This is a genomic window from Thalassospira sp. GO-4 (genome assembly GCF_023588965.1).
GTDB lineage: Bacteria > Pseudomonadota > Alphaproteobacteria > Rhodospirillales > Thalassospiraceae > Thalassospira > Thalassospira povalilytica.
Genome location: NZ_CP097807.1, coordinates 3818432 through 4049117, shown reverse-complemented (window position 1 = coordinate 4049117; position 230686 = coordinate 3818432). Strand labels below are relative to the sequence as shown.

The following is a 230686-nucleotide window of genomic DNA, read 5'->3' as shown; positions in this document are numbered from 1 at the left end:
CAAGAGACCTTCAGCATGGTGATCGAATCAATGTCGCGTTTCGATCATTAATAATTCTTCCGCCGCCGCGCCTAGACGGGTTGTTTTGAAGAAGCTGAAAAGGTATTACCAATATCGAATTGGTGCGGCATGCATGTGCCGAACCATTCAACTCGCAGAATTAACAGCACTTTGAACCGCAGTTTTCGGGTCATCTGACTCAACCGTCGCCAAAGATTGTTTGGGCCAAAGACCAAAGGCAGATCGAATTCATGTCGCAAAAGAAACATTACGGTGGCAAAAAACGGCCCACGATGATGGATGTTGCCTCGATGGCCGGCGTATCCCAGGCTACGGTATCGCTGGTGCTGAATGGCAGCCCTGCCAAATTGACCGAAGCGACGCGGCAGCGTGTCATCGATTCGGCCAGCAAACTTGGCTATCAGCTCGTGCGTCGGGACAGCCAGGTACCGCCCAGCAACAAAGCGCGTTCGACAATCATATTCATAGCAGACGAAATCAGCACCGACCCGTGGATGGCACTTGCCTTTGAAGGCGCCCATAACAAGGCTCTTGAGTACGGAATCAATGTTTGCCTTGCAGTCAGCCACGGGAACGCATTGATCGAGGCAAGTATCGTCAACCAGATGGCGGACTCGAATGTTATCGGATTTATCTATGGTACGATTCTGACCCGTCTGGTTGAGTTGCCGGTGGAATTTTCGAAGAATCCCACTGTTCTGGTCAATTGCTATGACAGTACCCGCACCCTTCCGTCTGTCCTGCCCGGCGACCTTCTGGGGGGGCGGGCTGCGGCAGAACGATTGATACATGCCGGCCGCAAACGCATTGCCATCATCAACGGCCAAAAAGGTGTCGACGCATCGCGTGATCGCCTCAAAGGTTACCGGCAAGCACTTACAAGTAACGATATTCCCTTTGACCCGACCCTTGTGCGATCAGGAAACTGGGAACCATCAACCGGTTATTCCATGACTCATGAGCTGATGGCCCTCGACAATCCGCCAGACGCAATTTTCTGCGCCAATGATTTGATGGCACTTGGCTGTTATGACGCCCTGCGCGAACTGGGGAAAAGCATCCCGGACGATGTCGCCGTGATCGGCTTTGACGATCGCGAAATTGCCCAGCACACGCACCCTGCCCTGACGACCCTGGTTCTCCCGCAATATGAAATGGGGGAAATAGGGGCAGAGATGTTGATCGACAGTATCGGCGGCCTGCTTGCGACCCCGAACCAGATCAAAGTCGAATGCCAGATGGTTGAACGCGATTCTGTTGAGGCACCACCAAAAAACGCATAGGCGCACCACCTCGCCTTTGCCGGGTTTGCTATCGGAACATCACGTGACTATTGACATGAATTGCATAAAGGCTTGTAGTTGCAGTAATCAGCAACTCGTTCCCGCGCGCACCGCCAAACGTTAGATTTGAGACTGTTTCGGGAACAAATATTTTACCAAGCAATGTCCCGTCCGCGGCAAAACAGTGAACCCCGTCCTTCGCGGAACACCAGATATTGCCATAGCAATCTACACGCAGCCCATCGGGCAACCCATCGTCAATTCTTGCGAAATCACGTCCATTCTCCAATCTGTTCTCGCCTGTAACATCGTAAACACGAATGACTGACGGGATTTTGTCATCATGGCTACTGCCGGACTCAGCGATATAAAGCAGTTTCTCATCATTGGAGAACGCAAGACCGTTCGGCTGGGTGAAATCCCGCGCCACACTCGTTACAATTCCGGTTTCCGGGTCAAGGCAGAAGACATTGTTGTATTCCTGTTCCGGCGTTGCCTTGTAACCTTCATAGTCCGATAAAATCCCGTATGTCGGATCGGTAAACCAGATCGTTCCGTCTGTTTTGGCGATAACATCGTTGGGTGAATTGAGCCTGTTTCCCTGAAATTCGGCGACCAAAGTTGTAATTTCCCCATTATGTTCGGTACGGGTAACCGATCTTGTCCCATGCTGACAGGTGATTAACCGGCCAAGCCTGTCGACAGTATTGCCATTGGCAAAATCCGACCTGTCCCGAAACACATTGACCGATCCGTCGCACATCCAGCGATAAATCCTCTGGTTCGGAATATCCGAAAACAAAAGGCACTGATGAGCCGGAAACCATACAGGACCTTCCGTCCATAAATGCCCGCCGGACAGTTTCCTGAGACGTACATTAGCCAGAACAAGATCGCGAAACCGACAGTCCAGAACCTGATAGGGCTCGAACATACCGATCACATCACCAAATTTATCTGCGGCACTGCTAGCCAAGAGACATTCCTTTGCCAAATTCAATTTGTAACAAGAAAGCAGTGTCTGAATGCCATCAAGCGATCAGCGCACCAACTGTTGCCGACCATAGATCAACAACATTCCAATGATCACCACGCCAAAGACCACCTGCCGGAATGTATCGGCAGGAATATCAACACCGAGCTGGGCGAAATACCGTTGTGGCTGAACCACCGACAGCATCGATTGCAAGATTGTAATCAAGATCACGCCTGCAATCGTTCCAACATATTTGCCACGACCGCCCAAAACATTGGTTCCACCAAGAATAATCGCCGCAATCGTCGGCAACAGGTACGGATCACCCATGGCCTGATAGGACCGGTTTGCCCATCCTGCCAACAAGACACCGGTCAGCGCAGCACACGCACCGGAAAAAATAAAGCACGCCAGAATGACCTTGCGCGTATCAACGCCACTCAAAAAGACGGACCGTTCCTGATTTCCTGCTGCATAAATCCGTCGACCAAGAACCGACCGGTTCAGCATGAAAACAATCGCAGCCCCCAAAACAATCCAGATCAGAAGCGGATTGGGAATGCCAGGAATGAAATGTCCGACGGCCAGTTCACGCATGAATTCAGTTGCGCGGTCCTGCGGTGCAAAACCACCGGTGTGATAAACCATAAGACCTTGCGCGACCGCATTCATGCCAAGTGTAAAGATCATGGCCGGCGCCCGCAGATAGGCCACACCCAGCCCATTAACCGTCCCGATCAGCGCACCACACAGAACACCAAATGGAACGGCAAGTGTAACGCCCCATTCCGGCCCCAGAAACCCGGTGGCACCAGTCGCCATCATGCCCCCCACACCGATGGTCCAGGGAATGGACAGATCGATATGTCCCAACAGAATAACCAGCATCACACCACTTGCCACCACACCAAGGAAGGATGCGGTATGAAGCTGCTGGATCAAATATTTCGGAGACAGAAAGGCCGGTTCAACCATGGCCCCGATCAGAAGCAAAACAACCACACAACCAAACGCAATAAGCGTTGCCCGATCAAACTGCCTTGCGATTACGCCTGAAACACTCATTTTCCGCCTTACCGATAAATATCTAGTCTGTTCTTGATTCTCAGGACGCGCAGCGAACCGAGACTGACCGCAACAAGCAGTACGACGCCGACGAAAAGCGGCTGCAAGACAGGGTTGATGTCAAACACGATCAGCAGATCACCAACAGTCCGCATCACAAACGCACCAAAAATCGAGCCAACAGCACTGCCAACACCGCCAAACAATGACGTGCCTCCAATAACGACAGCCCCAATGGAATTAAGCGTGTACTCGTTGGCAATTGACATCTTCGCCGCCCCGGAATAGGTCAGCGCCGTCAACAGGATGCCACCGATGGATGCCAACAAGCCGCTCAGTGTATAGGCCAGCATCTTTGCCCGATTGATCGGGATGCCCGACATATATGCCGCCTGCTCGGATGAACCGATGGCAAACGCCGCTCGCCCCAGAACCGATCGGCGATACGGAATCCAGATGAACACAACGACAGCCAGCAGCAGCAAAACAGTATGCGGCACGGCAAATGTCGAACGGGTCATGAAGTCGGCAAGTTCAAAATTTACCAACCCGCCCGGTTGCGGCCGGATGGCAAGCGCAATACCGAAATAAGCCGCACTGGTGGCCAGCGTCGCGATCAGGGGCTGCAACCGTCCATAAACGATAATCACACCATTTACCGCACCACATGCCAGCCCAAGCAACAGCACACCAAATATGCCGAACGTGGTTGCCACCGGTCCGCCAACAACAATCGTTGATGCCAGACAGTTTGCCAGAACGAAAGTCGCGCCCACCGATAAATCCAGTCCACGGGTAATGACCGGCAGGGTCTGCGCCATGGCAACAAGTGCCAGCAATGCGCCTTTGTTGGCCGCAGTATTTATCATGTTCGGCGTAAGGCCCGCCGCCTGCTTCCATCCATACACAATGAACATCGCGGCAAAGATCAGCATTGCGATCAGAACACCGCGTTGCGCCGCGGACAAGCGGCCAACCCAGCCGAAATACCTTTGTCGAGAAACCAGATCTGCTGGTTCTGAGCTCACATTCATAGCGACGCTCCCTGTATTTTTTTTGGTTCAGGTCGGGTCGCTGCCTGTTCCGGCAGGTTAAGCGCGGCTGAAACCAGATTTGTTTCGTTAAGATCATCTCCGGCAAGGGTTCGAACAATCCTGCCGTCATACATGACCAGCACACGGTCGCAGCAACCAATCAGCTCATCGTAGTCGGTGGAATACAAAAGAATCGCACACCCTTCTGCCGCCAATTTCTGCAAAAGCTGATAGATTTCCTGCTTGGTGCCAACATCGATTCCACGTGTCGGATCGTTCAACAGAATGATGCGTGGCTTGGTCATCAGCCACTTGCCGATCACGACTTTTTGCTGGTTCCCTCCGGATAACGCCCCGACAGGTCCGTCAATGCCGTCTGCCTTGATCTTGAGAAGTTCGACCATCTCGTCGATTGCGTTTTCTTCTGCGCGTGTATCCACAACGCCCATCCGGCTCATTTTTTCAACCGCAGCGAAGGACAGGTTCTCGCGCACGGTCATTGACAACATCAGGCCTTCGTATTTGCGGTCTTCAGGCACCAGCGCAATACCAATATCATCTGATTTCGCCATTTTCGGGCTGTTCAGTTTTACCGGATCACCATTGATCTCCATCGACCCGGTTGCCCCTATCAGGGTGCCAAACAGCCCCAATTGCAGTTGACGTTGTCCTTGCCCGTCCAAACCGCCAAGCCCAACGATTTCACCCGGCCGCATTTCCAGATTGATGCCATTCAGTTCATCGTTCCATGAAAAGTCCATCACCTTCAGAATCGGTTCGGAGGCAACTGGTCTGATACTTTTGGCTGGATAGACACTGCTGTATTCGCGACCGATCATCATCTCGACAACGGCACTGTCCGATTTCGTACCGTTCTTGAATGTCTCGACTTTGGTACCATTGCGATAGACAGTGCAGGTGTCTGCCAGTTCGGCAATTTCGGGCATGCGGTGTGAAATATAGATGATCGCCATCCCTTCATCGCGAAGCCGATGAAGCATCTTGTAGACCTTTTCGACATCGGCCGCGGTCAGCGCGGATGTCGCTTCGTCAAGGATCAGAATTTTGGGATTACGGGCCAGTGCCTTGGCAATTTCCACCATCTGACGGCGGGAAAGCGACAAATTGCTGACGGTTTCCATCGGGTCAATGTTTTCGCCCCCGACCCGCGCAAGCGCCTCTTCGGCGATACGCCGCTGAGCGCGGTAATCAATCATCCCGAATTTACGTGGCGGACGAGTGATGCCAATATTGTCGGCAACGGTCAGGTCCGGCAACAGGGACAATTCCTGAAATATGCATGACACGCCAAGATCATTGGCCTGTTGCGGATTTGCAAAGCTCACCTGTTTGCTATCGATTTCTATCGTGCCGCTATCTGGCTGCACGACGCCCGAAAGGATCTTGATCAGGGTCGACTTCCCAGCCCCGTTTTCACCCAACAGCGCATGAATTGATCCACGCTGCGTATCGAAACTAACATCTTCAAGTGCCCGGACACCGCCGTAGCGTTTGGTTATGCCCGACATGGATAATAGATAAGGAGATTTGCGCTCTGACACGGCAGTTTTCCTAACGTTATTGAACACCGTCGATGCCAAACCTGACATCGACGGTATCCGGCCTTTTATTGTTGTTAGTTGTTCTCGCCTGTCTGAGACGCGATCTCTTCTGCCGTAAAGCCAATGTTGCAAGCCTCGAAATTGTTGCCTGCAAAGAAGCTACCCGGCAGTTTCGGGAACATCTCGACACCCTCCTTGAAGGGTGAATAGGAAATCGACGTCGGCAGGGCAATTCCGGATGGAACCACTTCACCTTTCAGGGCCGCAATCGCGGTTTTAATCGTCACAGATGATTGTGCCGGGCCTGTACCGCCTGACTGGCAGGCAAGACCTGCACTGTTGCAAAGCTGACGAAACGCGTTCTCGGTTTCCCCGGAAATCGGGGCCTTGAAAGCACCTGAATCAAGCATCGCTGTCGCAACACCTTGCGAACCACCCTGAACATAAATCCCGTCAAAAATACCGCCCGCAGCAATGGCGTCTGCCGTCACTTTCTGGCCATCACCAGGCGCCCAGTTTCCGACGACGTCAACGACTTCGATGTCGCGTCCGGATTCCTTGATGACCTCAAGGAAACCTTCATTGCGTGCGATATCTACAGGTTGCCCTGCCGGACCACGCACATGCAGGAACTTGGCAGGGCCATCACCGCTTTGCTCAAGAAGGAACTTACCGGCCGACATGCCCAGACCTTTTTGATCAACATTGATCGCAATCTGGTTGGGATCATCAATCACATTGTCAAACGACAGAACGACGACATCGGCTTCGTTGGCCTTACGCACCACCGATCCGAACGCGCGGGTGTTGTTGGCGTTAATGATAATTGCGTCAAAGCCCTGATCGATAAAGTTGTTGGCGGCTGCAATCTGTGCCGCGATGTCTTCTCCGACAGAAACAACCTTGAATTCTTCGATTTCGGCAGCAACTTCCGGCTGTGCGGCATAGGCCTTGGCCACCGCAATCATCTGAACACGCCAGTCATTGGCAATAAAGCCATTCACAAGTGCAATTTTGTAAGGCCCTTCACGTGCAGGCCACTGGAAATAGGTTGTGTCATCGGACACCGGCGTGAAGCACGACGGATCGGCACCGGGACCAGCAACGGTATTCGGGCCGGCAGACGCAACCTGTCCAGCCACCATCAACGCGACAGCGGCGGTCGTCATAGTCAGTAGTTTTTTCATGGTAGTCCTCCCGTTGGATACGCTGTTCTTTATCGCTTCCTAAGCAGGTCAGCGCCCCTGCCCGCATTGTGCAAGTTCTTGACGTCTCGTTTGCCGCATGCCGGATCAGACACTTCTGATCAACGAACAGAAATGACGGAAATTCAAATGGTTGTCAGAGAGAACTCGTTCTCACTCAGGACCTGAGCGGACCGGGCATTCCCCCCTGATGTCAGCATGTGACTTATTTCTTTTGTTTACTTCTGTGCCGTTGAACGGCAAGGGCCCGTAAATGCCTTCATCGGCAAACACAAAACCATGGCGCAATCATCATATTATCTGATTAAATCGTAAAGAGCGGTTTCCGCAGAACGCATACGGTGATACGCATCCAGGTTGCGGGTTCCCGCAAGACAAGAGAAACGCCTGTGAATATTATCGAAGAGCTGGAGGAAACCACCCATGTCGGATCTTGCTCATTACCTTCGCATATCCAATTTACTAGCGGGCAACCTCGATATTCACTCGGCATTAAGTTCGGTCAAAACCGAGATCGAGAAGATTATCGAGTTTGATCACCTTGATGTATGTCTGATTGACACGGACAAAAGCTGGGCAACGGCTTACGAGGTCGGCGTTGAAACAGCCTGGAGCAAAATGCGTTCGTACGTACAAAAAGCCCCCATCCGCGACATTTTGCTGGGTAAGACAGATCATCTACTGACGGGAAATGCCCTTCAGGACCAGCGCTTCCTTTTCCCCGGCGCGGTAAGCGCACCGATTATTGACCATCAACTTCGTAGTCGCGTCAGTGTCGGGATGAAGGTTCTGGGAGAAGTCGTTGGCTCGTTGAATTGTTCTTCGAAGAAGGAAGACTTTTATAACCAGAGCCACCTGGAACAGATCCGTATCCTCGCAGACATGCTGGCCCCCTATTTCTATGCTTTGCGTGCCAATGAGAAGGCCAACAAGGAAGCCATCATTCGTGCCGAAATCCTTGCCCGTGAAGAAGGCTTGCGTCTAGGCGCACTAAGCCTTACAGACGCACTCGAAGCCGAGCGCCAGCGCATTGGGATGGATCTGCATGATCAAACTTTGGCCGATCTGACACGCATCGCCCGCGACCTCCGCCCCGGCCTGAGCGAAGCACAGTACTTAAGATTGCAACAGCAAGTCCAAAACATGATCCAGGGACTGCGCGATATCATTGATACCTCTATCCCCTCCATTCTTGACCTGTTTGGCTTCCATCATGCTGTCCAGACGCATCTCGAACGCGCCGTAAGCTATGACAGCGTCATGCAGTTCAAAGTGGATGATCAGACAGACGGCGCGATTGACCTGCTGCCTGAAACAACACGTATCGCGGTCTTTCGCATATGTCAGGAAGCCATCAATAACGCGGTCCTGCATTCAAATGCATCTCTTGTTTCTGTTTCGATTGCCAAAAGTGTTGATGGTTGCCTGACCATCAAGGTCTCGGACAACGGAAACTTCCAGCCACATCCGAGAAAGCCCCCCAGTGGCCTGGAACATATGAAAACGCGCGCCCGCCTGATCGGTGCAAAGTATGACCTTTCAACCTCGGACGGCACACAGGTAACAATTCAGTTGCATCAACCGACCAGACAAGAAGGAGAAAAGATGAATGAAAATATTGCTGGTTGAAGATGACAACATGCATGCAGATTTCCTGATGGAAATCGTTGAACAAGCCTTGCCAGAATTTGATGAAATCCTTGTTGCACATAACGGCAAGGAGGCCGAAACCCTAGCCCACCGGCATCAAATTTCGGCAGTCGTGATGGACCTGCGCATGAAGGAACATAACGGCATCGAAGCCGCGCGAACCATTTGGGCAGAACGTCCTGACACCCGTATTCTGTTCTGGTCAAACTATTCTGATGAGGCATATTTGCGCGGGATTACGCGAATTGTTCCGGATCAGGCGGCCTATGGATATGTTCTGAAAACCGCGACACAGGACAAGATGCGACTGGCTTTGCGCGCCGTCCTTGTCGAAGCCCAGATTGTGGTTGATCGCGAAGTCCACCAGATACAGGCCCAGCAAATGCGCTCCCGCAGTGCTCTGACAGAATTTGAATATCTGATCTTACTTGATTTGGCGCTAGGGCTGCCTGACAAGGCTATTGCCGCGCGCCGGAAACTGTCGCTCCGTACCGTCCAGAACCGTTTATTATCTCTCTATGACAAACTCGAAGTAGAGTCGCAGGACCAGAACGAAATGGGCATTGTGCTGAACAAACGAACACGCGCTGTCTCCAGTGCCATTGCACGCAAGGTGATCAATCGCGAAGGATTGATTGCTGCCAACAAAGAGCTTGGAGACTGGCTTGCGCGCGCTCCTGCTTCTCAACGTTAGGCTCAGAACCCATTCCACCTTTCTGGTTAAAAGTGGTTCGTCAGATTGATAAAGAACACTATGTGAGCGATCCGCTTTGGCTTTCCTGTTCTCGGTTTCGGCCCATTGAGTCCTGAGCCTCGCGCTATAGCCCAACTGATGTTCATTAACCACGAATTATGACAACTCGTCTTGAACCGAGTAACACACACACTGGCACTTAAGCATTTGTCGGATTTTGGGAGGAGATGGTGGGCCCGGCGACACTTGAACTCGCAACCAGACCGTTATGAGCGGTCGGCTCTAACCAAATTGAGCTACAGGCCCTGCATGAGCCAACTTTTAAGTGCTAGAAACTCGATGCAGCTGCACAAATTAGATATTTTTCGGGCCGGGTCAAGACCAATGAGCAGTTCACTGACCTAAATTGATCCACTGCTCCATGCATCCAAATAAGTCCGAACGGACTTAATGCCCTCAAAGCCGCTATCTTGCATAAGATCAAGCGGCGACCTTCCCGCAAACAGTAAGTTCTTATGAGGCCCATGTAACCAAGTGAGAGCTTCACTCTCAATCGGAAACAATGTCACCACAGCCTTATAAATTCCTAGTACAGCAGAAACACGCATCAACGTATCAACGGACAAGGTAAGCTCCTCTTTTCGCTGAGCCTTCCTTATCCATCGATAATACGTTGAAGCAGATGGCGCTCCTAACACAGCGATTCGCTGAGACGCATTCAAACCCAACCTTCCTGAAATAACCACAAAGGTTCTCAGGCCAGGTCCGCTCAATCGGCGCCGTTCCTCGTCACTGTGGATTTGATGAATTTCACGTATCAGTTCACTGGACACCTGGCACCTCCACAAACACTGAAAATGGCTCGTCACCTTGCTCGAGAGAATCTTCAGTTTCAGCAGCCTCGACAGGATCTGGCTTTCCATACCATCGAACTAATTGCTTTTCGCGCACTTTGAACTTCGCCAACCCTTGCTCACTCGGCTTTGCTTTAACGTACACGCTCAACACATCGTCCATTATTGCCGCCAACAATTTACCGTAGCTCAAGCCTTGCTTGTTAAATTTGGCGACAGCCTGCTTAAAGCTAAGAAACCCATTGTTGGATGGCAATTTACAGGCTTTCTCCTGCAAGGTTGAAATTAGGCCCTCAACAACACGCCTATCGTATCGCCAACCAATCCAGCCATCCTTTCCTGGGCCGTGGACACTCGGAATAACGCCGGTATTTCGAAGTGATCGGATCGTGTTTTGGCAAACACCAAGTATAGCTACCAGTTGCATAGCGCCAACGAGGTGCTGCTTTTGATCAGCATAGAGTTCAAGGCTCTCACGGTTGATCCATAGCGTTTCACCATACTCTGTCCGAAAGTACTTTCCCTGAATATAACCCCAATCATACAAATGCTTGAGCTGTGCCCGACCAACACTGAGCTTGCGCCTAGCCTGCTGCCCTGGGATGTAATCTCGACCCTCTTCACCAGAGAGAATGATTGGACTACCACGGCCCGTCAGAACGCGCTCTTGGACTGGATCGTTTATGTGCTGGAGAAGCGCATCAAACACGAATTGCAAGCTTTCTCTATTCGCAATCACTCCGCGATACAGATAACCAAAGTCTCTGGCTACACTGACCGAATTAGAGCCACGTCCATTATCAGGCATCACTGTCTGAAGGGTCTGATTAAGTCTTCGCGGCCAATACGCCAAAGAGTATGAAATCTGGTCAACTATCTGCGAAAATGCCCTCCAATCAATGCTGCTCGATGCCTCCTGTCCGGATGAGCGCGCAAACACAATAAGCTGCCCTATAAGGGAAATTGTCTGTAAGATTTCCGAGACACCACCCGTCAGGAAATCGTTTGGAAACTTGTATCTTAGCGTGGGGTAGTTCGTACCAGTGATCTTGTTTGACAGCAGCCGCATCAACCCAAGCGTTTCCGGAGAACATGTCCTACCAGTCGATTGAGGCTTGCATCCGGGAATACAGGGCATTAAGGCCCCCCGATCAATGGTGGCAATCTCCCCGCAACTGGGGCATACATTTGTGACTTCGGTACCATGTATAGGGCAGTGGGATACACACCTGAAATCCCACAGGCGAGATATAAAGCCATTCTCGAATGTACAATAAAAGCACATCCGAGGAGACGGCCATTCCAAGAACTTCCGGGACAGTATCTCTCCAGTCGGCAAAGAGACATGAGAGTGGTTGCCGTTACGATCAGAATAGTTCAATAACGGCATCAGCTCATCGACATCAACATTCGCTACTTTTGCCAACCCACGGAAGTTTGAGTGAGCGCGATTGAGTGAGTCCTCTGAAACTGAGAATCGCGCGAGGCTTGATATCCACGAAACTCGCGTATATCGGTTCTCTTCCGCTAGTCTGTAGAGGTAGCTTAAGAGGCTCTCTTCAGGATGGGGCCGGACGCTAAACAAAAGTTTCCTGAGCTCAGCCATTGGGGCGCCCCCTTCTTTTGCGCGTTACCGACTTTAAGGCAGTTGGCCTCAAAGCCCCCTTATCAAGCGAAAAATCAACCGGCCCTAATTCGAGCAGTGCCTCAGTAATATGAGAATGGAGCAATGTTTCTGCTTGCTCCAACATTGCCAACTCAGTTGCCAAATGCACAACGCGCATCATGTAGCCAAGCAGACCATTTGATGATGTCACGAGCAGATTGATTGATATTGTGTCGTGTAATGCAGAGCGCTCTGGCCGAGGAAGAGGAAGACACTGATTGACGGAGTAGAAGAACAAATGAGCCGCCTGCCTTGCCTCTCGTGAGCTCAGTCGAAGAGGATAGAGTTCAATCTTCGCTTTTCGGCGGGTTTCAAGCTGCGGGTTCACAACGAAAATATTGTCGACTTCAGGCAGCCCTGAGAGAAGTATCGGTTTCCTTAGAACTTCCACCTGTGTCTTGATCCAGTCCGCAGCGTCATACTGCCTGGCTGAACTTCCTCGCACAGCAATATGTTGAAATTCATCAAGAACGATCAGCTCAACATTTGTACGATCAGCATAGTACTTAATCCGATTTTCCATGTCCTCTCGGGTACCGTATGTTGGCTTCGGATCGCCGATCGCACTTAGAATTCGAGAAGCTAGGTTTTTAACGGTACAGTTTTCTGGTACGACGATGGACAAGACCTTCTTGAATTCGCCGGGTACATTGCGCGTACGGCAATACTCCTGAATTATTGAAGTCTTTCCGGAGCCCGTATGCCCAATCAAACTCATAATCCCTGGTGCGTCTGAATAACGCCCTGCTTGATGAAAATTGGATATCCGCGCCATTGCGTCTTGGAACTTGTCATGCACGATCCGAACGTCTCGGAAAGCTGCTAGTGCCTTTGCTTGATGATCTACGAGAAATGGTCTTTTACGAGACGCCATTGTCAGGATCCTCTGCATCAGGGTTGGCCCCATCACCGGCTCGGGAAGCATGCCAACCTCTCTCGATCAACTCTGCCTCTATTTCCTCACTCGAAAAGAACGGTGCTTCATAATCTTCAGCCTCAACCTCTGATGGAGCACTTATGGCTCTGCCGGCTTGCGCACCAGCTTCTATCGCCGACAGAGATCTCAACTCTTCATTCTGATAGCGGTAGGCTTGTTTTCGTTTGGTTTTTTGGGCATCAGAGATGATTTGACGCGAAGCTTCAAACACAGAGAGGCGACGATCCAACAACTCACTTTCAGACGACTTATCGGGGTTTGAGCCAGTGTCTTGGATCAAGCTTCTGATGACTTTGTGTCGCCACATAGACAGTCGAAGCGCATAAGTCTCGTAAATGCAGTTTGCTGGAATAAAGACACGGTTTTCCTGATCCTCAACATATATTGTTGAGAGGTCCTCGGGATCGACTTTGATCCTAACTCTAGGATTTTTGGGTCCCAACGAGCTATTGCCTATCAATCTCCGACGAAGGAGTTGAATTGCCTCCGATTGATATGAAAGGCCTGCGACAGCTATTCCACTCCGTCCAAGGGTCCGTGTTTCGATCTTAAACAAAAGGACGTTCAGATCTTGCTGAGACGAAATGAAGTGGACTGGGTGCTTGCGCGTACCTTCACGCCATTTCTGAGCCGGAGTACATTTTAAACTGCTATGCTGACAGTTCGCGTAATCATCCACGATGAATTTTGTCAGCAGGAACTCAAACTCTTCAATTGTCAGACATGCTTCCTTCTCGGAAGGATAATTTCCTCGTTTATCTGGATTGGAAAAAGTTGTCCCCGGGAAGGTGTGAACAAGTTTGGTATTTAATGTCCCAAACCATCTTTCAACGACCCCTTTGTAATGAGGCGAGTAAGACGGATTATACTCGACCGACGTACCCAACTGAGCCATGCCGTCGAGTAAATGCTGGGAGTGAAACTCTGGGCCGTTGTCGAGAACTAACGTATCTATCAGACCAAAACAGGGCCAATTTGACGCGAATTCTGGGTTGTACGATGTGTCGGAATGCTGCTCCAGTTGCTCAGCGACCTGCTGGAGATACATCTCCTTTGGTGCAATTGCATGCTTCAAACAACGCATCACTGAGATATAACTTGGCGCATTGAAGCTCAGATAAAAACCGACAACCATCCTTGAATAGAGGTCAATCGCAAGCGTTAGCCAAGGGCGTCCCAAAATCGTCCCGCTGCGAAGGATCAGTTGCAAGTCAACCAGGTGGTGATCTACCTGTACTATCTCCAAGGGGTGTCTTGCTGTTATCCCTGCTCCGACCGCATCGTACTTAGCCTTCGCTGCACGTACGCCATGCTGAGCTGCGGCAACTTCGAAAGGTTCTAACGCTCTAACATATCGATAGACACTACGAATGTTTGGAACTTTTAACTGTGCCTTACGCGGCAATCCCAAGTTTTGCTTCTCAATACGACCTCGCAGAATTTGGAACAGTTGGTTCACTTTGTAAGGCGTTGCAATGAGGTAGAAGTCCTCAATCACCTCATCGAGTATTTCGGCCACTGCGCCTGATATGATTTTTGCACGTCTGCCTTTCAGAAAATCTGCAGGCAACAAGGCTCTGAGATCATGCCCTCCGTCACACCAAGCACGATACCACCTCTCTACTGTTCTTTGGCTCGGCAGACACTCTTCGGGAACTTGAGCGAAGAATTTCAGCACGTCACAAACTGCGGAACTTAACGAACCATCGGAAATCCTCTGATGAACCGCTTTCACATACTTAAGGCGACGTCTGGCCTCTTCTTGGTTATCCGCACTAAAGCTTTCAAAGCTGCGCTTGATTTGGGATTTGTTTTTGCCAGCACCGTATTGTCGAAAACACTCGATCTCGGCTTCACCCTTCATAATGAGCGAAGTTAACGTAGACTCCTCAATTAACAGGGGCTTTCCGGTTTCAATGTTTGCCAAGTTGAATTCGTTTGATGCGGTATGACATACGACTTTGAATTCTGAACCATACACCTGCACTTTGGTGTTCAAGGGGAGATGCAGACTGGTCATTGCACGCACTCCTTCTCAGGAAGCCGAACAAGGCTATCGCGTGTAATTGGCTGATCCAGATCCATCAAAAGCTTGCCCGCAGACACAAGTGAAAGCGCCTGGCCTCGAGCATTCACCTTTCGCAGCCTTTTTGAAAGCTGTCGCACTGAGAGCGACGAACATTCAGAAAACAACTGCACCAAGACATCATCAGCGAGCAGTTCAATACGTTGACGATGGGTAGACATCAAAAGGATCACATTCGACCATCTCGGCTCTCTCCTGATTTCTTTTTCCGTCCAAACCTCAAACGAGATACCAAGCTCCGCCAAGGCAGCTTCGATGTTGTTAAACTTCTCAATGGCCTCAGGGCTAATCGCTTTTTCGTAGGGTTTCACCTCTATTACAATTTGTCGGCCTGATCGGGTAACGAGCAAGTCTGGGTAATAGGTGACCTCTTTTCCTAAACACACGTAGCGCAGGGGAAAGGGCTGCTCAGAAAAACTTTCCACATCTGGGAGTACGTCCAACACACGCATACAATCGCGTTCGAGCTGAGACTCCCATTGCAGATGTTTCTGATTGCGATAACTGAAAAAATGGCCGACGACACGGCCTTTGCTACGGGTTACAACCCGTCGAGCAAGATTGTTCATCTTTCTCTCCAAAAGCTGAATTTGGGCATAGCTCGCCTGTGGCGTGCTTTCCACGCAATGCTTGCCTGCCTCGGGGAAACGTGCTAAGGATAAAGTTACCAAGCAATCTCGCTTCAGCGACGTATCCAACCGCTTCAGACACTCTGGGGCGGTTTTTACGTTTTGGACCTCTTTAGTTGTTTTATGACGGAAACATCTTTCTTGAGAGACATTGAGAGGTCAATGCCTTCAAGTAAGTAAAACAACTTAAAGTAGAATCACATTTTATGCGCAAAATATTCGTCAAATTGGTGAAAATTTTGTGCCAGATATTCACCAATTTGGCGAATCAAGGGATAGAAGATATTCCACCGCACACACATATGAAGGCGGTGAATGAATCGACATTTAAAATTCATGTTGATTAGGAAAATATAATCCTACCTTAAGTGGAATTTAAGGACTCAATAAATATTCTCAGGACTGCAACTAAAACCGTCATCTGAATGCAATGGAGTTGATAATCATTGCAAAATCGATTCGAAACTCAGCATATCGCTAAATTTTCGAAAGTGCCTTTGATTACTTCAATCAACAAACCAGACAACTGAAATCTCGCAAAAGCTAGTGTCACGCAGAAATCGCCTAGTCCACTAATGACTATCTGCAATTCACGGAATAATGCGATCAGCAGTATCCGATAGGGTATATTTCCGAAGATTATAAACTGTGAGAAAACATCGTGGTCATATTTAGCGATGTGACTTGTCGACCATTCACGACAACTTTTGTGTCAATCTCGACAACTTCTTTGGCAAAAACGACAACTTCTTTGTCACCCGATGTCACGTGCCACAAAAGGTGACATTAGACATCTCGCGAAATCAAGCACTTGGCATTTCGGATTGCCAGATAAATTGTCATCGATTGTCACAAAAGCTGACAAAAATCTACGGAATTGTCAGAAAATCTGACAATTTTCGACGAGTCAAAAAAAGAAGGTATGGCACACAGGCACATACTTTTTTCGCACACCATAGCCGTACAGTGCTCCAGAAACTTTTCGACGCTCTGTTATTTTGTCTGATGCACATAAATAGGTGCTATAATTGGGAACAAGTTGCACTCTACCAATGCAGATAAATGGTGCGACACAGGCAGCCTGAATGCCCAACAGCATGCACAGCGCGATTCAGATATCCTTCAACGGCAACCGCGGATCACAACCATACTCGATCTGAGCTTCGCGAACGCCGTTAGGTCATGCCCTTGCATTAACAAAGGGGGGGGGGAGGCGACCTAGTACGTCAGGATGCCAGCTCCATGGCCGTTCTATTCAAACCCCTGGCAGGCTTGAAAGGATCAAGCTGCAATGTAGGAAACCTAACTTCAATTGCAGTCCGGGTTTACCCAGGGGACTAGGCTAAAGCGGCGCAATGATTGTCTTTGTAAAACACGCACATGGATCAGCTCACACACCGGCGTCAACGGATGATATTGAAGCCAAGAATCAGAGAAATATCACACAGAAGTAGCTGACACTAAAAAGACAAACATTTTTTCAACCCTGACACTTCGAAAGGATGTTTGACAGCTAGACCGCTCGAACAGAACTCAGGAATTCTTGCACTTTCTCACGTAATTTGTCTGTCTCATGTAATAAGCTGCCTGAAGCATCTAGCACTTGTTCAGCTGCCCCACCAGTCGAAACCGCAGCTTCATTCACGCTAATAATACTACTAGTAACTTCAGAAGTACCCCCAGCGGCTTCTTGGACGTTGCGAGTGATCTCGAGTGTAGCAGCTCCCTGCTGCTCAACAGCGCTTGCAATTGCTGCCGAAACTTCACTAATCTCCGAGATAGTGGAAGAGATTGCAGCGATTGCCTCAACCGCGCCATCAGTCTCACTTTGGATATTTGAAACCTGGGCAGTAATCTCATCAGTCGCTTTTGATGTCGCTGTCGCCAAATTCTTTACTTCCGCAGCCACCACAGCGAAACCCTTACCCGCGTCACCAGCGCGAGCAGCCTCAATCGTCGCATTTAGAGCAAGAAGGTTAGTTTTCTCTGCAATATCGCTAATCAACCCAACAACGTCACCAATCTTTTGCGCTGCATCCGCCAACCCACGTACCCGGACATTCGTTTCTTCCGCATTTACAACGGCCCGAGCCGCAACCGTGGATGACTGCCCCACCTGTTGATTTATTTCGCTAATCGAAGCGCTTAACTCTTCAGTTGCACTCGCGACTGTTTGAACGTTAGCCGAAGCCTGCTCGGCCGCTGTCGCAACTATCCCAGCTTGTCGGCTTGTCTCTTCTGCAGTATTGGTCATCCCAGTCGCAGTCGATTGCATTTCTTTGGCCGCAGTTACGAGGGCTTTGAGCACGAAAGTCATTTCACTGTCAAACCCGGCGGTAAGTTCGCTTATCTTCTCGGCTCGTTTTTCTCTTAATTTTAATGCTTCAGCTTCTTTCTCAGCAAGCTGATCAGCACGAATCATGCCTTCTTTGAACACCAATACTGCTTGAGACATTTCTCCAATTTCATCTCCACGATACTCTCCTGGAACATTTGCTTCTTTGTCGCCCGCAGCTAATTTTTTCATCACTTCAGTAATTTGCACAATAGGTTGAGAGATACCTCTCCCAGTTAACCACGCGAAAATTATGCCAATGATGATTGCAGCACCCGCTAGTATCTCGCTGATCAAGACAGATCTTTTAGATGCAGCTGCAGCCCTAGGGCCGATCTCATCTTGTTCTGCTTTCACATCACGCTTGAGGTCTTCTAACTCGCTGGCAACGATCGGCCCGATACGCTCTAACTCATTAGAAACCAAATCGCCACGTAGTGGATCAAAAACCGAGAGAGAAACTATTTCTTCAAAAGCTTCAGAATATGCTGTCAAGTTATCTGAAACTACTCTCGATGCCTCTTTTCGGCTTCCTTCGGACAGTAAAGACCCTAGTTCTTGATTCAACAGCTTAGTCGTGTCGAGTATATCAAGTACTATCTGGGCATCTTCAGGGCTATTGCTTAATAGATAATCTTTAACTGCCACCCGTGCCTCCAACAGCTTCTCCTGCACACGGACTGCTTGATTTGATTGGAGAACAACTTCTCTGTAACGCGAAAAGTCTGTTCCCACACTACTCATGGAAACTACGCCCAACACGGCAACGGTTGCCAAAAGCAATAAGATGAGCGCAAAGCCACCGAAAACTTTTGTCGAGATTTTTAAATTACGCATTAGGTTAGTCATCGTTTTCCTCCGAACGGCCAGCATTCTCTGGCTGCTGCTTCCAATTGTTATTCTAAGCCAGTTTAAGTCACTGGCCCTTTTATAATTAGAGATCGAAGATTTTATTCTATTTTATTTCAGTAAATGAAGTCGCGTCAGCCAGAATAAACATCTCCTGAGACTGGAAATAGACATGCGCACAAAACTAACCGCGACACTTACCCAAATCGGCGGTCTCGATGCAGAACTGGGATAACTATCGACGAAACGGAACCGGTAAAATTTAGTGATCATTCGCGCCGCAGCATGAAGCTGCTGGTAAAAAATCCAATCTTGTGAACATGCAATATCAAACAGCCTTATGACATCGCGAAAAAAAGGGAGGCACACAGCATATGAGCACACCTCCCTCGCACAACTGGAGCGCATCAAGCTCCAGGAACTTTTTGATCTTTCGTCTCTTTCGTCGAGGTGGGAGACGTTGAGAAGTAGTTTCGTGCAAGTAATGCACCACCCACAAAAATCGCTGCCAGTGATACGGGCATGTACGGCGCAACACTGCCAACAGCGACGCAAACGAATAAACTTCTCATTAGTCGGGATAGAGTGCCGTTCATATAGCCCTCTATTGCAGCCGCCAGTGAAATCGTTCCAATAACACCGCCGATCACAGCAAGCCCAATCTCAAGGGGTGAACCGGACCCAATGATGGCAGGATTCCAAATAAAGACGAATGGGACAAGGAAGCCAACTGAGGCAAGTTTGACTGCATCAAATGCAATCTTAAATGGATCTTCCTGTGCAATGGCCGCTGCCGCAAGAGCCGCAACCGCAATTGGTGGCGTCAAGGCCGAGAGGATCGCGTAGTAGAGCAGGAACATATGAGACTCAAGAAGCGGATATCCCAACTTTGATAGCGCCGGCCCGACAAGAACTGCCGCAAGGATGTAAGCACTTGGTGTTGGCATCCCTAAACCAAGAATGATGGTCACCACAGCCGAAATCATCAAGGTGATAACCGGATCTGCACCACTGATTGTCATGATCACGTTTGCCGCTTTCATGCCAAGGCCCGTCATAGACAGACCACCGATTACAAGTCCCGCAGCCGCGCACGCGCCGGCAACGGGGAGGATACGCAATGTGGTTTCACCAAGGCCTTCAACTACACGCCAAACGCTCATGCGGGTTCGCGCAGAGCAAGCCGCTGCAATGACTACAGAAGCAGCTCCCAAGCCTGCCGTCATGGTTGGCGAATAGCCAAGCGACAGTGCGAGTATGATCACCGCGATCGGGACAATAAACATCCAGCCGTTAATCAGAGTTGCCTTGAGCGTAGGGACATCATCCGGATAGGAGCGCAAATCGCGTTTGACCGCGCGCAGGTGAACCTGTGAGAAAACTCCAAGATAATAAAGGATCGCTGGAATAATCGCGGCGTAAACGACTTCGCGATACGCAAATCCTGTGTACTCAGCAAGAATGAACGCTGCTGAGCCCATGATAGGAGGCATGGCGCTGCCACCTGTGGACGCAGCAACTTCAACAGCACCGGCGAAACGCGATGAATAGCCAAGACGCTTCATGATTGGGATCGTTATCGAGCCTGTCGCGACGACATCAGATACGGGACTGCCTGAAATCGTTCCATACATGCCTGATGAGATAACAGCAACCTTTGCCGGACCACCGGGGCTCTTTCCGGTCAGCGAGGCAGCAAGGTTGAAGAAGAAGTCCCCGCCGCCAGCAAATGACAGCAACGTCCCGAAGAGAACAAATAGGAAAACATAGCTAGCGACAACCTGGATCGGGACACCAAAGACACCGTCCGTTGTAAAGATTAGTGCATCCAGCAGGTATGTGTATTCGATCACTCCGTGTCCAAAGGGCGGAGGTAGCATGTGACCGAACAGGTTGTATGCCATAAAACCGAGAACAACGATCGTAAGACCTGCACCCGTCGTGCGACGCGTCGCTTCAAGTGACAATAATAGAAGTGACGACCCAAAGAAAAGTTGAGCAGGTGTAAGCTCTTCAAGCAAAGTGATTCGACTTGAAATCACACTTGCATTCACGAGGAAAAACGCTCCGGTAGCGAGGCTCAGTACACTTAACACCCAATCAATAATGGTCGGCTCGTCCCGTGCATTAGTTGTTGCACCGACCACCAAGAAGAGCATCGAGAACAAGGCGCTAAGAAACAGAATGCCAATTATAAGCGGGTCCGAGATAACGAAGAGGTTGCCGTAAATAACCCCGATCGCAAATAGTGCCGCCAAGCTGATCAAAACTTTGTGGGGTAAGGCCGCAAACTTACGTTTGCGGCCTGTGCTAACAAGTGACTTCATCATTTGAGAAGTCCTGCCTCGCGATATGCCCGTTCTGCACCGGGATGGAACGGCAGAACATCCTGATCAGCCATCAATTCGGTGTTGAGCGCCTTCATTGATCCATGCACTGCTCGCACCTCGTCGATATGAGCGACAAGTGATTTGGTCAATTCATAAGCAGTTGCTTCTGGCATTTTTTCGGTTGTAACGAGAAGCGCCCCGAGAGCAGATGTTTCGACATTGTTTGGCTGGTTGGAATAGCTGCCCGCCGGAATGGTAAATTCTTGGGTTCCAAACCGTTCATTGGTTGCATCAATCACGTCCTGTGGAATGTCGAGGACAATGACTTCATTGTTTTCATCAATAGCGCGGAATGAGGAATGGAGAACAAACACACCATTGGTAACCATGTCGATACGACCATCCTTCAGCAGCTCTGCCTGGTCGTTTGCCCCTGCCTGAACAATGCGCCCACCATTTGCCTCAACAGCTTCCTTGGTTAAACCGGCTTGTTCGAGCATGAACAATGCTACGTTGGACGTAATATTACCCGAACGGTTTACGCCAATACGCACCGGTGCTTTTGCTGTTGCAAGATCGTCGAGGCTATCAATGTTGTATTCGTCGGCAATCGACTTCGCCAGAAAGAAATGCATCGGCGCCCAGTTATACATGTAACCAATTGCACGCATGTTGTTTACAGGGGCCTTGAAGGGCTCTTCTCCTGCCAAAGCAATCTTCACTTCGGCATTGTGAACCAATCCCATGTCCGTCCGATTTGCTCCCAGCAAACCTATATTTGCAAATCCACCACCAGTTGCCTGATATGTCACAACGGAATTTGGATCTGATTGTTTTACAGCACGGTCGATACCTGCGCCGAGAAGAGACCACAAGCCACCCGGGTTCCCACCCGACAATGTCAGGTTTACCGGTTCAGCCTGTGCAGTGTTAACGCCGAAGGCCAGTCCAATAGCCGCGGCAAGAGTCAAAAGCCTCATTCTTTCCTCCCTAATGGGTACGATCTCTGATTATGGTTTTGTTTTATTGTTATTGGACGCTGAACCTTTTCCGGTTACCGCAAAGCAGCGTCAGGCCTCGAAAGTGATATTCACGTTCTTCTGTTCGGTATAGGACAGCATCTCACCGAGGCATTCTTCACGCCCGATACCTGATTGCTTCATCCCGCCGTATGGGGTGCCAAGAAAATGGTCGCTGGAATTGTTGACCCAGACATATCCGGCACAAATGTCATCCACGGCACGCATTGCCTGGGAAAGGTCACGCGTCCAGACTGAGGCCGTTAACCCGTAATCAACGCCGTTCACGGCATCGATAAGAGCGTCATACTCCGTCCACTTCAGAATACTTAGTACGGGGCCAAACACTTCTTCTTGGGCAATGCGCATATCAGGCGTCACATCGGCAAACACCGTCGGCCTGACGAAGAAGCCACCCGCGAGATCGGCAGGAACGTCGCCTCCCGCGACCATCCTTGCCCCTTCGCCTTTGGCAATATCGATGTAGCGGAGAACCTTCTCGTACTGACCTCGTGTAGATAAACACCCCATCTGAGTGTCCGGGGAGAGTGGATCACCCGGGGTAATATCGTTGAAAGCAGAAGCCAGTTGTTCGACGACCAAATCATAAATACTCTCATGAACGAAAACACGACTGGTCGACCCACATGACTGCCCCGCCGTCCAAGGCAAATTCATGCCCTTAACCGCACTTTGAACAGCTTTTTCAACATCGGCATCGGGGAATATGACAAGGGCGTTTTTGCCCCCTAGCTCAAGAGAGACATGCTTAAGGGTATCCGCGGACTGGCGCATAACAGCACGTCCGGTTGCAGCACTGCCAACAACACTGACGCTGGCAATCCCCGGATGGGTCGAAAGACCTGCACCCAGATCGGAGCCACCATTCAGAATATTCAAAACACCGGGCGGGAAAAGACCACCGATCAGTTCTGCAACCTTCAGACTTGAAAGCGGCGTTTCCTCGGATGGCTTAATAATAACGCTGTTACCAGCCATAATCGGTGGCGCGAGCTTGGCACATGCAAACATCAATGGATGGTTGAACGGGACAATACGGGCAACAACCCCGACCGGCTCGCGAACGACATAGTTCACTTTGCCCGCGCCAACCGGAACAGTCTCGCCCTTGAGCTCCGTCGCAAGACCGGCAAAGAAATCCATCAAGGTCGCGGCAAGTTCGACATCAAACAGCATCCCGGTCAGGGAATTTCCGCTATCGAGCGCATCAAGATGGGCAAGCTCGTCCTTGTTTGCGCGGATGATGTTCGCGGCTTCACGCATCACTTGTGAACGTTCGCGCGGTGTCGTGCGCGCCCAAAGTTTCTGCCCTGCCGCTGCCGCTGTCACAGCGGCATCAAGATCAGATGCTGCACCACTATCTACCTTTGCGATTTCAGTTCCGGTAGACGGCGCAAAGACCGAGATTTGGGCATTTGCGGCGCGATGCCATGCCCCTCCATAATAGAGCCCTTTGGGAACTCTCTCAGTCAGCAATACCTCGGCAGTAGAAGCTTTTAATGGCTTCATGCTGTTTTCCTCCCAGGAAAATCCGCGATTTTTATTGTGCGCGGGAAGGTCGTTATTTTATTTTTTATAAGATATCTAAGTTAAATGGCAGGACGTACGATCCGTCAACAATAAAATTAGATATCTTAGTTATTTTTTTTATCTGAAGGGCAGATTCGGAGCCGAACCTGCCCTTGCAAACACTACTCTGCAGCGACGCTTGCTCCTTCTACAAGCGTACGCCAATCAACGGTCTGCGGATAAACTCCCTCACGCGAAGCGATGTTTACATGGGGGACTCTTGGTTCCGTTGTTCCAAGGGCTTCACCGCCGGCATCAACTTTCCTCGCGGCGTCCACCATCAGACGACGAAACTCGACAATCGCCAGATCGGATGCGCCCAAGATATCGTCAGACCGGTCAACAATCGCCCCCATAGAAACCCACATCACGATATCCTGGTTCGGAATGCCTAGCACACCGGTAAAGTTCCCAAGTTTCATCGCTTGCCGGTCCTGCAGGAAGTTGTTGTGGAGTTGTCGCTGGGAAACCCATCGTTCATCCAGATGAATGCCTTTTTGGGCATGGTTGAACTTGCGCCACTCTTCGGTTGTCGGGCAGGCCTTCCCACCCCACGCGATGAAATGGAAGTGCGTGGTTTCATCATCGATCGGTACGATGACGCTCGCGACATTGTAATTGTTGTTCGGCGGAATCAATGCAGTGTATGGCGCGATGTATTCGGTAATACGCAGATAATGATGCGTACCTGCATTTTTGATCGGCTTGCGGATCGCAGCATAGTGGAAACCATAGCTGGTTGTCTGCGTCTGCATGCGCGGCGACTTGTCGGTGGACGGACGATACCACGCCTGATCGTCTGCAGACGCCCCTTCGACACGCGCGGGTTTCATGTCAGAAGAATGCAGGCTGGAAGAGTGAGCAGAGTCGATCTGACCTTCAGTGATCTGTGCCCAGTTTGCCGGAATGCGAATTTTCAGGATTGAAACCTGCGTGTCTTCGGTCGGTGCAAAAGCGGGCGGAGAAAACGGATACATGCCTTCTTCTTCGCCAAGCCACGCCCAGACAAATCCACCCCACTCGACAGTTTTATAGGATTTGTGTTTGACCTTTTCGTGAAGCGGGCTGCCTTCAGGTTCGGACGACATGGCAACGCAGTTGCCTTCAACGTCGAATTTCCATCCATGATAAAGGCAGCGCAGTCCGCAATCCTCATTACGACCGAACACAAGAGACGCACGTCGGTGCGGGCAAAGCTCGTCAAGCAGCCCAAGCTTACCTTCTGAGTCGCGAAACGCGACGTAACGGTTACCCACCGCTTCAACAAGCAGCGGCTTGCCGTCTGCTTCAGCGACTTCCTCGATCAGACAGACCGGCGTCCAGTGCTGGCGCATCAGCTTGCCCATCGGCGCATCGCCAGTGACGCGGGTTAAAAGATCATTCTCCTCATGGCTCAGCATCTCGCGAACTCTCCTCCGTGTTGCTTATTCTTAGATATCAAAGTTTATATACATGACCTGATTACAGGCGTCTAGTGACTTGACAAAAATTATTAGATATCTAATTTATTGCGTAAAGTTAATTCGGGAGGAAAAAATGTCAATAGAATTAGAAAGCATAAAAATGCGCGTTGTGGCCCGGCGAGAGCTCACCCCCCACATCTGCGAGTTTACGCTTTCTCCCGTGGAAGGCATTGAACTTCCAGCATTTGAACCCGGCTCGCACATCACAGTTGAGACCCCCTCCGGGGCGATGCGCCGCTATTCACTGGTTAATGATGGACACAGCCCCGAGGAGTATGTGATCGCCGTAAAACGTGAACCTGAATCGCGTGGCGGCTCCTCTTCGATGCACGAGTCGGCGCTTGAAGGAACCGAGTTATCGATCCAGCCGCCCGAGAACACCTTTGCCCTGAAAAATGCGTCAAAATACCTTCTGATTGCCGGGGGCATCGGCGTCACACCTATCTATGCGATGGCCAATCACCTGACGATGGAGGGAAAACCCTTCAAGATCATCTATTGCACACGCACTGCGGAAGATACGGCATATATGGCCGAGATGAAGGAATCCTTCGGCTCAAACGTTACCTTCCATCATGACAATGGCGACCTTGAACAGGTTTACGATTTCTGGGACCACTTCGAAGAGCCCAGCCAAATCCATGTCTATTGCTGTGGACCATCACTTTTGATGGAAGAAATCAAGGCGATTTCCGGTCACTGGCCGGAAGGGCGTGTCCATTTCGAGGATTTCAAGGCCGTTGAGGCCGTCCGTGAGGATGACAAGGCGTTTGAGGTCACGCTCCTTAATACCGGAGAGACAATACAGGTCCCGGCAGATCGATCTGTTCTTGAAGCTTTGCGCGACAGCGGCATCAAAACTGTCAGCTCATGCGAGAGTGGCACGTGTGGTACATGCCGCTGCAAGCTGATCGAAGGCGACGTCGACCATCGCGATATGGTGCTGATGGATGAAGAAAAAGACAGCCAGATCATGATCTGCGTCTCCCGCGCCAGGGAGGGTAACCTTGTCATCGAACTCTGAGTGCTGGTCTGAACAGCCCCCATTGCGTCTGGGTGTGATCGGGCTCGGACGCGGGTTCATGCTGACATTGCCAAGCCTGCTTGCCGATGAACGCGTCAAACTCATCGCTGCCTGTGCCCCGCGGGCATCATCGCGTGCTGCATTCGAAAAGGAATTCGGCGGTCGAACATATGACCGCGTTGAAGACATCTGTGCTGACCCAGACGTTGAAGCTGTTTACATCGCAACGCCGCATCAGATGCATGTCGATCACGTTTCAATCGCCGCCCGAGCAGGAAAACATGTGCTCGTCGAAAAGCCACTGGCGATTAGCCTTGAGGATGGCATCAAGATGGTCGAGGCCTGCGAGCAGGCTGGCGTACAGCTGATTGTGGGACCAAGTCATAGCTTTGATGGAGCCGTCAGCCTTGCCCACGATATCATTCAGTCCGGCAAGGTTGGTCGTGTCAGAATGATCCAAGCCCTGAACTATACCGACTTTCTGTACCGCCCGCGCAGACCGGAGGAACTCGTTACAGCGGAAGGTGGTGGCGTCATCTTTAGTCAGGCTGTCCATCAGCTTGATATCGTCCGGCTTCTGGGCGGCGGCATGGTGAAGACCATTACGGCAGCTACTGGTAACTGGGATCCAGAACGCTCTACAGAAGGTGCGTATAGCGCCCTTGTCTGTTTTGAAGGAGGCGCCTTTGCGTCTTTGACCTATTCGGGCTATGCGCATTTTGATTCAGACGTCTGGCAAGATTGGGTTGGTGAATTGGGTTACCCCAAAGACCCTGCCAATTATGGTCAGGCCCGCATCGCACTTTCAAAAGTATCCTCCCCGCAAGAGGAAGCCGCCCTTAAATCTGGCCGGACATATGGGGAGACACCAGTGCGACCGCCAGCTCCCCATCATGAACATTTCGGACCAATTGTTGTTTCCTGTGAAGGAGGCGATTTGCGCATCACGGCAGATGGCGTTTGGTTGCATGGCGATTTTGAACAAAAGTTCATACCAGCTCCAATGCATGCCGGCCCGCGATCTGAGGTTGTCTCGGCACTGATCAGTGCGGTGCACCTGAACGCACCGCCATCACAAACTGGCCGCTGGGGACTGGCAACACTCGAAGCCTGTCACGCAATTCTGCAATCGGCAGAAACAGCAGGAACCGTGAAATTGGTTCATCAAATACCGTCAAAAGAAACAAACACCGGAGGAAACTCGTGAGCAACCTGACCCTTTCACTGGCTTATGGGGACTATGATCGCACCAGACCGATTTTTGATGGTCGCGTCAAAATTGATGGCGTCGACCCTGTCTCGATGCTCCTGTCACCCGAAGAGATGTTCTTCCGGGCGTTTCGCAACGAAGACTTCGACGTAAGTGAACTTTCATTTTCATCTTATTGTGTGAAGCTTGCCCGTAACGAAGCACATTACGTGGCGATCCCGGTATTTCTCTCTCGCGCCTTCCGGCATACCTCGGTTTACATTCGCACGGACAAGGGTATCAACAAGCCAGAGGATCTAAAGGGCCGCAAGATCGGCATTGCCGAATATCAGCTGACCGCCAATGTTTGGGTGCGCGGCATTCTGGAAGACGACTACGGGGTAAAACCATCCGATATCCATTGGGTACGTGGTGGTATGGACACCCCGGGCCGCCCGGAAAAGATTAAGGTTGAGCTTCCCGAAGACGTCAAAATGACCCAAGCCCCCGAAGGCGCGACCCTCAACCAGATGCTGGCAGATGGCGAGATTGATGGCTTCATCGGCCCGCGTTGGCCGAAATGCTTTAACGAGGGCCACCCGCATGTTGGCCGCCTGTTCTCAGACAGCATTTCTGCAGCTGAGGGCCACTACAACCGCACCGGCATTTTCCCGATCATGCATGTGCTAGGCGTCCGGAGAAGTCTTGCAGATCAACATCCATGGCTGCCCGCCGCGTTGCTTAAGGCTTTCTCGCAATCCAAGCAAATGGCCTTAGATGCTCTGAGCGACACCTCTGCAACCAAAGTCACCATGCCGTTTGTCGAAGACACCCTTGATCGTGCCAAGAAACTTCTGGGCGACGATTTGTGGCCATATGGAGTAGCACCAAACCGCAAAGTGATCGAAACCTTCCTTGACTACCATTACCGCCAAGGCCTCTCACCACGGAAGCTTTCTATTGATGAACTCTTCCATCCGTCCACTCGCGAGGTTTTCAGCCTATGACCACCAATAATGCAAAAACATCGGGCGTATTTCCCTCTCTCCCGGCCATTCTGGTCGAAGAGGGCGTACGCGCCGCTCTCAAGGAAGACCTCGGGCGCGCTGGTGATCTGACCACCGATGCAACGATCGGGCCGGAGCTGCGCGCACAAGTATCCCTCGTTTCCCGCGAAGCCGGGAGCCTTTGCGGTGTTGATTTTGCCCGGACTTCTTTTGCTCTTGCCGGTGCGGGGCTCCAATTCGAGGCCTTCCGAAAGGATGGGGATACGCTCGCACCAGGTGACGAAATCGCGCGGGTGACAGGAAACGCACGTGCCATCCTATCCTCCGAGCGGGTAGCACTGAACTACCTCTGCCATCTGTCTGGCGTTGCAAGCACAACCGCAAAGTTTGCCGACTTAATTGCGCACACAGATGCAAGGATTTGCTGCACGCGTAAAACCACGCCGGGTTTACGAGCCTATGAAAAATACGCTGTGCGTTGTGGTGGCGGTGCGAACCATCGCTTTGGCCTTGATGATGCAGTTCTGATCAAGGACAACCACATCGCCGTTTGCGGTAGCATCACCAAAGCAATCGAAGCCGCGCGCAATTATGTCGGGCATCTTGTTGTGATTGAGATCGAAGTCGACACACTTGAACAGCTCGAAGAAGCGCTAAGCGCCGGTGCAACGACCATTCTTGTCGACAACTTCGGAATTGATGGTCTGAAAGAAGCGGTAAAGCTTAACAACGGTCGCGCGCGGATTGAGGCATCAGGCGGTATCAATATCGACACAATCAAGGATGTTGCCGAAACAGGGGTTGATTTCATCTCAAGTTCCAAGATCACCATTTCTGCACCGACCCTTGATATCGGTCTCGACGTCACACTGGGGTAGAACAATGAAACAATTTCAGCCTGGCGATATCATCGAAATCACGCTCCCCCAAGGCTTTGGTTACTTACAAGTCACGCATAACCATCCTGCGTACCCAGAAGTAGTTCGCGCCTTGCCCGGGCACCACCCAGCTCGCCCGGCAAACATTGCAGAGCTTGCAAAAGGCAAAACCGAATTCACCTTCATGCTCCCGCTATTCTCAGCACTTAAACAGGACATGATCAAAGGCGAAAAAGTCGGTGCCGCGAAAATACCGGCCAGCGACAGCACCTTTCCTACGTTCCGGATGCCAATCCGCGACAAACAAGGCAACGTCGTATATTGGTGGTTCTGGGATGGTGAAGGATTGCACTATGACGCAAATCCAGACGCATCAACGGACCAAATGCCGCTGCGAGAAATCACAACGGCAGATGCCTTGATCGCAAAGCTGTCAGCAGTCTGAACGAAAGCCTTAAGTCGGAATGCGGGTTGGTGGGACTTTACGTCCTTCCTCTCCCGCCTTTCGTTCATCTTCCTCGAGATTCTCAAGAATAACCAACATGCCCTTACGGATGGTTTCGACCTCGTCTGGTGTCAAACCATCCAAGGCAACCTCGTTCACCTCAATCGCGAGCGGTTCAAGCTCGATACGAAGCTCCTTGCCCCGTTTGGTCAGGAATACATGCTGTTTGCGGCGATTACCGGCCAAGGTACGTTTTTCAAGAAAGCCAAGCGCTTCAAGACGTTGCAAGGCTGTATGTGTCGTTGGCTCGGTAAGACCGGCTTCTTCAGCCAGCTCACGTTGAGTCAAACCCTCCTGCTGCCACAGGATGCGCAGGAAAATCCACTGGCCAAACGTCACGTGATGCGACGCAAGACGTATTTGCAGAGAACGGTTAAAACCGCGGGTTGCCAGCCGGATAATATGCGCAAGACGTTCGCGTGAATCCGGAACTCTGTTTTTTCTATCGACCATAAATTGATGGATGCCCCTAAAACCAACTGATCTTGCTTTTCGGGTTGACTGATACAGCCGTCTTTTGCCGGTGTCAAACGTGCTTAGCCGGGAGCTCGCCAAGCACGTTTGCACATTACGCCAACGATTACCCTTCGTCACCTTCGGCAGTTTCTTCAGCAGTACGCGTCATGCCCGACGACATAGCTTTCGTGTAACCGGGGGTTATGCGCGCATCAATCACGACGGCTTTTCCCGCCTTAACGATTGGCAAAGCTTCTTCAATGGCGGCATTTAGTTCTTCCGGTGTGGACACAGGACCAAATGCCCTCAAACCTTGCGCCCGGGCCATTGCCGCCAAATCGATATCCGGCCCGCCAATATGTTGGCCAATCCATTTATTTTCGACCGGACGTTCGCGACTGATGGCGACTTTTTCCTGATGAATTTCATCGTTATAGAAAGACCGGTTATTGGCAATGATTGCAAGAAACGGAATGCCATAGCGTGCAGCAGTCCAAAACGCCGAAACCCCCATTAGGAAATCACCATCACCTAAAACGGCAACCGGAAGACGATTTGTATCGCGCAGCGCCAAGGCCGCACCGACCAGCATACCCGGACCCGACGCAATCCCGGCTCCACCATCATAGCCAAGGTAGTCAAGTGGGTGGCGGAAATGCCAAAGATCACCACCCCAGCTAAGCGGCAACCGAACAAGCGACACGATCTCTTCGGAGAGAGCCTCCCCCAAAGATGCAGCAAGACTGTCTACGTTAAGCGGGGCTGATGGGGTTGCGATATCGCCAGTGCATAGTGCCGGCAGACTTTCCAGACTACTGGTTGGTGCAATGTCAGCTTCTTTGCAAAGTTGTTTGATAACCACATCCGGTTCAGTAGCGATATGCAGATCAGCCCTGACATTTGCCTGATGATCCATGCTCCAGCCATTGTGGATCTGATGATCGAGGGAAATCTGAACAATCTTTGTATTTTCCGTCCTCGACCCCGCCTGCTTCAGAGTACCCGCAACATCGACCCAGTCAAAACTGACGATCAGGTCAGCATCACTCAGGACACGAGCTCCGTCTGGCGACATAAAGAAGCCAGGAGCGCCGGTATGGAGCGCGTGATCCGTCGGAAATGCGGCCCCAAGCTTGATGTCGGTCAGGACGCGGGCATTGAATGCCTCAGCGAGTGCGACGCGGCGCGTCCAATCTTCCTCGTTGCGCGAAACACGGCCCATCAGGAACACAGGCGCTTTGGCCGTTCGAAGCATCGTCTGCAATTCAATCAGCGTTTCGCGTGATGCTGCAGGTTGCGCAGGCAAAGCATGACGACTGACATCAGGAAGACTTATTGATTCGGTAACCTCCTCTTCCTGTACCGAAACGTCAAAACAAACGTAAACTGGCGCCATCGGAGCCGTTTTTGCAATTGTTGCCCCGCGCATCATGGCTTCAAGCGAGGCACGAATAGAAGAGGGTTGATCATCCCATTTAACATAGGGGCGCACCAAAGCGGCCTGATCACGGGATGTATGTATCCAGTCAATCCATGGACGCCGCTCGGCAGCGTCGACGGGACCGGTGGCACCAAACACCAATACAGGCACACGATCACACCAAGCGTTATAAATCGACATGGCAGCATGCATCAACCCGACATTGGCGTGAACGATGGCCGCCATTGGGCGTCCGGTAACCTTCGCCCAACCATGCGCGATCGCAACCGTATGCTCTTCATGCAGGCACAGAAGCATTCTGGGATTTTCATTCCCAAGATGGTTGACCAGACTATCATGCAAACCGCGGAAGCTTGATCCTGGATTAAGGGCAACAAATTCCACATCAAGGGCACGCAACATCTCTGCAATCAGGTCACTACCCCAAACCCCTTCCGATCCTGATGCAGCAGGATTCTCGACTTTTTCCATTTTTCCTCCCGGACTTTTCAATGCTTTATCAAAGCAATTTAGAATTTTTCTTTTTAAATACTTCGATATCTAACATTATGTCAAACGAGATTTCCTCGCGAACAGGACAGATGTCTCAAAGGAGAGATGGATGGGCTTTGGATTGCAATACGCTGCCGACCCAAAACGACTTTTTTTTAGAGATCACCAATCCCTACTTACCGATAAGCAGCACCCAACAGAGCGAGAAATATGAAGAAATTGAATTGCTAACGATTTACGCGCTGATACTGGCCGTTTTCTTTGTCATTGGCGGCACGATGAACTTGCTTGCGTCTGATGTAACGCAAGCAGATTACGCAAGATGGGGTCACCCGACATGGTTTCCGTATCTCACTGGAATTTTGGAGTGGGCAGCAGCCATACTTCTTGTGTTTCGCGCGACACGCCTACTCGGTGCAGCATTAGCAGGAAGCGTTATGATCGCGTCAGCTGGAACACTCATAATAAACGGTGAATACGCCTACAGCATCGAACCAATAACGGTTCTAGTCCTCGTTGCGGCCTACGCGATTATTCATGCCAAAATGAACGATGAAGAAAGAAGCGATCCATCAAAGAGCCACATAACGGACCTGAAGGCTCAGCAACCGGGCAACATTGTTGCCTCATTTTCCAATGCGAGACTACTCGAAAACCCTGAATTATGACAAAAGCGCTTGCACTTAGTTCATCCGTTCGCGGCGATCTCTCGAAACTCGCAAAAATTGTTGTTAAGCAGTCAGAACAATTAGATTGGTTGCAATTACCCTATAATTCGCAAACACTCATGCATCGACGCACGTCAAAAAAAATAGACATTTGGTGCAGCCGAATCACGATATGCCGAAAACGCAGTGTATTTGCTCCTTTTCGATTGCGGGGAGAAATGAGATTTGGATACCGAGGCCGATACATGCCGAAAGCATTCCAAATAAGGGAGATTTGAAAGGTATGGCTAGATGCACTGCTCCGAGAAGGGGCCATCGTTCATCAGCAGCGAGAGCTGCTTGCCCTGCATGCGGAGGCGGTTATGGTCGCTTCGGCGGTTACAGCCAGTATAGCAGCAACTATAGCCACCAAGGAAGTTACTCGCCCCCACCATCATATGCCTCTTCGGCAAGCGGCAGGTCAGGGCGCAAGACCTTAAAGCCACGGTGGTCAGGTGCGGGATCGGCGGTATGGTACACACCAGAACAAGTGCAGGCGCTCACGCCGGTTCGAGAAAACGCAGAAAACCTAGCCGCATCGCAACCTGAACTGCGAGACGTGTTTCTCTGTCACGCGTGGGATGACAGACAAGGTGCTGCCAAAGAACTGCATGACTTGCTCGAAGAACGGGGTGTCCGCGTTTGGTTCAGTGAGAAGGACCTTGGCCTCGGCGTGCCAATGATGCGGGCGATCGACACGGGTGTCAGGTGCCACAAAAGCTGACATTCGACATAAAGCGAAATCAATGCCTTAGCATTTTCGATTGTCAGATAAGTTGTCATCGATTGACACATAAACTGACAAAAAGCTGCAGGATTGACAGAAAAGATGACATTTCTCCAAAAATTAATTTTGAGCTCTGTGACATTGCCCCGTCCTGTGGCCCGTTCTTCCGAATTTGCACTTTTACTTTTAAATTTTAGCCCGCCAGGGAAACTTTCAACATTTCCAATGTTCGGGATTTCCTGAACACAAAGCCTACAGAGGCAGAAGCCAACAACATTCCAACAAACTGCGGTCGAGCTTGTTCATCAGAAAGATACCATTATCGGACTACCGATCAGGTTTGCGATCAACTCGGCAAACACGGTATTCTGGCAGATCGTAAAAAAAGACGAAGGAGCACTAAAGGCAGACCACGACGAAGAACTGCAGCTCACTCTCAAAGAGGTCATCGCAGCAGGATATCCCGGGCTATTCTAAAAGTGCTCGGCGCCCAACAAGGGGTGATCACGTCTCCTATATGTGTCTTCTGTAAGTAAAAAAGTTCTCCAACCGTCATTCATGAACTTTGGCGTTTATGACTGCACTTGCGCGATCAATAACAGTGTAGGGCAAGGTGATCATTTGATGCTGACATCGCGCGCGGATCCCCCCAACGATACTTGGTCATGACCGAAAGGCATAGTCGGCAAGCTTTAACTGTTGAGCCGTCCTGACATCAGCCAGAAACTCTTCGATATTCGTCAATAAACTGGTCGATTTTTCATTGAGATTTTCCGCGGCCTGCCAGACCTCGCTCGCATCAACACGCCCAAGATGCGCGGCTTTTCTCAAACCTTCCAAGCTCGAAAGTATTTTCTGGGTACCAACTTCCACTTCTGACATATTGCGCGAGATTTCACTGGTCGCACTATCCTGCTCATGAACCGCGGCCGAGATCACGCTTGAAATTGCGCTAATTTCGCTCATGCGCTTCGAAAGCATTGTCACCGCCGAAGTTGCCGATCGTGTTGAAGCCTGAATATGTGCGATCTGGTTTGAAATATCTTCCGTAGCACGTGTGGTTTGCGTCGACAGGGTTTTGACTTCAGCTGCTACAACAGAAAACCCCTTGCCGGCCCCTCCTGCGCGTGCAGCCTCGATGGTTGCGTTCAACGCCAGCAAATTGGTTTTCTCTGCAATCCCCTGAATCAACTGAACAACACATCCGATTGCGTCAACAGCGCCTTCAAGATCAGCAAACACACGATTGGCGATAACCGCTTCTTCTGCCCCGGCCTGAGCGATTTCTGACCCACGATGGACCTGTTGGGCAATTTCCTTGATTGCAGATGTCAGTTGAGTTGACGCCGATGCAACCGTTCCAACATTGCCAACTGACTTCTGCGTCTCACCCGCAACCAGTTCAGTCTGACTGGTCGTTTGGTCTGACTGGTCTGCCATATCACCGGCAGCACTGCGCAACTGGGTAATGGCGGCCTGTACGACCGTCAGGTTCTCTTCCACCGTGCTTTGAAACTCTTGAACCAATCCTTCGATCCGGGCTGACTGCGCCAATTGAGCTCGCTGAGTGGCCGTTTGTTCCAGATGCAACCGGTCGGCCTCAAGTTTATTGCGTCGAAAAACATTCAGTGCTTTGCAGAGTTCACCAATCTCGTCTTTCCTGTCGCGAATATATAGATTGTCCGCGGTATCACCGGCGACCAACTTATTCACTGCGAACGTCACCTGACGAATGGGATCCGAAATACCGCGCCCAACCAGCCATCCGAAACTGGCGATGATGACGAGTACACCAACTGCGAAGAAGATATCTCGCAGCGCCCTATTCCAAAACCTTTGATCAATATCGTCAATATATGCCCCGGTGGTCAGAACCCAGCCCCAAGGCTCGAAAAACCGGGAATATGTGAGTTTTGAAGATATGCTGGCATCTTCGGGCTTTCGCCAGAGATAGGTCACAAACCCGCCTTGGCTATTGCGAGCGACTGCCGCCTGTTCACTGAGAAAATGCCGACCGTTTGCATCGACGACCTGATCTGTCTCCTTACCAACCAGATCGGCCTGAAAAGGATGAAACAAGACTTTGCCACTTGCATTGAGAATAACGAAGTAACCGTGCTTGCCGTATTGAAGATGCTGGATCAGTCCCAGCGCATCCGTCTGTGCCTCTGTCAGAGATTTCTCACCCTGGGAGACCTGAACCTGTAAGTTTGCGAACATCCCTTCAAGTATCTCAGTTGCTTGCCGCAACTCTCCCTTTCTCTCATCAATTAAAGCCGTTTTGAGAGATTTCAGTTCGAAAACCGTTGGCAAGACCAAACCGGCCACAATCAGTCCCAGGAGCAACATGATCTTGGTTTGAATTTTCAAGTCGCGAAAGTGCAACGTCGACATCTTGAATCCTTTGTATTCCCAAAACACCGACACTTAAAAAGCTGGCTGCCGACACGAGGATTTCGCTGTTGAAAGCGAATTTGATGTCTCGCGCCGACAGCCAGGAAGGGTAATTTGCAATGTTTGCGGATCCGTCTCTGTTACATGATCTCCAGGGAGGAGAGAGATCTGTTGCCAGACGTGGAACAAGCAAATTACTTTTTCAGCCGGAGGGGCCACTCCGGCGGTCGCTGCTTGCTGGTCGGGGTCACAGTAGCAGCATGTCCGGAAGCATGACTGACAGGGGCCTGTCCTTCCATTGCACATGGAAATGATCGCGCAATACCAAAGTATGAGCGCTTAAGGTCGGTCAATCTGATCGGGAAAGAATATCTTCCAAACAATCAATGAGTTCCTGCGCCTGAAACGGTTTTGCAAAGAAGCCTTTTGCCCCATTCCTGCGAACCACTTTTTCTGATTGTTCGTTTGGAAAACCTGTAACGAAGATCATCGGAATTTGTGAATGTTCAGCCAGAAGAACCTGCTGCAACTCCAATCCCGTCATGGAAGGCATCTGAATGTCCGTGATGATGCAGGTGGTATTGTCACGTTCCGGATGGTCAAGAAATGATCTTGCCTCACTGAATGTACGCACATTGTAGCCAAGTGAACGCAACAAGCTGGCAGTTGCCGACCTAACGGACTCGTCATCATCGATGATTGAAACCATCGGCAATTTTTTCAATTTCAGGGTCCCTTTTGTTCAGCGCAGGATTTCTGCACTGGTGTGACCCAACCAATATGAACCTACCGAGCAGTAAACAAAATCATATCAAAGGATTAATCATCTTCGATGACACCATGCTTCTTGAGAAGCTCGACGGTTCGAACCAGGTCCGCAACCGACCGCATTTCCAGTTTTTTCATCATTGTGCCACGGTGGATTTTGACGGTTACTTCGCTCAGGTTGAGTTCTCCTGCGATCTGCTTGTTCATCAGCCCTGCCGAAACAAGCATCATTGCCTGGCGCTCACGATGGGTCAGCGAGTTGAACTTTTGAACCAGATCCTCAAAGCTGGCCAAATCAATGCGTCTTTTTCGGTCCAGGTCCAAAGCAACGATAACCGCATCAATTAGGTCCTGATCACGGAACGGTTTGGAAAGGAAATCGATTGCGCCGGCTTTCATTGCCTTAACGCTCATCGGCACATCACCGAAGCCCGTCATAAAGATCACTGGCATCGAAACGCCAAGCTCTTTCAGTTTACCCTGAAAATCCAGTCCACCAATTCCCGGCAGACGAACATCAAGTACCAGGCACGCCGGATTGTCCGGCAACGTCTCTTCCAAAAAGGCCGGTACTGTTTCAAAGACCGATACAGCAAAGCCGATTGAACGCAACAAACTGCTGACGGCATCTCGGATGGCAGCATCATCGTCGATCACATACACCGATCCATTCAGCGCAATATCAGATAACTCTACTTTTTTCATCACGTGCTACAAGCGGGCAGTTCAATCGTGAAAATCGCCCCCTCTCCCTCTTCAGATTGCAATGAAATTCTTCCGCCATGCGCGGAGATGATTGATCTGCAAATAGACAGCCCCATCCCCAAACCATTGCGCTTGGTCGTAAAGAAGGTTGTAAAAAGGCGTTCTTGATGCTTTCGGCAAATGCCATGACCGCTGTCCTGCACCACAATCAGCACATCCGAAGTTACAGATAACTTTAAACTGATCCGGATATTGCGCGCGCCGTTTTGAACTTCCAAAACAGCGTGATGTGCATTCATCAAAAGATTGATCAACACTTGCTGGAGCTGGATCTTGTCGCCGCGAACCTTCAAATCCGGTGCGGAGATATCAACATCAACAGCAATGTCGTGACGCATCAATTCTCGCTGAACAAGTGCAAGACTTTCGGTAATCAGCTCCGCACAGTTGAGAACAGATTTGTTTAGCGGGACGCCCTTTTTGGAAAGTGACAACAGGCGTCGGACAACTTCACTTGCTCGCTGGCCCTCGGCGATCACACGGTCGAGCCCATCCCGCACTTCTGAGATTTCGGGCGGCGTACGATGCAACCATCTCAACGCGGCTTCACCATTGGTAACAACGGCCCCTAACGGCTGGTTCACCTCATGGGCAATGGATGCCACAAGTTCTCCGAGCGTTGCTACGCGGGTCGCATGCGCCAAATCGGCATGTGCCTGTTGCAAGGCCTCTTCCGTTTGTCGCAGGGCATCAATATCGTTCATAACCCCGTACCATCGAACAACCTCGCCAGCGTTGCTCATAAGCGGAGAGCCCCGCATCAGCATCCACCGATAGACGCCACTACCGGTTTTCAGGCGACATTCTGTTTCAATCATCTCCACCGATTGTTCGGCCTGCGCCCAAAGGTCCCGCCAACGCGGCAAATCGCTCGGATGGATCAGGTTTTCGAGCCGGCGCGAGATCCCCGACAGATCAATTCCAAGTTCGGTCCAGCGCTCATTGAGATAATCGACCGTTCCATCTGTCAGGTTTGTCCAGACGAATGCCGGAACAGTGTTGAGAATGACCCGCCGCTCCCGCTCCTGCTCCTGCAGTTTTACTTCGGTGCGTTTTCGTTCTGAAATGTCGGTGTTTGTTTCGAGAATTGCCCGCGGCCGTCCACGTTCATCCCGGCTTAGCGACCATCTGCTTGCGACGGTGAGTTGTGAACCATCTCTTTTCGTTTGAACAAGTTCACCTTCCCATCGGCCGGTTTCGACAAGGCAAGCCATCGCCTCGGCATGCCGAACGTCAAACTTGGTATTGAGAAGCTCCGCACTTACGGCATTGATGGCCTCGTAAGATCGGTATCCGTAGAGCTTTTCCGCGCCAAGATTCCAGAACTGGATGGCGCCTTCCAAGTCTCGAACAAAAATGGCATCGTTGCTCAGGTTCAACAAACCTGCACGTTGCGCCAGAACATCTGTTCCGCGCTGGTTCCGAACGGCGAGCACTGTGGTAATCGCAATTGCTGCAACACTGAATATGCAGCGCGCCAGGCTGTCATCGAACAAATCATCGTAATGTCCCCAGACAAACGCCGATACGGTCAGCACGACGCAAACGGTACCTGTTGCCCGAATTACATTTGCGGAGGCAATGCCCGAAGCGAGCAACACTGCAATCACATACATGACAGCGACCGCCATTCCGGAATCGCTCAGATTGTCCAAGTAAAAGACAAACGCCACATATAGAAAGATCAGGAAACACGTTAAAAACCTATGTTTTCCGAGCCCCAGTTCCAAGTGCAACTCATCCCCCTCTGAGTAAGGCCCAACCATGATCGGGCAGTCGATAAACGACGGTATTGAGCACGCGGTTTGTCGATGCAGCAGACGTTGACGCGGGAGGCGCTCGGGGGCGGAGGGGGTTAGGGCGAGGCGAAAATCCTCACCACGTCAACGCCGGATTACTTGAAGAAATTTAAAGCAGAAACTGAAAATCAAGATAAAAGTCAATTTCATCACCATGTTTTCCAGAATCTTCAAAAAATCATTCAAGTACTTTGATGAAACCGATGACATCTACTATAAATAGATCATCCGTCGGCCACCCAAACAACCTACTCCACCACCGATTTAATTCAATCACACCTTCAGTTCACCGCTTAATACATATGTGCTATCGAAATTCATCAGGACGACTTCTTGACCGCGCCGCTATGTCACCACGCAAAGATCAAGTGGCGTATCGACATCAAACCCCGCATGATCCATAAGTATTTTTGTGACAGGCGAGGATTCTTTATTCAGAATTCGCCGCGCACCAATTTCCCCATCCAGTTTCTCAAGTGCGGAAAACATTGATCGAGGAAAAATGGCAGGCACACCATTCGCAGAGCCATATTGCGCCGAGATCACAGAATGGCCGTCAAAACGATCGGTCAGATGTCGATAGTCTTGCTGCGTCACCCTGACTTGGTCACAAACAGCTATCAACATGCCATCCAGGTCATTTTGCCGCGCGGCACAGGCAACACCAACCGCGATAGAACTGCCCATTCCCGATGTCCAGTTGCTATTCACAACAACTTCAACATCCGTTGTAATTGTTGGTGCAATTTCATCTCGTGACGCACCTAAAACGACGTAGATCGGTCCACTGACCGCTTGGCGCACCTCGTCAATTGCATGATTGAGAAGCGACTTTCCGTTAAAGTTTGCAAGCTGCTTGCAGCGTCCAAACCGTTTGCTTTGTCCGGCGGCCAGAATAATTGCAGCAATCATCATTTGATCCTCCATTATTCCGCGGCCTGTAGCCGGGCAACAGCAGCACTATGTTTCCTGAAAAGCACCGCATGAATCCCTGACAAAATTGACAAGGCAATGCTTTCGGGCAGCTGCCCCCCAATGTCCAGGCCAGCTGGGCTGGCAACATCAAATGGCAGATCCACCTCTTTGAGGCCCGCCTGCATCAACAGCTCGGCAAACCGGTGCCTGGGCCCCAAGGCCGAGACATGTCGAACAGAACTGTGTGACAGCAATTCCAGCGCCTTCGCATCCAGTGAAATGCTGTGAGCCATAAGGACAGAGGCATCCACACTGTTTTCATGGATGTACGCAATGAGGCTGTCATCCAGGTGACGCAGGATCACATTCGCATTTGGAAAATGCTCACGCCGGGCATTGGCGCTTCTGGGGTCGACAAGTGTCGTTTTCCACCCCAGTTGATGCGACAAACTGATGACAGGACGCGCATCCATGCCTCCGCCAATGATCAATAAATGGGGTTCGGGCAAAATCGGGGTGACCAGCCAATCACCATCCGGGCGCTTTTCAATAGAGGCGTGCTCTAAAGAAACTGTATTGTCAGGTTCGAAATAGGCGCAAACATCGCCAATCTTCTGAAAATACTTTCCCTTCTGACGCCGTTGCAACGAAGCATGCAAGTCCGCCAGACCAAGATCGTTGCCCGGTAAAAGCGGTTGCAACATGATGTGTACGCGACCACCACATCCTATTCCCAGCCTGAATGACAGGTCGTCTTCGTCACTCGCGTCATATACCAGCATCACAGCTTTGCCTGTGACCATGGCCTTGCGCGCGTTGCGCATGATATCCGCTTCGAGACAGCCTCCACTCAGCAGACCGAATTGCTGACCGTTACCATTTACCAGCATCATTGCGCCTGCTTTTCGGTAAGCCGACCCTTCGGTAAGATACACAGTCCCCAACACCCATTGGGTGCTGGTCCTGAATTTCTGCCAATCTGACAGCATGGATGACAGGTGGTTGTTCATTGGTCAGACGCCCCGTTCTGGTCGCCGGCAATCCGCGCTTTGCAGTATAAAGTGCGGGAAAGCGACACACCGGGTATCGCTTCCCGCATGCGACGGCTTAAACAAAATTGAAGCCAGCCTTGGTCATTGGAAGATTGAGTATCCTTGTGCCGGTTTGCGCAAAAATGGCATTGGCAACAGCGGGCCCCGTTGGCGGGACGCCCGGCTCGCCAACACCCGACGGCGCGGCATTCGAAGACACGATCCCTACTTCGATTTCGGGCATTTCACCGTTGCGCAGCAGCTCATAGTCCGGAAAGTTGAATTGATCGACTTCACCGTCAGTCAGCGTAATCTCGCCTCGGTAAATAGCGGCCAAAGCAAAGCCTGCCCCGCCTTCCATTTGTGCACGGATAATATCCGGGTTGACGGCAACCCCACAGTCAACGGCCATATACAACTTGTTTACGTGAACGTCTTTGCCGTTAACCGACACGTCCGCGACGACCGCAACGCATGTATTAAATGAATAGTGACAAGCAAATCCGCGCTTATCCCCTTCTTCCCACCCCGACATCCTGCGCACCAGATTGATTGCCGAGATCATGCGAGCCTGGTTAGTGCCCTTGGGGTCCAACATTGCAAGGCGCATTTCAATCGGATCCTGTCGGGTCTCGCTTGCAACCATATCAAGCAGGGTTTCCATGACAAAACCGGTGTGGGTATGACCGACAGAACGCCACCACAGGACAGGCACTGCGGTTTCAAAATCGCTTAGTCCGACCGCATGATTGGGGATATCGTACAGACCTTCCGCTATCCCCTCCACGGACGTACTATCAATACCTTCGCGAACAAGAACCGGCTCAAACGCCGTGCCTTTCATAATCGATTTTGTGACAATCCGGTGATCCCAGGCTGTGATGTTACCTTCAGCACCAAGCGCAATTGTTGCGCGATGTGCTGTCTGAGATCGGTAGTGCCCGCCTCGCAGATCGTCCTCGCGGCTCCATACCAGTTTTACCGGCAACTTGCGTCCGGACACGGCAAAGGCCATCGCAGCTTCTGCATTGTAATCCGACGTCGGGTTTGCACGTCGACCAAACGAACCACCTGCATATAGGGTTTTGATCTCAACCTGAGACGGATCGAGATCAAGAATTGCAGCTACTGTCGGATGTGACAGCCCCGGAAATTGGCAGCCGTCATACATGATCACACCGCTCTTGGTGGGTGCGATCGTACAATTTAACGGCTCAAGTGGCGCATGAGCCAAAAATGGAAACGTAAATTCTGCCTCTATCTTGCGGGCTGCCGAAGCAATCGTTGAGGCAACCGAAGACAGAGAAACGTCATGGTTGACGTCAAACTGGGGATGATCAAGCAAAGCCTTCTGAGCAGAAACAATTTCGGATGTGCTGCGGCTTTCGGCATTCGCAAAATCCCACTCAACAGACAAAGCGTCCCGTGCCTGAAATGCCGACCATGTGTTTTTGGCAAAGGCAACAACCCCTGCCTTGTTTGGCAAGACTTGGGCAGCAATGAACCCGCCGACCTGTTTGGCATCACGATCATCAAAGGAGATCACGGAGCCGCCAAACTTCGGACTGCGAGCAATTGCCGCGTAAATCATCCCGGGCAACTTGATGTCCATGGCAAAGACGGCGGTGCCGTCCGTCTTGCTCGAGTTGTCTTTTCGATGAAGACGCTGATTGCCGATCAATCTGAACTGATCAGGCGTTTTAACAACCGGATCCGCGGAGACTTCGAGCGTTGATGCCAATTCAACAAATTCACCAAAATGCCCGAAATGCGGCCCCGATGTCAGGATGCTGCGTTCAATCGTAATGCTGTCCGGGTCGACCCCCCAGGTTTGGGCGGCAGCACGCACCAGCAAATCACGTGCAACAGCACCCGCTTCGCGATACTGCATGTAAGAATTAGCTGTCGCGGTCGACCCACCGGTTCCTTGAAGGCCAAACATCAGATTTGCGTACCGACTGCCATCCGAAGGAGCAAACTCGGTATCCACCGTCTCCCAGTCCGCATCGAGCTCCTCGGCGACCAGCGTCGTTAAACCCGTGCTGGTTCCTTGGCCCATTTCAAAATGCTTCAGAATAACCGTTACAACACCACTGGCATCAATACGGACAAAGGGATTGAGAGCAGCCGCCAGTTTTGCTTCGCCCGCTGCCGCCAGAACTCCGTTGGAACCTAACCCTACAAGAAGCGCAGTACTTCCTGCCGCTGAGCCGATCAAAAACCCTCTGCGAGAAATCTGAACCGTCATGAATTAGGCCTCCAGCTTTCGGGACGCCAGTTTGACGGCCTCATTGATCCGAAGATAGGTCACGCAACGGCAGGCGTTGCCATACATGTATTCCTTGATTTCCTCATCAGACGGTTTCGGGTTTTCGGTCAGAAGACCGATCGCCGACATCACCTGCCCTGACTGGCACCAGCCGCACTGGACAACATCTTTTTCTCGCCACGCTGCCTGGACTGCTTTCGCAACGCGGTCTGTGGCCCCTTCTATTGTGGTGATCTCACTGTCTACAGCATCTTCAATGAAGGTCTGACATGAGCGCGAGGGATAGCCATCGATATGAACCGTACAGGCGCCACAATAGGCGACACCGCAGCCGAACTTTGTGCCGGTCAGCTCGAGCTCGTCACGCAGCACCCAAAGCAACGGCGTGCCGGGCTCAACGTCGACACTGCGGATTTCACCATTGATCTTAAGTTGATATTTCATTTGTTCGGCTCTCTCTGTCTGACAATCCCAGTCGCTGGAAGGGATGCGGGTTTCGCACGGCAGCACCTTAGCGAGACGGCACGCCATATCCCCTGGATCCCCAATGCGGGTAGTGGTCCCGCTTCTCGTTCAGTCTGTGTGCTTTGATAGAATAGGACCTTCAGATCGAGACCCGAATGTCACAAAACCGTCTTTTCGAGACAATTGGCTGCACAATGGCGGACAATAGCTACTCGTGTGATTGGGCCTGCAAGAAGGCAACCAGATCATCAAGTTCTTCCTGCTTCCTGATGGCAAAAGACATCTTCACACCAGGTATGAATTTTCGAGGGGACGCCAAGAACGATTTCAGGTTCTCCTCGTTCCACACAACACCAGCACCTTCCATTGCTTTTGAATATCGATACCCTTCGACAGCAGCAGATTGGCGGTCGGCGATCCCAAACAGGGAAGGACCAGACTTGTTGACGCCTTTCACCAGGGAATGACAAGCTTGGCAACGCGTGAACAACTTTTCGCCTCTTTGCACATCATCCGATGCAAAGGCGATCGAGGACGAAAGCAATACGCCAATCATAGTCATCGTCGCGGCCATCGCGAGCCACAGGGATGCACGCACCATCGATCTCTCCTGAAATAACTGCGCCAGCAAGGCCGCCTTTTAAACGGTCTGGCGTTTCAATTTTTGGTCTCCGGCATTTTCAGAAAACCGCGGTGCGTTTTCCATAAGACATCCCGGTGGATGTTTAATACCTACGAATTAAACTCACATCTCCCGGCGAAAAGAGTATTTCGAAACTGAGCAAACTGATGATGAGGTGCGGAAAACACTCAACAATCCGGCTCTCCGCACCTCGAGATCATGAAGCCAGCGGCTCCAGGAAATGAAGCTTCAGTGGCTCTGCCAACAGCTCGTCAAATTGTTCGGCCAGTTTTTTGAAATGGCGGCTTTTTGCATGGGCATCCAGACAAGACTGGTTCAGCCATCTTTCGTCCATAACAATGGTACCGAACGAACCGATCAACTCGTGAGGGGCATACTCAAGACACCCTTCTTCGGACTTCGTTTGCTCAACAATCGCCTGAATCTCGGCAAGCAACTTTTCCCGTTTGCCCGGTTTGGGAACAAGATAAGCAAGCAAACGGATTTCGTGATTCTGGTCTTTGGTCATGACAACCCCGCCACTGCTTATTTCAGATAGACCGGACGGGCATCCACTTTAACGCGCAAGACCTGATAAGGTTGTTCACGCAAGTCGACCCCTTGATGAAAAGCTGCCTGTCGGTGAAGCTGGTTCGCAGTGAAATACAGGTATCCGTCAGTCCCCATCGACAAAGTATCAGGCCAAAGTACCTCCGGGCCTTCTACAACGGTTTCCCATTTTCCATCACGCCCCAGACGCAAGATTGCGTTTTTCTCATAATCACCGGCATAGATGTTACCGTCAGTATCTTCACTGAGACCGTCAGACGGGCCTTTGATCCCCAAATCAGTTACAAGCCCCTCAAGATCGGCGTCGCTCAGACTGGAGTTTAGAAGCGCAGCAGTCGGAATGCTGTAGAGATGGCGGCTCGACAATGCACAGTAATAAAGAGTTTCTCCATCAGCTGAAATGGCAATGCCGTCACTTGCAACGAGCCAGGGTTGAGGTTCCTGATCGGGAAGACGGACTTTCAGCTCTTCCCCTTCAATTACCGGCACGAAAGACGGATCTGGCATCGTTGAGCTGGCACCGCTCAAGCGCCGTGACGCCTGGCCACTGGCAAGATCAACGACAATGATCCCACCCGGACCACTCAGAGAACTATCCGTGATATAGGCAACACCTTCTGCACCTTTCCGAAGATCCAGTCGCAGGTCATTCACATAGCTGGTCGGTAAAACAACCTCTGACGAGAACACGATTGTTTTGATGACCCGATCCGTTGTCAGGTCGATTGCAACAAGTTTCGCTGCACCCATGATTGGTGACTGAAAACCCGGAGACCCGGTATCAAGAACCCACAAACGATTTTCGCCGTCGGCCACAACACTCTGAACACTGGAGAACCGCTCGGTAGGAATTGCAGCATTGAACGTGTTCATTTCCTGTGATGGATAGGCAACAGCCTTGCCATCAATCAGCTCTGCAACGGTGAATTCGCTCCCATCTCCCCATTGCGGGTAATTTATGAAAATGCGTCCATTGGGCGCGACTGTGATACCTGTGGGCATCGCACCATAGAGTTCCGCAACGACTTCGGATTGTTGACGTGCATATGCAACGGTCGGAAAACTGCTCGACAGTGAAATCACTGCGGCCAAAAACAGGGGTTTGAAATGCATCGGATCAACCCTCAAAACCTGTAATAACGGTCTTGCCGATTGCGCTACCACTTTCAAGGCGCGCATGTGCAACTTTAAGGCTGGTCGCATTTATCGGCGCCAGTTCTTCCCGTTTCGTTGTTTTGAGAACACCCACATCAATAAGATGCGCAACTTCTGTCAGCAATTGATGCTGAGCAATCATATCTTTCGTTGCAAACATGGGACGGGTGAACATGAGCTCCCAGACCACGGTGATCGCTTTGCGTTTTAGCGAGACGATATCGAAGCTTTCCGGATCGTCAATAAGCGCAAGTTTACCCTGCGGGGCAATAATCTGCGGGAAGTAAGGAAGCTGCTTTTCGGTTGAAGTCAGACCGGCGACATATTCCACCTCATCAAAACCAATCGCTTTTAGCTCTTGATCAAGAGGATTGTGGTGATTGATGACATGATGCGCCCCCATTGCCTTAACCCACTCAATGGTTTCAGGACGAGATGCTGTTGCAATCACAGTCAGCCCGGTGAGACGGCGGGCGATCTGCGTCAGAATTGATCCGACACCGCCCGCACCATTGATGATCAGAATGGCACCTGAACCGGTCTTTTGCCCATACGGCACGCCAAGACGGTCAAACAACAGTTCCCAGGCCGTAATGGCGGTAAGCGGCACGGCTGCCGCTTCTGACCAGTTGAGGGTTTTGGGCTTCAGAGCAACAATACGCTCATCAACAATGTGATATTCCGAATTGGCGCCAGGGCGCGTGATATCACCTGCGTAATAGACCTCGTCGCCTGGTTTGAACATTGTGACGTCCGAGCCTACGGATTCTACAACCCCTGCAACATCCCAGCCAAGAACTGCGGCTTTACCTTCGGCCGGCTGTGAACGCACACGCACTTTCACATCAACCGGGTTTACCGAAACCGCCTTGACGCGAACCAAAAGGTCTTTTGGACCGGGCGATGGTACAGGAAGCTCGATATCCACAAGCGCATCGTCTCGCGCAATATCACCAGCAGTATAATAACCAACGGCTTTCATCATGCATCTCCACAAAACAAAACTTGATAGAGAGATGATTGCCCGTCTTGGTGGCCCCTAACAGAACCAAGCTTGTATACACGTCATACATTTTTGAATGCTGTCGAGCATCAGGAACGCCAACACGTGTCAGCGTGCAAACAATGACAGTTTGACCCTGTCAAATAGTGGCAGGCACGGCTTCTATCAGATGATCAATCAATAGGCGAAGGCGCCCAAGACGTTTCAGGTCTGCATGGTACCCCATCCAGATATCCTTCCCCGGAGGCCTTCCGAAAAGCTCTATTTCCACAAGGCCTGAGGAATTCCCCAAAACCACCGGCAAAACGCTTAGTCCGGCACCTTGCTTTGATGCAAGCGCTTGAAGTTCCCGGCTGTTGCTTCTCACACCGAGATGCGCGTTCGGCAGATGATGGCGAAGCCATTTGAGGTCCGCGATCTCGTCAAACTGGCTATCCATCGTAATCAGTTGGTGCCCGGCACCACCATCCTTGACGTTCGGAAAACCAACACGGTCAATGTAATGCTGACTGGCAAACAACCCGTAACGGACATGCGTGAATTTGCGCTGAATGATGCCCGGGGAAGTAAATTTAACAAACCTCAATAATAAATCGGCTTCCCTTCGATCAAGGTTTAGCAGCCTGAAGTCGGTCAGTATTTCCACCGTGATCAGTGGGTTCGCGATAGAAAAACGGGTGACCGGTTCGGACAAAACGCAGTTTGAAAACCAGTCGGAAGCTGAAAGCCGGAGCGTGCCCTCCAAATCCTCGGCTGTGCCGGCAAGTTGCCGCAGCAAAGCCATGTATTCCTCGTCGATGCTTTTTGCATGCTGGAAAACAACTTCGCCTTCGTCTGTAAGTGTCAGGCGATTTGCACTGCGTTGAAACAGTGAAAACCCGCACCGGTCCTCGAAATGCCTAAGCCGACGACCAAGTGTGGGCTGACTGAGCTTCAACAATGGTGCTGCGGCCGTGAGGGATCCTTCACGGGCAACGTAATAAAACACCTTTAGGTCATCCCAGTCCAAGAGCGCTGGATCGAGTTTTTCCATATGCCACGCAGCCTCATCTGAATTCGGATATGCTAGAAGATGGCACAGTCATCCGACCTTCCGTCCTGCCTAGTGCTACTCTTACGCGGAGTAACAATTCAATCATATCTCGGGATAATTGCGCATAGAATTTATACGATTTTGCGCCGCCTCAGAGGCACAGAACTGATCAGGATGCCAGAAATGATCGCCGCAGCTCCAAAAACAAGACTGCTCCCGATTGCTTCACCAAGAACAATTGCCGATACCAGAATGCCTGTAACAGGCACTCCCAACATTGCCGTGGACATGGTGCTGGCGGCCAAACGCGTACTCGCCAAGTTTACGGCACAAAAGCAAAAAGCAGTCGCCAAAGGCCCCACGAAGAACAAGGCAAGCCACAGCGTATTACTGCCGTCTCCCGAATATCGCCCTTCAAACATCAAGGCGACAAACAATAAGGCGGTGCCTGCCAAAAGCATCTGCCAAGGTGCCAGATGATATGGGGAAGTGTGACTTCTGAAGTATCTCAGATGAATAATACATACTGCCCAGCACAAGGCTCCGGCCAGGAGCATCATGTTGGCATGCAGGACTGCTGAATTTGACCAGTCAATCGCAGCAGGACTCATGAGAACGATGACTCCCAGCGCACCAAGCAGCAGCGAAGCAAGCTTTCGCGTGGTTATTCTTTCGCCAAAAACAAAGAAGGAAATAGGTGCTACCCAGACAGCCGTTGTATAGCTCAGCATTGCAGAGCGCCCCGCACTCAGTTGGGTCATCGCAATCGCACCGAGCGCCGTAAACAACATCATTTGCAGCAAGCCTACGGAAAGCAGGAAGGGCAGATCAGCTGCTCGTGGCACACGAACATCCCCTTTGGCCAGTTGATAGACCAACAAACAAAGACCACCAGTCAGAAAACGCAAACTGGAAAACCAAAGCGGCGTTATATGTTCCAGTCCGGTTTTCATCACGGGCCAATTCGCCCCCCAGATCAGGATCGCGAGAACAAGACCAAAGAGGCCCGTATAAGACATTGTACTGTTGGTTTTTTGCTGCGGAAATGGTGTGTCACAAGATGCTGCATTTGGGATTTGGGACATGACTGGCTTGTGTCCTGACGCATTGGAATTTTGGGTAAAACCGGAAGCAGCCGGTTGCTTTATGCGTGTGCTCGCTGCAATTGATCGTCCAACGCGCTCACTTTCGCATTTCCCAAATACATCGCGGAAAGCGCCTTAAGCGTGGAATGCCCGATCTTGTCCTTTGCGGCATTACGGACAACTAATGTTGCCTGATCTGAACCGCCCAACAGACCTTGTGGCTCCTCAAGTGCGCGGATCTTGTATCGGTTGTGAAGGTATTGTGGGTGCCAGAGCGGAATGACAAGCCACCGTTGAGCTGCATAGAACTGCTCAAACCTGTCGAAACAATCGGCTTCAGAGCCCGCATTAAAGCGGTAACCAAATTGGCGCAGGCCATAGCTATCAATCATCTTTTCTGAAAAACGGCTGATCCCGGCTCCCGGATTGATCCCCTGGATGAGCTTATCCATTCTGTCGAGAGATGCAGGTTTCTTGAGATCATCTACCGAGCGAACTTCAAGCTCACTGACATAGTCCGGCACACCCCATATGCAGTATGGCTCATACAGCACCGTGAGTTTGGTAACCTTGTCTGCAATTGGACGAAGATATAAATCATGACTTGTCGGTAACCATGCCGACACAAGCAGATCTATCTCGTCATTTTTCAACAATTCAAACATGTCTTCATGAGGGGCAGCCCGTCGCTGAACCTCAAAGCCATGCCTTTTGAGAACTTTCTCCACTTCAAGGCAGCTGGCCTTGTGAAACGACAAATCGATGTGCCCGACGGTCAATGACTTGGCCATGCGGCTTCCTTTCTCATCACCAAAGGCGATCCTGACAAGTTGGAATCCTGCGAGAGAAAACAGTGCCGAAACCCAAAATAACGTCGGACAGGAACAGTCTTCTCTCTGAATTGAAATCTAGAACCCGGGGTTCGGGAATTGCGTCCGTTCAGCTAACGAGCGCGCCACCGTCAATATCAATCACGGCCCCGGTAACCGAATCACAGTCGATTACAAACAGATACCCTTTGGCAACGTCCTTTGGTGACGCGACACGGCCGACCGGCAGCGATTTCGCTGCACTTGCAAACATTTGTTCGCGATCACTTGCTGCCATTCCGCTATAGGCTTCGGTGTCTGTCAGACCGGGGCTAACGATATTGACCCGAACAGGCGCAAGTTCCCGTGCCAGGATCTTCACACCTGCTTCCAATGCGGCATTCATCGTCGTCTTAACAAATGTGCCCGGAACCGTTTTGCGTGCCAGAAATCCAGAAGTAAAAGTAAGGGTCCCACCGGAGCGGATGTATTTTGCAGCTGTCTGCGCCACCCGTACCGCCCCCCAGAACTTTACGTCGAAAGCTGCTTTGGCAGCGTCAATGTCCAGCCCTGTAACCATACCCGCTGGCGCCTGCGAGCCCGCGGTAAAAATCACATGATCAACCTCACCATTGGCAAGAAACCATCCCTCGATGCTTGCCGCACTTGCAACGTCTATACCATTCGACCTGCCAAGAGAAAAAACATCGCCTCCCCGGTGCGAGAGTGCAGAGGCGATGGCCTTGCCGATGCCCGTGCTGCCGCCCAAAATAACAGTCCGCATTGAATCACTCATGTCTTCCTCATATTTCCGAAATGATCGAAGTGAACTCGGCAATGATTGATCGAGTGTTCAAACGTGCAAACAGCCAACACTGAATGACCCGCATTCATTTTTGAATGCGGGTCATATCTGCACGTTATATTGCCAGTCCGTCAGACATCGGAAACCTGGCAGATCAGGGAGGGAACCTTATATGCCAGCTGCGGTACGGGTCGCGCGGCGAATGGTTTGCGGGGGTTGACCAAATGCCCGCAGGAACGCCCTTCGCATGCGGTCACGATCTGAAAATCCAGTTTGACGTGCTACCTCATCGATTGAATGATTGGTGTCTTCCATCAAGCTGCGTGCAACCTCCAACCTGAGATTTTCAATTGCTTTCGCAGGAGATTGTCCGGTTTCGGTACGAAAGGCACGGCTGAACTGTCTTGGGCTCAGATTTGCAACACCGGCCAGTTCTTCAACGTCAAGACGGCTTTCCAGATTGCGCCGCGCATAAGTGAGCACTTTCTGGATGCGGTCTGACTTTGGTTCCAGCTCCAACAACGTAGAATGCTGCGTCTGTCCTCCGGCACGGCGATGATAAATGACCAGCTTCTTGGCAATCAGGCGCGCAAGATCTGCTCCGAAATCTTCCTCAATAAGCGCAAGCGCCAAATCTATCCCTGCCGTCATTCCAGCAGACGTCCAGATTGGCCCATCCTTGATAAATATCAGGTCTTCCTCGACTTTGATCTTGGGATAATTCTCTTTCATTTGCTGTGCATATGCCCAGTGGGTCGTAGCACGTCGGCCATCAAGCAGACCGGCCGCCGCAAGCACGAATGCGCCGGTACAAATTGAAGCAATCCTGCGACTAAAGCGTGGCGCCGTCTTAAGAAAATCGACAACTTCGGTGCCTGGTGGCTGCATACTGCCGCTGACAATTAACAAATCGAAGTATCGATCGGATACAGATTCAGTATCTATCGAAAACCCTATTGACCCTTTTACCGGTCCGCCATTCGCGGACAGAATTGACACGTCATAAAGCTTTTCTTCCGATTGCGCATTGGCCAGTTCGAACGCAGTGAGGGCCGCAAGTCCCATCGGTGAAAAATCACTGTGCAGAATAAACCCCAAACTGAGCATCGCACCCTCCGATGGCATAAAAAGACGTAAAATTGATAAAACGGACAAATTATGTCCTAAAACGACGTTAATATGACATTCAAGACATCGCAAATCAAGCTTATCGTCATCCTCATCGAAACCAACTTCGCAGAGGAATTTGAAATGTCTGACTCATCCGCCGCAGGAACTGCACTGATTACCGGAGCATCGGCAGGTATTGGTGCGATTTACGCTGACCGTTTGGCTAAGCGTGGTTATGACCTTGTTTTGGTTGCTCGTAACGAAGACCGCCTTAATGCAATTGCAAAAAGCATTTCTGAGGAAACCGGCCGTTACGTTCACGTTCTGCCTGCAGACCTCAGCAAAAAATCCGACACCGCACATGTTGAGCACATTCTGAAGACAGACAGCAGCATCTCCGTACTCGTCAATAATGCAGGGTTCGGATCGGTAGCCCCCCTTCTGTCGGCCGACATCAACCGCATGGAGGAAATGATTGGCCTGAATGTCACGGCACTTACACGACTGACATATGCTGCTGCTCCGGCATTTGCTTCGCGCAATGAAGGGACAATTATCAACATCTCTTCAATTGTTGCGATTGGCCCTGAGATTCTCAACGGCGTATACGGTGCGACGAAAGCCTATGTACTGGCTTTGACGCAGTCCCTGCATCACGAACTGGCCGATAAAGGCGTCCGCGTACAAGCAGTTCTTCCCGGTGCAACGGCGACAGAATTTTGGGAAATCTCCGGTATGCATCACTCAAATATGCCTGACGAAATGGTCATGCGTGCGGATGTGATGGTCGATGCAGCCCTGGCCGGACTTGACCAAGGCGAAGTCGTAACAATTCCCCCGCTGCAAAGTGGCATTGACTGGGACAATTTCGAGGCGTCTCGCAAGAGACTCTCCCAAAAGTTTGCGCATAGCACTCCAGGTGCTCGTTACCGCGAAAAAGCACTGACCCCGGCAATTTGACCCCAGGTCAATCAAGATAATCACGCAATACCGGCTTAACAGCTCAAGTCGGGCACAAACTCCGAAGGAATAAGCAAATGCATATGACCGACAACACGATTTTCATCACTGGCGGAACATCCGGTATCGGGCGCGGACTGGCAGAGGCGTTTCACAAATTGGGCAACAAGGTAATCATCGCAGGTCGGCGGAAAGGTCTTTTAGACGAAATCACCAAAGCCAACCCGGGCATGGATGCTCTCGAACTCGATATCAACGATATTGCCAGTATCGATGCTGCTGCCAAGCAATTGATCAACAAGTATCCGAACCTGAATGTGCTCATCAACAATGCCGGTATCATGCCATTTGATGATGTATCTGGACCAGTTGATGACACGGTTTCCCAACAGATTCTGACGACAAATGTACTCGGCCCTGTGCGAATGACCTCAGCACTAGTCGAACATCTGAAAACGCAGCAACGCGCAACAATCATCAATAACAGCTCAGTACTCGCTTTCGTGCCGTTGGCAGGAAATGCGGTTTACTCGGCTTCAAAGGCTGCAATCCACTCATACTCGATGTCGCTGCGCTTCATGCTCAGAGATACATCGGTGAGTGTACAAGAAATTGCACCGCCCTGGGTGAACACCGATCTGATCAAGAAAAGCGACGATCCGCGCGCAATGGATCTTACAAGCTTCATCGAACAAACAATGCTGGGACTGGCGACAGAAACACCAGAAGTGGTGGTCGAGGCCGCAGCAGCCTTCCGTGCCAACGTCGGACCGGATGAGCATGAGTTCGTGCATAACTTCAATGCTGCACTCATTGCCGAACCGATCCCTGTCTGATGTCCCAGTTCCGGGTTGGCTTTGTCGGCCAATCCGGACTTTTTAGTTGGATACGCCCCATGACACATCAATCTGTTTGCACATCAAAATCACTTGCCCCCGCAAATTCAAGCTCCGCAAGCGTCTCAAATCTTTCCGAAAAGAAAAGGCGATCCGCCACCCTCCAGGAATTGATGCCGATACTCTGCATGGCATTGGGAACATTCGCGATCGGCACAGAAGGCTTCATGATCGCTCCGCTGTTACCCAAAATGGCTGTCGACTTTGGCCATTCCGTTTCAACGGTTGCCCAGTTGGTTACTGTATTTACAATCACACTTGCGCTTAGTTCACCCGTCATGACGGTGCTAACAGCAAACCTGAACCGCCGGAATGTTTTGCTCTGGTCAATGGCACTCTTCACTGCCGGCAATATCTTTGCGTGGCTTTCCAGCGATTATTCGAGCCTGATGATCGCAAGAATACTGCTTGCAATCGCATCCGGGCTTTATGTGCCCAACGCGAATGCATTGGCTGGCGCGATCGCCGGACCCGAGAAACGAGGACAGGCACTGGCAATCGTCAGTGGCGGGATGACAATTGCGATTGCGCTCGGCCTGCCGCTCGGTTCACTGATCGGACATGCTCTTGGATGGCGAGCAACATTTTTTGCCGTCGGCGGAATGTCCCTGATTGCTGCTGCGGGGATATATGCGGGCGTCAATAAGGATGCAGGTCGCGAGATTCGCGTCGCGGGCCTTGCCGAAAGAGTGAAAGTTGCAACGTCGCCCGCAGTTCTGAAACCGCTTTTCGTCACTGCATTCTGGGCAATGGGGGCATATACTGCTTACCCCTTTATCGCGCCATATCTCTCACAAACTCTGAATTTTGCAGAAACCGGTATTGGTGCAACGGTCAGCCTTTGGGGAGCCTCTGCTGCCGTGGGTGTCCTGATCGGTGGTAAGCTGACAGATCGCATCGGTTATCCACGCGTCATTGTGCCATCGTTGCTTTTACTGGCCCTGGCATTTGTCGTAATGGCATTTAGCGCCCTCGCCCTTACACCAGACATCGCATTCATTCCTGTTCTGGCCGCGATTTCGTTGTGGGGTATTACGGTTTGGTCGTTTTTCCCTGCGCAAATGGCAAACCTGATCAATGCCGGCGGGCCACAAACAGCCTCTGTCACGCTTTCATTGAACACGTCGGTGATGTATGCGGGCTTTTCTCTTGGAAGTGCAATGGGCTCGATTGTCATTGCTGCTGGAAACAGCTGGCAAATCGGGGCTGTCGCAGCCATATCGGAAATAGTGGCACTAGCAATATTCCTCGGAACCAGGCGCGCCAGTTAAGCTTGCACGCAGCCTGCGCATCAAAGGTCTTACTCCACCGGAGTAAGGCCTTTTTCCATATCAGTCTTGCTGATTTCTTTTTGATCCGCACAGCCATAAACATGATCCGCCCGGACATTCTCCCGATGCACTTCGTCAGATATCTTTTCTCCATCAAACGGTTAAACTTCCAAAATCTGGAGAAATATTATGCATATGCACAACTGGAACGAATATCGTGGTCAAGTGTTGTCTGGCGTCGGAGAAGTAGCAAAACTGAGCCCGGATACCGTGAAAGGATATGCCACCATTGGCGGCGCGGGCGCCAAAACAGGTCACCTTGACGCCAAAACACGAGAACTCATTGCCCTGGCCGTTGCGATCAGTCTGCGGTGTGACGGCTGTATTACAGTTCATAGCGCAGAAGCTGCCAAACTCGGCGTTTCCAAAGAAGAAATCGCCGAAGCATTAAGCGTCGCGATCAGTGTCAATGCTGGTGCTGCACTGGTTTACACAACACGCACTCTTGACGCATTCGATGCGGTTACTGAAACGCAGGACTGAAGAAAAACCGTTTTCGTTCGTAAGGGCCGGTCATTCTGGAATGACCGGCCCTTCGGTTTATACGGAAAGATCAGGCTTTGGATGAAAATTCGCGCCATTGGCCGGGACGAACACCGAACTCCCGAAAAAACGCCCGACTGAATGCGGCTTCGGACTGGTAGCCGACATCCTCGGCAATCTGGCCCAGTGAAGTACTTCCAGATGACAGCTTTTGACGTGCAATGCCGAGCCTGAGCCGCATCAGGAAACCAAGCGGCGCTATGTTGCCAGCTCTGGAAAACGCACGAACAAGAGAGGCTCTTGACGTCACAGAGACAGCCGCCAGTTCGTCAAGCGACCACGGATGGGCTGGATTGTGCAACATAGCAATCACCGCCTTGCGGCTCTGATTGTTGGCAAGGAGAGAAAAAACGCCTTCAGCAACTGGATGTCTTTCAAAATGATCGCGCAAAACCATGGTGAAAAGTGCCGATGCAAAATTGGCCGCAACGATTGACCAGCCCGGGCGCCCCTCCTGAATTTCTGTCGCGATATTGGAGACAATCCATTCGTGCCGACACCCCGTGCCCAGTGCAATTGTTTTTGAAATAACAACTTCGGGCAATAGCCGGACAAGAAAGTCACTGGCCCCGGTGCTGTAAAAGAGCCGTCCGCAAACAAGTTTCGTTGTTACGTCAATGCCCTCGATTGTTTTGATGCGGATATCTTGGCGGACATCGGTAATGACGGTGCTGTTGCTTGTGTCAGTTCCGCTACCCAGGGAATGTTCAGATCCATGCGGCAGCAAAACAATATCGCCTTTCGATAAGGCAATTGGATCGCAGTTCCGGCGTTCAAGAAAGCAATTTCCTGCCAATACCAAGTGGAAATACGCGCACCCTTCCAAATCATGTTCGTGAAATGCACGCCAGTCTCCGCCAAAAAGACAGTAATCATCCAGGACGGGACGAACCCGAAGGAATTCCGAGAGTTCACGAAAGATATCGGCATCGACCACAATTTTTACTCTTTTGATGAAACAGAGCCAGAACCCTATATCTATTGATTGCGTTCACGCCCTGCGAGCAGATCAACAAATGCCCGTATTTCGTCGGACCTTGTTTGCGGATCGGTATTTGCAAAATTGTCCTTAAGCATAAGTCCTGCGAAGTATGACCAAACAATTTCACTCAATGTCTTGGGCGAAACAAAAGTCGATACATTCTGAAGGTTTGGTTCGATCAAAGACTGGTAAGCTTTTACCTGCTCTGCGATCAGCGACACCACTGAACCGGGCAATTCGGCAAGATCACGAACAGAGTTCACGAAGAAGCATCCACGTGCATCTTCCGAAAACCACTGAGCAACGTTCAAAAAGCGCTCGACATTGCTAAGGCCCAACGGCTTTGAAAGCAGGATTTCGCGCGCAGGCCCAGAACTTACGTATCGTTTAAGCGCCTCTTTGAACAATTCTTCCTTGCTTGAGAATTCTGCGTAAAGGCTGGACCGGTTTAATCCTGTGGCCTGTTCAAGTTGGCTGAGACTTGCGCCCGCAAGGCCGTACATCCAAAAAACCGGAATAGCTTTATCTAACACGTTGGTACGATTGAACTGCTTTGGACGTGCCACAATAATGTCCTCACTGCTTTTTTTCGCGCCTGATACGGAAGCGTATACTCAGCGAAAACATCTCGAAAAACAACCTTTAAAAAACTGATCAGTTCAAAATGATCTTGACAAAAAAGGTTCCGATGCATTTATTTTGAACCGAACAGTTCAAAATAAATGCCGCCTCCTAGCCACGGACAAACAGATGGACAGGCTCGTCACAAAATATCGCATATGGATCACGGCAGCTGTGGTCGCACACACGCTTTGGACCAGTGCAGCACCGGCAATGGTCTATCCGATCTACATTGATCAATGGAATCTGAGTTATACGCAGACGATGCTGGTTTTCGGGACCTACCCGATTGTCGTCGGTGTTTTGCTGTTACTGAGTAATTTCGCACTGCAACGCTTCTCAAGAGAACAGCTCGTCAGCATTGGCTTAGGTGCATCGACCCTTGGTGTTTTCCTGTTTACGATTGGAGACAGCCTTGCCTGGCTACTCGTTGGTCGTGTTTTCATGGGTGTCGGCGTTGGTTTGTCTGCAGGTTACTCTGCGGCCGAACTGATCGAGTTGTCCCCCAACAAACAACGCGCTGGCACAATCACGATCGCAGCACAATCAGTCGGGTTTTCTGCATCCTTTATTGCTGGTGGCGCCTTTGTGGAGTTCACCGCTCAGCCCGCGCATTACCCATTTGTTTTCTTGTTCATCGTCCTGCTTGCCGTTTTTGCCTTGTATATCCTCACGACGAACAGCCCCCCTCAATACCCTCAAGCAAAATCAGGCCAGGATGAGTCGAACATAAGCAAGCCATTGCTCGCATTGCTGATCCTTACTGTAACAACGGCTTATATGCACGGCGTGACCTACACAGCACTTGGTGCCACTGTCGCCAAACAGTTGCTTGCGTCAACCAACAGCTTACTGAACGGTTTCGTTCTTGGCTTCTTTGCCATTTCCATTGGTGCGGGTGCATTTTTCGCAAGAAAATCTGACGGCTTTCCCGCCATCCGAATTGGCGCAGTTTTTTCGATTTTCGGAATGTCTCTTCTTGTGGCTGCGGCAAATCAGCAAAGCATTTTTCTTTATAGCGCCTCCAGTTTTTCATCTGGAATTGGCTATGCGCTAAAATTTTCCGGATCAATATCTATAATAAACCTTAAATCAACAGAAAAAAATAATTCAAAGACAATCAACAAAATTCTTGTTTTTGCCTATTTATTCACCGGATTTGCATCAATTGCGGTCGGAAAAATATCCGAATACTTCGATGTCTCCTCTGCAATCTACTTCATCACGTTATCTGTATCGATAATGTCACTCTTAGTTATTTACATATCATTCAAACGTTCAATTTCCTCAACTACAAACAATCCACACGGAGACTAAAATGACTCTAAAGGTGTATCCCATTACGATCGGCGAACTGACGATGGATGCCAGCGGACTGGTACTTTTCCGCAACCCGGGCACCAAAGTAACCATTCCGTTCCTGGGATTTCTGATCCTGGGTGGAGAAGCCCCCGTCCTCGTCGACACAGGCCCTCGCAACATGGAGCAGTTTCAACCATTTAACATGCATGGAATCCTCGAGGACTCCATGACGATCGACTATCACCTAAGCCAGCACGGACTAAAGCGTTCCGACATCAAATATATTGTTCATACCCATGCGCATATTGATCACGTTGGCGGTGATGACCTGTTTCCCATGACAACGACGGTAGCACTAGCACGACGCGAACTTGAATTTGCTGCGTCCGGCCTTATGGGCCCGGCTATGTACGCGGCGGCGGATACGAAGCATCTAATTGACCGGCTTTATACCCCCGGCGCCATCCGCTTGTTTGACGTGGACGGAAGCTTCGAAGAAGAAGTTATTCCCGGCGTAGCTGTGCGTCTTTCCGGGGGGCATACACCTGGATCAATTTCGGTTCTCGTCGAGACCGAGGAAGGTATGGTCAATATTGCGGGCGACATTGCCTATAATCTTCAGGACCAACTTATCTCGCCGCTACTTGATCAGGCTCTGCTTGAACCAACCATCACCGGGAACAGGGCCATGACAACGCTGCAGGAAAAAACCGCGATTAAAAAAGCGCTTTCAGACAGCAAATTCCTCTTGGTTGGCCATGATGTTCCCGCTCTCATCCAAGGCGGCAAGGTAATCGGTCTCTATCCTACTGCGATCGACAACCGCCATGCCGACGTTACCAAGGCTGAAAACTACACACTCTTGGACCAGTAGAAACGCCCAAATCAAGGGCCGGTCACACAATCAATTTGATCGGCCCTTATCTGAACATAATCTACCATCTCGATAAATTTTTTAAATCTCTAAAAGAATTCAAATTGAGTCATATCCCCGGAATTATGACAAAATAGTTGAGCTATTTTAATTGTTACAACCTAACTATCTCGGGCGCCGAACCTCTCTGAAAGCGGCTTCGAACTGTAACGCTGCGCTACGTCGGTCACCTAGGTCAACAAGCAAATCGAGAACGCGCAGTAGCTTTTGCGCAACCTCATACTCAAGCGGCGAATACTTGTCTGAGAAAAATTTTATAAGACGAGAAATTCGTGCAGGAATCATTGTTCCATGCCAGCGAAGCAAGTTTCCAGATTTCTTATCTACGATAGCGAGTACCTGATCCGCGAACACCTCAGGCGAATAATGTTCTTTGGCACGCTCACAAAGATCTAGAAACAGGTAAAGCACATCTTCTGACCAGCCCACCTCACGTGCATATCGATCAATGAGAGGCATAATCTTCTCTAAATCTTGCCAGTCGCCATTTGCAAATCGTGCAGCACCGCTCGCATCCGTCACCTTGACAAACATAAGGCATCTAGCCAAAGCTGGTTCCTCAAATCCTGATATCTGTCCTGAACGAGGCCTTGTTTGATCAAAGGTTTTCGATTGCAAGAATCTATCCAGCACAGCACCAAGAACAGCTAAAGAGTTCTCTGCAACTTTTGCAGCGTCAAGCACATGCACGCAGGTGTAGAACTGAGTAAATGGCGTTAGAAATCGCCAACAACTCTTATCGTCAAGCCTAGACACTGGATCTAGATAAATCTCCGCAATCTCGTCGAAGGTTAGATAGCCTGCTACGCGACCAAAGATTTCCCCAACTGCACTGGTCAGCTCAAAAACTCCAACTGCCCGATTTCCCCCATCTCTAGATGTTGCCCAGGTAGGACAAACCTTCTCAATATTCCATTTTATTAGCCGAGATAAAAACTTCAAAAACTCTGTTCTCGCTGAAGATGACAACAGCTTCTCTACAGGGATACGGGGCAAAACTTTCGATGCGAAATCAGCACGCCAGATCGGTTCGGGTTCAACCCATATTGTGTCAGTTTCCATGTCAACAGCATCATCATGATCTGCTCTTACAAACCGAAACTGTCGCATCTCGGAAACGCTTACTTTGCGCCAAGCCAGCTCTGGCACAAGAAGCTCACAGAATCCGGGGGCGAGTTCAGTGTAGAACCGTAAGGCTTCCTCAAGCATTTCATCCAAATGACTTTCGTCGTGGATGGGATCAAACGGCCCTCTGCAATCATCTGCGTCTCGCGGCCCTTGGCAAAGCATCATTGCGAGATGCAATGATGCCCATGCAAGACGAGGATCGGCATCCCATAACTTGAAGGTCTCTTCAAGCGCACGCGAAGAAACTTCTTCCAAAGGGTGTGTGATGATTTTCAATAAGCTGCGAATGATTTTTTGATATGCTGAGAGATCTCTTCGCAGGGCAGCAGAAAATCCAATAGCAGCGTAGATCTGGTGGTGGTAACTCACGATTGATTTTGGAGTCCAAAACTCGGATCTGTTTTCTGGAGCCTCTGTTGCCTTGATCAGAACACCAATTGCCCAGTCAATATCGTCTTCAATAATTTCGCTGACGCTTTCAAATACAATCAATACTGCCGCAACAGCAGATACGGCATTACGTGTTTGCCGAGATCTGTCAGTATCAAATGCTTCAAATAGTTCAGCATCATCCAATCTTCGAGCCCGCGAAATAACGTCGGAGATTAATATACGCTCATCCAAAACGCCGGCCTTAATTGATTGGTCTGCCCAAACTAGAAGACTGGTTGTTTCCAGATAGATTTGACTTTGTTGCGCCTCACTGGATGTCGATCTCTCAACTTGAGACGGACTAGTGTGCTGTACCGCTATACGGTTGGGAACATCTGTTCTATACAACGCATAGTTTTTGTTTTCGACCAGTTCCGCGTATTCATCCGCTTGGGTTGCAAGATACGCTTTCTCAGAGTGATCGCTACGATGCTCCTCGTACCGGAAAGGCAGTTTATCGGGAAACGCAAGCACAGCTGCGCGCACACGCTCTGAAAGGTTGCCACTGCTGAACACGAAAAAGCGTTGTAGCAATTGACTTAGCTCTTTTTGTCGAACGCTTCTCTCAGCTCCTTTCTTGATCTCCTCAATGTGTACCTGGTCTTTTCGACCATCGAAGCCGATCAGAGCTTCCGAACCGCGTGTTATATCTCTGCGCCAACGATCATTGTCACAACTCAACACACGTTGAGATGTGACCAAAGGAAAGGTGACCTCCGAAACATGGTTTCCATACAAGGCAATTGTTGCAGCAATTCCAACAACTGAAATGCTCTCATTCCCTTGCACCACCTCACGAATCAGTTCATCGACTTCACGGCCCTTTTCAACTTCCCTAATACTCCATTCTTCCAACGCCTGTAGGCCGCAAGCGACGGGATCGGGTGCCCACTCTCCCCTCGACCATAGATAGTGTCTGTCACTCCCCCAAAAAGCTTGAGTGCCCCATGGGAAGTCTAGCTCCAAAGCGAGTGGAGTACCTTTTCTTTCATGATCGTATTTGTGGAGTTGCTTCCAGGCTGCAACAGAATGATTACAAAGTTCGCGAACCAACCTGATCGCATTTTCTGGCGAATGCTCGAATAGAGAGTGAAACGGTTCCCGTACAGGGGATGGTGGGGAGAATTCTCCTGACCAACTTTTAATGCAAAGCCGATCCCAGTCATGGTGGCTAAAGCTGTGAGCAGGAAAGATGCTAGGAGGAACATCTATAGCGTGCTGTTCTGCCCGGGTCCTCTCTTCACGGGCCTTTTCGCGAGCTTTCTCCCTAAACTGACGTGCCTTTTCTCCCTCAGAACGATGCCTTCTGACCAAATCGTCGGGAAGCTCATCCATCAAGTATTTCTTGGTTACTTCTACAAGCTCTTCAGGCAGTTTTTGAGCCAACAGCACTGAAAACGGGAGCAGCTCTTTGTATTTTTTTTCTAGTCGCACTCCCGGACCCAGCAACCCGTTTAAGTATCGTCTTGCAAATTGGCTGTCGGCCCAAGCTGAACTTAGGAGCAAACTTGCCAGCCGCTCCCGGAACCTTTCAAGCCCAGAGACTTCGGACCAACGACTGTCGGCATTCCTGTTTCGACAATCATCAAGCTCAGAATCAATTTCCTCAATCCAAGACGAGACTAGACTCATTAATTTGGGGGAAATGCCATTAGGAATTGCAGCAAGAGCATTCTGCCAGACCTCAAAGACAGAAAGCAATTCCGAGTATAGCCTTACTGGAATGTCCTCAATACGCTTCAATAGGAAAGTTATAAAATTGCGCCATACTAGGAAATCTGAGGGTATCCCTAGCATATAGGCATAGAGCTGCTTCTGCTCGGCAGATGTATCGCTAGCTAGGATAGCTGCATTTGGCGCTGTTTTCTCAGCCTGGAACCACACGAGAGCTTTGTGTAAAAAATGCCCCTCACCGTCAAAAAGTATTTTGGCGTAATCAGATTCAATAGTCACAAAATCTGGAGTAAATACTGGCCCCAGCAACCAAGAGCGAAGCCATTGAGATCTAGCCGAAGAATCCTGTAGTCGCATTAGATGCCACGTCCAGCGATTACTGTTCTTGTATTCCCATTGAGACGTTAGCTCAACAACACGAGCCAGTGCAGGTGGCTCGCCTGACGCAATAACAGCATCTAACCAATCATCGTCACGGCTTGCCAATAATTGAAAGTATGCCCACTCAAAAAAGATATCGTGTGCAAAGCGAACAGTGTGTCCCAGACGTATAACCTGCAGGATTCCATCTTCAACAAGCTGATGGACACATTCGTTTGAAGAATCTGACAAGCGAAATAAAGAAATTGGTTTACTCAGGTTTTCAGCCGCGATTGCCCCTAGTTCAACAATCGCTCGTTGCCTCTTTGCAACCTGTTTCGCTGATGAATTATAGCCACCTCTCTCCCACCAATTTTCTATTAGATCCAGCTCTGACAACGGAGAGAAATCTTCGTTATTTTTTGAATAAGCAGCACTCTGGAAAAGTATTTTAGTAAAGAACGGGCGCCGCGCTATGTCTTGAAAATGCTTGGATCCGGCAAACAGTACTCTGAGGTGATCATGCTTTTTGACCAACACCTCCAATTCTTTGTCAGTGAATTCCTTGACCGTCAGCGTCTCAAAGTTTGGAGAGCTAGTAACTTTTTCGATCCAGTTCTGCACCCTTCCCACACCGCCATCGCGGAACGACATGACAATCTTCCAATTGTCCAAAAGTGGTGATTGAAAAATGGCGTTGAATATATCGAGAACAATTCCTTCGTTTTCCGTTGTAACGCGATCTGCAGCATCTAGATAAAATATTGGTGTCCCAACAGCGCCTAAATCAACCAATAGATCTGTTAAACCAGCGTTGGAGATACCATGCGCCGTGGCAAAGTGACGCCAGTTTGAACACTCTAGGTGATCGCCCCTCAGGAATAAGACTGGCCCGTTTGTAAGAGCATCTTGAACACTTTGACGAAGTAATACTGACTTGCCAGTTCCTGGCAGCCCTCGCACTTGTATTATTCGGGCAGCCCCGTCGAGCTTTTCAGCCAAAGCATTAGACAATTCCACTCTGGGCAGATTCACAGCACCGACATCATTTTGAATCCCCAGCGCAAATCCACTCGCAATCTCACCCAGTATTCTCAAGTCAGCTTGAAAGCTTGCTCGGCCGCGCAGCCTCACTATCGGGGAGAGCTCTCTGATAATTCCCGAACGGTCAAATTCGCCCGCCACACCTGCAGAGAGGCGAGCAAGGCTATTTAGCTTTGCCCAAACCAATGAACACTTACCAGATTCACTGTCTGCAATAGCCGACCTGATGTTAGCTAGGGCCAATGCAGGCGTGACAGCTCCCTCATGAAGAAAATCAAATGACACAAGAACGAAGTGAGCAAGAAATCGCCTCAGCTCTTCGTTTGAAACATCTCTTTCTGCACTATCAGAAAGTACTGCATGGATGTCCTCTTTAACTTTTTGAACGTCCTTGCTAGCGTTCCCATTCTCAGAAAAGCGTTGCTCAAAATGCTCAAGAGTGCTGCTTGCTCGGGCATATTCGCACAAGCGCAAAACATCTCTTTTCTTTGCTGGCGACATATCACCAAAGCCAGCCCCGAAGCGATCTATACCTTCACGAAAGCCATCATCATTTAGTGATGCCCACGAATCACGGACAATGTCTCTGAAGTCGCGATTACTCGCAGTTTTATTTACTTTTAGTTCTCTTTTGATTTGAAGGCTAAGGCGCGCTTTTTCACCGACGTTATCAATGAAATCGACAATTACATCGTCAAGCGGATGACCAAAATCTCTTTGCTGAAACGCAACTTTGCAAACCGTAGCGTTCTCAATCCCAGGCGCTTCCGCCTCTGCCAAAAGGGCAGAAAGGTATAACGAAGCGACCTGCCCCTCAAAATTGAAACCATCACCACCTGCCAGTTCAGGAGATTGAACCAAATCCTCACCTTTTTGATAGCTTACATTTGGGCTTGCTTGCCTATTAGGCGTTCACAAGATCATTAACTACTATATGGCGAGAAACAGATAAGAGAAACACTTGAGAAATCAGATTTGATCATCGCAGAACATAAAGCATCTCTCTGCAGATCATTCAGAGGTTCCTGTTTAACTGGAACAGCTCAATTAATTATCTTCGGCGAATAAACCAGTGTCAGGTGCCACAAAAGCTGACATTCGACTTTCCGCGAAATCAATGTCTTAGCATTTCCGATTGCCAGATAAGTTGTCATCGATTGTCACAAAAGATGACAAAAACCTGCAGAATTGACAGAAAAGCTGACATTTTTCTCAAAGTACCTTTGCCAAGGAAATTGTTTGCGGACTTATTGCTCCAGATACGTTTGCTGGTTGGGTCTTGAACCTGTCCTCATTCATACTCTGCTCGCTGGTTGTTCGTCCCGCAATGAAACGAGTTCATTATTTGTCACGATTGGTTCAGAAACGACTTGAACCAATCTCAACATCTATAGGTCCTCTGCAATCGATTGACAGGCGAGCTTCTTCCCGCTTGACCAGTATCAAGGATCCAGAATCCACAATGAAATATGAGAAGCATTATGGAAAAAATGCTTCGCACATTTCTGGTATTTCTGATCGCACTTTCCCTGACCGGAACCGGTGTTGCTCAAGCGTTTTCCCACGTGACGAAGCACGCCACACCTACTGACCTTGTTCAAATCACGATCTGCTCCGCAGACCAAAATCCCGTGACAATATTGATCGACCGGAACGGCAACAAGGTTCCCGCTCCTGTCGAATGCGATTGCCCAAATTGTATGAATTGTCTGAACGGATCTGCGCTCGAACTTCCCAACAACACTGATGCATTCGGGCATCCCCGCGCTGTCATCCGGGCGACGGTGCCCCTGTCATTTGACCACGCAGACACAGCCCCGACTGCGCCTGCAAGCGCACGCGCGCCTCCCTACAAGGTTTGAATTCATGAACACCCCATGTGTCCCGCTTCATCCTCAGACCAGACACCACGCCCCGCGCGCGATGACGCCCCTGCATTGGCTTCTGGTTGTTGCTGTTGTTTGCCTTCTTTCTGTTGTGCTGTGTGCATCCCCGGCAACTGCGCAAACCAAACCTGTTCTGGCACAGTTTCTTGATAAGGTTCCCGCGGCATCCCTGGTCAAGGGTGCTGATGGTTATGGCCCGATTCAAAAAGACACGCCGGTAGCACCGGTTCTCAAGAACGGCGACCAAATCGGCTGGGCCTTTATTACCTCTGATTTTGTTGGCACCACCGGCTATTCCGGCAAACCAATCCATGTGATGGTTGCTGTTGACTCAAAGGCCCGGATCATCGGTGTCAAACTAGTAAAGCATTCCGAACCGATTGTTCTTATTGGCATTCCAGAAGAGCGGATCGCGTCACTCACCGAGGGATATGTCGGCTTTGACCTGGTTGCCGCAACAAAAGATGCAGACCATGAGCTGAATATTATTTCCGGTGCAACGGTCACCATTATGGTCATTGATGACTCGATCCTGCGTTCGGGCATCAAGGTTGCACGCATGCTCAAACTGGGTGGATTGAGTGCACCCGAACCGTCGAACACGCAACAACTTAAAATCAACACAGATGCAACCGCCCCGGAAGACTGGTTCACACTGGTTGGTGACGGGACTGTTCGTCGCATGTCACTTGATGTCGGTCAGGTCAATGACGCCTTTGCCGCGATGGACGATCCAAGAGCACTTGAGCGTCCGATCGAAGCCCCTGCTGAAGAAACCTTCATCGACATGTATGTCTCGCTCGTCAGTATCCCAGCCATCGGCAGGGCGGCACTTGGCGAGCGCGGCTACAACAACCTGAAGGCATGGCTCAAAGACGGAGAAGAAGCCATTCTTGTCACCGCGCGCGGACAGTATTCCTTCAAGGGGTCGGGATATGTGCGCGGCGGCTTATTTGACCGCATCCAGCTTATCCAGGGCGATATGTCGGTACGTTTCCGGGATCGCAACCATCGCCGTGTTGGAGACATCATGGCCGATGGCGCACCGGAATTCAAAGAGATGGATCTGTTCAAGATCCCGGCAAGCAGCAACTTTGACCCGACCCAGCCCTGGCGTCTGGAACTTCTTGTCCATCGCGATGTCGGTGCGATTGAACGTCTCTACACCACCTTTGACATCGGCTGGCAGCCGCCAGCCAACTACCTGACCAAAGTAGTTCCGCCAACGCCGGAGGCAGATAACGCAACCAAGGCTAGTTTCGCCACGGACGAGCAAGCAGCCAAAACAGCCCTTTGGCAACGGATTTGGCGTGACAAAACGGTCGAAATTGTTGTGCTCAGCATCATGTTGCTTGTTCTGACCGCAGCGTTCTTCTTCCAGGGCTTCCTGACACGTTCTGCCAGATTCACCTTCTGGTTCCGAATTTCGTTCCTGACGGTCACGCTGGTGTTCCTTGGCTGGTACGCTAATGCACAGCTTTCCGTCGTCAACCTCATGGCGCTGACCAACTCGCTTGTGACCGGCTTTACCTGGGAAGCATTCCTGCTTGATCCACTGACCTTTATCTTGTGGTTCTCAGTCGCTGCGGCATTGATCTTCTGGGGACGTGGTGCCTATTGCGGCTGGCTGTGCCCGTTCGGTGCTCTTCAGGAACTGACCAACCGGATCGCCAAATTTTTCCACGTCCCGCAGTGGACGCTTCCCTGGGGATTGCATGAACGGTTGTGGGCGGTGAAATACATCATCTTCCTTGGCCTCTTCGGTACCATGCTGGCCTCCATTGATCAGGCGGAAAAACTGGCCGAGGTAGAACCTTTCAAGACTGCCATCATCCTCAAATTTGATCGAGCATGGCCGTTTGTTCTTTATGCCCTTGTCCTTCTTGGCGCCGGGCTTTTCGTCGAACGGTTCTATTGCCGGTATCTGTGCCCTTTGGGGGCGGCCCTCGCTATTCCAGCGCGTATGCGCATGTTTGACTGGCTCAAACGCTACAAGGAATGCGGCAGTCCCTGCCAGAACTGCGCACATGAATGCATGGTTCAAGCCATTCACCCCACAGGAGAAATCAACCCCAACGAGTGCCACAACTGCCTTCACTGTCAGGTGCTGTATCAAAGCGAAAAAATCTGTCCGGTCGTGATCAAGAAACTCAAGCGGCAGGAAAGCCTCTTGGCGAGCACGGAAGGTGCGCAAAAAGCACTGAACCGGACCCGGACGACCAAGCAAAATCTCAAGGAGAAGTCATGATGTCTGACAAAATATCCAAACCCGGAATCACCCGACGTGATCTATTCGGCGTTGCTGCCGGTGGTGCTGCCTTTGCCGGTGCGGCAGGTGCCGCGCGCATCGCAGCAGTCGGTGGCGCAACCGGCGCTGCAACAGCCCTTTCGCTTGGCAGTGCGCAAGCGTCAACCGGAACTGAGGCAAGCCTCGCCCCCGGTCAGCTTGATGAATATTACGGTTTCTGGTCATCAGGTCAGACGGGCGAAATGCGCATTCTGGGTATCCCGTCCATGCGCGAGCTGATGCGTGTCCCTGTTTTCAACCGCTGTTCGGCAACCGGTTGGGGACAAACCAATGAAAGCCTGAATGTTCTTACCGAAAACATGCTGCCCAAAACCAAGGAGTTTCTCGCTGCCAACGGCAAGAAGATCCATGATAACGGCGACTTGCACCACGTTCATATGTCCTTCACCGACGGCAAATATGACGGCCGTTTCCTGTTCATGAATGACAAGGCGAATACGCGCGTCGCCCGCGTCCGTTGTGATGTTATGAAGGCGGACAAGATCCTTGAAATCCCGAACGCCAAGGCCATTCACGGCCTGCGTCCACAAAAATGGCCGCGGACCAACTACGTCTTTGCCAATGGCGAAGACGAAACCCCAATGGTCAATGACGGCAAGGTGCTCGATGATCCGTCGCAATACGTAAACTTCTACACTGCAATCGACGCAGATGAGATGCAGGTCGCCTGGCAGGTCATGGTATCGGGTAACCTAGATAACACTGATGCCGACTATGAAGGAAAATACGCCTTCTCGACCAGCTACAACTCGGAAATGGGGATGAACCTTGCGGAAATGACCGCATCCGAGCTTGATCACGTTGTTGTCTTTAACATCAAGGAAATCGAAAAAGGCATCGCTGCGGGTGATTACATCGAGCTCAATGGCGTCAAGGTCATCGACGGTCGGAAAGGCAAGAACAAGAACTACACCCGTTACATCCCAATCCCCAACAGCCCACATGGCTGCAACATGGCACCGGACAAGAAACACCTTTGCATCGCTGGCAAACTGTCGCCGACTGTATCGGTGATTGATGTCACCAAGCTGGATGACGTGTTCTATAACGGCGCAGAACCGCGTTCAGCCGTTGTTGCCGAACCGGAACTTGGGCTTGGTCCGCTACATACCGCGTTTGACGGCAAGGGCAACGCCCTGACCACCCTGTTCCTCGACAGTCAGGTGGTCAAATGGAACATCGAGAAAGCCGTGCGCGCCTATGCTGGTGAAAATGTCGATCCGATCATCAAAAAGGTCGATGTCCACTATCAACCGGGGCACAACTCCACCTCGATGGGGGAAACACTGGAAGCCGACGGGAAATGGTTCATTTCAATGAACAAATTCTCCAAGGACCGCTTCCTCAATGTCGGCCCGCTCAAGCCCGAGAATGAACAACTGTTTTCGATGCAGGGCGACGACCTTGTCCTGATGCATGATGGTCCGACATTTGCCGAGCCTCATGACTCAATCATTGTTCACCGTTCCGTGGTCAATCCGTTGAGTGTCTGGAACCGTCAGGACCCGATGTGGGCCAAAACCCGCGAACAGGCAGAGGCCGATGGCGTCGACATTGACGACTGGGCTGAAACCGTTGTCCGGGATGGCAACAAAGTCCGTGTCTATATGAGTTCTTCCGCCCCAACCTTTAGTCTTGAATCCTTCAAGGTCAAGGAAGGGGATGAAGTCACCGTCATCATCACCAACATGGACGACATCGATGACCTGACCCACGGCTTCACCATGGGTGATCATGGTGTGGCATTCGAAGTAGGCCCGCAGGCAACCGCGTCGGCAACCTTTGTCGCCTCCAAACCCGGTGTCTACTGGTACTACTGCCAGTGGTTCTGCCATGCCCTGCACATGGAAATGCGCGGCCGTATGTTCGTTGAACCACGGAGCTAACCTATGATGTTGCGCCCCGTCATGATGTTTCTGGGTCTGATTGCAATGCCGCTGCAGGTTTTCGCAGCAAGTCAATCTGTGCCGTCGATTGACGGGGCGCTGTTTGCGGCCATCGCCGGGGCTTCCCCCGGCGATGTGCTGTTGCTCGACCCGGGCCCACATCAGGGACCGATCACACTCGATAAACCCATAACAATTGATGGTCAGGGAAAGGCAAACGTCTATGGCAACAAAACCGGAAGCGTTATTACAGTAACCGGAACGGATATTGCCATCCGCGGCTTGAAAATTACCGGATCGGGATCGTCACACGAAACGATTGATTCGGGCATTCAACTGCACCGCACCGCCGCCCGTGTCCTGATCGAGAATAATCATATTCTTGGCAATCTTTACGGCATTGATATTCACGGTGCGAAGAACGTTACCGTTCTCGCCAATACAATTGTCGGTCGGCGTGATCATCGAATGAATTCACGTGGCAACGGCATATATGTCTGGAACGCACCCGGCACACTGGTTGAACGGAATGACATCCGGCTCGGTCGCGACGGCATTTTTGTCAATACTTCCAAACGCGGGATATTCCGCGGCAACCTGATGCGCGATCTGAGATTTGCCGTGCATTACATGTACGCCCATGACTCCGAAATTTCGGCAAACATTTCGGTCGGAAATCACCTTGGGTTTGCCTTGATGTATTCCGACCGGATTACCGTGCGCGACAATATGTCACTTGCCGACCGCGATCAGGGTTTGATGCTCAACTATACCAACAAGTCTGATCTGGTCGGAAATCTGGTTCGTGGAACCGGTGGCAAATGCCTTTTTATCTACAACGCCCATCGCAATCTGATCGGGGATAACCGGTTTGAAGGATGTGGGATCGGTATTCATTTCACTGCCGGCTCCGAAAGAAATGCCATGGTTGGAAACGCATTTATCGCCAACCAGACCCAGGTCAAATATGTCGGCACCCGTGATGTGGAATGGAGCTTCGATGGCCGGGGAAATTTCTGGTCGGATCATCCGGTGTTCGATCTTGATCGCAATGGTATTGCCGACAGCCGGTTCCGACCAAACGACCTTATGGACCATATTCTTTGGTCACAACCAGCAGCCGGAATGCTTTTGGGGTCACCCGCTGTTCAGTTGATCCGCTGGAGCCAGGCACACTTCCCCGCCACGTTGCCGGGTGGGGTCGTCGACAGCTTCCCGCTCATGAAACCGATCGAAATTCGGGTTCCCGAAGAAATCACTTCTCTTGAACTGGCTGCTCGCGCCAATCCTGTCTGGTTGCGTGAAAGGACTGAAAATGTGTCTGACCCTCTCGCAAGTCACTAAACGCTATGATGATCATACCGTTCTTGATGCGGTTGGCTTTGATGTTGCCGCAGGTGAACGTGTCGCCTTGCTCGGCCATAATGGCGCTGGCAAATCAACATTGATGAAAATCATCCTTGGCCTCATCACCGCCGACGGCGGGACGGTTTCCGTGCATGGCCTTGCGCCTGGCAGTTACCGGGCTCGCACCCAAACGGCCTATCTCGCCGAAAACGCGTCCTTTCACCCATCACTGACCGGAAAAGAACAGCTCCGATACTATCTTCGACTTCGCGATGAGGATCCGCGAAAGGCGATATCACTTCTCGAGCGGGTCGGATTGGGGGCGGCTGCAAACCGTCGGATTGGAACCTACTCCAAGGGGATGCGCCAACGAGTCGGCATGGCTCAGGCGCTCATTGGTGAACCAAAACTCCTTATCCTTGATGAACCCACCAGCGGACTGGACCCGGTATCCCGGCGCGAATTCTATGTCATTCTTGATGAACTGGCCGCGCAAGGAACTGCCATTCTTCTGTCGTCGCATGCCCTTACCGAGGTTGAGGCCAGAACCGACCGGATCGTCATTCTTTCGTCCGGCGTAATGGTGGCAAACGATACCCTGGCAAACCTGCGTCAAAGGGCCTCACTGCCGATCCGCCTTCAGGTTTCCGCACAGCGCGGCAAGGCGGACGAGGTTGCCCAAAAGCTTTCCGGGGAACGCAGCAACGGGGTGATGGTCGATCTGGTGTGCAGTTCGCAGGAAAAACTCGCGCGTCTTGGCGATATCTCGGCACTGGGGCCGTTGGTCGATGATGTCGACGTCATTCCGCCTAGCCTGGAAGATATCTATAGCCATTTCAGTAAACGGGGGAACGCATGAACAAGGTTCTGGCGACAGCCCATAGCGAATTCATCATTGCCCTTCGTAACCGCTGGATTGCGATCTCCGTCGGGATGATGGTGTTGTTTGCGCTTGTATTATCGGCAGCAGGCAGCGCTCCGACCGGTACGGTTGGTGCAGATAAACTGTCAATCACTGTCGCAAGCCTGACATCCCTTGCGGTATACCTTGTGCCGTTGGTTGCACTTTTGATGTCATTTGATGCAATCGCTGGCGAGATAGAACGTGGCACCTTGTCCCTTGTTCTGACCTATCCCGTGGCCCGTGGGGAACTGGTTTTCGGGAAGTTCCTGGCCCATCTATCGATCCTGACTATCGCCGTCTTGGCGGGGTATGGAATTGCCGCCGTCGCTGCCATTGCAACCGACCCCAATGCACTTGTCGGTATCCCCGCACTGTTCCGACTGTTCTGGTCGTCACTTCTTCTTGGCGCAACATTCCTTGGGATCGGTTATGGCATATCATCATTTGCACGCAGACCCGGCGCAGCAGCGGGATTGGTGATCGGGCTCTGGCTAGTTCTGATTGTTTTATATGACCTTGGCCTGTTGGCGGCCATCGTCGCCGATGATGGCGGCACCTTCACTACGCACTATTTTCCCTGGCTGTTGCTTGGCAATCCCGCCGATGCATTTCGGATATACAACCTCGCCGTTTCGGATGCGACCGCGGCTGCAGCTGGATTGACAGGGGCTGCCAACAGCATCCCCGCTGTTCATGCCCTGATATCCATCCTGGTTTGGCCGGTGATTGCCACAGTCCTCGCCTGGCTGACTTTCCGGAGGGTCACGCCATGATATCCCCCCCAACGTTGCTTCTGATCGTAATCAACCTGATGTTTCTTGCCGGATGTCAGCAACAAACTGAAGAAACCATGCCGCCTCCGGTTGCCATGACCGAAGAAGCTGTCGGACATTTCTGCCAGATGAACATTCTTGAGCATGCTGGCCCCAAGGCACAAATTCATCTTGACGGCTTGCCCTACCCTCTGTTTTTCAGCCAGGTTCGCGACGGCATCGCCTATGAACGCATGCCCGAACAAAACTATAAAATCAGCGCCATCTACGTCAGCGACATGTCCAAGGCCCAAGACTGGGAAAATGTTGGACGAGAAAACTGGATACCGGCAAGCAGCGCGCATTATGTCGTCGCCTCTACCATGACCGGTGGCATGGGGGCATCGGAACTTGTTCCCTTCTCCGATCAGGACGATGCCAGAAAATTTGTCGCCCGCCATGGTGGCCAGATAATGCGCCTTGACGACATTGATGACGCGCTCGTTCTAAACAACACCACGGTCATGCCATCTGCCAAGCCACTCGAAACGGCGATCATTCCAGATGACGACGATTATCGCACGCGTCTTGAAAAACTTCGCAAAAAATGAGGTTCGCCATGCCCGAATTTTCACGACGTCGGTTTCTGACCATATTTGCCGCCGCAGGCACACTCGCGACGGTGCCGTTTACATTAAAGGCACAGGAACAAATCCGAACATGGAAGGGCGTTGCAATGGGGGCTGCGGCCTCGATCAGCCTGTCGCATCCTAATGCTGACAATATCCTGTTGCGCGCAACCCTCGAACTCGAACGACTGGAAAATATATTCAGCCTTTATCGCGAGCATTCCACGCTTGCACAATTGAACCGCGATGGTGTGATTGATGCACCGCCGTTCGAATTTTTGGAATGTTTGGGACTATGCGGGATTATAAACCGGGCAAGTGGTGGGCTTTTTGATCCAACGGTTCAGTCACTTTGGCGACTATATGCGCAAAGCCATTCACAGGGCCGCGCCCCCGAGAATGAGTCGATCCGTGAAACGCTTTTGAGAACAGGCTGGGACAAGGTTGCTATCAATCAGGATCGGGTCAGCTTCAAAAGACCGAATATGGCAATGACCCTGAATGGAATTGCCCAAGGCTATGTTGCAGACCGTATTGCCAAGCTGCTTCGACATGACGGATTGAATAATGTGCTGATCAATACCGGGGAATTCTCAGCACTTGGCGGTCACCCGGAAGGGAAAGACTGGCCTGTTTCGATTGATACCGGTTTAGGAATTCGAAAAGAAAAGGTGATGTTGCGTGACAACGCTTTGGCAACATCACTGCCGAATGGCACCTTCTTTGATCAGGCGGGCCTTGTTGGACATATTCTTGATCCGCGCACAGGTCTGCCCGCGCAAGCACGCACGACGTCCGTAAGTGTCACAGCAACCAGCGCCGCCGCCGCAGACGGATTAAGCACGGCAATTTGCCTTATGAATAAAGGCGAAGCAGACAAATTGCTCACGCAGTTCCCAAGCGCAAGAATGGTCTAGCTTTGGCCCGGTAACCAAACGGTATTTCTGGCGTGCGTTTGGAGTGTCGCTTTCCTAATTGGCCAGTTCCAGAAGTGCTGCACGATCAAGTATTTTCAGTTTCGGACCTGCCGATATGGCGCCAGATGCTTCGAGTTTACGCAAGGACCGGGAAAACGTTTCTGGTGTAATGCCGATCCGGCTGGCGATCTGGCGCTTTTCAGGAAAGTTCTTGCCACTTGTGCCGTCAATGGTTGCGTCATTCCGGTCTTCAAAATCGATCAAAAACGCAGCAATCCGTTGGATCGGACGCGTGTGCCGCAGTTTATAGATTTCCTCAAGAAAGAACCGTTCCCAACGTAACAGGCTTGCCAACACATCACCAAGAACGTTAGGCGCACTTTTCAAAATGCCAAGATAGGCCGTGCGCGGAATGGCAATGATTTCACAATTCTCAACAACCTGACATTCAACCGGATAGGATCGACCAGCAAAGGAAACCGCCTCTGCAAACGACCCGGCCTCGGTCAGGAAATGCATTACCGTTTCATCCCCTTGTGCGGATGTTTTCACAAGGCGCAAATGACCGGACAGCAGAATATAGAAATACTCGGCCACATCCCCCGCCCGGAAAAGATGTTCCCCGCGGGCGAGGCTTTCGACCTTGCATGTTCCGAGCAGAGTTTTTAGCCGCTCTTCCCCAAGTGCGGCTAACAGTGGCACCTGGGAGATCACATCGTGATCCGCGCTAGACAGCGACCTTGAAACCATCCGACTGTTCCTCCCTGATTTCATTGCTTGAAAGGCCACACCACTCGGCCAGCATCTCGGTACCTGCAATACGGATGATGTGTCCGCTGGAATGCTGGGACACGCCATATTCCGACAACTTTTTAAGCGCCCGGGAGAACGTCTCGCTGGTCATGCCAATCTTGCGGGCCAACGCGGACTTTTCCATGGTAAGCGGTGTTTCATACGCATCTCCGACAGGAACGGCATTGGCAAGCAAATAGATCCCCAGACGTTGGGCCGCTGACCGGCATTTCAGTTCCTCGGTCTGGCGCAACATTTGACATAGTCTTTCTGTTACGACCGACATCATGGTTAATGCCCGTTCAAAGTGCGCGGAAAGAAAGTTTGCAAAAGCAGCCCCGTCAATTCGAATGGCGGTCGTCGCGTCCAACGTTTTGATAGAAACGGCGTAACAAGCTTCCGGCGCCAGCGCACACTCGCCGACAAGCTGGCCGTCCTCCAACAAATCAATAATGCCGTCCTTGCCATCTCCATCCGTGTAGGACAGCTCAACATGCCCATTCACAATCAGAAACAAGGCCGAAGCAGGGTCTTCGGCACGGATCATCACCGTATCGGGTTCATACCGGACCCACGTGCATAATGATGCCAGTTCCAGAATGTCGTCTTGCGGCCAGTTTTTGAAATAGCGCCCAGACTGGAGAACACCCGAGATTCGATCAATATCTCTCATTGTGAAGTTTCCATGGAAAAACGCGGTTTTTGTTAAGCATTGGAAGAAATCTAACATTCAACCGGGCGGGTTGGATTGTTCCATGTCAAACACGTCGGTCAGGTCCATAAAACCAGGTACACTATCCAGTAAAAAAGCCCTGCCAATCAGCAGGGCTTTGCCAAAAAATGCGCTACGACATCGCTGTCACATTGTGCAAAAACTATTCAAACCGTGGGAACAGGATCGAATTTTCCAAATACATATGGGCAACAAGATCTTCGATCAGCTTGCTGGTCCCGCTGTACAATCTGCGCCACGAACCACATACCCCGTCGGGCAAGGTGCAATTGTTCGTCAGTTTCTGCAGTTTGTGAATGACTTGACTATGATCGTCATGCTCTTCGCGCATACAATGGATAGGCATAGCCAATGCTGGCGTGATCGGGGTATTCCGGCTCATTTCACGCATCGCTGGGAAAAGAACATTTTCCTCTTTGGTCATGTGCATATCAAGGTTCTCGGCCATTTCGATCAATGCATCTGCCAGCCCTACCGGTGCGTCCGGATGGTCACCATGGACAATTTCAATTTCGCGAGACAACGCAATTAGCTCAATCAGTTCATCGCGGTGAACATCGTGATAACGCGTAAGAATGAAATCGATAAACCCATCGACATCCCTCACATTTGGCAAGATCAAAGGCCCCTTGGGAAGCGCACAGAGTTCCTCCGCAATCACATGCGGATCAAGCTCCTTGCGCTTTGCAGCTTCTTCCAGCGTCTGGTCAGGATGACAACAAAAACCGATGCGATGGCGGCGAAAAACCAAGGTTGCGCCGGGGAAACATGAAATCAAGCTCCCCAGGGTCTGATCAAGAAGTTCGTCAGGCGTAACGGTCAATGTTGCCGTATTCAACGCATCTTGCATAAAGGTGTCCTCCCTAAGATCGGCATCCAGCAAACGAAAGGGAGTTTAAACCAGCAATAATTTGGCAGATTGACGATGGTCAAATGACATCATCCCAAAAAAAATGCTGCGGTCGCCTCTGACCGGTTATCCCGTCAAAATAACGTTCTGTCGGGTTATTCCAACTAAGCGTAATTCCAATCTCGCGGCGACTTGACAAACATCAAACACCAGTCTGTGCAGGCCAGTGATACTTCGCCATACAAAACGCCGGAGTACGCTGTGACAGAAAGCTATCCATCCTTTACGCCATTTTTGCTGGCAAACCCGTTCATACGCAATGCACCGACGTTTTTGGTCGCGCGCATATGTCACCACGCGATGGCGACGATGCATCATCGCTACAGACCGGTATTTGAACGGATCGCCGAACAAGAAGCATTCACCCTACTGGTTTCTCCGACTGACCTAGATCTGCAATTCTATTTAAAAATAGATGCCGATCATCCTGAACTCCGACCCGCGAGACATGGCGAAGAAGAAACTATCGCAGCACAGATATCAGGCCCGCTTCCCGCACTGCTGGAGCTTCTTCAGGGGTCATCAGATGGTGACGCACTGTTCTTTTCGCGCACATTGCGGATCGAGGGACGCACCGAACTTGTTGTCGCACTTCGCAATGCCCTGGATGGAGAGTCCATTGATCTGCGATCCGCTGTGGCGGAAAGCTTTGGCGTAATGGGACCTGCAGCCAAGGTAGCACTTGGCCTTGCGGAAAAGATTTATCGGCAACTTCAGCACGACATGAACCGGACGGCAGACGCGTTGACGTCACCTACTGCCACACGTTTGCTCGGCTTGGAGAAACGCACGTCCGCGCAAGCGGCCACAATGGCTGAGATTGAGAAAACAATACAAAGGCGGAACCGCCATACGCGTGTCAAACCATCCGGCACGGCCAAGGATGATTTCGCGCTACCCGCCAATCCCTGATCCACAACCAGTTACAGGTTCAATATGGAACTCGTATGTCCTGCAGGAACACCTGCCAGCCTGCACGCTGCCGTCGCGGCGGGTGCTGATGTTGTATATTGCGGTTTTCGGGACGCGACGAATGCCCGAAACTTTCCGGGATTGAACTTTTCACGTGCTGAATTACGCGATGCCGTCGAACATGCACACAAGCACGGAGTTCATGTCTATCTTGCCTGCAATACCTATCCACAGGCCGGGGCAGAAGAAATCTGGCATAAGGCAGTTGATGACGCCGTGGCAATTGGTATCGATGCTATCATCCTTGCGGATATCGGTTTGCTGCGATATGCGCGCGACCGTCATCCGGACGCCCGTTTGCATCTATCCGTACAGGCGTCGGCTTCGAATGAAGAAGCCATTCAATTTTATCATCAGGAATTCGGTGTGCGGCGTGTTGTGCTGCCCCGTGTTCTCTCGCTTGATGAGATACGTACCCTGAATCAGCGCATACAGGTTGAAACAGAAGTATTCGCATTTGGCGGGATGTGCGTCATGGCCGAAGGTCGTTGTTCACTGTCTTCATACGCGACGGGCGAAAGTCCGAATATGAACGGTGTCTGTTCACCAGCGGCACATGTTCACTATGAAGAACGCGGTGACGCGACAGTTTCCCGACTGGGTAACTTCACCATCAATATCTATGACAGCGATGAAAAAGTCGGATATCCGACGCTCTGCAAGGGTCGGTTTCGCGCCATGGACAAATCCGGCTATCTGTTTGAAGAACCCACGAGCCTTGATGTCACCGCCATACTGCCGGAATTGGCCGATGCCGGTGTTTCAGCCCTTAAGATCGAAGGACGACAACGCGGGAAGGCATACATATCGCAGGTCGTCGGCGCTTTTCGTGCGTCACTGGACAAAATCGCCAAGGGACAACACGACGCGCGATCAAAACTCAGCACGCTGAGTGAAGGTCAAAGCGATACCACAGGTGCATACCGGAGAAATTGGCAATGACAAGATCGCGATTGGTGATGGGCCCGGTTCTTTTTCATTGGGATGAGAGCCGTAAAATAGACTTCTACAACCGCATCGCAGATGAAACCGACGTCGATACCGTCCATGTCGGCGAGGTCGTCTGCGCAAAGCGGATGCCATTCTTTGACAAGCACTTGCCTGACGTTATCGAACGACTTCAGCGCGCTGGAAAGGAAGTGGTTCTTTCAACCTTGGCACTGGTGATGAATGAGCGCGAAGTTAACCAGCTACGTGACATCGCACAAATGCCCGGCATCCTGATCGAGGCCAATGATGTTTCCATTTTGCGCTTGCTCGCAGGCCAAACGCACATGATTGGCCCTTATATCAATACCTATAATGAAGGGACGTTTTCCTATTTCGCCGATAAAGGTGCAAAACGGATTGCCCTTCCTTGGGAATTGCCTATGTCTTCGATTGCCAAATTATGTACCGTGCGCAAGGCGGTCGAGATAGAGGTTCAAGTGTTTGGTCGCATCCCGTTGGCCATTTCGGCCCGCTGCTATTCAGCAAGGGCACACGGCCTGCACAAGGACGGATGCCGTTACGTATGCGGTGAACATCAGGACGGTATGGATGTTGAAACTCTGGATGAAACGCCATTTCTGGCGGTGAACGGGTTACAGACCCTGTCCTGCCACTATACAGAACTCTCCGACCATATCGCACAGATGCAGGATACTGGCGTTTCTGCATTCCGCCTGTCCCCGCACAGCCTGAATATGACAAAGGTTTCAAACCTCTATCGCCAGGTGTTGGCACACGAAACCAGTCCGGAAGAACTCAGGCATCACCTAAACGAGATGCGGTTCCCGATGTCCTTCGCCGATGGTTTCTTGCACGGTGTTCCCGGCGCAGAGTTTCGTCAGACACTTGATCAAAGAGCAGAGTAGACATAGAAAACCGCAGCTTCCCGAACGTATTTAGCACATTGGTATGGGCATCTATAAATCGACTATCGCTATACCAAAGCGCTGCAAGAACAGTTGTCTTCCAACCATTCGAACAACTCATTCTCTTCTGGTTTCAAAACGACCTCAAGCCCACCGGCAAACTCCTTAAAGGCGTCAAGGTTTAACTGGTTAAGCCCCACCAGAACCGGGATGTTATTCACTAGCGCATCAGCGATGACATCACGAAAGCCATGCCCTTCAGCCTCGTGTTTACCAAATTTGTTAATGACAAGAACATCCGCACCTTTACTAATTTCTTGGGTCACATGACCAACAGCATCTTCAAGCGCACTGGTATCCAATCTGCAACCGCGGGAATGTTCACCCAATGTCTGGGAAATGCGAATGATCGGACCATCCGGCAGCACCTTAACATCCATATCGCATGGCCCATCAGTCTCGCGCTCTGAATTGATTTGTACGGTTCCACAAACGCGCCATCCCATTTCCGCAATACGCTGCGTAACGCGCGAAAGAAGCAAATCGGTATCTCCCCGTCCGGGAGCCATCGTGTAAGCAATTTTCATCTTAGTGTTCCTTTATATTCCGCTGATAGCACTGCTTCGTTCTGCGTCAGAACGTGACTTCATCAGATGTCTGAACGTCAGATGCTCGGATCGTGCAATCGAGATCACGTAGAAGACCGTCTTTCAGGCTATAGATCAGACCGTGAATCTTGATGTCCGCACCGGCCCGCCAAGCGCGACGCATAATCGGAGTTTCTGCAACCCGACCAACACCTTCGATAACATTGAGCTCTGCCAACCTGTCGCGCCGCACCTCGATATCACCGTGCTGCGCTAGTTCGCGAGCATGAAAACGTGCTTGGCGTCGGATGGGTTCAAGCCAGTGATCGGCAAGACCATGGGGAAAGTCTTCGGTTGCGGCTTTCACCCCGCCACAGCCGTAGTGACCACAGACAATAATCTCACGGACCTTCAGGCTCTCGACCGCAAACTCAAGCGCAGACAGCAGATTCAAATCCGATGAATGCACCACATTGGCAACATTGCGGTGAACGAAGACTTCCCCGGGATCGAGTCCGGCGACTACGTTCGCAGGAACGCGGCTGTCTGAACAACCGATCCAGAAGAACTCCGGGGCCTGATGACTTGCCAGTCTGGAGAAGTATCCATGTTCTTCTTTTTGGCGAGAACGCGACCAGACCTTGTTGCGTTCCAATAGGTTTTCAAGCATGGAAACCTCAAACCAGTTGGAGGTACTGCGCACAAAATGCGCACCTAGTTTGGCTTCGTATTGTTGGCGGCCCGCCCAAGATCCGTGCCGGTAATTGAGGCCGACGCAATAAGTCCATCGACAAACAGCTTTGCTTTACGAGCCCACTGGGCTTTTTCCATTGCTTCGGAGATTTTTGGTTTCACGGCCTCAAACGGCAGTGGCTGCCCCTCTGCCAATGCATCTAGCCGGAGGACATGATAGCCATATCTGCTCAGCACAGGCTCTGACGCAACTTCACCCTCAGAAAGCTGGCGAAGAGAGGCTTCAAATTCTGGCACCGTATCGCCGGGGCGCAACTGACCAAGCGACCCACCCGCAGACCGAGACCCACAGTCGCTTTGCCTGCGTGCGATCTTTTCGAATGTATTGCCGTCTTTACGAAGGTCACTGAGGATATCGTTTGCCCGTCTGAGGGCCAGTTCTCTCTCCACGGCGTCATTCGGATCGCATTTGCAAAGAATATGGGAAACTTCCCACAGGGGCATGGTGCGAAACCGTTCGGGGTCCTTCAGCCATTCTATGCGAATCTCTTCCTCACTCGGGCGGGTGATTTCGATTTCTGCTTCAAGTAATGCGCGGATCATCGCCTCTTCGCCGGTTTCGAACCGGTTTGGCGAGACTTCCTGTGGTTCAGCTTCAATGCCGTTTCTGCGCGCTTCTTGAAGCAGCAAGGTCCGGATGACCAATGCGTTGGCCGCGTTGCGCAGGGCGTCAGCAAAATTGTCCTTTGACGCCGCGTGGTTTTGCAGTTCCGCAGCAACGGCTGTCTGCGGGATGGTTTCGCCATTGATGACGAGGTCAGGAAACATTTGTATATTCATAGCGCTTTGTCCTTTGTGTGGAGAAGGAAGTCGGCGCATGAATGCGCCGAGCGTCCATTATCGGTGTGACAAAGGTTTGGTCCGGCGTGAACGGACAATCTGATAGCCCGGACGCATGAAGTACCGCACTGGAACTGAAAGCATGTGCACAAGGCGCGTGAACGGGAACACAAGGAATATCGTCAGTCCCAGAACCAGATGCAGTTTGAAAATCCAGGCCACATCGGCAATGTGGCTGGCGGCATCAGACTGGAAAGTGAAAATTCCCTGTGCCCAAGACATGAACTTGGTCATTTCATGCCCATCGAGATGTTCGAGCGACACAAAGATGGTGCCAATCCCAAGAACAAGCTGAGCCAGCAACAGGGCAAGGATGCCAATATCGGCAAAGCTTGAGGTTTTACGGATACGCGGGTCGGTCATCCGGCGATGGAACAGCATCAGACCACCAATGAGCGCCATGACACCGGCAATACCGCCGGCAACAACGGCCAGTGTCTGCTTGGCCCCATGACTGATGCCCAAGGCGTCAAAAATCCAGATCGGCGTCAATAGGCCAATCAGATGGCCAAAGAAGATCACCAGAACACCGACATGGAACAAAACCGAGCCCATCATCAATTGTCTGCGACGCAGAAGCTGACTTGAGGATGTTTTCCAGGTGAACGGATCGCGTTCATATCGGGCGATAGAGCCGATAATCAGGACCGATAGCGCGATATAGGGATAGATCCCGAAAAGGAAGTTATGCATTTGGGCCTCCTTTACTCTGCTGCTTCCGGCGGTACCGGTCCAGCGGGTTGATCAATACGCGACAGAATGTCACGCACCTGCGGGCAACCGGCATTCGGGTCCGGTCCGAACGTGACCTCGCTTTCCTCCCAGACCTCATCAAGTGCTTCGAGGTCATCGGGATCGTCTTCAGGCTGTTCAAGCAGTTCGGCAACAGCAGTTGCACTGACTGTTACATCTGCCAACTGCGTTAAAGCGGCAAAGACTGCCTGATAGGGGCTTTCGCGATGCTCAAGACGGGCGCGAACGGCATCGAAAATATGAGCCGCATCCGCAAGGACCTCCTTCGCATCTGCCGGGGGCTGGGTTGCAAGGAATTCCAGTAACACAGGCAAATGATCGGGTAATTCCGTTGTTGCCGGTTCAAAGCCGCCAGCCCGATATGTTTCAAGCAGGCTAACCATGGCCCCGCCACGATCACGGCTTTCGCCGTGAACATGTTCAAACAGATTGAGCGAAAGGGTCCGTGACCGATCGAACAGCATGACAAAGCGTTCTTGCAGATCGTAAATGTCGTCGCTCGATAGCTCTTCGACCAGCGGGCGTAAATCGCGACGGGTCGCAGCTGTCAGCCGCGTTTCGGATGCCAGCACAGCGCCGATTTCAGGCATGGCACCTTGCAGTTCCTCCGTCGGGTAGCTCAACAGAAGCGAGAGTGATTTGATCGTGCGGTCCATCAACGTACCTCCTCTGGCATTTTCAGAGGCTTCTTGCTGCCTCCAAACAGGGAACCCTGACTGATCCCCGAAGAACAGCCATTGCAGTTGGTGAACCCTTCACCGCCACGCAGATCATAGGCTTCTTCGACCTGCTCGCGATGTGTCGTTGGAATGACGAACCGGTCTTCGTAGTCGGCCAGCGCCATGATTTTGTACATATCTTCGATGGTTGCACCATCCAGACCGACGCGTTTTGCCACGGTCTCGTCGATGACACCTTCGACGGTTTTTGAACGCATATAGGCACGCATTGCCAACATCCGCTCAAGCGCATGTGCCACCGGCTCTTCGTCGCCAGCCGTCAGCATATTGGCGAGATACTTCAACGGAATGCGGAGATTGCGTACATCAGGCATCGCACCGTCCATACCGATCGCACCTGCTTCCGCTGCATTCTGAATTGGGGAAAGCGGCGGGATGTACCACACCATCGGAAGCGTGCGGTATTCCGGATGTAGCGGGAAGGCAACCTTCCACTCCATGGCCATTTTCCAGATCGGGCTTTCCTGTGCCGCCTTGATCCAATCTTCGGGAACACCATCAGCACGCGCAGCGGCAATGACTTCCGGATCTTTGGGATCAAGGAACACGCCAAGCTGGGCGTCATAAAGATCGGTGGTTTCTTCAGCATTGGCCGCTGCTTCGATCTTGTCTGCATCGTAAAGCATCACACCAATATAGCGGATGCGCCCGACACAGGTTTCCGAACAGACGGTCGGGTTTCCCGATTCAATACGCGGATAGCAAAGCGTGCATTTTTCCGACTTTCCCGTTGACCAGTTATAATAAACCTTCTTGTACGGACAGCCCGAAACGCACATGCGCCAACCACGGCATTTTTCCTGATCAATCAGGACAATACCGTCTTCTTCGCGCTTATAGATTGCACCGGAAGGACAACTAGCTGCACATGCTGGGTTCAGGCAGTGTTCGCACAGGCGCGGCAAATACATCATGAATGTATTTTCGTATTCACCGTAGATGTCTTTCTGGATGCCCTCGAAGTTATAATCTTCCGAGCGCTTCGAAAATTCCCCGCCCAGAATTTCTTCCCAATTCGGACCCTTTTCGATTTTTTCCATCCGTTCGCCGGAGATGCGCGAACGCGGACGTGCGGTCGGAAAGGCTTTCATTTCCGGGGCGGATTTCAGGTGGTCATAATCGAAATCGAATGGCTCGTAATAGTCGTCGATTTCCGGCAGATCCGGGTTGGCAAAAATGTTTGCCAAAATCCGCCATTTCGATCCCTGTTTGGGCTGAAGCTTTCCCGACTTGGTGCGTTCCCAACCACCATTCCAGCGGTTCTGGTTTTCCCAATCGGTCGGATAGCCAGTGCCCGGTTTGGTTTCGACGTTGTTGAACCAAGCGTATTCAACGCCATCGCGGCTCGTCCAGACATTTTTGCAGGTGACCGAACAGGTATGACAACCGATGCATTTGTCGAGGTTCAGCACCATGCCGATTTGTGCGCGGACTCTCATTTCCCGATCTCCTTGTCGTTTGCTTCTTCGTCGAGCCAGTCGACCTTCTGCATTTTGCGGACAATGACGAACTCATCACGGTTAGCACCGACGGTTCCGTAGTAGTTGAAACCATATGATTGCTGGGCATAGCCCCCAATCATGTGCGTAGGTTTAAGGGTCGTGCGGGTGACAGAGTTATGAATGCCGCCACGTTTGCCGGTTTTTTCCGAACCGGGCGTATTCACGATTTTTTCCTGGGCATGGTACATGAAGGTCGTACCATCCTTGATGCGCTGGGAAACGACCGCACGTGCGGTCAAGGCACCGTTGGTGTTGTAAAGCTCCACCCAGTCGTTATCGACGATCCCCGCACGCTGTGCGTCGTTTTCGCTGATCCAGATGACCGGACCACCACGGTTGAGCGTCAGCATCAGCAGGTTGTCGGTATAGGTCGAATGGATGCCCCATTTCTGATGCGGTGTGATGAAATTCAGCACCACATGCGGTACACCATCGCGGGCTTCATCGTTGATTTCCTCTGTCACCGTCTTAAGGTCGACCGGCGGACGATAGGAAACAAACCCTTCCCCGAAGGCCCGCATCCAGAGGTGATCCTGATAAAGCTGCTGACGCCCCGTCAGGGTTCGCCACGGGATCAACTCGTGAACGTTGGTGTAACCCGCATTGTAACAGACATGTTCTGACTCAAGCCCCGACCACGTTGGCGAAGAAATGATCTTGCGCGGCTGGGCGGCAATATCGCGGAAGCGGATTTTTTCATCTTCCTTGGGCAGGGCAAGATGGGTGTGATCCCGTCCGGTAACCTTGCCAAGCGCATCCCATGCCTTGACCGCCACCTCTCCGTTGGTTTCCGGTGCCAGCATCAGAACCACTTCCGTGGCATCGATATCCGTATCAATCTTCGCACAGCCTTTGGCAGCCCCCTCCTGCCACATGCCGTTCAGATCGCGAAGATGTTGCACCTCTACCTCGGTTTTCCAGTTGATGCCCTTGCCACCATTGCCCAACTTGTCGAGCAACGGACCAAGTGCAGTAAAGCGGTCGTGGATTGCGGTGTAATCGCGTTCAACGGCGATATAGTTCGGTGCGGTCTTGCCGGGAATAAGTTCGCATTCGCCTTTCTTCCAATCCTTGACCTGATCCTGGGCGACTTCACCCGGGGTATCATGCAGGATCGGTAGAGCGACGATGTCGGTTTCCTTACCAAGGTAACCCGGTACGATTTCCTGGAACTTCTTGGCAATGGCCTTGAAGATTTCCCAATCCGACTTGCTTTCATAAGCCGGGTTAACAGCAGCCTGAAGCGGGTGGATGAACGGGTGCATGTCCGATGTATTTAGGTCGTTCTTCTCGTACCAACTTGCAGTTGGCAGAACGACATCGGAATAGACCGCGGTCGTGCTCATACGGAAATCAATACAGACCAGAAGGTCAAGCTTTCCGCGCGGAGCTTCTTCATGCCATTTGGCTTCCTTCGGCAGTTGCCGACCTTCTTCACCAAGATCCTTGCCCATAACACCGTGATCGGTGCCAAGCAGGTGCTTCAGGAAGTACTCGTGACCCTTGCCCGAAGAACCCAACAGGTTGGACCGCCAGACGAACAGGTTGCGCGGCCAGTTTTTGGGATCATCGGGATCTTCGCAGGACATTTCCAGATCACCGGCTTTCAATTGCTCGGCAACATAGGCGGGGATTTCCTTGCCGGCTTTTTTAGCCTCCTTGGCAACATCCAGAGGATTGGTTTTTAGCTGCGGTGCCGATGGCAACCACCCCATCCGTTCTGCACGGATATTGTAATCGATCATTGAAACATCCCAATCGCCTTCCGGTGCGGTCGGAGACAGGATTTCATTGGCCGTAAGGGTCTCATAACGCCACTGATCGGTATGGGCATACCAAGCACTGGTGGAATTCATGTGCCGAGGCGGACGTCCCCAATCAAGAGCAAACGCCAGCGGTTGCCAACCGGTTTGCGGACGGAGTTTTTCCTGTCCGACATAGTGGGCCCAACCGCCACCCGATTGGCCGACACACCCGCACATCACCAGCATGTTGATGACACCACGATAATTCATGTCCATGTGGTACCAGTGGTTCATCGCCGCACCGATGATGACCATTGATTTGCCTTTGGTCTTTTCGGCATTCTGGGCAAACTCACGGGCGACATGAATGATCTTGTCGGCCGAAACACCGGTAATTTTTTCGGCCCAGGCCGGGGTGCCTGGCATACCGTCAGCATAGTCATTGGTGACCCAGTCACCACCCAGTCCTCGATCAAGGCCGTAATTGGCACAGAACAGGTCAAATACGGTCGCAACCATGACCTCGCCATCGGCAGTCTGGACGCGTTTGACCGGAATGTTGCGGGTCAGGACATTGGGATGCTGAGCGTCAGTTGCAAAATGTTCCGAGGCATCACCACCGAAATAGGGGAAATCGACACCGGTAATCTCGTCATGATCTTCTTCAAGGATCAGCGACATTTTCAGAGAGGTATCCGCCCCGGCAGCGCGCTCTTCGAGGTTCCATTCACCAGCTTCACCCCAGCGATATCCAATCGAGCCATTCGGCGCGACCAAGCCACCCGACTTTTCGTCGATTGCGATGGTTTTCCATTCCGGATTATTTTCTTCGCCGATCTTGTCGCTAAGGTCTGCGGCACGCAGGAAGCGGCCGGGTATTAGCGAACCGTTTTTTTCGTCGAGTTTAACCAACATCGGGAAGTCCGAATATTTGCGGCAATACTCTTCGAAATAATCGGTCTGACGGTCGAGATGGAATTCGCGCAGGATCACATGACCAAAAGCCAATGCCAATGCAGCATCCGTACCCTGCTTGACGTTCAGCCAGACATCACCAAACTTCGCAGCTTCCGAGTAATCCGGGCAAATAACAGCCGATTTGGTCCCGCGATAACGCGCTTCGGTATAGAAATGAGCATCCGGTGTTCTGGTTTGCGGCACGTTCGATCCCCAAAGGATCAGATATCCGGCATTGTACCAGTCAGCCGATTCCGGAACGTCGGTCTGCTCGCCCCACGTCATCGGCGATGCCGGCGGCAAATCGCAATACCAGTCATAAAATGACATGCACACGCCGCCCAGAAGGCTGAGATAGCGTGAACCTGCCGCATAGCTGATCATGGACATTGCCGGAATGGGAGAGAAACCAAACACACGGTCAGGGCCATATGTTTTCGCGGTAAAGGCGTTGGCGGCTGCAACCAGTTCGGTTGCCTCATCCCAGGTTGCTCGGACAAACCCGCCTTTGCCGCGGCTCGCAACATAGCTTGCACGCAAGACAGGGTCATTTTGAATGGCTGTCCATGCCTGAACCGGGTTCATTGTCGAACGCATCCGGCGCCACAGCTTCAAAAGCTTGCCACGGATCAGCGGGTTTTTGACACGGTTGGCAGAATACAGATACCAGCTATAGCTTGCCCCTCGGGCACAGCCGCGCGGTTCATGGTTTGGCAGTCCTGCACGAGTACGCGGGTAATCGGTTTGCTGGGTTTCCCAGGTGACGATCCCGGACTTAACATAGATTTTCCAGCTGCACGATCCGGTACAGTTTACACCGTGTGTCGAGCGAACGATTTTGTCGTGGCGCCAGCGGTTGCGATAGGTATCTTCCCAGTCGCGGTTCTCGCGGGTGACCTGACCGTGATTGTTTGAAAACCTTTCCAGTTCCTTGTTCTGGAAAAAGTTAAGTCTGTCTAACAGGTGACTCATGGCGTTTCTCCTGAAGGCTGCGGGCCCTGCCTAACCGGTTAGGTTGGGCAGGGAGAATTTCGGTTAATCAGCACGAAACCGGTGCGTTCTTGCGGCTGTAATAGAACCAGGTGATGGCAACACAGACCGCGTAGAAGACGGCAAAGCACCACAGCGCACCGGCAGGGCCGCCGGTCAGTGCGATGGAGGTGCCATAGGCTTTGGGAATGAAGAATGCGCCGTAGGCCGCAATCGCACTGGTAAAGGCGATGATCGCGGAACTTTCGAGTTCCGACTGTTTGAGCTGGGTGGCCTGATCGGCATCGGGCATCAGGCGCGGGATTTCCTGACGCATGATCGACGGGATCATCTGGAAGGTCGATGCATTGCCGACACCGGTCAGGAAGAACAGCGCCATAAAGCAGGCAAAGAAGCCCCAGAAATGACCACTGGTTCCGCCAAGCGGCAGGAATTGCAGCACACCAACAACAGCAATGATCATGCCGATAAAGGTCCAGAACGTAACCCGACCACCGCCAAGTTTGTCAGAAACCCAGCCCGTGCCAGCACGGCTCAGCGCACCAACCAGCGGGCCAAGAAATGCATATTGCAGGGCATCAACTTCCGGGAACTGGGTTTTCATCAAGAGCGGGAACCCGGCCGAATAGCCGATAAAGCTGCCAAAGGTGCCGGTATAGAGGACGCACATAATCCAGTTGTGTTTGCGGCTGAAGATGATCGACTGCTTCTTAAAGCTGGCCTTGGCATCGGCGATGCTGTTCATGCCAAACCAGGCCGCAATCGTCGAAACCACAATGAACGGCACCCAAATAAAACCGGCATTCTGCAAGAAAATCGTGTTGCCATCAGCGATAGTCTGACCCTCCCCCCCAAGCGCACCGAATACACCGGCAGTAATGACCAAGGGCACGACGAATTGCATGACCGAAACCCCGAGATTTCCAAGCCCGGCATTCAGTGCAAGTGCATTGCCTTTGGATTTTTTCGGATAGAAATAAGCAATGTTGGCCATGGAAGATGCAAAGTTGCCGCCTCCGAAACCGCACAGCAGCGCAAGGATAAGGAACCAGCTATAGGACGTATTCGGGTCCTGAACGGCAAAGCCGATACCAAGGGCTGGCAGCAGCAAGGATGCCGTACTTACAGTTGTCCAGACACGGCCACCAAAAATTGGCACCATGAAGCTATAGAAAATCCGCAAGGTTGCTCCCGACAGCCCCGGAAGGGCCGCCAGCCAGAACAATTCGCCTGTCGTGTAGGTAAAGCCGATCACCGGCAGTTTGGAAACCACAACGGACCAGACCATCCATACCGCGAAGGCAAGCAACAGACATGGAATGGAAATCCACAGGTTGCGGCGGGCAATGGCACTGCCCGTATTTGACCAGAACCCGCTGTCTTCGGGTCTCCAATCCGTTACCACTTGTTTACCCAATGGCTTGTCAGGTAGATCGGAAAGATATTTTTCATCTGCCAGTCCCGGGTGACGGGCACGTTCCATCCGGCGGATCGCAACATGCATCCAGATTGTCGAGACAGCTACCAAAGCAAACAAAAGCATAAAGGGAGCTGTCCAGACACCGGTCAGATCAAGCAAGACGCCAAAGGCGATTGGCAGGAAAAAACCGCCCAGACCACCGATCATACCAACCAGACCGCCGACTGATCCGACATGGTATGGATAATAGACCGGGATATGTTTGTAGACCGCAGCCTTGCCGAGGCTCATGACAAACCCAAGCACCACGGTCAGCACGACAAACAGGCCGGCAGAAACACCGAAGTTGAACTGAATTGGTCCGTTGATGCCCGAAACAAGGTATGTTGTTTCGGGATAACTCATGACAAACAGAATAATCAGGGACACGATGAATGTCAGATACATGACAGCACGTGCGCCCCATTTGTCTGACATCCAGCCCCCCAGGGCGCGAAAAACGGAACCGGGCAAAGAATAAAGCCCTGCAAAGACACCAGCCGTCGTCAGTTCAAGGCCGTAGGCCCCGACATAGTAACGCGGCAGGAAGCTTGCGAGTGCAACAAAGCCACCAAAGACAAAGAAGTAATAGGTGGCAAAGCGCCAGACCCGAATGTCTTTCAGGGGTTCAAGTTGCGAACGTGCAGATACAGGCTTTTCGCCAGATTCCAGACGTGCTTTTTGCAGCGGATCGGTTTTCGCCAGCAGGAAGAACAATACGGCCGTAATGGCCAGCACAATCGCATAGATACGTGCGGTGTCTTCCCATCCCAAAGCCACAACCAGAAACGGGGCGGCAAAGTTGGTCACTGCCGCGCCGACATTGCCGGAACCAAAGATGCCCAAAGCGGTGCCCTGATGCTCCTTTTTGAACCAGCGCGACGTATAGGCGACACCGACGATAAAGGAACCACCGGCAAGACCAAGGCCAAGTGCGGCGATCAGAAAAACTTCATAGCTTTGAACGGAAGTCAGAAGCCACACACAGATTGCCGTAATCAGCATCTGCAACGGAAACATAACCCGACCGCCGAACTGTTCTGTCCAGACACCCAGGAAAATGCGGCTAACCGAACCGGTCAAAACCGGTGTCGCAACCAGCAGGCCAAACTGAGTATCACTCAGCCCTAGGTCCTGTTTGATTTTAACCCCGATAATCGAAAAGATTGTCCAGACCGCGAAACATATCGTAAAGGCAAAGGTGCTAAGACCTAGGGCACGATATTGATCAGTTCGTGAAACCCCTTTTAACGTATGCATGGTCGATCCCCTCGAACATCTGTCTGCACATTGCAGCGCTTGCTGCGGTGCTGATCATCGAATGAGACGAGGGCAATCAGGGTTGATCTAAATCAGAAAACATGGAACCCTTCGGTGAAATAAACAGGCTCGCCAAGTATTTCGCGCAACGATTTGCTAAAGCTCAAGCCAGAGAGAGATCAGGAGCAAATAGACGCTTGATAAATATCAAGTGACTGGTCGATATGTTCCTGAACAGGGTTAGAAGTGAGGAACAAATGCTCGATTCGACCTTCCCGGAGGTACGTAGCCTTGATCTCTTCGCAGATATGAGCGACGAGAGTTACGCCAAGCTGATGCGTGGCGCCTATCTGCAAACTTTTCCGCCGCATGTTGACTTGATCACAGAAGGCGAAGAGGCCGACTTTCTGCATGTACTCGTTTTGGGTTCAGTTGACCTTTTCTCCAGTTGGAATAACCGAGAAACCAGTGTCTCAATTGTCAAACCTGTGTCGACCTTCATTCTGGCGGCGACAATCCGTGATGCACGCTACTTGATGTCAGCCCGAACCATGGAAAAAAGCCGTATCGTGATGATACCCAGTCAAGATGTCCGCGAAATTTTCGATCTGGATGCGGGTTTTGCACGTGCAGTGGTGGTTGAACTGGCCGCTTGCTATCGCTCAGTAATCAAGACCACAAAAAACTTGAAACTGCGCACAGCACTTGAACGACTTGCAAACTACCTGCTCAGTCGCTCCAAAGACCACAATGGCGCTCAACACTTTGCTTTGGACCTCGAAAAGCGTCAGCTTGCCTCTGTTTTGGGAATGACACCTGAAAACCTGAGCCGTGCTTTCAAAGCCTTGCAAGCATACGGGGTGACCGTGAGCGGGGAGAACGTTGAGTTAAGTGATATTACCGAGCTCGAAAAGTTCGCCAAACCGACAACTCTTATTGACGACAATCAAACGTAAGGAGCGAAGTTATGGTTAAATCTATGCCCGGTGCTGCAGGAACATTGGCGGAACAGTATCCGGATATTTGGAAGGCTTATGCTGATCTTGGTAAGGCGACAGCAGAAGCAGGCCCACTGACAGACCGTGAACGTCGTCTTGTAAAACTTGCGTTGGCAATTGGTCTTGGTTCAGAGGGCGCTGTGCATTCCCATACCCGGCGTGCGAAGGCAGAAGGCATCGGGCTTGATGACTTGTTGCAAGTCGCGATGCTGTCGATTGGACCAGCCGGTTTGCCACGTGCAGTTGCTGCCAAAACCTGGATCGAAGACATCTAACAGGTTCCTTGAGCACCTTAGGAATTGAACAGGCTCACGCAACCAACTTTTTGTGTTGCGTCTCGGCGTCAGGCGGCTTTTGTCTGGAAACGCCAATTTGCCTAGAAACATTAAGGTGCAGAAATGGCAACCAAAATCAGGATTCAGGAACCGCAGCAAGGGAATACAGGCTTCCTCAGCCACGGCTTTCGACCGTTCTTTTTGCTCAGTTCGATTTGGGCGGCCGCTGCGATGATCATCTGGGTACTTTTGCTCATGAATGTCATCGCGTTACCTCTGACGTTTGATATCGTCTCCTGGCACGCACATGAGTTCCTCTTCGGATATCTTGGCGCCGTCATTGCAGGTTTCATGCTAACTGCTGTTCCCAACTGGACAGGACGGCTTCCTATTCGCAATCGACGTTTGGGAATGCTTGTGTTGCTTTGGATGGCAGGGCGTATTGTAATTTTGCTCGCAGCACATTTTCCTGCTGGCATTGTTGTTTCCATCGATTTGTCATTTTTGATCGTCTTTGCCTTGATGATTGCACGAGAAGTCATCGCAGGAAAAAGCAAACGCAATTTTATCGTCCTCGGGCTGCTTGGGACTGTGGTCCTCGGCAATGCAGTTTTTCATTGGGAAATCTTGCAGGGAGAATACGCGGCACAAGGCGTAGGTTTGCGTCTGGGTCTGGCTGCGAGCATCATGCTGGTAGCATTGATTGGTGGACGCATCGTTCCATCTTTCACCCGAAACTGGCTCGCCAAACAAAAAGTAACTTCACTTCCTGCACAGGTTGGAAAATTTGATATGGCCTGTCTGGTCATGTTGTTTGTTGCGGTAATGCTTTGGGTCGTTTTCCCTTTCGAGGACTTTACTGCCCTGGCACTTGCTCTCGCAGGCAGCCTTCATTTTGTGCGCCTATCACGCTGGCAAGGACATCAAACAGGGAAAGAGCCACTTGTATGGATTCTGCACGTTGGATACGCGTTTGTCCCCTTGGGGGCTGTTGCACTTGCAGTCGCAACCCTCATGCCCTCACTGATGGATAGCGCCTCGGCACAGCATCTCTGGATGGGGGGTGCGATCGGTGTGATGACAATTGCGGTAATGACGCGAGCCACGTTGGGGCATACTGGTAGCGATCTGGTAGGCGGCGCAGGCACAACTTCTTTGTATGCCTGCATCATTTTAGCGACGCTAACGCGGGTTACAGCTGGTTTTCTGCCCACATTTTCGATGTCTCTTTACGGAATTTCTGCCGCTTTGTGGGTTGCGAGTTTCACTGGTTTCGCACTTCTGTATGGACCACTATTGCTCAAAAAAAGAACATGACAGACGGAAGCTAAAAGCTTGGCCAGTTAACTACACGTCAAGCGAAGCATAAATATCTTGCTTCGCAGTCGGAGTGGCTATCAAAGAAATCGGGGTTTTGTGCTCCATACCCCCGAATTATGACAAACCATTGGCGGTACCGACGCATATATGCGTCGGCTTCAGGCGGCATAAATTTTCGGGAAAAATGGTAGGCCCGGAGGGACTTGAACCCCCAACCAGACCGTTATGAGCGGTCGGCTCTAACCAATTGAGCTACGGGCCCCCAAGACAAGATGTGTCAGGGTAAAGAAAAGACCGCACCGGATTACCGGTGCGGTCCCGAAAACTAGCGATTTTCGGGCCAAGGTCAAGCCCGAACGTCGCCTGTAATCCTATTAATAATCGAGGAATGACCGCAGCTTGCGCGAGCGCGACGGATGTTTGAGCTTGCGCAGCGCTTTTGCCTCGATCTGACGGATACGTTCACGGGTAACAGAGAACTGCTGACCAACTTCCTCAAGGGTGTGGTCGGTATTCATGCCGATCCCGAAACGCATACGCAGAACACGTTCTTCACGCGGGGTGAGCGATGCCAGAACGCGCGTGGTGGTTTCACGCAGGTTGGCCTGGATCGCTGCATCAAGCGGCTGAACGGCGTTCTTGTCTTCGATGAAATCGCCAAGATGGCTGTCTTCCTCGTCCCCGATCGGGGTTTCGAGCGAGATCGGCTCCTTGGCGATTTTCAGAACCTTGCGAACCTTTTCAAGCGGCATCTGAAGCTTTTCAGCCAGCTCTTCCGGGGTCGGCTCACGACCGATTTCATGCAGCATCTGGCGCGAGGTACGCACCAGCTTGTTGATGGTTTCGATCATGTGAACCGGAATACGGATCGTACGGGCCTGGTCCGCGATCGAGCGGGTAATGGCCTGACGGATCCACCAGGTCGCATAGGTCGAGAATTTGTAACCGCGACGGTATTCGAATTTGTCCACCGCCTTCATCAGGCCGATATTGCCTTCCTGAATAAGGTCAAGGAACTGAAGACCACGGTTGGTATATTTCTTGGCGATCGAAATCACGAGACGCAGGTTGGCCTCGATCATTTCCTTTTTCGCACGGCCGGCCTCGCGTTCGCCCTTGTTTACAACACCGTAAACACGGCGGAACTCGGAAATCGGAAGACCGACCTCGGCCGAAACACCACCGATATCTTCGCGCAGCTTGGCGATTTCTTCGGGATAGCGTTCGATAAAGGTTTTCCAACCCTTGCCCGGCAGACCGGCAACACGTTCCATCCAGTTCGGGTCAAGTTCATTGCCCTGATACTGTTTGACGAAGTCCGGACGCTTGATCTTGCAGCGATCAGCAAAGCGCAGAAGCTTGCCCTCAAGACCCAGAAGACGGTTGTTAAGCCCGGTCAGATGGTCAAGAAGCTCTTCGATGCGGAAATTGTTCAGGTGAACATCTTCCATCAGCTCGACCATCTCGTTCTTGAGCTTGGTATAGCGCTTCTCGGTCGCCGCCGGAACGGTTTCACCCTTGTTCAGCGCCACCAGACGCTGCTCCTGCGCCTTGTGCAGCTTCTCATAGGTCTTGGCGATCAGTTCGAATTTCTCGAGAACCTGCTCGGTCAGTTCCTCTTCCATCTTGGAAAGCGAAACATTGACCTGCTCGTTCTCGTCTTCGTCCTCATCATCGCCTTCGCCGCCTTCTTCACCTTCGGAGTCTTCGGACTCATCGTCCTCTTCTTCTTCGGCTTCCTCGCCACCGATCGCATCGGGGGTTTCGGTTTCGGCGTCTTCGTCCTCATCATCATTGGCAGAGTCAAAGCTTTCGACATCTGCCTCTGCATCAACGTCTTCGTCCTCGCCTTCCTCGGCACCGATTTCGGCATCCGGGCCACCGCCATAGGTGGTTTCAAGGTCAATGACGTCACGGAGCAAAAGCTCACCAGCCTGAAGCTGATCATGCCAGTTCACGATGGCACGAATGGTCAGCGGGGATTCGCAAATCCCGCCAATCATCATGTCACGGCCGGCCTCGATACGCTTGGCAATGGCGATTTCGCCTTCACGCGACAGCAGTTCGACACTGCCCATCTCGCGCAGATACATACGTACCGGGTCATCGGTACGGCCAACATCATCGGCAGAAATATTGCCACTCGGATCGTTGTCGGAATCGTCGTTGTCGTCATCATTGTCATCGGCCTCATCACCATCGATGACATTGATGCCCATCTCGTTGAGATTGCTCATCACGTCTTCGATCTGCTCAGAGGAGAAATGTTCTGACGGCAGTGCCGCGTTCAACTCATCGACAGAGATGTGGCCTTTCTCCTTGCCCTTGGCAATGAGCTTTTTGATGGCCGCTTTATATGTATCGAGAAGAGGTCCGTCTGCGTTTTCAGAAGAGTTCTTTTTCTCTTCAGCGTTCGAAGTCTTAGACGACATCTATTCCCCGTTTCCCGCTGGGTACATTCGTACCGTTGTTGTCCCACGCACTGTCTTTTCAGCGCAAATCACAAATAGCCCGATCGCCGATCCTGAATGCAAGGCACCCAAAGATCAGTCGTCGAGCTTAAACACTTTTTCCCGGCGACGGGCGAGATCCTCACGCCTGTGAGAAAACCTCTCCCATTCTTCCTGACTGATATCTGCTGCCAACTGTCGGACGGCGTATTTTGCCTCTTCGTCCTCCAGGGAGCTTACAGCCATGGAAAAAACCTGTTTCCAACCCGTTCTGGCCCGTTCCAGCGGCGTTTCGGGCTTGGCGAAAGCAGCGTGCGCGATTACATCCGCACTAACCACCCGCAAAACTGTCTCTGACAGCCCGTCGCGCTCCAAATGAGCCCGGATTGAATCGGAATCAAGTCCAGGATCGTCATCAAGCAGCTTTAAGACGGCCCGACGAAGATTGTCAAGCGCGGAGTCTGCACAACTATAGATTCCAAGCTGTTCACCGATCTCATCATGCAGGGCAGGATGATTGATCAGCGTCAGCAAAAGAATGGAGTCCTGTAGATCGCGCTTCTTCTGCATTGGCGGTCGCGACATGCCCGGTACGGCTTTTCCGGCCGGACCCCAGAAATGGTCATTTTTTCCGCGTTTGCCACCCCGTGCGGGTTTTTTATTTTGATAACCGCCGCCAGATGCCCCGCGACCGGCCGTGTTGCCGCCGCGGTCGCCCTTGAACAATTTCCAGATGCGATCACTGAACATCGACTTGTACTGGCTGCGTACTGCTTCGTCGGCAATCACCGAAATCCGCTGATTGATATCGGCCTCAAGGGCCGCCCGCCGTTCCGGGGTATCGATCTTGTGCGCCCCCACATCCATGCGCCAGACCAGCTCGGCCAGTGGCACGGCCTGTTCAATGATCTTTTTGAAATTCTCAAACCCGCCCGGCGCGCCCATCAGACTGTCGGGGTCTTCGCCCTCGGGCAGAATGGAAAACAGCAATGACTTGCCCGGCCGCAGGATCGGAAGTGCCCGTTCCGCCGCACGCACAGCTGCACGTTTGCCCGCCGCATCCCCGTCCAGACACAGGATCGGCTCGTTGGTCATTTTCCAAAGCTCGCCAATCTGTTCTTCGGTAACCGCGGTGCCAAGCGGCGCCACCGCCCCGCGGAACCCGGCCCGGTGCAGGGCAATAACATCCATATAGCCCTCGGTCACAATGATCGGCGCATCGTGACGGGCAGCTTCGCGCGCCTGGGGCAGGCCATAAAGAAGGCGCCCCTTGTGAAACAGCGGTGTATCCGGACTGTTAAGGTATTTCGGCTTGGCATCGCCCATCACGCGGCCGCCAAACGCCACCACCCGCCCGCGCCGGTCAAGGATCGGGAACATCACCCGTCCGCGGAACCGGTCATAGCTTTGCCGGCCGCTATCTTCGGGTTCGATCAGAAGCCCGGCCTCAATCATCAACTTTTCGTCGATATCTTCGCGTTTGAGTGCCGCCTTCAGCGCGCCGCGATTGTCGGGCGCAAATCCCAGGCGGAATTCGGCGATGGTTTTGTCATCAAGGCCGCGACGATGAAAATAATCCAGCCCTTCCTTGCCTTCGGGCATGCGCAACATGCGTTCAAAAAACACACAAGCCGCTTCCATCACCTCGTAAAGGGTTTTGGCCTTCTGTTCGCGTTCCTGGGCTTCGCGTGACGGTTTGGGGACATCCATGCCGACCTGATTGGCCAGCACCTCGACCGCCTCAACAAAGGTCAGCCCGCGGGTATTCATCACAAAACTGATGACGTCCCCATGCGCCCCACAGCCAAAGCAGTGATAGAAGCCCTTTTGCTCATTGACCGTAAAGGACGGGGATTTTTCGGAATGGAATGGGCACAGCCCGGAATATTCCCGGCCGCGTTTGATCAGCTTCACCGATGAACCGACAATATCTGCCAGTCCGACCCGTGCCCGCAGGTCGTCCAGAAACGACTGGGGAAAGCTCATGATGTCCCGATCCCGTGATGATGCTGTTGCGCACATGCGCAACCCTGTTGTTGGTCCTTGTCCCGGCGCGGCATTATGAATTCGTCTGTGCGAAGTGCCGGCTCTGGGACGACGAAAGCCGGACGATTTTACACGCCCGGCTTTCTAAATAAAGATAGGTCTTCCGGGACTAGCCCAAAAGTTTTTTGGCAACACCACCGGCTTTGCCGAAATCCATGGTGCCGCTGTATTTTTCGCGAAGGGCCGCCATCGTGCGCCCCATATCCTTAAGACAGGTCGCACCGATTTCGCTTACCGTACCGCGCACAGCTTCTTCGATTTCCTCATCGGAAAGCTGTGCTGGCAGGAATTTCTCGATCACCGCGATTTCTGCGGCTTCCTGTTCGGCAAGCTCGGGACGGTTGCCCTTGGTATACATCTCGATGCTTTCGCGACGCTGTTTCACCATCGCCTGAAGCAGATTGATGATTTCGTCATCCGAAATGCCATCGGTGTTGCCTTCGCCCCGTGCGGCGATATCGCGTTCTTTCAGTGCTGCCAGAATAAGGCGCACGGTGGTAACGGAGCAGGCATCCTTGGCAAGGACAGCCTTTTTCAAAGCGTCATTAAGCTGCGATCGCAGCATGGCTCATCTCTGATTCTGTGGAAGAAAGGAGCGAACATACCGCATTACAGCATAAGACGCAAAGAAAACCTTCCCCCGCAAACCGTTGATTTTCCTTGGGAAATAAAAGTTTCGATGCGTCCTTGACATGGGTCCGCGACTCCCGTAGACATCCGCCAATTTGCCTACCGGGATCACGATTTGCCCCGCTTCCAGCACGGTCCGCTGTCGCATCAACGGTGCACAGTTCAACATGCTGGGAACGACTTGGCACGTCCGCATGTCCGGTATGCAGGCAAATTGCAGTCGTTTTTATCGGCTTGCCCGCATTTATTATATATAAAAAGACTCCGTGTCTCACCGTGGAAAGATCGAAAGGACATTTGCCAATGTCAGCGCCCACGCACACCCCGCCTCCTGGTGCTTCTGCCGTACTGGTTCTCGCAGATGGTTCAGTTTTTTGGGGACGCGGCGTCGGGGCCCGAGGAGAGGTCGTCGGTGAAGTCTGCTTCAACACCTCCATTACGGGCTACCAGGAAATCATGACCGACCCGTCCTATGCCGGTCAGATGATCACCTTTACCTTCCCTCATATCGGTAACGTCGGCACCAATGACGAAGATATCGAAAATGCCAAACCGGTCGCCCTTGGCTGCATCCTGCGCCAGGACATTACCGAACCCTCCAACTACCGTGCGCGCAAACATTTCAATGACTGGCTTGCCGAGCATGGCCGCATCGGGATCGCCGGTGTAGACACCCGCCGCCTGACCAAACGCATCCGTACCGAAGGCGCACCGAACGGTGTGATCTGCCATAACCCTGACGGCGTGTTTGACATCCCTGCCCTGATCGCCAAGGCCAATGAATGGCCGGGTCTTGAGGGCATGGACCTTGCCAAGGACAACAGCTGCACCACCGGTTACGACTGGGATGAAGCCCTGTGGTCGCGCGAAGGCGGTTACGGCAAACTTGGCAATGCAAAACACCATGTTGTTGCCATTGATTATGGCGTGAAACGCAACATCCTGCGCAACCTCGCAAGCCTCGACTGCAAGGTCTCGGTCGTCCCGGCCACCACCACCGCCGAGGAAGTCCTGGCGATGAACCCGGATGGCATCTTCCTGTCAAATGGTCCCGGTGACCCCGCGGCAACCGGCGAATATGCCGTTCCGACCATCAAGAAACTGATCGATAGCGGCAAGCCGGTCTTTGGCATTTGCCTTGGTCATCAAATGATGGCGCTGGCGCTTGGTGCGAAGACCAAGAAAATGGATGTCGGCCATCGCGGTGCAAACCACCCGGTCAAGGACACCACCACCGGTGTCGTCGAGATTACCTCGCAGAACCACGGCTTTGTCGTCGACAAGGACAGCCTGCCCGACAATGTCGAGGCAACGCACTTCTCGCTGTTTGACGGCTCCCTCGCCGGGCTGCGCGCCAAAGACAAACCGGCCTTTGCGGTTCAGTACCACCCGGAAGCTTCGCCGGGGCCGCATGACAGCCACTACCTGTTCAAACGTTTCGTTGGTCTGATCGAAGAAGCAAAATCCTGATCACCCGATCAGGACACGCTCCGAAGATACGCGATTAACGGACTTAAACGAGGCGGTGCAGCACGCGCGCCCGCCCTGCGAAAAGCGGAAAACGACATGCCGAAACGTACAGATATCAAATCAATCCTCATCATCGGTGCTGGCCCGATTGTCATTGGTCAGGCTTGCGAATTCGACTATTCCGGCGCCCAGGCCTGTAAGGCGCTCAAGGAAGAGGGTTACCGCGTCATTCTGGTCAACTCGAACCCGGCGACCATCATGACCGACCCGAACCTGGCCGATGCCACCTATATCGAGCCGATCAAACCGGCAATGGTCGCCAAGATCATCGAAAAGGAACGCCCGGACGCGCTTCTGCCGACCATGGGTGGACAGACCGCGCTGAACACGGCACTGGCCCTGTTCAATGACGGCACCCTTGAAAAATACGGCGTGGAAATGATCGGTGCGAAAAAGCACGTCATCGAAAAGGCCGAAGACCGCCAGCTGTTCCGTGACGCCATGGACAAGATCGGTCTGGAAAGTGCGCGTTCTGCGATGGTCAGCACCTTCGAAGATGCGGTCAAGGCACTTGAAATCACCGGTCTGCCGGCAATCATCCGTCCGAGCTTCACCCTTGGCGGCGAAGGCGGCGGCATTGCCTATAACCGTGAAGAATTCGAACAGATCGTGCGCAACGGTCTGGCGATCTCCCCGACTCATACGGTCCTGATCGAAGAATCCATTCTCGGCTGGAAAGAATATGAAATGGAAGTCGTCCGCGACAGCGCGGATAACTGCATCATCATCTGTTCGATTGAAAACGTCGATCCGATGGGCATCCATACCGGGGATTCGATCACGGTTGCCCCGGCCCTGACCCTGACCGACAAAGAATACCAGATCATGCGCGACGCATCGCTTGCCGTCCTCCGCGAGATCGGTGTTGATACCGGTGGTTCCAACGTTCAGTTCGCGGTCAATCCGGACGACGGTCGTCTGATCGTTATTGAAATGAACCCGCGCGTCTCGCGCTCATCTGCCCTGGCATCCAAGGCAACCGGCTTCCCGATTGCCAAAATCGCGGCCAAGCTTGCAGTTGGTTACACCCTTGATGAACTTGATAACGACATTACCGGTGTGACCCCGGCTTCGTTCGAGCCGACCATCGACTATGTCGTCACCAAGATCCCGCGCTTCACCTTTGAAAAGTTCCCGGGCGCCAAACCGCTTCTGGGTACAGCCATGAAGTCGGTCGGTGAAGCCATGTCGATTGGCGGAAGCTTTGCCGAAAGCCTTCAGAAAGGCCTGCGTTCGATGGAAACCGGCCTTACCGGTTTGAACGAAGTCAAAATCGAAGGTGCCCCGGACAAGGCCGCAATCCGCGCCCAGCTGACCCAGCCGATCCCGTTCCGTATTCTTTACGCGGCCCAGGCTTTCCGCCATGGCATGACGCTCGAAGAAATCCAGTCGGCCACCAAGTTTGACCGCTGGTATCTCAAACAGCTTGAAATGCTGGTCGCCGAAGAAGAAAAAGTCCGTGCCAACGGCATCCCGACCGACAAGCAGGAATTGCTGCGCCTCAAAAAGCTCGGCTTCTCCGATGCCCGTCTGGCCGAACTGGCAGGCAAGGACGAAGACACCGTACGGGCCGACCGTCAGGCCCTTGGCCTGCGTCCGGTTTACAAACGCATCGATACCTGTGCTGCCGAATTCCCGTCGCGCACCTCGTATATGTATTCCATGTATGAAGGCGACGGTTTCTTCGAGCCGGAAAACGAAGCCGAAGTCACCGACCGCAAGAAAGTCATCATTCTTGGTGGTGGTCCGAACCGTATCGGTCAGGGCATCGAGTTTGACTATTGCTGTGTGCACGCGGCCTATGCGCTGCGCGAAGCCGGCATCGAAGCCATCATGGTCAACTGCAACCCGGAAACGGTTTCAACCGACTATGACACCTCCGATCGCCTGTATTTCGAACCGCTGACCGCCGAAGACGTGATCGAGCTTTGCCAGCTTGAACAGTCCAAGGGCGAGTTGATGGGCGTGATTGTTCAGTATGGTGGCCAAACCCCGCTGAAACTTTCCGCTGCCCTTGAAAAGGCCGGCATTCCGATCCTTGGCACCAGCCCGGACAGCATCGACCTTGCCGAAGACCGCGACCGGTTCCAGGCGCTGATCAACAAGCTTGGCCTCAAACAGCCGGCCAACGGCATTGCCCGTTCGGTTGACGAAGCCGTCAAGATTGCCGAAAGCATCGGTTACCCGATCGTGATCCGGCCGTCTTACGTGCTTGGCGGTCGTGCGATGGAAATCGTTCACACCACCGAAGACCTGCTGCGCTACATGCACGAAGCCGTTCAGGTTTCCGGCAAAAGCCCGGTTCTGATCGACAGCTTCCTTCAGGATGCGATCGAAATCGACGCCGATGCGGTTTCCGATGGTGAAAACGTCTTTGTCGCGGGCATCATGCAGCATATCGAAGAAGCCGGTATCCATTCCGGTGACTCTGCCTGCTCGCTGCCGCCCTACTCGCTGGACGAGGCCATGATTGAACGCCTCAAGGCACAGACAGTCCAGCTGGCCAAGGCGCTTAATGTTGTCGGTCTGATGAACGTTCAGTTCGCGATCAAGGATGACACGATCTATCTGATCGAGGTTAACCCGCGCGCATCGCGTACCGTTCCGTTCGTTGCCAAGGCAACCGGCAACCCGATTGCAAAAATCGGCGCACGTATCATGGCGGGCGAAAAACTGGGCGACTTTGACATTGATCACGGTCCGTTCAAACATATCGCCGTCAAGGAAGCGGTCCTTCCGTTCAACCGCTTCCCGGGTGTCGACACCCTGCTTGGCCCGGAAATGCGTTCAACCGGTGAAGTCATGGGCCTTGATACCGATTTCGGTCGCGCCTTTGCCAAGGCACAGATGGCCGCAGGCCACACGCTGCCGCAAGGTGGCAAGGTCTTCATCTCGGTCAAAAATCATGACAAACCGGCTGCTGTTCAACTCGCACGCGACGCAATTGCCCTTGGCTTTAGCGTGGTTGCGACGCACGGCACCGCAGAAGCTCTTGAAAAAGAAGGGCTGGACGTCACCCCGGTCAATAAGGTACAGGAAGGACGTCCCCATATCGTGGACATGATGAAGAACGGCGATATCAACCTGGTATTCAATACCACGGAAAGCAAACAGGCCGTGGTCGACAGTTTCTCGATCCGTCGTACCGCACTTACCGATGATATTCCGTACTACACCACTGTCGCCGGTGCCCGCGCAACATTGCGCGCCATCGACAACCTGAAACGCGGCGCACTTGCAGTTCGTCCGGTTCAGGAATATCTTGGGGACAAGTACTAAGGTTCCTTACCGAACCTGACGGAAGAATTCAGACCGCCCGGCGGTAAAATGCCGGGCGGTTGATTTTGTAGTATCGACCGCTAATAAGAATAGGCTGTGAGCGCGATGGAAAAAGTACCAATGACCCCGCAAGGGCATCAGCGCCTCGAAGAAGAACTGAAGCATCGCAAGTCCGTCGAACGTCTTGAAATCATCAAGGCCATCGCGGAAGCACGCGAACATGGTGATCTTTCGGAAAACGCCGAATACCATGCCGCACGCGAACGCCAAAGTTTCTGCGAAGGTCGTATTGCCGAGCTCGAAGATGTCCTGAGCCGTTCCGAAGTGATCGACGTGCCGTCTCTGGCCGGCAACGTTGTGAAGTTCGGTGCCAAGGTTGATCTTGTCGACGAAGATACCGACGAGGAAACCACCTATCAGGTTGTCGGCCCGATCGAGGCTGACATCAATGCTGGCCGCATTTCAACCACCTCGCCGATCGGGCGTGCGTTGATCGGCAAGTCTGTCGGTGATTCCGTCGAAGTAACCGTTCCGGGCGGCACCAAAAGCTATGAAATTCTGAAGGTCGATTTCTCGTAAATCGGGAAATGTCCCAGTGATCAAAACGGTCCGATGATTATCGGGCCGTTTTTTTTTATGCCCGCATGCCAGATATCCCCGCTCCAGCCCCTGTCACTGCAAACAAAAAAGCCGGGCGCGTATGCCCGGCTTTCTGCTGTCTGCCATTTTGGCAACGGATCTGCTGGCTTTAACCGCTTTTGGCCAACCGTTCGAGAACAGCCTCCACATTGCGATTAAGATCGGTTGCCTCCGATCCCAGATGATCGGCACTGCCCAGAAGTTCGGTTGCCATCTCGCCGGTTTCGGCCGAAATCTGTGACAATTGATGGATCAGGTCCGACAGATCGCGGGTTGCCTCAACCGTGCTGCCCAGACTGTGCGCGATCTCGCGGGTTGCACTTTGCTGCTGTTCCATCGTGGCCGAAATGGTTGCCGCCACTTCGACCATATCGCCGATGGTTTCGGAAACCCCGTTTACCGCCGACACCGAATCTCCGGTCGCGGCCTGGATTTCGGAAATCTGCTGGGCGATCTCGTCCGTTGCCCGCGCGGTCTGGTTGGCCAGGTTTTTGACCTCGTTGGCAACAACGGCAAAGCCCTTGCCGGCTTCTCCGGCACGGGCGGCCTCGATCGTCGCGTTGAGCGCCAGAAGGTTGGTCTGGGATGCGATATCGGTAATCAGATTGACGACTTCGCCAATCTTTTCGGCCGCATTTGACAACCATTCGATCCGGTCGCTGGCGGTTTTTGACCGCTCCACCGCATTGTCGGTAATCTCGCGGGCGCGTCCGATCTGGCGGGCGATTTCTTCGGCCGATGCGTTGATTTCATCGACTGCCGATGCCGCTGATTCAACGTTCTGCGACGTTTCTTCAGACGCATGCACCGCCCCTTTGGATGCTTCCTTTGCAACCCGTGCACGGTCATTCATATGCTGTGCACGTTTCTGCAACTGAACAGATTCATCATCAACCGCCCCGGCCGATTTGCCGATCATCGCACTGATCTGGTCGGCCAGTTCACGTTTGAACTGTTCGCGTTCAACCTGACGCTGTTTGCGCAATTGTTCATTCTGCGCCAACAGATCTTCGGCCGCGGTAGCTGCTTTGACCGCTTCGTTGCGTGCGGTTTCGGCATTGGCAAGCGTGGTATAAAGGCTTTTGCACGACCAGATCAGAACGCCCGCTTCGACAATCACCACCACCGCATGCAAAACCACACGCCAGAACTGGCCGCCTTCGGGAAACACCCAGTAAGGCACTGCAAAATTCAGGATCAGGTGATGCAGCGCGATCACGCCGGTCACAACGACAATTGTTTTCCAGCATACCAGCGCGCCAAGAACCGCAAGGGCAGCAAAGAAATACATATGCACGTCAATTTGCCAGTGATGCCCGCGAAACGCATAAACCAGCACACCAACCTGCAAAATCATCGCCGAGGCCACAACAAACCGCGTGACCTGTGCCTGCGTTCCCGCCAGGCGATAAATCACAAAGGCAACAGCGGCAAAAACTGCGCTGGCAATCAATGGCGACCATGCATCACTGCTGGCGACATATCCGGCAATCCCGCTAAGCGGGATGTGCAGTGCTAGGATCACGAACAGTGTCTTTATCGCGTTGGCCCGAATTTCTAGTAACTTTTCCATGGACTTACACCCAGACGTCAAAAGGCGTTATTGGTATCGCCGGACTCAAAACATGCTGAAGCAATCAGCGGAGACAGGGTAAACATCGCGCCGAAATCTTCGGCCTGCGGGACGGCACCATCGTCGCGAACAACGACCGCCATATGGCCAAAGCCGCCAAACCGCACAACGCGCCCGCCAGACGCACCGACTTGCGCTAGAATGTCATCTTCAGACAGTGAAAGTGGAAACACCATACCGACACCGGTCATGTCATCGGCCGGGCGATAGGACAAAAGCACCAGCAACACCACACCGCACAGGGCAAATAAACCTGCCGGCACGATCCCCGACCATCCCTGGTCGACGACCGGTTCAATTTCGCGGGCTTGATGCTGTGATCTGAACGCTTCCAATGACTAACCTTTGATATAAAACCTATCCCATTGGTATAGGTACTTGGTATGTATGCCTAAACCACATCCTTTACAAGGATTTTCATCCCTACGTTTAGTAAGGTTATTCGTCTGCACGTGTATTTGACCGTATTGCTCGATCACGTTTTTCCATCATGATATCAGTCCACTAGCTACACCCAGCCCGCAACACCACCGCACGACGGCCCGCAAGCCCGTGCGGCATGCGCTGCCCATGGCGGGTTGCACGGAAACAGGGTGCAAAAACAAAACCGGCGCCAAATTGGCACCGGTTTACATTACGCAGCAAATGTCCGAAGCGATCAGTCTTCGGCGTCGATATCAATCGGAACGCCGGGCATGTTCTTTGCTGTTCGAATCGACAATGCCGATTTGACGTGATTGACGTTTTCGGCAACCGTCAGTTCGGTGGTCAGGAATTTCTGATATTCGTCCCAGCTGTGCGAAACGATTTTCAGCAGGAAGTCCATTTCACCGGCCACCATGTGGCATTCACGAACTTCCGGCCATTGCGCCGCACGGGCTTCAAAGGCACGCAAATCATGTTCGGCCTGGCTGGCAAGACCGACCATCGCAAACACCGTCACGTTATAGCCAAGCGCCTGCGCATCGACATCGGCATGATAGCCCTGGATAAATCCGGTTTCTTCGAGTGCGCGCACACGACGCAAACAGGGCGGGGCCGAGATACCTGCACGTCTGGCAAGTTCCACATTGGTCATGCGGCCATCTTCCTGTAGATCGCGCAGGATTCTGCGGTCGATCTTGTCGAGTTTGACCCGTTGCATTTATTCCTCGATTCTGTGCGCGAAAGTTACCCCGATTGAAACAATATTACAGCGAGGCAAGTTGCTGGCAATAATATATTCCGAGCAAGAATGCAATCTTGCGCTTGGATGCCGTAACTGAAAATGCAGTAAAATCCGCTTTTTGGCATCGCTGACGATGCAAAATTCCGGCATTGTCCCCGGCCTTCAACAGTCTGGCGAAACTACCGGTTTGTTGCGTAAAATTTCACCATTCAAAAAACGCGATATCCGCCGGTCAAACTTTGCGTGAAGCGGTTGCGTCTTGTCCGGACTGCCCATATGTTCGACATCAGCTTTTATCAATCTCGGACATATACAAAGAACATGGCCCAGGAACATCAGACCAAAGTCCTCATCATCGGCTCCGGCCCTGCCGGTTATACTGCGGCAATCTATGCGGCACGCGCCAACCTTGAACCCATGATGGTGATGGGCCTTCAGCCGGGTGGTCAGTTGACGATCACCACCGATGTCGAAAACTTCCCGGGCTTTGCCGATGTCATTCAGGGTCCGTGGCTGATGGATCAGATGAAGGCACAGGCTGAACATGTCGGCACCAAAATGGTGCATGACCTGATCACCGAGGTCGATTTTTCCAAACGTCCGTTCGTCTGCAAAGGCGACTCCGGCGATACCTATATCGCTGAAACCGTGATCATTTCCACCGGTGCGCAGGCACGCTGGCTTGGCCTTCCGGGCGAAGAAAAATTCAATGGCCGCGGCGTTTCGGCATGCGCGACCTGTGACGGGTTCTTCTATCGCAACAAACCGGTCACGGTTGTTGGTGGCGGCAATACCGCCGTTGAAGAAGCCCTGTATCTTGCCGGTATCTGCTCGAAAGTTACCCTGATCCATCGTCGCGATGAATTGCGTGCCGAAAAGATGCTTCAGGAACGCCTTCTTAAGCATGAAAAAATCGACGTGGTCTGGGACAGCGTTGTCGAAGACATTCTGGGCGGTGACGGCCCGATGGATGGCGTCGAGGCGGTTCGCGTCCGCAATGTCAAAACCGACGAAGTCACCGACATTCCGGCTGACGGCTTCTTTGTTGCCATCGGCCATGATCCGGCGACCGCCATCTTCAAGGGCCAGGTCGATATGGATGACGAGAACTATGTTCTGGTCAAGCCGGGCAGCACCGTGACCAATGTCCCGGGTGTGTTTGCGGCTGGCGATGTCACCGACAAGATTTACCGTCAGGCCGTGACCGCGGCTGGCATGGGCTGCATGGCCGCGCTTGAGGCCGAAAAGTTCATCGCTGAACACGAAGCCTGATCTGACAGGGCATTGACAGTGCTTTGACAACACGTCAATCGCCGGGCCAAACAGGATGATTGGCCGATTGTGCAAAGTGGTCAGAAACACCTGCAAGGGGATGCAACATGCATCCCCTTTTTTCATGCTTACAAATTACCAGATCCCGCCAATCGTCTGACATTTCAAAAGAATCACGCATCTGCGAAATCAACATTGCGGAAAATGCCTGCTTGCAGAAAATGCTACAGGCCTCATATTGGTAAAGGGTCTGAACCCAATTACGGGCTTGGGTCGTTTGTGTGACGCGCTTAACAGTGTTGAAACCAAATTACCCATAAAAGAAGAGAAGTATTATCAGGGGACTGGCGCAGAGCCGTGCGGCAGTGACATCTAGGAGCGGGTCTATGGACTGGGACAAGCTGCGTGTATTTCACGCTGTTGCGGAAGCCGGAAGCTTCACTCACGCAGGGGAAAACCTTAATCTGAGCCAGTCGGCTGTCAGCCGACAGATCAGCGCGCTTGAAGAAAGCGTCAAGGTTCCGCTTTTTCACCGCCATGCCCGTGGCCTGATTCTGACCGAACAGGGCGAGTTGCTGTATCGCACCGCCCATGACGTCTTTGCCAAGCTTTCCATGGCCGAAGCCCGCATTCGTGAATCCAAGGAACGCCCGAGTGGCCCGCTGAAAGTCACCACCACGGTGGCCTTTGGCTCGACCTGGCTGACCCCGCGCATCAATGAATTCCTGGAACGCTATCCGGAAATCGAACTGTCGCTGGTCCTCAATGACGAGGAACTTGATCTTGCCATGCGTGAAGCCGATGTCGCCATCCGCATGCAGCCGCCTCGTCAGGCCGATCTGGTACAGCGGCAGTTGATGACATTGCGCTATCACGTCTTTGCGTCGCCGGAATATATCAAACAATACGGCATGCCCAAGACACCCGAAGATCTGAAAGATCACCGGCTGATCATTTACGGTGCGGATGCCCGCCCGCCGGTTTCGAACGTCAACTGGATGATGGCCACCGCCCAGCAGTTCAAACCGGACATGCGCCCGATTCTGAAGCTGAACAATATTTACGGCATTTTCCGCGCGACCGAATCCGGTCTGGGGATTTCGGCCCTGCCTGATTATCTGCTGCCGACCAACAGCAATCTGGTCCGCATCCTGCCCGAGCTCGAAGGGCCAAGCTTTGATGCCTATTTCGTCTATCCGGAAGAATTGCGCCATTCAAAACGCATTGCCGTGTTCCGCGACTTCCTGATCGAAGAAATCTCCAAGGTAAAAGCCAAGGCCGCGGCCGCCGCCAGCAGTGCCAGCGCCGATAAATAGCACAAGGCTTACCCAAATCCCGTTTGAAACGGCCCGGCGGAACTGTCGGGCCGTTTTGCATTGCGCGCAACGCATGGATAATTTCGCCCCATCCCCACGGTCAATAATCATGGCCCCGGCCAGCCCCACTGCCTACCCCACTGCCTGCCCCTGCCTGCGCCCTTGCCCGCATGGCCCCTGCCATCACCGGGATGATCCGGATGCCCGGACCACGGGAATACACGCGGAATACGCGCACCATCCGGACCACGCTTTGCAAACCCGCCAAATGCGGCATCCAAATTCATCCCTGTCCCTTGAAAAGGCGACCTGATCGGCGTTGATCCCCGCAGATATCTGGCCGACAGAATCGCCATATGCTGTTTTTTGGGTCGCAGAACGGTCCGTTACATGCAAAATCGCGCGGACAAGCCATCAGGATCAGGGCCTAATATAAGTGTTTTGGAATGCGCCAGACGCGGGGCTGGTCATAATTTCTTAAAATTATTGACATTTTTCTGCCATGCATTCCCTGCATGGTTGGTCTGAGCTTATTCTACTTTAAATCGGAAGTAAGCATACTTACATTTGCATCATAAGTTGTGAGCAGACGCGAAATCGTGATCGCTTCAGCTTCCCTGATCTCCGCATGATCCGTCTGTCGGAACGAAATTCGGCACCGGAATCTTCCCCAAGATTCCCTACGTCTCCCAGACGTAAGCCTCCCTGTTGATCTTTGCCGGTAGCGCCCCCCTGCTACCGGCATTTTTTTGTGCTGTTGCACAATTGATTTCGCGGTCAAATGCCCATTTCACAAGCAAGTGATACAGATCACCCAAATAAAATCGCGCAATTTCAAATAGTTAAACCACAAATCTTCGCAGCCCAACATTTATGCAGATTTTGCATGGCTGAAAAAGCAATTTGGCAGTGGTGTTTCCCGGCAAAAACGCTATCTTCCCTCTCGAACCGCAGCGGCAAACACCGCACCGCGGTAAAGAGTTTTCTCCCTGACCGAATTTCGGTCTTAGCCGGACGCCCTGTCCGGCTTACCCGGGGCCCTGCGAAGGGTCCTACGTCTCCCAGACGTGAAGCCTCCCTGATAAACTTGCCGGGCACATTTGTTGCCCGGCTTTTTTTTTGCCCGCATGCTCCCCCTCAATCAATACACCTGCTTGTTTAACCGGCACCGGCATGGCCTGTTTGGCAAATGGGCGATGATTAACAATGCCCGCCGGTCGTGCGCGCCATTGCCGGGTCTGTTAAGCAATCCTGTGCTATTGTCTGATGGTTTCGGCCACAGCAATCGGGATTCCGGTCACAATGAAAAGCACACTTGGTGCATTCCTGTTTGGCAACAAAGCCCAGTCCCACCTGCCCGAACGGGTTCAGGCCGCGATCGACAAGCAACAACATGACAGCGAAAAGCTGATTGGCTGGGTGCAATTGTTGCTGGTGACCATTTTCGCCAGCCTGTATGCGATCTCGCCAAGTGCCACCATGTCCAATGGCATTCAGCCGGTGCCATGGGCGCTGGGGCTTTATTACCTGTTCACGCTTAAACGGTTGATGCTGGCCTATCGCAATGCCCTGACCGACGGTTTTCTGACCTTGTCGGTGATTGCCGATATCGGGCTTCTGATGGTCCTGATCTGGAGCTTCCATATCCAGTATATGCAACCGGCCAGCTTCTATCTCAAAGCGCCGACGGTGATGTATGTCTTTATCTTTATCGCGTTGCGCAGCCTGCGCTTTGATCCGCGCTATATCCTGATTGCCGGCGGCACGGCCGCGCTGGGCTGGCTGATCCTTGCCGGTTACGTGATCTGGAGCGAGGGCGGCCAAAGCATGATCACCCGTGACTATGTCACCTATCTGACCTCGAACTCGATCCTGATCGGTGCGGAAATTGACAAGATCATCGCAATTGTTCTGGTCACCCTTGTACTGACGATTGCGGTAATGCGTGCCAAACGATCCTTTATCCGTGCAGTCACCGATGAAATTGCCGCCCGCGATCTGTCACGGTTTGTATCGCCCGAAATTGCCGATCGCATCACCCATGCCGACCAACAGATCAAGCCCGGCGATGGCGAAGCGGTTAGCGCAACCGTGATGTTCACCGATATCGAAGGGTTTTCATCCATCTCCGAAAAACTGAGCCCCCAGGCACTGGCGACGATGCTCAATGAGTATTTCACCCAGACCAATGCCATCATTTCGCGTTTCGGGGGTGTGATCACGCAGTTCGAAGGCGATGCCATGCTGATCACCTTTAACGCAGTCACCCCGGATGCCGATCATGCGCTGAATGCGGTGCGCACCGCACTTGCCATCCAGGAACTGTCCGAAAACCGGGTCTACAGTTTCGGCGGAAAGCTGAAAACACGATGCGGGATCAATACCGGCGATATCGTGATCGGCGCCATCGGATCGGAAAACCGCCTGACCTTTACCGTCCATGGTGACAACGTCAATATCGCCGCCCGCCTTGAAGGCATGAACAAGCAATATGGAAGCTACATCCTGGCCACAGAAAGCACCGTCAGGGCCTGTGGCGATCATGCCGATATCCCGAACTGGATTTCGCGCGGTGAGGTCACCATGCGCGGGCGTGAAACCCCGACACGCATATTCGGGATTGCCCCGCCGCAGCCACGTCACGCCGACACGACACAAACAACCCCGCAACAGGCCTGATCGCGGTTCTGTTTGCGCACCATGCCACAGACAAAAAAAGGCCCGGGGAGCTTGGGGCTCGCCCGGGCTTTGGGGACAGATGGTCTTGGGGAGACCGATCGGAAGCGTTGCCTTGCCCGTGGGGTGTGAACGTTTCGGGGGAGAAAACGTTCATTCGGGCCCCGATGCGTCGTGAGGGAGGGCACTGCATCGGTGTTTGCGCTTCCGATAATTACGAATTTGCCATGTAATTGGGGCTTAAAAATCTACGCTTGATGACCATTTGCGGGCGAAATGGGGCAAATACGGCACCCGGTCCCGCCCCCGATCAGGACATAAAAAAATGGGGCGGGATAAACCCGCCCCAACATATTCGGGGTCATTACGGTCTTGGGGAGACCTTGTCAGTCGCGGCATTCCAGGTGGGGGAACTAACCTGAAAACAACCGGCCCAGCCTTGTGAGGGGGGACAGATTTGGCTGGCCATGTCCTCGACTGACAAGAACGAATTTGACCGAAGAACAAGGCAGGAAAACAGGCCTGATTGGGCCATTTCGGGGCGAATTATGTTCAAATCTGGGCACATTTCCACCAACCACTTGATACCAATGCCCCAAGCCATGATCTACTTAAGGGGGTGTATCGGACAGCACGAAACATGCAAACCGGGCTGCATATCCACCAAACGGCTTTTGCCTGACGCCCAATGTCCCCACCCTGCCTTAAAAAGACATCCCGGACAAAACCGGGCATTCGAAACGTCCAGACCGGCTGCCAGGATTGCTGCAGCGTGGAACAGATCGCAACACACGCCCGGCACCATGGGATATCGGTCTTCCTGTTCAAGGAGATGCCAATGCCCAGCACCGCCCGTTCGACCACTTCACCCGGCACACATCCCCCGCGCGTTGCGGCCCTGATCGGCCCCTATTCCAGCGGCAAGACTTCCCTGTTTGAAAGTTTGCTATGTGCAACCGGGCGCATCCACCGCAAGGGAAACATCCGCGACCACAATACCGTCGGTGACAACAATCCCCAATCGCGCACCCGCGAAATGAGTACCGAACTCACCTGCGCCCAGACCACCTATCTTGACGAGGAATGGCATTTTATCGACTGTCCGGGATCGGTTGACTTTGCCCAGGATGCCCGCGAAGTCGCGATGATCTGCGATGTCGCCATTGTCGTGGTTGATTGTGATCCCGCCCGGGTGATGACGGTTGCCCCGATCCTGAAATTTCTTGATCGCAACCGCATCCCCCATCTGATTTTCATCAACAAGACCGATCATGCCGGCGTGCGATTGCGCGATAATATCGACGCCCTGCAATCCATTTCCGAACGCCCCCTGATCCTGCGTGAAATACCGATCCGCGATGGCGATGGTCATGACGATGCCATCACCGGCTTTGTCGATATCGTTTCTGAACGGGCTTACCAGTATCTCGAAGGTCAGCCTTCCAAACTGATTACCATGCCCTCCACGCTGGCAAGCCGCGAAGACGAAGCACGCGAAGGGCTGCTCGAAACACTGGCTGATTTTGATGATGATCTTCTTGAACAAATTCTCGAAGATCAAACACCCGCCCCTGCCACGATCTATGACAATCTTAAACAGGATCTTGGCCGCGATCTGATCGTGCCGGTGTTTTTCGGATCGGCCGAACAGGATCACGGGATTATCCGGCTGCTTAAGGCATTGCGCCACGAAGCCCCTGCGGCGGATGTCTGTGCCCATCGTCTTGGTGTTGATCCCGATGATCAGAAAACCATCGTTCAGATTTTCAAAACCCTGCATCTGTCCCATGCCGGGCGGTTCTGCTTTGGGCGCGTCCTGTCGGGGGGGCTTAAAAACGGTGATGCGCTTGGTGCGGACAAGCTGTCAGGACTTTGCACCATCTTTGCCGACAAGCATGAAAAGCTTGATGCTGCGCGAACCGGGGCAATTGTCGGCCTGCCGCGCGTTGAACATTTGCGCACCGGAAGCCTGGTTGCAACCGATGGCCTGATCGACAGTTTATGGCCCGATCCCCTGCCCCCGCTTTATGAAACCGGGCTTGAAGTCACCAAACCGGGTGATGATGTCAAACTGACCGAAGCCTTGCGACATTTATGCGAACAGGACCGTTCCCTGAGCTTCACCCACAACGACAGCACCGGACAACTGGTTCTGGCCGGTCAGGGGGACATTCACCTGCAATGCGCGCTGGCACATCTGCGTGATCACTATCATCTGGAAATCACCACGACGGCGGTCCTGACCGGTTATCAGGAAACCATCCGCAAACCGTCCTCGGCCCGCGGACGATATAAAAAACAGACCGGCGGACATGGCCAATTCGGGGATGCGGCAATCGAACTGCGCCCGCTTGGCCGCGGCGAAGGATTTGACTTCAGCGACCATATCGTTGGTGGCGCCATCCCGCGGCAATATATCTCGGCAGTCGAAAAAGGCATTCGTGACGGCTTGCGATGCGGGCCACTTGGTTTTCCCGTGATTGATGTCGCCGTCAAGCTGGTCGACGGGTCCTATCACACTGTCGACAGTTCCGATCAGGCCTTCCAGATGGCTGGCCGCATCGCCATCAGCGAGGCACTTGGCAATGCCGGTCCGGTGCTTCTTGAACCGGTTGATCGCTGTATCATTTCGATCCCGTCAGATTTCACATCCAAGGCCCAGCGGCTGGTCAGCACCCGGCGCGGTCAAATTCTTGGCTTCAATGCCAAGGATGGTTGGCAGGGATGGGATGAAATCGACGTTCAGATGCCGACATCGGAAACCGCCGACATGGTGACGGAATTACGTTCTTTGACACAGGGAACCGGCTTTTTCACACGCAGCTATTCCCACATGCAGGAACTAACCGGGAAACAGGCCGACACCATCGTCACCCTGCAACAGAAAGCCGGGAAATAGCCCTTGGCATGACACAATCTATAACCACACTTTTTGTAATAGAATTGATCTATTGCAAATCAATAAACTATTGATTGGCGTAACGTTTCTGCGTGTTTCATACTCCTTCTCAAGACAGAAACACAAAGAACCTTCGTGGGTTGCGCCCTCGACGAAAGGAGATCGACCATGCAGATTGATATTGGCATCAATGAAACCAACCGCACTGCAATCGCCGACGGCCTTGGCCGCGTTCTGGCTGATTCCTATGCGCTGTATCTCAAGACTCACAACTTCCACTGGAACGTGACGGGTCCGATGTTCCAGACCCTGCACACCATGTTCGAAGAACAATATACCGAACTGGCCACCGCGATTGATGAAATCGCCGAACGTATCCGTTCGCTGGGTGCCTTTGCACCGGCCAGTTTCTCGGCCTATGCCGAACTGTCTTCGATCGAGGAAGAAAAAGGCGTCCCCGCTGCCAAGGACATGATCCGTCAGCTGGTATCGGGCCATGAAACCGTGATCAAGACCGCGCGTTCGCTTTATCCGATTTGCGACAGCTCGGACGATGACGCGACTGCCGACCTTCTGACCGCCCGCATTCAGGTTCATGAAAAAACCGCCTGGATGCTGCGTTCCCTGCTTGAAAGCTGATCATCAGATCAATCTTTCCCAAACAGAAAACGGCCCGGAAATCCCGGGCCGTTTTTTTAATCTGTCAGGCAGATGATCTTAGCCAAACAGCGGATCGATCTGGCGGGCTGCATTCAGGACTACTTTATCCGCCCCGTGCGGGGCTGCGATCATCAAGGCCGCCGGGACGGTTTCGCCTTCAACATGGACCGGGATCGAAATGGCACAGGCATCAACCAGATTAAGATAACTGGTATTGCGCAACATCTGCGCATTCAAATGGTCGAAATCGGCTTCGACCTCGGCAATTTTCGGTGCCATCATTGGCAAGGTCGGCGCAATCATGACATCGACATCGGCCGTCGCGGCATTAAACATCGAAACAATGTCGGCCCGCTTGGCATAGGCTGCGATCATTTCGTCCTTGGACAGGGTTTCGGCAAATTTGATCCGTGCCAGAACACGTGGATCACCGACCGTTTCCAGCGCCTCCAAATCCCCCGAATAGATCGCGTGGGCTTCAAACGCCACCAGCATCTTATTCAGGATCGCATTCTCGGCAACAAAGCCAAGCTCGATCTCGACCAACTCATGGCCCGCCGATTTCAGCTTGTCACAAATCGCGGCAAAGTCGGCTTTGACCCGGTCATCCAGCCCGTCGACAAACCCGCTGGTCGGCACACCGATCCGCATGGATTTCGCTGCAGTCTGCGCAACGGTCTTGCCGGTCATGACTTCGAAAACCGTGATCGCGGTTTCCAGATCACGTGCAAGCGGCCCTGGCGTATCAAAACTTTTTGCCAACGGATGGATGCCCTTGCCCGAAACGCACAACCGGCTGGGTTTGAAACCGTAAAGCCCGTTAATTGCCGACGGGATGCGGATCGATCCGCCCGTATCGGTGCCAAGTGCAAAATCAACCAGACCATGGGCAACGGTCAAACCGCCGCCCGATGTTGAGCCGCCCGGAATGCCTTCAGGGTCGAACACATTGCCAGGTGTGCCGTAATGCGGGTTAAGCCCGACACCGGAATAGGCAAATTCGCTCAGGCTGGTGCGCCCGAACGGGATCGCACCGGCTTTTTTGACCTGGGCAACAACATCGCAATCCTGATCGGCCGGTGCGCGATCAAGCAAAAGCTTGGATGCCGCCGTGGTGGCAATGCCGGCCTCGTCATACAGGTCCTTGATCGACACCAGCATCCCGGCCAGTGGCAGGTCGGGATTGGCAGCAGCCATTTCTTCGGCCTTTGCCGCAGCAGCCAGAATCCGGTCCGGGTCAAATTCGGTAAAGATTTTACCTTTCAGATCCCCAAGTTCATTGACCTTGTCGATTGCTGCTTGTGCCTTGTCGATCATCGCACCCATCTGGCTGCCTCATCCTTGTTTTATCGTTATGGTTCAGACGGAAACTGGCTCAGGCAATTTCCGGCAGTTCATTAATTGCATAAGAATGCTCGATCGTGCGACCAAGTACCGGATCATGCAACGCCATTTTGAAACGTTTTGCCGGACGCACGCCACCCTTGGCACCAAGGGTCCCGCACAGCATCACCGATGCCTTGCCGGCCGGGGCCGATGACATCAGACCCGAACCATCAATCAGGTCAGTCAACGGACGGATCGAGGCAATCGTGCCTTCCTGATACAGAACCCAGTCATCGCCGTCCTTTTCCGAAATCCAGGACCGCATTTCGATCTGTTCGATATGGTCGGCCACTTCGTCAAAACGCCAGATGTCGCGTGCCACCGGCTTTTCACAGATCTGTTTGGACAGGGCAACCGAATGCGCTTCAAGTTCACGGTCGGTATGATCGGATGCCAGACCGATATAAAGCACACCGTCACTTGCAATCAGGAACGGTTCGATCTCGCCCGATGTGCCTTTGCCAACCACTTCAATCACGTCCTGCTGGGTTACCATGCCCGATGCCGTCCGGTAATAAAGCGGAACGCTTGACGGCGGTTTGACACCGATTGCGGCCAGCTCGTCGATGTGATGCTGAATGGCCTTGGCATCGCGTCCGGTCCAACCGGCAACGGTGCAATGGCTGATATCAAAGGCGATCTCTTTGCCAGAAAGGCTGAATTTCATCTGCATTTTTATAGTCCGTTCAACTTGTTTTTTGGGGCGTCCGGCCTGTTGCGCGGTGCGGATACGCGATGCAACAGGCGGACGCGGGGCCCGAATGCGGATCGGTTGTGGATCCGCATTCTTTTTCGGCCCGTTCAGGGAAATGGGGTCTGCGCGTGCCCGGCTCAGAGATATTCCGGCAGGAAAAGTGCAAGATCAGGCAGGAAGATCAGACCGATAATCATGGCCACCATCACCAGAACAAACGGGATGGTGCCCAGCATGACCTCGGACAATCGTCCGGTCTTGCGTGCGCCTTGCACGACATAAAGGTTCAATCCGACCGGCGGGGTAATCAGCGCCATCTCGATCAGAACGATCAGAAGAATGCCAAACCAGACCTTGTCAAACCCCATGCCAACCATGATCGGCACAATGATCGGAATGGTCGCCACCATCAACGACAGGGTCTCGATAAAGAAGCCCAGCACGATATAAAGCGCGATCACCACCAAAAGGGTTCCCATCGGGCTCAGGTTAAGACCGACCAGAAGCTCCTTGAGCTCGCGACCCATACCGGCTGCCGTCAGGGTGAAGTTCAAGAAATAGGCGCCGATAATCACCAGCATGATCATCGCGGTAATCCGCACCGTGCCCAAAAGGCACATTTTGACCATCTGATTGGATACACCCTTGTTAAAGGCAGCAATCGCAAGTGCAATCGCAACACCAACCGCGGCTGATTCCGTGGGGGTCGCCCAACCGGCATAGATCGATCCGATCACCACAAAGAACAGCACAAGGATAGGCAGCAAATGCTTCAGGCTGACAATGCGTTCCGACCAGGTAAAGGACCGGCTCTGCCCGCCAAGCGACGGTTTGATTTTGCAAAGGGCCGCTGTCACCAGCATGAAGGCCACCGCCATCACAAGGCCCGGCACCAGACCGGCAAGGAACAGGCGCGGGATCGATGTTTCGGTCAGGAACCCGTAAACAATCAGGTTGATAGACGGCGGGATCATGATGCCCAATGTACCGCCCGCGGCAATCGCCCCGGAAAACAGTTTGGGATCATAACCAAGCTTCTCGGCCTGCGGCATGGCGACTGTCGCAACGGTGGCAGCCGTCGCAACCGACGACCCCGAGGTTGCCGAAAACATGGTTGCCGTACCGATATTGGCATGGATCAGACCACCGGGCAGCCATGAGAACCATTTATCAAGTGCCTCATAGGTTTTTGCGGCAATCCCGCCGCGCACCAGGATTTCACCCAGCAATACAAAGAACGGAATGGCAATCAGGGTCGAAGAATTGGACGACGACCAGACAACCTGCCCCAACCCGCGCAACAACGGGAACGGGGTAAAGAACTGATCAACACCAATCCCGAGCAGGAAAAGAACAATCCCGACCGGGATCGACAGGGCCAAAAGACCCAGCAAGGATGCGGTAACAGCAAAAATCATGATTCCAGCTCCAGTTCAGAGCGGGCACCAACAAGCGTATCGGCCTGTTCAAGATCGCGTCGCATCAAAAGAATAAGGGTAAGGATCACCAGCGCACAGGAACAGACCGCAAACCACAACCAGCCGGAAAACCAGATAGCCTGCGGAATCCAAAGCGGCGTTTCAAGCGGCGTGTTTGCGGTTGATCCGCGTTCGATCGTCTTGGACAGCACCGGCCAGCATTGAATGGCAACAATCGATGCTACTGCGGCCAGCGCAACAATTGCCAGCAGATCAAGGAACGCCTTGCCGCGCTGCTGCAATTTCAAACGAATAAGGTCAATCCTGACATGAGCAAGCTCGGTCAGGGCAAATGACAGCCCCCAGCTTGCAACGCCTGCCATGACGTAACCTGAAATTTCTTCTGATCCGCCAAGCGAGATGCCAACTTCACGCAGCAAAATCTCGGCGATGATCAGGGCCACGCTGCCCATCAGAACAAGTCCGACGAGCAGCGCGATTATGCGGTTGGTGCGGCGGATGGCCGCAATCAGTTTTTGGGTCACGATTTCGGTCTCCGCCATACACTCTTGATCAGTTCAGCGGTACGGTAACACCGACGGTCGCGCCAACGCTATCATTCCAGCGTTTAACCCAGTCGTTACCAGCGCGCTCTGCCCATTCCGGCAGAACCGTGGTGGTCAGGATTTCCTTGGCCTTGGCAACATCGGCGTCAGAAACTTCAACCAGTTTCATGCTTGCCGCATCACCTGCCGGGCAGGTGCCATTGCCGGTCAGGCAGGCAACATCATTTTTAAGCGCATCTGCCGCAGATGCCCAGGCCGGTGCTTCGAACTTGGTTTTGACTTCATCCATGATGAAGGCCTGCTGTTCGGCACTCAGGCTGTTCCATTTGTCCATGTTCATCGCGGTCACAACCGGATCCCAGCCGCCCAGCGGAATGGTCATCAGGTGATCGGAAACTTCCCACCAGCCTGCGCTATAGCCCGAACCGGCACCGGTAACGGCACAATCGATCACACCACGCTCAAGACCGCCCGGAACTTCCGAGAAGGCAACGTTCACGCCGGTCGCACCCAGTGCTTCCAGGAACTTGGTGGTCATACGGCCCGAACCACGGACTTTCTTGCCTTTAAGATCGGCAAGCGTGTTGACTTCACCGGCACAGAAAACGACCTGCGGCGGGTACGGTGCAACTGCCAGAACCTTGGCGTTGAAACGATCGGCAAAGATGTCATCAACCATCGGACGGGCTGCTTCGACCATTGCTTTTGCTTCGGCTGCGGTGTTGGCAACCAGCGGCACGTCAAGGCCTTCAAGCTCCGGCGCATCGCCAACTGCGTAATCACCAACGGTCATGGCAACGTCAAAAACGCCGTCGCTCAGGATACGGAACACGTCACCGCCACCGATGCCCATCTGGTCATGGGTGGTCATTTCAACATTGAATTCGCCGTTGGAATCTGCCGGAAGGGTTTCGGTCCAGAACGGGCTTTCATACTGTTTGTAAAGCGGCAGGCTGCTCCAGCTGCCGACAACCGAAAGATCCTCGGCAAAGGCCGGGGTTGCGGCAAAACCTGCACCCAGGGCAGAAACCGCCAAAAGCGAAGAAACCATCTTTTTCATAAGAAAAGTCCTCTCTGATAGATCGTTTATGATTGGTGTGTGTGTGGTTTGGTCTGAAGGGAAAACTCCGCGGCCTCGGCAAGGACATCGGTCACAAGCATCAGGCCGGGTTCGTGCGTGATGGCAAATTCGGGTAAGACATTGCGAATTGCCATTTGCGGCGTGACTCCGCACGCCCAGAAAACCGGAATGTCCCCTTCATGAATGACGGGTTCATCTCCAAAGTCCGGTTTCATGATATCCGCAATACCGATCTGGGCCGGGTCACCGATATGAACCGGTGCGCCGTGGGCCAGACGATATCGATCGGAATACAGGATCGCCCGGATCGCGTCGCCCGGGGTGAATGACCGCATCGATACCACCAGCGGACCATGGAAACGCCCGGCTGGGGACGTTTCGATATTGGTCACATACATCGGCACATTGCGGTTGGCATCCATGTGACGCAGCGGCACACCGCCGCGCGTGATTGCCGCTTCAAACGAAAACGAACAACCCAGAACGAATGTCACCAGATCATCGCGCCAGACATCGGTCAGATCGGTCGCACTGGTGTAATCAGCACTGCCGCGGAAAATGCGATACCCCGGAAGATCGGTGCGAATATCAAGATCCGCGCCCAGTGCCGGGATAAACGGCGATCCCGGTTCGGACATCCCGATCAACGGGCATGATTTGGGGTTCTTTGCACAGAATTGCAGAAACTCGTCTGCGTAGTCGGCCGGCAGGATCGCCAGATTGCCCTGAAGGTAACCTGATGAATAACCGGTGGTCGTCCCTGTATGTTCGCCGCTACGGATCGCCTTGCGCAACGCCAGTGGCGTAATTGCGGAAATGGCTTCTTTCGCGATGTCAACGGAACGGGGGGCGCTTTTTGACGCGTTCATTTTTCAGTCCCATTCTCTGCCTCTTTGTAAAGATTGAGAAACCGGACCGATCTTGTCAAGAAATCATTTTATCTGATTTTTGATCGTATTTAGCGATCAGTTTGATCAAACAGTTTTGCTGCTTCCTGTACTGCTGCCCCGATTTCGCGGTTGCGTTCCGGGTAATAGGTGATGACAAAATGCAACGCCGTCAGCGATGCCTCATCGCGCACCGGGATTTGCTTAATATGTTCATCCCAAACGGAATTCTTGACCATCAGGGTCGGCAAAACCCCGATCCCGAAGCCCCCCGCCACCAGATGTTTGACGGTCGAAAGCGATGCCGAACCATGCAATGCCGGCTGGGAAATATCGGGTGCGGCAAAGATGCTTTCGACCTCGCGGAATGGCGGGGTGCCCTTTGGAAATGTCACGATGGCGTGGCTTGCCAGCTCACTTAGTGACAGGGGTGCATCCCCCAGTTCCATCGTTTCGGCACAATACCAGCCCAGTTCAACCGGCTTTAACGGAGCTGCCACCGCACCTTGGGGCACGGATTCGCGCAACATGATCGCGACATCCATCTCGTCATCTTCAAGCGCCTTGCCAAGCTGCCCGGATGTATCGACTGACAATTCGAACCGGACCTTGGGAAAGTCATTTTTCAGCTTGTTGAGCATATCGGTCAAAAGCGTATGCACGATGGTTTCGGCAACACCGATGCGCACGGTTCCGCTCAGTTCGCCCGGATGGGTCAATTCCTGCCAGATGCGGTCGCGCGCCCGTGACAGCCGCTGGGCTTCCTCGACAAAGCGCAAACCCGCCGCCGTCAGGCGAACCTGCCGGTTGCTGCGATCAAACAGCATGATGCCCAGTTTCTTTTCCAACCCCGAAACCCGGGCCGAAATCGCCGATTGCGACAGATTGTATTTCTGGGCTGCTGCCCGAAAACCGCCAGCCTTGACGATATCTTGCAGAATTTCGATATCCTTGAATTCAAACACGCCATCCACCCTGATCAATATTGTTTGTGATCACTTTACCCTCCATCCGATCACTTCGCACGATCAATTGATCATGGATCTGATCAGATGGGCCGCTTTCCACGTAAGAGGTGACGCATAAGCAGGTGAATTCAACGGCATTTCACCAACTGATCACCGAGGCGTGACTTGCCCAAAGCAGCTTTTGCACGGACATTGGAACAAGTGCGCAATTGGAGGACGACATGCTGATACGCCGCAAGAAGGGCTGGGAAATACCTGAACGTGATGCCACACCGCAATCGGTTTACCAAAACCGTCGACAGTTTCTTAAGGGCATCGCTGCCGGTTCCATCGGTGCAACCGCCGCATCCCTGCCCATCGGCAGTGCGCTGGCGCAAGGTGCTGCATCCACCGCCGATCTTTATCCGGTATCACGCAATCCCGCCTATACGGTTGATCGCGAACTGACCGAAAAGGCCAAGGCGCTGACCTATAACAACTTCTACGAATTTGGGTCGCACAAATCGATCTCGCAGGCCGCCCAGGCGATGAATATCCGTCCATGGACGGTCAAGATCGACGGTCTTGTCGAAAACCCGATCGAGATCGATTTCGAAGATCTTGTCCGCAAGATGCCACTGGAAGAACGCGTTTATCGTTTCCGCTGCGTCGAGGCATGGGCAATGACCGTTCCCTGGTCCGGTTTCCCGATGAAGGCACTGGTCGATTTTGCCAAGCCGCTTTCAGGCGCCAAATATGTCGAAATGGAAACCGCCAGCCAAAAGGACACCATGCCGGGCCTACGTCAGTTCTGGTATCCCTGGCCCTATATCGAAGGCCTGACCATCGCCGAAGCCACCAATGAACTGACCATGATTGCCACAGGCATTTATGGCGAGGAACTGCCCAAGCAGAACGGTGCGCCGCTCCGTCTGGTCACGCCGTGGAAATATGGTTTCAAAAACATCAAGTCCATCGTTCGCTTTAGCTTCACTGATCAGCGCCCCAAAAGCTTCTGGGAAGATATCAACAGCGACGAATATGGCTTCTGGGCCAATGTGAACCCCGAAGTACCCCATCCGCGCTGGAGCCAGGCATATGAGCAGTTGCTCAATAATGGCGAAAGTGTCCCGACACGGATTTACAATGGTTACGGCGATTATGTTGCCGACATGTATAAGGGCATGGAAAACGAAAAGCTGTTCATGTGAACTCAACAGAACCGTCGCGATCAAACCATCATGCAACGCCAAAGGGCTGCCAATCTGGCAGCCCTTTTGACTTTGATCGGGTCGCGGGGCTCACCCCATTGCCCCATTAAAGGCGATGTCATAAAGCAGCTTGATATTCAGGGCGATGATGATCGCTGCGATGATCGTTGCAAATACCGTAAGCCATCTTGGCGCGCGCAGATCGCCCATTTTCTCACGCGAGGCCGTAAACATCACAAGCGGCACGACCGCAAACGGCAACTGGAAGCTCAGCACCACCTGCGACAGGATCAGAAGCTTGGCCGTCTGTGCATCCCCGTAAATCACCGTCACTGCGGCGGCGGGCACAATCGCGATAAGGCGCGTCACCAATCGGCGCAACCAGTTGGGCAAGCGGATATTGATGAAACCTTCCATCACGATCTGACCGGCCATGGTCGCAGTCACGGTCGAACTCAGCCCGCAACAAAGCAATGCGATGGCAAACAGGCTCGGTGCGACCGACGCCCCCAAAAGCGGGGCGAGCAACTCATGCGCCACCCCGATATCGTCAATATTGGTCCGCCCGCTGACATGGAATGTTGCAGCCGCCAGAATAAGGATCGATGCATTGATCAAAAGCGCAAAGCAAAGGGCGATTGTTGAATCAAGTGTGGCATATTTAAGCGCCTCTCGCTTGCCCTCAGGCGTATGTTCATAGGCGCGCGTCTGCACGATTCCGGAATGCAGATACAGGTTATGGGGCATCACGGTTGCGCCGATAATACCCAGCGCAAGATAAAGCATGTTCTGATTGCCCAGCAGATCAACCGTCGGCGCAAAACCGACAATTACCCCGTACCAGTCCGGATCGGCCATGGCGATCTGAATACCAAAACAGATCGAAATCACCGCCAACAGGGCAATGATAAAACTTTCAACCCACCGGAATCCGCGCCCCTGCAACCACAGGATCAGCAACACATCGGCGGCTGTGATCAACACGCCGATTTCAAGCGGAATGGCAAAAAGCAGATTAAGCGCAATCGCCGTCCCGATCACCTCGGCCAGATCGGTGGCACAGATTGCAAGCTCCGCCAAAAGCCAGAGCGGCCAGGAAACCCAGTTTGGAAAGGCATCCCGACAGGCCTGCGCAAGATCACGGCCCGAGCCAATCGCAAGCCGCGCACACAGGGACTGCAAAACAATCGCCATGACATTGGACAGCAGCGCCACCGACAAAAGCGCATAGCCAAATTGCGATCCACCCGCAAGCGACGTCGCCCAGTTGCCCGGATCCATATAGCCGACCGCAACCAGATATCCCGGTCCGGCAAATGCCAGGAACTTGCGGAACTTGCCGGAATGGTTCGAAACCGCGATGGATCGGAACACTTCGATCAAGGATGGATCGGACTGTGCATCCCGCCAACCGGTATTGCGCATCCGCCCCTGATTAACATCAGACATTGGAAATGGCCTGCTTCGTGGAAATACCCTTACGATCTGTAAGGTCATCATTTATGACGCGACTTTTAAAGTTAGTCAAACCTAAATTTAAGGCAGTTTCGCCATATTCCAGCCTGATACGCTGCATTCTGGAACGATATCAGACAATGGCAGCGCCGTTACATCGCCCCGTCCACATAGCGGGCATAGATTTCGGCAAAGGTCCCATCTTGGCGCATTTCCACCAGACGGCGTTCAAACTCGGTAAAATCACCGCTGATGAAATAGGGGGATTGCCGCGACACCGCGATAAAGGACGGGCTTCCCTGCAAGACAAGGCTGGCGCGGCGGATGCGCATAGGACCTTCCTGCTTTAACAGCTCGATGGCCAGAAGTTCCGGGACGATCATTGCCGATATCCGGTGTTCGTCAAGCATCCGAAACAAGGTCAGGTAATCTGCGGCTTCGACCTTGCGCACATCGCTGATATCCCCCACTTGCCTGCCGTAATTGGCGCCGCGCAATATCCCGATGGACCGTCCGGCAAGGTCTTCGATTTTTTTGACATCGGCATCCAGAACGCCGGTATAGATGATCTTGGGTTCTTCGGGTAAGGCCGCGCCGAAATAATACATGTATTTCTGGCGTTCATCTGTGCGGTTCGGCCCCAGCATCAGGTCGGCATCGCCATGTTCAAGCATATAAAGCGCACGCCGGAACGGCACGACCTCAAATTCAAGTTCGATGCCCGCCCGCGCTGCGGCGATGCGCGCCACATCCACATAAATGCCCGAATAGACCGGTCCGGACGGGGTCATCTCGACAATCCGGTAGGGCGGGGCATGATTGATCGCAACAACCAGCGTGCGCGCCACTGATGGTTGAACAGACATCAGCAGCGCGATCATCGAAAAGACACACCATACCGCCCAAGACACCATGCGCTGTCGCAAGCCCGTCTCCATCTGACACTGACTAACTTTCTGCACTGGCAGTGAAATACCCGATCTTCATTAGATTGGGTCACCGCATGCTGATTGCCACGGCTTATATTCGCACGGGAAGAATACTCAACCGACAATCGTGCAAATGTGTCATGTCCTGTTATGGGCCCTTGCGCCGACGTCCTTTGTATTTCGGTTTGTTGACCGATTTTGACCCGGGCCCGGCGGTACCGATACTGCGCGCCATCGGGCCTGCTTCGGCCAGTCCAAGTTCCTGGTCCTCAAGACGCTTGATCTCATCGCGCAGACGCGCTGCTTCTTCGAATTCAAGATTGCCTGCGGCTTCACGCATACGTTTTTCAAGATCCTCGATATGCGCACGCAGATTGTGACCGATCAGGGTATCGCCTGAAACCCCGGTATCGACCGTGACGTAATCCTGCTCGGCCACACTTTCGAGAACATCATTGATCCGCGAGCGCACGGTTTCCGGCGTGATGCCATGTTCCTCGTTATAGGCCATCTGTTTTTCGCGGCGGCGGGTGGTTTCGCCAATCGCATATTCAAGGCTGTCGGTCATCTTGTCGGCATACAGCAACACCCGCCCATCAACGTTACGCGCCGCACGGCCAATGGTCTGAACCAGCGATGTTTTCGAACGCAGGAAACCTTCCTTGTCCGCATCAAGGATCGCGACCAGCGCACATTCCGGAATATCCAGGCCTTCGCGCAGAAGGTTGATGCCAACCAGAACGTCAAACACACCCAGACGCAAATCACGGATGATCTCGATCCGTTCAAGCGTATCAATGTCGGAATGCAGATACCGCACACGAATGCCGTGTTCGTGCAGATATTCGGTCAAATCCTCGGCCATGCGTTTGGTCAGGGTCGTGACCAGAACGCGCTGGCCCTTGGCCGCACATGCCTTGGCCTCACCCAGAAGATCATCGACCTGGGTTTCAACCGGGCGAACAATACAGACCGGATCAATAAGACCGGTCGGACGGATCACCTGTTCGGCAAAGACACCGCCGGTGCGTTCCATTTCCCAATTGCCCGGTGTTGCCGAAACAAACACGCTTTGCGGGCGCATGGCGTCCCATTCCTCGAACTTCAAAGGACGGTTATCAACACAGCTTGGCAGGCGGAACCCATGTTCGGCCAGGGTGAATTTGCGATTATAGTCCCCCCGGTACATGCCGCCAATCTGTGGGACGGCCACGTGGCTTTCATCGACAAACAGCAACGCATTTTCCGGAAGATATTCAAACAATGTCGGCGGCGGATCGCCGGGATTACGGCCCGACAACCAGCGGGAATAGTTTTCAATCCCTTTGCAGTGTCCGACCGTTTCCATCATTTCAAGGTCAAAGGTCGTGCGCTGTTCAATGCGCTCGGCGGCAAGAAGTTTGCCCTCCTCGCGGAACTGTGCCAGGCGATCTTTCAGTTCCTGCTTGATGCCGGCCATCGCCTGCACAAGGGTCGGGCGCGGTGTCACATGGTGCGAATTTGCATAAACCGTGACCGAGTCCATGGTCGCAAATTTATGCCCGGTCAGCGGATCGAACTCGGCCAGTTCCTCGATCTCGTCGCCAAACATCGAAACCCGCCATGCCCGGTCTTCGGCGTGGGCCGGGAAAATCTCAAGCACATCACCGCGCACCCGGAAGGTGCCGCGCGAAAAGGCCGCGTCATTGCGGGTATATTGCAATTCGACCAGCCGCTTCATGATGTCGTTGCGATCGACCTCGTCGCCAACCGAAATGCGCTGGGTCATCTCAAGATATGTTTCCACCGCCCCGATACCGTAAATGCACGACACCGACGCCACGATGATACAATCGTTGCGTTCAAGGATCGCACGCGTTGCGGCGTGGCGCATCCGGTCGATCTGTTCGTTGATCGAACTGTCTTTTTCGATATAGGTATCGGTCCGCGGGATATAGGCTTCGGGCTGGTAATAGTCGTAATAGGAAACGAAATACTCGACCGCGTTTTCCGGGAAAAATCCCTTCATCTCGGCATAAAGCTGGGCGGCCAGTGTCTTGTTTGGCGCAAGAACAAGGGCGGGGCGCTGGGTATTGGCGATGATATTGGCCATGGTAAAGGTCTTGCCCGACCCGGTCACACCCAGAAGAACCTGATCACGTTCATTCTCGTTGATGCCCGCCATCAGTTCGGCAATCGCGGATGGCTGATCACCGGCGGGCTGATATTCCGTCACCAGCTTGAATTCCCGTGACCCTTCAACGGGCGGGCGACGTTTGGTCAGAAATTCCGGTAGCGCATCCATCGGGCAAATCCCTTGTTTGATCTTGCCCCTAGTTATAGGTCAGATAGCACCAATCGCAAGCCCCACCCCTGACAGTTCCTGTCAGGAAATGTCAGGAGCCGTCAGGATCAGGATTGCCGGAACAAGAACCATTTTACCGCGTTATGCATTCTGTTCTGTTCGATCTGACATCCTGTGGACGGTTAAATTGGATAAATTCATCCCAAAGAACCCGCAAAACGCGACAAACTGCCTTGAATTGCATTTAAGGCAGGCGTAGGGTCCGATCCGAAAGAACGCGATTCTTTTCACTTCTTTTTTCATTCCAGGGAAACAGACCAATGGCGTTTATTGCCGACCGTTTGAGCCGTATCAAACCATCTCCCACCATTGCCGTAACCACCAAGGCCGCTGAACTCAAGGCAGCTGGCGTTGACGTGATCGGTCTTGGCGCAGGTGAGCCGGATTTTGATACCCCCGACAACATCAAAGAAGCTGCCAAGGCGGCACTCGATGCTGGCAAGACCAAATACACTCCGGTCGCTGGCACTCCCGAGCTGCGCAAGGCCATTGTCGAGAAGTTCAAGCGTGAAAACGACCTGGAATACACCATCGACGAAATCACCGTTGGTTGTGGTGGCAAACAAACCCTGTTCAACGCGTTCTTTGCAACGCTGAACCCGGGCGACGAAGTCATCATCCCGGCTCCGTACTGGGTTTCCTACCCGGACATGACCCTGATGGCCGAAGGCACCCCGGTCGTGGTCGAATGCCAGGAAGAAAACGACTTCAAAATCACCGCCGCCGAGCTCGAAGCTGCGATCACGCCGAAAACCAAATGGGTTGTTCTGAACTCGCCGTCGAACCCGACCGGTGCGGCTTATTCGCGTGCCGAACTGCGTGCGATTGCCGACGTTCTTCTGAAACACGAAAACGTCTATGTCATGTCTGACGACATGTATGAGCACCTCGTCTATGACGGTTTCGAATTCACCACCATCGCCCAGATCGAGCCGAAGCTCAAAGAGCGTACGCTGACCTGTAACGGTGTGTCGAAATCCTATGCGATGACCGGCTGGCGTCTTGGTTATGCTGCCGGCCCGAAAGACCTGATCAAAGCGATCAACAAGGTCCAGTCGCAGTCCAGCACCCACACCTCCTCGATCAGCCAGGCTGCTTCGATCGAAGCGCTTAGCGGTCCGCAGGACTTCCTTAAAGAACGCGCAGAAGTCTTCAAAAAGCGCCGTGACCTTGTTGTCGCAGCCCTGAACGAATGCGAAGGCCTGTCGTGCAAAACCCCGGAAGGTGCGTTTTACGTCTATCCGTCTTGCGCGGGTGCGATCGGCAAAACCACCCCGGATGGCAAGAAAATCGAAACCGACACCGACTTCGTCACCTACCTGCTCGAAGCAGAAGGCGTTGCTGCGGTTCAGGGTTCGGCATTCGGTCTGGCTCCGTATTTCCGCATTTCCTATGCGACGTCCGATGCGGCCCTTACCGAAGCATGCGCACGTATCAAACGTGCTTGCGCTGCACTGAAATAAGGTTTCTGCACCCGATATTTCGGGGCATTGATCACCAAACAGGGTCCGGCACTTGCCGGGCCCTGTTTTTTTGTCCATTATCGAATTCAATAATTACGCACTAAATTACCGATAAATCGGACACATCATGATCAACGAGAACTTCTACGCCACCGTCGACGGAATAAGCTTGTTCTGTCAGCGGATCACCCCTGCCGATGTTCGTGAAGATGCCCCGACCATTATCTTCCTTCACGAGGCCCTGGGCACCATTCGCATGTGGCGGGACTTCCCCGCCAAACTGGCAACCGCAACCCGGCATCCTGTCATTGTCTATGAACGGCGCGGCCATGGCCGGTCCGACCCGCATGCCGATGGCGACATTCCCCGTGCGGTCGATTTCCACAACACCGAAAGCGATGTTTATCTGCACGGACTGATCACCGAACTGGGACTAAGCAAACCCATCCTGTTTGGTCACAGTGACGGCGCGACCATTGCCCTTAAATACGCCGCCCGTTTCCCCGACAATGTCACTGCGGTGATTTCCGAGGCCGCCCACGTCTTTGTCGAAGACGTCACCATTGCCGGCATCAATGATGCGGCGGGCATTTATGCCAATACCGACTGGAAAACCAAACTTGAACGCCATCACTTCTTCCAGACCGATGCCGTTTTCAGCGCCTGGGTCGACACCTGGCGGCAACCGGCTTTTCGTGACTGGAACATGGTCGATGAACTGGCCAGCATCACCTGCCCGCTTCTGATCATTCAGGGCGATGATGACCAGTTTGGCAGCGACGAACAGGTCCACACCATCTGCGCCAATGTCAGCGGCCCGGCGACCGAAATGCTGATCAAAAATTGCGGCCACATCCCGCATTTTGATCAACCCGATCAGGTGATTGCCGCCAGCCTCAAGCATCTGGGCCTTGCCGAACTTGTCGATGGCTAACACCAACTTGCCGCCCAAACAAAAAAGCCCCGGCTGCGTCATGCAACCGGGGCTTTTTGATTGGGCTATGCCCGAATTCTGTCGGCTTATTCGGCCAGTGCGTCTTCGGCGTCGATCACGACCGCAACGGCGTGAATGACCGATGCAATACGGATGGCGTTCTGGATGGTTTCCTTTTTGACGCCGGCACCTTTGAGCACCTTGTCATGGGAATCGATGCACATGCCGCAACCGTTGATCGCCGAAACCGCGATCGAAAACAGTTCGAAATCGGCCTTGTCGATGCCCGGCTTGCCGATGATGTTCATGCGAAGGCGGGCTGGCATCGAACCGTATTCGGCATCCGAAACCAGATGCACGAAACGGTAATAGATGTTGTTCATGCCCATGATTGCCGCTGCACCCTTGGCAGCTTCAATGGCTTCTTCGGACAGTTTTTCTTTTGCTTCAGCGGCAACGGCCTTGATCAGTTTGGCGTTGCGCGATGCGAATGCACACGCAAGGGCTGTGCCGTAAACCTGCTGGTCGGTCATGCCCGGATTGTTGGCCATGCTCGACAGGTTCAGTTTGAGATCCTTGGCATAGGACGGCATTGCGTCTTTGATTTCGACGATAGAAGTCATTGTTTAACCCCTGAATTCATTGCTGCTTTGAAAGCGAAAATCACAAAACTCTTCAGCCATCACCAAGCCGCCGACCATATCGGCAGATGGATCAATCAAATTTTCCCGATGGGCTGAAAACGGGACCGGACAGGTGTCCGGCCCCAAAATCGGTCTGGACCAAGTCGTAAAATACGACTTAGAGGGTCGCGTCACCCTGGTTCCAGTTGCACGGGCAAAGTTCGTCGGTCTGCAGTGCATCAAGAATACGCAGGGCTTCCTGCGGGTTACGACCAACGTTAAGGTCGTTAACCTGGACGTGACGGATGATGTTGTCCGGATCGACGATGAAGGTCGCACGCAGGGCAACACCGGCATCTTTTGCCAGAACACCAAGGGCTGCCGAAAGTTCTTTTTTCTCGTCAGCCAGCCATACGAACGGGCTGTCACCCAGATCTTCGTGGTGGGTACGCCATGCTGCATGGACGAAATCGGTGTCGGTCGAGCAACCCAGAAGAACTGCGTCACGGTCTTCGAATTCACCGTTCAGTTCGCCATAACCGACGATTTCGGTCGGGCAGACAAAGGTGAAGTCTTTCGGCCAGAAGAACAGGATCTTCCATTTGCCTTCATAGGACTTGTCGGTCACCGGTGCGAAGCTGTCCGGGGTTTTGCCCGAAACACCAGTCAGATTGAATTCAGGAAGCGTATCACCAACGGTAAGCATTATTTTGGTACTCCATAACCCAGTTAAAATTCCCGATTAACGGCCCCCGACAGGCCGTGTCATCTTGTGTGCAAGTGCAAAAAATGCACTCCCTGCTGGCGATTTGTAGTGAAATGGACTAACTAAGACAAATAGATAAATCCTCAGTTGGTGATAGGAAAAATTTATGGCTGCCCAACCAAGTATCAAGCAGCTCAAGTACTTAGTTGCCCTTGCGGAATGCGGCCATTTTGGCCGTGCGGCCGAGGCCTGCTTCATCACGCAGCCCAGCCTGTCTGCGGCAATCAACGAACTTGAAAACCTTCTTGGCGCGCAGCTTGTCGAACGCAACAAGCGTCAGGTCCTGATCACCCCGCTGGGCGAAGAAGTCGTTTCGCGGGCGCGAAGCATTCTTCAGGAAGTCGACGAACTGACCACCATGGCACAGGCCGCGACAGAACCGCTGTCGGGCCCGATCCATATCGGCGTCATCCCAACCATCGGTCCGTATTTGCTGCCCGATGTGATGACCCAGATCAAGTCCGGCTTCCCGAAATTGCAGCCCTTCCTGCGCGAAGACCAGACCGGCAACCTGATCAAGCTTCTGTCGGCGGGCAAACTTGATCTTGCCCTGATTGCCCTTCCGATCGAGGAAGCCTGGCTTGAAGAGTTTGATCTGTTCGAAGACCAGTTCGTCTTTGCCTGCAGCCCCGACAACCCGCTGACCAGCAAAAGCCGCCTTGAAATTTCCGATATCAAGGATGAAAAACTTTTGCTGCTTGAAGACGGCCATTGCCTGCGCGATCAGGCCCTTGAAGTCTGTCAGAAAGCCGGATGGAGCAAATCCGCCGACTTCCAGGCCAACAGCCTGTCGACCCTGGTTCAGATGGTGGCTGCGGGTGTCGGATCGACCCTGCTTCCCGAAATGTCGCTTGAAGTCGAGGCCCGCCGCCCCGACCTTTTGAAAATCATGCCGTTTGAAAACCCGGTCCCGATCCGGCGCATCGGCATGGTCTGGCGCAGAAGTTCGGCCCGTAAACGTGAATATCGCCAACTGGCAACCTATTTGCGTGACCGGCTTACCCCGCGGCATCAGGCCGACGTTGCCTGATTTGCCCGGCGTCATTGATTTGTTTTACGGGTAAAACAGGAAACAGGCTTATCGTCGATGTTACCGATCAAGGATAACAACCCGACCACCATCACCCCCTGGGTGACCTACGCGATCATTGCGCTCAATGTCGTGGTGTTTCTGTTTACCGTCTCGCTTGATCCGCGGTCGGCCCAGCTGGTCAATCTGCAATATGGCGCAATCCCCGCCATTGTCTTCGGCCATGCCGACTTGCCACCGGAATTCTCCCCCTTCCCGCCGGGCTTTGGCTTTTTGTCGATCTTTTCGGCCATGTTCATGCATGGCGGCTGGATGCATCTTGGCGGCAATATGCTCTATCTCTGGATCTTCGGAAACAATGTCGAAGATGCGATGGGGCATTTCCGCTTTTTGATGTTCTATCTGATTTGCGGCATTGCCGCGGCCCTTGGCCATGGCCTGCTTGATACCCAGTCCCATATCCCGATGATCGGTGCATCCGGGGCGCTTGCCGGCGTGCTGGGGGCGTATTTCCTGCTTTATCCCAAGGCACGCGTGCTGGTCTGGTTCTTCTGGGTTTTCATTTTCTATGTGCCCGCCGTTTTCGTGCTCGGTTTCTGGTTTGTCACCCAGATCATCAATTTCGGAAGCGGTGCCGATGGCGGTATTGCCTGGGTTGCTCATATTGCGGGTTTCGTTGCCGGTCTTGCCCTGATCCCGCTTTTCAAGCATCGCAACATCCCGCTTTGGCATGACGGCTCCCCCGCCCCGGCCTTTGGCATTTATCGCCCCGGCCGCAAGGCCCGCGACGCTGGCACGGGTGCCAACATCCCGCCATGGGCTGCTGCCTACGAGGCCGAACGTGCGGCAAAACATGCCAGCATGCGCGACGATCAGCGCGGCCCGTGGGGCAAGGAAGGCGACAATCGCGATACATCACCCTGGGGGCGCTATCGCCCCGCCACGGGTCCAAAGCAAAAGCAGCCCACAAAGCCGTCTGTTGGTGTTCCGAAAGTTGTTCGCTTGCATAAAGACGCCAACCCGGACGATAATTGAACTGACCCCATAAGGGTCCCCTAACCCCGTCGGAGGATTGCCATGCGCGCCGCCTATTTCACCGAATATCAGGGTCCGATCGAAGTCCAGAAACTTGACGATCCGACCCCGACCAATGGCGGGGTCGTGATCAGAGTTGGCGCAACCGGCCTGTGCCGCAGTGACTGGCATGGCTGGATGGGTCATGATTCCGATGTGCAATTGCCCCATGTTCCGGGCCATGAATTTGCCGGAACCGTGGTTGCAGTCGGCAAGGATATCAAACGCTGGCAGGAAGGCGATCGGGTCACCGTCCCGTTTGTATCGGGCTGTGGTCATTGCCCGGAATGCAACAGTGGCAATCATCAGGTCTGTGACCATCAATTCCAGCCGGGCTTTACCCATTGGGGCAGTTTTGCCGAATTTGTCGCCATTGACTATGCCGACACCAATCTGGTGCGCCTGCCCGATGAAATGGACTTCGCAACTGCGGCCAGTCTTGGCTGTCGCTTTGCCACCAGCTTCCGTGGCGTGATCGATCAGGGCAAGGTCAGTGCCGGTCAGATCGTCGCGGTGCATGGTGCTGGTGGTGTGGGTCTGTCGGCAATCATGATTGCCGCCGCCGCCGGGGCCTATGTGGTGGCAGTTGATATTGACGATGCCAAGCTTGAATTTGCCAAGGAACTTGGCGCCAATGCGGTTCTCAATGCCGCGGCAATTGATGATATCCCGACCGCGATCAAGGACATCACGCGCGGCGGTGCGCATGTCTCGGTCGATGCGCTTGGCAGTGCGGTGACCTGCTTTAACTCTGTCGCGTCCCTGCGCAAACGCGGCAAGCATATCCAGATCGGCCTGATGACCGGCGACCACGCCCATGCCAAAGTTCCGATGGACCGGGTCGTTGCCCATGAACTTGAAATTCTGGGCAGCCACGGCATGCAGGCATTCCGTTATGATGCCATGGTCGACATGATCATGACCGGCAAACTGGCCCCGCAAAAACTGATCGGCGATCGCGTCACCCTGGCCGAAGGCGCCACTGCGCTGATGAATATGGATCACTTCGCCGGAACCGGCGTCACTGTCATTGACCGGTTCTGATCGATGCTGGCGGGTATTGCGTTTCTTCCCAAACAACCGATTGACGATATCCTTGCCGATATCGCAGCGGGCTATGATGCCAACCGCATCGCCGGTTATGTGCAAAAACGGCGCAAGGACCGGGACTGCGGCACATTGGTTTATGTCCGTAATCTGCGCAGCGGCGATGAAATGCCGATCACCAAGAACCGTGGCGCCATGGCAAAGGGCTGCAAGCTTGATGGTGATGCCCTGTCATCCCTGTCCGAGCAGCTTGAACGCGATGTCGAAACCGATTGTGATCTGTTGATTGTCGCGCGCTTTGGCCGCAGCGAAGCCGACGGGCGCGGTTTGCGCGATGTGATTTCACGCGCGCTTGAACTTGGCGTGCCGGTGCTGGTCGGGGTGCGCGGTGAATATGCCGATGCCTGGGCCGACTTCCATGGCGGCATTGCCGAAAGTCTCGACCTTGATCGACAGGCAATCTTGGACTGGCTGAACCATCAGACAAGCCTGCTGCAAGACGCGTGATGACTGGCTGCTGATCGCTGACCGGCAATGGAAAAATCGGCAAATCGGTAAATCGGCATGACGGCCGGATATCACGCTGGCAAATCAGCCCGGTTGCCCGAACCAGTCCGCACTTGCGTGCACCTTATCCGGTCTGAAGGGTTGTGCGTTCACGGACCAGAACCCGGGCGGCAAACCGTTCGAACCATTCCCCGAATGCCTGATCATATTTGATCCGTCCGGCGCGTTGTTCATCGGGTCCCTGACCATTGGGGCGGTCGGTTTTATCACCACCATTGGCAAGCCAGCGTTCATGGGTTTCATCATCAACTTCGGGATGGAACTGAATGCCCCAGATGCGTTCATCAATGTGATAGGCCTGATGGGGAAATGTCGGCCCGGTCGCCACAAGCTCCGCCCCCTCGGGCAATCCGAACCCTTCGCTGTGCCAGTGATAGACCATCATCTCGTCGGGGAAAAGATCACGCCCGGCATCGGTTGCCTGCACCGGGTAATATCCGATCTCGGTCAAGCCTTCGGGATGGGGTTCCACATCCGCCCCGAGATGGCGCGCCATCATCTGTGCGCCAAGACAAATGCCCAGATACAGAACGTCACTTTCGACGACCTTGGGCAGGAATTCCATGATTGCCTGCACATTGCCAAGATCATCGTCATTGGCACTCATCGGGCCGCCAAACACCACAACAAGATGATAGCCCGACAGGTCATCGGGCAAGGCATCGCCTTCGCCGGGACGGCGAATATCGAACTCGTAACCATATTTGCGCAAAACCGTTCCCAACCGCCCCGGCTGTCCGGTGGCCGAATTGAAAATCAGCAAAATGCGATCATTGGTACTCAGTTCGTTCATCGGGTCCTCATCATGGTGCGGAACTGGGTTCATTAAATCTGCTTCACGCCCTCTTTGACAAGCCCCCTGCCGTCAAAAACGCTGTTCCCCAAAGGAAAAGCCGCCGCACATTGTGCGACGGCCCTTGAATTCGATCCGAAATCCGGACGGCTTAGACGTTGAATTTAAAGTGGAAGATATCGCCATCCTTGACGATATAGGTCTTGCCTTCCTGGCGCAGCTTGCCGTTATCGCGCGCACCGGCTTCGCCGTTAAATTCGATGAAATCGTCATAGGCGATGGTTTCGGCCTTGATAAAGCCGCGCTCGAAATCGGTGTGGATGACACCGGCAGCATTGGGTGCAGTGGCCCCTTCATGCACGGTCCATGCGCGGGCTTCTTTCGGACCAACCGTAAAGAAGGTCAAAAGTTTCAAAAGTTTGTAGCCTTCGCGAATGACACGGGCCAGACCGGTTTCTTCAAGACCAAGACCTTCAAGGAACTCTTTCTTGTCTTCGGCACTTTCAAGCAGGGCCACTTCCGATTCAATGGCCGCAGAAATCACCACCGAACGCGCACCCTGGGCAGCGGCCATTTCGGCAACCTTGGCCGAAAGTTCGTTGCCTTCTGCCGCACTGTCTTCATCAACGTTGCAGGCATAAAGGATCGGCTTGCTGGTCAGAAGTTGCAGCATACGGAATGCTTTTTCTTCGTCCTCGCCATTGATTTCAACCACGCGGGCCGGCTGGCCATCGCGCAGCACCACAAGCGCGCGCTCGATCAGATCAAGCGCCAGCTTGGCATCCTTGTCATTGGAACGGGCTTTTTTCTGCAAGGCCGGAACGCGCTTTTCAAGGCTTTCCATATCGGCCAGCATCAGCTCGGTCTCGATGGTTTCGGCATCACGTACCGGGTCAACCGATCCGTCAACATGGGTGATGTCGCCATCTTCAAAGCACCGCAGAACATGCACAATCGCATCGGTTTCGCGAATATTGGCAAGGAACTGGTTGCCAAGACCTTCGCCCTTGGACGCGCCACGGACCAGACCGGCAATATCAACGAATTCAAGCTGGGTCGGAATGATATTTGCCGATTTTGCAATCGCGGCAATCTTGTCCAGACGATCATCAGGAACACTGACACGACCGGTATTCGGCTCGATGGTGCAGAACGGGAAGTTTGCTGCCTCGGCAGCTGCCGTCTGGGTCAGGGCGTTAAAAAGGGTCGATTTGCCAACGTTGGGCAGACCAACAATACCGCATTTGAATCCCATCTTCGGGCTCCGTCACTTGAATTTCTGTTCATCAGGATCGGCCCGGGCAGCCCCCGGCCGAAAGACTATTTCTTTTTGCCAAATGCCTTGGCAAGGGCTTCGGCCATGGCCGAAGCAGCATTGCTGACCGGTGTGTCCGCACGTTCAACGCGGACTTTTGCCGCACCGGACAAATCATCCAATCCGTCGCCGTCGCGCGTTTGCAAACCGGCATCCGCATCGCCATCCTTTTTGGCCGGTTTGGCATCCGGCTTGTCCTTTTTCGGTGCCTTTGGCTTGGGCGGGTTCACAATGGCCGAGACCTTGCTCATAAAGCCACCGTCATCACCCTTGACCAGCCGCCCGAATTCGGCGGCAACACCGTCCAGAAGCGTCATCAGCCAGCCATCCTGCTCGGCCTTGGAGAAATCCCCAAGAACATGACCATGCACACGGGATTTATCCCCGGGATGACCAATGCCAAGACGAACGCGGCGATATTCCTTGCCACAATGGGCGTCAATGGATCGCAAACCGTTATGCCCGCCATGTCCGCCGCCGCGTTTGACGCGCAATTTGCCCGGTGGCAAATCCAGCTCATCATGAAGAACAATAACGTTTTCGACCGGAATTTTATAAAAGCGCAGCACTTCGCCAACGCTTTGCCCCGACAGGTTCATGAAGGTTTCCGGTTTCAGAACCAGAACTTTCTGACCGTTCAATTCACCTTCGGAAATCTGGCCCTGAAACTTTTTGCGCCAGGGACCAAAAGAATAGCGGCGGACGAGTTCGTCCGCCGCCATGAAGCCAATGTTGTGGCGATTGGCGGCATATCCCGATCCCGGGTTTCCCAATCCAACCACCAAAAACATCGTAAGACCTCGATCTTATTCTTCGGTTGCTTCTTCTTCGTCTTCGTCTGATTCGGCATTTTCTTCCGATTTCAGAGCGGACGGAGCAGCAACAGTCGCAACGGTGAAGTCACGGTCGGTGATCGCAAGCTCGACACCTTTCGGCAGGGTAATTGCCGAAATGTGGATCGAGTCACCAACTTCAACGCCAGAAAGGTCGAAGACCAGCTCTTCCGGAATTGCATTCGGAGCGCAGATGACTTCAACATCGTGACGAACAACGTTAAGAACACCACCTTTTTTGATGCCCGGGGATTTCTCTTCGTTTTCGAAGCGAACCGGAACTTCAACGTGGATGGTCTGGCCTTTTGCAAAGCGCAGAAGGTCAACGTGCATGATTTCGTCGGTAACTTTGTCGAACTGAACGTCGCGCGGCAGAACTTCGTATTTCTCTTTGCCGACTTCAACAGTCAGAACATGAGAATAGAAGCCCGGCTTATGCAGAAGTTTCCAAAGCGGACGCGGGTCAATCTGGAACAGAACAGGTTCCTGTTTTGCACCATAAATAACACCAGGGACCATACCGGCACGACGCACGGCACGGGCGGCCCCCTTTCCGGCCCGTTCACGGATTTCCGCAGAGATAACAGTATTTGCCATCGGAAAATCTCCTTGAACTAGTAAAATATTGTCTTCGCAGGTTGGTGAAAATCACCGCTGAAAGCCCACGAAAACAAGCGCGGTGGCCTCCAGGGGTGCCACCGCGGCGAGGGCCTTATACCCTCAATCGAAAAGAACGGAAACAGATTTTTCTTCCGAGATACGGCGAATGGCTTCTGCCATCAGCGGCGCAATCGGAAGCTGTCGGATTTTTGCGCAATCACGCACCGCATCCGAAGCCCGGATGGAATCGGTGGTAACGACTTCGGTCATCGGCGAATTGGCAATACGTTCAACCGCCGGGCCCGACAGGACACCGTGGGAAACATATGCCGCAACCGACGATGCGCCGCGCTCTTTAAGGGCACCGGCTGCATTGCAAAGGGTACCGGCCGAATCAACGATATCGTCAACCAGGATGCAGGCCGCATCCTTGACGTCACCGATGACGTGCATCACTTCGGAAACGCCGGCCTGCGGGCGACGTTTGTCAATGATCGCAAGTTCGGCATCAAGGCGTTTTGCAACGGAACGCGCACGGGCAACACCGCCGACATCCGGGCTGACGATGACCAGTTTCTGGCCTTCGAACTTGTTGCGGATGTCGCTGGTCAGAACCGGCGATGCAAACAGGTTATCAAGCGGAATGTCGAAGAAGCCCTGGATCTGACCGGCGTGGAGGTCCATGGTCAGAACGCGGTCTGCACCGGCAACCGTGATCAGGTTGGCAACAAGCTTTGCCGAAATCGGGGTACGGGGACCCGATTTACGATCCTGACGGGCATAGCCGAAATACGGAATGACAGCCGTGATGCGACGTGCAGACCCACGACGCAGCGCGTCGAGTATCACCAGAAGTTCCATCAGGTTGTCGTTTGCGGGGAAAGAGGTGCTCTGAATGACAAAAACGTCCTCACCGCGGACGTTTTCCTGAATTTCACACCAGATTTCCTCATCGGAGAAACGCTTAACATCTGCACGGGTAAGCGGCAGATTCAGATGGTCAGCAATTGCCTCAGCCAACGGGCGGTTACTGTTACCAGCGAGGATCTTCATAGCGGGGCCTCGGTTAATGGGTGCCGGGAAAGCGAAAAAACAAATTCTATTGCGAATCCGGGTCGGTGCATTCTGCCGGGATGGTTCCCTGCTTGCCTTGTCGCCCAAAAGCCCGGAAACCGGGGAAACCCCGCCCGGATAGACGACATGTTCACGACACTCAAAGACCATATATAGGCAAACCCGCACCTTGGCAGATCGCGGCGGCTTTATAACCAGCCGTTAACAGTCTGTAAATGGGCCCAGTGACAAATCACGACAAGGCAGTCATGCATCAGGCGATCATCCCGGCCCGTCTCCCGGTTCCTGCCCGGTTCTTGCCCGGTTCTCAAACTGCCCTATCGCGACGAAAGTGTCTTTTTATCTGCGCGCAATTGCAATTGCTTGCGCGTGGCAATCTGCCCCAGAACCCCTTCAAGGGTTTCGACCGCGGCCTGTGCCGCAAGTGACGCCACCGCCCCCCAGTATTTGTCAAGACTGCCATGGGGCACGACATTGTTCTGGTTCATCTGGCCAAGCTCACTGCCATCGGGTTCCATGATCACCCATTCGATCGAAACCTTGTCGACCGGCGGTTTCTGACCGTTTTCAATCGGGCTGACATCAATGGTCGCAGACAGAATGACACTGTGTTCGCCGATATCCTTGTTATCAACAAGAATGCCCTTTGACTGCAACAAGGCCCCGGCGGACCGCGCAAGGGCGGTGTTCCCGTCACCCGGCGCACCGGCAAAATCGATCAGGGCAATCTTCATGAAGGGTGCCGCCTTGAAGGCCGACCGGTCGCCGGTAATCATAAAGGCAATCTGATCGGCGGACTCGGCCACCAGCCCGTCATAGGTCTTGTGGATCGGGTTTTCCTTGATGCCGTCAAGCTCGCGCACTTTCTCGGCAAACTCCTTGGGCAGGGCAAGATTGCTTTCTTCCGGGCCGTTCGGACTGTCGGCAAACCATTGTTCGGCAGACAATTCACCCTGGGCACGCGCGGTATCGATCGCAAGCCCGTCCGGGCGCATCAAAACCCATGTCACATCAAGCTTCGCCCCGTCTTCGACCAGATTGGCCACCACATTGGGACGCAGGATATAATCCCCGCCAATCAGACTGTCGCTATAGGCCGGAATATCCCGATTGCGAAGGGCACGCGCCATCGCCCGTGCCAGATGTGCCGATGCCCCGTCCGGCAAATCATCCCCTGCCTCGACCCGAACCGTTCCGGCATCGCGCAATTCCAGAAGCGACGGATCACCTTCGCGTCCCGCCCCCTCGAACGGGCGGGGCAAATCACCACACGCCGCCAGCGGCGCCAACATCAACATGCAAAGAACAAGGGAACGGAGGATCGATTTCATAACGTCACTTATATATTCACATCAAAACGCAACCGACCATGGTCGCGATGATCATAAAGAAAAACAGCATAATCATATGCGGCATGACGTATCCCCCCGGGCCGTTTGCGGCCCTACGCCTCGGTTAACATGATTGCGGAAAGTTGCCGGCCATAATCGGGCTCCTTGCGAAGCGTGGTCCGGCGATAACTGTAAAACAAGTCTTCTTCAGCCAGGGTATCGCGCGCCACCAGTTCGACCGATGCAATACCGGTCGCAATGGTCCGGCGGCGTACATATTCGGGCAGATCGAACATGAAATGCCCGTCGCGCACCGATGGATCAAACAAATCATCACTGCCTTCCGGGCCGCCCAGAATGGTCTCGCGAAACGCGCCATCCACCTCATAGGATTTGCGCGCAATGCACGGGCCAACAGCGGCGGTGATATTTTCGCGCTTCGCACCGAGCTTTTCCATCGCCGCAACCGTGCTGGCCGAAATGCCGCCATATGATCCGCGCCATCCGGAATGGCACGCGCCAATCACCCCTGCAACCGGATCATGAAACAGAACCGGCGTGCAATCGGCGGTCAGAATTCCCAGCATGATGCCCGGCCGGTCTGTCACCATCGCATCGGCCTTGGGGGCCTCGTCACGTGAAAGCGGCCGATCAAGAACCGCAACATCGGTGCCATGGACCTGATACACCGTCGTCAGGTTTTGCGCATCCGTTGCAAAGGCCGATGCCGCGCGTGCCCGGTTTTCGGCCACCCGGTTCTTGTCATCATCTGACCCGAACCTGACATTCAGCCCGCCATGGATGCCATCACTGACCCCGCCCTTGCGGCTCAGGAACCCGTGGCGCACCCCGTCGTTCCCCGAAAGACGTTCGGCTTCAAACCAGATCAGACCGTTTGACGAACGTTCAATACCGACAGTGATCGGATGGGTCATGGTTTGCGGGCTCCAAGGTTTGAATGGTCGGTATTTATCCTGCGACACCGCTGACGCAAGGTGGCGGCGTGGTCTCGCGACCATACCCGATCAGAACTTTAAAAAGCGTTCCCATCTGATCGGCATCAACAAGTCGTGCCAGCGCCTGGTCAATCGCAACCGCCTGCTGGTCATCGGCACCGGTTTTCAAAAGCTCGGCACGCTGTTCAATGCCCAGCATCCTAAGAAACGTCCCCTGGGTCAGAACCGCACCGGTTCGTGCCCCGGCTTCGTTCATCGCCCGTGCGATGGCGGCAAAATCCACATGCGCCGTCAGATCGGCATCCCCCGGATCACGCAGGACCGGATGATATTCATGCCCCTTTAACGCTTGCAACGTATCGCCAAATGCGCTGCTTGGATGACCGTAATCAATAAACAGCGCCGCCCCGTGGGTTTCATTCAGACGGCGCGCGACCTGATCGGCGATGGCAATTGCCGGCGCGCAGCTTTCAAAGATGTCACCCTTTTTTGCAGACCCGCGCAAGGTCGCGGGGATCAGCGCATCGGTCACCGGTGTTTCACGCCCGCGTACAAATCCCAGTTCACCACTGTCGGCATCAACACCGACAAGCCGCTCTGCCCAGCCATGATCGCCGCGTTCGAACTGGCGGATCGGCAATGCATCAAAGAATTCATTGCCGATGATGATGGCCGGAACATCCGCACGGACCGGAATATCGTCAAACGCTTCATGCCATGTTGCCGGTATCCCTGATGCCATGATGGCGGTTTGCTGATGGGTACGCAAAACCGGGCTGGTTTCGACAAACCGCACGGTCAGCGCATCACCAAACCCCGGCACATTGCGCACCGCCCGCAGGGCATCGGCCATCAAGGTGCCACGCCCCGGCCCCAGTTCGATCAGATCAATCTTGGGCGGACAGCCCATCTGTTGCCAGCTTACCGCCGCCCACAGCCCGATCAGTTCGCCAAACATCTGGCTGACTTCGGGCGCGGTGATAAAGTCACCGGCCCGCCCGAACGGGTCCTGCTTGCGGTAGTATCCATATTCCGGATGGGCCAGGGCCTCATTCATGAAATCGGCAATGCTGATCGGCCCGGAAAGCGCGATCCGGCGTTTGATATGATCAAGAAGTGGCGACGGGGTTTCAGGCACCTGGCTCACGCGGCTTCTGCCTCTTTGGGATGCTGGCGGGTTTCAATCGGGGCTGATTTCATCGCATAGACAATACATCCGACACCAACCAGAACCATCGGAACCGACAGAAGCTGCCCCATGGTTGCCCCGCCGGCAAGGAAGCCAAGCTGCGCATCGGGCTGACGGAAGAATTCGACAATGATCCGCGAAATGCCATAGCCGGCAACAAACGTTCCGCCCAGAATACCCGGGCGATGGCGTACAAAAGCACTGCGCGACAGAACAAACAGCACAACAAACAGGATCAACCCTTCAAGGGCTGCTTCATAAAGCTGGCTGGGATGGCGCGGCTCGGGTCCGCCATTGGGGAACACAATCCCCCAGGCCACATCGGTTGTGCGTCCGAACAGCTCGCCATTGATGAAATTGGCAATCCGGCCAAAGAACAAACCTATCGGGGTTGCCACCGCGGCGGCATCCAGCACGGCAAGGATCGAAATCCCGCGTTTGCGCGCAAACAGGATGATGGCAACAATCACCCCCATAAAGCCGCCATGGAATGCCATGCCGCCCTGCCAGACCTTCAGGATATTGGCCGGGTTCTCAAGATAATAATCCAGATTGTAAAACAGGATATAGCCCAACCGGCCGCCAAGAATCACACCAAGCGTTGCCCAGAACAGCAAATCATCCACATCGCGTTTGCTCATGATGTTAGGCGTCTTGGTGCAGTAATAAACCACATATTTCCACCCCAGCAGCAACCCGGCAATATAGGCCAGCGCATACCAGCGAATGGCAATCGGGCCGATGGAAATCGCAATCGGGTCTATCGCCGGAAAGGCAAGGCTGAGCATCGGGAAAACTCCGGTTGGCAATCAGTTGTCAAAATGGATGATGTTCGTGTCCCAAAGGATATGGGCAGCATCATGGCAAACCGGCTGACGATATCGTGCGATTTGGCCCTTGCTGCGACACATCCGGCAATTACCGGAACGGGTCCTCGGTCGCGAGATAATCCTGGATATAAAGACGCACCCCTTCTTCAAGCGATGTCATCTCGGCGGCGTAACCGGCCTTGCGCAGCTTGGCCATGTTGGCTTCGGTGAAATACTGGTACTTGTCGCGGATGGCTTCAGGGGTCGGGATGTAATTGATCACCGGCTCCTTGCCCATGGCGCTAAACACCGCCAATGCCAGATCCTTGAAGCTGCGCGCCTTGCCGGTCCCGATATTGAACAGATCGCTGACTTCCGGATTGTCATACAGCCACATGATGATATTGACGACATCCCCGACCCAGACAAAGTCGCGCAACTGCCCGCCATCCTCGTAATCCGGGTGGTGGGATTTGAAAAGTGTGGCCGTTTCACCGGCTGACAGCTTGTCAAACATCTGCGAGACGACCGACCGCATGCCGCCCTTATGGTACTCATTCGGGCCATAAACGTTAAAGAATTTAAGCCCCGCCCACTGTTTGGGGCGGAAACCGTTCTGATCAAGAATGCGACGGAACCGGCGGTCGGTCGCATGTTTCGACCAGCCATAGGCATTAAGCGGTGCCAGCTTTGCCAGATCGTCGGCATCAAAGCTGTCATCGAACCCCTGTTTGCCATCGCCATAGGTCGCGGCAGAGGATGCATAGATCAGGCGTGCCGAATGACGCGAACACCATTCCCAAAGCCAGGTCGTCAGTTTCAGGTTGTTGTTCAGGATCTTGTCGGCATCGGTTTCCGTGGTCGCGGATATCGCGCCCATGTGGAAAATGGCCTCGACATCCCCGGAATGCTTTTCAAGAAATGCCGGCAAATCATCGGGATGAACAATGTCGCGCAGATTGCGTTTGGCGATGTTTTTCCATTTGATACCGTCGCGCAGACGATCGACGACAACAATTTCGGTTTCACCGCGTTCTTCAAGGGCAGCAACAATATTGGAACCGATAAAACCGGCACCACCGGTGACGATAAGCATTGCATTCTCCTGGCGGGCTCAGCCCATTAATCAAATTTTCTGGTCACTTTATAGGACCGCCCCTGATCTGGAGCAAGAAAAGCCACTTAAAATCACGATATCGTCAAACTGATAACAAAACCTGCTGCGACTGATCGGATGATCGGCTTGCCCTGTCAGGCCAAACACCCATATTATGCGCAACACTTTGATCCAAAAGCCGGAGACCACAACAATGCAGATCAACAACCGCATTCTCGACGACCTTACCCGTGTGACCAATTCTGCACTGGGCACCATGACCGGCGTCAAAGGCGAAGTTGATGCCCTTGTCCGTCAGCAGTTTGAAAAAATCCTGATGGGCATGGATATGGTCACCCGCGAAGAATTCGACGTTGTTCACGACGTTGCCATCAAGGCCGCCGAACGCATCGATGCGCTTGAAGCCCGCATTGCCGATCTTGAAAAGCGCCTTGAAACTGCGGAATCCGCCGCGGCACCGGCCAGCAAACCGGCGGCAAAACGCACCGCATCAAAATCAGCTGCAAAAAAAGACTCCTAAGCGCGGTTTAATCCCCACATAAAGGGATGCAGACCGTCTTATCAGGATCGTGGAAAGGTCGATCAGACCGATAAAACGGATCAGGGTTGACCCCATTTCCGAAATTCATTGCTGTCCTGCGTCGCGGGACGGTTGAAAGACGGCGGGCACCGGCATATAGTGCGCGCCCTTTCGCACATGCTGATACAGGCTGGGTATATATGAACGACCAAATGGAGGATATTGGCGACCTTGGCGACGAAAATCCGTTGCTTCTTGTCGAAGATATCGCCCGCACGAACCAATGGCATCTGGAACGACGCAGCTCAGACGAGGTGGTGGTCGAAATTCCGGCCCACTGGTGTACCTATCTGGTCTATTTCACCTGGCGCGACGATGCCGAAGCACTGCATATTGCCTGCTGCTTTGATCTGTTTGTGCCAGAACCGCTGCGTCCGCGCATGTATGAACTGGTGACCAAATGCAATGAACAGCTCTGGATCGGGCATTTCGGATTGTGGCTCGAAGAAAACATGCCGCTGTTCCGTCATACCCTGCTGTTTGGTGGCGATGTCCCGCCGATGGTCGAACAGTTCGAAGAACTGATCGATATCGCGATTTCGGAATGCGAACGCTTCTTCCCGGCCTTCAACTTCGTGCTTGGACAAGGCAAGTCACCTGACGAAGCCCTGACCCATGCCATGCTTGAACCGGCCGGACAGGCATAAACCGCCTTTGGCATATGTGCGGCCCTGCCCTTTTTGATCAAAGCCGGGCCGCAACAGACTGCCTCTCCTCAAACCGCCAATCTCTTTGCAACCGCGACCGGCATACTCGCCGGTCCGTGCTTGACGCATGCGAATCTGAAACCGCTTCCCTTCACACCCAATACCGCCTCCTGTCACGCGGCCCCATCACCGCGGCCCTGCCTGAGCACCCCGTCCAACTGTTCGCCAAGACCACCACCGCCCCCCCCCGGCAAGGTAAGGCGGCGCCACAAGACAGTTTGCCTCCCCATCCCCCGCCGGTCACCGCGACCCGGCCCGAGCACCCCGTCCCCGTGATCGCCAACACCACCACCGCCCCCGGCAAGGTAAGGCGGCAACGCCAGACAGTTTGCCTCCCCATGCCCCGCCGGTCGCCGCGCCCCGGCCGGATCGCAAGGTCCGCGCCCCCAACCTCACCGCCCTCGCACGCCACGGCCCGAACCGAGCCGCCAGACAGCGCGCATCCCATGTCCGCCTGTCATCGTGGTCAAAGCAAAGGTTGAGCATGAAGCCTAGGCTGAGGCTGAGGCGGATGCCGGAACCGGGGCCGAGACCGAAGCCGGAGCCGAAACCGGGGTTAAGATTGGAGCATGACAATTGACCAGCCCGGCACCCGATATGCCCCCACATCCCGACGCCTCAATCGCCGTTACCCCGCCAACCCGGCGCCGGGTCCCCGGCCCCGCGATATCACCAGACTCCGACATCCCGATGCCCTGATCCCCGATCCGCAGCCAACCCGCGCTGCCGTAACCTCGCAACCTCGCAACCCGCGCCCCGAAACCCCGTCGGGATTTGACAGGGGCGTGACGCCATTGCCACTCATTCTTGTTGGTCGTTGATTTTTTTCACCACTTTCCGCGGCCTTGCCTGCGCAACAGATTGCCCGTAATCGCCGTGGCAGAACGGGGTCGGGCGAAACAAAATCCGGCAAAGGCCGCACTTGCCAGCCAAACCATCCGCCAAGCGGCTAAGACCTGTTTTTTCAACAGCATCGGGACAAGACCACTTGTCCTTCGCTGCGACTTGACCCACCTTGAGAAGATCGCTACGGCATTGCTTGACGACTGTTGATCGCAACACACTCAACAGAACCCGATGGATAAAGCGGAGCAGATTTCATGAATACGCGTCTTTTGCTGGTCGGCTGTGGCAAAATGGGAAGTGCCATGCTTGAAGGCTGGTTGGCCCAGGGGCTCAAGGCCGACAATGTCTATATTGTCGAACAACCCGAAGCAGCCGAGAAACTTGCCACCAGCTATGGCATCAATGGCATCACCGATGTCGCCGATGTTCCGCAGGACTTTATCCCGCAGGTCGTTCTGTTTGCCGTCAAGCCACAGGTCCTTCCCGATGTGATTGACGCTTATAAACCGCTGGTCCGGGCAGAAACCGTGTTCCTGTCGGTTGCCGCGGGCAAGACCATCGAATTTTTCGCACGCCATCTGGGCGAGCTTGCCCGCATCGTGCGCGCCATGCCCAATACCCCGGCGGCTGTTTCGCGCGGCATGACCGTGATGTGCCCGACCGAAAATGTCAGCATCGCCCAGCGCGACATGTGCGAAACCCTGCTGGCCACGGTCGGGCTGGTATCCTGGGTCGAAGATGAAAGCCTGATGGATGCGGTCACCGCCCTTTCGGGCAGTGGCCCGGCCTATATCTTCCATATGGTCGAAGCCATGGCACAGGCTGGCGAAGCAGCCGGCCTTCCGGCAGAGCAGGCCATGCTGCTTGCCCGTCAGACCGTGATCGGGGCCGGTTTCCTGCTTGATGCCAGCGAAGAAACTGCTGCCACCCTTCGTCAGAATGTCACAAGTCCGGGCGGCACCACGGCCGCGGCCCTTGATGTTCTGATGGATCAGACAACCGGCCTGCCCGAACTGATGACCCGCGCGGTCGAAGCTGCACGCAAACGGTCGGTCGAACTTGCCGGCTGATTGATAACGACACCCAAAAGATTGGAGACCGTCATGCCCGCCAAAAAGGATATCGCCAATATCCTGATCGATGCCGCCCTGAAACTGGCTACAGAAAAAAGCTGGCATGACGTCACCATCATCGACATTGCCCAAACCGCGGGCGTGACCATCGCCGATTGCCACGCCCATGTCGGTGGTAAGGCCGATATCCTGCGCCGCTTCATCGCCCGGATCGACCACGAAGTCCTGGCCGATCTTCACGAGGATGACTTTGCCGAACCCGGCCATGACCGGCTGATTGCGGTGATCATGGCGCGGTTTGACGCCCTGGCCGACCATCGTGATGCCCTGCGCTCGATCCTTAAATCACGGGGGGATCTTGGCCCCGCAGACTCGATCCGCGCGATCAAAAGCCATTTCGGCTCGATGCGCTGGATGCTTGAAGCTGCCGGTTTTCGCACATCAGGCCTTCAGGGGTCCCTTCGGGTTGCCGGCCTTACCGCCATCTATACCAGAACATTCCGCCACTGGCTTGATGATGACAGCACCGACTTTGCCCCGACCATGGCCTATCTTGATCGGGAATTGTCAAAGGCCGCCGGTTGGGACGGACAGGTTGAAAAAGGTCTGGGCAAGGCGACAGGACTGTGTCGCAAACTGTCTGAAAAATGCCAGCAGATCCGGTCGAAAAAATCATCCCACCGGGCTGACACACAGCCGACCGATGCCCGTCAATAAGAACAGGCAATCCGTGCCGGATGGCTAAGTTTCTGATCTGACGCAGGAAATCCGACAACCCAACCTATGGGAATATCACGACACAAAACATTAACCTTAAAGTTATTGTGCAGTGCAAAATAACCCTTGACGGATCGGATGCATTCCGGCATATTGCAGTTGAATTTGTGCGGCGCACAATAGCGCCTCATTCCACACCTGTTGCAAATGTTGATGGAGTGCAAAACCATGACCGCCGCAAAAAAGGCAACCAACCCGTTCTTTGACCTCGACTTCACCAAATACACTGCGGATTTCAAAATTCCGGGTGTTGACGTGAACGAAATGATGGCTTTCCAGCGTAAAAACGTGGAAGCCCTCACCAAAGCCAACAAGGTGGCCTTCGACGGGTTCCAGGCTGTCGCTCAGCGTCAGAGCGAAATCTTCAAAACGCTGCTGGATAAAGTTCAGACCCAGGGCAAGGATTTCGCTGCTACTACAGCTGACGATCCGATGGCAACGGCTGCCAAGCAGACCGAAGCCGCGAAAGCTGCATACGAAGAAGCACTTTCGAACGCCAAGGAACTCTCTGGTCTGGTAACCAAGTCCCAGGAAGAGGCCCTTTCTCTTCTGCAGGCTCGCTTTACCGAATCCCTTGATGAATTCAAGGCAGCGATCGAAAAGACCGCTGCTGCGAAGTAACAGCTTTTCGCTGAACACTTCCCGTAATCTACTTGATGGCAGGGCCTTTTGGTCCTGCCATTTTTCTTTTGCCGGATATCACGCCCACCTTAACCGATTGATTTACGGTCTGCGCCTCGACTAAGCTTGCGCAAAACAAGGAGGCCCCACAGTGAGCGAAATCAGTTTTGATGACTTTCTGAAAGTCGATATTCGCGTCGGTACTGTCATCGACGCCCAGGAATTCCCCGAAGCCCGCCGCCCGGCCCTGAAACTTTGGGTCGATTTCGGCCCGGAAATCGGGACCAAGAAAACATCCGCCCAGATCACCAAATATTACAGCCCGGAAAAACTCATCGGCCGCCAGGTCGCCGGTGTGGTCAATTTCCCGAAAAAACAGGTCGGCCCGTTCATGTCCGAATTCCTGTGTCTGGGCTTCCCCGACGGCGAAGACGACAAGGGCATCGTTCTGATCCGCCCGGATCAGGATGTCCCCAATGGGGCGCGCCTGTTCTAGGCCAATGCTCGCCCGTATGAAAAAGGGACAGGCACGATCATGCCTGTCCCGCTCATTGCCGCGCTGCCTCGCCCGACTAACGCGCCAATACGACGGATACTTCCCGTGACCGGCCGATGGTAAGGGCCATTTCCTCTGTCGACTGACCGATGGTTGCAATTGCGTTCTGGGCGGCATCAAGCGATGTCTGAATGCCGTGCATTTCACTGGTCATCTGACCGGTAACATCGCCATGTTTCTCGATCGCCAGCGACACCACCGCCATCCGGTTCAGCATCTCCTTCAGTTCAAGCCGCAATGACGTCAGGATCCGCGAACTTTCGGTAACACATTCATCAAGATTATCGATCTGTTCTGCCAGTTCGGAATTTTCCCCGGCACCGTCACGCAACCTGTCGACCGCATTTTCAAGCGCGACCGCCGCCACATCGCCTTCGATGACCGTATCGAAAACATGGTCGGAGACCGACCGCAATTCGGTCATGCGTTCCAGCGTTTCACCAACACATCCGACCAGAACACCCGATGCGATATTGCTGGCTTCGAGATGGGCCTGGGCCTGACGGAACATCTGTTCGGCGGTTTCGCATTGGCGATCAACACCTTCGATATGTTCATCGACCTCGGCGAAATTGACCTCAAGCGTTGATTTCAGGCCAATCAGCTCGCTGACCTCGTCAGTAATATCCACAGCAAGATTGATGATCTTGATCACCTCGCCATAGACATCAAGCACCGGGCTATAGGTCGCCTCGAACCAGACTTCCCGTCCGTCTTTGCCGAAATATTTGAACTGGCGTATTTTTGACTCGCCATTGGCAAGCGACCGCCAGAACGCCTGATAGGCCGAACTTTTGGCATATTCCTCACCAACGAACATGCTGTGATGCTGTCCGACCACTTCGGAAAGATCATAGCCCATCGCCGCCAGAAAATGCCGGTTGGCATTCAGGATGATGCCATTGGCGTCAAATTTGACGATGGCGTGGCTGTGGCGGATTGCATCGACCTTGCCTTGCAGATCGGCAACCATTTCATGACGTTCCGTGACATTCACCCCGAACCGCACAATCTTGACCAGTTCGCCATCACTGTTGCGCACCGGGGCATAGGTTTCCTCGACCCAGATACGGTCCCCGGATTTCGTGATGCATGGTACTTCAACCTGTTTGCGCTTGCCCGCCCGCAAATCCGCCCAGCACATTTCGTAATCCGGGCCATTAAGCATTTCTTCGGGCAGGAACATCGAATGATGCTGTCCGACAACCTCATCCTCTTCATAGCCGGTCAGCTTCATGAAGCTTTCATTGACGTTCAGCACTGTGCCATCCAGATCAAACTCCACCACAGCGAATGATGCATCTATCGCAGCGATCAGCTCGTCCGAGACATCGATATTTTCGCGAATAATGGAAATGATTGAATTCATGGCCGGATCTCCTGAGAAGCAACTTTATGCGCCGTTGCAAATATTCGTTGCGGCGAATATAGCGCCCAGCCCCCTATCCAGACATCCTCATTTGAGGAGTAAACCACATACCTATGGATAGGATTTTGAACCTCATCCCAAAAAAGAATGGGCCATGACAGTTTTCCCGTCATGACCCCTTTCAGATTGATGGTCCCTGGCAACATTGCCAAAGCCGATATGCCCGTTAGCGCGCCAGTACAAGGGCCGCTTCGCGGGTCCGTCCGACATTGCTTTGTACTGCGGACGATGCATCGCGGATGAAATTAACGCTGCTTGAAAACTGCTCGACCGATGTTGCCATGCTTTGCATGCTGCTTGACACCTGCTGGGTCACCGCACTCTGCTCCTCAACAGCTGACGAAATGGTTGTCACATTGTTCAACACACCTTCGACTTCGTTGCGGATTGCACCAAGCACATCGGATACTTCGACCGAAATGCTCTGCACCCCTTCGATCTCGCTTGTGATCTGTTCGGTTGCCTTGGCGACCTGATTGGCAAGGCTCTTGACCTCGTTGGCGACAACGGCAAAACCTTTGCCGGCTTCACCGGCGCGGGCCGATTCAATCGTCGCATTCAGCGCAAGCAGGTTAATCTGACCTGCAATGTCCTGGATCACATCGATGATGCTGCCCATGGCGGCGACCACTTCGTTCATTTTTTCGGTCGATGTACCAGCAGCAATCGATTTCTCGAACACCTGATCGGTGATCGCGCGGGCTTCTGCCATACTGCGCGAGATTTCCGAAATCGATGCGGCAAGTTCTTCGGCACCGGCGGCAACAGTCTGGACGTTGGCCGATGTTTTTTCGCAGGACGAATAGGCATCGCTGGAGCGCTGATCAAGGTCGCTCAGACTGCGATCGATTTCGCTGAAATTGTTGTCGATCATCTTTTTAAGATCGGTCAGAAGCGTGATCTGATCGGTAATATCAATGGCGTATTTGACCACCTTGTAAGGCACGCCATTGGCATCAAAGATCGGGTTATAGGATGCCTCGATCCAGATTTCCTTGCCACCCTTGGCAAACCGCTTGAATTGCTGCGAACAGAAATTCCCCTTGGCCAGCTCGCGCCAGAAATCGACATATTCCTGGCTTTTGGCATAATCACGGTCGACAAAAAGACGATGGTGCTTGCCGACAATTTCCGACAACTGATAACCCATAACCGACAGGAAATTGTCATTGGCATCAAGGATCGTACCGTTCAGATCGAACTCGATAACAGCCTGACTGCGGTTGATGGCATTTACCTTGCCTTCAAAGCTGGCCAGCATTTCCTGGCGCTTGGTGATGTCAGACGCAAATTTGACGATCTTGACGACCTTGCCCTTGCGATCGCGCACCGGGTTATAGGTGGCCTCGATCCAGACCTGGCGACCTGATTTGGTGATTCGCTGGAATGCGGCACTTTTGAACGACCCCGCCCGCAGATCGGACCAAAAGGTCTCGTAATCCGGGCTCTTGCGGATGTCTTCGGGCACAAAGATCGCGTGCGGCTTGCCGACGATCTCGGACAGCTCGTATTCCATGACCGACAGGAAGTTCTTGTTTGCGCGCAAAACCTTGCCCTGCAAATCGAACTCGATAACCGCCAGCGATTGTTCCAGTGCATCAAGCGTTCTTGCAGCGGCGTGGGCGTCACCACGCTTGAATAAGTCGAAAAGTCCCATGTGATGTCCTCTCACTCAGCATCAGGAAAACGACTTAGCCATAACCAGCCCGATGCATTAGGATAGGATACTATACAAAAGAACTAAGTAAACCTATCCTCATATGAGGAGGATCACTGCAACCTATCAGGGAATCTGAAACCGGGCATAAAAAATGGCGGCATATCAAACGACATGCCGCCATCATCCGCCCGCAAAAGGCAGCTTATTTTTCGACGAAGGCCTTCTCGATCACAAAGTGACCGGGTTCGTTCATGTTGCCTTCCTTGCCGCCCCACTCGACCAGCATCTGGCGGGTGTCGGCAATCATTTCCGGGTTGCCACACAGCATGAAGCGGTCATTTTCAAGACTCGGCTTGGGCAGGCCAAGGTCATCATACAGCTTGCCGGACTTCATCAGTTCGGTGATGCGGCCCTGGTTTTTGAATTCCTCGCGGGTCACGGTCGGATAGTACAGAAGCTTGTTCTGGACATCTTCGCCAAAGAACTCGTTATTGGGCAGTTCGCTGTGAATGAATTCCTGATAGGCCAGTTCACGTACCTCGCGGCAGCCATGAACAAGAATGACCTTTTCATAGCGCTCATAGGTTTCATAATCGCGAATGACGCTCATGAACGGTGCCAGACCGGTACCGGTCGACAGCAGCCACAGATTCTTGCCCGGAAGCAGGTTGTCATGAATAAGCGTACCGGTCGGCTTGCGCCCGACCAGAATCTTGTCCCCGACCTTGATGTGCTGCAAACGCGATGTCAGCGGGCCGTTCGGCACTTTGATCGAAAAGAATTCAAGCTCTTCGTCGTAATTTGCACTGACCATCGAATAGGCGCGCAAAAGCGGCTTGCCTTCGACTTCGAGTCCGATCATAGCGAACTGACCATTGATGAATCGGAAGCCCGGATCGCGGGTGGTTTTGAACGTGAAGAGTGTGTCAGTCCAGTGATGGACGTAAGTGACTGTTTCTTCGTTAAAATTGCTGGCCATAACGCTACATCAATCCGTTTCGTCTGTCTGTTTGTGGAACCGTGGCGGGAAACACGGAGTTTTATCCCGGCACGCATTCCATGCCAAGTTGGCGCGATTTAACATCAATCAAACGTATATCGCAAGGAAACAATCCATATTTCTTGTCATTTTGTGTAAATTACATAAAACAATACAAATTAAGTGTAGAATATTGTCTGACAATCAGGCACAGTATGCAGACTGAACCCGCTTGGCAAGATATTCTGCAGGCTTGATATACCCTGCCTTGCGGCGACACAATGATACATCTCAATGCGGTGATATATGACGCAATCCGTTGCCGAAAACTCCGACCCGCTGACTGTTCAGCAAATCGCGGATGCGATTACCAGCGCCATTCGCGAAGGACGTCTGGTGCCCGGACAACGGCTGACGGAAATCGATTTTGCCAAAAAGCTCAATGTCAGCCGCCCCTCGGTACGCGAAGCCTTCCGTCAGCTCAGCTCGGACGGCCTGCTGTTGTCCCAGCCCTATCGCGGGGTCAGTGTTCGCCACATGACAAGGCGCGAAGTTGATGATCTTTTTACCGTGCGCGGCGCGCTTGAAGGATTGGCTGTCCGTCTGGCAACCCCGGTCCTTGCATCGGCGATCACACCGCTTGAAACCATCCAGACCGCGCTTGATGCGGCCGAAGCATCGCGTGACCTCAATGCCATGTCGCGCCATAACCTTGCCTTTCACATGCTGTTTGCCGATGTCAGCAGGAATGAATTGCTCCGCGAACAACTCCGCCGGATTGCCAACAATGTCTATTGGCTGCAATTTCGGGTTCTGGTCGCCGATGAAAAGGTCCTGGCAACCAATGCCGCCCACCGCCAGTTGCTCGAAGCCGTAAGGGCCAATGACGCCAAACAGGCCGAAGCCATCATGATCGACCATATCGATCAATCCAGACAGCTGGTCCAGGCCCTGTCAGATGACCATTTCGCCGCCCCGACTTCCGACTGACTGCCGCGCGGCATTCGAAAAACCAGCCTCCAATACTTCATCCACCCACCTGCACTGACAACAGAACGGGTGCGGCTCTCACATCCCATAGCATCCCCTTCCCAGCACGGCACGGCACGGCACGGCATGGCATGGCAAGGCAAGGCAAGGCAAGGCAAGGCAAGGCAAGGCAAGGCATATTTTATCGCTTGCTGGCTCTGACCATCACATTTACGATTGTCTGACAATTTAAACTAACAACATTTCAGGAAGCGCCATGTCTGCCGCCAAGAAACTCACCACCGAATTTGTACCGATCCCCCTGCCCGACTATCAGGAATATGACATTGCTGACATGCGGGCCCGTGCGCAGGCATTTTATGACGACATCAAAACGCGCCATACCGTGCGCGATTTTTCCGACCGCCCGGTGCCGCGCGACATTATTGAAACCTGCATTCGCGCCGCTGGTACTGCACCGAATGGCGCCAATCATCAGCCCTGGCATTTCTCGGTGATCGGCGATCCGGCGATGAAAAAGCAAATCCGTCTTGCCGCCGAGGAAGAAGAACGCGCCTTTTACGAAGGCCGCGCTGGCGAAGAATGGCTTGATGCCCTCAAACCGCTGGGAACCGATGACAGCAAACCGTTCCTTGAAACCGCACCCTGGCTGATTTGCATCTTTGGCGAACGCAAAAGCACCTCTGCCGATGGCAAGTTGCGCAAGAACTATTACGTGCCGGAATCCGTTTCCATCGCCACCGGCTTTCTGATTGCCGCCCTGCATCGCGCCGGTCTTGCCACCCTGACTCACACGCCAAACCCGATGAGCTTCCTGACCGAAATCTGTGGCCGGCCCGATCACAACAAGCCCTATATCCTGCTTGTCACCGGCTATCCCGCATCCGACGCCACCATCCCGGCTCACGCGACCGAGAAAAAGGACCTTTCGGAAATCGCGACATTCTTTTAAGCGCGCCGTTCCCGGTGATTGCACCATCTGGCGCATGCCTGAAACCGGCATGGATCTGGCAACAAAAAAGCCCCGCGATCTGGCGGGGCTTTTGCTTTGCTATTGTGTGATCAATTGCCGATCGGCAGCACCAGACGCACACGAAGGCCACCGCCCGGCGCATCTTCAAGATACACATCACCGCCATGGCCGCGCGCGGAATCACGTGCGATGGTCATGCCAAGCCCGACGCCGCCGGTGGCCTGATTGCGCGATTCCTCTAGCCGGTAAAACGGTTTGAAGACTTCCTCGCGCTTTTCGGCCGGGATGCCCGGCCCGTCATCATCAAACACGATCTCATAATCCTGACCACGACGACCGGCCCGGACCGACAGATTGTTGGCATAGCGCCCGGCATTGGACATGATATTGGAAATGCAGCGGCGCAGGGATTGCGGTCGCACATCCATTTCCAGACTGTCTTCGATATGAAGATCAATTTGCTGCCCGTCGCGAAGGGCCTCGCCGACCTGATCGGTCAGAAGCTTGCCGATATCGGTTGTCTCGGCCTTTTCGCCTTCTTCGCCGCGCGCGAATGCCAGATAGGCATCAACCATGCGCTCCATATCGATCACATCCTGTTTCAGGGCATCGACACCGGGCGATGATTGCTGCATGGCAAGTTCAAGCTTCATGCGGGTCAATGGTGTCCGCAAGTCATGCGACACCCCGGCCAGAAGTGCGGTCCTTTGCGACAGATGGCGGGCAATGCGGTCACGCATCGACATAAACGACGTTGCCGCCATCCGGACTTCGGCTGCCCCTTCGGGTTTGAAATCGCCAACCTCGACCCCGCGGCCGAACTGATCGGCGGCCTTGGCCAGACGGCGGATCGGGCGCACCTGATTGCGCATGAAGATCACGGCAACCCCATACAGGATCAGCGCAGAACCGGCGATCCACATAAAGAAGATATAGGTCGTCGAACTGTAAAGCCGTTTACGTGGTGCAACGATCGACAGGACACCTTCCTTGAACTGCACCCGGATTTCCAGGCGGCGGTTATCCAGATCAAGATTGAAATAGAATGGCCGCTGCACCCGTTCGCTCAGCGCGACGAAAAGTTCCTCCGACACCAGTCCAAGCGGGGGATCGAGTGTTTGCTCCCCCAGAATTTCGTTGGGTTCGAAAACGATATCAAGCTGCATATGCGCACGCGCGGAATGCTGCAGGGAACGATAATGATCCTCGTCGGGATATTCGTTCAGATAGTCAATGACATAGGCAACATCGCCTGCAAGCCCGCGGCTCAGCTGGCGGGCAACCGTATCCCAGTGACGTTCGAAAAAGATCAGAACGGTGACGATTTGCAGCAACAGCATCGGCGTCATCAGAATCAGCAACGACCGCCCCAAAAGGCCCGTCGGCATCAATGACTTGATCGGGCTTTTTTGTTCACTACCCACAGTGCAATTCCCTGTTCATTTCAGCACCACCGTCTCGTTCTCGGATCTTGCTCAATCGGCATAAAGGACATAGCCCCGACCACGTACTGTCTGCAAGTATCTTGGTTGTTTCGGGTCTTCTTCGAATTTGCGACGAAGACGGGTCACCTGCACATCAATACTGCGCGACGCCGCCGGATCAACGGCATTGCCGCTGATCATTTCATGAAGTTGTTCGCGTGACGTGGTTTGTCCACGCCGCTTGATCAGGGCGGCCAGCAACGCCTGCTCGGCGGTTGTCAGATAGACATGCTCGCCCTCGCATTGCAGCGTCATTTTACCAAGATCAAAGCTGAAGCGACCAAAACATACAATATCGGATCGGGCAATCTCTGTGGCCGGTTCGACCGGCTCGGGCTGTTCCCCGTAACGGCGCAGGATCGCCTCGATCCGCAGAACCAGCTCGCGCGGCTCGAACGGTTTGGCCAGATAATCATCAACCCCGGCTTCAAGCCCGGCAATACGGTCCTCGGTTTCCGACAGGGCGGTCAGCAAAAGGATCGGTACTTTCGATCCTGATTCGCGCAGGCTGCGCGCAAGATCAACACCCTTTTCACCGGGCATCAGGACATCAAGAACGAGCAGATCAAATTGCAACCCGGCCAGGCTTGCCCGCGCATGGGCCGCATCCCGCGCAGCCGAGACCGAAAACCCGTTTTCACCAAGATAGCGGGTCAGCAAATCACGCAGGCGATCATCATCATCGACCACCAGAATATGTGGCTGATCAGCACCAGTCATTGCAGGCCCCCAACGATCGAGATCAATCTCATTCAATGCCCAGTAACTTGGCGATAAAGTGTTTCAAAAGCGTAAGGATCAAGGCGCCAAGACCATGGAACCATGCAATAAAGTGCCCCGCGCCACTGACGCAAGACACTTTATATATCAATATATGGCGTAATTGAGTTTGCCGGACCAAACATCGGCGCAACGCCCCGCCATCCCGACGCGATCGCCCACCCACGGCGCGACTATAATCCGACTTTGATACGGCTGGGACGCGGCTGCGATACGGCCATAATTGGGATGCGGCCATAATGACGCGGCCATACCGCCGGGGCGTTTCCACCGCCGTCGGACCCGACACAAGCCCCCAACATCCACCACAGGGCATCCGCTATAGGGCATCCACTTTAGGGCCCCGCGAACAGAACCATCAGGATCAGGATCAGGATCAGGATCAAGATCAAGCGTCGGCCACCGGAACTTGCACGCCGCAAGCAGCAGCTTTTTAACCGGCGCGTTTTACCCGGCGCGCTGGCGCAATCCGGTCGGGCCATCATCGCCAAACCGCTTGCGGTCTTCCTCGCCCAACATGCCAAGCATCACCTTGCGGAAACCTTCGACCGATTCTGCCCCTGCCTCGCGATAGGCCGCGGCAATCAGGGCGCGCTGCTTTTCGGTCAGTTCGCGTTCAAGCGCCTCCCCCTTTTCGGTCAGGGTCAGCAAACGCTGTCTGCGGTCCTGCAATCCGGTGCGCTGTTCAATGAACCCTTCGCGCACCAGTTGACCCAGCACGCGTGACAACGACTGTTTGGTGATTTTCAGAATCGACAACAGATCACTGACAGTAATTCCGGGATTGCGGCTGACGAAATAAATGACCCGGTGATGGGCGCGCCCGAAATTATATTGCTCAAGCATCTGGTCCGCGACCGCGGTGAAATCGCGATAGGCATAGAACAGCAATTCGATGCCCTGCCTAAGCTCTTCTTCCCGCAGGAAAAGCGGATTGACTTTACGTGTAGAGATATCTGCCATGCTTATCCGTTAAGTCAGTTTTATTGACATATTAATCTATGAATGTTACTTCGACCAGACAAATAAGGACATAAAGTTACGTCCAGGAACGATTTTGAATTGGAATTTGGCAAATGACGACTCCAACCTTCGATAACCGTGATGGTTTTATCTGGTATAATGGTGAACTAAAACCTTGGCGTGAAAGCACTTTGCACGTGCTGAGCCACGCTGTCCATTATGGCAGTGCGGTTTTTGAAGGTGAACGTTGCTACAATGGCAAGGTCTTCAAGCTGGCTGAACATGGCGAACGCCTGATCAAGTCCGGTGAAATCCTGGATATGAAGATCCCCTATGGCGCCAAGGAACTTGATGATGCGGTCATCGAAACCCTTGCTGCCAACAACATTACCGAAGGCTATATCCGTCGTATTGCCTGGCGTGGCAGTGAGATGATGGGCGTTTCCGCGCAGTCGACCCGCATCAATGTGGCGATTGCCTGCTGGGAATGGCCGAGCTATTTCGCTCCGGAAGAACGTCTTAAGGGCATCCGCCTTGACCTGTCGAAATGGGCCCGTCCGGCACCGAACACCGCACCGACCAATGCCAAGGCAGCCGGTCTTTACATGATCTGCACCCTGTCCAAGCACGAGGCAGAGCGCAAGGGTTATGCCGATGCCCTGCTGCTTGATTACCGTGGTCATGTCGCCGAGGCGACCGGTGCGAACGTCTTCTTTGTCAAGGATGGCAAAATCCATACCCCGACCCCGGATTGCTTCCTGGACGGCATCACCCGCCGTACCGTGATCGGCCTTGCCAAAGCGCGCGGTTATGAAGTCATTGAACGGACCATCATGCCCGAAGAAATGGCAGATTTCGAAGAGTGCTTCCTGACCGGCACCGCGGCTGAAGTCACCCCGGTTGCCGAAATCGGCCAGTACAAATTCACCCCGGCCACCGTCTGCAAGACGCTGATGGAAGATTACATGGCGCTGGTCCGTGGCGAAAAGGCTGCTGTCGCTGCCGAATAAGTCTGCATTTAATAATCACACCGATTATTAAATTTTGCCAAATAATCAACCCGGTCCTGATGGGCCGGGTTTTTTATTGCCCGCAGCCAGACCGCATGGCTAAGTCGCATTCAAGCACGCAGCCCCCAGCCAAGGCCGAAATCGATGCCCCAAAAGTCTGATGATTTAAAACCCGACCACCAGCTTCTGTATCAGACCCACTCGCCCTTTGCCCGCAAGGTGCTGGCCTTTGCCATCGAGGCAGGCCTGCAAAACCGGCTTGAGGTTATTCATCACGAAACCAGCCCGACCAATCGCAATGATGCGATCTTTGCCGCCAATCCGCTGGGCAAGGTGCCGGTGCTGATCCTGCCTGATGGCATGACGCTATATGATTCACTGGTGATTTGTGACTATCTCGACCGGCTGCATGGCGGGCGCAAGCTGATCCCCCACAAGATGCCAAAACGGCTGCATGCCTTGCGCTTGCATGCCCTGGCGCAGGGCATGTGCGATGCCGGGGTGCTGTATCGCTGGGAAACCGCGCGCCGCCCGGAACCTTTACGCTACCCGCCCCTGGCCGACGGGCAGAAAGCCAAACTGATCGAAACCTTCGACTATCTCGAAGCAAATCTTGATCCCCAACACCCGATCACCATCGGCCATATCGCCCTTGCCACCGGCCTTGACTGGATCGCCTTTCGCGATCTGGTCGACTTCAAAACCGGTCGCCCGACCCTGAGCAAATGGTATGAGGATTTCTGCACCCGCCCATCCATGACCCGAACCACCTTTAGCGGCCATACCCACGATTAGACGTAAGAACCTGTAATCATTTGGATAATCAGGATTTTAATTCTTCATACAATATAGAATCTCCCTAGCGCGACCGGCGTCACACAAGCCCCTGCATTCAGCACGCGTAAACGAGGCAATCCGTCCTGGCCCTGGCTGGCAGGAGGCAGGAGGCAAGAGGCAAGAGGCATCAGAAAGAGGGAAAGGCACGATCCCCCAGCGCGGGAGAATGGTGCCTTTCTGTCAATATGCGATCCGTCGGACTTGATATCTAGCCATCTGTCGAGAGGGTCAAATCCTTGTATCGGGCGATTTCGTCCTGCATGCGGTCCAGTTTATCGGATACCAACTGATAGGCATCACTGCCCAACAGCAACTGCGCGGGCGGGTTATCCATTTTGACCAGTTCAAGCACGGCCAGCGCCAGCTTGTCGGGGTTGCCCAATTGTCTGCCGCTTTTTTCCAGACGCGCCTTTCGGATCGGTTCGAACAGGGCGTCATAATCCGGGATTGACCGATCTGTTCGTACCATCGACCGCCCTGCCCAGTCGGTTCTGAATGAACCGGGACAAACCGCTGTGACATGCACACCAAAAGGTGCCATTTCAGCGCGCATCACGTCTGAAATCCCCTGAAGGGCGAATTTGCTGCCACAGTAATAGGCAATACCCGGCATGGTTATCAGCCCACCCATGGACGTAATATTGACGATGGAACCGGAACGGCGTTGACGGAAACGCGGCAAGAATGCCTTGGCCACCGCAGTCGCACCAAAGACATTGACGTCAAACTGCCGACGCATTTCATCAAGCCGATATCGATTTCCGACCTGGCATCCCATGCAGGGATGAGCGTGCCATCCTATCACGCACATTTTCGGCGGCTCCTTGGCAGCAGCCCCGGCCAATACATCAAATCCATGCGGCTTCATGAAGCACGCCTGTTGCTGGCACGCCAAGGCCAGACGGTTGCAGAGGTTGCCAACACGGTCGGTTATGTCAGCACGTCGCAATTCAGTCGGGAATTCAAACGCCACTTTGGCAAAACCGCATCCGAGGAAGTCAGATGGATGAAGCAGCATCTTGGGGAACTGCCACACGATCATCCATAAACCCCAACCAACCTGTGCGGTGCGGTTGGTTACAGTACGGCAGCCGGGTCTGTTTGCGTGTGCGATCAAAGCGATGCACATCATGCCCGTTAAAGGGCGCGGAAGATGCGAGGTCGGAAACGATGCGGTGCAGGCTGTCGGGCCAGCGCATAGCAGACAAGCGCGCGAGCCTCTTGTCTGGCATTCATCTTTAAATTGATGTAATAGCCAAAACTACATCGCATACAATGTATTTGAGGGACGTCGTGCGGTTCAGGCCTGTCATTTTGATCATTGCCGCATCGTTTGCTGTTTTCGGTATGGTTTCCGGCGCGCACGCGTCCGAGCAAAACCGTACCATCCGCATCCCGGTCAAACAGGCCGATATGGATGGCCTAGACGCCTGTATCCGCAGCGGTTTCGAGGATTGCCGGAAATGTCGGCAGGCAAACCAGTCAAACCTGTCACTGATGCAATATACATTGCTGCGCGAAGCACTGGCAGCAGGTGGTTTTACTGCCACTGTCGAGCCGGTGCTGTCCCCGAACTCGGAACGCAGCCGCAAAATGATCGAGGCAGGCCAGGCCGATGTCAAAACCGACTGGATATTCAATATCGCAACCGATGACAGCACGCTTCGGACCGAGCCGCTTTTTCTGACCGGTGAAATTGAAAAGGGTCTTTATGCCCGGCGTGATTTCATTGATGCGGATCGTCAAATCGGACTTGCCGATATCAAAACCATGCGCGCCGTTGGTATCCGGAACTGGCGGCTTGACTGGCAGGTCCTTGAAAGCCTGTCACCGGCGACACTGAGCAGTGCGGCAACAACCATACAGGTCTTTGCCGTGATTGATGCCGGGCGGGCTGATTTCACGCTTCTTGAATTTTCATCGCAGGAAGATATGGGGCGCGAGGTTGACGGTATCCGGCTTTATCCGATCCCGAACGTCAAAATATCCCTGCCCGCCACACAGCATTTCATGGTCTCGGCCCGGCTTGAAAATGCCGACAGGGTTGTCGACGCCCTGAACCGGGGCATCAGGACACTGCGTGAAAGCGGTTTCATCCAGCGCTGTCTGGTCAATAGCGGCGTAATCAATCCTGCTGTCGCCTATTGGCAGACCCTGAATTCGATGACGGAAACGATCCGGGCCGAACCCGCGACCGTTTCCACACAGTAAATTCGCCACTGATTTTCGGGCAGCTTGAAGCAAACGCGACGTCGCCTAAGGCCACTTTGCTTCGGGCGGGAGCGACATCAGGATGGCTTCGGTATTGCCACCGGTCATCAGGCCAAAGCGCGTGCCGCGGTCGTGCAGCAGATTGAATTCGACATAGCGGCCACGTTTGACCAACTGTGCCTGACGGTCTTCGTCGGTCCAGGATTTGTTGTAATGGCGCGCCACCAGTTTCGGATAGATATCGCGAAACGCCTTGCCGACATCCTGGGTAAAGGCAAAGTCTGCATCCCAGTCGGCATCAAGATAATCATAGAAAATCCCGCCAACCCCGCGCGGTTCGTTGCGGTGCGGCAGCCAGAAATATTCATCGCACCATTTTTTGAAGCGGTCGTAATAATCATCGCCATGGTCATCGCAGGCGGCCTTGAGCGCACCGTGGAAATCGGCGGTGTCTTCGTCTTGCGGGAAGACCGGCGTCAGATCCGCCCCGCCGCCAAACCATGCCTTGGTGGTGACGATATGACGGGTATTCATATGCACGGCCGGAACATGGGGCGAACAGGGATGGGCCACCAGCGAAATGCCCGCCGCCCAGAAATTCGGGTTTTCGGCCGCACCGGGAATTTCGGCACGGAATTTTTCGGAAAATTCGCCATGCACGGTCGAGATATTGACCCCGACCTTTTCAAAGACCCGGCCCTTCATGACCGACATTTCACCGCCGCCCTCGCCCGGGCCGCGTTCCCAGACCGTGCGTTCGAACCGCCCGGCCGGACGGTCCGACAGCGGTCCGGTATAGCTGTCTTCAAGCGCCTCGAAACTGGCACAGATTTCATCGCGCAGCTGACGGAACCACGCCTTTGCGGTGTTCTTGCGGGTTTCGATCAGGGTTTCGTCCTTGCTGCTCATTACGTCCTCTTTGGAAAGCTGTTGGTCTGGCGGAGCGCTTCGCCCAGCGTCATCGCGGTTGCCATCGCCACATTGAGCGATCGCATTTCGGGCTGCATCGGGATCACCACCCGGGCATCGACATAGTTATGGACCTGATCGGGGACGCCTTTGCTTTCGGAGCCCAGCATCAGGATATCGTCAGGCCGGAATTCGAAATCGCAATAGGGTTCGGCCCCCTTGGTGGTCAGCAGAACCAGACGACCCGGCACCGTGCCCTGATCGCGGGCTTCGACGAAGCTGCGCCAATCGGCATGGCGTATATAATCGGCCTTGCCAAGATAATCCATCCCGGCGCGTTTGAGTGCTGCCGAGGTCAGCAAAAATCCGCACGGTTCAATAATATCGACCGGCAATCCGAAACAGGCCGCCATGCGCAGGATTGTTCCGGTATTTTGCGGGATATCGGGTTCAAATAAACAAATTCTCATGACGCACTTTTAGAATCGTTGGTGATCCGATGTCGAATCAGATCATTGAAGACATATAATTACCCGTTAATAGCCCTATTAGACTTTTTTGGAATAAGAAAAACCAAAGCGCCAAACCATTGGTTCGCAAGGCCCACGATACCCGCAAATACGCTAGGTTTTACCGAATTGTGCACCGCAAAACCAAATGATCTTATTGAATGCAAACAAATTGCAACTCCAAGTTCTCCTTAACAAACCGAATTTTTGTTAGTATGACGGAGCGGAAACAGGCCTAAAGGCTTTTAGTGACGTCATTGTTTGATTTTCATCAAGGGAATTCAAACGAGGATGTCCTAAGTCTTGCTTTTGGCAATCCACATGCCTGTTTTGGGGGCAGAAAGAGGGATAAATTATGTCGCAAACGGTGCATTCATCCGGCGATCACCAGCCGGACGAGAACCGCAGGGATTTCCTGACCTTGGCGACCACTGCCGTCGGTGTCGTTGGCACCGGTGTTGCGTTGTGGCCGTTCGTGGACAGCATGAACCCGTCCAAAGATGTTCTCGCACTTGCCTCGGTCGAGGTTAATCTGGCCAACATCCCGGTTGGTCAGGCCGTCAAGGTAATGTGGCGAGGCAAACCGGTCTTTATCCGCCATCGTACAGAGCGCGAAATCAATGAAGCCAACGAGGTTGCATTGAACGAGCTGGTCGATCCGCAGGCCGACGACGCGCGTGTCGAGAAAAAGGAATGGCTGATTGTTGTCGGCGTATGCACCCATCTGGGTTGCATCCCGATGGGCACCGCCACCGGGGAAGCCCGTGGCGATTATGATGGTTGGTACTGTCCGTGCCATGGCTCGCACTATGATACGTCGGGCCGTATCCGCCGTGGTCCTGCGCCGAAGAATCTTGAGGTGCCGACCTACACCTTCCTCACCGACACAACCGTCCGTATCGGCTAAGGAGCTGTATGATGAGCGCACCTCAATGGAATAACAAAGTGGTGAAATGGGTTGATGACCGTCTTCCGGTAATCTCCATGCTGCACCATTCCGCTTACGAATATCCGACCCCGAAAAACCTGTCCTATATGTGGAACTTCGGTTCCCTGGCGGGCTTTGTTCTGGTGACGATGATCCTTACCGGGATTTTCCTGGTAATGAACTATACCCCGCATACCGATATGGCCTTTGAGTCGGTCGAGCGCATCATGCGTGATGTGAACCATGGCTGGCTGATCCGCTATATCCACATGAATGGCGCATCGATGTTCTTCATCTGTGTCTTCATCCATATTTTCCGGGGCCTGTATTACGGGTCCTACAAGGCGCCGCGCGAAGTTCTGTGGTGGATCGGCATCCTGATCCTGCTTGCGATGATGGCGACTGCTTTCATGGGTTATGTCCTGCCCTGGGGCCAGATGTCCTTCTGGGGTGCGACGGTTATTACCAACCTGTTCTCGGCCTTCCCGATCATTGGCGATCCGCTGGTGACGTGGCTTTGGGGCGGTTTCTCGGTTGATAACCCGACGCTGAACCGGTTCTTCTCGCTGCATTATCTGATGCCGTTCGTCATTCTGGGCCTTGTTGTCCTGCATGTCTGGGCGCTGCACAGTGTGCGGTCGAACAACCCGACCGGCGTTGAAATCAAAACCCCGCAAGACAGCATTCCGTTCCACCCGTATTACACGATCAAGGATCTGTTCGGGCTGGGCGTGTTCCTGATCTTCTTCTGCGCGTTTGTGTTCTTTGCACCGGATTACCTTGGCCACCCGGACAACTATATTCCGGCCAACCCGCTGGTAACCCCGCCGCACATCGTGCCGGAATGGTACTTCCTGCCGTTCTATGCGATCCTGCGTTCGATCGATTTCACCATCCTTGGCATCCCGGCAAAGCTGCTTGGTGTTCTGGCGATGTTTGCATCGATCGTCATCCTGTTCGTTATTCCGTGGCTTGATACCTCGAAGGTTCGCAGCTCGAAATTCCGTCCGGTTTACAAATGGTTCTTCTGGCTGTTTGTGATCGATACCTTCATCCTCGGCTATTGCGGGGCGAAGGCACCGGATGACTATTTCATGGGAATTCCGGGTCTTAAGGTTATCGTGATGGGTCAGCTTTCGACGCTGTATTACTTCGCGCATTTCCTTGTTGTGATGCCATTGGTCGGGAAGCTTGAAAGAACCAAACCGCTTCCGGCAAGCATCAGTGAGTCTGTTTTGAAGGAGGGTGCAAATGCGTAAGTTCGCACTGACCGCAATTGCTGCCGCCTTCGCGGTAACTGCATTCACCGGTAACGCAGCCAAGGCTGCCGGGGACGCCCCGGTACCGCCGTCACAGGACTGGAGCTGGAAGGGTCTGTTTGGCACGTATGACCGTGCCCAGCTGCAACGTGGCTTCCAGGTCTATAAAAACGTTTGTGCGGGCTGTCACAGCCTGCGGTTCATTGCCTTCCGCAACCTTGAAGGCATTGGATTTAACGAAGACCAGATCAAGGCGATTGCTGCGGAATATGACATTGAAGACGGTCCGAATGACGATGGTGACATGTTCACCCGTCCGGGCAAGCCGTCGGATTATTTCCCGTCTCCGTTCCCGAACGAAAAGGCTGCGGCTGCTTCGAACGGCGGGGCAATTCCGCCTGATCTGTCCCTGATGACCAAAGCACGTGTCGCGGGCCCGGACTATGTGTTCGCGCTTCTGACCGGTTACGAGGAAGAAGCCCCGGAAGGGTTCGATCTTTCCGATGGCAAATCCTATAACCACTATTTCCCGGGCCACCAGATTTCCATGGCACCGCCGCTTTATGATGAAGCGGTCGAATATACCGATGGAACCCCGGCAACCCTGGAACAGCATGCACGCGACGTTGTTGCCTTCCTGAACTGGACGGCACAGCCGGAACTTGAAGCCCGCAAGGAGCTTGGCCTTCAGGTCATCCTGTTCCTGATCGTGCTGACGGCGATGTTGTATGCGGTGAAACGCAAAATCTGGCGCGATATCGAACATTAAGTTCGGTCATCTGCCCAAGACCTTTGAACAGGCCATCCGTCGTACGGGTGGCCTGTTTGTTTTTGCGCATCTGATGCGCAATCATGGTAATTGACCGCGCTTAGACCATGCCATTGAATGGCGTTCGGCATCGATCCCGCCCCAATGAAAGCGCCCCGGCATGACCAGTGATCAATTCGCCCTTTATTTTCTGGCAGTCTTTATCGCCACCCTGACCCCCGGCCCGGCCATCATGCTGGGCATTACCAACAGCATCCGGTTCGGCCCGCGTGCGTCGCTGATCGGGGCGCTGGGCTGTGTGACGGGGACCGGGCTTATGGGGTTGTTATCCGCACTGGGTCTGGGCGCGCTGATCATGACATCGGGCGTACTGTTTTCGATCATCCATTATGTCGGCGCGGCCTATCTGATCTGGCTGGGCATCAAGTTCTGGCGCGACAGCAGACTGCCCGCCGTCGAAGGGGTCAACAGCACCGAACCCAAACGCGCGCCGGGTATCTTGCGCCTTTATGTTCAGGGTTTCATCGTTTCGGCAAGCAACCCCAAGGCCATTGCGTTCTTTACCGCGCTGTTCCCGTTATTCATTGACCATAATGCGCCGCTGATTTCGCAATTTGCCATCATGGATACGACATTTGTCATCATGTCGTTTTCATCGATCATGGCCTATTCGATGTTTGCCGCCCGGTCGCGCCAGTTCCTGACCGGGAATGGCAAGAAATGGTTCCAGCGCATTTCAGGCAGCATCTTTGTCAGTTTCGGGATCGGGCTTGCAGTTTCGGCGCGCTAGGCACAAACAGCCAAATCAGGCAGCCAAAGCAGACAACCAGTCCAGGCACACCAGCAACGCAACGAACCGGCACCTAATAGGCGAAATAATCGACAACCAGCCGGTCTATTTCGCCCTGGTTGCGCATGTCAGCCAGGGCCTTGTCAAGATCATCGGCGAACTGATCGCGCCAGGGCCACTGGTTATCCGGATCCGGACCATAAGCAACAAAGCCGAATTCCTGCCCGATGATGGCGGTTTCGTTGAACAGGCGCGCCATGTTCTTGTCGATGGCAAGTTCGCGCATTCCCGCCAGAATGGCCATGCGTTCATTGACATAGCAATCAACCCGCCCGGCCATCAGAAAACGCAGGTTGCTGGCGGTTGTGTTGGCTTCTTCAAGGGTGATGTCACCGGCATCGACCATGTCAAAGAATGCCTCGCCTGCCAGTCGATAGCCGGCATTATTGGCAAAACGGGCATCCTTGAAATCGCGCGGAAAGACTTTGAGATCGTGGCTGTGGGCGTAATCATTGCTGCACAGGACGACGACCGTTTCGCGCAGGATCGGGATGGAATAGCGGTCAATCCAGTCGCGATCCTTGCGCGCATAGGGCGGGAAAAACCCCATGATCTTGCCATCCTTGAGCAATTCCATGCCACGGCGAAACGGCACGCTGACAATATCGAGATGATATTGCGGCATTCTGGCGAAGGCCTTTTTGAGGATGCGCACATAGATGCCTTCGGCGCCGGTTCCGTCAAAATAGGCATAGGGACGGTTGCTGTCTTCGGCATAAAGGGTGATGGTGCGCGGGATATTGCTGCTTTGGACCGGCTCGGCACGGGCGCAAAGCGATGTGGTCAGCACAGCCCCGACCAGCATGCACCCCGTAAAGCGGACAGCATTTCGCACAGCATTTCTGAAATTCATGCCCCTATTATGGGAGAAGACTGCACGGGTCTGTCAATTGTCATGAGGTAACAGATCATTGCAGATCATTGCCGATCCGGGCGCCAAACCGGCCCGGACATCATGCGGGCTTGTCGGTCCGATCCGTCAGGATTGCCTCATCGGCGGCATCGGCGACATCGACCCTGGCGGACCGCGATGACAGGACGTGGTCCTTTTGATGCTGGTGATTGCCTTCGGCCGGGCGAAGGGGTGGTACGGTTACCGGAATGTGGACCAGACGGCGCTTGCGCGACGGGGTGCCGGTGCTGGCATAAAGCTGTTTGCCGGCTTCGACGATCGAGACACCGGCAAAGGCCTTGAACAGGCGCGATCCGATATTTTCAAACAGCTGCGACCAGCGCAGGAACAGGCGGCGCTGGGTCGGTGGCAGGAACAGCGCGCGGCTGTGCTGGACCGGCAGGAACATGTTTTCGCGCATCAGGTTTTGCAATTGGGACACGCTATAGGGGTGGCCATAGCCAAACGGCGTCTTTTCCGACCAGGACCACAGCGAGCTTCGGTTCGGAGTTACGACCACGATCCGGCCATTGGGCGTCAAGACCCGCCAGCATTCGCGCATCAGACGGCGCATGGAATCGGAATGTTCGACCAGATGGACCAGCAGAATGCGATCAACCGAACTGTCCGGCAGCGGCAGCATGGTTTCTTCGGTCAGGGCGACACGGTTTTCTTCGTCCACGGGCCAGTGCACGCAGCCCTGACGGGCGGGCATGAAGGCCATGACGCGTTCGGCCTCGCCGATAAAGGGGCGCAGATAGGGCGTGGCATAGCCAAAGCCCAGCACCCGCATGCCCCGCACATCCGACCACATGACGCGCAGGCGCCTGCGGATCAGGCGACGGGCGGCCTGACCGATACTGCTGGCATAAAAACGGTGAAGATCAACGACATCCTGCGGCATTCGGTAAACCTATCATCCCCTTTGCGGCACGGAAACATCTTTGCAGACAGTTCGGTCCCGACCCTAGCATAGAATGTCAAAATCTTTGGATTTTGGGTGATTGTTTCAAGACAGTCCTTGCTGATAGTCTTGGGGCAATTACACAAATTCAGTGCAGAGGTACGCCATGGCCGCGGGCGAAGTGATCGTTATTCCGTGTCTTTCAGACAATTACACCTATCTTGTGCGCTGTCATTACAGCGACGTCACCGCCGTGATTGATCCGGGCGAAGCAGCCCCGGTGATTGCCGCCCTTGAGGAACGGGGCTGGAACCTTGATCTGGTGATCAATACCCATCACCACCATGACCATATTGGCGGCAATGGCGAACTGATTGAAAAATACGGGGCGAAGCTTTTGGGTCCGGCGGCGGAAAGTGCGCGCATTCCCAATATGGATGAAACCTGTGCCGAGGGGGATCAGGTTCTGATCGGAGATCTCAAGGGGCGGGTCTTTGACGTTCCGGGCCATACCAGCGGCCATATCGCGTTTTATTTCCCAGCGGTTACTGCGCTGTTTTCGGGTGACAGCCTGTTTGCGCTGGGCTGCGGGCGGTTGTTTGAAGGCACACCGGCACAGATGTGGGATTCTCTTTGCAAGTTCCGTGATCTTCCGGGCAGCACCCAGGTCTATTGCGGGCATGAATATACCCAGTCCAATGCGCGCTTTGCCAAAACCATCGAACCGGACAACCCGATCCTGATTGCACGTTGTCAGGATATTGACGGGCTTCGGGCGCGCAATTTGCCCACCATTCCGTCGCGTCTGGATGTCGAGCTTGCGACCAACCCGTTCCTGCGGGCTGATGAGCCGTCGCTTGCTGCAGCAATCGGCATGAGCGGCCAAAGCCCGGTCGATATCTTTGCCGAGATCCGCAAGCGCAAGGACAGTTTCTAGGGGTCTGGATCCGGGGCTGGGTCCGGGGTTATTGCATCTGCTTGAACAGGACATTCTGATCAAGCAGATAGCGCGAGAATAAAGGCAGGCTTGCCGCCCCGATGGCACGCGCGGCACTGCCGACCTGGCCCTGTTCGATATGGGGGCGTTCGATGCCCTGAAGGTCAAGGTCGCTGGTGGCCGCCCGGGTTGCCGCGACCAGCCGGGCACAAACATCAGGCGGAAAGCCGCCATCGACAATCACCGCTTCGAAATCGATCACCGAACAGACCGAGGTTATGGCGATTGCCAGACTGCGTGCGGTGTGGCTGATCCAGATATCAAGGGTTTCGCCCAGCGTGTTCCAATAGTCCGGATCGCGCCACAGCATGGCGGGATCACGGCCGTCGCGGGTCAGCATATCTTCAAGCACAAAGATCGATGCCTGATCGATCAGCTGGCTGGGATGGCCGCTGCGCGAGGAAACCGGCATTGATCCGAAAGCCCCGGCATTGCCGGTACGCCCGGCATAAAGCGCCTGATTGAGCACCACGCCACCGCCGATAAACGATCCGATAAAGAAATAGGCAAAGTCGGCATAGTTCGGCCCAAGGCCAAAGACCAGTTCGGCCCCGCAGGCGGCGGTTGCGTCATTTTGCTGAAAGACCGGGAAGGGCACAATGGCGCCGATGGTGTCGATCAGATCGACTTCGCGCCAGGCATTCATGTCTTCGACCGGGGCGCCGACTTCATCAACCCAGTTCCAGAGCTCAAACGGGGCGGCAATGCCGATCCCGGCAATGCGGTTGCGCTGATCCGTGCCAAGACCGGCGGTGATGCGGTCAATCGAGTCCCGGACAAATTGGCGGATGCCATCAGGGGTCGGGTATTTGTAGGCTTCCTTGAGCGACGCCCGCACGGTGCCAACAAAATCCAGCAGGATCAGTTCGGCACTGCGCCGGCCGATCTTCAGACCATAGGAAAATACCCCGTCGGGATTAAGCGCCATCGGAACTTTGGGTTTGCCGACCTTGCCGCGGACCGGGGTGCCGCGTTTGAGCAATCCGTCCTTTTCAAGGGCGCGCATGATCACGGAAACCGTCTGGGCCGAAAGCCCCGAAAGCCTTGCAATATCGGCCTTTGACAGACCGGCATTGCGGCGGACCAGCGACAGGACAAGCCGTTCATTATAGGCGCGCACACGCAGCTGATTGGCGCCACCGCCCGGATGCAGCGGACGTGCTGCCTGATCTTCCGCCCCTGTTTGATCGGGGCTGGTCGATATGGTTTGCGTCATCTGGTCCTCCCACTCGGGTCCTTTAATGCCCGATTGCGGTTCAGAGTGACAGGATTAATTAATAAATCAACCGGATTTATTAATTGACAGCCCCTCCGGATTGGTGTGTGCTAGGCGGCAGACAGGTTGAAGGCCCTGAAGAAAATGCGCGCCACGATCTGTTGGAAAACAAATGGTGCTGGTCGAAACCGATCAGCCATTCAGGTTCATCCCTGGGAGGAAACACATGAAAAAAGCACTTCTTGGCGCAACCCTTGGTGCGCTTGCTCTTGGCCTTTCGGCTGCCCCCAATGCGGCACAGGCTGCCGATATCGGGGCCTGCCTGATTACCAAAACCGACATCAACCCGTTCTTTGTCAAAATGAAAGAAGGGGCTTCGGCCAAGGCCGAGGAACTTGGCATCGATCTTTCGACCTATGCCGGGAAAATCGACGGCGACCATGAAACACAGGTCCAGGCCATCGAGTCCTGCATTGCATCGGGGGCCAAGGGTATTCTTCTGACCGCATCGGACACCAAGGCGATTGTGCCGGTGGTCAAAAAGGCCCGTGATGCCGGGCTGCTTGTGATTGCGCTTGATACGCCGCTTGAACCGATTGATGCGGCCGATGCGACCTTTGCCACTGACAATTTCAAGGCAGGCGAGCTGATTGGTCAGTGGGCGGCAGCCAAACTGGGCGACAAGGCAAGTGATGCGAAAATCGCACTGCTTGATCTGTCGCCAAGTGCGCCGTCGGTCGATGTCTTGCGCGATCAGGGCTTCATGAAAGGTTTCGGGATCGACATCAAGGACCCCAACAAGATCGGGGACGAGGATGACGCCCGGATCGTTGGTCATGACGTGACCAGCGGCAATGAGGAAGGTGGCCGCAAAGCCATGGAAAACCTTATGCAACGCGACCCGGATATCAATGTTGTCTATACGATCAACGAACCGGCCGCGGCGGGTGCCTATGAGGCGCTGAAGGCATTTGGCATGGAAGAAGGCGTTCTGATTGTTTCGGTCGATGGCGGCTGCCCGGGGGTGGCCAACGTCAAGGATGGCGTGATTGGTGCGACCTCCCAGCAATATCCGCTTCTGATGGCGTCCAAGGGAATCGAAGCAATCAAGGCATGGGCGGATAGCGGTGAAAAACCGCAGAATTCGCAGGGCCTGAACTTCTATAACACCGGCGTCAATCTTGTGACCGACCAGCCTGTTGACGGTGTGCCGTCAATCAGCGTTGCCGAGGGCACGGATCGCTGCTGGGGTTAAGGATCCCTTCCGCTTCGAAGGAGGGCGGCAAGAAGTTCGCCCTCCTTGTCCCACTTTAGATTACACTTGGTCGACATCCGCAAACCAAACCGGTCATCAGAACCGGACGGGTGACTTCCGGGCCGTGCGTGCACCCTGCCCCGCACAGACCCGAACCAGGTCGGGAGGAACAGATGAGCGATACAGCTCAGTCGTCACGCAAAAAACAGGATTTCGAGCAGTCGCTTGAGTCCAGTGACCGCTCCATTGCAACATTCGAACACAAATCACGCAGCCTGTTTGACAATGTGCAGCATTTCCTGCACGGCAACCCGACGATGGTACCGGTGATCGTTCTGATCGCGTCCATCGTGATTTTCGGCTTCGTTGCAGGCAGCAAATTCTTTTCACCCTTTAACCTGTCGCTGATCATGCAGCAGGTCTCAATCATCGGGATTCTGGCCGCGGCACAAAGCCTTGTCATCCTGACCGCGGGCATTGATCTTTCGGTCGGGGCGATCATGGTTCTGATGTCGGTGATCATGGGCCAGCTTGCCATCACCCTTGGCGTGCCCGCCCCGATTGCGATCATTGCGGGCTGTATCGGCGGGATTGCGGCCGGGGGCCTTAACGGCTTTCTGGTCACCCGGATCAAGTTGCCGCCTTTCATCGTCACACTGGGCACCTGGAACATTTTCTTTGCGCTTAATCTGTGGCTTTCGGGCGCGCAGTCGATCCGCAGCCAGACGCTTGATGAAATTGCCCCGCTTTTGAAATTCTTTGGCGAAAGCATCGCGCTTGGCGGGGCACGCATCACCTATGGGTCGATCCTGATGCTGGTGATTTTCGGGGTGCTTTGGTACATCCTGAACCATACCAGCTGGGGGCGGCATGTTTATGCGATTGGCGATGACAAGGAAGCCGCCGAGCTTTCGGGCATTCGCACCAACCGCACCCTGATCATGGTTTACGGTCTGGCCGGGCTTGTATGCGGCATCGGGGCATGGGCATCGATCGGACGTGTCGGATCGGTTTCACCACAAAGCTTTCAGGAAGCCAATCTTCAATCGATTACCGCTGTGGTGATTGGCGGCATCTCGCTGTTTGGCGGCCGCGGATCAATCATCGGTCCGCTGATCGGGGCATTGATTGTTGGCGTGTTCAATTCCGGGCTTCGTCTGGCGGGTGTGGATGTTCTGTGGCAGGTCTTTGCCATTGGCTGGCTGACCATCATTGCCGTGGCCATTGACCAGTGGATCAGAAAGGTGTCGTCATGAGCAACACAGCAAAACCGGTTCTTCGGGCACGCGGGATTGTCAAACGCTATGGCCGGGTAACCGCACTTGATCATGCCGATTTCGATCTTTATCCCGGCGAGGTTCTAGCCGTTATCGGCGATAACGGGGCGGGGAAATCATCGCTGATCAAGGCGCTTTCAGGGGCGATCACGATTGATGAAGGCAGCATCGAACTTGATGGCAAGCCGATCGGCTTCACATCGCCGATGGAGGCCCGCGAAGCCGGGATCGAGACTGTTTATCAGAACCTTGCGCTGTCGCCGGCCCTGTCGATTGCCGATAACATGTTCATGGGCCGCGAGCTTCGCAAGAAAGGCTTCATGGGCAAATATTTCGGCGCGCTTGATCACAAGGAAATGCAGCGGCTGGCACGTGAAAAGCTGTCCGAGCTTGGCCTGATGACCATTCAGAACATCAACCAGGCTGTCGAGACCCTTTCTGGGGGACAACGCCAGGGGGTTGCGGTCGCACGGGCGGCGGCATTCGGATCGCGCGTAGTGATCATGGATGAACCGACAGCCGCCCTTGGTGTGAAGGAAAGCCGGCGTGTGCTGGATCTGATTGCCGATGTGAAGGCGCGCGGCATGCCGATTGTGCTGATTTCGCACAATATGCCCCATGTGTTCGAGGTCGCGGACCGCATTCACGTCCATCGGCTGGGCAAACGGCTTTGTACCATCAAGCCTGATGATTACAGCATGTCCGATGCGGTTGCCTTCATGACCGGGGCCATGGAACCACCCGCAGCGGATGCCGCTACCTGATCCGATGATGGTTGTCCCGATAATAGCATGACACCGAACCGGGCGGGGCAGAATGGCCCAAAACGGCAGCCCTGCCCCGCCCGTTCAACAGCAAAAACCCACAAGACATCAATTCCAGAAGACCCAACCCAGATGACACCCGACATTGACGAACTGGCGGCGATGATCCGCGCACAACAAACTGACGATCAGCGCATCCTGGTTGCGATCATCGGGGCACCAGCATCGGGCAAATCACATTTGTCCGACCGGCTTTATCACCATCTGGGGGGTGATGAAGCCGGTGCTGCTGTTGTGCCGATGGATGGTTTTCATTTTGATGATGCGATCCTGAAACAGCGCGGCCTGTTATCGCGCAAGGGCGCGCCGCACACCTTTGATGTCGGGGGCTTGAGACGCATCCTGCTTGCGCTTCGCGATAGCCCAGATGAAGAGATCTATGTGCCGGTTTTTGACCGCGCACTTGAAATATCACGCGGATCGGCACGCGCCATTTCACCGCGCCACCGCATCATTCTGGTCGAAGGCAATTACCTGTTGCTTGATCAGGAACCATGGAACGGGCTTGACGGGCTTTTTGATCTGTCGGTGTTTCTTGAAGTGCCAGAAGAAACCCTGCGCGCACGCCTGATTGACCGGTGGCAGGGCCTTGGTTTTGACCATCAATCGGCAATCACCAAAGCCGAGCATAATGACCTGCCCAATGCCTTGACGGTTGCCAGATCCAGCAAACCGGCAACCATCACAATCACAAACGTGTAATAAAATCCCCGTCAAGCAGGATGCCGGTCAGCCAGTCGGTGACGGCGCGGACATGGGGCAGATGGCGTTTTTCCTGATGGGTTAGAAGCCAGACTTCGCGACCGGTCGGGTGATAGGTATCCAGGCATCTGAGAAAGTCGATGCGATCCCCAACGCATCGCGGCAAAAGGGCGCAACAGGCATGTCCCGTCATCATTGAAACCATGATCGATCCGCGATTGGCATAGCCAATAACTGTCCGGTCGGGGAAATGATCGGCCAGCCATTTTTGTTCGGGCTTGTCGGCAAAGAATTCGTCAAGGTCGATCCATGGCAGGGTTTGCGGATCCATCGCGGTTGCAGGCAATCCGTTCGGATTGCAATAGATGCCATATTCAAGATAACCGAGCTTGCGGATATGAAACGCCCCGCTATCGGGCCGGGCCAGACGGATGGCGATATCGGTTTCACGTTGTGGCAGACTGAGATTGCGGTTGGCCCCGATCAGTTCCAAAGCAATTTTCGGAAAGCGTTGATGCAGATCGGCGATATGCGGGGCAACGCAATCTTGCAAAATCGCATCAACCCCGGTCAGGCGCACAATGCCGCCAACAGCCCCGTCAGCCTGTTCGGAAACCGGATCGCGTGTCAGCAAATCCGATACCGTGTCCTGCATGTGTTGGGCTGTTTGCAACAGGACCTGCGCACGGGCGGTTGGCGCCAGCACACGACCATCGCGGTGCAAAATGGCATAGCCCACCCATTCTTCCAGCCGGGCAATGCGGCGCGCCACCGTCGTCTGGTTCACCCCGAGTTCACGGGCAGCGGCACTCATATTCCCGGCCTGACAAACATGGGCAAAGGTCCGCAATCCTTCCCAATCAAGTGACATCACACATTCCACTTATCTGCATTTTTGCAGATTATAATCGAATTATTGCCGATGGATAATGCAATTTCGCAGAGACATGATGGGGCATCAGCGAAACAAACAAAGGATGCCGAAAATGACTGCGAAAACCATTTTTGATCTTGCCGGGGCAAGTCTTGTGACCGGAACACCCGATGATGCCGCCCTGATCGTGATTGACGCACAGGAAGAATACCGCAGCGGCAAACTGCAACTGTCGGGTCTTGAGCCCGCACTGGCCAATATTCAGAAACTTCTGAGCCATTGGCGGACACAGGGCGGGACCGTTATCCATATTCAGCATCACGCAACGGGCCTGTTTGATCCAAGCGGCCCCTATGCCGCAATCATGGCCGAGGTTGCCCCCAAGGAGGGTGAGGCAATCCTGACCAAATCGGTCCCAAGTTCGTTTGGCGGCACCGGACTTGACGAACTGTTGCAACAGGGCGGTTTCACGCAGGTGGTGATCACCGGCTTCATGACACATGTTTGTGTATCAACCACCGCCCGGGTCGCCGATGAAAAGGGATACGGGGTCACGGTGGTATCGGATGCCACCACCACGCGCGATCTGCCCGATGCCATCAGCGGCAAGACAATACCGGCCGCTGACCTGCATCGCCACGAACTGACAATGCTGGGTGATACCTTTGCCAAGATCGTCTCGACCAGGGATGTATTGGCAGCCTGATCCCGGATCGACAAAACGCCCCGCAAATTTGTCTGCGGGGCGTTGTTTTTTGGTCCAGCGCAGGCGGGATCAGAACATGTGCTGACCGCCATTGATCGACAGGCAGGAACCGGTGATGAAGCCGGAATTCGGGCCGCAAAGATAGAGGATCGCCTGGGCGATTTCGTCGGCTTCGCCCAGTCGGCCGACCGGGATTTTGGCAACGATACCTTCGAGAACCTTTTCCGGGACAGCCGCCACCATGTCGGTATTGATATAGCCCGGCGCGATGGTGTTGACCGTAATGCCCTTGCGCGCGACTTCCTGGGCAAGCGCCTTGGTAAAGCCGTGCACACCGGCCTTGGCCGCGGAATAGTTGGTCTGGCCGAATTGGCCGGCCTGCCCGTTGATCGAGGAAATATTGACAATGCGGCCAAAGCCGCGGGCCCGCATGCCTTCAAGAACCGGTTTGGTCATATAGAATAGCGAGCTGAGATTGGTTTCGATCACCGCATGCCATTGTTCGGTTTCCATTTTATGCATGAAACCGTCACGGGTGATGCCGGCATTGTTGATCAGAATATCGATCGGGCCAATATCGGCCTCGACCTTGGCGATGCCAGCCGCACAGCCATCGGGATCCGCGACGCTCCATTTGCAGGTTGCAATGCCTGTTTCATCGCTGAAGGCCTTTGCGGCCTCGTCATTGCCAGCATAGTTCGCAACAACGGTATAGCCCGCATCCTTGAGCGCCAGGCTGATTGCCTTGCCAATACCGCGGGTTCCACCGGTTACCAGTGCTGTTTTTGTCATGGTCGCCTCCCTAAACTTCGTTCATCAAGCCTGTCTTCATAACGAGTCTCGTAGTTTGCCCTTCTACGACGCACGTAACTTTAATCCATAAACTACCTTATATATGTAATTTTATTACTTCTCCATAATCTATGTCAGCCGGTCGGTTTAGTCTTTCGTCGCACTGCAGCATGACTTTCTGAAATGCAAACGGGGCCTCCCCCATTCAAGAGGACGCCCCGCGCAGCAGAAAATTCAGTCAGAAACTTGCGTTAGCGCTCGACGCACAGCGCAACTCCCATGCCGCCACCGATGCAAAGCGTCGCGAGACCTTTTTTCGCGTCGCGTTTCTGCATTTCATACAGCAGCGTGGTGAAGACACGTGCGCCCGATGCCCCGATCGGATGGCCAAGCGCAATCGCGCCGCCATTAACGTTAACCTTGTCGGTATCCCAGCCCATGTCGCGATTGACCGCAATTGCCTGGGCGGCGAAGGCTTCGTTGGCTTCGATCAGGTCAAGATCGGCGGCCGACCAGCCAGCTTTTTCAAGGGCCTTTTTCGAGGCCGGGATCGGACCTGAGCCCATGATGGCCGGATCAACACCCGCCGTCGCCCAGCTTTTGATCGTTGCAAGCGGGGTCAGGCCACGTTTGGCGGCTTCGGCTGCCGACATCACAACAAGGGCGGCTGCACCGTCATTGATGCCCGATGCGTTGCCGGCCGTGACCGTGCCTTCCTTGTCAAAGGCCGGGCGTAGTTTGGCCATGCCTTCGGCAGTTGCACCATGGCGCGGATATTCATCGGTATCAAAGACGATATCGCCCTTGCGGTTGGCGATGGTTACCGCAGCGATTTCATCATTGAAGCGGCCGGATTTCTGGGCGGCTTCGGCCTTGTTCTGGGAACCGGCAGCAAAGGCGTCCTGTTCTTCGCGCGAGATACCCCACTTGGCGGCAATGTTTTCAGCCGTGTTGCCCATGTGATAGCCGTTGAAAGCACACCACAGGCCGTCCTTGATCATGCTGTCGATGAATTTGACATCGCCCATTTTGTGCCCGGCGCGCAGATGTGCGACATGGGTTGAAAGTGACATGTTTTCCTGACCACCGGCAACCACGATATTGGCGTCCCCGGTCATGATCTGCTGGGCGGCAAGGGCCACCGTGCGCAGACCCGAACCACAGACCTGGTTGATCAAAAAGGCGGTTGCGCGATCCGAGATGCCCGCACCGATGGCGGCCTGACGGGCGGGGTTCTGCCCCTGACCACCTGTGAGAACCTGACCGAGGATGACTTCGTCAACCGCGTCCCCTTCAACGCCTGCGCGTTCCAATGCAGCCTTGATGGCGATTGCACCCAGATCATGGGCCGGCGTATTCGCCAGCGTGCCACTGAATGCGCCGATTGGTGTCCGTGCTGCACCCACAATTACGACGTCGGTCATGAAACCCTCCGATTATTCCTGATTACGTTTCCCCGGACCGGGCAACGATCTTTTTGCTCTGCCCAGACATGGTCCTTGGAGGATATTATCGCACCGCAACAATTTTCCAAGCGTTGATGCCTACCACTTTCGGACAGTCATCACCGACCGCCACCCAAAGATGACATAGCCCATGCCCTTTGCATAACCTGTGATTAAGAGTGTGTGCCTAATACCTGAAATTCGCAAGGGGGTGGCGGGTATTTGTCACAATTTGGCAAGGCCGGGTTCGCCATGCTTTTCCCGGCCCTGCATCGGTCAGAGCTTTATCTTAGTTCATAGATTTCGGCCTTGCCGTTCTTCAGACTGTAAATTTCAAACGGGGCCTCTTTGGCACCGCCCATGCCAGGCGACCCCATCGGCATACCCGGCAGGGTAAGTGCAGTAATCGCCGGGCGTTCTTCGAGCATCCGCAAAATGGTTTCCACCGGAACATGACCGCTTACGGCATAGCCATCAATCATGGTCAGGTGACAGCCCTGCATGTCTTCGGGGATGCCGATCATGGTCGCCATGGCATAAACATTTTCATCATTGGTGATCGTGACATCAAAGCCATGTTCGCGAAGATACTCACCATGCATGGTGCAACAGCCACAATTGGGGTTCTTGATGATCCTGGCTTCAATGCCCTCTGCCCGGGCGGAAAAGGATGGCAGGGCCACCGTCGTTGCAAGCGCAAGGGCAACTGCACCAAGCGCACGGACCATATGATTTTTCACAGATTTCTGCATTTTATCTCTCCTCGGAGATGATCAAAGAACGCGGATGACACCGGACATGCCACCGACCTTGTGTTCGAGAATGTGACAATGGATCAACCAGTCACCGGGATTATCGGCGACAAAGGCAATCTCGACCCGGTCGCCCGGTTCGATCAAAACGGTATCAAGCCATGGCTGATGGCTTACCGGCACGTCATTGCGTTTGAGCAGCCGGAAGGCATGACCATGCAAATGGATCGGATGAAGCCATGCGGTTGCATTCATCAGGGTAAGATGGCAGGTCTGACCGCGCGTGAGCGTCACAAGCGGTCCGTTGCCATCACGGTCGGGATCGCGCCCGTTCACCGCCCAGATATTGCCCGCCCCGAACATCGAACGCATCATATTGCCCATGCCACCCATGCCGGACCCAGCAGCAGACTCCATTCCCATCGCGCTCATCATTTCCGGGGTGATGTGACCGGATTTGATCATTTGGCCCAGGATCATATCGCCCATCATGCCACCGCTATAGATCAGGTCATGTTTAAGGGCCTGACCAAGATCGGGTTCGGGCAAGGCATTGGGCTTAAGCACCAGATCCCCGTCCGGAACGTGATCGCGTAATGGCGCACCGGAAGGCACAAAACGGGCAATCGCGTTTTCCATCCCGTCATAAAAACGGTCCGTCACCGCAAAGGATGGCTTGCCCGAAACCGGAATATCGATCACCAGATCAAACCGCATGCCCGGCCCCAGCAACAGCAACGGCGTGTCGTTGCGATGCGGGCGAACCGGATGACCATCCATGGCAATCACCATCGGGGACAATTCATCAAAATCGAGTGCAAAAATGCGCCCGTTTGCTGCATTCAAGAGACGCAGGCGGATACGTTCACCTGGTTGCACCGGCACATCCCCCGGCGTCCGGCCATTGACGGTCACGACATTGCCGATCCGCCCGGCATGGCCAACATCATGCATGGCATTAAAACCGTCATCAATTGCAGCGCTTTCGTTCAATCGCCAGTCATCCAGTATCCAGACCAGTTCCCGATCAACGGGCAGCGGGTCGGCCTCCTCGACGATCAGGGCACCGTAAAGACCACGGCCAAGCTGTTCGGTGGTATTTGCGTGCGGGTGATACCAATAGGTCCCCGCATCAGGCAGATCGAAAACATAGTCAAAGCTTTCGCCGGGTTTGACGGCGGCCTGTGTAACGCCGGGCACACCATCCATGGCATTGGGGAGCCGGATCCCGTGCCAGTGAATAGTGGTTTCTTGCGCAAGGGCATTTTCCAGTCGGGCATGAAGGCGCTGCCCCTGACGGACACGGATTTCCGGGCCGGGTACAATGCCGTTATAGGCCCAGACAGCGGTCTGGTAGGCCGGGTCGGAAACAAGATTTGCCTGCGCGGCACCGGGACGCAGCAGCATATTGACCCCGACCGCACTTTCAGACGTGCCTGCACGGGCTGTCACAGACAGACCGGCGGTCGCAGCAACCCCAATGGCTGCCGCCCCACCCCGCAGGAAACCCCGTCGGGTGGCACAGAAGGAAGATTTGAAAGTCATCTGACAATCTTTCCCAAAACAGATTTATTGACTGCCGATCCGCCCCATGTTCCGGGGCAGAAAACGGCACCAAATTGCGCCTGCTGCCCGTCAGGGCATGCAGGTAAAATCAGGAAAGATATCTCGGAGGTGACGGGTCGGGCACATGCGACAGGCCGGTCGCGCGATCACGGGCCGGTAAAACCAGACGGGTGCTTGCAGGCAGCGCAATCGCATCCATTCCTGCCATATCGGGCATCACAACAATCGCGCACAGGAAATGACAGGATGCAATTGCCCCGGACATGTTGCTACAGTCGGTGCACTCACTTGCGGCACGCATCCCTTTTTCATTCTGGATGTCATGTCGCGGATCAAGAGTGTCCGGGGCCACAGAGGCGATATCAAAGGAAGCCGCAACCCCGGTCATATTTCCGGTCATTGCCACCGCCATATCCCCAACGCGCAAAACCGCACTGCTGGTGAAAACCAGCAGGGATAAGGTTATGACGATGCGCACAAGGTTTTTCATAATCCCCAAGCAGTAGCCATTTGATCGCCGCACGTCCATGATTTTGATCAAAGGGCGATGGTGACATCATCCTTGAGCGTTTCGGTGACGATATAGGTGCGATACCAGACGATATTGTCATCAGCATCGAAAAGCGTCTCACATAATGCGGTATATTCTGCCATGTCGCGCATATGCAAAATCAGGACACCGGTGACTTCGCCGGTCACCAGATAGCATTGCTGAACCGCGGCGAGGCTTTTGACCTTGGCAATAAATTCCTGACGGTAACGATTGCCATGGCGGTGAAATTCAAGATTGATCACCGCACTGAGCGGTCGACCGATATGGGCAGGATTGACCACCGCCACGGTTTTACGGATCACCCCGGTTTCACGCAGCTTGGCAACCCGGCGCAAACAGGCCGAGGGCGAAAGCCCGATCTTTTCGGCCAGTTCGGCATTGGGGATATCGGCATTTTCCTGCAACTGACGCAGGATTTTCAGATCAATCTGGTCCAGCTCGGCCATCGTTACGCAACTCCAAAGCGCCAACTCATAAAACAACGCTGCCATATTGCGTGACAAAGCGCAAATTCGCCGCCCGAAGCAGATTTACGCATGGCATGATCAGCACCGTCAAACCACCCTCGCCCACCAGCGAAAACGAAGACCCCGGCTACCCCGGAAATAACGGTCCGCTGGCCTCATGCCGTGTACCAACACGCCGATAGACAAATCCGGTCATTTGCCCCACAGATGCCGGAACGACTTTTAACGCCCCACCGCACCGGCCAGAACAGGTCCAGACCGGACCAGACCGGCGCACCCTGACGGATGGATAGACCGCCCCATGACACGCGCCATGCAACGCTATGTTTTTGACCTGATCAATCGCAGCCAGAAACTTTTTGTCACATTGATGAAGGTCATGCTGCCAGTGATGATCATTGTCCGCATTGCCGAGGAATTCGGCGCCATCAAGGTTGCGTCCGATCTTTTGAGCCCGGTCATGTCACTGATCGGGCTTCCGGCCGAGGCCGGTCTGATCTGGGCGACCTGTGCGCTGGTCAGCATGTATGGGGCAGTTGGTGCCTTTATCGGGCTTTCGGCCCATCTTGATATGACGGCCGCACAATTAAGCGCGCTTTGCGCCATGATGCTGTTTGCCCATGGTCTTCCGGTCGAACAGGCGATTGTCAAACGGGCCGGTGCCAGCCTGATTGCCACCACGGCCCTTCGGGTCGGGGCGGCCATCGGGTATGGCGCACTGGTCACCTGGGTCAGCAACATGACCGGCTGGCTGTCCGAGCCGGTGGATTTTTCATGGATGGCCGGCAGCACGGTCAGTGAAACCACATCCGGGCTTGCCGGTTGGGGGGACTGGGTGGTGCAGACCGTCAAGTCGCTGATTGTCAGTTTTGCCGTGATCACCGCGCTTCTGGTGGTGCTGGATGTCATGAAGGTCACGGGGCTTACCGACAAATTCACCCTTGCCCTGTCGCCAATCCTGCGGGTGTCGGGCCTGTCGCGTGATGTCGCGCCGGTCACGACCATTGGTGTGTTGCTGGGTCTGACATTTGGCGGGGCGCTGATCATTGATGATGCGCGCAAGAACAATTACCCGCCGCGCACGCTGTTCCTGTCACTGAGCTGGTTGTCGCTGTCGCATTCATTGATCGAGGATACGGCAATCATGCTCGCACTTGGTGCCGATATCTGGGTGGTTCTGGTCGGTCGGGTGATCCTGACATTGATCATCATCGCGCTTCTGGCGCGCCTGACCATCCGCTGGGACCGCAAACCCGACCCTAAACCCGATCAACTGGTGACCGATACACCAGGCTAATTATGGCGCGGGCTGATTATGGCGCGGGCCTGTCCCCTGCCAGCCATTTGGCCACCGGTTCCCACGTTGATTTTTCGGCGCGCGATCCGACCATCATGCCGATATGGCCGCTTGACGGGTGAAGTTCGGTGCGCAGATCTTCGGGGAAGGCATCAAACAGCGCCTGCGCACTTTCGGGTGGCACGATACGGTCATTTTCCGGAATGACCGCCAGCACCGGACAGGACAAATCCGCCGGATTGATATCAATGCCGTCAATCTGCCATTCGCCCTTGGCCGGCTTGTTTTCGACATACCAGCCGATCAGACAATCGACCGACACCCGACGCGTTAACGGCACCCCGTCATTAAGCCAGTCTTCAAGGGCGACGAAATCATGGGCCCGGGCGGAATCGGTTGCCATCTGACCAAAACGGCGGAACTTTTCACCAATCATGAAGGGATCGAGGCTGGCAAACAGGCTTTGCAGCACATCGACCGGCAAGGTGTCATGAATGGCCAGCATATGGGGCAGTGACGGCGCAAAGGCGGCTGCAATGCGCGACTGGGTCGGGCCGGCCGCCATGAAGTCCCACGGGGTGGCGAGCAGAACAAGCTTTGAAACCTGTGCCGGGTCCAGAAGTGTCGCCGCCAGTGCCAGAACCCCGCCCATGCAATAGCCGACCACCGGAACCGGCCCGCCATTCATATCGGCGACATCCTGAAGGATGGTCACCAGACGGGCAGCGATATAATCATCAAGCCCGAAATTGGCTTCATCAAGCCCCGGATAGCCCCATTCAACCAGAAGCGGGCGATAGCCGCATTTGGCAAGATAGCGGGCAAAGCTGCGTTTTTCATTGAGATCAAGGATATAGCCGCGATTGACCAGCGATGGCACCAACAACACATATTTGCCCGCCGCCTGATCATCATCGGGGCTCAGGACACCATAATCATATACGCGGGTCGATCCGTCTTCCCAGATGACCGGGATATCGCCATCGGCCCCGTCGCGCGGGCGGCGATAGGGATGGCGTTGATAGGACCGCACCCCGTCATGGAATCCGGCATGCCGGTCAAAGGCGACACGATCCAGGGCCTGGGCGATATCGTCAGGATGGAAGGCTTCAATCTCGCGAAGGAGGTTTTCCGCCTGTTCCTTCAGTTCCGGCTTCCAGGGCAGCAATTGTTTCAGAAAGATCGGCAATGCGGCGCGCGAGCTGAGCCAGCTCGTCATCTCGACTGCCATGTGCATCGGAAGCGGCCGTGGCCCTGCCCGTTTCTGACTTTGCCTTTTTGGCGGAAGCGGTTTTGGTCGCATCGGACTGATCATTCTTCCCCTGCCCCTTTGCAGCATTTTTTGCAGCCGTCGTTTTTTTGCGTGATTTGGCCGGTGACGGCCGATCGTCCGGTGTCGCCGCGGCTGGCGGTGCCGCCGCCGCAGGCGATGCGTTTCCGGTAGTCCCTGTAGTCCCGGTAACCCCGCCGGTCCCGGCATCCGCTTTTTCGGCGGTGTCTGCGGTGTCTGTTTTGTGATCCGCAGCTTTGTCATCCGAACCGGGCGCAGTTGCCGCACCGGGCTTCATGCCGGTCATACCCGACATGCCGGCCATTTCCGCCATTCCGGGCGGGAACGGCATCGCACCGCCAAAGGGCTGTGACGGCAAGTCGCGGGCGGCCTTTGCCATTTGATCCATCATTGCCATCAGCGGGTTGGACGCCGCCGCCCCCAAGGCCCCGGCAAACGGATGGGCCGATTTGGGGTCGGCCTGTTGGCCCATGGCCATTTGACCGATCAGCTTGCCCCAGGCTTCGAACCCTTCGCCCATGCGGGTGGTATCAGCCCCCAGGGATGCATAAAGACGCCCGATCGCGCTTGCGGCATCGGCCCCGTCGGCGGTTGCCGCGACCTGTTCACGCCACAGGGCCAGGAAACGGGTGGCAAGATGTTCGAGTTTTTCGTCATCCGATGATCGATCAGATGCGGGCGATGGTTGATCCGAACTTTCCGGGTGATCCCGGTTGTCCTTTCCGGTCGTCATGGGTGCGGCCTTTTTGCGGTCCCTGATACAAAGCCTTTGTTCTGGCAAATACTATAGATCGTTGGCTGCTCAGGGAAAACGAATTCCCGTGCTGCGCAGCAATAAACGATATCGCAAGTTGTTTTTCGCACCGCACTTCGCGTTGAATACTGGACACATTGGAAAAATCGCGGCAATCTTGTTGTCTTCTGAGCGAATGCAAAATCGAAAATGCTGCGCAACATCGTAAATTGTGCACACGCAAATCAGGCAGAAAGCCACCGTTACAAACATTCGCCAGCCAGACGTCCGGGAAACAGGGAAGCAGGAAAGACGCCATGACCACCAAGAAATCAGATGATCAGGACCGCATCGTAATCAAGAAATATGCGAACCGCCGTCTCTATAACACGGCCACCAGTTCCTATGTGACGCTTGATCACCTTTCACAGATGGTCAAAGAAAATACCGACTTTGTGGTCTATGACGCCAAGTCGGGCGAAGACATCACCCGTCCGGTGCTGACCCAGATCATCGTCGAGGAAGAGAACAAGGGGCAGAACCTTTTGCCGATCAGCTTCCTGCGCCAGTTGATCGGGTTCTATGGCGACAGCCTTCAGGGGCTTGTGCCAAGCTACCTTGAACAGGCGATGCGCGCCTTTGGCCATAATCAGGAACAAATGCGCGAATATATGCAGGGCACGATGCAGGGCATGTTCCCGTTCGGCCAGTTCGAGGAAATGAACAAACAGAATATCGCGCTGTTTGAACAGACGATGAAAATGTTCTCGCCATTCCTTCAGGAAAATGAAAATGGCGGACAGCCCGGTGCCACCCCGACCAAGCCGACCGCGCCTGCAAGCGCGCCGTCCGATGCGTCCCTTAACGAGCTTAAAAGCCAGCTTGAAGCAATGCAGGCACAGCTTAACAGTCTGGCCGGTGGCAAGTCCGACAAATAAGCATCAAACGTCACAGACGATAGAATTCAAAGGCGGGGTCGCATCGGGCGATCCCGCTTTTTTCATGCCGACAATCACCAGTCGCCGTGATCGACAAGGCGCGATGAAATGCCGGTCGGCAAGATGCGCGTGACATCAGGGAATTTGGCGCCGCGATGCGGGATCAGACGTGTCAGGCAGCACGGCGCACTTCCCTTGGCTCGCCGATGACCATCCCAGCGATCCCCGACGACTGTCCCCAAGTCCATCCCAACTCATATTCAAACGCTTATCCCCCACGGCCCTTCTCGCCCACCGGGCAGCCTTGGGTAGCGTTGGGTAGCGTTGGGTAGCCTTGGGTAGCCTTGGGTAGCCGGGGCATCCGGCAACCTAAGCCGTCATGCTGGCCGCCCTTGAGAAGCAGACGGGTGCCGTCTGTGTCGACGGATGCCGGTTGGCTTTGTGCTGGCGCGACGGTCTTCCGCATGTCCATGTCCATGCCTAAGCCAAAGACCACGACCAAAGACCTTGCCCGTTGCTTGGCCCTTGATACCTGGTGGCTGGTAGCTGGCGGATTTTGTCTTTTGCCGCGCGCTGCTTTGTTGCGGCAACGGGGGACCGCATCTGTCGGCAGAATTCTTGCATAAACTTTTTGTTAACTCTTTGAACCCGTCCGGCACCGCCGAAAGGCGGCAATTTTTGCCGGGCAAATGCCCGATCACGCCCTGAAACACACGGAGTCCCGAAGCAGACAGGCAGTTTTAACCCCGTAGACCGAAAAACACATGACCGCGATCACACCGATACCCATGCAACCGGCCCGCAGGAATCCGTCTGCGAGCACCGGAACGGATGGTCCTGCCGGGATCGGAATAGATCAACTTGCGCGAATTTCACCCGTCAGGGAAATCACGCAGGATGGTGGCGCGTGGTTGCAACCCCATGATCTTGGGGGCAGTGCAGCATTCTGGACGCAGCTTTTGGGGCAGCTCTTACCACAGGAAAACCTTTTGCAACCGCCGGTCATTCAGGAAATGCATGCCAGCTATGCACGGCACTCCAAACCTTACGGCGTAGAAACCCACGTCTTTTTTTCGCCTTCTGGACTAGACAAAGACAGCTCAATTGACCTATATAGCTAGCTTCTGGCGGATTGCTGTAACGATTATCTGACCAAAGTTCAGATACAGATCATCAAATCGCAGTGCATCTACAGTGCTGCGATCCGGTGTTCATTGGGCACAAAACAAACAAGCCCAACAGCATCCAAAGTGGGGATCTATAACTGGCGGTTGATAACGGATTATAATATGACTGAGATTGCTGCAAACGAAGAACCGAAGCGCGCAAACCGCGCTACTGACACTGACCGTTATGTTGGTCAGCGTATTCGCGAACGCCGCATCATGCTGGGCCTTTCCCAGCAGCAGATGGCTGATCTGATCGGCGTCACCTACCAGCAGGCCCACAAGTATGAGCGCGGCATCAACCGTATCTCTGCCGGTCGCCTGTATGAAATCTCTCAGGTCTTGGGCGTTCCGGTCAGCTACTTCTATGAAGGGCTCGACGGCAATCAGGAAACCGAGCTTAACGCACGTCAGCGCATGTGCCTTGAGCTGGCCCGCAACTTTGCGAGCATCAAGCACGAAAAACATCAGGAAGCTCTGAGCCAGATGGCTCGTGCCCTTGCTGATCAGGCTGCCTAAGTTCATTTCGAACTTCAGCGCCGCTTTGAAAAAAGGCTGCCCCAGTTAAGGTGGGCAGCCTTTTTTTATGTCTTGCCGGACGGCCATGTCATTGTAGTCTTGGCAAAACCGGCACAAGGCAGACCCGACATGACGCCCGATCAGATGATTGATCAAATCGACCGATACCGGCACGAGGCCGGATATCTCGGCATTGCCGAGATGATCGCCCTTGGCCGGTCGGGCAATATTGTATTTGATCCGTTCTCGACCCTTGTTTCCCGGCACATCACGATCGGGACACACAATATCCTGCATCCCAATATCCGTCTTGAAGCGGACCAGGATGCCCAATTAATGATCGGCAATGGCAACATGTTTGCCAGCGGCACCACCGTCATGGCGCAAACCGGGCCGATCAGGATCGGGGATGAAAACATCTTTGGCCCGGGCAGCGTAACCATCACGACAGCGCGCCCGAATGCGATGATCCGCATCGGGTCGTTTGGCCGGTATCGCGGCACCATCGACATGGATGGTCAATGCGTGTTGGGGGATGGCAGCCAGATCCTGGGCCAGATCAGCGTGCAGTCGGTCGAACTTGCCGCGGGTGGATCATTTAAACACCCGATTGCCGATGAACGCGGTGCGGTGCTTAAGGGCTTTGGCAAGGCGACGGGCATAGAACTTGAAACCGGCAAGGTGATTGCCGGTAGTGGTGACTTCTGCATAAGCGCGCAGAAGCCACAATCATTCTATCACCCCGAAGCGCGGTGAAGACGCGCCCTATTGGTCGGCAATCACCAGATCATCGGAATGGATCACGGCATTGCCGCGGGTGAAGCCAAGGGTTGCTTCGATATCGCCCGATGCATGGCCCATCAGAAGACGGGTTTCTTCAGCGCCATAAGACGTAATACCGCGCGCGATCTGATGACCATCGGCATCAAGAATGCGCACCGCATCCCCATGCTTGAACCGGCCATCAACACCGGTAATGCCGGCCGCCAGAAGGTTTTTGCCCGCCGCGATTGCCTTTGCCGCACCGGCATCGACAATGATCGCCCCGGTCGCCTTGAGCGAGGTCGCAATCCAGTGCCGACGGGCAGCAAGGGGGCTTTCGCTGGGCAGGAAGACGGTATTGGGCGCACCATCGAGCTGGGCTTTTAATGGATGATAGATGGTGCCGCGCGCAATGATCATACGGCAACCGGCCTTCATGGCGATTTCGGCGGCCTGAAGTTTTGTGACCATCCCGCCGGAGCTGTACATGGTCGGTGCGACACCGGCCATATCAAAGATTTCCGGGGTCAGTTCGCGGACTTCGGGGATCAGGGTCGCATCCGGGTTCTTGCGCGGATCGGCGGTATAAAGCCCGTCAATATCAGACAGCAGCACCAGCGTATCGGCCGAGATCATGTGCGCGACCTTGGCACCAAGACGATCATTGTCGCCAAAGCGGATTTCCTCGGTCGCGACCGTATCATTCTCGTTGATCAGCGGCACAGCCCCGCGGGCCAGAAGCGCATTGAGCGTGCCGCGCGCATTAAGATAACGACGGCGGCCTTCCATATCCTCAAGCGTGACCAGAACCTGTGCCATGGTCAGGCCGTTGCGGCCCAAGGCTTCCTGCCAGACCTGTGACAGGCTGATCTGGCCGGTGGCGGCGGCGGCCTGTTTGTCGGCCAGGCTGATGGTGCGGTGATCCAGCCCCAGCAACCGACGCCCAAGGGCGATCGCACCACTGGAAACCACAATCACCTCGACCCCGCGTTCGCGCAGATGGGCGATATCATCAGCCAGTGCTTCGAGCCAGGCACGGCGCAGTTTGCCGGTATTTTCATCGACCAGAAGGGCCGAGCCGACCTTGATGATCAGACGTTTTGCATCACTCAGAACAGCGTGCTGAAGGCTCACGGCTGGAATCCCTTATCCTCGCGACCTTCCATGGCGCGGCGTTCCCGTTCGCCATCAATATGGTCGCGAATTTGCCGGTGGATATCCTTGATGCCCTGCTGGGTCACGCCGGACACCACATAGACTTTCTTGCCGATGCCCTTTTCAAGGATCTGGCGCTGTTCCTCGACCATTTCGGGCAGCAGTTGATCGGCTTTGGACAGCGCGACGATTTCGGGCTTGTCGACCAGAACATCGGCGTAGTTTTCAAGCTCTTCACGCACGGTTTTATAGGTCGCGACCGGGTCTTCCTCGGCACAGTCGATCAGATGAACCAGAACTTCGCACCGTTCGATATGGCCCAGGAAGCGGGTTCCGATGCCCTTGCCCTCGGATGCGCCTTCGATCAGGCCGGGGATATCGGCCAGGACAAATTCGCGGTCATCGACATTCACGACGCCAAGCTGCGGATGCAGGGTGGTGAAGGGATAATCGGCGATTTTCGGACGCGCATGCGACGATGCAGCAAGGAAGGTCGACTTGCCGGCATTGGGCAGCCCGACCAGACCGGCATCGGCGATCAGCTTCAGACGCAGCCAGACCCACATTTCCTCGGCCGGCCAGCCTTCTTCGGCGCGGCGCGGGGCCTGGTTGGTGGAAGATTTGAAATGGGTGTTGCCACGCCCGCCATCGCCCCCCCGGCACAGCATATAGGTCTGTCCCGGTTCGATCATATCGACAATCAGGGTTTCGCGATCTTCGGCCAGGACCTGTGTCCCGACCGGGACCTTGATCGTGATCGATTTGCCCGAACGGCCGGTACGCTGCCGGCCCATGCCATGCATGCCGACTTCGGCCTTGAAGTGCTGCTGATAACGGAAATCGATCAGAGTATTGAGGTTTTCGACCGCCTCGAGAATGACGTCGCCGCCGCGGCCACCATCGCCGCCGTCGGGCCCGCCATACTCGATATATTTTTCACGGCGGAAGCTGACCGAACCGGCACCGCCGCGGCCACTGCGCACATAAATCTTGGCTTCATCGAGAAACTTCATAACCGGTCCTTCGGGCGGTGCCCATTTTATATTGTCGGTCCCGGCGCGCAACGGGGCTGCGCCTCGACGGGATCGGGAATTCTATATCACATACAACAAGGGAGGAATGATTGCTCATTCCTCCCTTGCTAAATTCGGTACGTAAATCGCACCCGACGGGAGGCTTACGCCTCTGCCGGAACGACGGTTACGTAGGTACGACCCTTGAAGCCCGACTTGAACTGGACGGAACCGTCCACAGTCGCAAACAGGGTGTGGTCTTTGGCGAGGCCAACATTGTCACCGGCATGGAACTTCGTGCCACGCTGACGAACGAGGATGTTGCCTGCGACAACTGCCTGACCACCGAATTTTTTCACGCCGAGACGGCGACCTTCGGAGTCACGACCGTTACGCGAACTACCACCAGCTTTCTTATGAGCCATGAAACTCTCCTAAAACTGCATCTTGACCTGATGAAATCAGGCTTTGATGTCCTTGATGCGCAGAACAGTCAGGTTCTGGCGATGACCATTTTTGCGACGGTAGTTGTGCCGGCGCTTTTTCTTGAAAACGATCACCTTGTCGCCCTTGGCCTGCTCGAGAACTTCTGCGGTAACAGAAGCACCTTTGACCAACGGAGCACCAACTTTCGGCGCACCGTCGCCAGCAACCATGAGAACTTCTTCAAGTTTCACGGTATCACCGGCCTGGGCAGCGATCTTTTCGACTTTGATAACGTCGTTGGCAGCAACTTTATACTGTTTGCCGCCAGTTTTGATGATTGCGTACATCTAAAAGTTCCTGAAAAACATTCTGGAAACACAAACGCGCAGCTCGGTGCCGCTGCTAACAGATACCGAACCGCTGCGAGGAACGGGTGAATTACCCCTTTTGACCCGATGAGTCAACAATTGAGTCATCGCCAAAGCATCGCAAACCCGCACATTCCCGCATGATGGCGCGGGGGTCTGCCCTGCTTTTGATGCAGGGCACGATCGCGGGTCACCCCATCCCCCGGCACGGATCACACCGATGCAATCACAACGCCAGACGACAAGCGCCCCCGCATCAAATCAACCAAAACCGGAAACCGGCAGCAAAGCCGCGAAGGATTACCAAAGAGCAAAGCACCCGCCGCGCAAAAAAGAGTCACCGGAATTGCGATTTCCCTCTTGCAATATGGCGCAAGGACCGTTAAACACCGCGTCGAACGCCAAGACCACACATGCGGAGAGGTGCCGGAGTGGTCGAACGGGGCGGTCTCGAAAACCGTTGTACTAGCAATAGTACCGTGGGTTCGAATCCCACCCTCTCCGCCATTTTCACGAAGTGCAACTCAAAATTAAAGCAACGAAATTATGCTTACTCCGTGAAAACAGAGTTCACCCAACTTGCCGCACGCACTGCTCATACAGCACAGAACTTTTCGCTTCCAATTTTGTTGCGTGTTTTGCCCCCCCCTTTAAACTTCATTGAAGTAGTCGTATAACATCAAAAACATGATTGGCGGAAAAGGCATTTACCACCAACCAGCGCCCCGCCCTCACCTTCAGCAGGCGAACGGAAAATGAAGTTTCTTGGCATTATCCCAGCTCGCAGCGGGTCCAAGCGCCTCCCAAACAAGAACCTGATGCTGTGCAACAGGAAACCCTTAATAGGCTGGACGTGCGAGGCTGCAAAAGAATCCGCATCCATCGACTTGTGCATTGTCTCGACAGACAGCTTAGAGATCATGGAAACAGCAAATTCGTTCGGCATTGCCAGCCCCTTCATTCGCCCGGAAGAACTCTCAAATGATGAAGCAACATCGCTAAGTGTCGTAAAACACGCACTAGATTGGGCCGACGAGCACTGCGATGCAAATAAGCAACCCCGTTTTGATGCAGTAATCCTCCTGCAACCAACATCACCCTTGCGAACGGGAGACGACATCCGCAGAGCGAGGATCGCAATGCAGACAAGCAATGCCAACACAGTGGTTAGCGTCGTGAAGGCCCCCAAGAACTTTTCTGCATCAAAGATGATGACCATCAACCCGAACACAGATTCGCTGACCCCACTTCAACATGAGGACATCGTTGGAGATCTGTACTTAAGAGACGGCCCTTCAATTCTTATATCAGATAGGGAAACGATCAATGCCGGAAAACTTTACGGCAGAAAAGTTGCTCCTTGCGTGTTGGACTGGGAATCATTTGTGGACATAGATGTCCTAGACGAACTTAGAGAAGCGGAACGCCGTCTACAGCGGCGTCATCACAAACAATCCAATTAGACATCTCATGCAGCAAACTTTATTTTCCAGCAATCACCCCATTCGGGTACTAACACCATTTAGCGGAGACTCAATTGGTGGGAGTTACCTATCAGCGATTGCATTAATCCAGGAAGCGAACCAGCAGCGGACAGTTAATTACGAGATCGCAATACACCAACCAGGAAAGCTGGAAGAAAAGCTCAATCAACTCAACCTTCCTTACAAATCCCTTAACCTTAAGTGGATCACTATCGTCGACCTGAGCAAACGAAAAAAACTGACCCTGCCCTTTGAGTGGTCTATCACAACCTTAAAGCTATTCAGACTTCTGAAGAAGGAACGCTACCATGCTGTTCACGTGCACGATGGTCGAATGGCTTTAACTTGGGCGCTGCCCTGCAAACTCTCCAGAACACCACTAATCATTCATCAAAGAACCAAGTTTGCGAAATCAAACATCACAGAGTTAACATACAAAAGCTCCAGAATGATTATTGCAATAACAAAGTTTGTATTAGATAGCCTACCTGCTACTTTGCATAGTAAATGCGTTATTATTGACAACCCCGTAGAAGTCCCACCAAGAGATAGAGGCACTTCTCGTAAAATACTAGAAGATCGATTTGGAGTACGTAATGAATCATTTTTAATTACGATAATTGGAACTCATCAACACCAAAAAAGACAAGATTTTGCTATGAGAATAGCTCAAACACTAAAGGAAAGAAATATCGAAACAACTTTCTTTTTTATGGGAAAATATGGCGATAATACAATTGAAAAAATTAATAAAAAAATTTTGAAAAAAAAAATTGATGACATTTGCATAGTTGCTGGACATGTGGAAAGCTACGATTATCTTCCAGGATGCGATTTACTACTTGCGCCCGCAGTAGATGAGGGGTTTGGTAGGTCATTAATTGAGGCTATAACATACAATGTTCCCGTCTTAGCCTCTGCTTCTGGCGGGCACTTGGAAATACTTCAAAGCGATGCTGAAGACTCCCTTTTCAAACCAGATGACATAGACGACTGCTTAAGAAAAATTTACAAACACATCGAAGGGAAAGCCAAGTTTCCCAAAATTAAAGACTATTCAAATGAGAGGCATTGCGCGTCTGTGATAGAGGAAACACTTAGAGTGACGACACGATGAAGCACAACAAGCACTTGGTAATCGTGATTGAAAGCCTAGGTGGAGGTGGCGCTCAAAAGGCAGCAATAAATCTTGCTAGGCAATGGCACGAAGAAGGATTCATCGCAAGTTTCATACTGTTTTCAAAACAATCGGAAATCTGCTTCGCCCCCCCTTCCGAAGTTAAGATCCACTTTCTCGAAAAATGCCCCTCACCCGACGCACGTGGCGTGAGAGCAAACTTGCGTCGCATTTTTTTGCTTCGCAGAATGTTAAAGTCTTTAAACCCGGACACTGTCCTTACGATGGTCAGCACAACCAATACAATTGGCTGCCTCGCATCAATTGGAATGAAATGGCGCCTTGTCATTTCCGAACGAAACGACCCCACCAGACAAAAGATCGGAAGATTTTGGCAAATAGCGCGAACTTTGTCCTACCCGTTCGCGGATTTAATCACGGCAAATAGTGAAGTTGCCCTGAAGTTCCTCGCCAAACAACACAAAAAAGAAAAGCTACTTTATGTACCTAATATTGTGGCTACAAGTTCAGCAGATACAGTATCCCAAACCACAAAAATTTCATGTCTTAAGATACTTTCTGTAGGAAGGCTCCATAGACAGAAACGTTACGACGTGCTTCTTACTGCACTCTACATAGTCAGAAAGACGACTACGAATTTTCACTTAACGGTCCTTGGTGACGGCCCTCTTGCACCTGAGCTAAAAGAACAAAGCATCACCCTAGGCCTTGAAGAACACATTACCTGGCACGGCTTCCGGTCCGATACAGAAGAATTTTACAAGAAAAATCACGTTTTCGTGCTGGCATCAGACTATGAAGGATCTTCAAACGCCCTGCTCGAAGCTATGGCTTTCGGTTTAGCACCAGTCATATCAAACAGCCAGGAAGGATCACTTCAATACGTCAAAAACGAGGAAAGCGGATCTGTTTTCCAGCAAGGTGACGCAAATTCCCTAGCTGAACACCTGCTGGATTATTATCGATCCCCTCTACGACTTCGCCAACACCGTGAGAAAGCACTCCAAACATCAGTAAGTTTCGACAAAACTAACGCATTCGAAATATGGAAATCGGCGCTTACCGGCGAGATGCCATCTTAATAACGTCAATGACCTTCCCCTGCTGTACATTCGACAAATGCACTGAACACGGGATACTCAATGCATCCCTTTGCAACGCGCTCGAACAGCCGCCCCCGACGTAGGTAAAACTTCCATTAATTGCCAATTCGTGCATTGGCTTCCACAGCGGCCGACTTTGAATACCTTGATCAGACAGACACCGCATCAACTCTCGCGAGTTCATTCCGAAAATTCTATCGTCAACACGAATTGTATACAGCCAGTAAGCACAGGTTACGTCGGGCGCCTCTATCATGATCTGCACCCCGGGAATATCCACCAATTCCCGACTGTATACTGCTGCAATATTACGCTTTTTGGCAACAAACTCTGACAGCTTTTCCATTTGCGCACAACCGATCGCTGCCTGAATATTCGTCATGCGATAGTTATAACCGATCATGTCATGGTCATATTCAACTTCATCACTCTTGGCTTGTGTACTCAAATGACGAGCCAGGGAAACAATATCAAGATTGTTACTAACCACCATCCCGCCGCCACCAGTTGTCAGCAACTTATTCCCATTGAAACTGAAGCAGCTTGCCACTCCGATATTACCAACAGAGGTTCCTTTATAAGATGCACCTAGACTTTCTGTCGCATCCTCAATCACCGACAGCCCGTACTCTTCAGCAATGTCCATGAGAGAAGACATATCAACGGGATGCCCCAAAATATGAACAGGCACCACTGCCGCAACCTTTCGCCCGGATTTCTTATTACGGGTAACCCCCTGACGGAACGAACATTTGTTCTCCAGATACTCGCGAACCAACTTTACGTTCATCTGCATCGTCTCAGGCTCAGCGTCAATTAGGACTGGACGCGCCCCAGTGTAGCGAATTGCGTTTATCGGCGCGACAAACGTTAGATCTGATACCAACACTTCGTCGTCTGGCTGAACATTTGCCGCCAGCAAAGCCAAATGAAGAGCAGATGTTCCATTTACAACAGCAACACCGCTGCGCGCGCCGACAGCGCCGGACAGAAGCTGTTCAAACCGGTTGACATACTGCCCCGCAGACGACACCCACCCCGTATCCAAGCAATCTTTAACATATTGCCATTCATTGCCATCAAAAAACGGGGTTGAAAGTGGAATCATTTACATGCGCCTCTCTGGTCAATTAAACGTGGTTCAAATGCTATACGCCGAAGTCTTGTAATGTGCGAGATTTGCAGGATCCGAGAACCACTCAACAGTTTTTTTAATGCCCATCCGAAACCCCTCAAGTCCTCCATAACGCGGCTCCCAGCCTACAAGGCTCTTTGCTTTCTTATTGCAGGCCCACAATCGATCAACTTCGCTGTCTCTTGGCCGCACGCGCGCATTGTCCAAAACCACCTCAATGTCGCGCCCCGTAACTTCGGAAATGATCTTAACAACTTGACCAACAGACACCTCGAAATTTGAACCAAAGTTAATTACTTCGCCAGCTCCTGCATCTGAGAGCCCCATCATCATGAATCCGCGCGCTATATCTTCTACGAAGTTAAAATCACGCGTTGGCTCAAGAGAACCAAGCTTTACTTTGCCCTCACCGTGTAGCGCCTGTGAGATAATTGTTGGAATAACAGCACGTGCTGATTGACGCGGCCCATAGGTATTAAACGGCCGCATAACAGCAACGGGTGTCTCAAAAGACCGATAGTACGATATGGCCATTTGATCTGCTCCGATCTTTGAAGCAGAATAAGGAGACTGACCAACGAGAGGGTGCTCTTCTGTGATCGGCACGAATTGAGCAGAGCCGTAAGTTTCACTCGTTGACGTATGCACCATCCTCGAAACTCCGTACTCACGCACCGCCTCAAGCACATTTAACGTACCAGTAACGTTCGTATCGACATACGAGTACGGGGCAACATAAGAGTACGGAATCCCGATAAGCGCGGCCAGATGTAAAACAATATCAACCCCCTTAACCGCGCCACGCACCGCTAGAGGGTCTCTCACGTCCCCGAGCACAGGACGAAACTGCCCCATAACGTCTTCAGAACAACTGTCAAGCCAACCAAATTGCCCAAACGAATTGTAGTAACAAAATGCAGTCACATCGAAACCACGCCTTACAAGCAACTCTGTAAGATGCGAGCCAATGAATCCATCTGCACCAGTAACAAGAATTTTTTTGCTGTTCATCAAAACACTTTAAATTGTGAATAGTCGCCTTTGGAGCAAGTGCTGCGGAAATTACGAGTTTAGCTTGCTTTTCGTCAATCAAAAACGCGCTGTCTGATCGATCTATCAAACAGGTTTTCAAGCACATCATGCAATACTCAAATGCATATATGCGTCAGCCACATCTGAGGCACTTTTAAGCGTTACTTAAATTCCTGTCCCCCCCCTCAAAGATGAAAGCAGCTGCAAATATTGCCACACATTGAATTTTAGTTTAGTGACTACCTTGAGAGATTGGCGAAGAGCAGCCTCAAAATCATACAAAGCTCAGCGCAGCTAAGACCGAAACAACTATCAGGAATATCGCAATGACGATCTCGGGAATTGTGCCCAACATGGTGACCCCTATGACCGAGTCCGGTCATCCAGATGTTCCTGGCATTGAACGGCTTGGTCAGTTTCTGGTCAACTCCGGTGTTGGCGGCATCTGGCTGCTTGGCTCTGCCGGCGAAGACGTACATATCTCGCAGCAAGATAGAAGCACTGTAACAAAAACGCTTACCAACACTGTTCAAAACAAAGTTCCTGTCATTGTCGGTCTAGGTACAGCACCTTATTACGACATCATGAATTTTGTAGAGAATGTAGATTGCGACCATATAGCCGGCTACCATTTTCTGCCTTATGACTTAAAGCTTGGGGACAAGGCACTTGTTTCATATGTCCGCAAAATTGCAGACAACCTGCCTCGGCCACTTTGGCTCTATCATAATCCCAAACGCGGTAGACCGATCACTTTAGAAATTGCAAAAGAGTTGAGCGAACACTCAAACATCGCCGGGATCAAAGTTGGCGGCTACAACCTCACCGAGTTAACCAAAATGATGATGCTCAAGTCACCTCATTTTCAGGTATCTGGTGCCGGTGGTGGCCAATTGTACCAGCTGCTATCTCTCGGCGCAGAACTTCACATGACCAGCGACGCAAATTGCTGGCCAGAGGTATTTATTGAGCTCAAAAGGCTTTTTGATGCAGGGCTCCGTGACGATGCTCTAGCTTTGCAGCATCGCATCATCGGCCTATCGTCGAGATTGCCGAGAAACGGCAACGGTGAGTATGCTGCAGAAGAAAAGTATATCCTGTCTCTCAGAGGGATCTGTGAAGACTGGGTGAACCCCGCATACAACCGACTGACCGATTCCGAAAAGAATACAACCAAGTCCGTTCTCGCTGACTTCGGTTTTGACTGGGCAAAACAACCTTAAAGCTTTCAGAAATTGCAAGTCACCGCATTTATTCCCGCAAAGATGCAATCAAGGCGCGTGAAAAGAAAAAACATGCGTCTTGTTGCAGGCAAACCACTCCTTCATTACTCAATCGCTGCGGCAAAGCTAGCGCCGCAAATTCATAGGGTGGTTGTAAGCTCGGAAGACAACGAACCTTTGGAATATGCGGAAGCCGCCGGCGTGAATATTCACCGCCGGGAAACAAGCCTTTCTGATGAGATTACAACAAATTTTGAGGTTCTACGAAGCTGGTATAACTCAGAGAAAATCAAACCAGATCTCGTTGTTTTACTTCAACCTTCTCATCCATTCCGCAACATCCACGAACTGTCTAGCGCGGTTGAAATCATGAAAGCATCGCCAACATTAGATAGTTTCATTACCATTAAAAAAGCCCCAAAAATGATCGGGACCATCTCGGCCCAAAATGACTTCTCTATCGCGTGTGAGACAACCTCACCTGAAGTTCTTTATCAAAACGCAGGCACGTTTTACATATTCCGTCCGGAACGCACGTTTAATATGGGCAGCAAATTTGGAGACAAAATCGGATGCATCAAGCTAACATTCCCACAATGGGAGGTTGACGTCGATTACGAGCAGGACTTGCTTTATGCTGAGGCAATAATTGATTGTACTCCAGAATTGCAAGAAACCTATCTAAAGACGAAATCTGGACAAACAATGACTTAGAGAGAACGGAGAAATTTTTCTTCCTATTCCGACTGAGCTGCCTATCCCCTGAGAATGGGATTTTTTTATAGCAAAAGCATAATAGTAGAGTGGACGAATGAACACCTCAAATTTCCAACAAGGGTCACAAAGCGCCTTTGACGATAACTGGCAAAACCGATCTGAAACAGACTACGTTCACTGGACCAAGACCGAACCAGCTAATCAAATTCAGTTTGCTTTCCGCCAGCATTGGCTCCTTTTTAACGAATTACTTGAGCAACAGCCCCTCAAGAACAAAGAAGTACTGGAAGTTGGCTGCGGACGCGGCAGTTTAAGCATGTATTTTGCTGACGCAGGCTGTAACTGCACCCTGATCGATAGCTCTGAGCAGGCGATTTCGACCGCACGTCGACTGTTCGCGCGGAATGGCCTGAACGCGAGAATTGAAGTTGGAAATGCCTTAGAACTTAATGACCCGGATGATAGCTATGATGTAGTTTTCTCAATCGGGCTGCTCGAACATTTTGACAATATTGCAGCACCACTTGCAGAACAGGTTCGCGTGCTTAAGCCTGGGGGGACGTTGTTTGTCTACGTTGTTCCAGAAGATTCTGGCGATATTCAACGCGACTATGAATGGATCAACGACTTACTGCAAGCCAGCTTTGACGGCTTAAACAACGAAAAAGACTCAACACCTAAAGAAAAAGAAGAAGTCTACCGGAATGGATACCTCCCGCAAAGGTATGTCGACACTTTAAAAACACTTGGCATTCCGTCTCCGGAATTTTCAGGCGTGTACTCTGTCCCGATGATTTCTCACTCAATATACTTTCCGTTTACCCTTAACAATCCAGAAATGGAAAAGATCCTTACTCGCCATTTCAGCAACATTGTAAGTGAGCAAACCAAGTCTTCTGGCAAGAATGGCTGGTTATGTGAAGCTGGTTACGGAAACGCGTTCCTTGTCTGGGGGAAAAAGGCACCTTGAGACCAAGAATACTAAATCTCGACCCGCATCAGTACAGTGATGAAGCGTCCCGCATTCTAGAGGAATTAGGTGATCTAGAGCAAAAGAACATCACGCGAGATAAACTATTAGATTCTGCGCACATCTATGACGTTGTTATCGGACGCTTCACACACAAACTTGACCGCGAGTTTTTTGAACGAGCAACCAACCTGAAAGTGGTCGGTAGCGCAACCACCGGCCTTGATCACATAGATATAGATACGGCAACACGCCAAGGCGTGCGCGTTCTGTCCCTCAAAGGAGAATCAGAGTTCTTATCTACTGTACGCGCGACGCCAGAGCATACTTTGGCGCTACTGCTGGCAGTTTTAAGACGAATTCCAGCAGCCCACTCTGAAGCAACCACAAATTCGTGGAACAGAGAAAAATTCAGAGGCGCGGAGATATTCGGAAGCAAAGTGGGCTTAGTTGGCTTTGGACGCGTGGGACAAATTTTAGCCACGTACTTTAATGCTCTGGGAGCAATTGTCGGATATTATGACATACGTGATGCAACTACTCCTATCAACACTTCACCTTCTTGCACAAAATTTTTCTCAATTACGTCACTGATTAAAAGCAGCAATATCGTAATATGCTGCGCGTCACTTAATGAGGACAACGTAAATCTTTTTGACGACTATATGTTTTCTCATTTCAACTCAGGAACATACTTTATAAACACGGCTCGCGGACAGATTGTAGATGAAGACGCTTTACTGACAGCACTTAGAGATGGAAGAGTGTCTGCAGCAGGCGTCGACGTTCTGAAGGATGAATTCAGCCTCCAACACGGCAAAACTGATAGGCCATTACTGAATTTTGCGCGGGAGAACCCGGACCGACTATTGATCACTCCGCACATTTCCGGCGCAACATTTGATTCTATGCACAAAACCGAAATATTTATCGCAAACAAAATTAAGAAATTTTTCCATGAGAATAGCGTTACTTGAGTGTTCTACAACCCCATGGCTTGACATTGCTACCCAACTTGAAAAAGTCCTCGACGCAGAAATTGTACTCTGGACAGCTTCCACTGGGCTGCATGAACAAATAGCCAATCGCTTTCCAAGAACTCATCGTTATTCCAATTTCGACGCTTGCGCAGGTAACCCTCCTAGTTTTCTAAATTCATCCGAGTTGCATCATCCAGATAGTTGCCAAAATGCCGCACTCTTCGAGAAGTTCGCAACTGTTTTGACTATGATGAACAGATGGGATTATGACGGTCATCGCTTTACTTACCTTGAACGCAACAGACACGTTAATTTACTTAGCAGTATCTGGGCCACGATTTTGCGCGATCTCAAAATCGATGTTGTAATTGCCCCAACCAGCCCTCATCAGGTATATGATTACATTACTTACTTGCTATGCCGGGCAAACTCTATTCCGTTCATCTTCTTCGAACGAACCTTTATGTTGGATCGTCTCTTCCCACTAGCATCCCTTGAAGACGTAGCAGAAATAATCCCCCGTTCACTTCAGCTCCCTAGTCATTACCGCAACTTGGATGCAGATATAAGAAGTGAACTGGATCGCATTCAGGACAAGTATGACCTGGGTAAACCTGCATACGTTCCTAACAGCGAAATGCGACAAGCAACACTCCTATCGGACTACAAGCGTGATGTATTACGTTTGTTTTCAGCAATTGGCGGAACAGCTTTCAATTGGAAGGGTCACCAATACAAGACCTTAATGAAGGTCAGCAGACAACCATTAACTAAAAAACAGGCATCCGGACCGATAGCATTGCTGGAGAGATTGCGCCAAATATATAGGATGCGCTGCAGAAAAAAAACATATCAGCGGCACGCCCGCCTCCCCGATCTCGACTCACATTACATCTATTTTTCACTTAGCAGACAACCAGAGCGTACAACTTCCCCCAACGCTGGCATCTACGCAGATCAAATAATCGCGCTAAAAGAGCTCTCAGACGCCATGCCTGCCGGCTGGAAGCTGTACGTCAAAGAAAACCCGAGGCAATTTACGTCAAAAACACGGGCCCATCATCTCGGAACCTATAGAGATGAACAGTTTTACACAGAGATCCGTAACCTCAAAAATGTTGAGTTTATTCCATTAACCTCAGACCCGTTTGTGCTAATAGATAACGCCAAAGCCGTTGCAACGACCACAGGCAGCGTTGGATGGGAAGCTCTCGTAAGAGGAAAGCCTGCTATCATATTTGCACCAACTTGGTATTCTAATTGCCCCGGAGCATACAAAGTATCGGAGGCCCAAAATGCACCTTCTATCATTGCGGAACTGACCCTGAAAAATTGGGAAGGCCCTACCCGTGAGAACGTGGAACAATTTGCGTCTGGAATTTCTTTAATCTGTGAAAAGGCATTCATCGATACCGATATGGAAAAATTTTCTAATATAGACAGAAAGAAAAACTCGCAGAACATAGCTAAAATGGTTGAATTAACTCTAAAAACATTCAACAATAAAAAACAATGAAAAACCGCACCACACCGAAAAACCCTTACGTCGCAACCATAGAGACGATAAAATGGATACTTCAAAAATATCCAAAGAATACTTTAATTATTATATCAATGTCTTTATTTTCGTTTATATCCGAAAACATAGGGATTATTCTTTTAGTACCAATAATTCAGATATTTTTTCAATCTGGAATCACTGATTCCGCTGATTCATATGCCATAGAATATTTAATTTTATCTTTGAACAAGTTCGAAATTCCAGTCGATCTCGGATATCTTCTTTTATTATTTATTTCACTTATAATAATAAAATCTCTCTTTATGTTTACTGTCGGCCTGTATAGAGCACGCTTCAAACTGACCGTAATGCGTGACTTACGCATGGGAATTTATGAAACCCTCATTGACTCGAACTGGAACAATATTCGCGTCCAGCATATCGGAACACTTAACAACATATTCACGACAGAAATCACCAATGCTTCGACAGCATGTGTAAGTGCAATAAATCTGATAATCTCGCTAACAGGATCAATAGTTTATATAATATTCATAGCGAACCTATCACCAATAGTTCTAGCCCTGATCTCTATTTTCGCTTTTGTCGCAGTGATTTTAATAAAACCTCTACAAAAATTGTCCCTAACAAAAGGACAAGAGCGCGTTAACAACCTTCACTCTCTATCGCAACACTTCAACGACACCATTCGAAATGCAAAAACGATAAAAGCCACTCAAAGAAGGGAAATCACAGATCAACAATTTAAAACACTAAACAATATTTTTTACAAAATTGGGTCTTCATTAAGTACATACAGTGTTTTGCTAACAAACATAAAAGAACCACTTGGCGCATTGTTTTTGGCCTCGATACTATACTCAGGAGTTGTCGAAACCGGCGGAGATATAACGGTACTTGGCGCGACAATTATCTTACTTACCCGACTGATTGAAAAGCTGTGGACCATTCCAACCCTCGTTCAATCCTGTGGCTCACTTTACGGCGCAGTCACAAGTGTATCAGATCAAATTAGCTCTAACAGGAAACACCATGAGGTACTTAGAGAGGACGGAGTAAAGGCGACCTTAACGCAAACTTTAGAAGTGCAAAACTTATCGATCAGAAAAGGTAGTAAGTTAATTCTCTCAGACTTCAGTGCGTCCTTCTCTTATCCTGGATTGCATGTCATAACCGGTCCTTCCGGAGTTGGTAAATCAACATTGATTCTTTCTCTGCTCGACCTAGAGATACCGGAAAATGGCAAGGTAATGATTGACGGAGTTCCGCTTTCACAGGCCAACTTGAAACATTGGCGCCACCAAGTTGGCTTCTTGCCTCAGGAAGTTACGCTATATCCACGAACGCTAAGAGAAAACATCACCCAAGGCATAGCAGGGATTCCGGACGATGACATCTGGAATGTCCTAAAGATGACAAACCTTAACGATTTGGTGAAAGAGCTTCCAGGCCAACTCGACTTTATACTGGACACGGAAGGGAGCAACTTATCGGGGGGGCAAAGACAACGAATAGGGCTGGCCCGTGCAATAATCAACTCTCCGCGCCTGCTCTTGGTAGACGAGGCAACGAGCGCCCTAGATGTTGATACAAAAAAGCTGATAGCAGCAGAACTGGCAAACTTAAGCCAAAACTGCTGTATCATTGCGGTAAGCCATGATGTAGAGCTCAATGAAGTTGCTTCTCAAGTAATTCGCCTAACTGAAAACTAATATGACGACCGAAACAGTGATGGAAAATGGTGACCCAAAGGCTTAATCCTGTTAAACGGACCATAGACTGCAGAAGGTGTTAAATGTCTCGATTGCAAGCTCGACTGCTCAATAATGAAATGTATGTCATTGCCGAAATAGGGATGGCTCACGATGGTAGTCTAGGCCTAGCCAAGGCGTATATTGAGGCCGCAGCGAAATCCGGCGCAGACGCGGTAAAGCTGCAGACCCATATCGCGGACGCAGAAAGCACCCCCAACGAGCCATTTCGCTTGAAAGGTGTCTTTATTCAAGACACCAGTCGATACGAATATTGGAAAAGAACCGCGTTCACGGCTGAACAATGGCACCTACTCTCGAATTTTGCTAAACAATGGGGTGTAGATTTTCTGAGCTCTCCGTTTTCGCTCGAAGCAATCGACTTACTTGACAATTTTTGCGAAGTTCCCGCTTGGAAAATTGCTTCTGGCGAAGTCAACAACATACCACTTTTGACAAAAGCAGCAGGGACAGGAAAGCCAGTTCTTATCTCATCAGGCATGAGCTCATGGGAAGAATTGGATATAGCTGTTAAAACAGTTCAAGAATCAGGCGCACTTGCAGCCGTATTCCAATGCACCACCGCCTATCCTTGTCCTCCTGAGCGAATTGGCATTAATCTGCTAAAGGAAATGAAAGATCGCTATAATGTACCAGTGGGCCTGTCCGATCATTCTGGGACGATTTTTGCTGGGCTCGCTTCGGCAGCCCTAAACGCCGAACTTCTGGAAGTTCACATAACGATGAGCAAAGGAATGTTTGGCCCAGACGTCATTGCCTCCGTCACCATGGAAGAGTTCAAACAACTTGTTGATGGCATTCGGTTTATTGAGACAATGAAAACCCACCCCACTCAAAAAGATGAACTCGCCAGCGAGATGGGTGAACTAAGGTCGATTTTCAACAAAAGTATCGTCTACAAAAGAGACCTTGACCGCGGACACCAACTCACAGAAGACGATTTGACCTTCAAAAAGCCAGGAACGGGCCTCCCCACCTCAGCTATGAAACTGGTCATAAACCAAAAGCTCTGCAAACCTGTATCGGCTAACAATATTGTATCACTCGACGATCTTGTCTGCGACAAGAACACTCACTAAGCTCAGGTTATAATGACAAGAAAAATTGCAATCCCTGTTGTCGACAGAGCCAATTTTGGTCGTCTGCTCCCAGTCATGCAAGCGATTCAGGAGCACCCTGACCTCGAAATGCAGGTGATTGCCTCTGGAACGACTTTACTTGACAGATTTGGCCGAACAGAAAAGCAAATTATTGAAGCTGGGTTCAATATTGACAGTCGCGTATATGTCGAACTTGAAGGAGGCCGCCCAGTAACAATGGCAAAGTCATTGGGATTTTGCGTGATAGAGGCTGCAACAGCACTCAATAACCTCCAGCCCGACGTTGTCCTCTTGATTGGAGATCGTTACGAGGCTTTAGGTTTCGCAATGGCTGCAGCATATCAGAATATTCCACTTGCCCATATTCAAGGAGGAGAAATAAGTGGAAGTATTGATGAATCCGCCCGCCACGCAATTTCAAAGTTTGCGCAGTATCACTTTCCATCAACAGATCAAGCAGCCCGCATCCTCCTACAACTAGGCGAACGCCCAGATACCGTTTTCAATTATGGCTGTCCCGTTGGCGATTTGATTTTGCGAATGGACCCATCTCTTCCGGAAGATGCGTTTTCATCTGGAGTGGGGGCCCCAATTGACGCATCAGATGAGTACGCACTGGTAATATTTCATCCTGTCACAACATCTTACGAGAACCAGGAAAGCGAATGCCTGAATTTGCTGCATGCCATGCAAGAGATTCAGATGCCAACCATATGGCTTTGGCCCAACATCGATGCTGGAGGCGACACCATCAGCCGAGTATTGCGATCATACAGAGAAAGCGATCACGAAAACAGATGGCTGCGTATGGTTAAAGGGTTTAATCCATCTCTGTATCAAAAAGTTCTGTTCAACGCGTCAATAGCTATCGGAAACTCCAGCAGCTTCTTGCGTGACACATCCTTTATGGGAACTCCTGTTGTACTTGTCGGCGATCGCCAGCAAACAAGAGAACATGCCCAAAATGTTATTAGAACGAGCGCCAGAAAACTAGATATAAAAGCTGCTGTAGAAATTCAACGCACCCACGGTCGCTATCCTATTTCTCAGCTTTATGGCGATGGCACTGCGGGCCCGCGTATAGCTCAAAAATTAGCAGAGATGCCGCTTTACGTTCAGAAGAAAATTTGTATTGTAAATTAAGGTCAATGCCCTCCTTACAAAGACAGAAGGAGGGCACTTTGAAAGAACAACGCATTTATCACAACAAATGCCTACAATAAAACTCCCCCGATTATGATTTCTTTGTCTTGATAATATCAAGAATCCGATGCGTAGTCATACCATCTGAAAAACCGAAGTAATGCTCACACATTTCCTGAACTCGTTTATCACTACCCACAACAGCCAACTTATTCTCGGAACCTATCTGCATTATTTCTAGTAATTCCTCTTTAGAGTGCGCCAAATTAAACAAATCATAGTATCCTCTGAAGAACAGAGCATCCTCATGGCTTCCCTCGGCTTCCTCAAATATAGGGAGAATTGTCGGCCTCCCCCTCAACCTTCCCTCTAACACAACGGAGCTATTCAAGGCTACAATAGCCCGGGAACCATCAATAAGTTCCGGAGCCGGCTTGCTTGTGATTCTGAAATTAGGAATATCAACAACATCCACTCCGCAGCCTTCGCGAACTGCTCGTGTGATTTCGCTGATCCAATTAACGTCGGTAAGCTTCGGTTTGACAAAAACTATTGTATCGGGATGCTCTATTGCAAATTGAGCTGCAGCGGCATGTACCACATTAAATAATTTAACGAACCCATGTGAGTCGTCTTTACAAAAGTATTTCGAGCGTTGCGCCTTAACCTCGAGGAATGCGCCTGTGTAATGGGCAAATGAAAATAACGTAATAACCTTTGGAAGTGAATGGACATCTGGAGGCGGAGAAGATAGGGGGCCAATCAAATCATCCGACCGGATCAAACCACTTAGTACTAATTTGGATTCATCAATTAAATTCGCCTTAATAGCGATTTCTTTCGCGGTTTCGTTAGCGACGCAAACTATTGACCCATGCCATTTACTCCCGGATGCGCCTTTTGCGATTGCCTTTATTTCTTTATGCCTTTGTGGAACGGAGGTCATCTCCTTATGGACAGATATGAATGGAAATCCAATTTCTTCGCAAGCATACGCCCATAACTTCTCTTGCCTGTAATGCGCCGCAGGTGAAACGATCGCACTAACCCCGAGAACCTTGGTGATCACACGCACAAACCACCCCAAACGGCTCACTAGAACTCTTCTTAACTCAATGTATTTTTTTTCTTCTGAGTAATAGATATCGCGCATTGTTTCACTATCACTCATCTCAGGAGCAACAATAGCGTTTATAAACACGATAAACTTAGAAGGCATTTCGTAAACGACTGCTCTTCCAGAACGCTCATACAAGGAGACATCCTGAGGCGCTCTAAATGAACTAAAATGAAGTATCCCTATTTTACCTTTTCCTATGAGGCTTTTTCTTTTCACCAATACATAAATCCCACAATATACTGAAATAAATGCAGATACAATTTTCGTTCTCAGAACACACTTTAAATAACGACGCCCCATATTTCTCACAAAAACCGCCTTATAATTATCACACCCTATGGCCCTGAATTATCTCTTTAATAATTTCTTGAAAGTGCGCACCAAAATCGTCAACTCTAATGAGTATATCCTCTGACATATTTTTTTGCTCCGCACACAAGAATTCATAATACGATAGATCTCTTGTGATGCGGGAAAATTCTTCAATTAGTTCTCTAAATTCCCTCACTACAGTTACACCGCGGTAATCATCCCAAGTACGAATATTTAAATTAACGTAATCATAGTTAATCACTGGTATTGAAAGAATAGTAGAAACTTCAATGGTTGTTGAATTACTACATATACATAGATCACTATTTTTCATTTCTTCAGAAAATTTTTCCTTAGATATTGTGCAGTGAAATTCTTCAGATAAAAAAATGTAGTCCTCAAGTTTAGACTTTGGATGCAGTGATAAAATCACCTCGTAATCGCCTTGGGTAACAGTACACACCATTTCGCGCACCCCCTTAATGTGTGTGTTCCAGTCACATAGAGACTGCTCCGCATAACTCGGAACCATCACAATAATTTTTAGAGGTAACTTTTTTTGAGGTTTGTCCCTGACTAAATCATTTAGAGCAACGCTGCCACTAAGAATTAACTTTCTCTCCGGCACTCCGCCGGCTGCCAACCTTCTTAGCTTGCGTTTCCCTTCGACAAAAATGGCATTACTTCTGCCCATCCCTTGATACCACGGGTTACTTGAAGACATCCCCATAAGCTCTAATGCAACGACCAGCCAACCAGGAGAAAAAATCTTCTCATGGTCATCAGGAGACAAATGGTGAGGGAAGAAAGTGCGAACAATTCTGTTCCAAAACAGAGTTCTGCAACCGGCAGAAGCATGAAACTTACGGTGCTGAGACCTCTGCGTTAGCTCCGAACTCGGATCAGTAGGAACCATCGTAGTTAAGGAAATGACGGTTGGGATTGACAGCTCTTCGCAAGCTTTGATTACTGGAGGAATCCAGCCCAACTCACGATCACCAGGCAACAACAACAGTTCAATTTTTTCTGCACAAAGAAGCCCCAACGCAAGATTTGTCATACGGCGTAGGGTTTTGATTGTCAGCACCAAACGTACCGTGCCAACTAGAAAATTATGTCTAATATAATCTTCGTTAAATACCTTCTCTAAGGCCCTAATCGCGAACACACCAATTCGTGTCCTAGATACGAACTTGAAATGTCCCTGATCTTGGCGCTCCACTTCAGGCAGGCGCAGAGCACCATAGCCACACGATTTCAGTTTCTGATATACAATCTCACTCTCGACAATAAAAACCGGCTCAAAATCTTGGCTAGCAAACAAGATTTCATATTGCTGCCGCATCTCCACAAGAGAACTTAAATTTCTCGGGAATAGCGCAATACGTACTTTTCTAGACATTATATCAATCAATACGAATACAGCAAAAGAGCTGCGTCTCTTTCATGGCGTTTTTCCCAAGCAGCAGGAATTGCCTCCTTTACCTGCTCCCAATCCACCTGAATACGGTTCTCATGATCAAAGTGCGCCTTGACAATCTGAACGCGCTTTTCAAACTCAGCAACAATACATTCGTCGATGAGGTTTAAACCATAGTCAACTAGAACAATACCCCGATCACTGAGCAACGCGGCTCGCATTGCACTTGAAATAAAGTCAAACACGATAACATCGCCCTTAAGAAACATTTCTTCGAACCGGCAATTGCTTATCGTTGCCTCAAATTTCTCTGAAAACTCTGCTGGATAGGGCTCATTGTCCTCCGGGTGTGGCTTTAACGTTAAATCGTAACCCTCCTTTCTCAGCTCTGAGAAAAGACGGCATGTAAAGTCCTTTTGAACAATACCGGGAGGCAGACAGTTTAAGGATATTACGTCCCCCGGAGAAATTGTCGTTGCATAGATAATTTTTTCCGGCAACAGCGGCTGCCGGCCTGCTTCGGCGATAGAAATTGATCCCCGTTGAGCACTTAACTCACTGCTGCTTATACTTTCCAATATTGGCAAGGTAAGATATTTATCGAGCTTCTCCCGCTCTCGAATGCGGCTTGCTTGGAACTCGCCATATGCAACATATTCGTGAACAATATCAAACCTGCCCGGGAGGTCTTCTGGCGTATAGAAACAACCGATACCCTCCCCGTGATCAAACATTACAATATGCGAACCATTCCTCAAGCAGGCAATCCGAATAATTCTCGTCAAAGCACTATTAACAGACCCGGCCCACAAAACAGAGGGAGTAAGGTTTTGCTCTACGAGCCGTTGAATGTGCCAGTGAGACTGAGCAATTAAAATTGAACAGAAATCACCAAAATAGGTTGCCAGATAATCTGGAAACTGAAAGTCATTGGTCAGATACTCAGCGATATCCTTCCCCAAAGAGGCCGCGTAGTTATCTGATGCGACATCCACTTTTAACTTTTCTGGATCAAAGATGTACCACTGTTCAAAAGATTCAAGAACAACTTTAGGAGTAACTTTTGCCGCAACCTGCGCTATCAATCCAGTTGAAGCAATAGAGACTGTACGCCCAGAGAGAACCGCGTGGCCTAGTTCACAGCGAGCAAATGGCGACTTTAAAACAACCCCCCCCACCTTACGTTTCACACGGCGAGTAAACGTTACCTTCTTTCTGCAGATAGCGAGATCAAATACAATTTTCCTATACTCTGGACGCTGATGAGTACGTACTGCCTTCGAAATTCTGCCGTTCCATGAGTCTAGAATCTGCCGATTTGCACCTGATGCATAAACTTCATAAACTCGTACGTGCCGATTGAGAGCGAGGAATTCATTTAATATTTCTGGAAAACAAGCAGACAACGCATAGCCATGATCGGATTCTTGGTCGATAAGCTCCCGAGTTTTATCCAACAGAAAATTAAAGAATTTCCAGCCTTGCCCCAATTCCTCTCGACGAGACAAAGGCCACAAGAATCCTGCTACACCGTCAGACGTAAGTTCCACGGCATTGGAGCTATCGATATTACCCAAGACCTTCAATTTCCTCTTCGGCCAACTTCAAGTCACCGGCCCGACCAATATCTCTCCAGTATTCATGGATAGCGAATACACTAACTAATCCGTTTTTATTAAGACTCATCTCAATCAAGTCAGTCATGTCCATTTTTGAACCATCAAGCATCTGCAATACAGATGGGTTCAATACATATATTCCCGCGTTCACCATATGTGACAACTTTGGCTTCTCGATTAAACTTTTCAACTGCACACCTTCTGCATTCAGAACTCCAAACGGAATTTCTGTAATGTGCTCAACGGCCCCCACTGTAATTTCTGCACCCTGATCTGCATGAAAGTCGAGAAGGCTTTGCATATTTACACGCGTCAATAAATCACCATTCATAACAAGCATTGGCTCAACTGGTCGACGGTCAAGCAGCCACAACGCCCCACAAGTTCCAAGCTTGTCTTCTTCTCGTATGTAGCTAATATTCAAACCGAACCTACTTCCGTCTCCAAAATAATCTTCGATTACATGAGAAAGATAGTTGACCGCTATAGAAATATTTCGGAACCCCTGATTTCTCAAATTTTCGAGCAAATGCTCCATAATTGGACGCCCTGCAACAGGAACCATTGGCTTGGGAATAGTCTCCGTTAGCGGGCGTAATCTCATTCCCAGTCCACCAGCTAGAATAACAACACTCGTTTCCTTTGCTGGAATATCTGTGAAGTCTTCCAAAGAAATCACATCTATCAATTTTCCGTCGTCAGTCACTATGGGAATTCTGGACTGCTGACGCTCTTGCATCAGAATTTTGGCCCTAGACCTTTCCTGATGTTCCGATAGGACTGTTGGAGAGCTATTCATGATATCAGTTACTGGCCGATCCAAATTTATCCGAGCCAGAATACCACGACGGATATCGCCATCAGTAATAGTGCCGATCAAACGTTCCTGTTCATCCAGAACAAAGCAAATTTGCGTGCTGGCATCATTTATGACCTTTATGGCATCCAAGATCGCCGTGCTAGGCCGGACAATTGCCTTAGTCCAATTAATCATGAGAATTCACATCCAACTTCGAAACAGGACCAAAATAGTAAGCTCCGTAGGTTCGCTAATTTCAATTGGTGGAACATTTTCCCAAAAGAAACTCGGCAAATTCAAGATCCAGCTCACTGTCAATATCAATACCTCGCTCTCTCGGCATCGAATAGACTTCGGTTCCATGCCCAACCACGTACTTAATATCAGCAAAAAGACGAGATCTTTGCCAAACATAAACAGCACCATTCAGGACATAAACTATTGGAGCATCTTGCCTTCGAACAATTTTGCGAGCCAAATCAGAAAAGAATTCCCATTCCCCGTCATCAGTTCGTTTAATCATTGTGTAATAAGGTGACTCAGTCGCTTCATGAGCGCTCACTACATTTGCCGCTTTGGTGGAGAGGATAAGAGACATAGCACTACGAATATCGTCAACAACACGCATTGGCGAGGTTACTGCAATATCGCAGACATAATCGACTTCTGCATTCTGTTGCCGCTCCACAAACTGCACACAGTGCCTGATTGCCGGTATCTTGCCAGCAACGTCACTTGATAGTTCTGCCGGACGTTTCACAAGAATATCTGCGCCAGCAGATCTACCTTCTGCCAAAATTCGGTCGTCATCCGACGAAACTGCGATTACATCAAACTCACCACTTTCCCGCGCTTGTTTAACAGCTCGCTCAACTAGACTCTTTCCTCCAAGTTTCCTTAGGTTTTTTCCTGGAACCCCTTTACTCCCGCCACGAGCTAATACTGTTGCAAGCTTCAATGCTTATTCTCCCTAGCCACAATTTGCGAGCTGCCAACTATGGTCGTATTGTTTGGAATGTCTCGGACAACGACAGAACCGGCACCTATCACGCATCCCTCACCTATTTTGATACCTTCACGAATTACCGCGTTACTCCCAACGAATGTGTTTGTCCCAATTGAGACTCCCCCACAAAGGACCGCGCCAGGAGCTACATGAACATTTTCACCAAGAACACAATGGTGCTCAACGATCGCGGAAGTGTTCAACACGCAGTTTTTTCCGACCTCAGAGCCCACATTAACAACGGCATTCGCACCCACGAAGCAGCCATTTTCTATTTCACTGAACTTAGAAAGCGTCGATGAAGGATGGACAACCAAAGCCGGAGAAATTCCGTCTAGTTTTGACAGCCTAGAAAAAACTTCCTGTCTTTTAGACCAAGAACTTAAGGCTCCAAAAGCAATGATAAAATGCGCCACTTGCCCATTGCTAACAAGCTCCGGTAGATCGCAATCGAGACCAGTGAAAGCGCTTTCGATTACCTGGATTAACGGAGCATCATTGCGCTCGGCTATAATAATTGGTTTGTAACGCAATTGCTCAATCATCGCGTCCACAACCACAGCCGCATGCCCACCAGCACCTATCACGGCGCATCCAGGTAAGTCCTTTACTTCACTGGTCATCATTAGAAATCATCGACCAAGTCAGTTGCGTGCCAGTAGGAATTCGGAGCAGAGCTCGTTGACCAACAATCTCTTGCAGCAAAGACGGTGAGATACCTGTCCCAGGCCGTTTACATGTTAAATCGTCAAGAGTTAGTAACTGACCGGTAGAAATATCCTTTTTTGCAAACACGCTTTTCCGTGCCGCCGCTAAAGTTTCGACCTCAACATCCATTAAAACCTTATCTCTTCTCCCCATAGCCAGCTCAACCTGGCGAACATTATATACCAGATTCTTAAACTCATCAGGCTCCATCGAAACCAAATGATCAGGACCTCGAAGCCCTCGATCAATTGTAATATGTTTCTCCAGCACTTTTGCACCCATTGCAACACTCGCTAATGGAACAATTTCCCCCAGTGTATGATCGGAGTAGCCAATCGGACAACTGTATCTTTCCATCATCTCTCGCATTGCCAACAAGTTCGCATCCTTGACCGGCGTAGGATAAGAACTCGTGCAATGGAGAAGCGAAATATCATTGTTGCCTGCCAGAGTAACCAGTTCCACAGCAGCATCTATCTCTAACCAGTTTGCCATACCTGTTGACAGAATCATCGGGCGCTGCTTCTTAGCTAAGTACTCAAGGAAAGGGAGATTTGTTAGCTCTCCAGAACTAACCTTAAATAGCGGAAGATCGAGTGAGTGCAGAAAGTCTGCACTTTCTTCTTCAAATGGAGTTGATAGAAATAAAATTCCTCTTTCCGAACAATGCTTGATTAGTTGTGGATACGCTTCCCTGGGCAATTCCAACCGTTTGAGCATATCAAATTGTGTTTCACCAACAGCTTCCGGCTCGTTATCAACTTGATATTTCGCTCTTCGAGCACCAACACTGACTAGCTCTTCAGCCGTAAAAGTCTGAAATTTAACAGCATCTGCCTCTGCATCTGCAGCTATATCAATCAATCTGTGCGCATGCTCAATATCACCATTATGATTGACACCCGCCTCGGCAATGATGAAGCATCTTGTCATTCCACAAACACTGAATTTCATTGAATTCAATACGCCTTGCCTTCAGAAAAATTTACATCAAAGAACTTTTTACCCTCGTTGGCATCGGAGATATCGAAATCCCGCAGAATAGACACTATCTTTTCTGCGGCATGACCATCGCCAAACACATCAGCATCATCTGCAAACGGAACACCACCTAACAAGCATAGATTTATTGCCGCTAAAATATCCTCGGGATTTCCGGGAACGTCAATGACACTAGGAGCCTTATATCTTCCGTGCTGCCTCCGTCCAATGTTTACACTTGGTGTCCCCAACCAAGGGGCCTCCAGAACTCCACTGGAAGAATTGCCAAGCACCAAATTTGAATACCTCACAAGACTCAGATAACGTCGCATTCCTAAAGATTTTATTTCTATAGCTCTGTCAGAGTTTTTTTGTACAAATTCCCTGATTTCCGTTGCTATCAACGACCTTCCGGGATCGGCATTTGTGCCAGTAAAAACACACTGGAGATGCGGCAACGACGAAAGTGCACCAAGCATAGATTTCAACTCTGAAAGCCCCGCATCTTGGTCATTTGTAACTGGATGGAACGTTATTGCAGCCACAGGTTTCGAAAAATCAATAGCTAAGTCGCTTTTCAAATTTTCGAGCGAAACCAGCCCTGCATTACGAATATTGTCTATCGCCAAAGAGCCCGAGTTAAAGACTCTGGAAGGCTCTTCTCCCATCTGTATCACGCGCATCCTGTACGTTTCGGTCGAGCAAAAATGCAAGTAAGACAGTTTCGTAACCGCGTGACGGATAGAGTCATCTATCGCCCCCTCTGTGATTTCACCGCCATGTATGTGTGCCACCGGAATTTTACACATGGTGGCAGCGGACAACACAGACAGAAGCTCAAAACGGTCCCCTAGCACCACCAGAAGGTCGGGATGGTCCTCTTCAAGTACTTGGGTGAAACTTATTATCCCTGTCGACATTACCCTAGCAACATCAAGCGAGGTATCACCAGATAATCCTAGAGGTATGCGCGCACATATCCTGATACCGTCCGCTTCAATCTCACGCACCGTAAACCCGTATCGCTCCTCCAGATGTGTCCCCGTCACATAGAGTCGACAATCCAGCCCCGGATCAGCCCGAATTGCCTGAATAACAGGTCTTAAAAGCCCATATTCCGCTCGGGTCGCAGTCAGAACACCTATTCTCCTCACCCATAAGCTCCACTACCTGTGATAAGAATCGCCGCTTTTATTTAGTAAGTGATTTGCTTTTGTATTTTGAATGTCGCAAAGGAGAGAATATCCGCTATACGCTCGCCTGCTGTCCCGTCTCCGTATATCGGATCCATACTATACTTCCCGATGGAAACTTGTTTGCGGATAGCGCTTTCAATTTGATCGACACCGTATCCAACATCTAATACGTTTTGCCCACGTTCTCGCCCGTCCTGACGAGATCCAACATTGACAACCGGGGTACCAATATACGCCCCCTCTCGTATACCTGACGACGAATTACCAACAAGGCAGGCCGTCTTGTCCATCATATGAATGTAGGTATCCACGGGAAGATTCTTGCAGAAATGCATATTCACTGCCAAGCCCATCTCACGATAGGTCCGTATTCCTCTAGCGATATCGTCCGCCCCTGCATCAGAGTTCGGCCAAAGAACTAGCGCCTGCATTCCGACATGAGAGGCTGCCTTTAAAGTATTTAAGATCTGTTCTTTGCCATCCCCAAACTCTGTGGTCACAGGATGCTGCGAGATTAGAAGGAACGGCTTATCCCAGTCAATTGGATCACCTACCCCTCCTAAGTTATCTGGAGAGAAGGAACTTTTTACGCGTGCATTGTTTAGAATTCCCGCAACTAAATCGATACGCGGACACCCTACCATATGCACAGTTTCGGGATCCTCACCAAGTCTAATGATCCGCTCTCTTGCATCTTCACTTGCCGGAAAATGAATATGAGCAAATTTTGAAATTGCGTGCCGAATACTTTCATCGATTGTCCCGGTTACCTCTCCACCCATTGTGTGAGCAAGCGGTATATTCATGAAAGCTGCAGCGACAGCAGTAGCAATAGTCTCGAATCTATCGCCAACCGTAACCACGACATCTGGCTCCAAATGATCAAACACACTTGGCAACTCTAGCAACCCTAACCCGGTGGATTTCGCCATTGTGGTCGGCGTTTCTCCCTCGAGAAGCATGTTGACTCGTGCATCTATAGGGAAGCCATCTTTCAGGATATGCTGGTAAACAGCTCCATAGCGATCAGACAAAGCCGATGCCATGGCGACCACTTGGAGTTCCAGATCTGCATGACCTTGAACCGCAGCCATAAGAGACTTAATGCTACTGTAGTTTGCGCGAGACCCAACTACAATGCAGACCTTCCTCATCACTCAACAACCTTCCAAACTGCACTGCGCGATAAATCGCTGCTTCTACAACGTTCTGCTGGCGAAAGCTAGTGCTTGCGATATCATGAAAACACCACAACCAAAACAACTCTCAATTATCGCCCCACGTTTCCATAAAATTTTATTCTTATGGCTTGATGAAAGGACAAGTTATTAACATTGTTGTCTAGTATGTAAACTAAGCCATTTGACCTTGCGTTTTGGTACGCTCAATTTTATAGAACGAGGAATACTGATGGGTGGTTCATTAAACTCCGGAACCATACTAGCGATTGACAGGGTGATTTTATGACTAATGTTATCGAGAAAGATGGAAAGACGTTTGTTGAGGATAAGGTCGACGGACTTCTAGAAGTCAAGTATGGGCTCCCTCCCGAAGTTCATTTTTGTTCAAAGTGCGTGATTTCGAATCAACGCGCCACACCATCCGAAGTTACGAAAGACAAAAAGGAAAGCCGAAAAAATACGGTTCCCTTCAAAGACGGTGTTTGCGAAGCGTGTAGGGTGGTTGAAAGCAAGTCAAAAATTGACTGGGAAGATAGAGAAAAGCAGTTGCTTGATCTGTTAGACCGTTATCGATCAAACGACGGGAGTTATGACTGCTTAATCCCAGGGTCAGGCGGGAAAGACTCTGCGTTCCAGGCACATATTCTCAAGACAAAGTACGGGATGAACCCACTCACTGTAACATGGGCTCCACATCTCTACACCGACATTGGTTGGAAAAACTTCACAAACTGGTGCCATGTTGGCGGCTTTGACAACTATCTATTCACGCCTGATGGTCAAGTTCACAAGAAACTCACGAGCCTCGCTTATCGCAACATGCTGCACCCATTCCAACCTTTTATCTACGGACAGCGGCACTATGCAATGCATATGGCAAAGCGCATGGGAATAAATTTGATTTTCTACGGAGAACATCCATCCGAGTATGGCGCAAACTCCGGAGAAGATCAGCAGTCGTTGTTTGATCCCAAATATTACACGGGAGATCCAACCGGTGACATTTATGTTAGCGGCACTCACGTTGACGAACTTAAAGAGTTGGGAATTTCTCGTGAAAAGCTTGCTCCATATCTCCCTTTGACCATGGACGAAATTAAGAGCCAAGATATTCAAGTGCATTTTTTAGGCCATTTCCTGAAGTGGGTTCCACAGGAAATGTACTACTATGCAGTAGAACATACTGGCTTCAAACCCAGCCCAATCCGAACGGAAGGCACATACTCGAAATACAACTCCATCGATGACAAACTCGACGGTTTTCATTACTGGACAGGTTTCATTAAGTTCGGCATCGGCAGGTGTACTCACGAAGCCGGACAAGAAATTCGACACGGTCATTTGACCAGAGATGAAGGCGTAAATTTGGTTCACCAATTTGATGGAGAGTTTCCAAAACGCTACTTTAAAGAAATTTGTGAGTACATGGACATGTCCGAGGAAGAATTCCATGAAATCGCCGATAGCTTCAGATCTCCGCACCTATGGAAAATGGCCGGCAACAGCTGGGTATTAAGGCACAAAGTCAGTTAGTCGCACGTTCTCACCTCAATAGTATCGACAAAGAACCTCAAATGATTCGAATAATCCCCAGACTAGACATCAAGGGGCCAAACTTGGTTAAAGGTGTAAACCTAGAAGGTCTTCGCGTCTTGGGAAAACCCGAGGCATTTGCTGCTCACTATTATGCACAAGGAGCAGATGAGCTGATCTACATGGACATGGTGGCCAGTCTCTACAACCGTAATCATTTGTCTGATATTGTGAGAAAAACTGCCGAGGAAGCCCTCATTCCACTGACAGTTGGTGGCGGCATCAGGTCACTCAATGACATAAGAGAAGTTTTGCGGGCTGGCGCGGATAAGGTGATCATCAATACCGCGGCAATTGAAAACCCAGACATCATTCGCCAAGCAGCACAGCGCTTTGGCAGTTCAACGGTCGTTGCTTCACTAGAAGTAATTGATCTAGGTGACGGCAACTATGAATGCCTAACCCACTGTGGGCGAGAAGTTACCGGCGTAGAACCAGTTTCTTGGGCAAAAGAACTCGAAGAACTTGGAGCTGGCGAAATTTGCTTAACCGCAATCGCCATGGAGGGCACTGGTAACGGGTTCGATATAGATTTGGTGAATCGTATTGCCACAAGCGTTGCAATTCCGGTGATCGCACACGGTGGAGCAGGAACTTCAGAGGATGTTCTTTCGGTTATCAGAGACGGCGCAGCTGACGCCGTGTGCATAGCTTCCATGTTTCATTATGAAGCTATTGATTCTATTGATTGGAGCAAAGAAGACTATTCGGCGGAGGGCAATACTGAATTTGTCAAATCCCGACGCAAGTTTCACCACTTCGATGCAATAGGCATAAAAGAACTAAAACACTACCTAGGCGCGAACAAGATAATGGTTCGGAGCATATAATGACGTCAGCTACCGTCGCAATAATTGACTATGGAATGGGGAATCTCTTCAGCGTCGCAAGAGTTTGTGAGAAAGTCGGCCTCCACCCTCGTATTTGCAACCACCCTGACGCCATAGCCCAATGTGATAGTGTTATTCTTCCCGGTATCGGAGGATTTGTTGATGCTATGAAAGCACTTGGAGAAAGGGAGCTTGACGTAGCTATCTCTGAATTTTCCAGGACAGGGAAGCCCTTGATGGGCATATGCTTAGGTATGCAACTTCTATGCTCAACCAGCACTGAATTCAAGAAGTCGAACGGACTGGATTTGATTAGCGGCACAGTCACTAAACTTCCAAATCAGCATGGACGCAAAGTCCCAGAAGTTGGCTGGAACGATGTTAGCGTCCCAAATGGTAAAGACGTTTCAGTGTGGAACAACACACCGTTACATTCATTTAAAGATGGTGACCTGCAATACTTCGTCCACTCCTACTATGTCACTCCCGATAATCGAGAACATATACTAACCACGACCACTTATGGCGATCATACATTTTGCTCGTCTGTTCGTAGGGAGAATATATACGGGTTCCAGTTCCATCCTGAAAGAAGTGCTGAGCAAGGCCTATCAATATACCAGGGCTTTGCGAACATAGTTAAAAAAACCAGTCTGATGAATTGTTCTTTGTTGCCTGAAAGATAACATTCAAATGTGTGGATTCGCAGCCATCTTCAGTACGAAGAACGACATCTCTCAAGGGTTACTTGACAAATTCGATCAAGATTTGTTCCACAGAGGTCCAGATAGCGGAGGAAGATACCAATCATCCGGAATTGGACTAGTTTTCCGACGCTTAGCAATCATGGATCCAACCAGTGAGAGCAATCAACCGATGGAAGATCGGTCACGACGTTTCGTAATGGTCTTCAACGGAGAAATTTACAACTTCAAAAGAATCCGTTCGGAACTCGAAACAAAAGGGTATCAGTTTCGCACACAAGGTGATAGCGAAGTACTATTGAATGCCTTTATTCAGTGGGACACAAACGCGTTTGCCAAGTTAGAGGGCATGTTTTCATGCGTCATACTTGACAGAGTCAACCTTCGTGTAGTCGCAGCACGTGATCCATTCGGAATTAAACCACTCTACTTAACCCATGGTGAATTCGGAACAGGTTTTTCCAGTGAAGCCCGCCCTCTAAGAAGATGGTTGAAAAGCAGCTCACCGGACCCAGATGCAATTTCCGAACTCCTCATGTACAGATATGCAGCCGGAACTCTCAGCAACTATAAGAATATTGAACTTCTCAAAGGAGGGCACTTTGTAGAACTAACTCTTTCTACAAACGCAGTTGTACAAAAATGTTTTTCTGATCCACTAGATACTCTCTCCCACGTTCGTGATCTCTCACAAGGAGAAGCTCTGCGAGTTTCCGAGGACGCTATTCAAGAGAGTATCAGAACTCATATGCAAAGTGATGTCGGGTACAGTCTCCAGTTTTCGGGTGGTATCGACTCAAGCCTCGTCCTAGCTATGGTAGAAGCTGAGACGAAGGACGCAATCAATAGCTATGCGGTCAAACTGGAAGAGGATCAGTTTGATGAAGGTCAGTGGCGCCAAGCAGTGCTGTTACAGCATCCAACAATCCACGAAGAAGTAAAACTTGGAGCAGAGGATTTTGCGGCCGCTTTACCAAGAGCAATCCACCACATGGATGGCCCTACACCACATTTCGGGTGCGTTATGCTACTACTGTTATGCGACGAGATTGCAAAAAAACATAAAGTCGTTCTAACGGGTGAAGGAGCTGATGAGTTTTTTGGTGGATATGAGCGCTACAGCAAGTGGAAAGATCTCAACAAGTTTAACACCATAGCAAAAATCGTACCTTCGGCTGCGTGGCCATTCTTAAAACGCTACGAATTTATAAAAAGATTTAAGAAGTGGGATGCTGCTATCGCTTCGTCCGTGTACTTTGACTTTTTACAGTTACACGAAATATTTCCTGATTTTGTTCCTTCGTTTGGACACAGAGAAGCCGTTGCAAATCGCTTCGACGACTTTCGCGATCGGATGCTAGCCGTTGATCAAACAAGCTATCTTTCATCATTGCTGATGCGACAGGACAAGATGGCTATGGCGGCAGGTGTTGAAGCACGTGTACCATTTACCCACATGCCCCTCGCAAAGGTGGTCAACAGCATTTCAAATAAGTTGAGAGTACCAGGGGGAACGACCAAACCATTACTTAAAGACATTGCGCGAAAATGGTTACCTCCAAGTGTGATCGATCGACGAAAAGTAGGGCTAACACTTCCTCTCGAACAATGGCTCCGGGATGATAATGCTCTGGGTAAGTTCGTGCCTCTTTTGACTGATAGCAACAGTTGTTTGTCGACTTTCGGTAGCAAAAAAAGCCTTCGACGCTTAGTTGACGATTTTCATGCTCGCAAGACTACATCAGGGATGCCGCCTCTTGCTCATTTGATCAATATGGAACTTTGGCTACGTGACGCGACGTCCATGCTCGACTAGAACCTATGCTATCCATGGAATTTGCGGGATACAACATGCTCAATGCCAAGCAGGACATTTATCATAATCGAGTGATCGCACTTCCTGCTGTGGTGGTCAGCAAGACATTTCAATACATTATTCATATCTAGCCATTCCAGACTTGCCAGAGCCTCCGACTTTCCAAGAATCTTTATCTTATTCATAATATTTGGACATGCTTCAATATGATCTCGAACTGACGGCCAAGACCGGTCTTCCCTAGAAGGGCTTCTACCACGACTAGTCCCAAACAAACGATGACTAACAAATTGTGCGGCCTTCAAAGCTGTTTGATGCTTTAGAGCAAGATATGCAGGATAATTGGTGTTCGCGTTCCGGACGTTCATAGTTTTAGAACTTATCTTCTTGAGAGCACGCTGATAAAGCGTCCCATTTAATTTCTGCCTCGCTGTCATTCGAATCGACAAATCAAACAGCTCGTTTTCTAATGCTGGGGCCCTACAATCCATATATGTACGGATGGAACTCATCATAGGAAAAGAATAGTGCCGCGATAAATTGTGAATATGCATGTATTCCCATATATCATACCCAGTAGCCCCCAAGTCCGCCGCGCGCACCATTATTTCATTAATACTTTCAGTAACGCGGGACTTGATTTCCGACCTATAATTCTCTCGAATTATCTCCCAAACGTTGGACTGCTTTAGCCTATAACCGACTTTTTCCAAATACATACTTGCAAGCTGTCTCTCCAACGGAAGCAACTCATTATGTAGTGTTTGATGACCAAACCACTTGGACTGCTGTTGAGGTAAGTAAAGACCACCAAAAAAAATATCCAACCCCAGCCCAATGAACATTGAGTTCACTTCTGAAGTGAATTGCTCTCCATACCCCATGAACTGGCATTCGTTAAAAACTTGCTGAGCACTGGTTAACGACAGTGCCGACTGCACAAATTCATTCAGCAATCCCTTTGGACGTGGAACGAAATTCCAGCTTTGCCCTTCCAGCAGCGCAACTTCTTTTGCAACAGAACTCTCGTTGTTTTCAGACAAACAGGTTGTGAAGCATTTGAAGGGCTGAGATCGGGAAATTAATACAGCCCGAGAGTCCAGTCCTCCGCTCATCAAAAGTCCATAAGTCGTTTGATCAGACTGGTATAGTTCGAGTGCTTTCGGCAATCCATACTCCAAGCGTTCGACCACCTCCCTATCAGACAACTGCCTCAAACGATAGTTCGGCTGCCAATAAGCAGTTAACTCTGCTTCCAGGCCATCAGTGGAGAGAGAAAGAATATGACCTGAGCGTAAGTATGAAACCCCCTCGGAAACTGTCTTTTCGCCCAATATTCTTCTGAGAAAAAGAAACTCTATAAGAGCCTGATCATGGACCTCGAACTGGTTCAGTTTCTTCTGCACATCGACAAGATGCAATGCGAGGCACCACTTTCCAGTTGACGTCCTTGAATAATACATTGGTAACGACGCAAATCGATCCGTAACGACGTTCAGTGTCTCTGTATTAATCTCGAACACGACAATCAAAAATGAACCGTTTAGCTGAGCAGAGGCCTCTTCCAATGACATACAACCAGCAAATAGAGAAAAGACACCCTCTTCATCGAGTTTACCGTCTTTCCCAGGATGCCCCAGCAGCATTATTACTTTGGAACCACGTTGAGAAACTCGTGGTGCGGGATGCATTCCCGTCCATTTAACCACTAAATTTCCAACTGCTATTTCCCCATCTTCAACGCCAGACTGCGTAACTAGATTTCCTCGTGTTGGCACATCTGCGCTGCCAAGCTCAATAGTAAGCCCCCAAGGAGCTGAGTCTGTAACATTTAACAATGTTCTTAGGTACCTTTACTATCGTAGAAATCTAGAATTGATTTTAGATGCCCAGCAAACAATTCTCCGGAACTTTCTCCTGACACGTATTTAAAATACCTCCTCTGCCCTTCTGCAGCGATATCTATATAATCAGAGAAGTTGTAAAGAATATCTTCTAACTTATCTAATAAATCATCCAAATCCCAACGATGGGAGATAATAGTTTCGCCATCGACAAAAAGGTTCGGCCATGTAGTCATATGCGACATATCCGGCTTATAAAGAAGAGATCCAGACATCATGACTTCAAAATCACGTAGTGTGATTTCCCCAAGACCAAATGGTGAAATTACAACTTTGCTATCAGAGATTTCTTTGAGGTATTTTTTTCTACTAACCTTCTCAGTATCGAGCCTTCCCTGCAACAACTCTGCTATACTGCGCCTCTGAAAAGAGACAGTTTCCCGTCGATAGTTCGTGCCAATTCGAATTGAAGCAGCACGAGACCGTGTCAGGGAGGGCTTTGGATAGTCTTCTACGGATGGCAACCGCAAGAACGAGCGTAACGGAATGCGTTGGTATGCTGCCATTCTCAGTGGCCCCAACCAACTGTAGTCGGCCAAAGCCGAGTTCCATCCGACAGTCATGCGATCAAGAAGTGCAGGTGATGAAATCGGGGTTGAACTTTCATCATCAAAATCTTTCAATCCATGTTCCTGAGCATAGAAATCCGAATAAGGCCTGTAGCCTTTCATTGGAGTTAAGTAACGACTTTTATCGGCCATCAACTGCGATTTGGCATAAACTGTGACATGAGGAAGTGCATGAGCATGGTCGATACCAGAACTATCGGTAATATCGAAGTAAATTAGCCCACCCACAGCATCTGACAATAAAGCGATCTCTTCAACAACACTGTCACGCTCATTTACCCAACGCTTGCTAAAGTATTTATTTTCCACTGCAAGGTAGTCACAATCAAATAAATCTGAACTAATTTCAGAAAAAATCCTAATACTCAAGCCTATGTCTTCAAGACATTTTCTATGAAACAATATAGGGAATAAAAATGCCCTCTGATTTGGAGTTTTGAATCCATTTGTAAGTATATTAATACGCTTCATTTTACTATCGAGATAATATTTGATAAATTTAACAGTTGAATCAAAAATCACAACGCATAACAAAACAACATTATCTAAAACTTGATAAAATTGAATTTACAAAATTTAAATAAACATGATTACATATTATTTAACATGTAATCAGATGCTAACAATCCTGTATCAGATAAATGCGGCTCTTTCTTTGATAGCTCATCATATATTTTCTCGTAGCCAAGGACACATTTCCCTTGAGAGAAATTTTGCGCCACGCGCTCTTCTCCTCTTCGCCCCATCGACAATCTTTTTACTTTATCTTCAATAAGAACTTCTAGGGCACAAGCGATTGCCTTCGGATTTTGCGCTGGAACCAGTATTCCTGTTTCCCCATCAACAACGGCATCTAGGTTACCTCCAACACAGGTAGCAACAACCGGAAGACCTGATGCCATATACTCAATTATTGCGTTGGAAAACCCCTCCTCATGAGACACTAAAACACCTATATCGCAATGAGGCAAAATTTTTTGCACATCAGACCTTCCGCCGAGAAAACGAACTCGTTGCCCAATACCTGAGCGCTGCGCCTGCTGCATTAAGGCATTCTCGACGCTTCCTATACCTTTACCGACCAGCAACAAACGCCAGTTTAAATGCTTCAGCTCCGCACAAGCATCAAGCAAATCATGATGACCTTTGTATTCAATAAGGTTCGCGGTCATCACAATAGTCACCTCGCCTTCAAATACGCCAAATTCCTTACTAAAATTCAGGCTACGTTCGCCCTTACCGAAATCAACATCTACACCATTATGAAGTAAAATTACTTTCCGATGGTCACACTTCTCTTGATGGATTAACTGCTCCGCCACCACCTGAGAGTTAGCAAGAATTGCTGACATTTTTGAATGGAGCCAAAGCTCGATTTTTTTTACGTATCTAGGTTTACGGTCGAAATATTGATTTAGACTCCTTCGGCTCATAACACATCGCTTCACACCAGCAAGCAAGGCAGCCGGACCCGCGATCAAATAACTTTCAGGCAAGAAGAAGTGTACGATATCCGGTCGCCGAATAAAGAAATTACAGAAAACTCTCAGAAGTGCAATCGCAGCTCGTATAATTCGCAAACGTCTGTGAACAAGTATTCGAGCCCCCTCGAACCAGGGACCCAACACTTTAACACCTAATGCCTCCATTTGATCGGCCATCCCACCTCTGCGACCGAACGTAAGCACTTCAACGTCGTATTTTGAGCTATCAAGCATTGGGAGTGTGCGCATCAAATGCGTCTCAGCCCCACCACGATCAAGACTTCCAATTACGACAGTGATTTTTGTTCGGCGATGAGTATTACGGACCAAAGCGGCTTAACCTTTAAG

202 protein-coding genes, 3 tRNA genes and 1 pseudogene are annotated in these 230686 nt (G+C 52.3%); 87 read left to right on the top strand and 119 right to left on the bottom strand.

Translation table 11 applies throughout. The annotated features are described in order from the left end of the window. The first annotated feature begins 251 nt into the window (after positions 1 to 251). Positions 252 to 1304 (top strand): LacI family DNA-binding transcriptional regulator, encoded by a 1053-nt coding sequence (locus M9H61_RS18495; protein ID WP_250282197.1) that lies wholly within the window; start codon positions 252 to 254, stop codon positions 1302 to 1304. 28 nt (positions 1305 to 1332) lie between these two features. On the opposite strand, the gene M9H61_RS18490 is transcribed toward M9H61_RS18495, so the two are convergent. From M9H61_RS18490 to M9H61_RS18470, 5 genes are all read right to left on the bottom strand, one after another. Further along, positions 1333 to 2280: an SMP-30/gluconolactonase/LRE family protein gene (locus M9H61_RS18490; protein ID WP_250282195.1), complete on the bottom strand. Its 948-nt coding sequence runs from the start codon at positions 2278 to 2280 to the stop codon at positions 1333 to 1335. A 63-nt stretch (positions 2281 to 2343) separates the two neighbouring features. Then, positions 2344 to 3345, bottom strand: coding sequence for an ABC transporter permease (locus tag M9H61_RS18485; protein WP_250282193.1), 1002 nt, complete (start codon positions 3343 to 3345; stop codon positions 2344 to 2346). 8 nt (positions 3346 to 3353) lie between these two features. Continuing rightward, positions 3354 to 4313, bottom strand: coding sequence for an ABC transporter permease (locus M9H61_RS18480; RefSeq protein WP_250282191.1), 960 nt, complete (start codon positions 4311 to 4313; stop codon positions 3354 to 3356). A 62-nt stretch (positions 4314 to 4375) separates the two neighbouring features. Then, positions 4376 to 5941 (bottom strand): sugar ABC transporter ATP-binding protein, encoded by a 1566-nt coding sequence (locus M9H61_RS18475; RefSeq protein WP_220151761.1) that lies wholly within the window; start codon positions 5939 to 5941, stop codon positions 4376 to 4378. Positions 5942 to 6015: 74 nt separating this feature from the next. Continuing rightward, positions 6016 to 7128 (bottom strand): substrate-binding domain-containing protein, encoded by a 1113-nt coding sequence (locus M9H61_RS18470; RefSeq protein WP_114103814.1) that lies wholly within the window; start codon positions 7126 to 7128, stop codon positions 6016 to 6018. Positions 7129 to 7569: 441 nt separating this feature from the next. Here M9H61_RS18470 and M9H61_RS18465 point away from each other — a divergent pair, with 441 nt between their 5' ends. Both M9H61_RS18465 and M9H61_RS18460 read left to right on the top strand, forming a co-directional pair. Further along, a complete protein-coding gene (locus M9H61_RS18465) occupies positions 7570 to 8775 on the top strand; it encodes a GAF domain-containing sensor histidine kinase (protein WP_250282189.1) in 1206 nt (401 codons plus the stop codon). Next, positions 8756 to 9490, top strand: coding sequence for a response regulator transcription factor (locus M9H61_RS18460; protein ID WP_114103812.1), 735 nt, complete (start codon positions 8756 to 8758; stop codon positions 9488 to 9490). The genes M9H61_RS18465 and M9H61_RS18460 overlap by 20 nt, the downstream gene beginning before the upstream one ends. A gap of 228 nt (positions 9491 to 9718) precedes the next feature. On the opposite strand, the gene M9H61_RS18455 is transcribed toward M9H61_RS18460, so the two are convergent. The 12 genes and pseudogenes from M9H61_RS18455 to M9H61_RS18410 all read right to left on the bottom strand — a co-directional run bounded on the left by M9H61_RS18455 (position 9719) and on the right by M9H61_RS18410 (position 25185). Then, a tRNA-Ile gene (locus M9H61_RS18455) sits at positions 9719 to 9796 on the bottom strand. Positions 9797 to 9891: 95 nt separating this feature from the next. Beyond that, the gene (locus M9H61_RS20695; RefSeq protein WP_371922232.1) at positions 9892 to 10098 is read right to left on the bottom strand and encodes an MbcA/ParS/Xre antitoxin family protein; all 207 of its coding nucleotides are present in this window, start codon (positions 10096 to 10098) and stop codon (positions 9892 to 9894) included. A 214-nt stretch (positions 10099 to 10312) separates the two neighbouring features. Continuing rightward, a complete protein-coding gene (locus M9H61_RS18450) occupies positions 10313 to 11413 on the bottom strand; it encodes a hypothetical protein (RefSeq protein ID WP_250282187.1) in 1101 nt (366 codons plus the stop codon). Between the two features lie 189 nt (positions 11414 to 11602). Further along, positions 11603 to 11950 (bottom strand): annotated as a pseudogene (locus M9H61_RS20690) (TniQ family protein); the annotation flags it as partial. Beyond that, positions 11943 to 12884, bottom strand: a complete 942-nt coding sequence (locus tag M9H61_RS18445; RefSeq protein WP_250282185.1) for a TniB family NTP-binding protein — start codon at positions 12882 to 12884, stop codon at positions 11943 to 11945. The pseudogene M9H61_RS20690 and the gene M9H61_RS18445, both read right to left, overlap by 8 nt. Further along, a complete protein-coding gene (locus tag M9H61_RS18440; RefSeq protein ID WP_250282183.1) occupies positions 12871 to 14967 on the bottom strand; it encodes a Mu transposase C-terminal domain-containing protein in 2097 nt (698 codons plus the stop codon). Before M9H61_RS18440 ends, M9H61_RS18445 begins: the two co-directional genes overlap by 14 nt. Then, positions 14964 to 15602 carry a TnsA endonuclease N-terminal domain-containing protein gene (locus M9H61_RS18435; RefSeq protein WP_230230860.1) on the bottom strand — a complete coding sequence of 213 codons (639 nt, stop codon included), beginning with the start codon at positions 15600 to 15602 and terminating at the stop codon, positions 14964 to 14966. Before M9H61_RS18435 ends, M9H61_RS18440 begins: the two co-directional genes overlap by 4 nt. A 1573-nt stretch (positions 15603 to 17175) precedes the next feature. Beyond that, on the bottom strand, positions 17176 to 18846 hold the full coding sequence (locus M9H61_RS18430; RefSeq protein WP_250282181.1) for a methyl-accepting chemotaxis protein: 1671 nt from the start codon (positions 18844 to 18846) through the stop codon (positions 17176 to 17178). Between the two features lie 407 nt (positions 18847 to 19253). Continuing rightward, complete coding sequence (locus M9H61_RS18425; protein ID WP_250282178.1) at positions 19254 to 21176, bottom strand: TRAP transporter fused permease subunit; 1923 nt, start codon at positions 21174 to 21176, stop codon at positions 19254 to 19256. Then, positions 21173 to 22156, bottom strand: a complete 984-nt coding sequence (locus M9H61_RS18420) for a TAXI family TRAP transporter solute-binding subunit (protein WP_250282177.1) — start codon at positions 22154 to 22156, stop codon at positions 21173 to 21175. Before M9H61_RS18420 ends, M9H61_RS18425 begins: the two co-directional genes overlap by 4 nt. 90 nt (positions 22157 to 22246) lie before the next feature. Continuing rightward, positions 22247 to 23725, bottom strand: a complete 1479-nt coding sequence (locus M9H61_RS18415) for an aldehyde dehydrogenase family protein (RefSeq protein ID WP_120224396.1) — start codon at positions 23723 to 23725, stop codon at positions 22247 to 22249. Positions 23726 to 23907: 182 nt separating this feature from the next. Next, positions 23908 to 25185, bottom strand: a complete 1278-nt coding sequence (locus M9H61_RS18410; protein WP_120224395.1) for a Rieske 2Fe-2S domain-containing protein — start codon at positions 25183 to 25185, stop codon at positions 23908 to 23910. A 136-nt stretch (positions 25186 to 25321) separates the two neighbouring features. On the opposite strand from M9H61_RS18410, the gene M9H61_RS18405 reads away from it, so the two are divergent. From M9H61_RS18405 to M9H61_RS18385, 5 genes are read left to right on the top strand one after another with little or no spacing between them, the layout of a single operon-like run. Continuing rightward, the gene (locus M9H61_RS18405) at positions 25322 to 26272 is read left to right on the top strand and encodes a PDR/VanB family oxidoreductase (RefSeq protein WP_250282175.1); all 951 of its coding nucleotides are present in this window, start codon (positions 25322 to 25324) and stop codon (positions 26270 to 26272) included. A 58-nt stretch (positions 26273 to 26330) separates the two neighbouring features. After that, positions 26331 to 27479 (top strand): Gfo/Idh/MocA family protein, encoded by a 1149-nt coding sequence (locus M9H61_RS18400; RefSeq protein WP_250282173.1) that lies wholly within the window; start codon positions 26331 to 26333, stop codon positions 27477 to 27479. Continuing rightward, a complete protein-coding gene (locus M9H61_RS18395; protein ID WP_199679424.1) occupies positions 27476 to 28468 on the top strand; it encodes an ABC transporter substrate-binding protein in 993 nt (330 codons plus the stop codon). Before M9H61_RS18400 ends, M9H61_RS18395 begins: the two co-directional genes overlap by 4 nt. Beyond that, positions 28465 to 29346 carry a carboxylating nicotinate-nucleotide diphosphorylase gene (gene nadC / locus M9H61_RS18390; RefSeq protein ID WP_250282171.1) on the top strand — a complete coding sequence of 294 codons (882 nt, stop codon included), beginning with the start codon at positions 28465 to 28467 and terminating at the stop codon, positions 29344 to 29346. Before M9H61_RS18395 ends, nadC begins: the two co-directional genes overlap by 4 nt. A gap of 4 nt (positions 29347 to 29350) precedes the next feature. Beyond that, positions 29351 to 29791 (top strand): hypothetical protein, encoded by a 441-nt coding sequence (locus M9H61_RS18385; RefSeq protein WP_120224391.1) that lies wholly within the window; start codon positions 29351 to 29353, stop codon positions 29789 to 29791. A gap of 9 nt (positions 29792 to 29800) precedes the next feature. On the opposite strand, the gene M9H61_RS18380 is transcribed toward M9H61_RS18385, so the two are convergent. Both M9H61_RS18380 and M9H61_RS18375 read right to left on the bottom strand, forming a co-directional pair. Beyond that, positions 29801 to 30304, bottom strand: coding sequence for a MarR family winged helix-turn-helix transcriptional regulator (locus M9H61_RS18380; protein ID WP_250282170.1), 504 nt, complete (start codon positions 30302 to 30304; stop codon positions 29801 to 29803). 127 nt (positions 30305 to 30431) lie between these two features. Continuing rightward, a complete protein-coding gene (locus M9H61_RS18375) occupies positions 30432 to 32219 on the bottom strand; it encodes a thiamine pyrophosphate-binding protein (protein ID WP_250282164.1) in 1788 nt (595 codons plus the stop codon). 20 nt (positions 32220 to 32239) lie between these two features. Between M9H61_RS18375 and M9H61_RS18370 the strand changes: the two genes are divergently transcribed. Next, positions 32240 to 32908 (top strand): DoxX family protein, encoded by a 669-nt coding sequence (locus M9H61_RS18370; protein ID WP_250282162.1) that lies wholly within the window; start codon positions 32240 to 32242, stop codon positions 32906 to 32908. A 172-nt stretch (positions 32909 to 33080) separates the two neighbouring features. Next, complete coding sequence (locus M9H61_RS20685; protein WP_371922193.1) at positions 33081 to 33671, top strand: toll/interleukin-1 receptor domain-containing protein; 591 nt, start codon at positions 33081 to 33083, stop codon at positions 33669 to 33671. 666 nt (positions 33672 to 34337) lie between these two features. Here the strand turns inward: M9H61_RS20685 and M9H61_RS18365 are convergent. The 17 genes from M9H61_RS18365 to M9H61_RS18285 all read right to left on the bottom strand — a co-directional run bounded on the left by M9H61_RS18365 (position 34338) and on the right by M9H61_RS18285 (position 52317). After that, positions 34338 to 36068, bottom strand: a complete 1731-nt coding sequence (locus tag M9H61_RS18365; protein WP_250282160.1) for a cache domain-containing protein — start codon at positions 36066 to 36068, stop codon at positions 34338 to 34340. A gap of 349 nt (positions 36069 to 36417) precedes the next feature. Then, positions 36418 to 36792: a response regulator transcription factor gene (locus M9H61_RS18360; protein WP_197460822.1), complete on the bottom strand. Its 375-nt coding sequence runs from the start codon at positions 36790 to 36792 to the stop codon at positions 36418 to 36420. A 95-nt stretch (positions 36793 to 36887) separates the two neighbouring features. Further along, a complete protein-coding gene (locus M9H61_RS18355; protein ID WP_068518815.1) occupies positions 36888 to 37541 on the bottom strand; it encodes a response regulator transcription factor in 654 nt (217 codons plus the stop codon). Further along, positions 37541 to 39232 carry a PAS domain-containing sensor histidine kinase gene (locus tag M9H61_RS18350; RefSeq protein WP_250282159.1) on the bottom strand — a complete coding sequence of 564 codons (1692 nt, stop codon included), beginning with the start codon at positions 39230 to 39232 and terminating at the stop codon, positions 37541 to 37543. The genes M9H61_RS18355 and M9H61_RS18350 overlap by 1 nt, the downstream gene beginning before the upstream one ends. 513 nt (positions 39233 to 39745) lie before the next feature. Next, positions 39746 to 40315, bottom strand: coding sequence for an NTP transferase domain-containing protein (locus M9H61_RS18345; RefSeq protein ID WP_250282157.1), 570 nt, complete (start codon positions 40313 to 40315; stop codon positions 39746 to 39748). Positions 40316 to 40326: 11 nt separating this feature from the next. Then, positions 40327 to 41325, bottom strand: coding sequence for an XdhC family protein (locus tag M9H61_RS18340; RefSeq protein ID WP_250282155.1), 999 nt, complete (start codon positions 41323 to 41325; stop codon positions 40327 to 40329). Positions 41326 to 41422: 97 nt separating this feature from the next. After that, entirely contained in the window at positions 41423 to 43594 is a 2172-nt protein-coding gene (locus M9H61_RS18335; RefSeq protein WP_250282153.1) for a xanthine dehydrogenase family protein molybdopterin-binding subunit, read from the bottom strand. Positions 43595 to 43597: 3 nt separating this feature from the next. Next, positions 43598 to 44059, bottom strand: coding sequence for a (2Fe-2S)-binding protein (locus tag M9H61_RS18330; RefSeq protein WP_068518820.1), 462 nt, complete (start codon positions 44057 to 44059; stop codon positions 43598 to 43600). 229 nt (positions 44060 to 44288) lie between these two features. Next, positions 44289 to 44681, bottom strand: a complete 393-nt coding sequence (locus tag M9H61_RS18325; protein ID WP_250282145.1) for a cytochrome c family protein — start codon at positions 44679 to 44681, stop codon at positions 44289 to 44291. Positions 44682 to 44919: 238 nt separating this feature from the next. Continuing rightward, positions 44920 to 45231 (bottom strand): putative quinol monooxygenase, encoded by a 312-nt coding sequence (locus M9H61_RS18320; RefSeq protein ID WP_114103843.1) that lies wholly within the window; start codon positions 45229 to 45231, stop codon positions 44920 to 44922. 17 nt (positions 45232 to 45248) lie between these two features. Further along, entirely contained in the window at positions 45249 to 46385 is a 1137-nt protein-coding gene (locus tag M9H61_RS18315) for an L-dopachrome tautomerase-related protein (RefSeq protein ID WP_114103842.1), read from the bottom strand. A 4-nt stretch (positions 46386 to 46389) separates the two neighbouring features. Further along, entirely contained in the window at positions 46390 to 47409 is a 1020-nt protein-coding gene (locus M9H61_RS18310; protein WP_068518824.1) for a zinc-binding alcohol dehydrogenase family protein, read from the bottom strand. 160 nt (positions 47410 to 47569) lie between these two features. Further along, positions 47570 to 48463: a LysR family transcriptional regulator gene (locus M9H61_RS18305; protein WP_220151765.1), complete on the bottom strand. Its 894-nt coding sequence runs from the start codon at positions 48461 to 48463 to the stop codon at positions 47570 to 47572. Between the two features lie 131 nt (positions 48464 to 48594). Beyond that, a complete protein-coding gene (locus M9H61_RS18300; protein WP_181846474.1) occupies positions 48595 to 49548 on the bottom strand; it encodes a DMT family transporter in 954 nt (317 codons plus the stop codon). Between the two features lie 59 nt (positions 49549 to 49607). Next, positions 49608 to 50339 (bottom strand): glycine betaine ABC transporter substrate-binding protein, encoded by a 732-nt coding sequence (locus M9H61_RS18295; protein WP_250282143.1) that lies wholly within the window; start codon positions 50337 to 50339, stop codon positions 49608 to 49610. A 148-nt stretch (positions 50340 to 50487) separates the two neighbouring features. After that, the gene (locus tag M9H61_RS18290) at positions 50488 to 51153 is read right to left on the bottom strand and encodes an SDR family oxidoreductase (protein WP_250282141.1); all 666 of its coding nucleotides are present in this window, start codon (positions 51151 to 51153) and stop codon (positions 50488 to 50490) included. 177 nt (positions 51154 to 51330) lie between these two features. Then, positions 51331 to 52317 carry a GlxA family transcriptional regulator gene (locus M9H61_RS18285; RefSeq protein WP_250282139.1) on the bottom strand — a complete coding sequence of 329 codons (987 nt, stop codon included), beginning with the start codon at positions 52315 to 52317 and terminating at the stop codon, positions 51331 to 51333. Positions 52318 to 52341: 24 nt separating this feature from the next. On the opposite strand from M9H61_RS18285, the gene M9H61_RS18280 reads away from it, so the two are divergent. From M9H61_RS18280 to M9H61_RS18265, 4 genes are all read left to right on the top strand, one after another. Continuing rightward, positions 52342 to 53232, top strand: a complete 891-nt coding sequence (locus M9H61_RS18280) for an SDR family oxidoreductase (RefSeq protein ID WP_250282137.1) — start codon at positions 52342 to 52344, stop codon at positions 53230 to 53232. A 77-nt stretch (positions 53233 to 53309) separates the two neighbouring features. Then, on the top strand, positions 53310 to 54068 hold the full coding sequence (locus M9H61_RS18275; RefSeq protein WP_114103839.1) for an SDR family oxidoreductase: 759 nt from the start codon (positions 53310 to 53312) through the stop codon (positions 54066 to 54068). 59 nt (positions 54069 to 54127) lie between these two features. Then, positions 54128 to 55399, top strand: coding sequence for an MFS transporter (locus tag M9H61_RS18270; protein WP_250282136.1), 1272 nt, complete (start codon positions 54128 to 54130; stop codon positions 55397 to 55399). Positions 55400 to 55594: 195 nt separating this feature from the next. Continuing rightward, positions 55595 to 55942, top strand: a complete 348-nt coding sequence (locus M9H61_RS18265; protein WP_250285075.1) for a carboxymuconolactone decarboxylase family protein — start codon at positions 55595 to 55597, stop codon at positions 55940 to 55942. A 70-nt stretch (positions 55943 to 56012) separates the two neighbouring features. Here the strand turns inward: M9H61_RS18265 and M9H61_RS18260 are convergent, their stop codons facing one another. Next, complete coding sequence (locus M9H61_RS18260; protein ID WP_250282134.1) at positions 56013 to 56939, bottom strand: AraC family transcriptional regulator; 927 nt, start codon at positions 56937 to 56939, stop codon at positions 56013 to 56015. A 41-nt stretch (positions 56940 to 56980) separates the two neighbouring features. Continuing rightward, positions 56981 to 57550, bottom strand: coding sequence for a TetR/AcrR family transcriptional regulator (locus M9H61_RS18255; RefSeq protein ID WP_250282132.1), 570 nt, complete (start codon positions 57548 to 57550; stop codon positions 56981 to 56983). Positions 57551 to 57734: 184 nt separating this feature from the next. On the opposite strand from M9H61_RS18255, the gene M9H61_RS18250 reads away from it, so the two are divergent. Together M9H61_RS18250 and M9H61_RS18245 are read left to right on the top strand one after the other, a co-directional pair. Further along, complete coding sequence (locus M9H61_RS18250) at positions 57735 to 58922, top strand: MFS transporter (RefSeq protein WP_250282130.1); 1188 nt, start codon at positions 57735 to 57737, stop codon at positions 58920 to 58922. 1 nt (position 58923) lies between these two features. Beyond that, positions 58924 to 59781 (top strand): N-acyl homoserine lactonase family protein, encoded by an 858-nt coding sequence (locus M9H61_RS18245; protein WP_068518834.1) that lies wholly within the window; start codon positions 58924 to 58926, stop codon positions 59779 to 59781. A gap of 165 nt (positions 59782 to 59946) precedes the next feature. On the opposite strand, the gene M9H61_RS18240 is transcribed toward M9H61_RS18245, so the two are convergent. Next, the gene (locus M9H61_RS18240; protein ID WP_250282128.1) at positions 59947 to 65340 is read right to left on the bottom strand and encodes an ATP-binding protein; all 5394 of its coding nucleotides are present in this window, start codon (positions 65338 to 65340) and stop codon (positions 59947 to 59949) included. A gap of 1005 nt (positions 65341 to 66345) precedes the next feature. Between M9H61_RS18240 and M9H61_RS18235 the strand changes: the two genes are divergently transcribed. Genes M9H61_RS18235 through M9H61_RS18205 form a run of 7 tightly spaced genes read left to right on the top strand, consistent with a single transcriptional unit; the run spans position 66346 to position 75108 of the window. Continuing rightward, positions 66346 to 68613, top strand: a complete 2268-nt coding sequence (locus M9H61_RS18235; RefSeq protein ID WP_212733753.1) for a NosR/NirI family protein — start codon at positions 66346 to 66348, stop codon at positions 68611 to 68613. Next, positions 68613 to 70559, top strand: coding sequence for a TAT-dependent nitrous-oxide reductase (gene nosZ, locus M9H61_RS18230; RefSeq protein ID WP_250282125.1), 1947 nt, complete (start codon positions 68613 to 68615; stop codon positions 70557 to 70559). The genes M9H61_RS18235 and nosZ overlap by 1 nt, the downstream gene beginning before the upstream one ends. A gap of 3 nt (positions 70560 to 70562) precedes the next feature. Beyond that, entirely contained in the window at positions 70563 to 71903 is a 1341-nt protein-coding gene (locus M9H61_RS18225) for a nitrous oxide reductase family maturation protein NosD (protein ID WP_206926909.1), read from the top strand. Continuing rightward, entirely contained in the window at positions 71875 to 72765 is an 891-nt protein-coding gene (locus M9H61_RS18220; RefSeq protein WP_044827772.1) for an ABC transporter ATP-binding protein, read from the top strand. The genes M9H61_RS18225 and M9H61_RS18220 overlap by 29 nt, the downstream gene beginning before the upstream one ends. Further along, complete coding sequence (locus M9H61_RS18215) at positions 72762 to 73583, top strand: ABC transporter permease (protein ID WP_101245625.1); 822 nt, start codon at positions 72762 to 72764, stop codon at positions 73581 to 73583. The genes M9H61_RS18220 and M9H61_RS18215 overlap by 4 nt, the downstream gene beginning before the upstream one ends. After that, entirely contained in the window at positions 73580 to 74173 is a 594-nt protein-coding gene (locus M9H61_RS18210) for a nitrous oxide reductase accessory protein NosL (RefSeq protein WP_101245624.1), read from the top strand. Before M9H61_RS18215 ends, M9H61_RS18210 begins: the two co-directional genes overlap by 4 nt. Further along, on the top strand, positions 74170 to 75108 hold the full coding sequence (locus tag M9H61_RS18205) for an FAD:protein FMN transferase (RefSeq protein ID WP_340642971.1): 939 nt from the start codon (positions 74170 to 74172) through the stop codon (positions 75106 to 75108). The genes M9H61_RS18210 and M9H61_RS18205 overlap by 4 nt, the downstream gene beginning before the upstream one ends. 54 nt (positions 75109 to 75162) lie before the next feature. Here M9H61_RS18205 and M9H61_RS18200 read toward each other — a convergent pair whose 3' ends face one another. From M9H61_RS18200 to M9H61_RS18190, 3 genes are all read right to left on the bottom strand, one after another. Further along, positions 75163 to 75810, bottom strand: coding sequence for a Crp/Fnr family transcriptional regulator (locus M9H61_RS18200; RefSeq protein ID WP_250282123.1), 648 nt, complete (start codon positions 75808 to 75810; stop codon positions 75163 to 75165). Between the two features lie 25 nt (positions 75811 to 75835). Continuing rightward, positions 75836 to 76573, bottom strand: a complete 738-nt coding sequence (locus M9H61_RS18195) for a Crp/Fnr family transcriptional regulator (RefSeq protein ID WP_250282117.1) — start codon at positions 76571 to 76573, stop codon at positions 75836 to 75838. Between the two features lie 202 nt (positions 76574 to 76775). After that, positions 76776 to 77483, bottom strand: a complete 708-nt coding sequence (locus M9H61_RS18190) for a DUF542 domain-containing protein (RefSeq protein WP_250282115.1) — start codon at positions 77481 to 77483, stop codon at positions 76776 to 76778. 261 nt (positions 77484 to 77744) lie between these two features. On the opposite strand from M9H61_RS18190, the gene M9H61_RS18185 reads away from it, so the two are divergent. The 3 genes from M9H61_RS18185 to M9H61_RS18175 are packed head-to-tail and all read left to right on the top strand — an operon-like array spanning position 77745 to position 80371. Then, positions 77745 to 78455 carry an SCP2 domain-containing protein gene (locus M9H61_RS18185; protein ID WP_250282113.1) on the top strand — a complete coding sequence of 237 codons (711 nt, stop codon included), beginning with the start codon at positions 77745 to 77747 and terminating at the stop codon, positions 78453 to 78455. Between the two features lie 24 nt (positions 78456 to 78479). Continuing rightward, on the top strand, positions 78480 to 79457 hold the full coding sequence (locus tag M9H61_RS18180; protein WP_044827777.1) for a peptidase U32 family protein: 978 nt from the start codon (positions 78480 to 78482) through the stop codon (positions 79455 to 79457). Then, positions 79454 to 80371, top strand: coding sequence for a U32 family peptidase (locus M9H61_RS18175; RefSeq protein ID WP_250282111.1), 918 nt, complete (start codon positions 79454 to 79456; stop codon positions 80369 to 80371). Before M9H61_RS18180 ends, M9H61_RS18175 begins: the two co-directional genes overlap by 4 nt. Positions 80372 to 80439: 68 nt before the next feature. Here M9H61_RS18175 and M9H61_RS18170 read toward each other — a convergent pair whose 3' ends face one another. The 8 genes from M9H61_RS18170 to M9H61_RS20650 form a co-directional block, all read right to left on the bottom strand. After that, entirely contained in the window at positions 80440 to 80958 is a 519-nt protein-coding gene (locus tag M9H61_RS18170) for a DUF2478 domain-containing protein (protein WP_206926901.1), read from the bottom strand. Between the two features lie 46 nt (positions 80959 to 81004). Further along, positions 81005 to 81628, bottom strand: coding sequence for a carbonic anhydrase (locus tag M9H61_RS18165; RefSeq protein WP_250282109.1), 624 nt, complete (start codon positions 81626 to 81628; stop codon positions 81005 to 81007). Positions 81629 to 81672: 44 nt separating this feature from the next. After that, entirely contained in the window at positions 81673 to 82491 is an 819-nt protein-coding gene (locus M9H61_RS18160; RefSeq protein WP_250282107.1) for a peptidylprolyl isomerase, read from the bottom strand. Positions 82492 to 82548: 57 nt separating this feature from the next. Next, entirely contained in the window at positions 82549 to 83244 is a 696-nt protein-coding gene (gene narI / locus M9H61_RS18155; RefSeq protein WP_101245615.1) for a respiratory nitrate reductase subunit gamma, read from the bottom strand. Positions 83245 to 83255: 11 nt separating this feature from the next. Then, the gene (gene narJ, locus M9H61_RS18150; RefSeq protein WP_044827783.1) at positions 83256 to 83960 is read right to left on the bottom strand and encodes a nitrate reductase molybdenum cofactor assembly chaperone; all 705 of its coding nucleotides are present in this window, start codon (positions 83958 to 83960) and stop codon (positions 83256 to 83258) included. Then, on the bottom strand, positions 83960 to 85483 hold the full coding sequence (gene narH, locus M9H61_RS18145; RefSeq protein ID WP_044827784.1) for a nitrate reductase subunit beta: 1524 nt from the start codon (positions 85481 to 85483) through the stop codon (positions 83960 to 83962). Before narH ends, narJ begins: the two co-directional genes overlap by 1 nt. Next, a complete protein-coding gene (locus M9H61_RS18140; RefSeq protein WP_101245614.1) occupies positions 85480 to 89220 on the bottom strand; it encodes a nitrate reductase subunit alpha in 3741 nt (1246 codons plus the stop codon). Before M9H61_RS18140 ends, narH begins: the two co-directional genes overlap by 4 nt. 67 nt (positions 89221 to 89287) lie before the next feature. Next, positions 89288 to 91957 carry an MFS transporter gene (locus M9H61_RS20650; protein ID WP_286888113.1) on the bottom strand — a complete coding sequence of 890 codons (2670 nt, stop codon included), beginning with the start codon at positions 91955 to 91957 and terminating at the stop codon, positions 89288 to 89290. 257 nt (positions 91958 to 92214) lie between these two features. Between M9H61_RS20650 and M9H61_RS18125 the strand changes: the two genes are divergently transcribed. The 3 genes from M9H61_RS18125 to M9H61_RS18115 all read left to right on the top strand — a co-directional run bounded on the left by M9H61_RS18125 (position 92215) and on the right by M9H61_RS18115 (position 94547). Then, on the top strand, positions 92215 to 92913 hold the full coding sequence (locus tag M9H61_RS18125; protein WP_206926898.1) for a helix-turn-helix domain-containing protein: 699 nt from the start codon (positions 92215 to 92217) through the stop codon (positions 92911 to 92913). A gap of 11 nt (positions 92914 to 92924) precedes the next feature. Next, positions 92925 to 93230, top strand: a complete 306-nt coding sequence (locus M9H61_RS18120) for a carboxymuconolactone decarboxylase family protein (RefSeq protein ID WP_206926897.1) — start codon at positions 92925 to 92927, stop codon at positions 93228 to 93230. A 123-nt stretch (positions 93231 to 93353) separates the two neighbouring features. Then, positions 93354 to 94547 (top strand): NnrS family protein, encoded by a 1194-nt coding sequence (locus M9H61_RS18115; protein ID WP_101245611.1) that lies wholly within the window; start codon positions 93354 to 93356, stop codon positions 94545 to 94547. Between the two features lie 188 nt (positions 94548 to 94735). Here the strand turns inward: M9H61_RS18115 and M9H61_RS18110 are convergent. The 4 genes from M9H61_RS18110 to M9H61_RS18095 form a co-directional block, all read right to left on the bottom strand. Next, a tRNA-Ile gene (locus M9H61_RS18110) sits at positions 94736 to 94812 on the bottom strand. 112 nt (positions 94813 to 94924) lie between these two features. After that, positions 94925 to 96982, bottom strand: a complete 2058-nt coding sequence (gene rpoD, locus M9H61_RS18105; protein ID WP_068518835.1) for an RNA polymerase sigma factor RpoD — start codon at positions 96980 to 96982, stop codon at positions 94925 to 94927. Positions 96983 to 97096: 114 nt separating this feature from the next. After that, complete coding sequence (gene dnaG, locus M9H61_RS18100) at positions 97097 to 98986, bottom strand: DNA primase (RefSeq protein WP_250282104.1); 1890 nt, start codon at positions 98984 to 98986, stop codon at positions 97097 to 97099. Positions 98987 to 99155: 169 nt separating this feature from the next. Beyond that, on the bottom strand, positions 99156 to 99611 hold the full coding sequence (locus tag M9H61_RS18095) for a GatB/YqeY domain-containing protein (protein ID WP_068518837.1): 456 nt from the start codon (positions 99609 to 99611) through the stop codon (positions 99156 to 99158). 368 nt (positions 99612 to 99979) lie between these two features. Here M9H61_RS18095 and carA point away from each other — a divergent pair, with 368 nt between their 5' ends. The 3 genes from carA to greA all read left to right on the top strand — a co-directional run bounded on the left by carA (position 99980) and on the right by greA (position 105064). Beyond that, a complete protein-coding gene (carA, locus tag M9H61_RS18090; RefSeq protein WP_114114228.1) occupies positions 99980 to 101146 on the top strand; it encodes a glutamine-hydrolyzing carbamoyl-phosphate synthase small subunit in 1167 nt (388 codons plus the stop codon). 96 nt (positions 101147 to 101242) lie between these two features. Continuing rightward, a complete protein-coding gene (gene carB, locus M9H61_RS18085) occupies positions 101243 to 104485 on the top strand; it encodes a carbamoyl-phosphate synthase large subunit (RefSeq protein ID WP_068518839.1) in 3243 nt (1080 codons plus the stop codon). 105 nt (positions 104486 to 104590) lie between these two features. Then, the gene (gene greA, locus M9H61_RS18080) at positions 104591 to 105064 is read left to right on the top strand and encodes a transcription elongation factor GreA (protein WP_068518840.1); all 474 of its coding nucleotides are present in this window, start codon (positions 104591 to 104593) and stop codon (positions 105062 to 105064) included. Between the two features lie 169 nt (positions 105065 to 105233). On the opposite strand, the gene M9H61_RS18075 is transcribed toward greA, so the two are convergent. The 3 genes from M9H61_RS18075 to M9H61_RS18065 all read right to left on the bottom strand — a co-directional run bounded on the left by M9H61_RS18075 (position 105234) and on the right by M9H61_RS18065 (position 107901). Beyond that, positions 105234 to 106697, bottom strand: a complete 1464-nt coding sequence (locus M9H61_RS18075; protein ID WP_068518841.1) for a methyl-accepting chemotaxis protein — start codon at positions 106695 to 106697, stop codon at positions 105234 to 105236. Between the two features lie 17 nt (positions 106698 to 106714). After that, on the bottom strand, positions 106715 to 107020 hold the full coding sequence (locus M9H61_RS18070; RefSeq protein ID WP_212733750.1) for a hypothetical protein: 306 nt from the start codon (positions 107018 to 107020) through the stop codon (positions 106715 to 106717). Between the two features lie 395 nt (positions 107021 to 107415). After that, positions 107416 to 107901: an Lrp/AsnC family transcriptional regulator gene (locus M9H61_RS18065; protein WP_068518843.1), complete on the bottom strand. Its 486-nt coding sequence runs from the start codon at positions 107899 to 107901 to the stop codon at positions 107416 to 107418. 345 nt (positions 107902 to 108246) lie between these two features. Here M9H61_RS18065 and trxB point away from each other — a divergent pair, with 345 nt between their 5' ends. The 5 genes from trxB to M9H61_RS18040 all read left to right on the top strand — a co-directional run bounded on the left by trxB (position 108247) and on the right by M9H61_RS18040 (position 116727). Beyond that, positions 108247 to 109197 (top strand): thioredoxin-disulfide reductase, encoded by a 951-nt coding sequence (gene trxB, locus M9H61_RS18060; RefSeq protein WP_068518883.1) that lies wholly within the window; start codon positions 108247 to 108249, stop codon positions 109195 to 109197. A 386-nt stretch (positions 109198 to 109583) separates the two neighbouring features. Then, positions 109584 to 110513 (top strand): LysR family transcriptional regulator, encoded by a 930-nt coding sequence (locus tag M9H61_RS18055; RefSeq protein WP_068518844.1) that lies wholly within the window; start codon positions 109584 to 109586, stop codon positions 110511 to 110513. A gap of 1302 nt (positions 110514 to 111815) precedes the next feature. Beyond that, positions 111816 to 113192, top strand: coding sequence for an adenylate/guanylate cyclase domain-containing protein (locus tag M9H61_RS18050; protein WP_250282102.1), 1377 nt, complete (start codon positions 111816 to 111818; stop codon positions 113190 to 113192). A gap of 835 nt (positions 113193 to 114027) precedes the next feature. After that, on the top strand, positions 114028 to 116088 hold the full coding sequence (locus M9H61_RS18045; protein WP_250282101.1) for an elongation factor G: 2061 nt from the start codon (positions 114028 to 114030) through the stop codon (positions 116086 to 116088). A gap of 168 nt (positions 116089 to 116256) precedes the next feature. Beyond that, a complete protein-coding gene (locus M9H61_RS18040) occupies positions 116257 to 116727 on the top strand; it encodes a Dps family protein (RefSeq protein WP_068518847.1) in 471 nt (156 codons plus the stop codon). Positions 116728 to 116805: 78 nt separating this feature from the next. Here M9H61_RS18040 and M9H61_RS18035 read toward each other — a convergent pair whose 3' ends face one another. The 7 genes from M9H61_RS18035 to M9H61_RS18005 form a co-directional block, all read right to left on the bottom strand. Beyond that, the gene (locus tag M9H61_RS18035) at positions 116806 to 118074 is read right to left on the bottom strand and encodes an amidase family protein (RefSeq protein WP_250282099.1); all 1269 of its coding nucleotides are present in this window, start codon (positions 118072 to 118074) and stop codon (positions 116806 to 116808) included. A gap of 49 nt (positions 118075 to 118123) precedes the next feature. Beyond that, positions 118124 to 118807 carry a DUF2848 domain-containing protein gene (locus tag M9H61_RS18030; RefSeq protein ID WP_068518849.1) on the bottom strand — a complete coding sequence of 228 codons (684 nt, stop codon included), beginning with the start codon at positions 118805 to 118807 and terminating at the stop codon, positions 118124 to 118126. Positions 118808 to 118965: 158 nt separating this feature from the next. Continuing rightward, positions 118966 to 120246: a TRAP transporter large permease gene (locus M9H61_RS18025; protein ID WP_206926882.1), complete on the bottom strand. Its 1281-nt coding sequence runs from the start codon at positions 120244 to 120246 to the stop codon at positions 118966 to 118968. Beyond that, a complete protein-coding gene (locus tag M9H61_RS18020; protein ID WP_082817813.1) occupies positions 120243 to 120791 on the bottom strand; it encodes a TRAP transporter small permease subunit in 549 nt (182 codons plus the stop codon). The genes M9H61_RS18025 and M9H61_RS18020 overlap by 4 nt, the downstream gene beginning before the upstream one ends. A gap of 28 nt (positions 120792 to 120819) precedes the next feature. After that, complete coding sequence (locus tag M9H61_RS18015; protein WP_250282098.1) at positions 120820 to 121872, bottom strand: TRAP transporter substrate-binding protein; 1053 nt, start codon at positions 121870 to 121872, stop codon at positions 120820 to 120822. A 26-nt stretch (positions 121873 to 121898) separates the two neighbouring features. Then, entirely contained in the window at positions 121899 to 122762 is an 864-nt protein-coding gene (locus M9H61_RS18010; RefSeq protein ID WP_082817808.1) for a putative hydro-lyase, read from the bottom strand. Between the two features lie 89 nt (positions 122763 to 122851). Continuing rightward, on the bottom strand, positions 122852 to 123745 hold the full coding sequence (locus tag M9H61_RS18005; RefSeq protein ID WP_101245893.1) for a LysR family transcriptional regulator: 894 nt from the start codon (positions 123743 to 123745) through the stop codon (positions 122852 to 122854). Positions 123746 to 123969: 224 nt separating this feature from the next. Here M9H61_RS18005 and msrP point away from each other — a divergent pair, with 224 nt between their 5' ends. After that, positions 123970 to 124938 carry a protein-methionine-sulfoxide reductase catalytic subunit MsrP gene (gene msrP, locus M9H61_RS18000; RefSeq protein ID WP_114114238.1) on the top strand — a complete coding sequence of 323 codons (969 nt, stop codon included), beginning with the start codon at positions 123970 to 123972 and terminating at the stop codon, positions 124936 to 124938. Between the two features lie 90 nt (positions 124939 to 125028). Here msrP and M9H61_RS17995 read toward each other — a convergent pair whose 3' ends face one another. The 3 genes from M9H61_RS17995 to uvrB all read right to left on the bottom strand — a co-directional run bounded on the left by M9H61_RS17995 (position 125029) and on the right by uvrB (position 129606). Next, on the bottom strand, positions 125029 to 126387 hold the full coding sequence (locus M9H61_RS17995) for an Nramp family divalent metal transporter (RefSeq protein ID WP_250282096.1): 1359 nt from the start codon (positions 126385 to 126387) through the stop codon (positions 125029 to 125031). Positions 126388 to 126545: 158 nt separating this feature from the next. Further along, a complete protein-coding gene (locus tag M9H61_RS17990; protein ID WP_181849006.1) occupies positions 126546 to 127259 on the bottom strand; it encodes an ABC transporter substrate-binding protein in 714 nt (237 codons plus the stop codon). Between the two features lie 211 nt (positions 127260 to 127470). After that, positions 127471 to 129606: an excinuclease ABC subunit UvrB gene (gene uvrB / locus M9H61_RS17985; RefSeq protein ID WP_250282085.1), complete on the bottom strand. Its 2136-nt coding sequence runs from the start codon at positions 129604 to 129606 to the stop codon at positions 127471 to 127473. A gap of 320 nt (positions 129607 to 129926) precedes the next feature. Between uvrB and M9H61_RS17980 the strand changes: the two genes are divergently transcribed. Continuing rightward, positions 129927 to 131129, top strand: coding sequence for an aspartate transaminase (locus M9H61_RS17980; RefSeq protein ID WP_101245600.1), 1203 nt, complete (start codon positions 129927 to 129929; stop codon positions 131127 to 131129). A gap of 127 nt (positions 131130 to 131256) precedes the next feature. Then, on the top strand, positions 131257 to 132063 hold the full coding sequence (locus M9H61_RS17975) for an alpha/beta fold hydrolase (RefSeq protein ID WP_250282079.1): 807 nt from the start codon (positions 131257 to 131259) through the stop codon (positions 132061 to 132063). Between the two features lie 86 nt (positions 132064 to 132149). Here M9H61_RS17975 and M9H61_RS17970 read toward each other — a convergent pair whose 3' ends face one another. Further along, entirely contained in the window at positions 132150 to 132686 is a 537-nt protein-coding gene (locus tag M9H61_RS17970) for a carboxymuconolactone decarboxylase family protein (protein ID WP_068518859.1), read from the bottom strand. A gap of 178 nt (positions 132687 to 132864) precedes the next feature. Continuing rightward, positions 132865 to 133392, bottom strand: coding sequence for a peroxiredoxin (locus M9H61_RS17965; protein WP_068518860.1), 528 nt, complete (start codon positions 133390 to 133392; stop codon positions 132865 to 132867). Positions 133393 to 133558: 166 nt separating this feature from the next. Here M9H61_RS17965 and M9H61_RS17960 point away from each other — a divergent pair, with 166 nt between their 5' ends. From M9H61_RS17960 to M9H61_RS17945, 4 genes are read left to right on the top strand one after another with little or no spacing between them, the layout of a single operon-like run. Next, on the top strand, positions 133559 to 134482 hold the full coding sequence (locus tag M9H61_RS17960; RefSeq protein ID WP_068518861.1) for a LysR substrate-binding domain-containing protein: 924 nt from the start codon (positions 133559 to 133561) through the stop codon (positions 134480 to 134482). Between the two features lie 57 nt (positions 134483 to 134539). Continuing rightward, positions 134540 to 135517, top strand: a complete 978-nt coding sequence (locus M9H61_RS17955) for a rhomboid family intramembrane serine protease (RefSeq protein WP_068518862.1) — start codon at positions 134540 to 134542, stop codon at positions 135515 to 135517. A gap of 42 nt (positions 135518 to 135559) precedes the next feature. After that, on the top strand, positions 135560 to 136600 hold the full coding sequence (locus tag M9H61_RS17950; RefSeq protein WP_068518863.1) for a zinc-dependent alcohol dehydrogenase family protein: 1041 nt from the start codon (positions 135560 to 135562) through the stop codon (positions 136598 to 136600). A 3-nt stretch (positions 136601 to 136603) separates the two neighbouring features. Further along, a complete protein-coding gene (locus tag M9H61_RS17945; protein ID WP_068518864.1) occupies positions 136604 to 137110 on the top strand; it encodes a DUF2478 domain-containing protein in 507 nt (168 codons plus the stop codon). A 124-nt stretch (positions 137111 to 137234) separates the two neighbouring features. Here the strand turns inward: M9H61_RS17945 and M9H61_RS17940 are convergent, their stop codons facing one another. The 10 genes from M9H61_RS17940 to rfaD form a co-directional block, all read right to left on the bottom strand. Then, positions 137235 to 137963 carry a GMP synthase gene (locus tag M9H61_RS17940; protein WP_250282078.1) on the bottom strand — a complete coding sequence of 243 codons (729 nt, stop codon included), beginning with the start codon at positions 137961 to 137963 and terminating at the stop codon, positions 137235 to 137237. A gap of 151 nt (positions 137964 to 138114) precedes the next feature. Continuing rightward, entirely contained in the window at positions 138115 to 139218 is a 1104-nt protein-coding gene (ychF, locus tag M9H61_RS17935; protein WP_068518865.1) for a redox-regulated ATPase YchF, read from the bottom strand. A gap of 65 nt (positions 139219 to 139283) precedes the next feature. After that, positions 139284 to 140069, bottom strand: coding sequence for an aminoacyl-tRNA hydrolase (gene pth, locus M9H61_RS17930; protein ID WP_228196217.1), 786 nt, complete (start codon positions 140067 to 140069; stop codon positions 139284 to 139286). Positions 140070 to 140084: 15 nt separating this feature from the next. After that, complete coding sequence (locus M9H61_RS17925; RefSeq protein WP_068518867.1) at positions 140085 to 140708, bottom strand: 50S ribosomal protein L25/general stress protein Ctc; 624 nt, start codon at positions 140706 to 140708, stop codon at positions 140085 to 140087. 123 nt (positions 140709 to 140831) lie between these two features. Further along, entirely contained in the window at positions 140832 to 141764 is a 933-nt protein-coding gene (locus M9H61_RS17920; protein ID WP_068518868.1) for a ribose-phosphate pyrophosphokinase, read from the bottom strand. A gap of 338 nt (positions 141765 to 142102) precedes the next feature. After that, positions 142103 to 143116, bottom strand: coding sequence for a hypothetical protein (locus M9H61_RS17915; RefSeq protein ID WP_250282075.1), 1014 nt, complete (start codon positions 143114 to 143116; stop codon positions 142103 to 142105). A 113-nt stretch (positions 143117 to 143229) separates the two neighbouring features. Further along, complete coding sequence (pgeF, locus tag M9H61_RS17910) at positions 143230 to 144051, bottom strand: peptidoglycan editing factor PgeF (protein WP_250282073.1); 822 nt, start codon at positions 144049 to 144051, stop codon at positions 143230 to 143232. 34 nt (positions 144052 to 144085) lie between these two features. Beyond that, positions 144086 to 145219 carry a class I SAM-dependent methyltransferase gene (locus M9H61_RS17905; RefSeq protein WP_250282071.1) on the bottom strand — a complete coding sequence of 378 codons (1134 nt, stop codon included), beginning with the start codon at positions 145217 to 145219 and terminating at the stop codon, positions 144086 to 144088. Next, positions 145216 to 146049, bottom strand: coding sequence for a prolipoprotein diacylglyceryl transferase (lgt, locus tag M9H61_RS17900; protein WP_068518870.1), 834 nt, complete (start codon positions 146047 to 146049; stop codon positions 145216 to 145218). The genes M9H61_RS17905 and lgt overlap by 4 nt, the downstream gene beginning before the upstream one ends. A 130-nt stretch (positions 146050 to 146179) precedes the next feature. Further along, positions 146180 to 147166, bottom strand: a complete 987-nt coding sequence (gene rfaD / locus M9H61_RS17895; protein ID WP_068518871.1) for an ADP-glyceromanno-heptose 6-epimerase — start codon at positions 147164 to 147166, stop codon at positions 146180 to 146182. 214 nt (positions 147167 to 147380) lie between these two features. On the opposite strand from rfaD, the gene M9H61_RS17890 reads away from it, so the two are divergent. The 6 genes from M9H61_RS17890 (at position 147381) to M9H61_RS17865 (ending at position 152287) form a co-directional block, all read left to right on the top strand. Further along, on the top strand, positions 147381 to 147707 hold the full coding sequence (locus M9H61_RS17890; RefSeq protein WP_068518872.1) for an accessory factor UbiK family protein: 327 nt from the start codon (positions 147381 to 147383) through the stop codon (positions 147705 to 147707). Between the two features lie 200 nt (positions 147708 to 147907). Continuing rightward, positions 147908 to 148414: a YbjN domain-containing protein gene (locus M9H61_RS17885; protein ID WP_170310086.1), complete on the top strand. Its 507-nt coding sequence runs from the start codon at positions 147908 to 147910 to the stop codon at positions 148412 to 148414. Between the two features lie 1160 nt (positions 148415 to 149574). Further along, positions 149575 to 150390, top strand: coding sequence for a pyrroline-5-carboxylate reductase (gene proC, locus M9H61_RS17880; protein ID WP_114114408.1), 816 nt, complete (start codon positions 149575 to 149577; stop codon positions 150388 to 150390). Positions 150391 to 150423: 33 nt separating this feature from the next. Continuing rightward, positions 150424 to 151110, top strand: coding sequence for a TetR family transcriptional regulator (locus M9H61_RS17875; RefSeq protein WP_250282069.1), 687 nt, complete (start codon positions 150424 to 150426; stop codon positions 151108 to 151110). Between the two features lie 228 nt (positions 151111 to 151338). Then, the gene (locus tag M9H61_RS17870; protein WP_068518337.1) at positions 151339 to 151791 is read left to right on the top strand and encodes a phasin family protein; all 453 of its coding nucleotides are present in this window, start codon (positions 151339 to 151341) and stop codon (positions 151789 to 151791) included. Positions 151792 to 151942: 151 nt separating this feature from the next. After that, positions 151943 to 152287, top strand: coding sequence for a tRNA-binding protein (locus M9H61_RS17865; RefSeq protein WP_068518310.1), 345 nt, complete (start codon positions 151943 to 151945; stop codon positions 152285 to 152287). 76 nt (positions 152288 to 152363) lie between these two features. On the opposite strand, the gene M9H61_RS17860 is transcribed toward M9H61_RS17865, so the two are convergent. From M9H61_RS17860 to M9H61_RS17850, 3 genes are all read right to left on the bottom strand, one after another. After that, entirely contained in the window at positions 152364 to 153716 is a 1353-nt protein-coding gene (locus M9H61_RS17860; RefSeq protein ID WP_250282067.1) for a PAS domain-containing protein, read from the bottom strand. A gap of 226 nt (positions 153717 to 153942) precedes the next feature. Continuing rightward, on the bottom strand, positions 153943 to 155433 hold the full coding sequence (locus M9H61_RS17855) for a PAS domain-containing methyl-accepting chemotaxis protein (RefSeq protein WP_250282065.1): 1491 nt from the start codon (positions 155431 to 155433) through the stop codon (positions 153943 to 153945). Between the two features lie 205 nt (positions 155434 to 155638). After that, the gene (locus M9H61_RS17850; RefSeq protein WP_068518313.1) at positions 155639 to 156415 is read right to left on the bottom strand and encodes a ferredoxin--NADP reductase; all 777 of its coding nucleotides are present in this window, start codon (positions 156413 to 156415) and stop codon (positions 155639 to 155641) included. A gap of 306 nt (positions 156416 to 156721) precedes the next feature. On the opposite strand from M9H61_RS17850, the gene M9H61_RS17845 reads away from it, so the two are divergent. Together M9H61_RS17845 and M9H61_RS17840 are read left to right on the top strand one after the other, a co-directional pair. Beyond that, positions 156722 to 157405, top strand: coding sequence for a GntR family transcriptional regulator (locus M9H61_RS17845; RefSeq protein ID WP_250282062.1), 684 nt, complete (start codon positions 156722 to 156724; stop codon positions 157403 to 157405). Between the two features lie 256 nt (positions 157406 to 157661). Further along, entirely contained in the window at positions 157662 to 158357 is a 696-nt protein-coding gene (locus M9H61_RS17840; protein ID WP_250282060.1) for a nitroreductase family protein, read from the top strand. Positions 158358 to 158467: 110 nt separating this feature from the next. Here the strand turns inward: M9H61_RS17840 and M9H61_RS17835 are convergent, their stop codons facing one another. The 3 genes from M9H61_RS17835 to M9H61_RS17825 all read right to left on the bottom strand — a co-directional run bounded on the left by M9H61_RS17835 (position 158468) and on the right by M9H61_RS17825 (position 161605). Continuing rightward, complete coding sequence (locus M9H61_RS17835) at positions 158468 to 159802, bottom strand: ATP-binding protein (protein ID WP_231856699.1); 1335 nt, start codon at positions 159800 to 159802, stop codon at positions 158468 to 158470. Positions 159803 to 159853: 51 nt separating this feature from the next. Continuing rightward, positions 159854 to 160582 (bottom strand): response regulator, encoded by a 729-nt coding sequence (locus tag M9H61_RS17830; RefSeq protein WP_250282058.1) that lies wholly within the window; start codon positions 160580 to 160582, stop codon positions 159854 to 159856. A 507-nt stretch (positions 160583 to 161089) separates the two neighbouring features. Continuing rightward, positions 161090 to 161605 carry a MarR family winged helix-turn-helix transcriptional regulator gene (locus tag M9H61_RS17825; protein ID WP_068518317.1) on the bottom strand — a complete coding sequence of 172 codons (516 nt, stop codon included), beginning with the start codon at positions 161603 to 161605 and terminating at the stop codon, positions 161090 to 161092. 113 nt (positions 161606 to 161718) lie between these two features. Here M9H61_RS17825 and M9H61_RS17820 point away from each other — a divergent pair, with 113 nt between their 5' ends. Both M9H61_RS17820 and M9H61_RS17815 read left to right on the top strand, forming a co-directional pair. Then, positions 161719 to 162615 carry a branched-chain amino acid aminotransferase gene (locus M9H61_RS17820; protein WP_068518318.1) on the top strand — a complete coding sequence of 299 codons (897 nt, stop codon included), beginning with the start codon at positions 161719 to 161721 and terminating at the stop codon, positions 162613 to 162615. A 144-nt stretch (positions 162616 to 162759) separates the two neighbouring features. Further along, complete coding sequence (locus M9H61_RS17815) at positions 162760 to 163410, top strand: glutathione S-transferase family protein (protein ID WP_250282056.1); 651 nt, start codon at positions 162760 to 162762, stop codon at positions 163408 to 163410. Between the two features lie 250 nt (positions 163411 to 163660). Here M9H61_RS17815 and M9H61_RS17810 read toward each other — a convergent pair whose 3' ends face one another. Further along, the gene (locus tag M9H61_RS17810; RefSeq protein WP_250282053.1) at positions 163661 to 164191 is read right to left on the bottom strand and encodes an SDR family NAD(P)-dependent oxidoreductase; all 531 of its coding nucleotides are present in this window, start codon (positions 164189 to 164191) and stop codon (positions 163661 to 163663) included. 45 nt (positions 164192 to 164236) lie between these two features. Between M9H61_RS17810 and M9H61_RS17805 the strand changes: the two genes are divergently transcribed. After that, positions 164237 to 164500 (top strand): helix-turn-helix transcriptional regulator, encoded by a 264-nt coding sequence (locus M9H61_RS17805; protein ID WP_250282047.1) that lies wholly within the window; start codon positions 164237 to 164239, stop codon positions 164498 to 164500. Between the two features lie 245 nt (positions 164501 to 164745). Further along, positions 164746 to 165663, top strand: a complete 918-nt coding sequence (locus M9H61_RS17800) for a hypothetical protein (RefSeq protein WP_250282045.1) — start codon at positions 164746 to 164748, stop codon at positions 165661 to 165663. Between the two features lie 45 nt (positions 165664 to 165708). Here M9H61_RS17800 and hemF read toward each other — a convergent pair whose 3' ends face one another. Both hemF and M9H61_RS17790 read right to left on the bottom strand, forming a co-directional pair. Continuing rightward, on the bottom strand, positions 165709 to 166572 hold the full coding sequence (hemF, locus tag M9H61_RS17795; protein ID WP_250282042.1) for an oxygen-dependent coproporphyrinogen oxidase: 864 nt from the start codon (positions 166570 to 166572) through the stop codon (positions 165709 to 165711). Then, positions 166572 to 167042, bottom strand: coding sequence for a tRNA (cytidine(34)-2'-O)-methyltransferase (locus M9H61_RS17790; protein WP_068518323.1), 471 nt, complete (start codon positions 167040 to 167042; stop codon positions 166572 to 166574). Before M9H61_RS17790 ends, hemF begins: the two co-directional genes overlap by 1 nt. 394 nt (positions 167043 to 167436) lie before the next feature. On the opposite strand from M9H61_RS17790, the gene petA reads away from it, so the two are divergent. The 4 genes from petA to M9H61_RS17770 all read left to right on the top strand — a co-directional run bounded on the left by petA (position 167437) and on the right by M9H61_RS17770 (position 170827). After that, entirely contained in the window at positions 167437 to 167988 is a 552-nt protein-coding gene (gene petA / locus M9H61_RS17785; protein WP_068518324.1) for a ubiquinol-cytochrome c reductase iron-sulfur subunit, read from the top strand. A gap of 8 nt (positions 167989 to 167996) precedes the next feature. Continuing rightward, a complete protein-coding gene (locus M9H61_RS17780; RefSeq protein ID WP_082817765.1) occupies positions 167997 to 169268 on the top strand; it encodes a cytochrome b N-terminal domain-containing protein in 1272 nt (423 codons plus the stop codon). Further along, complete coding sequence (locus M9H61_RS17775) at positions 169261 to 170037, top strand: cytochrome c1 (protein ID WP_250282040.1); 777 nt, start codon at positions 169261 to 169263, stop codon at positions 170035 to 170037. Before M9H61_RS17780 ends, M9H61_RS17775 begins: the two co-directional genes overlap by 8 nt. 160 nt (positions 170038 to 170197) lie before the next feature. Next, a complete protein-coding gene (locus M9H61_RS17770) occupies positions 170198 to 170827 on the top strand; it encodes a LysE family translocator (RefSeq protein WP_101245578.1) in 630 nt (209 codons plus the stop codon). Between the two features lie 73 nt (positions 170828 to 170900). Here M9H61_RS17770 and M9H61_RS17765 read toward each other — a convergent pair whose 3' ends face one another. Further along, positions 170901 to 171740: an ABC transporter substrate-binding protein gene (locus M9H61_RS17765; protein WP_082817766.1), complete on the bottom strand. Its 840-nt coding sequence runs from the start codon at positions 171738 to 171740 to the stop codon at positions 170901 to 170903. Between the two features lie 100 nt (positions 171741 to 171840). Then, on the bottom strand, positions 171841 to 172683 hold the full coding sequence (locus M9H61_RS17760) for a class I SAM-dependent methyltransferase (protein ID WP_250282038.1): 843 nt from the start codon (positions 172681 to 172683) through the stop codon (positions 171841 to 171843). Positions 172684 to 172849: 166 nt separating this feature from the next. Between M9H61_RS17760 and gloB the strand changes: the two genes are divergently transcribed. Next, positions 172850 to 173620, top strand: coding sequence for a hydroxyacylglutathione hydrolase (gene gloB, locus M9H61_RS17755; protein WP_250282036.1), 771 nt, complete (start codon positions 172850 to 172852; stop codon positions 173618 to 173620). Positions 173621 to 173648: 28 nt separating this feature from the next. Here the strand turns inward: gloB and M9H61_RS17750 are convergent, their stop codons facing one another. Continuing rightward, positions 173649 to 174896, bottom strand: a complete 1248-nt coding sequence (locus M9H61_RS17750) for an ROK family transcriptional regulator (protein ID WP_082817767.1) — start codon at positions 174894 to 174896, stop codon at positions 173649 to 173651. Positions 174897 to 175122: 226 nt separating this feature from the next. Between M9H61_RS17750 and M9H61_RS17745 the strand changes: the two genes are divergently transcribed. The 4 genes from M9H61_RS17745 (at position 175123) to M9H61_RS17730 (ending at position 178954) form a co-directional block, all read left to right on the top strand. Next, complete coding sequence (locus tag M9H61_RS17745) at positions 175123 to 176151, top strand: sugar ABC transporter substrate-binding protein (protein ID WP_068518330.1); 1029 nt, start codon at positions 175123 to 175125, stop codon at positions 176149 to 176151. A gap of 173 nt (positions 176152 to 176324) precedes the next feature. After that, entirely contained in the window at positions 176325 to 177407 is a 1083-nt protein-coding gene (locus M9H61_RS17740) for an ABC transporter permease (RefSeq protein WP_068518331.1), read from the top strand. Then, positions 177404 to 178192 (top strand): ATP-binding cassette domain-containing protein, encoded by a 789-nt coding sequence (locus M9H61_RS17735; protein ID WP_114112953.1) that lies wholly within the window; start codon positions 177404 to 177406, stop codon positions 178190 to 178192. The genes M9H61_RS17740 and M9H61_RS17735 overlap by 4 nt, the downstream gene beginning before the upstream one ends. A 132-nt stretch (positions 178193 to 178324) precedes the next feature. Beyond that, positions 178325 to 178954 carry a nucleoside triphosphate hydrolase gene (locus tag M9H61_RS17730; protein WP_250282030.1) on the top strand — a complete coding sequence of 210 codons (630 nt, stop codon included), beginning with the start codon at positions 178325 to 178327 and terminating at the stop codon, positions 178952 to 178954. Here M9H61_RS17730 and M9H61_RS17725 read toward each other — a convergent pair. Further along, the gene (locus tag M9H61_RS17725; protein ID WP_250282028.1) at positions 178941 to 179825 is read right to left on the bottom strand and encodes a LysR family transcriptional regulator; all 885 of its coding nucleotides are present in this window, start codon (positions 179823 to 179825) and stop codon (positions 178941 to 178943) included. The two genes, M9H61_RS17730 and M9H61_RS17725, sit on opposite strands and share 14 nt — an antisense overlap. A 115-nt stretch (positions 179826 to 179940) precedes the next feature. Between M9H61_RS17725 and M9H61_RS17720 the strand changes: the two genes are divergently transcribed. Continuing rightward, positions 179941 to 180534, top strand: a complete 594-nt coding sequence (locus M9H61_RS17720; RefSeq protein WP_250282024.1) for a cysteine hydrolase family protein — start codon at positions 179941 to 179943, stop codon at positions 180532 to 180534. A 69-nt stretch (positions 180535 to 180603) separates the two neighbouring features. On the opposite strand, the gene phbB is transcribed toward M9H61_RS17720, so the two are convergent. The 6 genes from phbB to M9H61_RS17690 form a co-directional block, all read right to left on the bottom strand. Continuing rightward, the gene (gene phbB / locus M9H61_RS17715; RefSeq protein ID WP_068518334.1) at positions 180604 to 181326 is read right to left on the bottom strand and encodes an acetoacetyl-CoA reductase; all 723 of its coding nucleotides are present in this window, start codon (positions 181324 to 181326) and stop codon (positions 180604 to 180606) included. Positions 181327 to 181577: 251 nt separating this feature from the next. Beyond that, positions 181578 to 182750 (bottom strand): acetyl-CoA C-acetyltransferase, encoded by a 1173-nt coding sequence (locus M9H61_RS17710; protein ID WP_250282023.1) that lies wholly within the window; start codon positions 182748 to 182750, stop codon positions 181578 to 181580. A 305-nt stretch (positions 182751 to 183055) separates the two neighbouring features. Beyond that, positions 183056 to 183523 carry a DUF411 domain-containing protein gene (locus M9H61_RS17705; RefSeq protein ID WP_114112948.1) on the bottom strand — a complete coding sequence of 156 codons (468 nt, stop codon included), beginning with the start codon at positions 183521 to 183523 and terminating at the stop codon, positions 183056 to 183058. Between the two features lie 21 nt (positions 183524 to 183544). Continuing rightward, complete coding sequence (locus M9H61_RS17700; RefSeq protein WP_114112947.1) at positions 183545 to 185068, bottom strand: multicopper oxidase family protein; 1524 nt, start codon at positions 185066 to 185068, stop codon at positions 183545 to 183547. Between the two features lie 109 nt (positions 185069 to 185177). After that, on the bottom strand, positions 185178 to 185579 hold the full coding sequence (locus M9H61_RS17695) for a hypothetical protein (protein WP_114112946.1): 402 nt from the start codon (positions 185577 to 185579) through the stop codon (positions 185178 to 185180). Between the two features lie 47 nt (positions 185580 to 185626). Further along, complete coding sequence (locus M9H61_RS17690; protein ID WP_114112945.1) at positions 185627 to 186088, bottom strand: Lrp/AsnC family transcriptional regulator; 462 nt, start codon at positions 186086 to 186088, stop codon at positions 185627 to 185629. Between the two features lie 322 nt (positions 186089 to 186410). On the opposite strand from M9H61_RS17690, the gene M9H61_RS17685 reads away from it, so the two are divergent. Further along, the gene (locus tag M9H61_RS17685; protein ID WP_250282019.1) at positions 186411 to 187406 is read left to right on the top strand and encodes a hypothetical protein; all 996 of its coding nucleotides are present in this window, start codon (positions 186411 to 186413) and stop codon (positions 187404 to 187406) included. Positions 187407 to 187422: 16 nt separating this feature from the next. Here the strand turns inward: M9H61_RS17685 and M9H61_RS17680 are convergent, their stop codons facing one another. Both M9H61_RS17680 and M9H61_RS17675 read right to left on the bottom strand, forming a co-directional pair. After that, a complete protein-coding gene (locus M9H61_RS17680; RefSeq protein ID WP_250282017.1) occupies positions 187423 to 188625 on the bottom strand; it encodes an alpha/beta fold hydrolase in 1203 nt (400 codons plus the stop codon). Continuing rightward, positions 188516 to 189430 carry a hypothetical protein gene (locus M9H61_RS17675; protein WP_250282016.1) on the bottom strand — a complete coding sequence of 305 codons (915 nt, stop codon included), beginning with the start codon at positions 189428 to 189430 and terminating at the stop codon, positions 188516 to 188518. Before M9H61_RS17675 ends, M9H61_RS17680 begins: the two co-directional genes overlap by 110 nt. Positions 189431 to 189747: 317 nt before the next feature. Here M9H61_RS17675 and phaR point away from each other — a divergent pair, with 317 nt between their 5' ends. Next, the gene (phaR, locus tag M9H61_RS17670) at positions 189748 to 190368 is read left to right on the top strand and encodes a polyhydroxyalkanoate synthesis repressor PhaR (protein WP_101245552.1); all 621 of its coding nucleotides are present in this window, start codon (positions 189748 to 189750) and stop codon (positions 190366 to 190368) included. A 74-nt stretch (positions 190369 to 190442) separates the two neighbouring features. Here the strand turns inward: phaR and M9H61_RS17665 are convergent, their stop codons facing one another. Continuing rightward, positions 190443 to 190616: a hypothetical protein gene (locus tag M9H61_RS17665; protein ID WP_250282014.1), complete on the bottom strand. Its 174-nt coding sequence runs from the start codon at positions 190614 to 190616 to the stop codon at positions 190443 to 190445. Positions 190617 to 191132: 516 nt separating this feature from the next. Here M9H61_RS17665 and M9H61_RS17660 point away from each other — a divergent pair. From M9H61_RS17660 to M9H61_RS17650, 3 genes are all read left to right on the top strand, one after another. Further along, positions 191133 to 191489, top strand: coding sequence for a hypothetical protein (locus M9H61_RS17660; RefSeq protein WP_101245550.1), 357 nt, complete (start codon positions 191133 to 191135; stop codon positions 191487 to 191489). A gap of 168 nt (positions 191490 to 191657) precedes the next feature. Continuing rightward, positions 191658 to 192053: a helix-turn-helix domain-containing protein gene (locus M9H61_RS17655; protein WP_101245549.1), complete on the top strand. Its 396-nt coding sequence runs from the start codon at positions 191658 to 191660 to the stop codon at positions 192051 to 192053. A gap of 129 nt (positions 192054 to 192182) precedes the next feature. Continuing rightward, positions 192183 to 192809 carry a hypothetical protein gene (locus M9H61_RS17650; RefSeq protein WP_250282012.1) on the top strand — a complete coding sequence of 209 codons (627 nt, stop codon included), beginning with the start codon at positions 192183 to 192185 and terminating at the stop codon, positions 192807 to 192809. A 9-nt stretch (positions 192810 to 192818) separates the two neighbouring features. Here M9H61_RS17650 and proB read toward each other — a convergent pair whose 3' ends face one another. The 4 genes from proB to rplU all read right to left on the bottom strand — a co-directional run bounded on the left by proB (position 192819) and on the right by rplU (position 195756). Then, positions 192819 to 193949 (bottom strand): glutamate 5-kinase, encoded by a 1131-nt coding sequence (gene proB, locus M9H61_RS17645; protein ID WP_101245547.1) that lies wholly within the window; start codon positions 193947 to 193949, stop codon positions 192819 to 192821. After that, the gene (obgE, locus tag M9H61_RS17640) at positions 193946 to 194983 is read right to left on the bottom strand and encodes a GTPase ObgE (RefSeq protein ID WP_114112990.1); all 1038 of its coding nucleotides are present in this window, start codon (positions 194981 to 194983) and stop codon (positions 193946 to 193948) included. The genes proB and obgE overlap by 4 nt, the downstream gene beginning before the upstream one ends. A 164-nt stretch (positions 194984 to 195147) precedes the next feature. Continuing rightward, positions 195148 to 195408 carry a 50S ribosomal protein L27 gene (gene rpmA, locus M9H61_RS17635; RefSeq protein ID WP_101245546.1) on the bottom strand — a complete coding sequence of 87 codons (261 nt, stop codon included), beginning with the start codon at positions 195406 to 195408 and terminating at the stop codon, positions 195148 to 195150. A gap of 36 nt (positions 195409 to 195444) precedes the next feature. Further along, positions 195445 to 195756: a 50S ribosomal protein L21 gene (gene rplU / locus M9H61_RS17630; protein WP_008889408.1), complete on the bottom strand. Its 312-nt coding sequence runs from the start codon at positions 195754 to 195756 to the stop codon at positions 195445 to 195447. A 438-nt stretch (positions 195757 to 196194) separates the two neighbouring features. Here rplU and M9H61_RS17625 point away from each other — a divergent pair. From M9H61_RS17625 to M9H61_RS17610, 4 genes are all read left to right on the top strand, one after another. Next, positions 196195 to 196284 (top strand) — tRNA-Ser (locus M9H61_RS17625). A gap of 248 nt (positions 196285 to 196532) precedes the next feature. Beyond that, complete coding sequence (locus M9H61_RS17620; protein ID WP_250282010.1) at positions 196533 to 197240, top strand: cytidylyltransferase domain-containing protein; 708 nt, start codon at positions 196533 to 196535, stop codon at positions 197238 to 197240. A 7-nt stretch (positions 197241 to 197247) separates the two neighbouring features. Then, entirely contained in the window at positions 197248 to 198378 is a 1131-nt protein-coding gene (locus M9H61_RS17615) for a glycosyltransferase family 4 protein (protein WP_250282007.1), read from the top strand. Then, a complete protein-coding gene (locus tag M9H61_RS17610; RefSeq protein WP_250282006.1) occupies positions 198375 to 199481 on the top strand; it encodes a glycosyltransferase in 1107 nt (368 codons plus the stop codon). The genes M9H61_RS17615 and M9H61_RS17610 overlap by 4 nt, the downstream gene beginning before the upstream one ends. Here the strand turns inward: M9H61_RS17610 and M9H61_RS17605 are convergent. Further along, on the bottom strand, positions 199459 to 200610 hold the full coding sequence (locus tag M9H61_RS17605) for a LegC family aminotransferase (protein WP_250282003.1): 1152 nt from the start codon (positions 200608 to 200610) through the stop codon (positions 199459 to 199461). The two genes, M9H61_RS17610 and M9H61_RS17605, sit on opposite strands and share 23 nt — an antisense overlap. A 33-nt stretch (positions 200611 to 200643) precedes the next feature. After that, a complete protein-coding gene (locus M9H61_RS17600) occupies positions 200644 to 201648 on the bottom strand; it encodes an NAD-dependent 4,6-dehydratase LegB (protein ID WP_250281997.1) in 1005 nt (334 codons plus the stop codon). A 347-nt stretch (positions 201649 to 201995) separates the two neighbouring features. Between M9H61_RS17600 and M9H61_RS17595 the strand changes: the two genes are divergently transcribed. The 8 genes from M9H61_RS17595 to neuC (M9H61_RS17560) all read left to right on the top strand — a co-directional run bounded on the left by M9H61_RS17595 (position 201996) and on the right by neuC (M9H61_RS17560) (position 211096). Continuing rightward, positions 201996 to 202892 (top strand): dihydrodipicolinate synthase family protein, encoded by an 897-nt coding sequence (locus M9H61_RS17595; protein ID WP_250281991.1) that lies wholly within the window; start codon positions 201996 to 201998, stop codon positions 202890 to 202892. 72 nt (positions 202893 to 202964) lie between these two features. Next, positions 202965 to 203606 (top strand): cytidylyltransferase domain-containing protein, encoded by a 642-nt coding sequence (locus M9H61_RS17590; protein ID WP_250281989.1) that lies wholly within the window; start codon positions 202965 to 202967, stop codon positions 203604 to 203606. Positions 203607 to 203703: 97 nt separating this feature from the next. Beyond that, positions 203704 to 204579, top strand: a complete 876-nt coding sequence (locus tag M9H61_RS17585) for a class I SAM-dependent methyltransferase (protein WP_250281986.1) — start codon at positions 203704 to 203706, stop codon at positions 204577 to 204579. Next, positions 204576 to 205556 (top strand): D-isomer specific 2-hydroxyacid dehydrogenase family protein, encoded by a 981-nt coding sequence (locus tag M9H61_RS17580; RefSeq protein ID WP_250281985.1) that lies wholly within the window; start codon positions 204576 to 204578, stop codon positions 205554 to 205556. The genes M9H61_RS17585 and M9H61_RS17580 overlap by 4 nt, the downstream gene beginning before the upstream one ends. Continuing rightward, on the top strand, positions 205537 to 207075 hold the full coding sequence (locus M9H61_RS17575) for a hypothetical protein (RefSeq protein WP_250281983.1): 1539 nt from the start codon (positions 205537 to 205539) through the stop codon (positions 207073 to 207075). Before M9H61_RS17580 ends, M9H61_RS17575 begins: the two co-directional genes overlap by 20 nt. Continuing rightward, entirely contained in the window at positions 207072 to 208793 is a 1722-nt protein-coding gene (locus M9H61_RS17570; RefSeq protein WP_250281981.1) for an ABC transporter ATP-binding protein, read from the top strand. Before M9H61_RS17575 ends, M9H61_RS17570 begins: the two co-directional genes overlap by 4 nt. 83 nt (positions 208794 to 208876) lie before the next feature. Continuing rightward, positions 208877 to 209932, top strand: a complete 1056-nt coding sequence (locus M9H61_RS17565; protein WP_250281979.1) for an N-acetylneuraminate synthase family protein — start codon at positions 208877 to 208879, stop codon at positions 209930 to 209932. 12 nt (positions 209933 to 209944) lie between these two features. Further along, a complete protein-coding gene (gene neuC / locus M9H61_RS17560; protein WP_250281977.1) occupies positions 209945 to 211096 on the top strand; it encodes a UDP-N-acetylglucosamine 2-epimerase in 1152 nt (383 codons plus the stop codon). Between the two features lie 91 nt (positions 211097 to 211187). Here the strand turns inward: neuC (M9H61_RS17560) and M9H61_RS17555 are convergent, their stop codons facing one another. From M9H61_RS17555 to neuC (M9H61_RS17515), 9 genes are all read right to left on the bottom strand, one after another. Then, the gene (locus M9H61_RS17555; protein ID WP_250281974.1) at positions 211188 to 212432 is read right to left on the bottom strand and encodes a hypothetical protein; all 1245 of its coding nucleotides are present in this window, start codon (positions 212430 to 212432) and stop codon (positions 211188 to 211190) included. 112 nt (positions 212433 to 212544) lie between these two features. Continuing rightward, positions 212545 to 213930, bottom strand: coding sequence for a hypothetical protein (locus M9H61_RS17550; protein ID WP_250281973.1), 1386 nt, complete (start codon positions 213928 to 213930; stop codon positions 212545 to 212547). 8 nt (positions 213931 to 213938) lie between these two features. Then, complete coding sequence (locus M9H61_RS17545; RefSeq protein WP_250281971.1) at positions 213939 to 215525, bottom strand: hypothetical protein; 1587 nt, start codon at positions 215523 to 215525, stop codon at positions 213939 to 213941. Continuing rightward, positions 215518 to 216561 carry a nucleotidyltransferase family protein gene (locus M9H61_RS17540; RefSeq protein WP_250281969.1) on the bottom strand — a complete coding sequence of 348 codons (1044 nt, stop codon included), beginning with the start codon at positions 216559 to 216561 and terminating at the stop codon, positions 215518 to 215520. The genes M9H61_RS17545 and M9H61_RS17540 overlap by 8 nt, the downstream gene beginning before the upstream one ends. 61 nt (positions 216562 to 216622) lie before the next feature. Beyond that, complete coding sequence (locus M9H61_RS17535) at positions 216623 to 217324, bottom strand: cytidylyltransferase domain-containing protein (protein WP_250281968.1); 702 nt, start codon at positions 217322 to 217324, stop codon at positions 216623 to 216625. Continuing rightward, positions 217321 to 217998, bottom strand: a complete 678-nt coding sequence (locus M9H61_RS17530; RefSeq protein ID WP_250281966.1) for an acetyltransferase — start codon at positions 217996 to 217998, stop codon at positions 217321 to 217323. The genes M9H61_RS17535 and M9H61_RS17530 overlap by 4 nt, the downstream gene beginning before the upstream one ends. Further along, positions 217985 to 219034 carry an N-acetylneuraminate synthase gene (neuB, locus tag M9H61_RS17525; RefSeq protein WP_250281964.1) on the bottom strand — a complete coding sequence of 350 codons (1050 nt, stop codon included), beginning with the start codon at positions 219032 to 219034 and terminating at the stop codon, positions 217985 to 217987. The genes M9H61_RS17530 and neuB overlap by 14 nt, the downstream gene beginning before the upstream one ends. Positions 219035 to 219039: 5 nt before the next feature. After that, the gene (gene neuC, locus M9H61_RS17520) at positions 219040 to 220215 is read right to left on the bottom strand and encodes a UDP-N-acetylglucosamine 2-epimerase (RefSeq protein WP_250281962.1); all 1176 of its coding nucleotides are present in this window, start codon (positions 220213 to 220215) and stop codon (positions 219040 to 219042) included. Positions 220216 to 220256: 41 nt separating this feature from the next. Further along, positions 220257 to 221411 (bottom strand): UDP-N-acetylglucosamine 2-epimerase, encoded by a 1155-nt coding sequence (gene neuC / locus M9H61_RS17515; RefSeq protein WP_256469506.1) that lies wholly within the window; start codon positions 221409 to 221411, stop codon positions 220257 to 220259. Positions 221412 to 221720: 309 nt separating this feature from the next. Between neuC (M9H61_RS17515) and M9H61_RS17510 the strand changes: the two genes are divergently transcribed. From M9H61_RS17510 to asnB, 4 genes are read left to right on the top strand one after another with little or no spacing between them, the layout of a single operon-like run. Next, positions 221721 to 222971 (top strand): N-acetyl sugar amidotransferase, encoded by a 1251-nt coding sequence (locus tag M9H61_RS17510; protein ID WP_250281958.1) that lies wholly within the window; start codon positions 221721 to 221723, stop codon positions 222969 to 222971. Then, positions 222923 to 223861, top strand: a complete 939-nt coding sequence (gene hisF, locus M9H61_RS17505) for an imidazole glycerol phosphate synthase subunit HisF (RefSeq protein ID WP_250281952.1) — start codon at positions 222923 to 222925, stop codon at positions 223859 to 223861. Before M9H61_RS17510 ends, hisF begins: the two co-directional genes overlap by 49 nt. Next, complete coding sequence (gene hisH / locus M9H61_RS17500; protein WP_250281949.1) at positions 223861 to 224547, top strand: imidazole glycerol phosphate synthase subunit HisH; 687 nt, start codon at positions 223861 to 223863, stop codon at positions 224545 to 224547. The genes hisF and hisH overlap by 1 nt, the downstream gene beginning before the upstream one ends. 7 nt (positions 224548 to 224554) lie before the next feature. Further along, positions 224555 to 226381 (top strand): asparagine synthase (glutamine-hydrolyzing), encoded by a 1827-nt coding sequence (gene asnB, locus M9H61_RS17495; RefSeq protein ID WP_250281942.1) that lies wholly within the window; start codon positions 224555 to 224557, stop codon positions 226379 to 226381. Positions 226382 to 226389: 8 nt separating this feature from the next. Here asnB and M9H61_RS17490 read toward each other — a convergent pair whose 3' ends face one another. The 3 genes from M9H61_RS17490 to M9H61_RS17480 all read right to left on the bottom strand — a co-directional run bounded on the left by M9H61_RS17490 (position 226390) and on the right by M9H61_RS17480 (position 230572). Continuing rightward, positions 226390 to 228219 (bottom strand): asparagine synthase-related protein, encoded by a 1830-nt coding sequence (locus M9H61_RS17490; RefSeq protein ID WP_250281940.1) that lies wholly within the window; start codon positions 228217 to 228219, stop codon positions 226390 to 226392. A gap of 5 nt (positions 228220 to 228224) precedes the next feature. Next, the gene (locus M9H61_RS17485) at positions 228225 to 229325 is read right to left on the bottom strand and encodes a glycosyltransferase (protein ID WP_250281939.1); all 1101 of its coding nucleotides are present in this window, start codon (positions 229323 to 229325) and stop codon (positions 228225 to 228227) included. A gap of 119 nt (positions 229326 to 229444) precedes the next feature. Beyond that, positions 229445 to 230572 (bottom strand): glycosyltransferase, encoded by a 1128-nt coding sequence (locus M9H61_RS17480; RefSeq protein WP_250281937.1) that lies wholly within the window; start codon positions 230570 to 230572, stop codon positions 229445 to 229447. Between the last annotated feature and the right edge of the window lie 114 nt (positions 230573 to 230686).

Bases quoted from the DNA above. Each gene is read 5' to 3' on its own strand.
- M9H61_RS18355 (WP_068518815.1), bottom strand. From the start codon at position 37,541: ATGAAAAAAGTAGAGTTATCTGATATTGCGCTGAATGGATCGGTGTAT.
- M9H61_RS18035 (WP_250282099.1), bottom strand. From the start codon at position 118,074: ATGGGTGCGATGATCGACAAGGCACAAGCAGCAATCGACAAGGTCAAT.
- greA (WP_068518840.1), top strand. From the start codon at position 104,591: ATGGAAAAAGTACCAATGACCCCGCAAGGGCATCAGCGCCTCGAAGAA.
- M9H61_RS17570 (WP_250281981.1), top strand. From the start codon at position 207,072: ATGAAAAACCGCACCACACCGAAAAACCCTTACGTCGCAACCATAGAG.
- asnB (WP_250281942.1), top strand. From the start codon at position 224,555: ATGTGTGGATTCGCAGCCATCTTCAGTACGAAGAACGACATCTCTCAA.
- dnaG (WP_250282104.1), bottom strand. From the start codon at position 98,986: ATGAGCTTTCCCCAGTCGTTTCTGGACGACCTGCGGGCACGGGTCGGA.
- M9H61_RS17965 (WP_068518860.1), bottom strand. From the start codon at position 133,392: ATGCTTACCGTTGGTGATACGCTTCCTGAATTCAATCTGACTGGTGTT.
- M9H61_RS17870 (WP_068518337.1), top strand. From the start codon at position 151,339: ATGACCGCCGCAAAAAAGGCAACCAACCCGTTCTTTGACCTCGACTTC.
- M9H61_RS17565 (WP_250281979.1), top strand. From the start codon at position 208,877: ATGTCTCGATTGCAAGCTCGACTGCTCAATAATGAAATGTATGTCATT.
- M9H61_RS17685 (WP_250282019.1), top strand. From the start codon at position 186,411: ATGACACGCGCCATGCAACGCTATGTTTTTGACCTGATCAATCGCAGC.
- M9H61_RS18295 (WP_250282143.1), bottom strand. From the start codon at position 50,339: ATGGCCAAGTCATTGACCGTCGGGCACATCGATTTGTCGTTTCACAAG.
- M9H61_RS17940 (WP_250282078.1), bottom strand. From the start codon at position 137,963: ATGAACGAACTGAGTACCAATGATCGCATTTTGCTGATTTTCAATTCG.
- M9H61_RS18025 (WP_206926882.1), bottom strand. From the start codon at position 120,246: ATGATTTTTGCTGTTACCGCATCCTTGCTGGGTCTTTTGGCCCTGTCG.
- neuC (WP_250281977.1), top strand. From the start codon at position 209,945: ATGACAAGAAAAATTGCAATCCCTGTTGTCGACAGAGCCAATTTTGGT.
- M9H61_RS17875 (WP_250282069.1), top strand. From the start codon at position 150,424: ATGCCCGCCAAAAAGGATATCGCCAATATCCTGATCGATGCCGCCCTG.
- hemF (WP_250282042.1), bottom strand. From the start codon at position 166,572: ATGAGCAGCAAGGACGAAACCCTGATCGAAACCCGCAAGAACACCGCA.
- M9H61_RS18400 (WP_250282173.1), top strand. From the start codon at position 26,331: ATGCTGACATTGCCAAGCCTGCTTGCCGATGAACGCGTCAAACTCATC.
- lgt (WP_068518870.1), bottom strand. From the start codon at position 146,049: ATGCTCAGCCTTGCCTTTCCGGCGATAGACCCGATTGCGATTTCCATC.
- M9H61_RS17680 (WP_250282017.1), bottom strand. From the start codon at position 188,625: ATGACGAGCTGGCTCAGCTCGCGCGCCGCATTGCCGATCTTTCTGAAA.
- carB (WP_068518839.1), top strand. From the start codon at position 101,243: ATGCCGAAACGTACAGATATCAAATCAATCCTCATCATCGGTGCTGGC.
- M9H61_RS17775 (WP_250282040.1), top strand. From the start codon at position 169,261: ATGCGTAAGTTCGCACTGACCGCAATTGCTGCCGCCTTCGCGGTAACT.
- M9H61_RS18180 (WP_044827777.1), top strand. From the start codon at position 78,480: ATGGAACTCGTATGTCCTGCAGGAACACCTGCCAGCCTGCACGCTGCC.
- neuB (WP_250281964.1), bottom strand. From the start codon at position 219,034: ATGAAATTCAGTGTTTGTGGAATGACAAGATGCTTCATCATTGCCGAG.
- M9H61_RS17925 (WP_068518867.1), bottom strand. From the start codon at position 140,708: ATGGCAAATACTGTTATCTCTGCGGAAATCCGTGAACGGGCCGGAAAG.
- uvrB (WP_250282085.1), bottom strand. From the start codon at position 129,606: ATGGATGCGCTACCGGAATTTCTGACCAAACGTCGCCCGCCCGTTGAA.
- M9H61_RS18310 (WP_068518824.1), bottom strand. From the start codon at position 47,409: ATGAAAGCCGTTGGTTATTATACTGCTGGTGATATTGCGCGAGACGAT.
- M9H61_RS17850 (WP_068518313.1), bottom strand. From the start codon at position 156,415: ATGGCCAGCAATTTTAACGAAGAAACAGTCACTTACGTCCATCACTGG.
- M9H61_RS17790 (WP_068518323.1), bottom strand. From the start codon at position 167,042: ATGAGAATTTGTTTATTTGAACCCGATATCCCGCAAAATACCGGAACA.
- M9H61_RS17655 (WP_101245549.1), top strand. From the start codon at position 191,658: ATGACTGAGATTGCTGCAAACGAAGAACCGAAGCGCGCAAACCGCGCT.
- M9H61_RS18385 (WP_120224391.1), top strand. From the start codon at position 29,351: ATGAAACAATTTCAGCCTGGCGATATCATCGAAATCACGCTCCCCCAA.
- M9H61_RS18270 (WP_250282136.1), top strand. From the start codon at position 54,128: ATGACACATCAATCTGTTTGCACATCAAAATCACTTGCCCCCGCAAAT.
- M9H61_RS17825 (WP_068518317.1), bottom strand. From the start codon at position 161,605: ATGGCAGATATCTCTACACGTAAAGTCAATCCGCTTTTCCTGCGGGAA.
- M9H61_RS18050 (WP_250282102.1), top strand. From the start codon at position 111,816: ATGAAAAGCACACTTGGTGCATTCCTGTTTGGCAACAAAGCCCAGTCC.
- hisF (WP_250281952.1), top strand. From the start codon at position 222,923: ATGGAAAATGGCCGGCAACAGCTGGGTATTAAGGCACAAAGTCAGTTA.
- M9H61_RS20695 (WP_371922232.1), bottom strand. From the start codon at position 10,098: ATGCGTGTTTCTGCTGTACTAGGAATTTATAAGGCTGTGGTGACATTG.
- M9H61_RS18235 (WP_212733753.1), top strand. From the start codon at position 66,346: ATGAACACCCCATGTGTCCCGCTTCATCCTCAGACCAGACACCACGCC.
- rfaD (WP_068518871.1), bottom strand. From the start codon at position 147,166: ATGCTTATCGTCACCGGTGGTGCCGGTTTTATCGGTTCCAATATTGTT.
- M9H61_RS18485 (WP_250282193.1), bottom strand. From the start codon at position 3,345: ATGAGTGTTTCAGGCGTAATCGCAAGGCAGTTTGATCGGGCAACGCTT.
- M9H61_RS17760 (WP_250282038.1), bottom strand. From the start codon at position 172,683: ATGCCGCAGGATGTCGTTGATCTTCACCGTTTTTATGCCAGCAGTATC.
- pgeF (WP_250282073.1), bottom strand. From the start codon at position 144,051: ATGACCCATCCGATCACTGTCGGTATTGAACGTTCGTCAAACGGTCTG.
- M9H61_RS17750 (WP_082817767.1), bottom strand. From the start codon at position 174,896: ATGACGCAAACCATATCGACCAGCCCCGATCAAACAGGGGCGGAAGAT.
- M9H61_RS18125 (WP_206926898.1), top strand. From the start codon at position 92,215: ATGCTCGATTCGACCTTCCCGGAGGTACGTAGCCTTGATCTCTTCGCA.
- M9H61_RS17610 (WP_250282006.1), top strand. From the start codon at position 198,375: ATGAAGCACAACAAGCACTTGGTAATCGTGATTGAAAGCCTAGGTGGA.
- narI (WP_101245615.1), bottom strand. From the start codon at position 83,244: ATGCATAACTTCCTTTTCGGGATCTATCCCTATATCGCGCTATCGGTC.
- proC (WP_114114408.1), top strand. From the start codon at position 149,575: ATGAATACGCGTCTTTTGCTGGTCGGCTGTGGCAAAATGGGAAGTGCC.
- trxB (WP_068518883.1), top strand. From the start codon at position 108,247: ATGGCCCAGGAACATCAGACCAAAGTCCTCATCATCGGCTCCGGCCCT.
- M9H61_RS18160 (WP_250282107.1), bottom strand. From the start codon at position 82,491: ATGAATATACAAATGTTTCCTGACCTCGTCATCAATGGCGAAACCATC.
- M9H61_RS17950 (WP_068518863.1), top strand. From the start codon at position 135,560: ATGCGCGCCGCCTATTTCACCGAATATCAGGGTCCGATCGAAGTCCAG.
- narJ (WP_044827783.1), bottom strand. From the start codon at position 83,960: ATGGACCGCACGATCAAATCACTCTCGCTTCTGTTGAGCTACCCGACG.
- M9H61_RS18215 (WP_101245625.1), top strand. From the start codon at position 72,762: ATGAACAAGGTTCTGGCGACAGCCCATAGCGAATTCATCATTGCCCTT.
- M9H61_RS18425 (WP_250282178.1), bottom strand. From the start codon at position 21,176: ATGATGAAGTCACTTGTTAGCACAGGCCGCAAACGTAAGTTTGCGGCC.
- M9H61_RS18190 (WP_250282115.1), bottom strand. From the start codon at position 77,483: ATGCAAGATGCGTTGAATACGGCAACATTGACCGTTACGCCTGACGAA.
- M9H61_RS18220 (WP_044827772.1), top strand. From the start codon at position 71,875: ATGTGTCTGACCCTCTCGCAAGTCACTAAACGCTATGATGATCATACC.
- M9H61_RS18495 (WP_250282197.1), top strand. From the start codon at position 252: ATGTCGCAAAAGAAACATTACGGTGGCAAAAAACGGCCCACGATGATG.
- M9H61_RS18320 (WP_114103843.1), bottom strand. From the start codon at position 45,231: ATGACCAAAGACCAGAATCACGAAATCCGTTTGCTTGCTTATCTTGTT.
- M9H61_RS17970 (WP_068518859.1), bottom strand. From the start codon at position 132,686: ATGACTTCTATCGTCGAAATCAAAGACGCAATGCCGTCCTATGCCAAG.
- petA (WP_068518324.1), top strand. From the start codon at position 167,437: ATGTCGCAAACGGTGCATTCATCCGGCGATCACCAGCCGGACGAGAAC.
- M9H61_RS18195 (WP_250282117.1), bottom strand. From the start codon at position 76,573: ATGAGAGATATTGATCGAATCTCGGGTGTTCTCCAGTCTGGGCGCTAT.
- M9H61_RS17810 (WP_250282053.1), bottom strand. From the start codon at position 164,191: ATGCGTCGGCAGTTTGACGTCAATGTCTTTGGTGCGACTGCGGTGGCC.
- M9H61_RS18175 (WP_250282111.1), top strand. From the start codon at position 79,454: ATGACAAGATCGCGATTGGTGATGGGCCCGGTTCTTTTTCATTGGGAT.
- M9H61_RS18375 (WP_250282164.1), bottom strand. From the start codon at position 32,219: ATGGAAAAAGTCGAGAATCCTGCTGCATCAGGATCGGAAGGGGTTTGG.
- narH (WP_044827784.1), bottom strand. From the start codon at position 85,483: ATGAGAGTCCGCGCACAAATCGGCATGGTGCTGAACCTCGACAAATGC.
- M9H61_RS17820 (WP_068518318.1), top strand. From the start codon at position 161,719: ATGACGACTCCAACCTTCGATAACCGTGATGGTTTTATCTGGTATAAT.
- M9H61_RS17780 (WP_082817765.1), top strand. From the start codon at position 167,997: ATGATGAGCGCACCTCAATGGAATAACAAAGTGGTGAAATGGGTTGAT.
- M9H61_RS17960 (WP_068518861.1), top strand. From the start codon at position 133,559: ATGGCTGCCCAACCAAGTATCAAGCAGCTCAAGTACTTAGTTGCCCTT.
- M9H61_RS18465 (WP_250282189.1), top strand. From the start codon at position 7,570: ATGTCGGATCTTGCTCATTACCTTCGCATATCCAATTTACTAGCGGGC.
- M9H61_RS18470 (WP_114103814.1), bottom strand. From the start codon at position 7,128: ATGAAAAAACTACTGACTATGACGACCGCCGCTGTCGCGTTGATGGTG.
- neuC (WP_256469506.1), bottom strand. From the start codon at position 221,411: ATGAGGAAGGTCTGCATTGTAGTTGGGTCTCGCGCAAACTACAGTAGC.
- M9H61_RS17720 (WP_250282024.1), top strand. From the start codon at position 179,941: ATGACTGCGAAAACCATTTTTGATCTTGCCGGGGCAAGTCTTGTGACC.
- M9H61_RS18345 (WP_250282157.1), bottom strand. From the start codon at position 40,315: ATGATGATTGCTGCAATTATTCTGGCCGCCGGACAAAGCAAACGGTTT.
- M9H61_RS18405 (WP_250282175.1), top strand. From the start codon at position 25,322: ATGTCAATAGAATTAGAAAGCATAAAAATGCGCGTTGTGGCCCGGCGA.
- M9H61_RS18010 (WP_082817808.1), bottom strand. From the start codon at position 122,762: ATGAACGCGTCAAAAAGCGCCCCCCGTTCCGTTGACATCGCGAAAGAA.
- phaR (WP_101245552.1), top strand. From the start codon at position 189,748: ATGACCACCAAGAAATCAGATGATCAGGACCGCATCGTAATCAAGAAA.
- M9H61_RS17480 (WP_250281937.1), bottom strand. From the start codon at position 230,572: ATGCTTGATAGCTCAAAATACGACGTTGAAGTGCTTACGTTCGGTCGC.
- obgE (WP_114112990.1), bottom strand. From the start codon at position 194,983: ATGAAGTTTCTCGATGAAGCCAAGATTTATGTGCGCAGTGGCCGCGGC.
- M9H61_RS18305 (WP_220151765.1), bottom strand. From the start codon at position 48,463: ATGGAAAAACTCGATCCAGCGCTCTTGGACTGGGATGACCTAAAGGTG.
- M9H61_RS18290 (WP_250282141.1), bottom strand. From the start codon at position 51,153: ATGAGTGATTCAATGCGGACTGTTATTTTGGGCGGCAGCACGGGCATC.
- M9H61_RS18460 (WP_114103812.1), top strand. From the start codon at position 8,756: ATGAAAATATTGCTGGTTGAAGATGACAACATGCATGCAGATTTCCTG.
- M9H61_RS18065 (WP_068518843.1), bottom strand. From the start codon at position 107,901: ATGCAACGGGTCAAACTCGACAAGATCGACCGCAGAATCCTGCGCGAT.
- M9H61_RS17600 (WP_250281997.1), bottom strand. From the start codon at position 201,648: ATGAACAGCAAAAAAATTCTTGTTACTGGTGCAGATGGATTCATTGGC.
- M9H61_RS17840 (WP_250282060.1), top strand. From the start codon at position 157,662: ATGTCTGCCGCCAAGAAACTCACCACCGAATTTGTACCGATCCCCCTG.
- M9H61_RS18430 (WP_250282181.1), bottom strand. From the start codon at position 18,846: ATGACTAACCTAATGCGTAATTTAAAAATCTCGACAAAAGTTTTCGGT.
- M9H61_RS18120 (WP_206926897.1), top strand. From the start codon at position 92,925: ATGGTTAAATCTATGCCCGGTGCTGCAGGAACATTGGCGGAACAGTAT.
- M9H61_RS17745 (WP_068518330.1), top strand. From the start codon at position 175,123: ATGAAAAAAGCACTTCTTGGCGCAACCCTTGGTGCGCTTGCTCTTGGC.
- M9H61_RS20685 (WP_371922193.1), top strand. From the start codon at position 33,081: ATGCCGAAAACGCAGTGTATTTGCTCCTTTTCGATTGCGGGGAGAAAT.
- M9H61_RS17845 (WP_250282062.1), top strand. From the start codon at position 156,722: ATGACGCAATCCGTTGCCGAAAACTCCGACCCGCTGACTGTTCAGCAA.
- M9H61_RS17730 (WP_250282030.1), top strand. From the start codon at position 178,325: ATGACACCCGACATTGACGAACTGGCGGCGATGATCCGCGCACAACAA.
- M9H61_RS18210 (WP_101245624.1), top strand. From the start codon at position 73,580: ATGATATCCCCCCCAACGTTGCTTCTGATCGTAATCAACCTGATGTTT.
- M9H61_RS17575 (WP_250281983.1), top strand. From the start codon at position 205,537: ATGAGAATAGCGTTACTTGAGTGTTCTACAACCCCATGGCTTGACATT.
- M9H61_RS17945 (WP_068518864.1), top strand. From the start codon at position 136,604: ATGCTGGCGGGTATTGCGTTTCTTCCCAAACAACCGATTGACGATATC.
- M9H61_RS18440 (WP_250282183.1), bottom strand. From the start codon at position 14,967: ATGACCAGTCTGCATCTCCCCTTGAACACCAAAGTGCAGGTGTATGGT.
- M9H61_RS18380 (WP_250282170.1), bottom strand. From the start codon at position 30,304: ATGGTCGATAGAAAAAACAGAGTTCCGGATTCACGCGAACGTCTTGCG.
- nadC (WP_250282171.1), top strand. From the start codon at position 28,465: ATGACCACCAATAATGCAAAAACATCGGGCGTATTTCCCTCTCTCCCG.
- M9H61_RS18040 (WP_068518847.1), top strand. From the start codon at position 116,257: ATGCAGATTGATATTGGCATCAATGAAACCAACCGCACTGCAATCGCC.
- M9H61_RS17705 (WP_114112948.1), bottom strand. From the start codon at position 183,523: ATGCAGAAATCTGTGAAAAATCATATGGTCCGTGCGCTTGGTGCAGTT.
- M9H61_RS17540 (WP_250281969.1), bottom strand. From the start codon at position 216,561: ATGATTAATTGGACTAAGGCAATTGTCCGGCCTAGCACGGCGATCTTG.
- M9H61_RS18055 (WP_068518844.1), top strand. From the start codon at position 109,584: ATGGACTGGGACAAGCTGCGTGTATTTCACGCTGTTGCGGAAGCCGGA.
- M9H61_RS18330 (WP_068518820.1), bottom strand. From the start codon at position 44,059: ATGAAATATCAACTTAAGATCAATGGTGAAATCCGCAGTGTCGACGTT.
- pth (WP_228196217.1), bottom strand. From the start codon at position 140,069: ATGTTTTTGGTGGTTGGATTGGGAAACCCGGGATCGGGATATGCCGCC.
- M9H61_RS17550 (WP_250281973.1), bottom strand. From the start codon at position 213,930: ATGTCTAGAAAAGTACGTATTGCGCTATTCCCGAGAAATTTAAGTTCT.
- M9H61_RS17590 (WP_250281989.1), top strand. From the start codon at position 202,965: ATGCGTCTTGTTGCAGGCAAACCACTCCTTCATTACTCAATCGCTGCG.
- M9H61_RS18365 (WP_250282160.1), bottom strand. From the start codon at position 36,068: ATGTCGACGTTGCACTTTCGCGACTTGAAAATTCAAACCAAGATCATG.
- M9H61_RS17725 (WP_250282028.1), bottom strand. From the start codon at position 179,825: ATGTCACTTGATTGGGAAGGATTGCGGACCTTTGCCCATGTTTGTCAG.
- M9H61_RS18315 (WP_114103842.1), bottom strand. From the start codon at position 46,385: ATGCATTTCAAACCCCTGTTTTTGGCCGCAGTGATTTCACTGTCGAGC.
- rpoD (WP_068518835.1), bottom strand. From the start codon at position 96,982: ATGTCGTCTAAGACTTCGAACGCTGAAGAGAAAAAGAACTCTTCTGAA.
- M9H61_RS17675 (WP_250282016.1), bottom strand. From the start codon at position 189,430: ATGACGACCGGAAAGGACAACCGGGATCACCCGGAAAGTTCGGATCAA.
- M9H61_RS17695 (WP_114112946.1), bottom strand. From the start codon at position 185,579: ATGAAAAACCTTGTGCGCATCGTCATAACCTTATCCCTGCTGGTTTTC.
- M9H61_RS18250 (WP_250282130.1), top strand. From the start codon at position 57,735: ATGGACAGGCTCGTCACAAAATATCGCATATGGATCACGGCAGCTGTG.
- M9H61_RS18410 (WP_120224395.1), bottom strand. From the start codon at position 25,185: ATGCTGAGCCATGAGGAGAATGATCTTTTAACCCGCGTCACTGGCGAT.
- carA (WP_114114228.1), top strand. From the start codon at position 99,980: ATGTCAGCGCCCACGCACACCCCGCCTCCTGGTGCTTCTGCCGTACTG.
- M9H61_RS17485 (WP_250281939.1), bottom strand. From the start codon at position 229,325: ATGAAGCGTATTAATATACTTACAAATGGATTCAAAACTCCAAATCAG.
- M9H61_RS17585 (WP_250281986.1), top strand. From the start codon at position 203,704: ATGAACACCTCAAATTTCCAACAAGGGTCACAAAGCGCCTTTGACGAT.
- M9H61_RS17890 (WP_068518872.1), top strand. From the start codon at position 147,381: ATGCAGATCAACAACCGCATTCTCGACGACCTTACCCGTGTGACCAAT.
- M9H61_RS17920 (WP_068518868.1), bottom strand. From the start codon at position 141,764: ATGAAGATCCTCGCTGGTAACAGTAACCGCCCGTTGGCTGAGGCAATT.
- M9H61_RS18435 (WP_230230860.1), bottom strand. From the start codon at position 15,602: ATGAACAATCTTGCTCGACGGGTTGTAACCCGTAGCAAAGGCCGTGTC.
- M9H61_RS17955 (WP_068518862.1), top strand. From the start codon at position 134,540: ATGTTACCGATCAAGGATAACAACCCGACCACCATCACCCCCTGGGTG.
- M9H61_RS17885 (WP_170310086.1), top strand. From the start codon at position 147,908: ATGAACGACCAAATGGAGGATATTGGCGACCTTGGCGACGAAAATCCG.
- M9H61_RS18275 (WP_114103839.1), top strand. From the start codon at position 53,310: ATGCATATGACCGACAACACGATTTTCATCACTGGCGGAACATCCGGT.
- M9H61_RS17735 (WP_114112953.1), top strand. From the start codon at position 177,404: ATGAGCAACACAGCAAAACCGGTTCTTCGGGCACGCGGGATTGTCAAA.
- M9H61_RS17710 (WP_250282023.1), bottom strand. From the start codon at position 182,750: ATGACCGACGTCGTAATTGTGGGTGCAGCACGGACACCAATCGGCGCA.
- M9H61_RS17975 (WP_250282079.1), top strand. From the start codon at position 131,257: ATGATCAACGAGAACTTCTACGCCACCGTCGACGGAATAAGCTTGTTC.
- M9H61_RS18300 (WP_181846474.1), bottom strand. From the start codon at position 49,548: ATGTCCCAAATCCCAAATGCAGCATCTTGTGACACACCATTTCCGCAG.
- rpmA (WP_101245546.1), bottom strand. From the start codon at position 195,408: ATGGCTCATAAGAAAGCTGGTGGTAGTTCGCGTAACGGTCGTGACTCC.
- M9H61_RS17660 (WP_101245550.1), top strand. From the start codon at position 191,133: ATGACCGCGATCACACCGATACCCATGCAACCGGCCCGCAGGAATCCG.
- ychF (WP_068518865.1), bottom strand. From the start codon at position 139,218: ATGGGATTCAAATGCGGTATTGTTGGTCTGCCCAACGTTGGCAAATCG.
- M9H61_RS17690 (WP_114112945.1), bottom strand. From the start codon at position 186,088: ATGGCCGAGCTGGACCAGATTGATCTGAAAATCCTGCGTCAGTTGCAG.
- M9H61_RS18325 (WP_250282145.1), bottom strand. From the start codon at position 44,681: ATGGTGCGTGCATCCCTGTGGCTCGCGATGGCCGCGACGATGACTATG.
- M9H61_RS18015 (WP_250282098.1), bottom strand. From the start codon at position 121,872: ATGAAAAAGATGGTTTCTTCGCTTTTGGCGGTTTCTGCCCTGGGTGCA.
- M9H61_RS20650 (WP_286888113.1), bottom strand. From the start codon at position 91,957: ATGCATACGTTAAAAGGGGTTTCACGAACTGATCAATATCGTGCCCTA.
- M9H61_RS18350 (WP_250282159.1), bottom strand. From the start codon at position 39,232: ATGGCGGTCGCTGTCATGTATGTGATTGCAGTGTTGCTCGCTTCGGGC.
- M9H61_RS18095 (WP_068518837.1), bottom strand. From the start codon at position 99,611: ATGCTGCGATCGCAGCTTAATGACGCTTTGAAAAAGGCTGTCCTTGCC.
- M9H61_RS18045 (WP_250282101.1), top strand. From the start codon at position 114,028: ATGCCCAGCACCGCCCGTTCGACCACTTCACCCGGCACACATCCCCCG.
- rplU (WP_008889408.1), bottom strand. From the start codon at position 195,756: ATGTACGCAATCATCAAAACTGGCGGCAAACAGTATAAAGTTGCTGCC.
- M9H61_RS17740 (WP_068518331.1), top strand. From the start codon at position 176,325: ATGAGCGATACAGCTCAGTCGTCACGCAAAAAACAGGATTTCGAGCAG.
- M9H61_RS18205 (WP_340642971.1), top strand. From the start codon at position 74,170: ATGAGGTTCGCCATGCCCGAATTTTCACGACGTCGGTTTCTGACCATA.
- M9H61_RS18245 (WP_068518834.1), top strand. From the start codon at position 58,924: ATGACTCTAAAGGTGTATCCCATTACGATCGGCGAACTGACGATGGAT.
- M9H61_RS17995 (WP_250282096.1), bottom strand. From the start codon at position 126,387: ATGTCTGATGTTAATCAGGGGCGGATGCGCAATACCGGTTGGCGGGAT.
- M9H61_RS17765 (WP_082817766.1), bottom strand. From the start codon at position 171,740: ATGAATTTCAGAAATGCTGTGCGAAATGCTGTCCGCTTTACGGGGTGC.
- M9H61_RS18450 (WP_250282187.1), bottom strand. From the start codon at position 11,413: ATGCGGCTGCTGTCAAACAAGATCACTGGTACGAACTACCCCACGCTA.
- M9H61_RS18075 (WP_068518841.1), bottom strand. From the start codon at position 106,697: ATGGAAAAGTTACTAGAAATTCGGGCCAACGCGATAAAGACACTGTTC.
- M9H61_RS18265 (WP_250285075.1), top strand. From the start codon at position 55,595: ATGCACAACTGGAACGAATATCGTGGTCAAGTGTTGTCTGGCGTCGGA.
- hisH (WP_250281949.1), top strand. From the start codon at position 223,861: ATGACGTCAGCTACCGTCGCAATAATTGACTATGGAATGGGGAATCTC.
- M9H61_RS18115 (WP_101245611.1), top strand. From the start codon at position 93,354: ATGGCAACCAAAATCAGGATTCAGGAACCGCAGCAAGGGAATACAGGC.
- M9H61_RS17815 (WP_250282056.1), top strand. From the start codon at position 162,760: ATGCCCCAAAAGTCTGATGATTTAAAACCCGACCACCAGCTTCTGTAT.
- gloB (WP_250282036.1), top strand. From the start codon at position 172,850: ATGGCCGCGGGCGAAGTGATCGTTATTCCGTGTCTTTCAGACAATTAC.
- M9H61_RS18165 (WP_250282109.1), bottom strand. From the start codon at position 81,628: ATGCTTGAAAACCTATTGGAACGCAACAAGGTCTGGTCGCGTTCTCGC.
- M9H61_RS17830 (WP_250282058.1), bottom strand. From the start codon at position 160,582: ATGACTGGTGCTGATCAGCCACATATTCTGGTGGTCGATGATGATGAT.
- nosZ (WP_250282125.1), top strand. From the start codon at position 68,613: ATGTCTGACAAAATATCCAAACCCGGAATCACCCGACGTGATCTATTC.
- M9H61_RS17770 (WP_101245578.1), top strand. From the start codon at position 170,198: ATGACCAGTGATCAATTCGCCCTTTATTTTCTGGCAGTCTTTATCGCC.
- M9H61_RS17990 (WP_181849006.1), bottom strand. From the start codon at position 127,259: ATGTCTGTTCAACCATCAGTGGCGCGCACGCTGGTTGTTGCGATCAAT.
- M9H61_RS18445 (WP_250282185.1), bottom strand. From the start codon at position 12,884: ATGGCGTCTCGTAAAAGACCATTTCTCGTAGATCATCAAGCAAAGGCA.
- M9H61_RS18420 (WP_250282177.1), bottom strand. From the start codon at position 22,156: ATGAGGCTTTTGACTCTTGCCGCGGCTATTGGACTGGCCTTCGGCGTT.
- M9H61_RS18170 (WP_206926901.1), bottom strand. From the start codon at position 80,958: ATGAAAATTGCTTACACGATGGCTCCCGGACGGGGAGATACCGATTTG.
- M9H61_RS17915 (WP_250282075.1), bottom strand. From the start codon at position 143,116: ATGAAATCGATCCTCCGTTCCCTTGTTCTTTGCATGTTGATGTTGGCG.
- M9H61_RS17700 (WP_114112947.1), bottom strand. From the start codon at position 185,068: ATGACTTTCAAATCTTCCTTCTGTGCCACCCGACGGGGTTTCCTGCGG.
- M9H61_RS17510 (WP_250281958.1), top strand. From the start codon at position 221,721: ATGACTAATGTTATCGAGAAAGATGGAAAGACGTTTGTTGAGGATAAG.
- M9H61_RS18030 (WP_068518849.1), bottom strand. From the start codon at position 118,807: ATGCAGATGAAATTCAGCCTTTCTGGCAAAGAGATCGCCTTTGATATC.
- M9H61_RS17595 (WP_250281991.1), top strand. From the start codon at position 201,996: ATGACGATCTCGGGAATTGTGCCCAACATGGTGACCCCTATGACCGAG.
- M9H61_RS18340 (WP_250282155.1), bottom strand. From the start codon at position 41,325: ATGAACAACCACCTGTCATCCATGCTGTCAGATTGGCAGAAATTCAGG.
- M9H61_RS17855 (WP_250282065.1), bottom strand. From the start codon at position 155,433: ATGGGACTTTTCGACTTATTCAAGCGTGGTGACGCCCACGCCGCTGCA.
- M9H61_RS17615 (WP_250282007.1), top strand. From the start codon at position 197,248: ATGCAGCAAACTTTATTTTCCAGCAATCACCCCATTCGGGTACTAACA.
- M9H61_RS18335 (WP_250282153.1), bottom strand. From the start codon at position 43,594: ATGACGGTTCAGATTTCTCGCAGAGGGTTTTTGATCGGCTCAGCGGCA.
- M9H61_RS18370 (WP_250282162.1), top strand. From the start codon at position 32,240: ATGCTTTATCAAAGCAATTTAGAATTTTTCTTTTTAAATACTTCGATA.
- M9H61_RS17605 (WP_250282003.1), bottom strand. From the start codon at position 200,610: ATGATTCCACTTTCAACCCCGTTTTTTGATGGCAATGAATGGCAATAT.
- M9H61_RS17980 (WP_101245600.1), top strand. From the start codon at position 129,927: ATGGCGTTTATTGCCGACCGTTTGAGCCGTATCAAACCATCTCCCACC.
- M9H61_RS17860 (WP_250282067.1), bottom strand. From the start codon at position 153,716: ATGAATTCAATCATTTCCATTATTCGCGAAAATATCGATGTCTCGGAC.
- phbB (WP_068518334.1), bottom strand. From the start codon at position 181,326: ATGACAAAAACAGCACTGGTAACCGGTGGAACCCGCGGTATTGGCAAG.
- M9H61_RS17650 (WP_250282012.1), top strand. From the start codon at position 192,183: ATGACGCCCGATCAGATGATTGATCAAATCGACCGATACCGGCACGAG.
- M9H61_RS17665 (WP_250282014.1), bottom strand. From the start codon at position 190,616: ATGGACTTGGGGACAGTCGTCGGGGATCGCTGGGATGGTCATCGGCGA.
- M9H61_RS18415 (WP_120224396.1), bottom strand. From the start codon at position 23,725: ATGAAGCCATTAAAAGCTTCTACTGCCGAGGTATTGCTGACTGAGAGA.
- M9H61_RS18280 (WP_250282137.1), top strand. From the start codon at position 52,342: ATGACATTCAAGACATCGCAAATCAAGCTTATCGTCATCCTCATCGAA.
- M9H61_RS17620 (WP_250282010.1), top strand. From the start codon at position 196,533: ATGAAGTTTCTTGGCATTATCCCAGCTCGCAGCGGGTCCAAGCGCCTC.
- M9H61_RS17805 (WP_250282047.1), top strand. From the start codon at position 164,237: ATGAGCGTGCCATCCTATCACGCACATTTTCGGCGGCTCCTTGGCAGC.
- M9H61_RS18140 (WP_101245614.1), bottom strand. From the start codon at position 89,220: ATGAGTCACCTGTTAGACAGACTTAACTTTTTCCAGAACAAGGAACTG.
- M9H61_RS18225 (WP_206926909.1), top strand. From the start codon at position 70,563: ATGATGTTGCGCCCCGTCATGATGTTTCTGGGTCTGATTGCAATGCCG.
- M9H61_RS17530 (WP_250281966.1), bottom strand. From the start codon at position 217,998: ATGATGACCAGTGAAGTAAAGGACTTACCTGGATGCGCCGTGATAGGT.
- msrP (WP_114114238.1), top strand. From the start codon at position 123,970: ATGCTGATACGCCGCAAGAAGGGCTGGGAAATACCTGAACGTGATGCC.